General features: G+C 64.5%; 189 protein-coding genes, 1 pseudogene and 1 riboswitch (2 of these 191 cut by a window edge). Of the genes and pseudogenes, 88 read left to right on the top strand and 102 right to left on the bottom strand.

Features of this window, described 5'->3' with window-relative positions; all coding sequences use genetic code 11:
* From ABRP17_RS11210 to purL, 16 genes are all read right to left on the bottom strand, one after another.
* On the bottom strand, positions 1-765 hold the 5' portion of the coding sequence (locus tag ABRP17_RS11210) for a glycosyltransferase family 2 protein (protein WP_192081168.1). 72 nt of this gene lie to the left of the window's left edge; only the first 765 of its 837 coding nucleotides appear in the window; its start codon is at positions 763-765; its stop codon lies off the left edge, out of view.
* Entirely contained in the window at positions 762-1,619 is an 858-nt protein-coding gene (locus tag ABRP17_RS11205; protein WP_349985035.1) for a glycosyltransferase, read from the bottom strand. The genes ABRP17_RS11210 and ABRP17_RS11205 overlap by 4 nt, the downstream gene beginning before the upstream one ends.
* Before the next feature lie 102 nt (positions 1,620-1,721).
* Positions 1,722-3,920 carry a type II secretion system secretin GspD gene (gspD, locus tag ABRP17_RS11200; protein ID WP_188326044.1) on the bottom strand — a complete coding sequence of 733 codons (2,199 nt, stop codon included), beginning with the start codon at positions 3,918-3,920 and terminating at the stop codon, positions 1,722-1,724.
* A 9-nt stretch (positions 3,921-3,929) separates the two neighbouring features.
* Entirely contained in the window at positions 3,930-4,718 is a 789-nt protein-coding gene (locus ABRP17_RS11195) for a hypothetical protein (protein WP_349985034.1), read from the bottom strand.
* On the bottom strand, positions 4,708-5,478 hold the full coding sequence (gene gspM / locus ABRP17_RS11190) for a type II secretion system protein GspM (RefSeq protein WP_349985033.1): 771 nt from the start codon (positions 5,476-5,478) through the stop codon (positions 4,708-4,710). The genes ABRP17_RS11195 and gspM overlap by 11 nt, the downstream gene beginning before the upstream one ends.
* Entirely contained in the window at positions 5,453-6,604 is a 1,152-nt protein-coding gene (locus ABRP17_RS11185) for a PilN domain-containing protein (RefSeq protein ID WP_349985032.1), read from the bottom strand. Before ABRP17_RS11185 ends, gspM begins: the two co-directional genes overlap by 26 nt.
* Positions 6,601-7,464 carry a general secretion pathway protein GspK gene (locus ABRP17_RS11180; protein ID WP_188326040.1) on the bottom strand — a complete coding sequence of 288 codons (864 nt, stop codon included), beginning with the start codon at positions 7,462-7,464 and terminating at the stop codon, positions 6,601-6,603. The genes ABRP17_RS11185 and ABRP17_RS11180 overlap by 4 nt, the downstream gene beginning before the upstream one ends.
* Positions 7,461-8,093 (bottom strand): prepilin-type N-terminal cleavage/methylation domain-containing protein, encoded by a 633-nt coding sequence (locus ABRP17_RS11175; protein WP_349985031.1) that lies wholly within the window; start codon positions 8,091-8,093, stop codon positions 7,461-7,463. The genes ABRP17_RS11180 and ABRP17_RS11175 overlap by 4 nt, the downstream gene beginning before the upstream one ends.
* Positions 8,090-8,533 carry a prepilin-type N-terminal cleavage/methylation domain-containing protein gene (locus ABRP17_RS11170; protein WP_349985030.1) on the bottom strand — a complete coding sequence of 148 codons (444 nt, stop codon included), beginning with the start codon at positions 8,531-8,533 and terminating at the stop codon, positions 8,090-8,092. The genes ABRP17_RS11175 and ABRP17_RS11170 overlap by 4 nt, the downstream gene beginning before the upstream one ends.
* The gene (locus ABRP17_RS11165) at positions 8,530-9,009 is read right to left on the bottom strand and encodes a GspH/FimT family pseudopilin (RefSeq protein ID WP_349985029.1); all 480 of its coding nucleotides are present in this window, start codon (positions 9,007-9,009) and stop codon (positions 8,530-8,532) included. The genes ABRP17_RS11170 and ABRP17_RS11165 overlap by 4 nt, the downstream gene beginning before the upstream one ends.
* A 35-nt stretch (positions 9,010-9,044) precedes the next feature.
* Positions 9,045-9,479: a type II secretion system major pseudopilin GspG gene (gene gspG / locus ABRP17_RS11160; protein WP_349985028.1), complete on the bottom strand. Its 435-nt coding sequence runs from the start codon at positions 9,477-9,479 to the stop codon at positions 9,045-9,047.
* Positions 9,480-9,527: 48 nt separating this feature from the next.
* On the bottom strand, positions 9,528-10,748 hold the full coding sequence (locus ABRP17_RS11155; RefSeq protein WP_349985027.1) for a type II secretion system F family protein: 1,221 nt from the start codon (positions 10,746-10,748) through the stop codon (positions 9,528-9,530).
* 2 nt (positions 10,749-10,750) lie between these two features.
* Positions 10,751-12,475 (bottom strand): type II secretion system ATPase GspE, encoded by a 1,725-nt coding sequence (gene gspE / locus ABRP17_RS11150; RefSeq protein ID WP_188327177.1) that lies wholly within the window; start codon positions 12,473-12,475, stop codon positions 10,751-10,753.
* A 138-nt stretch (positions 12,476-12,613) separates the two neighbouring features.
* The gene (locus ABRP17_RS11145) at positions 12,614-14,512 is read right to left on the bottom strand and encodes a S8 family peptidase (RefSeq protein ID WP_349985026.1); all 1,899 of its coding nucleotides are present in this window, start codon (positions 14,510-14,512) and stop codon (positions 12,614-12,616) included.
* Positions 14,513-14,671: 159 nt separating this feature from the next.
* A complete protein-coding gene (locus tag ABRP17_RS11140; protein WP_349985025.1) occupies positions 14,672-22,315 on the bottom strand; it encodes an ESPR-type extended signal peptide-containing protein in 7,644 nt (2,547 codons plus the stop codon).
* 450 nt (positions 22,316-22,765) lie between these two features.
* The gene (gene purL / locus ABRP17_RS11135; protein WP_349985024.1) at positions 22,766-26,650 is read right to left on the bottom strand and encodes a phosphoribosylformylglycinamidine synthase; all 3,885 of its coding nucleotides are present in this window, start codon (positions 26,648-26,650) and stop codon (positions 22,766-22,768) included.
* 147 nt (positions 26,651-26,797) lie between these two features.
* Here purL and ABRP17_RS11130 point away from each other — a divergent pair, with 147 nt between their 5' ends.
* Positions 26,798-27,544 carry a hypothetical protein gene (locus tag ABRP17_RS11130; RefSeq protein ID WP_349985023.1) on the top strand — a complete coding sequence of 249 codons (747 nt, stop codon included), beginning with the start codon at positions 26,798-26,800 and terminating at the stop codon, positions 27,542-27,544.
* Between the two features lie 204 nt (positions 27,545-27,748).
* Here ABRP17_RS11130 and ABRP17_RS11125 read toward each other — a convergent pair whose 3' ends face one another.
* On the bottom strand, positions 27,749-28,171 hold the full coding sequence (locus tag ABRP17_RS11125; RefSeq protein WP_349985022.1) for a hypothetical protein: 423 nt from the start codon (positions 28,169-28,171) through the stop codon (positions 27,749-27,751).
* Between the two features lie 241 nt (positions 28,172-28,412).
* Here ABRP17_RS11125 and ABRP17_RS11120 point away from each other — a divergent pair, with 241 nt between their 5' ends.
* Complete coding sequence (locus ABRP17_RS11120; RefSeq protein WP_349985021.1) at positions 28,413-29,963, top strand: OTU domain-containing protein; 1,551 nt, start codon at positions 28,413-28,415, stop codon at positions 29,961-29,963.
* A gap of 237 nt (positions 29,964-30,200) precedes the next feature.
* Positions 30,201-32,294, top strand: a complete 2,094-nt coding sequence (locus tag ABRP17_RS11115; RefSeq protein WP_349985020.1) for a glycosyl hydrolase family 18 protein — start codon at positions 30,201-30,203, stop codon at positions 32,292-32,294.
* Positions 32,295-32,553: 259 nt separating this feature from the next.
* Here the strand turns inward: ABRP17_RS11115 and ABRP17_RS11110 are convergent, their stop codons facing one another.
* Positions 32,554-33,327, bottom strand: coding sequence for a DsbC family protein (locus tag ABRP17_RS11110; RefSeq protein ID WP_349985019.1), 774 nt, complete (start codon positions 33,325-33,327; stop codon positions 32,554-32,556).
* 176 nt (positions 33,328-33,503) lie between these two features.
* Here ABRP17_RS11110 and ABRP17_RS11105 point away from each other — a divergent pair, with 176 nt between their 5' ends.
* Positions 33,504-34,721, top strand: a complete 1,218-nt coding sequence (locus ABRP17_RS11105; protein WP_349985018.1) for a hypothetical protein — start codon at positions 33,504-33,506, stop codon at positions 34,719-34,721.
* Here the strand turns inward: ABRP17_RS11105 and xerD are convergent.
* On the bottom strand, positions 34,718-35,695 hold the full coding sequence (gene xerD, locus ABRP17_RS11100) for a site-specific tyrosine recombinase XerD (RefSeq protein WP_349985017.1): 978 nt from the start codon (positions 35,693-35,695) through the stop codon (positions 34,718-34,720). The genes ABRP17_RS11105 and xerD overlap by 4 nt on opposite strands.
* 57 nt (positions 35,696-35,752) lie before the next feature.
* Between xerD and ABRP17_RS11095 the strand changes: the two genes are divergently transcribed.
* Both ABRP17_RS11095 and ABRP17_RS11090 read left to right on the top strand, forming a co-directional pair.
* Entirely contained in the window at positions 35,753-36,241 is a 489-nt protein-coding gene (locus tag ABRP17_RS11095; RefSeq protein WP_188326025.1) for an RDD family protein, read from the top strand.
* 124 nt (positions 36,242-36,365) lie between these two features.
* Positions 36,366-37,490 carry an alpha/beta fold hydrolase gene (locus ABRP17_RS11090; RefSeq protein WP_349985016.1) on the top strand — a complete coding sequence of 375 codons (1,125 nt, stop codon included), beginning with the start codon at positions 36,366-36,368 and terminating at the stop codon, positions 37,488-37,490.
* A 611-nt stretch (positions 37,491-38,101) separates the two neighbouring features.
* On the opposite strand, the gene lptG is transcribed toward ABRP17_RS11090, so the two are convergent.
* Positions 38,102-39,208: an LPS export ABC transporter permease LptG gene (lptG, locus tag ABRP17_RS11085; protein WP_349985015.1), complete on the bottom strand. Its 1,107-nt coding sequence runs from the start codon at positions 39,206-39,208 to the stop codon at positions 38,102-38,104.
* Entirely contained in the window at positions 39,205-40,287 is a 1,083-nt protein-coding gene (lptF, locus tag ABRP17_RS11080) for an LPS export ABC transporter permease LptF (RefSeq protein ID WP_188326022.1), read from the bottom strand. The genes lptG and lptF overlap by 4 nt, the downstream gene beginning before the upstream one ends.
* Positions 40,288-40,390: 103 nt before the next feature.
* Between lptF and ABRP17_RS11075 the strand changes: the two genes are divergently transcribed.
* The 4 genes from ABRP17_RS11075 (at position 40,391) to ABRP17_RS11060 (ending at position 46,226) form a co-directional block, all read left to right on the top strand.
* Positions 40,391-41,869, top strand: a complete 1,479-nt coding sequence (locus ABRP17_RS11075) for a leucyl aminopeptidase (protein WP_188326021.1) — start codon at positions 40,391-40,393, stop codon at positions 41,867-41,869.
* Between the two features lie 87 nt (positions 41,870-41,956).
* Positions 41,957-42,382 (top strand): DNA polymerase III subunit chi, encoded by a 426-nt coding sequence (locus ABRP17_RS11070; protein WP_188326020.1) that lies wholly within the window; start codon positions 41,957-41,959, stop codon positions 42,380-42,382.
* A gap of 81 nt (positions 42,383-42,463) precedes the next feature.
* Entirely contained in the window at positions 42,464-45,289 is a 2,826-nt protein-coding gene (locus tag ABRP17_RS11065; protein ID WP_349985014.1) for a valine--tRNA ligase, read from the top strand.
* 112 nt (positions 45,290-45,401) lie between these two features.
* On the top strand, positions 45,402-46,226 hold the full coding sequence (locus tag ABRP17_RS11060; protein WP_349985013.1) for a DMT family transporter: 825 nt from the start codon (positions 45,402-45,404) through the stop codon (positions 46,224-46,226).
* 347 nt (positions 46,227-46,573) lie between these two features.
* On the opposite strand, the gene rimI is transcribed toward ABRP17_RS11060, so the two are convergent.
* From rimI to pssA, 3 genes are read right to left on the bottom strand one after another with little or no spacing between them, the layout of a single operon-like run.
* Positions 46,574-47,071, bottom strand: coding sequence for a ribosomal protein S18-alanine N-acetyltransferase (gene rimI, locus ABRP17_RS11055; RefSeq protein WP_349985012.1), 498 nt, complete (start codon positions 47,069-47,071; stop codon positions 46,574-46,576).
* Positions 47,068-47,601 carry a hypothetical protein gene (locus ABRP17_RS11050; protein ID WP_349985011.1) on the bottom strand — a complete coding sequence of 178 codons (534 nt, stop codon included), beginning with the start codon at positions 47,599-47,601 and terminating at the stop codon, positions 47,068-47,070. Before ABRP17_RS11050 ends, rimI begins: the two co-directional genes overlap by 4 nt.
* Entirely contained in the window at positions 47,598-48,374 is a 777-nt protein-coding gene (pssA, locus tag ABRP17_RS11045; protein WP_349985010.1) for a CDP-diacylglycerol--serine O-phosphatidyltransferase, read from the bottom strand. Before pssA ends, ABRP17_RS11050 begins: the two co-directional genes overlap by 4 nt.
* Before the next feature lie 80 nt (positions 48,375-48,454).
* On the opposite strand from pssA, the gene ABRP17_RS11040 reads away from it, so the two are divergent.
* The 3 genes and pseudogenes from ABRP17_RS11040 to ABRP17_RS11030 form a co-directional block, all read left to right on the top strand.
* Entirely contained in the window at positions 48,455-48,832 is a 378-nt protein-coding gene (locus ABRP17_RS11040; RefSeq protein WP_349985009.1) for a DUF4124 domain-containing protein, read from the top strand.
* A 71-nt stretch (positions 48,833-48,903) separates the two neighbouring features.
* Positions 48,904-50,595, top strand: a complete 1,692-nt coding sequence (locus tag ABRP17_RS11035; protein WP_349985008.1) for a proline--tRNA ligase — start codon at positions 48,904-48,906, stop codon at positions 50,593-50,595.
* A 148-nt stretch (positions 50,596-50,743) separates the two neighbouring features.
* Positions 50,744-51,112: pseudogene (locus ABRP17_RS11030) on the top strand (H-NS family nucleoid-associated regulatory protein); the annotation flags it as partial.
* Between the two features lie 267 nt (positions 51,113-51,379).
* Here ABRP17_RS11030 and ABRP17_RS11025 read toward each other — a convergent pair.
* A complete protein-coding gene (locus tag ABRP17_RS11025) occupies positions 51,380-52,639 on the bottom strand; it encodes a threonine/serine exporter ThrE family protein (RefSeq protein ID WP_188326012.1) in 1,260 nt (419 codons plus the stop codon).
* A gap of 103 nt (positions 52,640-52,742) precedes the next feature.
* On the opposite strand from ABRP17_RS11025, the gene ABRP17_RS11020 reads away from it, so the two are divergent.
* The 5 genes from ABRP17_RS11020 to ABRP17_RS11000 all read left to right on the top strand — a co-directional run bounded on the left by ABRP17_RS11020 (position 52,743) and on the right by ABRP17_RS11000 (position 57,306).
* A complete protein-coding gene (locus tag ABRP17_RS11020; RefSeq protein WP_372486753.1) occupies positions 52,743-53,855 on the top strand; it encodes an ABC transporter permease in 1,113 nt (370 codons plus the stop codon).
* Between the two features lie 11 nt (positions 53,856-53,866).
* Positions 53,867-54,691 carry an ABC transporter ATP-binding protein gene (locus tag ABRP17_RS11015; protein ID WP_349985075.1) on the top strand — a complete coding sequence of 275 codons (825 nt, stop codon included), beginning with the start codon at positions 53,867-53,869 and terminating at the stop codon, positions 54,689-54,691.
* A gap of 3 nt (positions 54,692-54,694) precedes the next feature.
* Entirely contained in the window at positions 54,695-55,621 is a 927-nt protein-coding gene (locus ABRP17_RS11010; RefSeq protein ID WP_188326010.1) for an MlaD family protein, read from the top strand.
* A 5-nt stretch (positions 55,622-55,626) separates the two neighbouring features.
* Positions 55,627-56,271, top strand: a complete 645-nt coding sequence (locus ABRP17_RS11005; RefSeq protein WP_349985006.1) for an ABC-type transport auxiliary lipoprotein family protein — start codon at positions 55,627-55,629, stop codon at positions 56,269-56,271.
* An 81-nt stretch (positions 56,272-56,352) separates the two neighbouring features.
* Positions 56,353-57,306: a glycosyltransferase family 2 protein gene (locus tag ABRP17_RS11000; RefSeq protein WP_349985005.1), complete on the top strand. Its 954-nt coding sequence runs from the start codon at positions 56,353-56,355 to the stop codon at positions 57,304-57,306.
* 30 nt (positions 57,307-57,336) lie between these two features.
* Here the strand turns inward: ABRP17_RS11000 and ABRP17_RS10995 are convergent, their stop codons facing one another.
* Genes ABRP17_RS10995 through ABRP17_RS10985 form a run of 3 tightly spaced genes read right to left on the bottom strand, consistent with a single transcriptional unit; the run spans position 57,337 to position 59,298 of the window.
* A complete protein-coding gene (locus ABRP17_RS10995; protein WP_349985004.1) occupies positions 57,337-57,927 on the bottom strand; it encodes an alpha-ketoglutarate-dependent dioxygenase AlkB in 591 nt (196 codons plus the stop codon).
* Positions 57,928-57,932: 5 nt separating this feature from the next.
* The gene (locus ABRP17_RS10990; RefSeq protein ID WP_192096263.1) at positions 57,933-58,565 is read right to left on the bottom strand and encodes a CoA transferase subunit B; all 633 of its coding nucleotides are present in this window, start codon (positions 58,563-58,565) and stop codon (positions 57,933-57,935) included.
* Between the two features lies 1 nt (position 58,566).
* A complete protein-coding gene (locus tag ABRP17_RS10985) occupies positions 58,567-59,298 on the bottom strand; it encodes a CoA transferase subunit A (protein ID WP_349985003.1) in 732 nt (243 codons plus the stop codon).
* 170 nt (positions 59,299-59,468) lie between these two features.
* On the opposite strand from ABRP17_RS10985, the gene ABRP17_RS10980 reads away from it, so the two are divergent.
* The 3 genes from ABRP17_RS10980 (at position 59,469) to ABRP17_RS10970 (ending at position 65,660) form a co-directional block, all read left to right on the top strand.
* Positions 59,469-62,792, top strand: coding sequence for a DEAD/DEAH box helicase (locus ABRP17_RS10980; RefSeq protein WP_349985002.1), 3,324 nt, complete (start codon positions 59,469-59,471; stop codon positions 62,790-62,792).
* 95 nt (positions 62,793-62,887) lie between these two features.
* Complete coding sequence (locus ABRP17_RS10975) at positions 62,888-64,234, top strand: phosphomannomutase (protein WP_349985001.1); 1,347 nt, start codon at positions 62,888-62,890, stop codon at positions 64,232-64,234.
* 22 nt (positions 64,235-64,256) lie between these two features.
* Positions 64,257-65,660 carry a mannose-1-phosphate guanylyltransferase/mannose-6-phosphate isomerase gene (locus ABRP17_RS10970; protein WP_349985000.1) on the top strand — a complete coding sequence of 468 codons (1,404 nt, stop codon included), beginning with the start codon at positions 64,257-64,259 and terminating at the stop codon, positions 65,658-65,660.
* 106 nt (positions 65,661-65,766) lie between these two features.
* On the opposite strand, the gene rfbD is transcribed toward ABRP17_RS10970, so the two are convergent.
* The 4 genes from rfbD to rfbB are packed head-to-tail and all read right to left on the bottom strand — an operon-like array spanning position 65,767 to position 69,173.
* Positions 65,767-66,660, bottom strand: a complete 894-nt coding sequence (gene rfbD / locus ABRP17_RS10965; protein ID WP_349984999.1) for a dTDP-4-dehydrorhamnose reductase — start codon at positions 66,658-66,660, stop codon at positions 65,767-65,769.
* Positions 66,657-67,214 (bottom strand): dTDP-4-dehydrorhamnose 3,5-epimerase, encoded by a 558-nt coding sequence (gene rfbC, locus ABRP17_RS10960; protein WP_349984998.1) that lies wholly within the window; start codon positions 67,212-67,214, stop codon positions 66,657-66,659. The genes rfbD and rfbC overlap by 4 nt, the downstream gene beginning before the upstream one ends.
* Positions 67,211-68,098: a glucose-1-phosphate thymidylyltransferase RfbA gene (gene rfbA / locus ABRP17_RS10955; protein ID WP_349984997.1), complete on the bottom strand. Its 888-nt coding sequence runs from the start codon at positions 68,096-68,098 to the stop codon at positions 67,211-67,213. The genes rfbC and rfbA overlap by 4 nt, the downstream gene beginning before the upstream one ends.
* A 19-nt stretch (positions 68,099-68,117) precedes the next feature.
* Positions 68,118-69,173 (bottom strand): dTDP-glucose 4,6-dehydratase, encoded by a 1,056-nt coding sequence (rfbB, locus tag ABRP17_RS10950; RefSeq protein ID WP_349984996.1) that lies wholly within the window; start codon positions 69,171-69,173, stop codon positions 68,118-68,120.
* A gap of 245 nt (positions 69,174-69,418) precedes the next feature.
* Between rfbB and ABRP17_RS10945 the strand changes: the two genes are divergently transcribed.
* The 9 genes from ABRP17_RS10945 to ABRP17_RS10905 all read left to right on the top strand — a co-directional run bounded on the left by ABRP17_RS10945 (position 69,419) and on the right by ABRP17_RS10905 (position 78,405).
* Positions 69,419-70,984 carry a hypothetical protein gene (locus ABRP17_RS10945; protein WP_349984995.1) on the top strand — a complete coding sequence of 522 codons (1,566 nt, stop codon included), beginning with the start codon at positions 69,419-69,421 and terminating at the stop codon, positions 70,982-70,984.
* 178 nt (positions 70,985-71,162) lie between these two features.
* On the top strand, positions 71,163-71,909 hold the full coding sequence (locus tag ABRP17_RS10940; RefSeq protein WP_349984994.1) for an electron transfer flavoprotein subunit beta/FixA family protein: 747 nt from the start codon (positions 71,163-71,165) through the stop codon (positions 71,907-71,909).
* On the top strand, positions 71,909-72,847 hold the full coding sequence (locus tag ABRP17_RS10935; protein WP_349984993.1) for an electron transfer flavoprotein subunit alpha/FixB family protein: 939 nt from the start codon (positions 71,909-71,911) through the stop codon (positions 72,845-72,847). The genes ABRP17_RS10940 and ABRP17_RS10935 overlap by 1 nt, the downstream gene beginning before the upstream one ends.
* A 38-nt stretch (positions 72,848-72,885) precedes the next feature.
* On the top strand, positions 72,886-73,863 hold the full coding sequence (locus ABRP17_RS10930) for a glycosyltransferase family 2 protein (protein ID WP_349984992.1): 978 nt from the start codon (positions 72,886-72,888) through the stop codon (positions 73,861-73,863).
* Positions 73,860-74,618, top strand: a complete 759-nt coding sequence (locus ABRP17_RS10925) for a GNAT family N-acetyltransferase (protein ID WP_349984991.1) — start codon at positions 73,860-73,862, stop codon at positions 74,616-74,618. Before ABRP17_RS10930 ends, ABRP17_RS10925 begins: the two co-directional genes overlap by 4 nt.
* Positions 74,615-74,995: a hypothetical protein gene (locus ABRP17_RS10920; protein ID WP_349984990.1), complete on the top strand. Its 381-nt coding sequence runs from the start codon at positions 74,615-74,617 to the stop codon at positions 74,993-74,995. Before ABRP17_RS10925 ends, ABRP17_RS10920 begins: the two co-directional genes overlap by 4 nt.
* A gap of 35 nt (positions 74,996-75,030) precedes the next feature.
* Positions 75,031-76,167: a dTDP-4-amino-4,6-dideoxygalactose transaminase gene (gene rffA, locus ABRP17_RS10915; protein WP_349985074.1), complete on the top strand. Its 1,137-nt coding sequence runs from the start codon at positions 75,031-75,033 to the stop codon at positions 76,165-76,167.
* Complete coding sequence (locus ABRP17_RS10910) at positions 76,164-77,660, top strand: hypothetical protein (RefSeq protein ID WP_349984989.1); 1,497 nt, start codon at positions 76,164-76,166, stop codon at positions 77,658-77,660. Before rffA ends, ABRP17_RS10910 begins: the two co-directional genes overlap by 4 nt.
* Positions 77,661-77,742: 82 nt before the next feature.
* On the top strand, positions 77,743-78,405 hold the full coding sequence (locus tag ABRP17_RS10905; RefSeq protein ID WP_349984988.1) for a hypothetical protein: 663 nt from the start codon (positions 77,743-77,745) through the stop codon (positions 78,403-78,405).
* On the opposite strand, the gene ABRP17_RS10900 is transcribed toward ABRP17_RS10905, so the two are convergent.
* From ABRP17_RS10900 to ABRP17_RS10850, 11 genes are all read right to left on the bottom strand, one after another.
* Entirely contained in the window at positions 78,396-79,823 is a 1,428-nt protein-coding gene (locus ABRP17_RS10900; RefSeq protein WP_349984987.1) for a glycosyltransferase, read from the bottom strand. The genes ABRP17_RS10905 and ABRP17_RS10900 overlap by 10 nt on opposite strands.
* On the bottom strand, positions 79,820-80,551 hold the full coding sequence (locus tag ABRP17_RS10895; protein ID WP_349984986.1) for a glycosyltransferase: 732 nt from the start codon (positions 80,549-80,551) through the stop codon (positions 79,820-79,822). The genes ABRP17_RS10900 and ABRP17_RS10895 overlap by 4 nt, the downstream gene beginning before the upstream one ends.
* On the bottom strand, positions 80,541-82,904 hold the full coding sequence (locus ABRP17_RS10890) for a hypothetical protein (protein WP_349984985.1): 2,364 nt from the start codon (positions 82,902-82,904) through the stop codon (positions 80,541-80,543). The genes ABRP17_RS10895 and ABRP17_RS10890 overlap by 11 nt, the downstream gene beginning before the upstream one ends.
* A gap of 37 nt (positions 82,905-82,941) precedes the next feature.
* Positions 82,942-84,717 carry a class I SAM-dependent methyltransferase gene (locus ABRP17_RS10885; protein ID WP_349984984.1) on the bottom strand — a complete coding sequence of 592 codons (1,776 nt, stop codon included), beginning with the start codon at positions 84,715-84,717 and terminating at the stop codon, positions 82,942-82,944.
* Positions 84,718-84,727: 10 nt separating this feature from the next.
* Entirely contained in the window at positions 84,728-86,167 is a 1,440-nt protein-coding gene (locus ABRP17_RS10880) for an ABC transporter ATP-binding protein (RefSeq protein WP_349984983.1), read from the bottom strand.
* Positions 86,157-86,939, bottom strand: a complete 783-nt coding sequence (locus ABRP17_RS10875; RefSeq protein WP_349984982.1) for an ABC transporter permease — start codon at positions 86,937-86,939, stop codon at positions 86,157-86,159. Before ABRP17_RS10875 ends, ABRP17_RS10880 begins: the two co-directional genes overlap by 11 nt.
* The gene (locus ABRP17_RS10870; protein ID WP_349984981.1) at positions 86,936-88,126 is read right to left on the bottom strand and encodes a cystathionine gamma-synthase; all 1,191 of its coding nucleotides are present in this window, start codon (positions 88,124-88,126) and stop codon (positions 86,936-86,938) included. Before ABRP17_RS10870 ends, ABRP17_RS10875 begins: the two co-directional genes overlap by 4 nt.
* Positions 88,127-88,252: 126 nt before the next feature.
* Positions 88,253-89,623 (bottom strand): pyridoxal-phosphate dependent enzyme, encoded by a 1,371-nt coding sequence (locus ABRP17_RS10865; protein WP_349984980.1) that lies wholly within the window; start codon positions 89,621-89,623, stop codon positions 88,253-88,255.
* Between the two features lie 199 nt (positions 89,624-89,822).
* Complete coding sequence (locus tag ABRP17_RS10860) at positions 89,823-90,062, bottom strand: YdcH family protein (RefSeq protein WP_188325978.1); 240 nt, start codon at positions 90,060-90,062, stop codon at positions 89,823-89,825.
* Positions 90,063-90,385: 323 nt separating this feature from the next.
* Positions 90,386-91,270 carry an OmpA family protein gene (locus tag ABRP17_RS10855; protein WP_349984979.1) on the bottom strand — a complete coding sequence of 295 codons (885 nt, stop codon included), beginning with the start codon at positions 91,268-91,270 and terminating at the stop codon, positions 90,386-90,388.
* On the bottom strand, positions 91,270-91,638 hold the full coding sequence (locus tag ABRP17_RS10850; RefSeq protein ID WP_192081121.1) for a DUF4398 domain-containing protein: 369 nt from the start codon (positions 91,636-91,638) through the stop codon (positions 91,270-91,272). Before ABRP17_RS10850 ends, ABRP17_RS10855 begins: the two co-directional genes overlap by 1 nt.
* A gap of 126 nt (positions 91,639-91,764) precedes the next feature.
* On the opposite strand from ABRP17_RS10850, the gene ABRP17_RS10845 reads away from it, so the two are divergent.
* Positions 91,765-92,892, top strand: a complete 1,128-nt coding sequence (locus tag ABRP17_RS10845) for a PilT/PilU family type 4a pilus ATPase (RefSeq protein WP_188325975.1) — start codon at positions 91,765-91,767, stop codon at positions 92,890-92,892.
* A gap of 91 nt (positions 92,893-92,983) precedes the next feature.
* On the opposite strand, the gene glmS is transcribed toward ABRP17_RS10845, so the two are convergent.
* The 3 genes from glmS to ABRP17_RS10830 all read right to left on the bottom strand — a co-directional run bounded on the left by glmS (position 92,984) and on the right by ABRP17_RS10830 (position 96,573).
* Complete coding sequence (gene glmS, locus ABRP17_RS10840; protein WP_349986815.1) at positions 92,984-94,822, bottom strand: glutamine--fructose-6-phosphate transaminase (isomerizing); 1,839 nt, start codon at positions 94,820-94,822, stop codon at positions 92,984-92,986.
* A gap of 78 nt (positions 94,823-94,900) precedes the next feature.
* Positions 94,901-95,587, bottom strand: coding sequence for a maleylacetoacetate isomerase (gene maiA, locus ABRP17_RS10835; RefSeq protein WP_349986813.1), 687 nt, complete (start codon positions 95,585-95,587; stop codon positions 94,901-94,903).
* On the bottom strand, positions 95,584-96,573 hold the full coding sequence (locus ABRP17_RS10830) for a fumarylacetoacetate hydrolase family protein (protein ID WP_349986811.1): 990 nt from the start codon (positions 96,571-96,573) through the stop codon (positions 95,584-95,586). Before ABRP17_RS10830 ends, maiA begins: the two co-directional genes overlap by 4 nt.
* A gap of 630 nt (positions 96,574-97,203) precedes the next feature.
* Between ABRP17_RS10830 and ABRP17_RS10825 the strand changes: the two genes are divergently transcribed.
* Positions 97,204-98,631, top strand: coding sequence for a DEAD/DEAH box helicase (locus ABRP17_RS10825; protein ID WP_192096243.1), 1,428 nt, complete (start codon positions 97,204-97,206; stop codon positions 98,629-98,631).
* A gap of 151 nt (positions 98,632-98,782) precedes the next feature.
* Here ABRP17_RS10825 and ABRP17_RS10820 read toward each other — a convergent pair whose 3' ends face one another.
* From ABRP17_RS10820 to ABRP17_RS10800, 5 genes are all read right to left on the bottom strand, one after another.
* Positions 98,783-101,092 (bottom strand): TonB-dependent hemoglobin/transferrin/lactoferrin family receptor, encoded by a 2,310-nt coding sequence (locus ABRP17_RS10820; RefSeq protein WP_349986809.1) that lies wholly within the window; start codon positions 101,090-101,092, stop codon positions 98,783-98,785.
* Between the two features lie 132 nt (positions 101,093-101,224).
* Positions 101,225-102,052, bottom strand: coding sequence for an EF-hand domain-containing protein (locus tag ABRP17_RS10815; RefSeq protein ID WP_349986808.1), 828 nt, complete (start codon positions 102,050-102,052; stop codon positions 101,225-101,227).
* Between the two features lie 26 nt (positions 102,053-102,078).
* A complete protein-coding gene (locus ABRP17_RS10810) occupies positions 102,079-102,873 on the bottom strand; it encodes a DUF4198 domain-containing protein (protein WP_349986807.1) in 795 nt (264 codons plus the stop codon).
* A 672-nt stretch (positions 102,874-103,545) separates the two neighbouring features.
* Positions 103,546-106,137 (bottom strand): M14 family zinc carboxypeptidase, encoded by a 2,592-nt coding sequence (locus ABRP17_RS10805; protein WP_349984656.1) that lies wholly within the window; start codon positions 106,135-106,137, stop codon positions 103,546-103,548.
* Between the two features lie 99 nt (positions 106,138-106,236).
* Positions 106,237-108,882: a TonB-dependent receptor gene (locus ABRP17_RS10800; protein WP_349984657.1), complete on the bottom strand. Its 2,646-nt coding sequence runs from the start codon at positions 108,880-108,882 to the stop codon at positions 106,237-106,239.
* 175 nt (positions 108,883-109,057) lie between these two features.
* On the opposite strand from ABRP17_RS10800, the gene queD reads away from it, so the two are divergent.
* A complete protein-coding gene (gene queD / locus ABRP17_RS10795; RefSeq protein ID WP_188325967.1) occupies positions 109,058-109,423 on the top strand; it encodes a 6-carboxytetrahydropterin synthase QueD in 366 nt (121 codons plus the stop codon).
* A gap of 413 nt (positions 109,424-109,836) precedes the next feature.
* Here queD and ABRP17_RS10790 read toward each other — a convergent pair whose 3' ends face one another.
* On the bottom strand, positions 109,837-111,309 hold the full coding sequence (locus ABRP17_RS10790; protein ID WP_349984658.1) for an ATP-binding protein: 1,473 nt from the start codon (positions 111,307-111,309) through the stop codon (positions 109,837-109,839).
* On the bottom strand, positions 111,306-112,028 hold the full coding sequence (locus tag ABRP17_RS10785; protein WP_349984659.1) for a response regulator transcription factor: 723 nt from the start codon (positions 112,026-112,028) through the stop codon (positions 111,306-111,308). The genes ABRP17_RS10790 and ABRP17_RS10785 overlap by 4 nt, the downstream gene beginning before the upstream one ends.
* 145 nt (positions 112,029-112,173) lie before the next feature.
* On the opposite strand from ABRP17_RS10785, the gene msrB (ABRP17_RS10780) reads away from it, so the two are divergent.
* The 6 genes from msrB (ABRP17_RS10780) (at position 112,174) to ABRP17_RS10755 (ending at position 117,698) form a co-directional block, all read left to right on the top strand.
* Positions 112,174-112,731 (top strand): peptide-methionine (R)-S-oxide reductase MsrB, encoded by a 558-nt coding sequence (gene msrB / locus ABRP17_RS10780; RefSeq protein ID WP_349984660.1) that lies wholly within the window; start codon positions 112,174-112,176, stop codon positions 112,729-112,731.
* Between the two features lie 37 nt (positions 112,732-112,768).
* Positions 112,769-114,538, top strand: a complete 1,770-nt coding sequence (locus ABRP17_RS10775) for a cytochrome c biogenesis protein DipZ (protein ID WP_349984661.1) — start codon at positions 112,769-112,771, stop codon at positions 114,536-114,538.
* A gap of 9 nt (positions 114,539-114,547) precedes the next feature.
* Positions 114,548-115,285 carry a peptide-methionine (S)-S-oxide reductase MsrA gene (msrA, locus tag ABRP17_RS10770; RefSeq protein WP_349984662.1) on the top strand — a complete coding sequence of 246 codons (738 nt, stop codon included), beginning with the start codon at positions 114,548-114,550 and terminating at the stop codon, positions 115,283-115,285.
* Between the two features lie 146 nt (positions 115,286-115,431).
* The gene (locus ABRP17_RS10765; protein ID WP_349984663.1) at positions 115,432-116,877 is read left to right on the top strand and encodes a PLP-dependent aminotransferase family protein; all 1,446 of its coding nucleotides are present in this window, start codon (positions 115,432-115,434) and stop codon (positions 116,875-116,877) included.
* 9 nt (positions 116,878-116,886) lie between these two features.
* Positions 116,887-117,369 carry a GAF domain-containing protein gene (locus ABRP17_RS10760; RefSeq protein WP_192081109.1) on the top strand — a complete coding sequence of 161 codons (483 nt, stop codon included), beginning with the start codon at positions 116,887-116,889 and terminating at the stop codon, positions 117,367-117,369.
* Complete coding sequence (locus ABRP17_RS10755) at positions 117,366-117,698, top strand: TfoX/Sxy family protein (RefSeq protein WP_188325960.1); 333 nt, start codon at positions 117,366-117,368, stop codon at positions 117,696-117,698. Before ABRP17_RS10760 ends, ABRP17_RS10755 begins: the two co-directional genes overlap by 4 nt.
* A 283-nt stretch (positions 117,699-117,981) precedes the next feature.
* Here ABRP17_RS10755 and ABRP17_RS10750 read toward each other — a convergent pair whose 3' ends face one another.
* A complete protein-coding gene (locus ABRP17_RS10750; protein WP_192081107.1) occupies positions 117,982-118,569 on the bottom strand; it encodes a histidine phosphatase family protein in 588 nt (195 codons plus the stop codon).
* A gap of 165 nt (positions 118,570-118,734) precedes the next feature.
* Positions 118,735-118,951, top strand: a riboswitch (cobalamin riboswitch).
* 116 nt (positions 118,952-119,067) lie between these two features.
* Between ABRP17_RS10750 and btuB the strand changes: the two genes are divergently transcribed.
* Positions 119,068-120,906: a TonB-dependent vitamin B12 receptor gene (gene btuB / locus ABRP17_RS10745; protein WP_349984664.1), complete on the top strand. Its 1,839-nt coding sequence runs from the start codon at positions 119,068-119,070 to the stop codon at positions 120,904-120,906.
* Positions 120,907-121,160: 254 nt separating this feature from the next.
* On the opposite strand, the gene gph is transcribed toward btuB, so the two are convergent.
* Both gph and ABRP17_RS10735 read right to left on the bottom strand, forming a co-directional pair.
* Entirely contained in the window at positions 121,161-121,835 is a 675-nt protein-coding gene (gph, locus tag ABRP17_RS10740) for a phosphoglycolate phosphatase (RefSeq protein WP_349984665.1), read from the bottom strand.
* A gap of 98 nt (positions 121,836-121,933) precedes the next feature.
* A complete protein-coding gene (locus ABRP17_RS10735) occupies positions 121,934-122,836 on the bottom strand; it encodes a LysR family transcriptional regulator (RefSeq protein ID WP_349984666.1) in 903 nt (300 codons plus the stop codon).
* Positions 122,837-122,934: 98 nt separating this feature from the next.
* On the opposite strand from ABRP17_RS10735, the gene ABRP17_RS10730 reads away from it, so the two are divergent.
* Complete coding sequence (locus ABRP17_RS10730; protein WP_349984667.1) at positions 122,935-123,573, top strand: NAD(P)H-binding protein; 639 nt, start codon at positions 122,935-122,937, stop codon at positions 123,571-123,573.
* A 31-nt stretch (positions 123,574-123,604) separates the two neighbouring features.
* On the opposite strand, the gene dinB is transcribed toward ABRP17_RS10730, so the two are convergent.
* Positions 123,605-124,690, bottom strand: a complete 1,086-nt coding sequence (gene dinB / locus ABRP17_RS10725; RefSeq protein ID WP_349984668.1) for a DNA polymerase IV — start codon at positions 124,688-124,690, stop codon at positions 123,605-123,607.
* A 193-nt stretch (positions 124,691-124,883) separates the two neighbouring features.
* On the opposite strand from dinB, the gene fabA reads away from it, so the two are divergent.
* Positions 124,884-125,399 carry a 3-hydroxyacyl-[acyl-carrier-protein] dehydratase FabA gene (gene fabA, locus ABRP17_RS10720; protein ID WP_188325954.1) on the top strand — a complete coding sequence of 172 codons (516 nt, stop codon included), beginning with the start codon at positions 124,884-124,886 and terminating at the stop codon, positions 125,397-125,399.
* A complete protein-coding gene (gene fabB / locus ABRP17_RS10715; RefSeq protein ID WP_349984669.1) occupies positions 125,399-126,607 on the top strand; it encodes a beta-ketoacyl-ACP synthase I in 1,209 nt (402 codons plus the stop codon). The genes fabA and fabB overlap by 1 nt, the downstream gene beginning before the upstream one ends.
* A gap of 96 nt (positions 126,608-126,703) precedes the next feature.
* Here the strand turns inward: fabB and ABRP17_RS10710 are convergent, their stop codons facing one another.
* The 3 genes from ABRP17_RS10710 to ABRP17_RS10700 are packed head-to-tail and all read right to left on the bottom strand — an operon-like array spanning position 126,704 to position 129,143.
* The gene (locus ABRP17_RS10710) at positions 126,704-127,390 is read right to left on the bottom strand and encodes an HAD family phosphatase (protein ID WP_349984670.1); all 687 of its coding nucleotides are present in this window, start codon (positions 127,388-127,390) and stop codon (positions 126,704-126,706) included.
* Entirely contained in the window at positions 127,387-128,088 is a 702-nt protein-coding gene (locus tag ABRP17_RS10705; RefSeq protein WP_188325951.1) for a pseudouridine synthase, read from the bottom strand. Before ABRP17_RS10705 ends, ABRP17_RS10710 begins: the two co-directional genes overlap by 4 nt.
* Positions 128,085-129,143 carry a class I SAM-dependent methyltransferase gene (locus ABRP17_RS10700; RefSeq protein WP_192081099.1) on the bottom strand — a complete coding sequence of 353 codons (1,059 nt, stop codon included), beginning with the start codon at positions 129,141-129,143 and terminating at the stop codon, positions 128,085-128,087. The genes ABRP17_RS10705 and ABRP17_RS10700 overlap by 4 nt, the downstream gene beginning before the upstream one ends.
* Positions 129,144-129,306: 163 nt before the next feature.
* Between ABRP17_RS10700 and ABRP17_RS10695 the strand changes: the two genes are divergently transcribed.
* On the top strand, positions 129,307-129,570 hold the full coding sequence (locus ABRP17_RS10695; RefSeq protein ID WP_188325949.1) for a hypothetical protein: 264 nt from the start codon (positions 129,307-129,309) through the stop codon (positions 129,568-129,570).
* A gap of 48 nt (positions 129,571-129,618) precedes the next feature.
* On the opposite strand, the gene ABRP17_RS10690 is transcribed toward ABRP17_RS10695, so the two are convergent.
* Both ABRP17_RS10690 and ABRP17_RS10685 read right to left on the bottom strand, forming a co-directional pair.
* Positions 129,619-129,915, bottom strand: coding sequence for a DUF3247 family protein (locus tag ABRP17_RS10690; RefSeq protein ID WP_188325948.1), 297 nt, complete (start codon positions 129,913-129,915; stop codon positions 129,619-129,621).
* A 46-nt stretch (positions 129,916-129,961) separates the two neighbouring features.
* Complete coding sequence (locus ABRP17_RS10685) at positions 129,962-131,992, bottom strand: ATP-binding protein (protein ID WP_372486752.1); 2,031 nt, start codon at positions 131,990-131,992, stop codon at positions 129,962-129,964.
* 197 nt (positions 131,993-132,189) lie between these two features.
* On the opposite strand from ABRP17_RS10685, the gene ABRP17_RS10680 reads away from it, so the two are divergent.
* On the top strand, positions 132,190-132,762 hold the full coding sequence (locus ABRP17_RS10680) for a DUF3016 domain-containing protein (RefSeq protein WP_349984671.1): 573 nt from the start codon (positions 132,190-132,192) through the stop codon (positions 132,760-132,762).
* Between the two features lie 60 nt (positions 132,763-132,822).
* Here ABRP17_RS10680 and alr read toward each other — a convergent pair whose 3' ends face one another.
* Positions 132,823-133,893, bottom strand: coding sequence for an alanine racemase (gene alr / locus ABRP17_RS10675; protein ID WP_349984672.1), 1,071 nt, complete (start codon positions 133,891-133,893; stop codon positions 132,823-132,825).
* Entirely contained in the window at positions 133,872-135,179 is a 1,308-nt protein-coding gene (locus ABRP17_RS10670; protein ID WP_349984673.1) for a D-amino acid dehydrogenase, read from the bottom strand. Before ABRP17_RS10670 ends, alr begins: the two co-directional genes overlap by 22 nt.
* Before the next feature lie 148 nt (positions 135,180-135,327).
* Here ABRP17_RS10670 and ABRP17_RS10665 point away from each other — a divergent pair, with 148 nt between their 5' ends.
* On the top strand, positions 135,328-135,807 hold the full coding sequence (locus ABRP17_RS10665; protein WP_188325943.1) for an Lrp/AsnC ligand binding domain-containing protein: 480 nt from the start codon (positions 135,328-135,330) through the stop codon (positions 135,805-135,807).
* Between the two features lie 59 nt (positions 135,808-135,866).
* Here ABRP17_RS10665 and ABRP17_RS10660 read toward each other — a convergent pair whose 3' ends face one another.
* Together ABRP17_RS10660 and ABRP17_RS10655 are read right to left on the bottom strand one after the other, a co-directional pair.
* Positions 135,867-136,010: a lana protein gene (locus tag ABRP17_RS10660; RefSeq protein ID WP_188325942.1), complete on the bottom strand. Its 144-nt coding sequence runs from the start codon at positions 136,008-136,010 to the stop codon at positions 135,867-135,869.
* 688 nt (positions 136,011-136,698) lie between these two features.
* The gene (locus tag ABRP17_RS10655; protein WP_349984675.1) at positions 136,699-137,112 is read right to left on the bottom strand and encodes a classical arabinogalactan protein 4; all 414 of its coding nucleotides are present in this window, start codon (positions 137,110-137,112) and stop codon (positions 136,699-136,701) included.
* 143 nt (positions 137,113-137,255) lie between these two features.
* Here ABRP17_RS10655 and msrB (ABRP17_RS10650) point away from each other — a divergent pair, with 143 nt between their 5' ends.
* From msrB (ABRP17_RS10650) to ABRP17_RS10630, 5 genes are all read left to right on the top strand, one after another.
* Positions 137,256-137,723 (top strand): peptide-methionine (R)-S-oxide reductase MsrB, encoded by a 468-nt coding sequence (msrB, locus tag ABRP17_RS10650; RefSeq protein WP_349984676.1) that lies wholly within the window; start codon positions 137,256-137,258, stop codon positions 137,721-137,723.
* Positions 137,724-137,825: 102 nt separating this feature from the next.
* Positions 137,826-138,680, top strand: a complete 855-nt coding sequence (motA, locus tag ABRP17_RS10645; protein ID WP_188325939.1) for a flagellar motor stator protein MotA — start codon at positions 137,826-137,828, stop codon at positions 138,678-138,680.
* A 3-nt stretch (positions 138,681-138,683) separates the two neighbouring features.
* The gene (gene motB / locus ABRP17_RS10640) at positions 138,684-139,640 is read left to right on the top strand and encodes a flagellar motor protein MotB (RefSeq protein WP_192096078.1); all 957 of its coding nucleotides are present in this window, start codon (positions 138,684-138,686) and stop codon (positions 139,638-139,640) included.
* Between the two features lie 77 nt (positions 139,641-139,717).
* On the top strand, positions 139,718-140,242 hold the full coding sequence (locus tag ABRP17_RS10635) for a hypothetical protein (RefSeq protein ID WP_349984677.1): 525 nt from the start codon (positions 139,718-139,720) through the stop codon (positions 140,240-140,242).
* A 17-nt stretch (positions 140,243-140,259) separates the two neighbouring features.
* Entirely contained in the window at positions 140,260-140,538 is a 279-nt protein-coding gene (locus ABRP17_RS10630) for a DUF4031 domain-containing protein (protein WP_349984678.1), read from the top strand.
* A 6-nt stretch (positions 140,539-140,544) separates the two neighbouring features.
* Here ABRP17_RS10630 and ABRP17_RS10625 read toward each other — a convergent pair whose 3' ends face one another.
* Positions 140,545-141,087 (bottom strand): hypothetical protein, encoded by a 543-nt coding sequence (locus ABRP17_RS10625; RefSeq protein WP_188325935.1) that lies wholly within the window; start codon positions 141,085-141,087, stop codon positions 140,545-140,547.
* Positions 141,088-141,235: 148 nt separating this feature from the next.
* Here ABRP17_RS10625 and ABRP17_RS10620 point away from each other — a divergent pair, with 148 nt between their 5' ends.
* Positions 141,236-141,487 (top strand): DUF3297 family protein, encoded by a 252-nt coding sequence (locus tag ABRP17_RS10620; protein ID WP_188325934.1) that lies wholly within the window; start codon positions 141,236-141,238, stop codon positions 141,485-141,487.
* A gap of 175 nt (positions 141,488-141,662) precedes the next feature.
* On the opposite strand, the gene ABRP17_RS10615 is transcribed toward ABRP17_RS10620, so the two are convergent.
* The 3 genes from ABRP17_RS10615 to ABRP17_RS10605 form a co-directional block, all read right to left on the bottom strand.
* Positions 141,663-143,309, bottom strand: a complete 1,647-nt coding sequence (locus tag ABRP17_RS10615) for a Na+/H+ antiporter (protein WP_349984679.1) — start codon at positions 143,307-143,309, stop codon at positions 141,663-141,665.
* A 152-nt stretch (positions 143,310-143,461) separates the two neighbouring features.
* On the bottom strand, positions 143,462-144,256 hold the full coding sequence (locus ABRP17_RS10610; RefSeq protein WP_349984680.1) for a class III extradiol ring-cleavage dioxygenase: 795 nt from the start codon (positions 144,254-144,256) through the stop codon (positions 143,462-143,464).
* 187 nt (positions 144,257-144,443) lie between these two features.
* On the bottom strand, positions 144,444-147,395 hold the full coding sequence (locus ABRP17_RS10605) for an EAL domain-containing protein (RefSeq protein WP_349984681.1): 2,952 nt from the start codon (positions 147,393-147,395) through the stop codon (positions 144,444-144,446).
* Positions 147,396-147,699: 304 nt separating this feature from the next.
* Between ABRP17_RS10605 and ABRP17_RS10600 the strand changes: the two genes are divergently transcribed.
* Positions 147,700-149,817: a M13 family metallopeptidase gene (locus ABRP17_RS10600; protein WP_349984682.1), complete on the top strand. Its 2,118-nt coding sequence runs from the start codon at positions 147,700-147,702 to the stop codon at positions 149,815-149,817.
* Positions 149,818-149,863: 46 nt separating this feature from the next.
* Here ABRP17_RS10600 and ABRP17_RS10595 read toward each other — a convergent pair whose 3' ends face one another.
* Entirely contained in the window at positions 149,864-150,775 is a 912-nt protein-coding gene (locus ABRP17_RS10595) for an oxygenase MpaB family protein (RefSeq protein ID WP_349984684.1), read from the bottom strand.
* A gap of 317 nt (positions 150,776-151,092) precedes the next feature.
* Here ABRP17_RS10595 and ABRP17_RS10590 point away from each other — a divergent pair, with 317 nt between their 5' ends.
* Entirely contained in the window at positions 151,093-151,707 is a 615-nt protein-coding gene (locus ABRP17_RS10590) for a hypothetical protein (protein ID WP_188325928.1), read from the top strand.
* Positions 151,708-151,794: 87 nt separating this feature from the next.
* Here ABRP17_RS10590 and ABRP17_RS10585 read toward each other — a convergent pair whose 3' ends face one another.
* The 7 genes from ABRP17_RS10585 to ABRP17_RS10555 all read right to left on the bottom strand — a co-directional run bounded on the left by ABRP17_RS10585 (position 151,795) and on the right by ABRP17_RS10555 (position 158,307).
* A complete protein-coding gene (locus tag ABRP17_RS10585; RefSeq protein WP_349984685.1) occupies positions 151,795-152,136 on the bottom strand; it encodes a hypothetical protein in 342 nt (113 codons plus the stop codon).
* Between the two features lie 32 nt (positions 152,137-152,168).
* The gene (locus ABRP17_RS10580; protein WP_188325926.1) at positions 152,169-152,939 is read right to left on the bottom strand and encodes a LytTR family DNA-binding domain-containing protein; all 771 of its coding nucleotides are present in this window, start codon (positions 152,937-152,939) and stop codon (positions 152,169-152,171) included.
* Positions 152,929-154,188, bottom strand: a complete 1,260-nt coding sequence (locus tag ABRP17_RS10575) for a histidine kinase (RefSeq protein WP_349984687.1) — start codon at positions 154,186-154,188, stop codon at positions 152,929-152,931. Before ABRP17_RS10575 ends, ABRP17_RS10580 begins: the two co-directional genes overlap by 11 nt.
* Before the next feature lie 185 nt (positions 154,189-154,373).
* Entirely contained in the window at positions 154,374-156,023 is a 1,650-nt protein-coding gene (locus tag ABRP17_RS10570) for a M28 family metallopeptidase (protein ID WP_349984689.1), read from the bottom strand.
* A gap of 129 nt (positions 156,024-156,152) precedes the next feature.
* Entirely contained in the window at positions 156,153-157,448 is a 1,296-nt protein-coding gene (locus tag ABRP17_RS10565; protein ID WP_349984771.1) for a sigma-70 family RNA polymerase sigma factor, read from the bottom strand.
* The gene (locus ABRP17_RS10560) at positions 157,445-157,873 is read right to left on the bottom strand and encodes a VOC family protein (protein ID WP_349984690.1); all 429 of its coding nucleotides are present in this window, start codon (positions 157,871-157,873) and stop codon (positions 157,445-157,447) included. The genes ABRP17_RS10565 and ABRP17_RS10560 overlap by 4 nt, the downstream gene beginning before the upstream one ends.
* Positions 157,874-157,890: 17 nt before the next feature.
* Positions 157,891-158,307: a YciI family protein gene (locus ABRP17_RS10555; RefSeq protein WP_349984691.1), complete on the bottom strand. Its 417-nt coding sequence runs from the start codon at positions 158,305-158,307 to the stop codon at positions 157,891-157,893.
* Between the two features lie 184 nt (positions 158,308-158,491).
* On the opposite strand from ABRP17_RS10555, the gene ABRP17_RS10550 reads away from it, so the two are divergent.
* A complete protein-coding gene (locus ABRP17_RS10550; RefSeq protein WP_188325921.1) occupies positions 158,492-158,872 on the top strand; it encodes a YciI family protein in 381 nt (126 codons plus the stop codon).
* A 146-nt stretch (positions 158,873-159,018) separates the two neighbouring features.
* Here ABRP17_RS10550 and ABRP17_RS10545 read toward each other — a convergent pair whose 3' ends face one another.
* Positions 159,019-161,091: a gluconolaconase gene (locus ABRP17_RS10545; protein WP_349984692.1), complete on the bottom strand. Its 2,073-nt coding sequence runs from the start codon at positions 161,089-161,091 to the stop codon at positions 159,019-159,021.
* A 72-nt stretch (positions 161,092-161,163) separates the two neighbouring features.
* A complete protein-coding gene (locus ABRP17_RS10540) occupies positions 161,164-161,934 on the bottom strand; it encodes a lytic transglycosylase domain-containing protein (RefSeq protein ID WP_349984693.1) in 771 nt (256 codons plus the stop codon).
* A 239-nt stretch (positions 161,935-162,173) separates the two neighbouring features.
* On the opposite strand from ABRP17_RS10540, the gene ABRP17_RS10535 reads away from it, so the two are divergent.
* From ABRP17_RS10535 to ABRP17_RS10510, 6 genes are all read left to right on the top strand, one after another.
* On the top strand, positions 162,174-163,763 hold the full coding sequence (locus ABRP17_RS10535; RefSeq protein WP_349984694.1) for an EAL domain-containing protein: 1,590 nt from the start codon (positions 162,174-162,176) through the stop codon (positions 163,761-163,763).
* Between the two features lie 191 nt (positions 163,764-163,954).
* Positions 163,955-165,598, top strand: a complete 1,644-nt coding sequence (locus ABRP17_RS10530) for an ATP-binding cassette domain-containing protein (RefSeq protein ID WP_349984695.1) — start codon at positions 163,955-163,957, stop codon at positions 165,596-165,598.
* Between the two features lie 26 nt (positions 165,599-165,624).
* Entirely contained in the window at positions 165,625-165,999 is a 375-nt protein-coding gene (locus ABRP17_RS10525; protein ID WP_188325917.1) for a MerC domain-containing protein, read from the top strand.
* 93 nt (positions 166,000-166,092) lie between these two features.
* Positions 166,093-166,380, top strand: a complete 288-nt coding sequence (locus tag ABRP17_RS10520; RefSeq protein WP_188327396.1) for a hypothetical protein — start codon at positions 166,093-166,095, stop codon at positions 166,378-166,380.
* Positions 166,381-166,457: 77 nt separating this feature from the next.
* Positions 166,458-167,303, top strand: coding sequence for an MnmC family methyltransferase (locus tag ABRP17_RS10515; RefSeq protein ID WP_349984696.1), 846 nt, complete (start codon positions 166,458-166,460; stop codon positions 167,301-167,303).
* Between the two features lie 163 nt (positions 167,304-167,466).
* Positions 167,467-168,408 carry a GAF domain-containing protein gene (locus tag ABRP17_RS10510; RefSeq protein ID WP_192096034.1) on the top strand — a complete coding sequence of 314 codons (942 nt, stop codon included), beginning with the start codon at positions 167,467-167,469 and terminating at the stop codon, positions 168,406-168,408.
* 135 nt (positions 168,409-168,543) lie between these two features.
* Here ABRP17_RS10510 and ABRP17_RS10505 read toward each other — a convergent pair whose 3' ends face one another.
* The 3 genes from ABRP17_RS10505 to ABRP17_RS10495 all read right to left on the bottom strand — a co-directional run bounded on the left by ABRP17_RS10505 (position 168,544) and on the right by ABRP17_RS10495 (position 170,613).
* A complete protein-coding gene (locus ABRP17_RS10505; protein ID WP_349984697.1) occupies positions 168,544-169,512 on the bottom strand; it encodes a polysaccharide deacetylase family protein in 969 nt (322 codons plus the stop codon).
* Positions 169,513-169,555: 43 nt separating this feature from the next.
* Complete coding sequence (locus ABRP17_RS10500; protein ID WP_188325913.1) at positions 169,556-169,720, bottom strand: hypothetical protein; 165 nt, start codon at positions 169,718-169,720, stop codon at positions 169,556-169,558.
* 80 nt (positions 169,721-169,800) lie between these two features.
* Positions 169,801-170,613 carry an alpha/beta hydrolase gene (locus tag ABRP17_RS10495; RefSeq protein ID WP_349984698.1) on the bottom strand — a complete coding sequence of 271 codons (813 nt, stop codon included), beginning with the start codon at positions 170,611-170,613 and terminating at the stop codon, positions 169,801-169,803.
* A gap of 565 nt (positions 170,614-171,178) precedes the next feature.
* On the opposite strand from ABRP17_RS10495, the gene ABRP17_RS10490 reads away from it, so the two are divergent.
* The 7 genes from ABRP17_RS10490 (at position 171,179) to ABRP17_RS10460 (ending at position 177,937) form a co-directional block, all read left to right on the top strand.
* Positions 171,179-173,887, top strand: coding sequence for a UvrD-helicase domain-containing protein (locus ABRP17_RS10490; protein ID WP_349984699.1), 2,709 nt, complete (start codon positions 171,179-171,181; stop codon positions 173,885-173,887).
* Between the two features lie 408 nt (positions 173,888-174,295).
* Complete coding sequence (locus ABRP17_RS10485; protein WP_349984700.1) at positions 174,296-174,493, top strand: hypothetical protein; 198 nt, start codon at positions 174,296-174,298, stop codon at positions 174,491-174,493.
* 136 nt (positions 174,494-174,629) lie between these two features.
* Positions 174,630-175,022: a hypothetical protein gene (locus ABRP17_RS10480; RefSeq protein WP_349984701.1), complete on the top strand. Its 393-nt coding sequence runs from the start codon at positions 174,630-174,632 to the stop codon at positions 175,020-175,022.
* A 142-nt stretch (positions 175,023-175,164) separates the two neighbouring features.
* On the top strand, positions 175,165-175,821 hold the full coding sequence (locus tag ABRP17_RS10475) for a hypothetical protein (protein ID WP_372486751.1): 657 nt from the start codon (positions 175,165-175,167) through the stop codon (positions 175,819-175,821).
* Between the two features lie 12 nt (positions 175,822-175,833).
* On the top strand, positions 175,834-176,385 hold the full coding sequence (locus tag ABRP17_RS10470) for a hypothetical protein (protein WP_349984703.1): 552 nt from the start codon (positions 175,834-175,836) through the stop codon (positions 176,383-176,385).
* A 462-nt stretch (positions 176,386-176,847) separates the two neighbouring features.
* Positions 176,848-177,315, top strand: a complete 468-nt coding sequence (locus ABRP17_RS10465; protein WP_349984705.1) for a hypothetical protein — start codon at positions 176,848-176,850, stop codon at positions 177,313-177,315.
* Positions 177,316-177,466: 151 nt separating this feature from the next.
* The gene (locus ABRP17_RS10460) at positions 177,467-177,937 is read left to right on the top strand and encodes a hypothetical protein (RefSeq protein WP_349984706.1); all 471 of its coding nucleotides are present in this window, start codon (positions 177,467-177,469) and stop codon (positions 177,935-177,937) included.
* Between the two features lie 471 nt (positions 177,938-178,408).
* On the opposite strand, the gene ABRP17_RS10455 is transcribed toward ABRP17_RS10460, so the two are convergent.
* Complete coding sequence (locus tag ABRP17_RS10455; protein WP_349984772.1) at positions 178,409-179,518, bottom strand: YncE family protein; 1,110 nt, start codon at positions 179,516-179,518, stop codon at positions 178,409-178,411.
* A 236-nt stretch (positions 179,519-179,754) separates the two neighbouring features.
* Here ABRP17_RS10455 and ABRP17_RS10450 point away from each other — a divergent pair, with 236 nt between their 5' ends.
* A complete protein-coding gene (locus ABRP17_RS10450; RefSeq protein ID WP_349984707.1) occupies positions 179,755-180,273 on the top strand; it encodes a hypothetical protein in 519 nt (172 codons plus the stop codon).
* Positions 180,274-180,408: 135 nt separating this feature from the next.
* Here ABRP17_RS10450 and ABRP17_RS10445 read toward each other — a convergent pair whose 3' ends face one another.
* Both ABRP17_RS10445 and ABRP17_RS10440 read right to left on the bottom strand, forming a co-directional pair.
* Positions 180,409-181,362, bottom strand: coding sequence for an XVIPCD domain-containing protein (locus ABRP17_RS10445; RefSeq protein WP_349984708.1), 954 nt, complete (start codon positions 181,360-181,362; stop codon positions 180,409-180,411).
* Between the two features lie 2 nt (positions 181,363-181,364).
* Complete coding sequence (locus ABRP17_RS10440; protein ID WP_349984710.1) at positions 181,365-181,994, bottom strand: hypothetical protein; 630 nt, start codon at positions 181,992-181,994, stop codon at positions 181,365-181,367.
* Between the two features lie 611 nt (positions 181,995-182,605).
* On the opposite strand from ABRP17_RS10440, the gene ABRP17_RS10435 reads away from it, so the two are divergent.
* The 4 genes from ABRP17_RS10435 to ABRP17_RS10420 all read left to right on the top strand — a co-directional run bounded on the left by ABRP17_RS10435 (position 182,606) and on the right by ABRP17_RS10420 (position 184,093).
* Positions 182,606-183,010 (top strand): hypothetical protein, encoded by a 405-nt coding sequence (locus tag ABRP17_RS10435; protein ID WP_349984711.1) that lies wholly within the window; start codon positions 182,606-182,608, stop codon positions 183,008-183,010.
* 133 nt (positions 183,011-183,143) lie between these two features.
* Entirely contained in the window at positions 183,144-183,368 is a 225-nt protein-coding gene (locus ABRP17_RS10430) for a hypothetical protein (RefSeq protein WP_349984712.1), read from the top strand.
* Positions 183,369-183,510: 142 nt separating this feature from the next.
* Positions 183,511-183,741: a hypothetical protein gene (locus tag ABRP17_RS10425; protein WP_349984713.1), complete on the top strand. Its 231-nt coding sequence runs from the start codon at positions 183,511-183,513 to the stop codon at positions 183,739-183,741.
* Positions 183,742-183,817: 76 nt separating this feature from the next.
* A complete protein-coding gene (locus tag ABRP17_RS10420; RefSeq protein ID WP_349984714.1) occupies positions 183,818-184,093 on the top strand; it encodes a hypothetical protein in 276 nt (91 codons plus the stop codon).
* A gap of 147 nt (positions 184,094-184,240) precedes the next feature.
* On the opposite strand, the gene ABRP17_RS10415 is transcribed toward ABRP17_RS10420, so the two are convergent.
* The 4 genes from ABRP17_RS10415 to ABRP17_RS10400 form a co-directional block, all read right to left on the bottom strand.
* On the bottom strand, positions 184,241-185,188 hold the full coding sequence (locus tag ABRP17_RS10415; protein WP_188325902.1) for an XVIPCD domain-containing protein: 948 nt from the start codon (positions 185,186-185,188) through the stop codon (positions 184,241-184,243).
* Positions 185,189-186,263: 1,075 nt separating this feature from the next.
* A complete protein-coding gene (locus ABRP17_RS10410) occupies positions 186,264-186,650 on the bottom strand; it encodes a hypothetical protein (protein ID WP_188325901.1) in 387 nt (128 codons plus the stop codon).
* Positions 186,651-187,251: 601 nt separating this feature from the next.
* Complete coding sequence (locus tag ABRP17_RS10405; protein WP_349984715.1) at positions 187,252-188,583, bottom strand: XVIPCD domain-containing protein; 1,332 nt, start codon at positions 188,581-188,583, stop codon at positions 187,252-187,254.
* A gap of 24 nt (positions 188,584-188,607) precedes the next feature.
* Positions 188,608-189,471 carry a hypothetical protein gene (locus ABRP17_RS10400; RefSeq protein WP_349984716.1) on the bottom strand — a complete coding sequence of 288 codons (864 nt, stop codon included), beginning with the start codon at positions 189,469-189,471 and terminating at the stop codon, positions 188,608-188,610.
* A gap of 247 nt (positions 189,472-189,718) precedes the next feature.
* On the opposite strand from ABRP17_RS10400, the gene ABRP17_RS10395 reads away from it, so the two are divergent.
* Positions 189,719-190,003 (top strand): hypothetical protein, encoded by a 285-nt coding sequence (locus ABRP17_RS10395; RefSeq protein ID WP_188325898.1) that lies wholly within the window; start codon positions 189,719-189,721, stop codon positions 190,001-190,003.
* A 186-nt stretch (positions 190,004-190,189) separates the two neighbouring features.
* Positions 190,190-190,978 carry a hypothetical protein gene (locus ABRP17_RS10390; RefSeq protein WP_349984717.1) on the top strand — a complete coding sequence of 263 codons (789 nt, stop codon included), beginning with the start codon at positions 190,190-190,192 and terminating at the stop codon, positions 190,976-190,978.
* A 103-nt stretch (positions 190,979-191,081) separates the two neighbouring features.
* Here ABRP17_RS10390 and ABRP17_RS10385 read toward each other — a convergent pair whose 3' ends face one another.
* Positions 191,082-194,411, bottom strand: coding sequence for an XVIPCD domain-containing protein (locus tag ABRP17_RS10385; RefSeq protein ID WP_349984718.1), 3,330 nt, complete (start codon positions 194,409-194,411; stop codon positions 191,082-191,084).
* Between the two features lie 35 nt (positions 194,412-194,446).
* Positions 194,447-195,082, bottom strand: coding sequence for a DUF1629 domain-containing protein (locus tag ABRP17_RS10380; protein ID WP_349984719.1), 636 nt, complete (start codon positions 195,080-195,082; stop codon positions 194,447-194,449).
* 773 nt (positions 195,083-195,855) lie between these two features.
* On the opposite strand from ABRP17_RS10380, the gene ABRP17_RS10375 reads away from it, so the two are divergent.
* Complete coding sequence (locus ABRP17_RS10375) at positions 195,856-196,257, top strand: very short patch repair endonuclease (protein WP_372487005.1); 402 nt, start codon at positions 195,856-195,858, stop codon at positions 196,255-196,257.
* A 12-nt stretch (positions 196,258-196,269) separates the two neighbouring features.
* Here ABRP17_RS10375 and ABRP17_RS10370 read toward each other — a convergent pair whose 3' ends face one another.
* The 4 genes from ABRP17_RS10370 to ABRP17_RS10355 all read right to left on the bottom strand — a co-directional run bounded on the left by ABRP17_RS10370 (position 196,270) and on the right by ABRP17_RS10355 (position 206,443).
* A complete protein-coding gene (locus ABRP17_RS10370) occupies positions 196,270-201,642 on the bottom strand; it encodes a DNA translocase FtsK (RefSeq protein WP_372486750.1) in 5,373 nt (1,790 codons plus the stop codon).
* Positions 201,643-201,700: 58 nt separating this feature from the next.
* Positions 201,701-203,134, bottom strand: coding sequence for a hypothetical protein (locus tag ABRP17_RS10365; RefSeq protein ID WP_349984724.1), 1,434 nt, complete (start codon positions 203,132-203,134; stop codon positions 201,701-201,703).
* Entirely contained in the window at positions 203,131-204,882 is a 1,752-nt protein-coding gene (locus ABRP17_RS10360) for a hypothetical protein (RefSeq protein WP_349984725.1), read from the bottom strand. Before ABRP17_RS10360 ends, ABRP17_RS10365 begins: the two co-directional genes overlap by 4 nt.
* Positions 204,883-205,147: 265 nt before the next feature.
* Positions 205,148-206,443, bottom strand: coding sequence for a DNA cytosine methyltransferase (locus ABRP17_RS10355; RefSeq protein WP_349984726.1), 1,296 nt, complete (start codon positions 206,441-206,443; stop codon positions 205,148-205,150).
* 626 nt (positions 206,444-207,069) lie between these two features.
* Here ABRP17_RS10355 and ABRP17_RS10350 point away from each other — a divergent pair.
* Positions 207,070-208,884 (top strand): hypothetical protein, encoded by a 1,815-nt coding sequence (locus ABRP17_RS10350; RefSeq protein WP_349984727.1) that lies wholly within the window; start codon positions 207,070-207,072, stop codon positions 208,882-208,884.
* Between the two features lie 477 nt (positions 208,885-209,361).
* Here ABRP17_RS10350 and ABRP17_RS10345 read toward each other — a convergent pair whose 3' ends face one another.
* Positions 209,362-211,830, bottom strand: coding sequence for a hypothetical protein (locus ABRP17_RS10345; protein WP_349984728.1), 2,469 nt, complete (start codon positions 211,828-211,830; stop codon positions 209,362-209,364).
* 92 nt (positions 211,831-211,922) lie between these two features.
* The gene (gene aceE, locus ABRP17_RS10340) at positions 211,923-214,610 is read right to left on the bottom strand and encodes a pyruvate dehydrogenase (acetyl-transferring), homodimeric type (protein WP_349984729.1); all 2,688 of its coding nucleotides are present in this window, start codon (positions 214,608-214,610) and stop codon (positions 211,923-211,925) included.
* A 249-nt stretch (positions 214,611-214,859) separates the two neighbouring features.
* Between aceE and ABRP17_RS10335 the strand changes: the two genes are divergently transcribed.
* The 5 genes from ABRP17_RS10335 (at position 214,860) to ABRP17_RS10315 (ending at position 219,812) form a co-directional block, all read left to right on the top strand.
* Positions 214,860-217,229 (top strand): SpoIIE family protein phosphatase, encoded by a 2,370-nt coding sequence (locus ABRP17_RS10335; RefSeq protein ID WP_349984730.1) that lies wholly within the window; start codon positions 214,860-214,862, stop codon positions 217,227-217,229.
* Between the two features lie 3 nt (positions 217,230-217,232).
* The gene (locus tag ABRP17_RS10330) at positions 217,233-217,613 is read left to right on the top strand and encodes an STAS domain-containing protein (RefSeq protein ID WP_349984731.1); all 381 of its coding nucleotides are present in this window, start codon (positions 217,233-217,235) and stop codon (positions 217,611-217,613) included.
* Positions 217,614-217,823: 210 nt separating this feature from the next.
* Positions 217,824-218,342 carry a PadR family transcriptional regulator gene (locus ABRP17_RS10325; protein ID WP_349984732.1) on the top strand — a complete coding sequence of 173 codons (519 nt, stop codon included), beginning with the start codon at positions 217,824-217,826 and terminating at the stop codon, positions 218,340-218,342.
* A 52-nt stretch (positions 218,343-218,394) separates the two neighbouring features.
* Complete coding sequence (locus ABRP17_RS10320; protein WP_349984733.1) at positions 218,395-219,195, top strand: siderophore-interacting protein; 801 nt, start codon at positions 218,395-218,397, stop codon at positions 219,193-219,195.
* Between the two features lie 209 nt (positions 219,196-219,404).
* A complete protein-coding gene (locus ABRP17_RS10315; RefSeq protein WP_349984734.1) occupies positions 219,405-219,812 on the top strand; it encodes a hypothetical protein in 408 nt (135 codons plus the stop codon).
* Between the two features lie 303 nt (positions 219,813-220,115).
* Here the strand turns inward: ABRP17_RS10315 and ABRP17_RS10310 are convergent, their stop codons facing one another.
* Both ABRP17_RS10310 and ABRP17_RS10305 read right to left on the bottom strand, forming a co-directional pair.
* Complete coding sequence (locus tag ABRP17_RS10310) at positions 220,116-220,832, bottom strand: YceI family protein (protein ID WP_188325884.1); 717 nt, start codon at positions 220,830-220,832, stop codon at positions 220,116-220,118.
* 90 nt (positions 220,833-220,922) lie between these two features.
* Positions 220,923-221,513, bottom strand: coding sequence for a malonic semialdehyde reductase (locus tag ABRP17_RS10305; protein ID WP_192095951.1), 591 nt, complete (start codon positions 221,511-221,513; stop codon positions 220,923-220,925).
* A gap of 142 nt (positions 221,514-221,655) precedes the next feature.
* Between ABRP17_RS10305 and ABRP17_RS10300 the strand changes: the two genes are divergently transcribed.
* The 4 genes from ABRP17_RS10300 (at position 221,656) to ABRP17_RS10285 (ending at position 224,791) form a co-directional block, all read left to right on the top strand.
* Positions 221,656-222,636 carry a mitochondrial fission ELM1 family protein gene (locus ABRP17_RS10300; protein ID WP_349984735.1) on the top strand — a complete coding sequence of 327 codons (981 nt, stop codon included), beginning with the start codon at positions 221,656-221,658 and terminating at the stop codon, positions 222,634-222,636.
* A 20-nt stretch (positions 222,637-222,656) separates the two neighbouring features.
* Complete coding sequence (locus ABRP17_RS10295) at positions 222,657-223,496, top strand: DUF2145 domain-containing protein (RefSeq protein WP_349984736.1); 840 nt, start codon at positions 222,657-222,659, stop codon at positions 223,494-223,496.
* Between the two features lie 24 nt (positions 223,497-223,520).
* A complete protein-coding gene (locus tag ABRP17_RS10290; RefSeq protein WP_188325880.1) occupies positions 223,521-224,030 on the top strand; it encodes a hypothetical protein in 510 nt (169 codons plus the stop codon).
* Between the two features lie 209 nt (positions 224,031-224,239).
* The gene (locus ABRP17_RS10285; protein WP_349984737.1) at positions 224,240-224,791 is read left to right on the top strand and encodes a queuosine precursor transporter; all 552 of its coding nucleotides are present in this window, start codon (positions 224,240-224,242) and stop codon (positions 224,789-224,791) included.
* A gap of 159 nt (positions 224,792-224,950) precedes the next feature.
* Here ABRP17_RS10285 and glnE read toward each other — a convergent pair whose 3' ends face one another.
* Entirely contained in the window at positions 224,951-227,761 is a 2,811-nt protein-coding gene (gene glnE, locus ABRP17_RS10280; protein ID WP_349984738.1) for a bifunctional [glutamate--ammonia ligase]-adenylyl-L-tyrosine phosphorylase/[glutamate--ammonia-ligase] adenylyltransferase, read from the bottom strand.
* A 379-nt stretch (positions 227,762-228,140) separates the two neighbouring features.
* Between glnE and ABRP17_RS10275 the strand changes: the two genes are divergently transcribed.
* Positions 228,141-229,655, top strand: a complete 1,515-nt coding sequence (locus ABRP17_RS10275) for an acetyl-CoA hydrolase/transferase family protein (protein WP_192082729.1) — start codon at positions 228,141-228,143, stop codon at positions 229,653-229,655.
* Between the two features lie 210 nt (positions 229,656-229,865).
* Positions 229,866-230,501, top strand: coding sequence for a hypothetical protein (locus tag ABRP17_RS10270; protein ID WP_349984739.1), 636 nt, complete (start codon positions 229,866-229,868; stop codon positions 230,499-230,501).
* 114 nt (positions 230,502-230,615) lie between these two features.
* Here the strand turns inward: ABRP17_RS10270 and ABRP17_RS10265 are convergent, their stop codons facing one another.
* A protein-coding gene (locus tag ABRP17_RS10265; RefSeq protein WP_349984740.1) for a VOC family protein crosses the window boundary here: on the bottom strand, positions 230,616-230,686 show its 3' portion. The gene runs 1,294 nt beyond the window's last position; only the last 71 of its 1,365 coding nucleotides appear in the window; its start codon lies beyond the right edge, outside the window; its stop codon occupies positions 230,616-230,618.

The raw sequence follows: 230,686 nt of genomic DNA, 5'->3' as shown, positions 1-230,686 counted from the left end.
CACCGGCACGCTGCGCTGGTGCGCTTCAAAGCGCTTGAAGTAGCGCCACAACCCGCGATGTTTGTGCCACTCCACGAAGAACGGACGCGAGCGGCTGGAGACGCCCCGCACATGCACGACCTGCAGGTCGTTGGCGATGGCCACGACCCCGCCCGCATCGCGCACGCGACGGCACAGGTCCAGGTCTTCGGCATGCAGGCGGTAGCCGGCATCCCAGCCACCGATCCGGTCGAACAAGGCGCGTGGCATCAGCATCACAGCACCGGACAGGGCCGGCACCGGTTGCATCGCCAGCGACGCGTCGCGTGCGATGGCCAGCTTCGAGCCACGCCCGGGCGACCGCAGCATCATCAGGAAATCAGGGTCGCGACGACGCACGGCTTCATCCGGTTGGCCCTGCTCGTCCACCTGCTCCACGCCAAGCAGGCAGTCACCCAGCGCGCTGCCGCGCTCACACAGCCGGGCCAGCGTATCCGGCTCGACCAGCACGTCCGGGTTGATGAAGGCCAGCCACGGGCTGCACGAATCGGCCACCCCTTGGTTGTTGGCTGCGGCAAAGCCGGGGTTGTCCGGGTTGGCGATGAAGCGCACACGGGCGTCGACGCTGGCGTGGCGCTGCAGGATCTCGACGGTATCGTCCTGCGACGCGTTGTCGATCACACGGATCTCGGCGATGCCGTGCGCGTCGCGCAGGCGCTGCACGCAGGCATCGATGGTGCTGCTGCTCTGGTAAGTGACGACGACGGCAACAATGGCCTGGTTCAAGCGGCTGACTCCGGCGGGGACGATGCGGCACCGAACAGATCGCCCTGCGCCTCGGGCATTATCGCGCGCTGGTAGCGGGCCTGCAGGTCATCACGTGCGTCGCGCAGCGGATCGTGCATCAGGAAGTCCGCCAGCCGTGGCGTCCACGCCGGCCACCGGCTCGATAACGCATCCAGATCACCGGGGTGGTTGCCACCCTCGCTCCCGCGTGCGACGAACGCGGTCTCGCACAGCACATTGCGCCAGCCCAGGCCGGCCATGCGCAGGCCCAGATCGATCAGCGCCGCACTCCAGCCACCGTAGCTGTCGGTATCCAGTCCGCCCGCACGCTGGCGTGCGCTGCCGCGCACCAGCACCGCGTGGGTCACCGCCGAGGGCAGCTCCGGATGCTGCGGCGGCATCGCCGCGCAGGCCACCGACAACGCCGCCGGGAAGGCCGGCAGCGGATTGATCTCGCCCAGCCGTGGCCAGGCCACCGTGCCGCCCGCGTTGCACCAAGGCGTGGCAGTCGCGATCGCAGCATCACGGGCGAAGCAGGCCTGCAACTGGTCCAACCACCCTGGCATCGGGACACTGTCCGGTGCCAATACCGCAACATCCATGCCCACGCACGCGCGCAGCATTTCATCCAGGTGGGCGACTTCGCCCAGCGGCCGTGCGCGCCGGGTGTACTCGGCCTGCAATGGGGTATGCGCCAACCAATGCGCGATGACCGCCTGCGCACGCGGTCCGGCCTGCGCGTCGTCGGCCAGCCAGATCGCAGTGCCCGCAGCGGTGCCCGCGTCCAGCGCGGCCAGGCAATGGTCCAGCGCCGCGTCGTCCACGCCCAACGGCAACAACACGATCGCCCCCATCCCGCCTCCGCTGGTGGATGCACGGCGGGCGGTTGCCCTGGCCGTGTGCTGCCAGCGTAGCAAGCAACACGGTCGCATGGCGACTGTCGATGACGCAGAGTGCTACTTGCCGCGCGGCGCGCTGATCGGCTCCATCGCACGGAAGCGACGGCTGTACTCATCAGTGAGAATGCGCGCTTCCTGACCATTGCGGACGATCGTCGGGGTGAGCAGCACGATCACTTCCGAGCGACGGCTGCTGCGGGTTTTCTGCCCGAACAGGGCGCCCACGACCGGGATCCGGCTGAGGCCGGGAATGCCGTTGTGGCCGTCGTTCCCGCTATCTGTGATCAGACCGGCCAGCATGATGGTGTCACCGCTCTGGATGGCCGCCTCGGTGGCCATCTTGCGGGTAGAAATGCGCGGATTGCAGTTGCTTTCCTGCGGGTTGCAGGTGCTGGGAATCAGTTCGGCGCTGCTGACTTCCTGCACGATGTCCATGAACACGGTGCCGTCGCGGGTGATCCGCGGGCGCACCTTCAAGATCACGCCGGTGTCGATGTACTGCACCTGGCCGACGGTACTGGCCCCGATCCCGGTATTGACCGTGGTGGTCACGATCGGGATACGGTCACCGACATTGAGCGTGGCCTCGGCGTTGTTACGCACGAAGATGGAGGGCGTCTGCAGCAGGCGCAGGTCGGTCACCTTGTCCAGCGCGCTGACCACTGCGGCGGCATTGCGGCCAAGGAAGGTCCAGCCCAGTCCGCTGCTGCCGGTGATCGCACCGGCATAGCTTCCCCATATGTCGCGCCCTGCGGCATTGGGCAGCGTCGCCCCGCCCACGGCACCGGTGAAGCTGGCGCCCTGCACGGCATTTTCGAAGTACCAGTTGACCCCGTAGCTGAGATCGCCGGTCAGGCTGACCTCGGCCACCTGCGCTTCGATGTGGACCTGCATGGGCATCACGTCCAGCTTTTCGATCACTTCGCGGATGGAGCGCCATGCCTGCGGCGTGGCGCGCACCAGCAAGGTGTTGGTTTCTTCCACCGCCGACACGCCGACACGGTCGGCGCCGATTTCCAGCGTCACGCTGGCGTTGCCGGCCTGTCGCTGCGGCAGGCTCATGCCGCTGTTGCCGGTGCCTCCGCTGGCGCCCGTACCGCTGCTGTCGCTTCCGAGCGAGGGGGTGTCCGTCCCGCCATCCTGGCCACGGCCACCGCCGCCGTCGATGCGCGAACTGCTGGCGCCCGGTGCCAGCGATGCACCGCTGTCGCCGCCACGGCTGCCGCTGCTGCCGAAGGTTTCCGCCAGGCGCTCGGCCAGGTCACGTGCCTTGATGTAGCGCAACTCATGCGAAAACAGCCGGGGCGCGCCGCCCGCGGTATCGATGCGGTCCAGCCACTCCTGGATCTGGTCGAGGTAGCGCACCTGCGGGGTGATCACCAACACCGCGTTGGCATTCTCCAGCGGCAGGAAACGCAGCATGCCGGCGCTGGGCGTCTTGCTGTCCTCGCCGAATATCTTTTCCAGATCCGCAGCAACCTGCTCGGCCTTGCCGGACGTGATCGGGAACACGCCCACCGACATGCCAGCCAACCAGTCGACGTCGAATATCTGCACCGTGTGCAGGTAGTTCTCCAGCTCGGCGCGCGTTCCGCCCAGCGTGATGACGTTGCGTCCACTGTCGACATTCACGATGGCATTCGGCCGCGCGTAAGGCTCAAGCACCTTCTTCATTTCCGCAGCCGAGATGAACTGCAGGGGCACCACCCGCACCTCGAACCCACGGGCGCTGGCGGCGGGCGCGGTGCTCGGCGCCACGGTTCCGGCGAGCGCCTGGTCGGCGGCAACGATGTTGTAGCGTCCGCCGCTGTACACCATGCGCGCGTTGTTCCACCCCAGCACCATCTCCAGCAGGTTCAGTGCCTGCGCGCCGGACACCGGCCTGGGCGTTGCCAGGGTGACCGTGCCCTGCACGCCGGGCGCGATGACGTAGTTCTGCCCCAGCAGGTCGCCGAGGATCGCCTTGACCACGGCGTGAAGCGATTCGCCCTCAAAGTTGAAGGTGGCATCGCCGCTGCTGGCCTGTCCCAACGCCGGCGACGCTGACGACGCGGCACTGCGGTTGATCATCGTGCCGGTGCCCCGCCGGATGACGGCCTTCGGCGCACCCTGCACGTCATCGCCATCGGCGTCAGTGGCAGGTACGGCCACGCCGGTGTCGAACCGGGCATTGCGCTGCACGTCCGGGATCGGCGCTGTCGTGCAGCCGACCAGCAAGGCCAGGGCGAAAGAGCAGGAAAGGAAACGCAGGTTCATGCTTGCACTCTATCGGTTGGCAGCGCCGCCGGTAGGCGACGTTGACTGGCGTTGTTGTTGCTGTTGCTGCAGTTGCTCACGTCGGGCGCGGATGCGCTCGCGGATCGCCCGCATCTGTTCTTCACTTGGCCCTTGATTGGCAGCGTCTGCGGGTGCCGGAGCCGTCGCGGGCGATGCAGCGGGCGATGCCGCAGGTGCGGCGGGGGAACTGCGTGACGGCTGTGGCGGCGGTGGTGGGGGTACGGCCTGTCGCGCCGTGCCCGTCGTGCCTGCCGCGCTGGTGTCGCGCAGCACCGTGGGGGGCTCGCCTCCCTGACCGTCGAACACCGCAAGTTCCAGTACCTGCGCGCCGTCGGGACCGAGGACGGTGGCCCGCCGCGGCTCCAGTGCGAGCAGTTGCCAGCCTTCCACCGCGTCGCTGTTCAGGCGCAGGCGCAGCGAGCGGCCCTGCTCTCCCGACAGCGTCGCCATGCCGAAATTTCCGCTGAGCAGCACGCCGGTCAAACGCAGCGCACCGCCGCTGGCAGCCGCTTCCGGGCCGCCGAGGCGGAACGGGTGCGGGCGGCGATCTTCAGCGAAGACCGGCCGCTCGACGACGGCGGTGAAGCTGGCAGATGTAACCAGAGGCTCGGCCCGTTGCGCAGGCAGGTTCGGCAACACCGGTACCGGTACGCTGGTGGCGTCTGCAGCGTCGATGCCGCCGCCGACGCCCAGGCGTGTGGCCAGCCACGCGGTGCCGGCCAGCACTGCGATGCCGAGCAGGATCGACGTGCGCAGGTTGAAACGATCAATCCGCATCCGGCGCCTCCACGACATCCACGACGTCGTCAACGGGCAGGCTGGCGGCATCGGGGCTGTGTGCATCTGCAGGCACAGCCTCGACATCGGACGCGGGCGCCGCGTTGGCTGACAGGCCACTGTCGGCAGGCATCGCAACACCCGTTGGCGGCATGGCCTGCAGGGTGTCCAGGCCCCCCGGCTGCAGGTAGCCGACCAGTTCGAACGACACATCCAGTCCGGTTCCCGACTCCACGGGCGACTGCTGGAAACGCTGGGCCAGCATGTTGAGGTTTTCCACTAAGAGGCGCGGCGTGCCGGTTTCCAACGACTGCAGCACGGTGGCCATTTCGTCCACGCCGCAGCGCAGCCGGACCTGCATGGCCACGCGCGTGTACGTGGCGTCGCCGCGGCTGTCCGGCATCGGGGTGCGGTTGCTGACCACGCAGGCGCGGTTTCCCGGGCTGGCGGATGCGACGACCTCCTGCACGCGCGCCGAAAGCGCGGCCGCGGCCCCTTCAGCCGTCGCCTCGGTCAGGAAGCCGGGGCGCTGGCGCAGGGCCTCCTGCACCTGCTGCAGCCGTTCGGCCACCTGGGGACGCTGGTCCAGCTGGACCTGCACGCGCTGTTGGCGTTCCTGCAATGCCACGATCTCCTGGTCCATCGCACGCCAAGGCACCGTAAACAGGGGATGCACGAGCAACAGGTAGACCAGCGCCAGCACCGCCAGCAGCAGTCCAAGCGCCAGCCAGCGGTCACGGCGTGTCGGTGCGGACGGCATGGGCCGGCTCCTTTTTTGCTGCCGGCAGCGGCGTCGCCAGCGGCCGCAGTTCCGCGGTGAGGGTGAAACGATCACGCCCGCCTGCCGTGCCATCGGCCTGCAGCACGCCGGTCAGGTTCACCCGCTGCCACAACGGCGATGCCTGCAGCAGGGGCACCAGCTGGTTGGCTTCGCGGCTCAGCCCGATCAGCTGCACCTGCTGGTTTTCCACGCCGATCTTTTCCAGGTAGGTGCCATCGGGCAGCAAGCTGCTCAATTCATTCCACAGCGCCAGCATGGTCGGTCGCTTGACGTGCTCACTGTCCAGGAACGCGGCGCCGTCGACCAGGGTCTGCAGGCGGGCTCGCTCGTTGGCCACGCCACGCGCGTTGCGCGCGCTGCGCTCCACGTCGGTGCGCAGCTCGTCCACGGCCCGTTCGCGGTTGTGCAGCAGCTGGCTGCCCGCCAGCGTCAGCATCACCGCAGCGGCCGCGGCCAGCAGCAACTCAAGCCGCAGCTGCGGGTTGCGGATGCGCTGGCGCTGCCCGGGCGGCAGCAGGTTCACGTGCAACGGAGCGCCCGCGGCGTCGACCACGTCGATGCCACTGACCGCGTCGGCCCAGCTTCCGACTGCCTGCTGCCACTGCTCCAAGCGCTGCCGTGGCAGCACCACCAGCTCGGCCTGCAGGTGGTCCCCGCTCGACGGGCCCAATACCCTCACGTCGTATGTGACCTGATCGACAGCGAATGGCGTCTGCCGGTCGATCTCGTACCCCATCACATCGCGCAGCCGACCGGTCGCCGCGGCGGGAACCCGCAGGGTCCGCCGCAGCACCTCGCCCGCATCGAGCACCCAGTAACGGGGCAAGCGTTGCAGCCGCGGCTCCAGCGCCGCAGCCAGGGCGGTGGGTTGGCACGGCCAGGGCAGCGTGCCGACCAGCGTGGTTTCGCCTCCGATGTCGCGCTCCATGCGCAGGGTGTCGCCGCACTGGCGCAGCAGCAGGCGGGCCGGCGCCCAGCCCAGCGCCCATTGCCAGCGTGCCGGCAGCCAGGCCAGCAGCGCATCCCGCCACCAGCGCAGGAACGCGCTGGCACGCGGCATCAGCTGCGCCCCCACCTGCCTGAATCCATGCTGCCATGCGGTCATTGCGAGGCCATTCCCTGTTCCCATCCAAGCACTGTATAAGCCCGGCCCATCGCCGTGCTCGGGGTGTTGCGCACTACCGCGCGGCTGACGGCGGCACGGCCGCGCTCATCCACCACGCTGCACTCGATACTATAGGTGCCACTGCCGCTGGCAACAGCGGGCGCCGACATCGTGTCGTTGCTGCCTGCCCACTCCTGCTCGCGCTGTGCCTGCACCAGCGCGGCATCCATGCCCAGCGCCGTCAGCACCGGGCCCTGCGCGAAGCGCGCATCCGGCCGTGCCAGACGGCTGTGCAGGGTCAGCATCGGGCGCATGCGTGCGTACAGCGACGGGGTCATGCCCAGCACCCGCTGCAGCTCACCCAAGGTCTCGAAACGTGCGTTGCGCGGACCGTACGGCAAGCCTGCGGCGACATAGTCGGGACCCTCTGCGCCGCCCCCGACAGGACTCAGGTCGTCGGCGTCGCGCCAATCCACGATCGCGCCGGCCAGGCGCGTGGCAGCGGCAGGTTCGACCTGCAGGGCCTGCAGGAAGCCCTGCAACAAGGGGATGTCGGCCAAGTTGAGGTTGATCTTGCCGCTCTCGTCTTCAATGCGGATATCGACCTGCGCGCCGTCGAAGCGCCAGCGATAGAGGCGACCGTCCGGCTGCCACGCAGGCCGCTGCGGGTCCGCACGCAGCCGCGACATGGCGTAGGCCACACCCGCACGGCCGATTTCCTGTGCGCGCCCGCTGTCATCCTGCACGCGCTGCTGCAGGTGCTCAATCCTGGCCGACATGGCAAACGCGCCGACCAGCGCAGTCAGCAGCGCGATCAGCCACAGCACCAGCACCAGCGCAGCACCGCGTGGGGCCCTCATCGCGCACCCGCCTGCGCCGCATTCTCCAGCACCACCTGCAGATCCGGCCACGCCGGTCCCCGCAGAGGCTGCACCTGGATCGACACCAGCAGCGGCGGACGACGGGTATCCGGCCAATCCGTCATCCAGTCACCCATCTGTCCACTGGCCGCATCGATGCCGCGGTAGCGCAGGGTGACCCGCTTCAGCTCATCCACCAGCACCTCCGGCGCACGCGGCGGACGCTCGGGGATCTGCACGCCGCCCTGCACCATCACCAGGCCGAGCTGCAGGCGCACGCCCTGGCCGCTGCGTACTGCCTGCAGATCGTGTACGTAGGATCCTCCCCGTCCCAGATACGCAGGCACGTCGGCGACAAAGCGCAACCGCTGGGCCTGGCCGACGAAGAACTGCGGCTCACGTGCTGGGTCCAGCGGCTCGATCGGGCTGCGCAGCGCTTGAGTAAGCTGGCGCCGCAGCAGCCCCTGCACCGCGCGCATGCGCTCGTTGTCGGCCGCGATGGCCTCGCCCCGCTGGCTGATGGTCATCGCCGAACGCACGGTGACAAAGGCGAGCGCCAGCCCGGCAGCGAGCAGCGCGGTGGCGAGCAGCACTTCGATCAGTGTGAATCCGCGCGCGCGGATGCTCACGGCGTCGCCTCCAGCGCTGGCGGCACCAGGCGCAGGCTGCGCCAGGCCAACTGTCCTGCTCGCGGCTGGTCCCAGCGCACCTGCAGGTCCAGTTCGAGCAGCCGTGGCGCCGCAGGTCCGGCCGCGACGACGCTGCCGGATGCGCGCGGTTCCACGAACGGGCGCACCTGCAGGGTCCACCGGTAACGGCCCTGCTCCCATTGGCCCTGCTGCTGGCCTTCCTGCAACGGCGCTTCAACGCCCGCGCCAGCCAGCAGCGACTGTGCGTGCAGCACCGCGCGCGAGCGCACGTCGGCCTGACCGACCTGGCGTGCGGCACCGGACAACGTGCCCAGCAGCAGGGTCAGCGCCATGGCCAGCAACGCGAACGCCACCAGCACTTCCAGCAAGGTGAAGCCGCGTACCGCACGTTTACCGGCAAGGGCGCTGCGTGACCTCATCGGGCCCGCTCCGGGCCGGAGGTGACTTCACCGGTCAGCCAGCCCACGTTGATCCGCCAGCGTGCGTCGCCCCGACGCAATACGATACGGCCGCCGCTGGCGCCCCCATCTGGATGGAACTCGATGACCCCCTGCCCTGCGGCAGGTTGCAGCTGCGCTGCGCCCTCGAAGTCGACCTGCACCTGCTCGGGCCATGTGCCACTGCGACCGGCCGCCGCTTCCCAGCGCCGTTGACGTGGCTCGATCAGGAAGCGCTGCACGCTGCCACGGGCAATCGCTTCGGCACGCGTGGCGCGCAGTTGATTGGCGATTTCTTTGCCGGCACTGCGCAGCTGCATGCCGGCCATGCCACGCGAGAACATGCCCGCAGTAACCAGCCCGACCATCGCGATCAGGGCGATCACCAGCAGCATCTCCAGCAGCGACATGCCCTGTGCCTGCGCACCGGTGCTACTGCGGCAAGAACGGCGCGGCATGGCCACGCCGGAGCGGACGGCCCCTGTTTTCAATGTCACTGCTCGTAGCGGATGTCCGCATCGAAGCTGCTGCCGCCGGGCTTGCCATCCTTGCCCAGGCTGATCAGGTCGTAATCCTGGCGTTCACCGGGTGCGCGGTAATCCAGCGGGCGGCCCCACGGATCGTCCAGATCCGATGCCTTCGCATAGGGTCCCATCCAGCCATTCACACCGGCCGGCTGGGTGACCAGCTCGTCCAGTTTGGCCGGCAGGCGGTTGGTATCCAGACGGTAGTTGTCGATCTTGCTGGCGACGGTCTGCACCTGCGCCTTGGCGATGTTGGCCTTGCCACGATCGGCACCACCGAGCACACGGCTGGCGACCAGGGTAAGCACCGCGCCGATCAGCACGATGACGATGATGATTTCCAGCAGGCTCATGCCCGACTGGTTGCGCGGCGAGGAAAAGCGGGGAGTGGCACGTCGTTTCATCAGCAGGTTCCTTGTTGCGGGAGTGCACGTCATTGCAGTGGGACGGATTCAGCCAATCGCGTTGGTGAGGTCATACATCGGCACCAGCACGGCCATGATGACAAGCCCCACCACCGAGGCCAGTACGAGGGTGATCGCCGGCACCATCGCCGACAACAGGCGGTCGATGCTGCGTGCGGTTTCCTGTTCGAAGGTGTCGGCCGTCTTCAGCAGCATGGCATCCAGCGCGCCGGATTCCTCACCGACCTGGATCATCTGCAGGGCCAAACGGGGAAAGCGCTTGCCGCGTGCCAGTGCCGCAGACAGGCCGTTGCCACTTTTCACTTCGTCGCTGGCGATGTCGATGTCGGCAGCCAGCGCGCGGTTGCCCAGCACGTTGCGCGCGATGCCCAGTGCGGCCAGCAGCGGCACCCCGTTGCGCAGCAAGGTGCCCAGCGTGCGCGCCAGCCGCGCGGTTTCCAGCTTGCCCAGCAGTGCGCCGATACCCTTGCGTCGCAGCAGCCAGCCATCCAGTGCCAGGCGGAACGCCGGCTGCCGTGCCTTGCGCTCCAGCAGCCAGGCGATCGCGGCGGGAATGACGATGATACAGATCCAGCCATCACGCACCAACAGACCCACCTGCAGCACCAGTTGGGTGAACCATGGCAGCTCCACGTCCAGGCTTTCATACATCTGCGCGAACTGCGGCACCACGTAGCCCAGCAGAAACAGCAGCGCACCGCCCACCACCACGAGCAGGATGGCGGGATAGATCAGCGCGTTGACGACCCTGCCCTGCAGCGCGCGGCTGCGTTCCAGGTAGTCGGCCAGGCGCTGCAGCGTGTCGTGCAGGCTGCCACCGGCCTCACCGGCGCGCACCATGTTGATGTACAGCCGCGAGAACAGCCCGTGCTGGCGTTCCAGCGCGCTGGACAGCGACGCACCGCCCCGCACGGTGTCGCGGATTTCGCTGATGACCCGACGCGAGCGCTCGTCTTCGGGCAGGCTGAGCAGGATGGTCAGCGCGCGGTCGAGCGGTTGGCCCGCGCCCAGCAGCGTCGACAATTGCTGGGTGAACTGCAGCAGCGCAGCGCCCTGCATTGGCCGGCTCTTGAACAGGGAACGCAACTGGCCACCGTCCATGCCGCCTTCACTGGCCAACCGGGTTTCCATCGGCAGGTGGCCCTGCTCCTGCAGGCGCACGACCAGCTCGGCCTGGCTGACCGCCTCCATCTGGCCGTCCACCATGTCGCCCTGTGCATCCAGCGCCTTGTAGCGGTACAGCGGCATGCTCAGCTTTCCTCGGTGGTACGCAGGACTTCTTCCAGCGTCGTCTGCCCGGCCAGCGCCTTCAGCAGGCCGTCTTCGTACATCGTGCGCATGCCGCCATTGCGTGCAATGCGCTCGATCTCACCCATGCCTTCGCGACGCATCACCGCGCGGCGCAGCTCGTCGTTCATCACCAGGAACTCGACGATGGTGGTGCGCCCGAGGTAACCGGTGGGCGCGATCGCCGAGGGTCGCGGGCGGAACAGGTGGATCGTGCCGTGCGGCTGCAGACGGCGCAGGTCGAAGCGCTCGATCTCTTCAGGCGATGCTTCATAGCGCTCGGCATGGGTCGGCTCCAGGCGGCGCACCAGGCGCTGGGCCAGGATCCCGTTGATGGTGGAGGTCAGAAGATAATCCTCCACGCCCATGTCGAGCAGGCGGGTGATGCCGCCTGCGGCATTGTTGGTATGCAGCGTGGACAGCACCAGGTGGCCGGTCAGCGCGGACTGGATCGCGATGCGCGCGGTTTCCAGGTCGCGCATCTCGCCGATCATGATGATGTCCGGATCCTGGCGCACGATGCTGCGCAGCGCATTGGCGAAGTCCAGGCCGATCTGCGGCTTGGCCTGGATCTGGTTGATGCCTTCGATCTGATACTCCACCGGGTCTTCGACAGTGATGATCTTCACGTCGGCGGTGTTGAGCTGGCTCAGCGCGGTGTACAGCGTGGTGGTCTTGCCCGAGCCGGTGGGGCCGGTCACCAGCAGGATGCCGTGCGGTTGCTCCAGCACCTTGCGGAACGCTGGCAGGAACTCCTCGGTGAAGCCCAACCGTTGGAAATCGAACACGACGGTTTCACGATCCAGCAGACGCATGACCACGCTTTCGCCATGCGCGGTCGGCACGGTGCTGACGCGCAGGTCCAGTTCTTTGCCCTGAACACGCAGCATGATGCGGCCATCCTGCGGCAGGCGACGTTCGGCGATGTTGAGCCGCGCCATGATCTTGATGCGGCTGATCACCGCAGCGGTCAGGTTGGACGGAGGGCTCTCGCCTTCGATCAGTACGCCATCCACGCGATAGCGCACCTTCAGCCGCGTCTCGAACGGCTCGACGTGGATGTCCGAGGCACGCAGTTCAACCGCACGCTGGATCACCAGGTTCACCAGACGGATCACCGGTGCTTCAGAGGCAAGGTCACGCAGGTGCTCGATGTCGTCGACCGCGGCACCCTCGCCATCGGCGGTTTCCACGATCGCCCCCATGGCGCTGCGACCCTGCCCATACCAGCGCTCGATCTGGTCGTCGATCTCGGCACGCTGGCCGATACGCGGATGCACCGGCACGCCCATCGCCAGCGAGATCGCCTGGCACGGATAGGGATCGTGGGCGTCGGCCTGCCACAGCAGCAGGCCGCTTTCGTCCAGCGAAATCGGGCAGACGTGGAACTGCTTCAGGAAGCGCAGCGTCACCGGCAAGGCATCGGCCAGGGAGGGCGGCGGTGCATCCGGCATCTGCCGTGCATCCAGCAGTTCGATCCCGAGCACGTCGGCGGTGGTCTGCGCCTGGTCCCGTTCGGACACCAGGCCCAGGCGGACCAGCAGCGACAGCAGGCTGCCGCCCGATTCGGCATGCAGGGTGCGCGCGCGGGCGAGATCGGCTTCCTTCAACCGACCGCGCGCGATCAGCGCATCGATCAACGGCGCTTCAGCAGTATTCACGTTGGCAGGGTCAACAACCGCGTTCACAGAAAGCCTCACGTGCAATCGTCCAGACTGTAGCAGCATGCCGTCGGCTGCTACCGTTCAGATCGGAAAAAAGCACGACTGCATCAATAAAAAGGCCCGCCAGGTTCACTGGCGGGCCGGGTACGTCAGAGACGCAACTTACTGCGTGGCAAGCAGGGTCACGCCGGAGAACGCTGCGTCACCCACCACCTTCACGTAGTACGTGCCGGCGACCGGCGCCGTGATGCGTACGGTTTCCGCATTGCCGGTGCGCGAAGACTTGGCGGTCCACGCCACGGTGGAGGTACCGTTGTCCGCGCCCACGTGCAGCGAGATGTTGCCAGTGCCGCCGTAGGTGACGAAGCTGACCGGCTTGCCGGCTGTCGCCACGAAGCTGTACAGCTTCTCGCTGCCGCTGGCACCGCTGATGCCGGCCACGGCGACCTTGTTGGTCAGCGGGGTGGCAGGCGGTGCGCAGTTCTCGGTGCACGGCTCCTTCAGCGCTTCATCCAGCGCGGCCTTGGCATCGACGATGCCGGTGCCGATCGGCGTGCCGGCCGGGATGGTCACCGGGAACGCACGTGCGGTCTGCTTGAGCAGGGTTTCCATCTCTGCCGGGGTCAACGGGTCACGGTCGGCGTCGGCCAGTGCGCCCTGCACCAGCGCTGCCACACCGGCGACATGCGGCGAGGCCATCGAGGTGCCGGCCATGCCCATGTAGGTGAGCGTGCCGGAGGTGGGCGTGGTGGCACCGTTGTAACCGGCCTGCCACACATAGCCACCCGGATTGCCATCGACACCGCCGCCGCCGCCCGGTCCGGAAAGATCTACGAGCGTGCCGAAGTTGGAGTACGACGCAATGCCACCGGTGATCCGGTTGGCGCCGACCGCGATCACGTTGTTGCAGCTGGCCGGGCGGAAGTTGGCCGCGTTGGACGCCGAGTTGCCCGCCGCGACCACCACGATGGTGCCGCGCGACACCGCGCCATTGATCGCGTCCTGGTACACCGCGTCGCAGGCCGCACTGCCGCCAAGGCTCATGTTGATGATGTCGGCCGGGGTGGTATTGGCCGGCACGCCGGTGACCGTGCCACCGGACGCCCAGGTGATCGCATCGGCGATGTCGGACAGGTAGCCACCACACTTGCCGAGCACCCGCACGGGCAGCACGCTGGCCTTGTGGGCCACGCCGGCCATGCCGACGCCGTTGTTGGTGGCTTCGGCGATGGTGCCCGCTACGTGCGTACCGTGCCACGAGCTGTCTTCGGCCAGCGAGCCGGCATAGCACTCGTTGTCGTTCTCGACCCAGTCACCCATGTCCAGTGCACCCGGCACGCGCTCATCGGTCGGACGGCGCGAAGTCTCCGCATCGCTGATGAAGTCGTAGCCCGGCAGCAGCGCACCGCTGACGAAGTCGGGGTGCTGCGGCAGGATGCCGGTGTCGAGCACTGCTACCACTACGCCTTCGCCTGCGGCTATATCCCACGCCGCCGGCGCGTTGACACCGCCGGTGGCGCTGCTCAGGTGCCACTGGTACTGCGCGTAGAGCGGATCGTTCGGCACCAGGGACGGCGTTGCATCTGCCTGCACCACGGCGCGGGCGCGTGCCGGCGTACCGGCGTCGATGGCGTACATGCGTGCATCGGGCACGGCGTACTGCACGGCCGGGTCGGCGCGCAGTTCAGCCAGCACCTTGTCCAGGTCGGCAGTGCCCAGACGGGTCTTCAGGCGGATCAGGTCCGCGCCGACGCCGAGCCTGCGCACGACCTGCGGGCTGAACGCAGCAGCGCGCGCGGTGGCGGTCGCCTTGTTGCCGGACAGCGTGGCACGCGACAGCGCACCGTTGACGACGCCGACCTTGGCTGCGCTGCTGCCCGCAGCGACGCTACCGGCCTTGTACTTCACGATGATGCCGTTCACGGCCTGCTGCTGCGCGGCGGGGGAATGCAGGGGCGCGCTGACCTTGAGGTCGGCGGCCTGTGCCATGCCCGCACCCGCCGTCAGGGACAGCACAGCAGCGGCGAGAACGTTGGTGCGGAGGTTGTGCTTCTTGATCACGTCGAAATCCTCTTCTGGGTCGTTGGTGGTACCAAACCTGCGGCCTTACTTCCTTGCGACTACCCCGGGCGGGCCACGCCCGGGTTGCCGTGACCCGCCCCCTCAGGCTTCACTGGCGGGCAGCGACCGGCGGCCGCCGCCGTTTCTGTTGCCGCGTCCTTACCAGCCGAAGCCGGCACCGACGCCTACGGAACTGTCATCACTGCTGAACGCGCCGCCGAACGTCACCGTGGCGCGATCACTGACCGCACGCTGGTAGCCCAGCGACAGGGCCGATTCGCCGCCCTGGAAGCCGACGCCGACGCCGACCCGGTTCTGGGTGCGCACGCCGGCGGCACTGGTTGCCATGTTCAACATCGCCGCGCTCATCGCGCCCTGCTGGTCGATGCGGCGGTCCATGTTCCGCAGCTTGCCGTCCACTTCGCCCTTGAACACATCGACGCTGTCGGCGACCGTTTTGAAGCGGGTGTCGGTGTAGCTGTTGGCCGAGGCTACGCCGCTGTCCAGCTGGCCTTTGTTGACCGCGTCGGTCGCCTGCGTGCCGGCGGCCACGTTGGTGACCTGACGCTCACCGCCGACGCTGCCGACGGACACCGAGTTCGCACGATCCGCGACCGAGCCCTGGCCCAGCGCGACCGAGTTGTCGGCCGATGCAGTCGCACCCAGGCCGATCGCGGTCGCCCCGGCGCCGCTGGCGACGGCTCCCTGGCCGACAACTGCCTGCGCACTGACGTCAGCCGTCGGTGCGGCCACCGGACGCGAACCACCCGCCGCCGTTGCCGGTCCGGTTCCACCGGCTGCCGGTGCAGGCGACGCACTGATCGGGGCCCCCGATGCCAGGCTCTGGCCCATCGAAGAAACCCGCGAGTCCAGCGCAGTCAGCGCGTCACCCACGTTGTTGTAGGTGTTGCCCTGGATGACGTAGTTCGGCGCGACGAACACACCCTGAAGGCCCACGCTGGCGCCGCCGCCGAGCATGCTGGCCGCGTTGCTGAGCGATTGGAACAGCTGGCCCCCGTTGACGGCCTGGCGGCTGTCACCGCTGATGCTGCCTGCGGCGACGTTGTCCACCACCGTGCCCTGCTCACCGTTGAAGGTGATCTTGCCGTGCTGCGAATCGTCGTAGGCCAGCGTATTGGCCTGGGTGGTCTGGATACCGCCGATGCGGCTGTCGATATCGTTGACCTTGGTTTCCACCGCGCCGACGCGCTGGTTGGTGCGGTGGAGCTGCGAACCGGTGACGGCATCGCTGCTGTCGGCGGTCAGGCGACCTTCGGCGACGTTGACGATGCGGCGGGTGGCTGGAGAACTGGTCCCGTCACCGCCACCGACCGACACCACGTTGGCGTCCACCGCCTTGGACCCCGCACCCAGGGCGACACTGCGCGCGCCGCTGGCGAGTGCATCGCCACCAAGTGCCAGTGAGCCCGAGCCGGAGGCGACTGCCGAGTTGCCGATCGCGGTGGCGTTGAACGCCGTGGCCTGCGAGAGACCACCAATGGCCGTGCTGAAGTCACCGCTGGCATCGGCACGGAAGCCCAGTGCGGCCGCAACGCTGCCACCGGCCGTGCTTTCCGAACCCACGGCGGTCGCCGCATCGCCTGCCGCTGTACTGACGGAACCCACGGCCACCGATTGCACACCGGACGCGGCCGAGGACGCGCCGGTCGCCGTGCTGCCGTCGGCACTGGCAACGCTGCCCGCACCGAAGGCGGCACTGACTTCTCCTGACGCCACGCTCCCCGCGCCGTTGGCGGTCGCGTACACCGCCGACGCCAGCGCGTTGCCGCCGCTGGCGCTGGCATTGGCGCCCACTGCCTGTGCATTGAAGCCGCTGGCCGTTGCGTTTTCGCCGTTTGCCAGTGCGTTGAAGCCGATCGCCGTGGCATGGTTGCCGGCCGCCGTGGCGCCGCTGCCCAGGGCAACGGTACCGTCACCCAATGCATTGGCGGCTTCACCTGCCGCCAGCGCGTTGTCACCTGTCACCAAGGCACCGGCGTCGCTGTCTTCACTGCCGCTGACGGCGAAGTACTTGCTGCCGGTCCCGCTGGCATCGGCGACGGCCTGCAGCTGCGCCAGATTCACCGCGTCGGTGGCTTCACTGCCTGCCGCGACGTTGGTGATCTGCCGCGTCGCGCCGCTGGAGCCGACCGACACGCTGTCGTCGCGGTCGGCGATGGAGTCCGCACCCAGCGCCACGCTGTTCAGGCCTCGCGATTCCGCTGCATTGCCCAGCGCCGTGCTGTTGACGCCCGGCGACCAGGCACCCCCGCCGACGGCGGTGGAGTAGTTGCCGGATGCCTCGGTAGCGAACAGTCCACCCAATGCGCCACCGACGGCCACGCTGTTGGTACCGCTGGCGATGCTGGCCTGGCCGGCGGCCGTGCTGTACGCACCGCTGGCCACCGAATCGCCACCCAGGGCGACCGAATTGGAACCGGAAGCGTTGGCGAAGCTGCCCAGTGCCGTGGCGTTGAACGCCGTGGCCTGCGCGTAGCCGCCCACCGCCGTGGTGTAACCCGCCGTGGCTTCTGCTGCGAAGCCGAAGCTGGCGGCCGTGGTGCCGATGGCCACCGCTTCGGAGCCCACCGCCGTCGCACCGCTGCCATCAGCGGTGGTGAAGTAACCCACCGCAACCGCTTCTTCGCCGCTGGCTTCAGAGAGCACGCCAGCGGCTGTGCTGCCGTCGCCGCTGGCGACACTGGCGGCACCGTAGGCGGCGCTCTGTTCACCCGAGGCCAGGCTTTCTGCGCCGCTTGCAGTGGCGTACTCGGCCGATGCGACCGCGTTGGCACCGCTGGCGCTGGCGTTGGCCGCGAGGGCCTGTGCATTGAAGCCGCTGGCGAGCGCGTTCTCACCTTCTGCCACGGCATTGAAGCCGACGGCTGCCGCGTTGGACCCGTTGGAGGTCGCACCGCTGCCCAACGCGATGGCGCCATCGCCAATCGCGTTGCTGGCCTCACCGGCGGCAAGTGCGTTGTCGCCGCTGACAAGTGCGCCGGCATCGCTGTCGTCGCTGCCGCTGGCCTGGAAGTACTTGCTGGTGGTTTCACCCACCGAGGCCACGGCGTTGAGCTGGTCCAGGTTCACCGCATCGGTGCCCTGTGTAGCGGCGGCCACGTTGGTCACCTGTCGCTCGTTGCCGGCACTGCCCACCGATACGGTGTTGTCACGGCTGGCCACCGAGTCGGCACCCAACGCGACCGAGTTGATCGCCGAGGCGCTGGAGAAATAGCCGATCGCCGTGCTCTGGTCACCGGTGGCGAAGGCCAGGGTGCCTGCCGCAGTGGAATTGTCACCACTGGCCTGCGCACCTGCGCCTACCGCCGTGGCGGCTTCGCCGCTGGCTTCGGTGGAGATGAGCAAGCCCAGGCCGGGCAGCAGATCGACCGGGCCACCGATCGCGGTGCTGCTGGTGCCGGTGGCGACCGTCTGCGTGCCGATGGCGGTGGAGTAATCGCCGATGGCGTTGGATACCGCACCGAAGGCCGCGGACTGTGCGCCGGAGGCATAAGCCCCCAGGCCGTAGGACGCCGCACCGAAGCCGCTGGCGACGGCGCTGGCACCGACGGCGGTTCCACCGAGCCCGGCGCTGGTGGCGCCGGTATCCACCGGCACACCGCCGTTGGTGATCAACGGATTGCCGTCTTCATCGACCGCCACGCCGCCGACCGCGACGCTGCCCGGACCGGTGGCCTGTGCGTTGTTGCCGAAGGCGGCACTGTTCTGCCCGGCTGCCAGCGCGTTGAAGCCGACCGCTGTCGCGTTCTGGCCTGCAGCGGTTGCGCCGCTGCCGAGTGCCGACGCACCGTCTGCCAGTGCGTTGGACGCCTCGCCGATGGCCGTTGCGTTGGCACCGGACGCCAGGGCGCCGGCGTCGCTGTCTGCGCTGCCGGTGGCCTGGAAGTACTTGCTGGTGGCCTCGCCTGCGGCCGCGACCGCATCCAGCTGGTCCAGGTTCACCGCGTCGGTGCCTTCGGTACCTGCCGCTACGTTGGTGAGCTGGCGTTCGTTGCCGGCGCTGCCGATGGCGACGCTGCGATCACGCGCTGCCACCGAACCGGCACCCAGCGCGACACTGTTGTCACCGGCCGCACTGCTGCCCGCCCCCAGGGCGATGGCGCTTTCGCCCAAGGCCTCGGAATTGGTGCCGATGGAAATGCTGTTGACGGTGTTGCCCAAGGCCTGGAAACCCATCGCGATGCTGTAATCGCCATAACCGAAGGCCCCGCGACCCACTGCGGTGGAGCTGAGGCCATCGGCCCAGCTGTTGTAGCCGATGGATGTGGAGCCACTGCCACTGGCCCATGACGCCAGGCCGAAGGCCGATGCATTGGTGGCCGTCGCCCATGCGCTGGAACCGAACGCGGTGGCGCCGTTTGCGGTGGCGAAGCTGTAGCCGCCTACGGCCGTGGTTTCGTCGCTGCTGGCCCAGGCACTGTCACCCAGCGCCACGCTGTAGCTGCCGACCGCACGCGCCTTGTTGCCGCCCGCAAAGCTGTTGTCACCGGTCGCCTGCGCGCCCGAGCCGAACGCATTGCTGACCAGCCCGGTGGCCTGTGCTGCGTTGCCGACCGCCGTCGATCCCGCGCTGGCACTGGTGCCGGTCAGCACGGCGGTGCCGTCCGGGTTGGTGAGCGGCGAGTTGTACTGGTCATACGCCTGGCCGAGGCCACCGATGGCCACGGCCCCTTCACCGCCGGCACTGGTATTGCGCCCCAGCGCAACGCTGTCGTTGCCGACTGCGGATGCACCTGCGCCCTGCGCTACCGCGCCGTCACCGATCGCATTGCTGGCGGATCCGACCGCAACAGCGCCTTCGCCTTCGGCCCACGCACCGGTGTCGGTGCCGGTCTCCGGCTGCGCCTGGAAATACTTGCTGGTGTTTTCCGCACCCGCCGCGACGGTGTTCAGCTGGTCCAGGTTCACCGCATCGGTGCCTTCGGTGCCGGCCGCCACGTTGGTGATCTGGCGCTGCGCATCGGTACTGCCAACCGACACGCTGTCGTTGCGGTCGGCGATCGAATCCGCACCCAGCGCCACGCTGTTGGCGCCCTGCGAGGTTGCTGCATTGCCCAGCGCGGTGCTGTTCACCCCGGGCGACCACGCACCACCGCCGACGGCGGTGGAATAGTTGCCTGATGCTTCAGTGGCCAGGATGCCGAACAGCGCGCCACCTACCGCGACGCTGTTGGTGCCGCTGGCGATGCTGGCCTGACCGGTCGCCGTGCTGTAGCCACCGCTGGCCACCGAGTCCGCGCCCAGTGCCACCGAGTTGTCACCGGTGGAGGCACTGTTGGTACCCACCGCCGTCGAATAGTCACCGGTGGCGTTGGCCACCGCGCCGAAGGCGGACGCCTGCGCGCCGCTGGCATACGCGCCCAGCCCGAAAGAGGACGCCGCAAAACCGCTCGCATCGGCGCTGGCACCGACGGCCGTGCCGCCCACGCTGGCGCTGGTGGCGCCGGTGTCTACCGGGACCCCACCGTTGGTGATCAAGGGGTTGCCGTCTTCGTCCACCGCCGCACCGCCCACTGCCACGCTGCCGGGGCCACTGGCCTGGGCGTTGTTGCCGAAAGCGGCACTGTTCTGGCCGCTGGCCAGTGCATTGAAGCCAACGGCAGTGGCGTTGCTGGCGACCGCCGTAGCGCCGCTGCCGAGGGCCGTGCTGCCATCTGCCAGCGCGTTGGACGCCTCACCGATGGCCGTTGCATTGGCGCCGGCGGCAAGTGCCCCGGCGTCGCTGTCCGCGCTGCCGGTGGCCTGGAAGTACTTCGCCGTGGTGTCAGCCACGCTGGCAACCGCGTCCAACTGCTCCAGGTTCACCGCATCGGTGCCCTCGGTACCTGCCGCCACATCGGTGATCTGGCGCTCGTTGCCGACGCTGCCGACGGCGACCGAGTTGGCCCGCACGGCTTCGGAATTGGCGCCCAGGGCCACGCTGTTGGCGCCCCGTGCGGTGCTGTAGAAACCGACGGCGGTGCTGTCTTCACCACTGGCCCAGCTCTGCGCGCCAAGCGCGCTGGCGCGGTCCCCCGGTGCATAGGCGAAGTAACCCACTGCAGTAGCCTGCTCACCGGACGCTTCAGTCAGCGTGCCGGTGGCCAGGCTGAGATCACCGCTGGCGATGGCGCCGGCGCCGACGGCCGTGGCCGATTCGCCGCTGGCCTGGGTCTGCACGAAGATTCCCAGGCCCGGAATCAGGTCGGCCGGTCCGCCGATGGCGGTGCTGCTGGTGCCGGTGGCGACCGACTGGGTGCCGATGGCGGTGGAGTAGTCCCCGATGGCATTGGACACCGCACCGAAGGCGGACGACTGCTCGCCGCCGGCATACGCGCCGAGGCCATACGACGAGGCAGCGAATCCACTGGCTTCGGCACTGGCACCGACGGCCGTGCCGCCCACGCTGGCACTGGTCGCGCCGGTATCCACCGGCACCCCGCCATTGGTGATCAGCGGGTTGCCGTCTTCGTCAACGGCCACGCCACCCACCGCCACGCTGCCCGGGCCACTGGCCTGCGCGTTGTTGCCGAAGGCCGCGCTGTTCTGGCCACCGGCCAGTGCATTGAAGCCCACTGCCGTAGCATTGCTGGCGACCGCTGTAGCGCCACTGCCGAGCGCCGTGCTGCCATCGGCCAACGCGTTGGATGCCTCACCGATGGCGGTTGCATTGGCGCCTGCGGCAAACGCGCCGGCGTCGCTGTCCGCGCTGCCGGTGGCCTGGAAGTACTTGGCCGTGGTATCGGCGACCGCAGCCACTTCGTCCAGCTGGTCCAGGTTCACCGCATCGGTGCCTTCGGTACCGGCCGCCACGTTGGTGACCTGGCGTTCCAGCCCGGCCGAGCCAACGGAGACGCTGTCCACGCGGTCGGCATACGAGCCTGCGCCCAGCGCCACGCTGCCCGCGCTTTCGGCCACGGCACCGGCACCCAGCGCCGTGCTTCCGCTACCCACGGAAAACGAGCCACTGCCCACGGCAGTGGAATAACGGCCTGCTGCTTCGGTCGCGTACTGACCGTCCAAGGTACCGCCGACGGCGACTGTGCCTTCGGCGGTGGCCAAGGCGGCATCACCCAGCGCCACGGCGTTGTTGCCCGAGGCCACGCTGCCGGCGCCTGCGGCCGTAGCCGACGCACCCGATGCGGTGGCAGTGCCGGTGCCGCTGGCCTGGAAATAGTTCGCGGTGTTTTCGGCGATGTCAGCGACCGCGTCGAGCTGGGCGACATTCACCGCATCGGTATCTGTCTCTCCGGCCTTGACGTTGGTGATCTGGCGCTCGCTGCCGACGCTGCCGACCGACACGCTGTCTGCCCGGATCGCGGTCGAATCCGCGCCCAGCGCCACGCTGTTGCTGGCCGATGCGACGCTGCCCGCGCCGAGTGCGGTGCTGCTGGTGGATGTGGCCTGCGCGCCCCCACCGAAGGCGGAGGAAAGTGATTTGCTGGCGACGGTGTCAGCGCCGATGGCCACCGCGTAGAGGCCGTTGGCTGCGCTGTTGTCACCCACGGCCACCGCATTCGGACCGGAAACAACAGCGCTGCCGGTCACCACGCATTGCGCCAGTGTTCCGTCCTCCAGCCGGCATTCTTCGGTACCGCCGACGGCCAACGACTGGGCGTGGGCCTGCGGTGTGAGCGCGCCCCATCCCAACGCCATGGCCAGTGATGCCCCAACCAGGACCGGTCCGGTGCCTCGGCGGCGTTTGTCGATGACGTTGCCGGGCTGATCGGACGAGGCCAGTTCAGAGGCCACGACCAGCTGTCCGAGTGCTTTGTTCCAGACCTTGCGATAAATCCGATTCATCTGAGTACGACTCCTGGTTGGACTGGTTTTCGGGCAAAGCAACGCCAGCGCCGGGTGCAATGACCCAACGTCCCCTGGGGGCGCTTGATTCGCATGATTTACTGCAGTTGCCGGGCCGCTGTCAGTGGAACGTGGTGCGCTGCCTGCGGTCAGACGGGAGAGGTTGACTGAATGTTTCCAGAACGAGATAGAGGTTTAACGTGAACGTTTCCTGACGTCAATAGCTTGACGCACAAAAAGGAAATGACGTGATGCCTGTCTCGAATACGGCCATTCATGAGCCGATTGCGTCAGGCTGTAACGACCATGTAACGCACGTGGTCGACGCGTATTCACCCTCACATGTGCGGGCATCGTCTTCGATTTGACTTGGGCAAGAAAAAACCCGCCGGTTGCCCGGCGGGTTCTCAATACGGGAGCGGATTGGCGCTACGCATCACTGAACTGCGTTCATCCGCACCATGCGCGTGCGTTGCGGAACATCCGCATCCACGGCGAGTCCCCCTGCCACTCGGCCGGGGCCCAGCTCAAGTTGAGTGCACGCGCGGTGCGCTCCGGGTGCGGCATCATGATGGTGACCCGGCCGTCGGTGGTCGTGAGGCCGGTCATGCCGTCCGGCGAGCCGTTGGGATTGAGCGGATACTGGCTGGCCACCTTGCCATCGCCGTCGATGAACCGCAGCGCCACCCGCGCCGCCGCCTGGTCCACGGCATTGTCGAACACCGCGCGTCCTTCGCCATGCGCCACCGCCACCGGCAGGCGTGAACCGGCCATGTCGCGCAGCAGGATGGACGGCGACTCCACGACCTCCAGCAGCGACGTCCGTGCCTCGAACTGCTCGCTGGCATTGCGGCGGAACTGCGGCCAGTGCTCGGCACCGGGGATGATCGCCTTCAGCTGGCTGATCATCTGGCAGCCATTGCACACACCCAGCGAGAAGCTGTCCTCGCGCGCGAAGAAGGCGGCGAACGCATCGCGCAGCGCATCACGCTCCAGGATCGAGGTCGCCCAGCCACGGCCCGCGCCCAGCACGTCGCCATAACTGAAACCACCGCATGCCACCAGGCCACGGAAGTCCTGCAGCGCGACCTGACCCTCGATCAGGTCGCTCATGTGCACATCGTACGCGCGGAAGCCGGCCCGTTCGAAGGCGTTCGCCATTTCAATCTGGCCGTTGACGCCCTGCTCGCGCAGGATCGCCACGGCCGGCCGGGCACCGGTCTGCACGTACGGGGCACCGATATCCTCGTTGAGGTCGAACGACAGTTTCGGCTTCAGGCCGGGGGCGCTGAAGGCCCGCGCCACCTGGTGTTCCTGATCGGCGTTTTCCGGGTTGTCACGCAGCTTCTGCATGGCATGGGTCACCGACCACCAGGCATCGAACAGCGCTTCCCAGCGCCACTCGACCAGGCTTTCACCGTGCAGGGTCACCCGCACCACCGGTGCCGTGGTCGGGCGGGCGATGCGCTGCGCGCATTCGGTCAGCGCATGGCGCTCGACCAGGTCAGCGAAGGCGGCGCGGTCCTCGCGTGCCACCTGCACCACCGCGCCCAGCTCTTCGTTGAACAGGCTGCGGAACGGATCATCGCCCCAGGCATCGAGCAGGATGTCCAGCCCCAGCCGCGAAGCGAACGCCATCTCGCACAATGCGGCAAATGCGCCGCCATCGCTGCGGTCGTGGTACGCCAGCAGCACGCCGGCCTGGCGTGCATCGCGGATCAGTTCGAAGAACGCGCGCAGGCGCTGCGGATCATCCAGATCCGGCGCCGTGCCACCGAAGGCAGGCAGGCCACTGTGGTCGGCATGCACCTGGGCCAGGATCGAACCGCCCATGCGCTGCTTGCCGGCCCCCAGGCCGATCAACCACAGTTCGCTGTCCACGTCGCGCCGCAGCAGCGGAGTGAGCTGCTGGCGCACGTCGGCCACCGGGGCAAACGCGGTGATCACCAGCGACACCGGCGATACGCTCTTGTGTGCCTGGTCGGCATCGTGCCACTGCGCCTGCATCGACAGCGAATCCTTGCCCACCGGGATGCTGATATCCAGCTGCGGGCACAGTTCCATGCCCACGGCCTTGACCGCGTCGTACAGCAGGGCGTCTTCACCGGCGTGGCCGGCAGCCGCCATCCAGTTCGCCGAGAGCTTCACTTCGTCCAGCGCATCCACCGGCGCGGCGCACAGGTTGGTGATCGCCTCGCCGACCGCCATGCGCGCCGAAGCGGCCGCATCAAGCAGGGCCAGCGGCGTGCGCTCGCCCAGCGACATCGCCTCGCCGACCACGCCGTCGAAATCGCCCAGGGTGATGGCCACGTCCGCAACCGGAACCTGCCACGGGCCGATCATCTGCTCGCGCGCGGTGAGGCCACCGACGCTGCGGTCACCGATGGTGATCAGGAAGTTCTTCGAGGCGACGGTCGGATGGGCCAGTACGCGAAGGCCGGCTTCGTGCAGGTCCAACCCGCCGGTCTTCAGCGCGGGCCAGCGCGGTGCAGGCGGGTGGGTCGCGTCACGGTGCATCTTCGGCGGCTTGCCGAACAGCACGTCCATCGGCAGGTCGATCGGGGCATCGGCGGGGATGTGGCCCGGCACGGCGCCGTACGCCACCACCAGGTGTTCTTCCGTCGTCGCAATGCCCACCGCGGCGAACGGGCAGCGCTCACGCGCACACAGCGCGGCGAACGCATCCAGACGCTCCGGTGCGACACCCAGCACGTAACGCTCCTGGGACTCGTTGCACCACAACTGCATCGGCGACAGCGACGGGTCGTCGGTCGGCACCTTGCCGAGATCGATCACCCCGCCCACGCCGGAATCGTGCAGCAGTTCCGGAATCGCGTTGGACAGGCCGCCCGCACCGACGTCGTGGAAGAACTTGATCGGGTTGTCCAACCCCATGCCGACGCAGCGGTCGATCACTTCCTGGCAACGGCGCTCCATCTCCGGGTTCTCGCGCTGCACGCTGGCGAAATCCAGGTCTTCCGCGCTTTCGCCCGATGCCACCGACGAAGCGGCACCACCGCCCAGGCCGATCAGCATCGCCGGGCCGCCGAGCACGATCACCACGTCACCGGCCTGCAGCGGCAGCTTGTCCACCTGTACGCGGTCGATGGCACCGAGACCACCGGCCAGCATGATCGGCTTGTCATACGCGCGGGTCAGCGCGCCGCCTTCGGGAAGCTCGAAGCTGCGGAAGTAGCCCAGCAGGTTCGGACGGCCGAACTCGTTGTTGAAGGCCGCACCGCCCAGTGGGCCGTCCAGCATGATGTCCAGTGCCGGCGACATGCGCGGATTCAGCGCGCGCGGCGCTTCCCAGGGCTGCGGCAGCGTCGGGATGCGCAGGTGCGAGACCGAGAAACCGGTGAGGCCTGCCTTGGGCTTGCCACCGCGTCCGGTTGCCCCCTCGTCGCGGATCTCGCCGCCGGCACCGGTTGCCGCACCGGGGAACGGCGCGATGGCGGTGGGATGGTTGTGGGTTTCCACCTTGATCTGGAACGCACTCGGCAGCACCGCTTCGCTGCGGTACTCGCCCGTGGACGGGTCCGGGCGATAGCGTGCCGCCGGGTGCCCTTCGATCACCGCCGCATTGTCGCTGTAGGCGCTGAGCGTGTGCTGCGGGGTCTGCTGGTGGGTGTTCTTGATCATCTTGAACAACGACCGGTCCTGGTCCTGCCCATCGATGGTCCAACTGGCATTGAAGATCTTGTGCCGGCAATGCTCGGAGTTCGCCTGCGCGAACATCATCAGTTCCACGTCCGAGGGCTTGCGTCCCAGTTGGGCGAAGCGCTCCCGCAGGTAGTCGATTTCATCCTGCGCCATCGCCAGGCCGAGGCGCTGGTTGGCACCGTCCAGATCATCCAGCGCGATCCGCTCCAGCTCGCCACGCGGCAGCGCGTTGAACAACGCCTGCCCCTGCTCGACGGTCTCAAGCACCGACTGGGTCATGGGATCGTGCAGCGCCTTCACCAGCGCCTGCTGGACCTGCGGGTCGGCAGGCCAGCCCAGCAGGTCCAGGCGCAGGCCACGTTCGACCCGGCTGACCGGCTGGCCCGCACCGCGCACCAGTTCGGTCGCCTTGCTCGACCACGGCGACAGCGTGCCCAGGCGCGGCACCACGAAGCGCTGCGTCGCACCGGCGGCCAAAGGCTCAGCGTGTTCGCCAGCCTCCAGGATCCGCCGCAGGATGGCGGCATCGGCGTGCTGCTGGCCTTCGGGCTGCACGAAATACACATGCCAGGCACCGCTGATGCGCAGATCGGCGGCAATGGACTGCAGGCGGGATTCGAGACGTTCGCGGCGGAACGCCGACAGGGCGGGCGCGCCCTCGAGGACCATCATGTCCGGGGAACCGTGGTTGGAAACGGGCCCGATAGTGTACCGGAAGCAGGCCGCCGGCCCGGACTCGCAAGGTATGCGCGAAAACTGGCGGTCGCCCGTCGCAGACCCGGCGACCCTGCGGCCTGTCTTTTGTCCCAGGCCGTCTCCATGCCACCCAACCACGTCAGTGCGCCTGCCCTCTCACTGGCCAACCTCGTCTCCGTCGTCGTTGCCGCCCATCAGAAACGCCTCGTCCCCCAGTTCACGTCACCGCTGCTGCCCGCCCGTGCCGTCAACGGTGCTCGTCCCTTCCGCGCCGAAGCGCTGGCCCGTCCCCACGGCACCCTGACGGGGACGCTGAAAGTGCTCTCCCCGCTACGGATAGACCTGGCACAGATGGCCGCTGCGCAGGCGCCGGCTCCCTCGAAGGCGGCCCCGCACAACGCGGCTGCCTGCCAGCAGGTATGGGAACGCATCCAGGCGGTACGTGCCGACTGGATGCTGCGCGACACAGGCCAGCATCCCGCGCAGCAGGGGCTGGACGCGAAGGACAACGGTGCAGCGCGTCAAGGCAGCACCGAGGCGCTGGAGACGCTGCAGGCGGCGGACAGAGTGCGCGCCGTACGCAAGCTCTGGCACGGGCGCGAGGCGGAGCAACTGACGGCGGCCTCGCCGTCCAGCCAGCAACGGCCAACGGTGTCGATGCCGCAACCGTCCGCGGTATTGCTGCAGACGATGGCGCTCCACCGCAGCAGGTCGCCCGATCCGGCACGCCTGGAGGATCTTCTGCGAGGCCGCATCCCCAAGCCGTCCGAGATGACTCCCCATCCGCCGCATAAGTATCCGACGTTGCCGCAGCGCAGTGAGTTCCATCCGTTCGGTATCAAGCGCGCACTGGATCGCCTGCGCGGATAGGGCGGCTGCGCCATTCATGGCGGCCGCCGTCAGACGCAGCAGGCACGCTGCACCCCCCTCATCCTTCCCGTGAGACACCTTGATGCTGATCCATCCCTCCCCGTCCTTCACCGCACGCGCCGTCTCACTCGCTGCGCAAGCCGTGCAGCGGTCGACCCACCTGACGCCCGCCCAGGTACGAAATGCCGCCACCGGCAGATCGGGCTACCAACCGCTTACGCAGGCCGTGATGAACCGCCTGTCCGGCGCGGCAGACCGCTTGCCGAAGCCCGCTTTTGCCGTGGCATCCCATGCCGCGACCCGTGCGCTGGCAGGTGCATCCATGCGCCCGCCCGCCAGCGTGAGCGCAGCGCGCTGCGCCTTCACCGGACTGGCACTGCGCAACGGACAGTTCAGCGCTGCTGCCGCACGGACATCGTTGTGCAACTTCTCGCGCACCGCGCGCACGACCGCCGCACCGCCGCCGGCCGCCAACTTCAGTCGCAGCGTGGTTGCGGTTGCGGTTGCGGCTGCCGCGGCCGTTGCCGCACCCGTCCCGCCCAAGCAGGATACCGCCCCGCCCACGGCACCGCTGCCATCACCTTCACGGCCCACAGCGGGCGCAGGCGAGGCTGCCTTGAAACGCATTGCCCATATCCGCCAGCAGTGGCAGAGCGGTTTCCATGACGTTCCCTACGCTTCCAGAGCGGTCAGCCGCACGCTCTGATCGGGCGATCGACGCCTGCCCGGCCCGCTTCCATCCCACCCGGCCGCAGAGGGCAGAACTGCATCTGTACGCGATCAAGCGCGCCCTTGACGGTCTGCGCGGCCGCAGCTGAGCGCCCACGCCCGCATCCCACCCCCGCCCTCCTTCCCTGCTGGAACTCTCATGCCTGCCACTGCCGCCTCTCTTTCCCTAATCGGGCACGCCGCACGAGCCGCCAGCAAGCGGGTTAACTGGGTGGATCCGTCGGGCCGACCGCAGAGCCTGCCGCTCAAGGACGTCGGCAACGCACAGCCGCCGACCTCCCGCCTGCATCGGGTTGCCATGACAGGCATGACCGGTGGCGATCCTGAAATCCTGCGCCACGCTGCGCCGCACCGTCACGCGCAGGGTCTCCTCCCGACGCTACCGCAGATGCTGCCGTCGACGGTGCCGGTGTCGGGACAAGCGCGCTTCCAGCATCTGCTGGACCAGTTGAAGCTCACACTGACCGACACGTCCAGCGACGCATTGAGGGCATTGCGGGCTGAAGTATGGGCCGGCACGTTGCAGGGGCAGGTGCTCAGCGAAAGCGACCAGTCCTGCCTGGCAGCGGGCCTGACGCTGCACCTGTTTCAACAATCGGGCGTGTGGAACGAGGGCATCGGGGATCTGCTGCCGTTGATCGTCAATGTGCCGGGCTGGCCCGCTGGGCGCGCGCTGCGCATCGTGGATTCAGGCCACGATGCCATCCACCTGTACCGCGCGGGCCAGCCTGAGCTGTGCCACCGCAACGGCGGCGCCGAGTTGCCCGCGCCGGCCGAAGACGAAATCATCCTGCTGCGGCACGAACGTCACTTCAGCCTGATCCGGCGTGACCAGGAACAGGCCATCGAGCAGGTGCCGGATGATGGCGACTGCTTTTTCAGCTGCATATCTCGAGCGCTGGGCGAAACGGACGAAGCCGGAGCGAACAGCCGGATGCGCGCGGCCCTGGCCGACCACATCTGGAACACGCCCGAGCTGCTGCAGATTGCAGGTGCACAGGAAGGCAGGTTGCCGGACACAGGGCCATCGCGTAATCCCCAGGTCTCAGACATCCCGCCACCGCCCCGTGAAGCATCCTCTGCGTCGACCGAGTCCGCCCTGTCTGCGAACGTGCTGCCGGTGGATCCCTCCCCGGAATTCACCGCCGTGTGCGCTTCCCTCGCGCTGGACGCCTATCGCGAAGCCATGGACCGGCTGGTCAGCGAGGGCGTCTACCGGCCTGCCGTCCTTGAGGAGCTGCATCACCATCACAGCGCCCAGGTCCTATCCCCCCTGCGCAGCACGCTAGGCGATTCAAGGCCTGCGCAGGCTGAGAAAGTGCAGCAGGACATCGACACCGCGTTCGCTGGCTATCAGGCGACGAACACGAAGGCCCTGAAGGCGCGGCAACAGAAACTCAGCGAACTACACAACAAGGCCATTACGGCCTACATGGAACAGATTGAAGCGGCACTGGCCGCGATGAAGGACGAAGAAAACCTGGCTGCCGCACAGGCGCGGATACGCACTGTGGTCGAGAAAGAATTCCGCTCGACGATCCTGCAGACCGTCCGCGGCGACGAACCGATTGGGGCGCACTTGGCGGCAATCCGCGCCGAGATCGAAGACTACTGGACCGACAGCGTCATTCCCCGGGCGGTGAAATCCGAGCGCGCACCCGAGGCAGGGAGCGCCATTCCCCGCGCCTGAGACATGACCAGGCGCTGCTATGTGACCGGTTCAGCACCAGTCACATAGCTGACGCAAATAGCGCACTGGCTCACAGTTTAACGCCGCGATCGATGACAACGTTGTCTCCACCGCACGCCAACTGACTGCGTCGCGGTGTGTCCGCCCCTCCGCTGCCTGTCCGGTGGCGCCCGGACCTGCGTCACGCGCGGCGCCATCGGGGCCCGCGCGACACCCTGATTCGATCGGAGACCCATCATGCATGACCCGATTGCACGCAGTGCCGCTCGTCCCGCCCGCCCGTTCCACCACCGTCCTGCCTGGCTGCTGGCCTTGGCCATCGGCGGCAGCCTGCCCGCCTTGGCACAGGCCGCCAACTGCACCGGCGTCGGCCAATGGGACCAGGCGAAGATCTACCGCACCGGTGACACCCTGCAGAAGAACGGCGTGCTGTATCAGGCCAGACAGGACATCTGGAACGCACCGCCCGATCATCCGGCCGGCGCGCCGTATTACACCAACCTGGGCGCCTGTACCGGCAGTGGCAGCAACCAGCCCCCCGTGGTCAGCCTGACCTCGCCGTCCAACGGCGCCCTCTTCAGCGCTGGCAGCACGGTGTCGGTCACGGCCAACGCCAGCGATGCCGACGGCAGCATCAGCAAGGTCGAGTTCTTCCGCGGCGGTACCTCGCTGGGCATCGACACCAGCGCGCCCTACAGCGCCAGTTGGACCAACGCCAGCGCCGGCAGCCACACCCTGCGCGCGGTGGCCACCGACAACGGCAACGCCACGGCCAGCACCGCCACGATCACCATCACCGTCAACGCCGCCAGTGGTGACACCACCGCACCCAGCGTGCCCGGCGGGCTGTCGGTAGGCACCCGCACCGCCAACAGCGTGGCCCTGAGCTGGACCGCCGCCAGCGACAACAGCGGCGGCAGTGGTGTGGCGGGCTACGACGTGTATCGCAATGGCGCCCTGGTGGGCTCGCCCTCCAGCCCGTCCTATGTCGACGGCGGACTGCTGCCTTCCACCGCCTACAGCTACCGCGTGCGGGCGCGTGACAACGCCGGCAATGCGTCGGCCCAGGGCAGTACCGTCAGTGCCACCACCCTTGCCGGCAGCGGCGGCGGTGCAGGCAAGCGGGTCATCGGCTACTTCACCCAGTGGGGTATCTATGGCCGCAATTACCGGGTCAAGAACATCGACGCCAGTGGATCGGCCGCGGGCCTGACCCACATCAACTATGCGTTCGGCAATGTGCGCAACAACCGCTGCGAAGTGGGTGTCACCCAGCCGTCCGATGCCAACACGGGCGCTGGTGGTGACGCCTTCGCGGACTACAGCAAGGCCTTCGCGGCCGGTGAGAGTGTCAGTGGCAGCGCCGACACGTGGGACCAGCCGCTGCGCGGCAACTGGAACCAGCTGAAGCAGCTCAAAGCCAAGCATCCGGGCCTGAAAGCGCTGATCTCGCTCGGCGGCTGGACCTGGTCACGCGGCTTCTCCAGCGCCGCGCGCCCGGAAAACCGCCAAGCCTTCGTGGCCTCGTGCATCGATGCCTACATCCGCGGCAACCTGCCCGTTACCGACGGGGCGGGCGGTGCCGGCGCCGCGCTGGGGGTGTTCGATGGCATCGACATCGACTGGGAATACCCGGTGGCCTGTGGCATCGCCTGCGGCACGCCGGAGGACAACGCCAACTTCACCGCACTGCTGGCCGAATTCCGCCGCCAGCTGGATGCGGTGCGACCTGGCCTGCTGTTGACGGTGGCGGTCGGCGCCGGTATCGACAAGATCCGCGTCACCAATCCGGCGGCGTACCACCCGTACCTGGACTACATCAACGTGATGACCTACGACTTCCACGGCGCGTGGGACCCACGGACCAACCATCACTCCGCGCTGTTCAATGCCGCTGCCGATCCGTCCACCGGCGACCAGCTGCAGTACAACAGCAATGACGCCATCGAAGCGTTCCTGGCCCGCGGTGTGCCCGCCTCCAAGCTCAATCTGGGCATCGGCTTCTACGGTCGTGGCTGGAACGGCGTAGGTGGCGGCAACAACGGCATGTACCAGACCGCATCCGGGGCAGCGGCGGGCACCTACGAGGCCGGCATCGAAGACTGGAAGGTGCTCAAGAACCTCGGCTGGCCGACCTACACCGACACCGCAACAGGCGCCACCTGGGCATACAACGGCAGCACGTTGTGGAGCTATGACACCCCGGCCAACGTGACCCGCAAGATGACCTATGTCAAAGCCCAGGGACTGGGCGGCGCATTCTTCTGGGAGTTCAGCGGCGACGATGCACAGGGCACCTTGTCGCGCAGCATCAGTGATGGCCTGAAATAACGAGCATCAGCGCTCCCCGGCCAATGCCGGGGAGCGTTCCCGTCGGTCGCTTCGGGTTGCTTCGGGTTGCTTCGGGTTGCTTCGAGGGTAGAGCCGACTTCAGTCGGCTGCCTTATGTACCGTGCGCCGCAGACATTCCGCCGAGCACGGCTCGGCGCTACCACTGCACCCACATCCCCGGTAGAGCCGACGGTAGAGCCGACTTCAGTCGGCTGGACTGATGATCGATTCCCGGCGGCGCGCCCGCGTACGCGCGAAGTCAGCGCGCGCGGCGTTCCAGCGCAGCCTTCAGCTGTGCCGGGGGCAGGTAGCCACCCAGCTGCGAACCGTCTGCGGAAAAGATCGCCGGCGTGCCGTTGACGCCCAGTTGCTGACCCAGCGCGTACTGCATCGCCACCGGATTGGTGCAGTTCTTCGCCGTTACCGGCTTGCCCTGTTTGGCGTCGGTCAACGCCTTGCGGCGATCGCTCGCGCACCAGACCGAGATCATGTCGGTGTAATCCTTGCTGCCCAGCCCCATCCGCGGGAAGGCAAGGTATTCCACGGTGATGCCGTTACGGTTGAGCTCGGCGATATCCTGGTGCAGCTTGCGGCAGTAACCGCACTCGATATCCGTAAATACGGTGATGGTGTGCTTGGCATTGGGCGCAGCAAACACGATCCGGTCACCGTGGTTGGCCTTCTCCAGCAGGCCACGGCGATAGGCCAGCAGGCCTTCACTGTTGACCAACGCCTTGGCCTGGATGTCGTACGGCTGCGACTGCATCAGATACTTGCCGTCATCGGACACATACATCACCTGGCCCGAAACCACGACTTCGCGGAAGCCGGGGAACGGCGCAGCGCCGACATAATCGGGCTTGAAGTTGGGGTCCAACTGGGCCAACGCAGCGCGCACGTTCTGCTCCGCGCCTCCCCGCGCCGGCGCGGCGGCTGATGTCGCAACAGGCTTGCTGGCGGCAGGTGCGGCAGGCTGCGCACAGGCAGACAGGCTGAGCGTGCCGAGCAGGACGGCAGTAAGGACTCGGAACATCGAAAGGCCCGCAGGATAAGTAGGATCCCGATTCTCGCACAGGCGCCCTGAGCAGGCGCATCACGGTAACGCCACGGCAGGAAACGACAGTCTGCTGGCCTTGAGCGATTGATGGAAGCAATCATGCATCCGTAACCGCAACGTCCAGTTGAACGCGCAACGTGGGGGAGCCCGACATGCACATCGTTTCCCAGCTCGGCCTGATGTTCCGGGCAAGTGTCCTCAACCAGCTCAGTGCGAAAGTACGACTTGTCCGCAAGGAATATTCAGATGCCCGCCTCACTGCAGCATTGCGCAGTATCAATAATCGCGAGACGCGCTTGGCCGACCGCGTCAGATCGGGTCGCATGACGCTGGACCAGTTCGAGAACAAAGCCCGGCAGCTGGCTCCCTACAAAGTGATGCTCGATGAGGCAACCCATCCCGTTGACCATCGCAGCACGTCGATCGCATCCCAACCGGTGGAGACCGTCACGGCCTTCCGCGGCGTACTGATCCGCACCCAGTGCACGCTGCAGGCCGATACATTCGTCGACCCCGCAGTCAAACAACAGCTGACCGCCATGCTGGATCCAACCAATCTGCGCAGAGAGGCGCGCCAACAGTTGGCGAAAGCCTTCTGGGCAGGCCATCTCGATGAGACGGCGCTACGCAGGCAAGTGAACGCACAGGCGCGGAACGAGGCCAGCGAGGTGAATGCCGAACAAGACATACGCGAGCAGAAAGCGCGAGAGGCGACGAAGGACATCCTCGCGTACATTGCCGGACGCCAGCCCGCGTCGGCCGATGCACAGACCGCTGCGTTGTCCATCATCCTGAGCCGCTTCGGACCCCCGCCCGCGGATGATGCGAGAGCCCCGACACCGACACCGAGCATCAATGGGTCGATGGGGGAGCGGGAAGCCGGTAACCACGTCGTCCCAGCCTCATGGACGTGGATCGCCACCGCGTTCTGGCAGCGAGCATGGCCGAACTTCGGCGAGTTCCGGGCCGCATTCCTCAGCGCGCGGGACGAGGCGATCGATCCGGGCACGGCGGACCCCTCCCCTGCGCAGACCCGCTGCCTGCGCACCTTCGAGCTGGTTGAGTTCATCCGCGCCCACCCCCACAAATCACCCCATTCCGGTTGGCAGGCAACGCCCTCTGTGCTGGACACCTTCGCGGACAGCCTGGAAAGCGAAGCGATAGACAGCGTGCTCGTCGAGCGCGGCGTCGCCCCTGCGGCTCTGGCGGCTGCCGGGTCGCAGGCCCAGCTGCTACGCTCCGAAGATTCCGGATATGGATCGCCGGCCCCCTATCATCTCCGTCGGGGCACAGAGCCGTTGAACCCGGCTACCGACGATTCAGACCAGTGGTCCGATGGCGATGACGATGATCGCCCCGCCTCCCTCTAACCGCGTGGATGGTGTTTCGCGTGCAGCTTCTGCAGGTGCTCGCGTGCCACCAGCGTGTAGATCTGCGTGGTCGACAGCGAACTGTGGCCAAGCAGCATCTGCAAAGCGCGCAGATCAGCGCCATGGTTGAGCAGATGGGTGGCGAAGCTGTGGCGCAGGCCATGCGGGCTGATGCGCGCCGTATCGATACCGGCCACCGCCGCGTACCGCTTCACCAGATGCCAGAAGGCCTGGCGGCTCAGCGGCCGCAGGCTGGGCTCGATGAACAGCGGGACCTGGCCGCTGTCATCGGCCGGCACCGCACGCGTGTTGGCCAACTGGGGTCGCGCCTCTTTGAGATAACGTTCCAGCCAATGCTGTGACTCTTCGCCCAGTGGCACCAGACGCTCTTTGCTGCCCTTGCCGGTGACACGCAGCACGCCCTGGCGCAGGTTCACCGCCACCGCCGGCAGGCCCACCAGTTCGCTCACGCGCAGGCCGGCGGCATACATCAGTTCCAGCATGGCGCGGTCACGCAGACCGCGCGTGTCATCCACGTCCGGCGCAGCCAGCAGCGCCTCGATCTGGCTTTCCGCCAGCGCCTTGGGCAACAGGCGCGGCAGCTTCGGCGGATCCAGCAGCGCGGTGGGATCGTCACTGCGCAGCCCCCGGCGCACCGCATCGGCGAAGAAGGCACGCAGTGCGGAAAGCAGGCGGGCGTTGCTGCGCGGTGACCAGCCATGACGCGTACGCCAGGCCAGATAGTCGAACAGCCCAGCGCGATCCGCGGTCGCCAGGCTGCCTGCACGACCGACCCGCCATCGCGCCAGCCCCTCAAGGTCACGCCGGTAGCTGTCGACGCTGGCGCGCGCCAAGCCGTGTTCGGCCCATGCGGCATCCAGGAAGCGGGTGATCGCCGCGGCATCGGCGGCATCGAGTTCGGGCAGTGCCTGTACCAGTTGGCGGCGTTCTGCGGGCGTGGTGGCAACGGACATGCGGCGAGCATACGCGGCACGCAGCATGCGCCACCAGCATTGCGTATGCTTCGGCGCATGCCTGGACTGCATGATGCACCCGCCGCCGTATCGCCCCGACCCGCCTCGCTGCTGGGTTGGCGCCTGCTGTCGTTGCTGTACGACCTGTTTCCCGCATTGGCGCTGTGGATGCTGGCGGGTTCGGTGTTCGTGATCGCCTACACCGTGATGGGCCACACCGCGCGCGATAACATCGCACCGTTCAGCAGTTGGCAGTGGGCGTTGTGGGCGTGCTGCTGGGTCCTGACCGGTCTGTATGCCAGCGGCAGCTGGCGCAGGGGCGGGCAGACGCTGGGGATGCGTCCATGGCGGCTCACGGTGGTGATGGCCGACGGCAGTCGCCCCACCCGGCGTGCCGCTTGGCTGCGCTACAGCGTGGGCACGCTGTCTCTGCTGGCCGCCGGCCTGGGCTTCTGGTGGGCGCTGGTCGACCGTGACCGTCTGGCGTGGCACGACCGCGCCAGCGGCACCCGTCTTGCCCGCTTGCCCCGCCCCGATCGCCGCTGACGCCTCTCCGACGGCGCGTGCCTGAACCGATGCCGCACTGTCATCAACACGTCATCGAACCACGGTAGATCGAGCGCGCCCTGCGCCGGTAGCCTGCGCGGCCAACTTCCTGACGAACCCGACCATGATGCGGCTGCTGCTGGCCTGCGCGTGCCTGTGGCTGGCCGCCTGCTCCCCCTCCTCTTCCACCTCGCTCAGCGAGCGCCTGGTATCGCCGGGCGGCGCCTCGCCGCTGCTTGACCAGGCCCACATCGCCGCCACCATCGCCACCCTGCCCAACCGCAGCGGCAAGGTCACCAGCCGCGCCGGCGTGCCGATCTTCTGGCGCGCCTTCGATGCGGGCGATTACGGCCTGCACTACCGGTATGCACGCCCCCGCCACGAGGGCGGCCAGCCGATGGACATGGACCTGCGCCTTGCGCCCACGGGCCGCTTCCGTGCACAGCCGCCGCGCGGCACCGTCGTGCTGCTGCATGGCTGGATGATGAGCGGCGATGCCATGCTGCCGTGGTCGTTGCAGCTGGCGCAGTCCGGCTATCGGGTGGTGACCATCGACCTGCGCAACCACGGTCACTCGGGCAATGGACCGGCGGGCTACGGAACCGTGGAATCAGACGAAGTGGTCGATGTGATCCACGCCCTGCGCGCCAGCGGCGAGGTGCAGGGCCCGCTGTACCTGTTCGGCGTATCCTACGGCGCGGCGACCGCGCTGTTTACCGCAGAAAAGCTCGGCTCCGAGGTGCAGGGCGTGGTGGCCATGGAATCCTTCGCCAACGCCGGGGATGCCATCCGCAGCATGATCCCGCACCTGCTGGCGAGCCAGCCGACGGGGTGGCAGGCACAGGCGGTGGCCGCCTACGCACGCTGGCGTTATGCCGACCAGAACATGGACGAGGTGATCGCTGCCGCCAACCGCCGATTGGGCGTGGACCTGGATCGCGTGGATGTCAGCCGCGCGGTAGCACGCAGCCAAGCGTGTGTATTGCTGCTGCACGGTGACGACGACCAGCACATCCCGGTCAGCCAGGGCCGTCGCTTGGCGCAGGCCAGTCCACGGGCGCATTACATCGAGATGCGCGGCGAAGACCACATCACGCTGCCGATGCGCATCGACCTGCTGGGTGGCGTCGTGAACGACTGGATGGCCCGCGATGCGGGCGGCCCGGCGGGACTGTGCCCCGCCCCGCGTCTGCCGATGGAGGCGAATTTCATGGCGCTGGCGCAGGGCGGTAGTGGGTCGAACGGGTGAGACCCCCTCGCGGTGGGCTGCTTCAAGGCTACGTGCTTGGGGCCGGGCGGTGGGGCTGGGCGGGGGACGGCAAAAGCTGCATCCATGCGTGCCTCGTTTCGCGCCATCCATGGCACGGGTCCACGCCATCGCATTCGCGCTGTCGCTCCCACACTTTGCTTCGCAAACCGTGGGCCCCGTCTCACCAGCACCCACACCCCGCCGCTTCGCGGCTGACCCTGACTCAGGGGCTCCCTACACCCGACGGATCATCGCCATCTGTAGCGCCGACCCATGGTCGGCGGAATGTTCCCGCCAACGGCCCGCTGCGCTCGCCGACCATGGGTAGGCGCTACCGATGTCCGCATGCGCGACGGCTCCATGACCACCATGGACCTGTCGAAGGTGGGGCGGGGTGGGTTGGCGGGGGCGTTGAGCGCCATGGATGGCGCGAAACGAGGCCCGCATGGATGCGGCCCTTGCCGTCCCCCGCCAACCTACCTCGCCCCGCCAACAAGCAGCCGTGCAGCTGTTGCTGTTGCAGCTGTTGCTGTTGCTGTTGCTGTTGCTGTTGCTGTTGCAGTTGCAGTTGCATCGGCAGGTGCCGGGCGCAGCCCGGCAAGCAAACAACCTCAACCCGACTTGCGCCGGAACAGCATCGCGGAAATACCCAGCATCAGGATCGGCGTCAACGCGTAGGCCACCCGGTAATCAAACTTCAGCGCGCCGGCCATGCGGCCGAAGAACAGCTGCAGCAGCCAGAAACCCAAAGCGAACAGGATCCCCAGGAACAACCGCTTGCCCATGCCACCGCTGCGCAGCGAGCCGAACGCAAACGGTACAGCCGCCAGGCACAGCGCCAGCACGTTCACCGGATAGAACCAGCGGCTCCAGTACACATCCTCGTAATCCCGCGCATCCAGCCCGTTGCGTTCCCGGTACTCGATGCTGGTACGCAGGTCGGCCGCGCGCAGGTTGCGCGGACGCGAAATGCCGGTCGCCAGTGCGGCGGCATCCAACTGCGAATCCCACTTCTCCCGCGGTACTTCTTCGCGCTGCAATGATCGATCACCGAAGACGTCGCGGCGTACCTGGGTCAGCACCCAGCCGGAGGCATCATGCTCGGCCGTGGCCGCATGGGTCAGCGACACGATCTCGCCTTGCGGACCGATGCGGTACATACGGACGTCGTGCAGGACCAACCGCGTGCCACCGCCCTCGACCAGTTGCTCCTCTCCGCCCTGCGCGTTGAGGAACGTGTCGCCCTCCCGTGCCCAGACGCCGGCGTAGCGTGCGACCGACATGTCACCGCCACGCTTGGCACTCATGCGGATGTTGTCCGCACGCTCCTGCGCCCACGGCGCCAGCGTCTCGCCACTGAGCACCATCGCACCGGTGAGCAGCGACAAGGCCACCGCGACCGACAGGCTGAGACGACGACGCGACAGGCCGAGCGCCCGCAGGGCAGTCAACTCGGACGTGGCGGCCAGCTGGCCCAGCCCCATCAGCGAGCCGATCACCGCAGCGGTCGGGAAGAACGTATAGGCGCGCCGCGGCACGGTATACAGCACCCACGCGGCGGCATGGCCCAGGGTGTAGCCGTTCTTGCCGACGTCCTTGAACTCGCCGGAGAACGCCATCACCACGTCCAGCCCTATCAGCACCGCCCAGGTAAGCAGCACGGTGCCGAACACCGCACGCCCCAGGTAATAATCGAAACGCATCGGGCGCGGGATCATGCGGACACTCTCTTCGGGCGTGACAGGCGTCCGTCACGCAGGTACATCCAGATCGCCAGCGCCAGCAGCGGCAGGGTCAGCCACCACAGGCCAAGCCCATTGGGAATCTTGCCATCGGCTATCCAGCCGGTGCCGATGAACATCAGGTTCATGCCCACCATGTAGGCCAGGAACGCCAGCATCATCCGGCCGTAGCGCTGCTGCCGCGGTGAGCTGCGGGCCAGCGGTACGGTCATCAGCGCGAACGCCAGCGCGATCAGCGGCGGGGCAATGCGCGAGTGCAGCTGGGCCTTGGCGGCCGGCCGCTCATCGCCGATCAGCTGGCTGGTCGGCAACAGTTCGGGATCATTCGACTGGCGGGTCTGCGCCCCATCGGGCATGGCCACGTCGTTGCGGGCGAAGGTAGCCAGCCGGTAGCCCTTGCCTCCGTCGGCGGGCCCCTCGATCTGATGACCGTCGTTCAGCTGCAGGTAGCGCCGCTCCTTGCCTTCGAAGTACAGCCGACCACTCGCGGCCGACACCACTTCAACCCGACCCTCACGGGCGCGGTTGATGAACACCCGCCCCAGCGTGGTGCCGTCGGGCGAGATCGAGGACAGGTACACCACCCCGCCGTTGGACAGGTTGGTGAAGCGGCCCGCCTCCAGCCCGGCCATCAGCACGCTGCGGTTGGCGTCATCGATCATCTGCTCGCCGGTACGGTCGGCCCAGGGGCCCAGCCACAACGAACAGGCGCCGATGATGCCCACCACCGGCAGCACCAGCATCAGCAGGGGCTTCAGCAGGCGCGGCGGGCCGACGCCGATGGCGGTGATGACAGCCATCTCCGAATCGCGGTACAGCCGGGCCACCGCCAGCAGCAGGCCCAGCATCAGCGCAAGCGGCAGGATCAGCGGCATGTAGACGATGAACTGCAGGCCCAGCTGGGAAAACAGCAGGCGGGCCGGCAGGCGGCCATCGGCGATGTTGCCGAGGATATCCACCAGTACACCGCCCACGCTGACAACCAGCAGGACGATCAGGGTGGCCAGGAAACTCTGGACGAAATCGCCCAATAGGTATCGGTCGAGCTTCAACATGGGCCGTGGTTTAAACTCTCAGGTTCGTTCGCGGGTCCGCCCAGTCTAACGGCTGGACGTAAACGGTCCGCGATTGTACGGATTTGCCTACGGAATCTGATCAATGGCCCTCGAATTCACCCTGAACCACTCCTCGCCCACCTCCGCTGCGGTGGACTGCGTGGTCATCGGCGCCTATGCCGACCATACCCTGTCGCCCGCCGCACAGGCGCTGGACGCTGCCAGTGGCGGTCGCCTGGCAGCCCTTGCCCAGCGCGGTGACCTGTCCGGCAAGACCGGCGCCACCACCCTGCTGCACGACCTGCCGGGCGTCACTGCGCCGCGCGTGCTGGTGGTCGGCCTCGGCGAGGCGGCCCGCTTCGGCGTGCCGCAGTACCTGAAGGCCATCGGCGACGCGGTGCGCGCGCTGAAGACCGGCGCCAGCCGCAGTGCGCTGTTCACCCTGGTCGATCTGCCGGTGAAAGACCGCGACGCCGCGTGGGCGATCCGCCAGGCCATCATCGCGGCTGATCACGCCAGCTACCGCTATACCGCCACCTTCGGCAAGAAGAAGGCCGAAGAGGCCGGCCTGCAGCAGTTGGCCATCGCCGGCAGCGACGAAACCGCCCTGCTGCAGGGCCGTGCCATCGCCAGCGGCGTGGAGTTCGCCCGTGAGCTGGGCAACCTGCCGCCGAACTTCTGCAACCCGGCCCATCTGGCTGACGTGGCCGTGAAGTTCGCGGGTGAGCACGACGGTGCCGAGGCCGAGATCCTGGACGAGACGCAGATGGAAGCGCTCGGCATGGGCTCGCTGCTGGCCGTGGCACGCGGCTCGGCCAACCGGCCCAGGCTGGTAGTGCTGAAGTGGAACAACGGCGGCGATGCCAAGCCCTACGTGCTGGTCGGCAAGGGCATCACCTTCGATACCGGTGGCGTCAACCTGAAGACTCAGGGCGGCATCGAAGAAATGAAGTTCGACATGTGCGGTGGCGCCAACGTCATCGGCACCTTCGTGGCCACGGTGAAGGCGCAGCTGCCGCTGAACCTGGTGGTGGTGGTGCCGGCGGTCGAAAACGCCATCGACGGCAACGCCTACCGCCCGTCCGACGTCATCACCTCGATGTCGGGCAAGACCATCGAAGTCGGCAACACCGACGCCGAAGGTCGCCTGATCCTGTGCGACGCGCTGACCTACGCGCAGCGCTTCGAGCCGCAGGCCCTGGTCGATGTGGCCACCCTGACCGGTGCCTGCCTGGTCGCCCTGGGCCATCAGACCGCTGGCCTGATGACCAAGCACGACGACCTGGCCAACGAGCTGCTGGCCGCCGGTGAGCATGTATTCGACCGCGCCTGGCGCCTGCCGTTGTGGGATGAATACCAGCCGATGCTGGATTCCAGCTTTGCCGACGTCTACAACATTGGCGGTCGCTGGGCCGGTGCGATCACCGCTGGTTGCTTCCTGGCACGCTTTACCGAAGGCCAGCGCTGGGCCCACCTGGACATCGCCGGCGTCGCCAGCGATGAAGGCAAGCGCGGCATGGCTACCGGCCGCCCGGTCGGCCTGCTGAGCCAGTGGCTGCTGGACCAGGCGGCCCGCGCCTGATCCACTGTTGTCTCTGTGGCCGGCCCTATGCCGGCCATGACATCGCCCGGCCCGTGCCGGGCCTTCGCCTGCCACCCGGATGCCGCCATGCCCCGCGCTGATTTCTACCTGATCGCCAAGCCCCGCTTCCTGACCGAGCCCCTGCGCCTGGTCTGCGAGCTGGCGCGCAAGGCCAACGACGCCGGGCTGTTCACCCTGGTGCTGGCCCGTGACCAGGCCCAGGCCGAAGAACTGGACGAGCTGCTGTGGTCCTTCGATGCGGAGGCCTACATCCCGCACCAGATCGCCGGCGAAGACATGGACGAAGAAGAAGCGCTGGTGCTGATCGCCGTGCCGGGTGGCGAAGAGCCGGTGCGCCCGCTGGTGATCAACCTGCGCGATACGCCGTGGATGGGCGAATGCGACCGGGTGCTGGAAGTGGTTCCGGCCGATCCGGACGCGCGCGAGCCCCTGCGCGAGCGCTGGCGGCAGTACAAGGACGCCGGTTACGAGCTGTCCAAGCACGATATGTAAACCGGGCACCGGCCCGGCGCTGCCCTTGATGCGCCGGCCGTTCGCCCTGATCCTCCCCCGAACATCTTCTGGTTGCCCCGCATGACCCGACTCGACTCCAGCTACGACCCGACGTCCTTTGAAAAGGACACCTACGATGCCTGGGAAAAGGCTGGCCACTTCAAGCCGTCGGGCAAGGGCGAGCCGTACACCATCCTGTTGCCGCCGCCGAACGTAACCGGCACGCTGCATATGGGCCACGCCTTCCAGCAGACCCTGATGGATGCCTTGGTGCGCTACCACCGCATGCGCGGCTACGACACGCTGTGGCAGGTGGGCACCGACCATGCGGGCATCGCCACCGAAATGGTGGTCAGCCGCAACCTGGCGCAGGAAGGCAAGGGGGAAACACGTGACTCGCTGGGTCGCGAAGGCTTCATCGGCAAGGTGTGGGAGTGGAAGCAGCAGTCCGGTGACACCATCGAACGGCAGATGCGCCGCCTGGGCACATCCGCCGACTGGTCGCGCAGCACCTTCACCATGGATCCGCAGCCCTCGCAGGCCGTGATCGAAGCCTTCGTGCGCTGGCACGAACAGGGACTGATCTACCGCGGACAGCGTCTGGTCAACTGGGATCCGGTGCTGAAGACCGCCATCTCCGATCTTGAAGTAGAGAGCGCCGAGGAAGACGGTTTCCTCTGGTCGATCGCCTACAAGCTCGACGACGGGCTGACCTACGAGCACGTCGAACGCGACGCCGATGGCGTCGAAACCCTGCGCGAAACCCGTGATTACCTGGTGGTCGCCACCACGCGCCCGGAAACGCTGCTGGGCGACACCGCGGTGATGGTGCACCCCGAAGATACGCGTTACCTGCACCTGATCGGTCGCAGCGTCACCCTGCCGCTGACCGGCCGCAGCGTGCCGGTGATCGGCGATGACTACGTGGACCGCGCGTTCGGTACCGGCGTGGTCAAGGTCACGCCGGCGCACGATTTCAACGATTACCAGGTCGGCCTGCGCCATAACCTGCCGATGATCAATCTGTTCACCCCGGTGGCCGCGATCAACGAGAACGCACCGGAACGCTTCCGCGGACTGGATCGCTACGACGCACGCAAGGCCGTGCTGGGCGAATTGGAGGATCTGGCGATCCTGGTCGAGACCAAGCCGCACAAACTGCAGGTACCGCGTGGCGACCGCACCAACCAGGTGATCGAGCCGTACCTGACCGACCAGTGGTTCGTGAAGATGGACGAACTGGCGCGGCGTGGCCTGGAACTTGTAGAGAGCGGTGCGATCGGCTTCGTGCCGCCGAACTGGATCAACACCTACCGCCACTGGATGACCAACATCCAGGACTGGTGCATCAGCCGCCAGCTCTGGTGGGGCCATCGCATCCCGGGGTGGTTCGACGACGCCGGCGCCTGCTACGTGGGCCGCGATGAAGCCGAAGTGCGTGCGGCAAATGGGCTGGGCGCCGACGTGGCGCTGCACCAGGAAAGCGATGTACTGGAGACCTGGTTCTCCTCGCAGCTGTGGCCATTCTCCACGCTGGGCTGGCCGAACGAGCAGGCGATGGCCGAGCGCGGCTTTGACCGCTACCTGCCTTCGTCGGTGCTGGTCACCGGCTTCGACATCATCTTCTTCTGGGTGGCCCGCATGATCATGGCCACCGACAACCTGACCGGCAAGGTGCCGTTCAAGGACGTCTACTTCACCGGCCTGATCCGCGATGGGCAGGGGCAGAAGATGTCCAAGTCCAAGGGCAACGTGCTGGACCCGCTGGACATCATCGACGGCATTTCCATCGACGACCTGGTGGCCAAGCGCACCGGTGGCCTGATGCAGCCGAAGATGATCGAGAAGATCGGCAAGGCCACGCGCAAGGAATTCCCGGAGGGCATTGCCGCCCACGGTGCCGATGCACTGCGCTTCACCATCGCCGCGTTGGCGACCCACGGCCGCGACATCAAGTTCGACATGAACCGTGCCGAGGGCTACAAGAACTTCTGCAACAAGCTGTGGAACGCCAGCCGCTTCGCCCTGATGAACACCGAAGGCGCCTCGTTCTCCGGTGCGCCCAAGCCGCGCACCGACGCCGAGCGCTGGATTCTCGCGCGGTTGGCTGCCACCACCGCAGAAGCGCATGGGCACTTCGCGGCCTATCGTTTCGATCTCCTGGCGCAGTGCCTGTACGAGTTCGCGTGGAATGAATTCTGCGATTGGTTCCTGGAGCTGAGCAAGCCGGCATTGAACGGTGCAGACATCGCGGATGCAGACAGCACCCGCCACACCGTGCTGTACGTGCTGGAAGCGCTGTTGCGCCTGCTGCACCCGTTGACGCCGTTCATCACCGAGCAGCTGTGGCAGCAGGTCGCGCCGCGTCTGGGCATCGCCGGGGATTCGTTGTCCCTGCGCCCCTACCCAACGGCGGATGAGTTCGCGGGTGATTTCGCCCAGGCCGAGGCCGACGTGGAATGGCTGAAGGCCGTGATCAGCGCCGTGCGCCGCGTGCGCAGCGAGCTCAATGTCGCACCGTCGAAGCTGGTACCGCTGCGGCTGCAGGCCGGGCTGGAACAGGACCGCGTGCGCATCGAACGTTTCGCCGCGTCGCTGTCCTTCCTGCTGAAACTGGAGACCATCCAGTGGCTGGCTGCCGATGAATCGGCCCCGCCTGCAGCGGCGGCCATCGTCGGCGAGCTGAAGCTGCTGGTGCCGTTGGAAGGCCTGGTGGACCTGGATGCGGAGCGCGCGCGTTTGGACAAGGAACTTTTGCGCGTGCAGGCCGAAAAGGAAAAGAGCGAAGTGAAGCTGTCGAAGTTCACCGACAAGGTGCCTGCTGCGGTGGTCGAGCAGGAGCGCGTACGTCTGGTCGAATGGACCACCCAATTGGCCGGGTTGCAGGAGCAACGCGCCAAGCTGTAAGGCGCTGGCGGTAGTGACGGCCGCTGGCCGTCACGCGCTTCGGGCGGACCGCTGCACTCGCCGAGCATGACTCGGCGCTACCGATATGACATGGCATGGCATCATCCCGACGATGCCACTCTCCACTTTCCTGCTGGTACTGGTCGCCGCCGCCCTCCACGCCAGCTGGAACGCCATCGTCAAACGCGGGCCCGACAAACAGCTCGGCACCGTAGTGATCACCGCCAGCGCCGCGCTGCTGTCGGCGGTCGTGTTGCCCTTCCTGCCACTACCAGATGCACGCAGCTGGCCGTGGCTCGCAGCTTCGGTTGCCCTGCAGGTCGCTTACTACGCCTTGGTTGCCCGCTGCTACCAGCAGGTCGACATGAGTGTGGCCTATCCGCTCATGCGCGGCTGTGCGCCGATCCTCGTGGCCATGGCGGCTCTTGTTCACGGCGAGCAACTGCCGCTATCGGCGTGGAGTGGCATCGTGCTGGTCAGCATCGGCATCCTCGGCATGGCGCTGGGAACCCACAGGGCGCATTGGGGACTGCCGCTGCTGACTGCCTGCATGATCGCGACCTACACGCTGGTCGACGCCCACGGTGCACGTCTGTCCGGCAATGCGCTCAGCTATACCCTGTGGCTGTTTCTTTTGTCAGGCCTGCCACTGACCATGCGCGCTCTCATGCAGCGGCGTGACGCGTTGCGTGCACATGTATGCGCGCATTGGCGGCTGGGCTTGATCGGTGGCATCGGCACGACGACGTCCTATGCCATCGCACTATGGGCTATGACCCAGGCGCCGGTCGCGATGGTCTCGGCGTTGCGCGAAACTTCGATCCTGTTCGCGCTGCTGATCTCTGCGTTTCTTCTGGGCGAACGCGTACCGCGCGGACGATGGATAGCAGGTGGGGTGATCGTCGCCGGCGTGATCCTGCTGCGGGTTGCATCCTGAAGGAATCCGGGATCAGCGGGTGACGAACATCATCCGGCGGGTGACCGCCGCTGGCCGTCATGGGCTTCGGGTGGACCGCTGCGCTCGCCGAGCATGGCTCGGCGCTACTGGCGACCGCGCGCGTGCCGTGGGTGGGGGGCAACGGCTGGGTGCGGCGCGGATGCCGGGGTCGGATGAACGACGGCGGGTTGCGGCGCGGGTACCGTGTCGGATGGACGACGGCGGGTTCGGCGCGGCGATTGACCGTGGTAGAGCCGACTTCAGTCGGCTGGTAGTCAACGTCAGCCGACTGAAGTCGGCTCTACCGGTCGGCTCTACCAATCGGCGCTATCCACCGACCCTGCCTGTTACAGCGGTGGCATCGTGTCGATGTCATCGGCCACTATCTCGATGGCCATCACCAGCGCGTCTTCGCGCCCCTCTGCGGCGGGGTAATAACGCGGGCGACGACCGATCTCGTTGAAGCCTTCGCTGTGGTACAGCGCCAGCGCCGGTGCGTTGGACGGCCGTACTTCCAGAAACACGCGGCGCACGCCGCGGTCGCGCGCCAGGCCGACGATGGCCCGCAGCAGCAGTCGCCCACGGCCACCGGTCTGGCTCAACGGATCCACACAGATGTTCAGCAGATGGGCCTCGTCGGCGGCGATGCTCAGCAGCGCATAGCCCATCAGCAACCCATCCTCCTCCAACGCCAGCCCCGGATAGCCGGCGCGCAGGCAGTCCAGGAAGATGCCGCGCGTCCACGGATAGGGATAACCCCGCACCTCGATCGCCATGACGGCGTTGAGATCACTTTCGCGCAGCGCACGCAGGCTGGCCCGTCCCGGGCTGATCAACGCACTCATGCGCCCGGCTTCCGGCGCAGCGCGCGCAACTGCGGCCACAGCGCGCGCTTGGCCGCCGCATTGCCACGCAGGGTGTCCAGCGGCCAGCTTTCCATCAGGGCCTGCGTCGCCGGGTCGTTGGGATTACAGCCGGAGGCGCGCAGCAGCGCCATCTGCAGGCGGTCAGGCAGGCGGACGGCCGGCTGCCGGGGCGTGCCGGTCACGCCCCCGGGCGCGTTGGGTTCTTGCGCTACCTGGGCAATCGGAGCGGCCGGGCGGGGCCGCGGCGGCGGGCGGGGCTTGCCATCGGCAGATTCGTCGGCCGGCGCGGGCGGTGCACGCCGAGGCGGCGCCGCCATGGGCGCCACGCTGATGCGGACGGCGTCGTCGGACCGCTGCGGCGGTCGTGGACCGTCGCTGGCATCGGCATGGGTAGCGGCAACAGCCTCCAATGCCACGGCCAATGCACTGTCGTGCAGCACGGTGTAGCCCATCGCCTGCAGCCAGGCTTGCTGGGCAGGCGTCCACACAGCCGACGCGCCCCCGCTCACGCGGCGTCCGAACGCTTGCGCAGGCGCTGCAGGGCCCACATCAGGGGACCTGACAACGCGTAAATGATGCCGACCGCGAACAATACGCGGGGCAGGTCTATCACCGCGATTGCGATGCCGATCGGCAACAGCGCAAGCACCAGGAACGGCACGCGGTCGGCGCGGGGGCCTTTCGCGCCACCGCCCTTGAAGCTCCAGAAGCGGATGCGGCTGACCATCAGCAGGGCCGCGACCAGCGTCACGCCCAAGGCAACGTAACGCAGCTGATCGCCACTCCAGCCGAGCTGCCCATCGGCAAATGCCCAGACAAACGACATCATCAGGCCCGCCGCAGCCGGGCTGGCGAGGCCGACGAACCAGCGCTTGTCGACCACCGCCACCTGGGTATTGAAGCGTGCCAGCCGCAGCGCGGCGCATGCGGCGTACAGGAAGGCGACCGCCCAGCCGACCCGCCCCAGCAGTTCCCCGTCGAACTTCAATGACGACAGCGACCAGTGGTACATCACCAGCGCCGGTGCCATGCCGAAACTGACAAGGTCGGCCAGCGAATCGTATTGGACGCCGAACTCGCTGCTGGTGCCGGTGAGCCGGGCGACCCGGCCATCCAGCCCATCCATGATCGCCGCGACGAACACCGCGATGCTGGCGTAGACGAAATCACCGTTGGCGGCGGCGATGATGGCGTAGAAGCCAGCAAACAGGCCCGCCGTGGTGAACAGATTGGGCAGCAGGTAGATGCTGCGTGAGCGGGGCGGGGGGGTAATGGGATCCATGCCCCGAGTTTAATCGACTTGCCAGCCGACGGCGGCAGTGCTGCAATCACGCTTTCCCGCCAGCCCGGCCCGGAGTCGTCATGCGTACCCTGATCTGCTTGAGTTTCCTCCTGCTGGCCACGTCTCCCGCCATGGCTGGCCAGGTCTATAAATGGAAGGATGCCAACGGGGTTACCCAGTATTCGGAGAATCCGCCGTCGGGCAAGAAGTTTGAAACCCGTCAGATCACCGGCGATGCCGGAAACCGTGTGCCCGCCAGCGCTGCACCGGCGGAAACCCCAGTTGCCCCGCAGTGCGCCACGGCGCGCGCGAACCTGGCCCTGCTCGATGGCAGCGGCGCGGTCATGCAGGACACCGACGGCGATGGCAAGGCGGACAGCCCACTGGACGATACCCAGCGCCAGAACCAACGCGCCCTCGCCGAAGCCGCCGCAAAGGCCTACTGTCCGCAGGCCTGAGCACGGGCCGATCCCCACGGCAGGCGCCGGGCTGGCAGAATAACGGCTTCCGCCGTTAGATGATGCCGACGATGCGCCTGTCCCAGTTCCACCTGCACACCACCAAGGAAACCCCCAGCGACGCCGAGCTGACCAGCCACCGGCTGATGCTGCGCGCGGGGATGATCCGCAAGCTCGCCTCCGGCCTGTACACCTGGTCGCCGCTGGGCCTGCGCGTGCTGCGCAAGGTCGAGCGCATCGTGCGCGAGGAAATGGATCGTGCCGGTGCGGTCGAACTGCAGATCCCCACCATCCAGCCGCGCGAGCTGTGGGAGGCCACCGGCCGTTGGGAAAAGTTCGGCCCGCAGTTGCTGAAGATCAAAGACCGCAAGGAGCAGGAGTTCTGCTACAGCCCCACCGCCGAGGAAGCGATCACCGATTTCGCGCGGCAGGAGCTGGCCAGCTACAAGCAGCTGCCGGTCAATTTTTACCAGGTGCAGACCAAGTTCCGCGATGAGATCCGCCCGCGTTTCGGGGTGATGCGCGCGCGCGAGTTCCTGATGAAGGATGCGTATTCCTTCCATCTGCATGACGCCGACCTGGTGCGCGAATACGAAAACATGAAGGCGGCCTACACCCGCATCTTCACCCGCCTCGGCCTGGATTTCCGCATGGTGCAGGCCGACTCCGGCGCCATCGGGGGCGACGCGTCGCAGGAGTTCCACGTCATCGCCGATTCCGGTGAGGACGCGCTGGTGTTCTCTACCGGCTCGGACTACGCCGCCAACATGGAAGCCGCCATCGCGGCCGAACCTGCTGCACGCGCAGCGGCCAGCGAGTCCCTGCGCAAAGTGGAAACGCCCACGCAGAAAACCTGCGAAGACGTGGCTGCGCTGCTGGGCCTCCCCTTGCAGCGCACGGTGAAGTCGGTGGCGTTGATGACCGCCGAAGGCTTCGTGCTGGCCTTGGTCCGTGGCGACCACGAGGTCAATGAAATCAAACTGTCCAAGGTCGCCGGGCTGGCCGACCAGCGGTTCGCCAGCGAAGCGGAGATCGCCGATTACCTCGGCAGCATTCCCGGTTTCCTGGGGCCGGTGGCGCCGAGCAAAGGCATCCGCGTCATCGCCGATCCGGAAGTCGCTGCACTGGCCGATTTCGTCGTCGGGGCCAACGAGGCCGGCTTCCATCTGGCCGGCGTCAACTGGGGACGTGACCTGCCGGAGCCGGAGATCGCCGATATCCGCAATGTGCGCGCCGGTGACCGCGCACGCGACGGCGGCGAGCTGAAAATCGCCCGCGGCATCGAAGTGGGCCATGTATTCCAGCTGGGTCGCCAGTACGCCCAGGCATTGAATGCCACGGTGCTGGATGAGAATGGCAAGGCCGCGGCGATGACGATGGGCTGCTACGGCATTGGTATCTCGCGGATCGTCGCTGCGGCGATCGAGCAGAATCACGACGACGCCGGCATCATCTGGTCCGACGCGATGGCGCCGTGGCAGGTAGTGGTCTGCGTGATCAATCCGAAGGGCGACGAGACCGTCGCGGCGGCGGCAGGCGAACTGCTGGAAAGCCTGCGCGGGGCCGGCTTGGACGCGGCGCTGGATGACCGCGGCCTGCGTCCCGGCGCGATGTTCGCGGACATGGAACTGATCGGCGTGCCGCATCGCATCGTCGTATCCGAACGCGGTCTGGCTGCCGGCACTTACGAATACCGCGCGCGCCGGGCGACCGAGGCGGAGAGCCTGGATCGCGACAGCCTGATGCGCAAACTGCTGGGTTAATGATGAAAGGCCGGGATTATCCCGGCCTTTTCATTTTCCCCATCGCCCTCACCGATTCACGATTTTGTTTGTGCTTGCCGGAAATGCGCATTACTCTTGGGCCCGAGCCACGGACTGGCAGACCCTTCCCTATTATCTGGAGCACTGCATGAGTATTGATCTGACCGGTCTGTCGGCACGCGAACTTGGCGCACTGATCCGCACCGCCAAGAAGCAGCAGACCATCGTCGCCAAGCGCCGCCCGATCACCAAGGTGCGCGCACAGCTGGAAAAGCTGGCGAAGGTTGAGGGCTACAGCATCGAAGAACTGTTCGGTGGCGCTCCCGCCCCGCGCGCCCGCAAGGCCACGACCAAGGCCCCGTCGAAAACCGCCGGCCGCAAGCTGGGCAAGGTGGCACCGAAGTACCGCAACCCGGCCAACACCAAGGAAACCTGGACCGGCCGTGGCAAGCAGCCGCGCTGGTTGGCCGAGCTGACGAGCAAGGGCAAGAAGGTCGAGGAATACCTGATCAAGAAAGCCTGAAAAGGCCCATCGATCTGAAAAACGCCGGCTGCGAAGCCGGCGTTTTTTTATGCCCTATCTCTTTCATACGCGGCCTGGCAGTCACCGGATCGTGTCCGAGGGCCGGGCGGGGAGGCTATGCGGGGCCTTGAGCGGCAGGAGCCGCGAAGAGCTACATGGACGTACTTGCGCGTGCCCCGCATAGCCTCCCCGCCCGGCCCTGCCCCGGACAGCTACCGAACAAGCTGCCAGCCGCGAGGGGGCCCAGCCCGTTCGCCACCGTTACAACGTCTTGCGCGCCGGTATCAGCAGATTGCCGAACAACAACCCCGCCACCAGCGCCATCACCACGTTGAGCACCGTCAGGAACACCCCCTGCCCCGCCCCCACGTCCTGCTGCTGCACCAAGGTCAGCACCCCGCGCAGACTGGTACTGCCGGGCACCATCATGATGATGCCCGGCAGGCGGATGATCGCCCCTGGCCGCTGCACCACGCGACCAAACAGATTGCCCGCCGCAGTGAGCAGCATCGCCGACAGGAAGATGCCCGCAGGCGCCCCCCATGCATGGCCGGCGAACTTGGAGATCGCATAACCCGCCACACAGGCGGCCAGCACCCACGGGAAGTCCCGACGGCTGGCCTTGAACAGCATGGCGAAAGCGATCGCAGCGATAAGCAGCGCACTCCATTCCACCCACGCCCCCTGCGGACGCGACGCGCGCACCACCGGATCCAGGCCGATCACGTCAGCCAGCGTCACCGCGATCATCGCGCCGACGGTGAGCTTCATGATCGTGGTCAGCGCACCGGCCACCCGCGCCGTGCCGGACACCCAATGTTGGCTGGCCAGTTCATTGACTGCGTTGGTCAGCGACATACCCGGCAACAGGATCACCAACGACGCGATCACCACCGTGTTGAGGTTCAACGCACCCACGTAAGTCGCCACAAGCGTCGCTACCAGGCCCGCCAGCAGCGCCGCCAACGCTTCACTGGCTTCCTTGGTTGCCGCGCGCTGGCTGGTCCAGCGCCCCAACAGGCCGATCAGCAGGCCGATCACGCCAGCGGTCGCGATATCCAGCCAAGGCAGCTTCCACAGGCCCGCCACGCCGGCCGCGCCCAGGCTGTAGGACAGCACTTCCTTGATCTTGCCGCGCATGCCGGGGTCGGCATCGAGTTGGCGCAGCGCGGTATGCCCTTGCGCCAGACTCATGCGCCCGTTGGCCACGTCCTCGGCGATCCGATCGGCCACACTGAGCTTGTGCAGGTCGTTCTCGCCCGGTGCCAGGCGGATCACCCGGGTGATGTCGCTGGAGCCGATGGCCTTGGCCGGGTCGCTGAAACTGAGGATGATGCCGGTCGGGTTCGACCACGGCTCACAATCCAGCCCCAGCTGCTGCGCCAACGCCACCACGGCCGCCTCCAGGCGCTGCGCCGTCGTTCCATAGCTGTGCAGGCGTCCGGCGATTTCGCAGACGAAGGCCACCCGCTGCGCATAGGTGGCCGGGGGCGAGGTGATGGGAGAGGCGTCGACAGGCATGCGCGGTAGTATCACCCAGCCCCGCCCCGTGCAGAAGGACATTCGGACAGGACCTACGCTGCATGCGACATGCACACGCTATGCTGCATCCTTGATGCCCACCATGACCACCGACACCGCACCCCAGATCGAAATCGACGCCGACCAGCCCGGCAGCATCCGCTTGTCCGGACACTGGACGCTGCATACGGCGCTGCAGTCGGCCGAGGTCCTGCGCGACCTGCCCCAACCGCTGACCCGCATCGATGCCACCGGCATCGACCAGTTGGACTCGGCCGGCGTGCTGCAACTGCTGCGCGTCGCGCACCGCGCTGACCTGCAGCCCGATGCCGTGCAGTTCCGCGAGGACCATCAGGCCCTGGTCAGCACCATCGAAGAGGTGGCCGATGACCGGCCCAAGAAGAAACGCGATCTCGGTGTACTGGCCGCACTGGAACGTCTGGGCCGCAGCATGCACGCTACCGGACAGAACATCGTCGCGCTGGCCAGCTTCCTTGGTGAAAGCCTGGTCAAGGGCGCCCGGCTGGTCAAGGAACCGCGTCGTTTCCGGCTGACCGCCACCGTGCATCAGATGGAACAGGTCGGCCTGGACGCCGTCCCGCTGGTGGCCCTGCTCTCCTATCTGGTCGGCGCGGTGATCGCCTTCCTCGGCTCGACGATCCTGCGTGACTTCGGCGCGGAGATCTACGTGGTGGAGCTCGTCAGCATCGCCTTCCTGCGTGAGTTCGCGGTACTGCTGACCGCCATCGTCCTCGCCGGCCGCACCGCCAGCGCGTTCACCGCGCAGATCGGTGCGATGAAGGCACGCGAGGAGATCGATGCGATGCGCACGCTCGGCCTGGACCCGATGGACCTGCTGGTGCTGCCGCGCATCGTGGCCCTGCTCATTACGCTGCCGCTGCTGACCTTCATCGCGATGATCGCCGGCCTGGCCGGCGGCATCACCGTCGGCGCCTTCGACCTGGATATCCCGCCGCAGATGTACATCGCGCGCATGTACGACACGATGGAAGTACGCAACATGCTGGTCGGCCTGTCCAAGGCCCCCGTGTTCGCCTTGGTGATCGGCCTGATCGGCTGCCTGGAAGGCCTGAAAGTCGAAGGCACCGCGCAGTCCGTCGGTGAGCGCACGACGTCCAGCGTGGTCCAGGCCATTTCGCTGGTGATCATCCTCGACGCCTTCGCGGCGCTGTGGTTCATGCAGGTGGGCTGGTGACCGTGGACGAATTGAACGCTACTCCCCCTCCCGCCGACGACGAACGCAGCGGCGATGAGGGCAACCTCGCGATCCGCGTGCGCGGGCTGGTGAATCGCTTCGGCACGCAGACTGTGCACGAAGACCTGGACCTCGACGTGCGTCGCGGCGAGATCCTGGGCGTGGTCGGTGGCTCGGGCACCGGTAAATCGGTGCTGATGCGCTCGATCCTGGGCCTGCGTACACCGGACGAAGGGCAGATCGAAGTATTGGGGCGGGATGCACGCGGCGGTGACGCCGAAAGCCGCCTGCACATCCAGCGCAACACCGGTGTGCTGTTCCAGGATGGCGCGTTGTTCTCGTCGCTGACCGTGGGCGAGAACGTGCAGGTGCCACTGAAAGAACATCATCGCGAATTGCCGGAGCGCTGGCATTACGAGCTGGCCCTGCTCAAAGTGAAACTGGCCGGCCTGCCGGCGGATGCGATCAACAAGCTGCCATCGCAGTTGTCCGGTGGCATGCGCAAACGTGCCGGCCTGGCACGTGCGCTGGCACTGGACCCGCCGCTGCTGTTCCTGGACGAACCCACCGCCGGACTCGACCCGATCGGCGCGGCCGCGTTTGACCGCCTGATCAAGACCCTGCAGGAAGCGCTGGGCCTGACCGTATTCCTGATCACACACGATCTGGACACGTTGTATGCCATCTGTGACCGGGTGGCGGTGCTGGCGGACCGCAAGGTCGTGGCCAACGCACCGCTGGCCGAGATCGAGAAACTGGACCATCCGTGGATCCAGGAATATTTCCACGGACCTCGTGCGCGTGCCGCGCGCGGCGAACAGACCGAGAGTGCCTGAGTCATGGAAACAAAAGCCAACTACGTGCTGATCGGCGCGTTCACCCTGATCACCGGCCTGGCCCTGCTGGCCTTTGGCCTGTGGGCAGCCAAATACTCGTCCGACCGGACCTGGCAGGAGTACCGCGTGGTCTTCCGTGAAGCGGTGACCGGTCTGACCGTCGGCAGCCCGGTGCAATACAACGGTATCGCGGTGGGCTCGATCACCGAGCTCAGCCTGGTGCCGGATGACCCGCGCCAGGTGGTCGCCAAGATCCGCCTGAACTCCACCACCCCGGTAAAGACCGACACACGCGCCAAGCTGGCCATCACCAGCCTGACCGGCCCGTCGATCATCCAGCTCAGTGGCGGCACCCCGCAGTCGCCAGCGTTGACCTCGGTGAACAAGGATCCGTACCCGATCATCCCGACCACGCCGTCGGCGCTGCAGAACATCACCGACGTGGCCAACCGCATCGTCGAGCGCATGGACCAGGTGCTGAGCGACCGCAACGTGGCCGCGATCAACGCCACGCTGGCCAACATCGAAACCATCAGCGGCGGCCTCGCCGACCGCGACCAGGGTACCCAGGCCCTGCTGCTCAGCGCGCGCAATGCCGCACGCAGCCTGGATGAAACCCTGAAGACCACCAACGGCACCATGAAGCGTCTGGATCAGAATCTGGTGCAGCAGCTGCCGGGCATCATCGACAAGCTGGACGCCACGATGACCAAGATGGATTCGGCGGCCGGCAATGCCGATTCGATCCTTGGCGAGAACCGCGCGGCGATCAACAGCTTTGCCAGCGATGGCCTGGGCCAGCTGGGCCCGACCCTGACCGAACTGCGCGGGCTGATCCGCGATCTGCGCCGGGTCAGCGACCGTCTTGAGAACAATCCCGCGCGCTACCTGCTCGGCCGCGACGCACCGAAGGAGTTCGAACCCGAATGAACCGCATGCCATCCCTGTCCCTGACGCGCCTGCTGCTGCCGGCCGCCCTGCTGGCCAGCCTGGCCGGTTGTTCGATCCTGGCGGGCGGCGATCGCAACGCCGTGACCATCTATGCGCCTGCCCTGCAGGTCAAGGTCGACCCGTCCTGGCCGACCGTGGCCTGGCAGCTGGTGCTGTCCAAGCCAAGCGCGACGCGCATGGTCGACAGCCCGCGCATCAACGTGCGGCCTACGCCGGCCGAGCTGGAAATCTACAGCGGTGCCACGTGGGCACAGCCGGCCACCGACATGATGGAAGACGCGCTCCTGCGCGGCTTTGAGGATTCCGGCCGCATCGCCGGCGTGGCCCGATCCGCCGCTGGCATTCGTGCCGATTACCGCCTCGCCACCGATATCCGCCGGTTTGAATCGGACTACCGGGGCCAGCCGACACCGACGGTGCTGATCGAGATCAACACCAAGCTGATTCACGTCGTAGACCAGCGCGTGGTGGCCGACCGTACGTTCCGCCAGGAACAGCCGGTGGGCAGCACCGACGTGCCGGCCGTCGCGGCCGCATTCGAGCGCGGTATGAACGCGCTGACGGCGGAGGTGGTGGGCTGGGCGTTGACGACGGGGAAGCAGGATACGGACGCCAGTCTGCTGCATTGAGGATCCGGTCGTGCCGGCCGCTGGCCGGCAGCCACGGACCGGCGATGGCATAATCCGGGCCTGCCCTGTCTGGTCCTTTTGATGCCTCTTTCGACGTCCATTGCGGTCTGTACCTACAACGGCGAGCGCTTCCTCAAGGAGCAGCTGGACAGCCTGCTGGCACAGACGCAGTTGCCGGACCAGATCGTCATCCGCGATGACGTGTCGGGTGATCGAACGGTTGAGATCCTGCGCGCTTTCGTACCCGTGGCGGAAGCGCTGGGGATCGCGGTGGACCTGCAGGTCAACCCTCGTAATGTCGGCTACCGATGCAACTTCGATGGCGCGCTGCGCGCGTGCACGGGCGAGGTCATCTTCCTGTGCGATCAGGATGATGTCTGGCATGCGGACAAGCTGGCGCGCATGTGTGCGGAGTTCGAGATGCGGCCTGGACTGCTCGCACTGCACACGAATGCGCGGCTGATTGATGGGGGCGGCAAGGTGCTGCCACGGAGCTTGTTCCGATCGCTGAAAGTGGGTACACGCGAGGTGCGCCAGATGCATCAGGGTGCCGGGCTGACCCTGCTTTTCAAGCGTGACATGGTCACCGGTGCCACCATGGCATTTCGTCACATCGTGCTGGCCGACGCGCTGCCGCTTCCTGAGTCAGGATGGGTGCATGATGCATGGATCGTGACATTGGCCGCCATGCGTGGCGACGTAGACACCCTGGACTTTCCCTTGGTCGATTATCGTCTCCATGACAGTAATCAGCTTGGCTTGGGTGGCAATGATCCTATGCGCCCTGCCGAGAGACGCCAGCAGCATCTGCAACAGGATCTTTCAGCCGACCTGCTGACTCGCGCGCAACAGCTTCACTTGCCTGCATCCATCCGGGCACTGATCAAGCAGAAGCAGCAACACATAACGAACCGGGCCAACCTTCCCCTGTCCCGTTTCCGCCGTATCCCTGTGGTGCTTGAAGAATTGTTTGCAGGCAACTATCAGCGCTTCGGTCGAGGTGTTCTGTCAGCTGCAGTCGACCTGATCCGCTGAAGCGTAGAAACGATCCGCATCCGCACGCATCTAGCTCGTCGGCAAAATGCAGCGGAACGTCAGGTTGATACGCTCAGCCTGCTCACCCGCGGCTTTTGGCAACGCGTGCTGATAGTGCCGCTGCGTAGCGCCCGACATCATGAACAGGTCACCGTTGCCCAACAGGTACTCGGCCTTTCGCGCATGCTCTTCGCGTCGCCGCAGCAGGAAGCGTCGCGATGCCCCCAGGCTCAGCGAAGCGATCACCGGTGCATGCCCCAACTCCGGCTCATCATCGCTGTGCCAGCCCATGCTGTCTGCGCCGTTGCGGTACCGGTTCAGCAGCACGCTGTTGAAACGCGCACCCAGCGCATCCTGCAGCCGATCGCGCACCGGCAGCAGCAGTGCACTCCACGGATGGGGCTGAAAGTCAGCGCCCGAATAGCGATAGCGGGCATCCGGATCGCCCATCCAGCAGCTCAACCGGGGCGAATCGGCCCAGCGACCAAACATGCGGATGCGATGGACTTCCCACGGTATGTCGTGCAGCAGTGCGACCAGCAGTTCATGCGCCTGTGCCGACGGCAGCCACCCCGGAAGGTGGCGGACATCGGCATCGGGCAGGTCCTGTGGGAACAGCAAGGCCGTCAGGCGCGCTTGAACGGCGCGCCGGTCTTTTCAAGCAACTCGGCCTCTTCGACACCCGGCGCGGTTTCCACCAACACCAGTCCGGCGTCGGTGACATCGAAGACTGCCAGGTCGGTGATGATGCGGTCGACCACGCCCACCCCGGTCAACGGCAGCGAGCACGCCTTCAGGATCTTGTGTTCGCCGTTCTTTGCGGTGTGCTCCATCAGCACCACCACGCGCTGCACGCCAGCTACCAGGTCCATGGCGCCGCCCATGCCCTTGACCATCTTGCCGGGCACCATCCAGTTGGCCAGGTCGCCACTATCGGTCACCTGCATGGCGCCCAGGATGGCCAGGTTCACATGCCCGCCGCGGATCATCGCGAAGCTGTCGTCACTGCCGAAATAGCTGGCACCGGCGCGCGCGGTCACTGTCTGCTTTCCGGCATTGATCAGGTCCGGATCGATCTCGGCTTCTGTGGGGAACGGGCCGATCCCCAGCAGGCCATTCTCGGACTGCAGCCAGACATCGACACCCTCCGGAATATGATTGGCGACCAGGGTCGGCAGGCCGATTCCCAGGTTCACGTACGCACCGTCGGTCAGTTCGCGGGCCGCGCGGGCCGCCATTTCGTCACGGGTCCAGGCCATGTCAGGTGTTCTCCGTACGGACGGTGCGCTGTTCGATGCGCTTTTCAGGATGCGCGTTGTGCACGATGCGATGCACGTAGATGCCGGGCAGGTGCACCTGGTCCGGGTCGATGCTGCCCACCGGTACCACCTCTTCCACCTCGGCGATGCAGACCTTGCCGGCCATCGCGCACGCCGGATTGAAATTGCGCGCCGTGCGGCGGAACACCAGGTTGCCGGCTTCGTCCGCCTTCCACGCTTTGATCAACGCCACATCCGCACGCAGTGCGGTTTCCATCACGTAGTGGCGGCCATCAAACTCGCGGGTCTCCTTGCCCTCGGCAACTACCGTGCCGTAGCCGGTGGCGGTGAAGAACGCCGGGATGCCCGCGCCACCGGCGCGCAGACGCTCGGCCAGCGTGCCCTGCGGGTTGAACTCCAGCTCCAGCTCACCGGCCAGGAACTGCCGCTCGAACTCCTTGTTCTCGCCCACGTAGGACGAAATCATCTTGCGGATCTGCCGGGTGGCCAGCAGTTGCCCAAGGCCGAATCCGTCCACGCCGGCGTTGTTGGAGATCACGGTCAGGCCGGTGACACCACTGTCCCGCAACGCGGCGATCAGGGCCTCGGGGATGCCGCACAGGCCGAAGCCGCCCACCGCAAGGGTCTGGCCGTCGGCGACCACGCCCTGCAGCGCAAGCGCCGCGCTGGCATGTCGTTTGTCACGCTTGCTGCCGGTACCGGGAATATCCATGGCATTACTGTTCCGCACGGTAAGGATGAGGGCATTCTACCGGCACCCCGGTGCGCGGCTGGGGTGCGACGCAGCATTTGCCGCGATGGGCACAGTTCGTAAACTGATGATCCCGGGCACGGCCTGCACTCTGATGTGCTGCCAGGTGCCGACCTGCTGGACCATTGCTGATGCCTGCCCTGTTCAATGAAGTTGATCTGTATCGCTGGCTCGACGACCGCACCATCACCAAGGCGGTGGCCTACCTGGATCGGGTGCACGACCTGCGCACGGAAGGGGACATGCTGCGTGCTGAAGTAGAGGGAACGGACACCCGGCCCTATCGCGTTGCCATCGACCTGCGGACCAGCCTGCGTAACCCACTCAGTCGCCTGCACGGCCGCTGCAGCTGTCCGGTGGGCGACAACTGCAAGCATGTGGCCGCGGTCATGATGCGGGCCCTGCACGGGCCCGAGGAAGAAAGCGAGGTGGGGTTGCCACAGGATGCGCAACTGGTGCGCGCCGAGCTGCTCACCCGCCTGTCGGAATGGCATGACCAACACGCCGAACGCACGGGATCGCAGACCAGGAAACCGAACCCCAAAGGCATCGCCTTCGTACTTTCCGTGTTCCAGTTTCGCCTCGGCATCCACGCCTACCGGGTGAGAAAGACGGCGGACGACACCGTGCAACGGGAGAAGCTGCTTGAGATCACGCCGGACCTGTTCTTGGACCCCCCAGGCTATCTTTCGCAACAGGACGTCGCGGTGCTGGGTCAGCTCTGGTTGCGCCAGCAGCGCAAGAGCAACCAGCGCGTCGCAATGCAGCCCCTGCTGGATATGATCCTGGCCTCCGGCCATGGCGGGGTAAGCTACTCCGACAGCAGGCAGGTCCTGCCCCTGCGCGTAGGGCCCGCGCGCAAAGGCCATCTGGCGTGGGAGCCGACCGAGAATGAGATGGTTGGGTGGTTACGGCCCGTGTTGCGGGTGGACGGCGACGTCGATGGTGCGGTGGGGGATCATTTCGCCTGCTACCTCGACGAACGTACCGGCGAGATAGGCCCACTGGATCTTTCGGTGGCCAGCGAGGATGCCGACGCGTTTCTTGGTCTGCCGCCTCTGCTGCCCGACGAACATGCGCTGACTGCGCAGATGCTCCAGCAGCTGGACGCTGCCCTGCCCCTCCCGCCGTCCACGGCTGATGCGCTACCCATCGCCCAGGTCGACGGCATGATTCCGCACCTGATGCTGCATACCGAAGAACAGCAACATGCGTGGGGTGCGCGCAGAGGGCAGGCGCAACGCGTCGAGTTCGCCACCGTCTCCTTCGCCTATGGCGACCACTTCAAGCACCTGGATGACTCCTCGCGCTTCGTGCGTGTTGGGGACGGAACCGTTGAGCTGCTGCCACGCGACACGGCCGAGGAAGCCCGGCGCGAGAGCGAGCTTCGCCGCAGCGGGCTGCATCGCCATCCCCATTCACCGGCCCTGCTCAGCGGGGCCGGGCCCCATTTTCACCTGCGCTCCTACGACTGGGGCAGCTTCATGCTGCATGAGCTGCCCAAGCTGCAGGCGCTGGGGTGGGTGATCACCGTACCGGAGGATTTCCGCCATCGGATCACCGTGGTGGACAGCGTGCTCTGGGATGTAGAGCTCGACGGCACGGCAGCGGGTTGGATGACGGTCGCACTGGACATCGAGGTAGATGGCCACACGGTTGCACTCGCCCCGATGCTGGCGCAGCTGCTGCAGAGCGATCCGCGCTGGACGCGTGGGCCACTGGATGCGATCGACGATGACGAACGCATCCTGATTGCGTCCACCGACGCCGGTGCGCTGTCCTTCCAGGCGAAGCGGCTGAAACCCGTCGTTGCGCTGCTCGGCGACCTGCTCGACAAGGGGGCGGGACCGCTGCGAATTTCCGCGCGCGACAGGGGGCGTCTGCAGGCCCTGCAACAGTCCGGAAGCCTGCAGCTGCGCGGTGCCGTCGATACCCGCGCGATGGTGCAGCGGCTGCTGCAGGAACCCACGCCGAAAGCCGTTGCGGCACCGGTCGGGCTGGCAGCCGTGTTGCGCCCCTATCAGCTGGACGGCCTGGCCTGGCTGCAATACCTGCGCCAGCAGGAACTGGGCGGCATCCTGGCCGATGACATGGGCCTGGGCAAGACGCTGCAGACCCTCGCGCACGTGCTGCTGGAGAAAGAGAGCGGGCGGCTGGACCGGCCTGCTCTGGTGGTCATGCCGACGTCGCTGCTGTTCAACTGGCAGGAAGAGGCCGCACGCTTTGCACCCGATCTGCGCGTGCTGATCCTGCATGGCCCTGCCCGTGAAGCGCTGTTCGAACAGATTCCCGCCCACGACCTGGTGCTGACCACCTACCCCCTTGTCTGGCGGGATGAGGCCGCACTACAGGCGCATCCTTACCATCTGCTGATACTGGACGAAGCCCAGCAGGTGAAGAATGCCAAGGCACGCGCGGCGATCACCCTGCGCACGCTGCAGAGCCGACATCGGCTGTGTCTGACCGGTACGCCCCTGGAAAACCACCTGGGCGAACTGTGGACCCACATCGACTTCGTCCTGCCTGGCCTGCTCGGTAGCGAGAAACTGTTCAACCAGCACTGGCGCCATCCAATCGAGCGCAGCGCTGACGCCCAGCGCGCCCAGTTGCTGGCGCAGCGGGTGCGCCCGTTCATCCTGCGCCGACGCAAGGACCAGGTCGCGACCGAACTGCCACCCAAAACGGTGATCACACGACACGTGGCACTGGAAGGCAGCCAGCGTGACCTGTACGAGACCGTGCGCTCCGCCATGCAGGAAAAAGTGCGGGAGGCCGTCACCGGCAAGGGATTGGCGAAGAGCCACATCGTCGTGCTCGACGCACTGCTGAAGCTGCGTCAGGTCTGCTGCGATCCACGCCTGTTGCCCGGTGACGCCGCGCCACGGACGCAGGGGTCAGCCAAACTCGACCTGCTGATGACGCTGCTGCCGGGGATGGTGGAGGAAGGCCGAAGCATTCTGGTGTTCTCGCAGTTCACGCGCATGCTGGAGCTGATCGCGCAGGCGCTGGATAAAAGTGGCTTGGCGTTTGTGACCTTGACCGGCGACACCCGTGACCGCGCCACCCCGGTGCGCCGGTTCATGCAGGGAGAGGTGCCGATCTTCCTGATCAGCCTCAAGGCAGGTGGTGTCGGCCTGAACCTGACAGCGGCCGATACGGTCATCCACTTCGACCCCTGGTGGAACCCGGCCGCCGAGAATCAGGCCAGCGACCGCGCCCATCGGATCGGCCAGGACAAGCCGGTCTTCGTCTACCGGCTGATCGCCGCTGGCAGCATCGAAGAACGGATCACCGAACTGCAGCAGCGTAAAGCGTCGCTGGCGGATTCGATCCTCGAAAACGGCAGCGCGTCGGGGCCCGGCTTCAGCGAGAGTGACCTGAATGCGTTGCTGGAGCCCTTACCGGGGGCACCGGCAAAAAAGGGCAAGGGCGTGCGGAAGGCGGCTCATGAATGACCCACCTCCGAGCCGGTGCCGGGTCTCGATGACAACGGTTCGCCTACACATCGGCGTATAGACTACAGAGCTGGCCCCCCAAAGGAACTGACTCCATGCCCCTTCCCGCTTTCAAAGCCTATGACATCCGCGGCCGCGTGCCGGACGAACTCAACGAAGACCTTGCCCGCCGCATCGGCGTGGCGCTTGCGGACCAGCTGGAAGCCGGGGCCGTGGTTGTCGGCCACGATGTGCGCCTGACGAGTGGGGCCTTGCAGGATGCGCTGGTCGTGGGCCTGCGCGGTGCCGGTCGCGAGGTCATCGACATCGGGCTGTGCGGCACCGAAGAGGTGTACTTCCAGACCGACCACCTGCAGGCCGCCGGTGGCGTCATGGTCACCGCCAGCCATAACCCGATGGACTACAACGGCATGAAGCTGGTGCGCGAACACGCCCGTCCGATCAGCTCGGACACCGGCCTGTTTGCCATCTCCGACGCCGTGGCGGCCGACACCGCAGGCGCACTGCCGCCGGTCGGTGGACAGAGCGAGCAGCACGACAAGAGCGCCTACATCCAGCACCTGCTGTCGTATGTGGATGTCGCCGCGATGAAACCACTGAAGCTGGTGGTCAACGCCGGCAACGGCGGCGCAGGCGCCATCGTCGACCTGCTGGCCCCGCACCTGCCGCTGGAGTTCATCCGCATCAACCATGAGCCGGATGGCAACTTCCCCAACGGCATTCCCAATCCGCTGCTGACGGAAAACCGCGCCGCCACCGCAGAAGCGGTGCGTGAACATGGGGCGGACTTCGGCATCGCGTGGGATGGCGATTTCGACCGCTGCTTCTTCTTCGACCATACCGGCCGTTTCATCGAAGGCTATTACCTGGTCGGCCTGCTGGCACAGGCGGCATTGAAGCGCCATCCGGGCGGCAAGGTCGTTCACGATCCGCGCCTGACCTGGAATACCGTAGAGATGGTCGAACAGGCCGGCGGCATTCCGGTGCTGTGCAAGAGCGGCCATGCTTTCATCAAGGAAAAGATGCGCGCCGAAGATGCGGTGTACGGCGGCGAGATGAGTGCGCACCATTATTTCCGCGAGTTCGCCTATGCCGACTCCGGCATGATCCCCTGGCTGCTGATTGCCGCACTCGTGTCGGAAAGCGGCAAGTCGCTGGCCGAGTGGGTGGAAGACCGCATGGCCGCCTATCCCTGCAGCGGCGAGATCAACTTCAAGGTGGCTGATGCCAAGGTGGCGGTGGGTCGCGTGATGGAACACTTCGCTTCGCACGCGCCCGCGCTGGACCACACCGACGGCATCAGCGCCGATTTCGGCGAATGGCGCTTCAACCTGCGCAGCTCCAATACCGAGCCGCTGCTGCGTCTGAACGTGGAGACGCGGGGTGATGCGGCGCTGCTCAAGGCGCGCACCGATGAGATCGCCACGCTGCTGCAGCAGTAAGCCAAGGACGCACCGAAACGCGATGAACAAGATCCAGCCCGTCATCCTCTCCGGCGGCTCCGGCACGCGCCTGTGGCCGCTGTCCCGCGAAGCGTATCCCAAGCAGTTCCTGCCGCTGGCAGGCGAACTGACCATGCTGCAGGCAACGTGGGAGCGCGTGGCGCCGATTGCCGCACGCGGTCCGCTGGTGATTGCCAACGAAGAGCATCGCTTCGTTGCCGCAGAACAACTGCAGCAGGTGGGTGCCGAGCCTGCCGCGATCATCCTGGAACCGGTGGGACGCAACACGGCTCCCGCCATTGCCGTGGCCGCTTTGGAAGCTACCCGTGACGGCGCCGATGCGCTGCTGCTGGTGCTGCCCTCCGATCACGTGATCACCGATGCCGCTGCGTTCCGCGTCGCGGTGGAACAGGCCGCCAGCGAGGCCGACGCAGGCAAGCTGGTGACCTTCGGCATCGTGCCGACCGGCCCGGAAACCGGGTACGGCTACATCAAGGCCGCACCCGGCGATGGCGCACGGGCGGTGGAGCGATTCGTCGAGAAGCCAGATCTGGCCACGGCCACCGATTACGTTGCCACCGGCGAGTATTACTGGAACAGCGGCATGTTCCTGTTCAAGGCATCGCGTTACCTGCAGGAGCTTGAACGTTTCCAGCCGGCGATGCTGGCCAGCAGTCGTGACGCGTGGGAGAAGTCGCGGCGCGATGCAGACTTCACCCGGCTGGACAGGGAGGCCTTCGCAGCGGTTCCGTCGGATTCCATCGATTATGCGGTGATGGAAAAGACCGCCGACGGCGTGGTCGTGCCGCTGGACGCGGGCTGGAACGACGTGGGTTCATGGACCGCACTGCGCGATGTATCGCAGCAGGACGGCGACGGCAACGCGCACCAGGGCGATGTCATCGCGATCGACTGCCGCAACACCTACGCCTACGGCCAGCGCCTGGTGGCGATGGTCGGGCTGGACGATGTGATCGTCGTGGAAACGGACGACGCCGTCCTGGTCGGCAAGGGCGACCGCATGCAGGAGATCAAGGCGGTCGTGGCGCGTCTGAAAGCGGAAGGACGCAGCGAAGCCACCTGGCATCGCAAGGTGTACCGCCCGTGGGGCGCATACGATTCCATCGACAGCGGCGCGCGCTTCCAGGTCAAGCGCATCACGGTGAAGCCGGGTGGCACGCTGAGCCTGCAGATGCACCATCACCGTGCCGAACACTGGATCGTGGTGAGTGGCACAGCCGAGGTCACGCGTGGTGAAGAAGTGCTGTTGTTGAGCGAGAACCAGAGCACCTACATCCCGCTGGGCGTGACCCACCGCCTGCGCAACCCGGGACGCCTGCCGCTGGAGCTGATCGAAGTACAGTCCGGCAGCTACCTTGGCGAAGACGATATCGTGCGCTTCGAGGATACGTACGGTCGGCAGTAGCCGACCTTGCCTCCGCGCATTCCACCTTACCGCCCTCTGTTGGCGCCCCCTTGAACAACAAGGGGGCTCAACTCCAGACGTGGGTCGACTCCCGGGCGGTGCCGTATCAGGCGATTTCGCCAATCACCCGCTTCAGCCCGTCCTGCCACGCCGGCAGCACGATCTCGAAATCCTGCTGCAGCTTGCGGTTGTCCAGCACCGACCATGACGGCCGTTTGGCTGGCGTGGGGTATTCCGAACTATCAATTGCTTCAACGCTCGGCACCTTTGCCAAGACGCCACGCGCGAGCGCCTCGGCAAAGATCGCCTCGGCAAAACCATGCCAGCTGGTCTGGCCGGAAGCCGTCAGGTGCCACGTGCCGGACAGTTCGCCGGAATGCTGTAGTGCCTGCGCCGTGACATCGGCGATCAACGCGGCGGGCGTCGGCGTACCGACTTGGTCCGCTACGACACGCATCACGTCGCGTTCTGCCCCCACGCGCAGCATGGTGCGCAGGAAATTGGCACCGTGCGAGGCGTACACCCACGCGGTGCGGAAGATCAGATGGCGCCCGCCGGCAGCACGCACCGCGTCTTCGCCATCGCGCTTGCTGGTGCCGTATACGCCCAGCGGGGCGGTCGGCTGATCTTCGCGATAAGACGCGGTGCCTTCACCATCGAATACATAGTCGGTGGAGTAATGCACGAACGGCACGTCCGCTTGGGCACACCAGCGTGCGATGACACCGGGGGCTTGCGCGTTCGCGCGGAGCGCCGCGTCAACGTCCTGTTCGGCCTTGTCCACCGCCGTGTAGGCGGCGGCATTGACCACGGTCGATGGCTGCAGGCGATCAAGCAACGCGACCAGGGAATCAGGTTGGTCGAAATCCGCTACCTCGCAGACACGGCCATCCGGCAGCAGGCCACTGCGCGTTGTCGCCACCACGTTGCCCAACGGTGCCAGCGAACGCAGCAGTTCCTGACCTACCTGGCCGTTGCCACCGAACACCAGGATCGTCATGTCTGGAACACCGGCAGGCGCTCTTCGGCGATGTCCTTCAGGAACGGGGCGGCTTCATCCTTGGCCGACAACGTCGGGGTGGAAATCGGCCAGTCCACCGCCACGTCGGCATCGTTCCAACGAATCGCAGCATCGTGCTCGGCAACGTATACATCAGTGCAGAGATAGTGAAACAACGCACGCTCGGACAATACCGCGAAGCCATGCGCAAAGCCCTCGGGTATCCAGAACTGCCGCCGGTTCTTGGCGCTCAGTACAACCGCATCCCACTGACCAAAGGTAGGCGACCCGCGCCGGATATCCACGGCCACGTCGTAGACCTCACCCTCCAGCACACTGACCAGCTTTCCCTGCGGGCGAGGCCATTGGTAATGCAGACCACGCAGGACACCACGCGATGACGAAGAGACATTGCTTTGGACGAAGTTCATCTCCAGGCCTACGGCCTCGAAACTTTGCTTGTTCCAACCTTCGAAGAAGAAACCACGCGAGTCTCCAAAAACGCGGGGCTCCAGCACGACACAGCCAGGCAAGCGTGTTTCAATGACTTTCACGGCACACTGCCTCGTACCGCCAAGGCATGCAGATACTGACCGTAGCCGTTCTTGATCAGCGGGGCAGCCAGTGATTCGAGCTTCTCCGCATCGATCCAGCCATTGCCGAACGCAATTTCTTCCGGACAGCACACCTGCAGGCCCTGACGGGTCTGAATGGTCTCGATGAAGTTTGACGCCTCAAGCAGCGATTGGTGGGTCCCGGTGTCCAGCCACGCATACCCGCGCCCCAGCGCCTCCAGGTGCAGACGACCTTCTTCAAGGTAACGCTTGTTGAGATCAGTGATCTCCAGTTCACCACGCGGCGAGGGCTTCAGCGTGGCAGCATAATCACTGGCCTTTCCGTCATAGAAGTAAAGGCCTGTGACCGCGTAGTTTGAACGCGGCTTGGCAGGCTTCTCGACCAGATCGATAACCTTGCCATCCTTGTCGAACTCGGCCACGCCATAACGTTCCGGGTCATTGACCCAGTAACCGAAGACAGTAGCGCCATCTGCGCGCGCATCGGCACGCTTCAGCACGTCGGTCAAACCGTGACCATGAAACACGTTGTCACCGAGGACCAGACAGCTGGGCTTGCCGTCAAGGAAGTCACGGCCGATAAGGTAGGCTTGGGCCAGGCCATCAGGGCTCGGCTGGGCGGCGTACTGGATGTGCATGCCCCACTGCGAGCCGTCGCCCAGCAACTGCTGGAACAGGGCCTGTTCGTGCGGGGTATTGATGATCAATACTTCGCGGATTCCGGCCAGCATCAACACGCTGAGCGGGTAATAGATCATCGGCTTGTCATACACCGGCAGCAGCTGCTTGCTGACGCCCTTGGTGATCGGATAAAGCCGGGTGCCGGAGCCGCCGGCCAGGATGATGCCTTTACGTTGGGTCATGGTCGATTCCTGGAAGGTGTCAGACAGTGGTGCCGATGCGCTGCAGGCGGTAGCTTCCATCCAGCACGCCGTTTACCCATTGCTGGTTGTCCAGATACCAGTCGACGGTGAAGCCGATGCCCTGCTCGAAGGTGTACGCCGGCTCCCAGCCGAGCTCGTCCTTCAACTTGGAGGCATCGATCGCGTAGCGACGGTCGTGGCCCGGGCGGTCTGAGACGTAGGTTATCTGGCTGCTGCGCGGCTGGCCGTCATCGCGCGGACGACGCGCGTCCAACAGCGCACAGATGGCCTGCACCACTTCGATATTCTGCTTTTCGGAGTTGCCGCCTACGTTGTAGGTCTCGCCGACGCGGCCCTTGGCCAACACGGTACGGATCGCTTCGCAGTGATCGGACACGAACAACCAGTCACGCACCTGCTTGCCATCGCCATACACCGGCAGCGGCTCACCGGCTAGTGCCTTGGCGATCACCAGCGGGATCAGCTTCTCGGGGAAGTGATACGGCCCGTAGTTGTTGGAGCAGTTGGTGGTCAGCACCGGCAGCCCGTAGGTGTGGTGGAACGCACGCACCAGATGATCCGAGGCCGCCTTGGACGCCGAGTACGGCGAGTTCGGCGCGTACGGCGTCGTTTCACTGAACTTGCCGGTGTCGCCGAGCGTGCCATACACCTCATCGGTAGAAACATGCAAGAAGCGGAACGCTTCGCCCTTGCCCGCTGGCAGCGCCTTCCAGTAATCGCGCACCGCTTCCAGCAGGCCGAGCGTACCGACCACGTTGGTCTGGATGAACGCACCCGGGCCGTCGATCGAGCGATCCACGTGGCTTTCGGCCGCAAAGTTCAGCACGGCCTCGGGCTGATGCTCCGCCAGCAGCCGGGCGACCAGCGCGCTGTCACCGATATCGCCTTCCACGAACACGTGGTTGGGATTGCCGTCGAGGGTGGACAGGGTCTTCAGGTTGCCTGCATACGTCAGGGCATCGAGATTGACGATCTTGACGCCGCGTGCGGCTGCTTCGAGAACGAAATTACCGCCAATGAATCCGGCACCGCCGGTGACAAGCCATGTGGGCACTATTAACATCTCCTTAACGGTTTCGGCTCCGCCCAGTGGGCGGGTCCCTCAATCCGTACAGGATACAACGCTCACTGCTTATCAGCCTGCCCAAAGCCCGCTTGGGGTGCCCGAGCAGGAAAAACGTACGCCTCGGTGGGCTGCGATTCAAGTTCATTGCGACATATGCCTCTGGCCCGGATACTGCAGCGGCGCACGCGCCCTGGGCAACGGTGCGACATCACTTACTCTGAGCCGATCACCTGATGAAGCACACCAGTCCGCCCAAGCCCACAACATCCTTTGCAGTGAAAGGCATGCTGGGGATCGTCGTAGTCTTCCTATTGGTAGCGGTCCCGCGTGTAACCACTTTGGCGGGCTTCCCATCGACCGACGAGGGCTATTACGGCTTTTATGCGATGCGCATGGCAGCCTCTCTCAGGGATAGCCACTCATTGCCTGCAGATGGCTTTTTGATGCTCTATCCGCTGCTGACTTCGTGGGTCTTTGAAATTCCACTCAATCCCACTTTGTTGCTTCGCGCTGTTGACCTCTTCGTATCGTGTGCAGCGGCCCTGCTGCTTTACGTCGTGCTTGTTCGCGAATCAGGGAGTGCGGTGGCAGCTGCGCTGATTTCTGCAATTTTTCTCTATGCGATGAACAACTTTGGATTTGTCCAGCACGGTTACAAGAACAGTATTTTTGCTGCCTATGTGCCTCTCTTCTTGGCGCTGATCCTGTCGCAGTCCTCCAAGCCCGTTACTGCCTCCCACTTTGCGCTCATTGGCAGCTTGGTGGCGGTGGGCGTGCTGGTCCGCGAGCCGTTCGCACCGTTTGGCCTGGTGGCAGTCATCGCTACACTTATAAAATACGGCAGGCGGCAGACGGCGGCGCTGGTGCTCGGCGCTCTTATCACCTCCCTATTGATTGTCTCTGCCTTGGCTTGGCTGCGTGGAGGACTGTGGGGCATCGTCGACTCTTACCGGGAAGCGGGAACCATGTTCCAGTCAGTCGAAGGGCAGCGGTGGGAAATGTTTTTTAAATCGCTCATCGGCGCTTCAAAGGTATCTGTCTGGGCTCTATGCCTTGTCGGCGCAGCCAGCCTCCTCATTCTGATGAAGGGGGGCAAGCGTCCGTCGCCGGTGTATGGTCGCGCACTGTTCTGGCTGGCAATCGCGCTACTGCCACTGCTTGAGCCGGCCTCAAAGATCGGCTTCCCTTATCACTTCGCTGCTGCACTGCCAGGGTTGGCCGGCTTTTGCGCCCATGCATGGCGCGTGGGCCTGCCTCATCGGCAGAGAGCGTACGCAGCGGTCTGCCTTGCCGCCCTGTTATGCGCCAGTAGCGGGCCCGATACCCTGAGATGGATGAAAGCGTCGCCTTCGGCATTGGGGAGCGCCCTGTCGGTGCTTCAAAGCGGTTGGACGCTCGAGCAGCACCACGCTTCCAACTATCTGCTCGCAGCAGATCTGATCGGTCAGCAGCAGGATAGGCCCGGCACGCTTGCGACCAGCGGCTTTATGTTCGCGCTCTATCCACTTACCGGAAAGTTACCGGTCAATGGATCATTGCGAGATCTAACGCTTGCTTTCATTGAGCTGAATCTCGATGGCGATGCGTTGCGCAGGGAGCTAATCAAGTCTCCACCCGATACCATCATGACCACTACGCGAAAAGAATGGCCCGGTGCTGCAGAAGTTCAGCGCGCGGTTGAGCAAACAGGACTCTATCGTCCAATCGGTACTGTTACGGTAGACGAGACCAGATCCTACGGAACTTTTGGAGGAACGGTTTATCAGCGCGTGGAGGCAGGCGGCGCGCCGCTCGACTGATCTCGCGACAATGCGGGCATGCTGCGGCGCGGCATCCGCGACTCCTTTGCCAATCGCCCCCCCCTCAAATCCATACGCATTCGCATGGTAGGCCGTCGCCAGTTAGAATCAGCACCCCACTCTGTGCCGGTCGCGAACTGAACCGGGACACCCCTGTAACTGAAGGATCACGCACCAGATGAAAATCCTCGTCGCATACAAGCGCGTGGTGGACTACAACGTCCGCATTCAGGTCAAGCCGGATGGTTCCGGCGTGGTGACCGACGGCGTCAAGCTGTCCCCGAATCCCTTTGATGAAATCGCATTGGAAGAAGCCCTGCGCCTGCGTGACAAGGGCATCGCCAGCGAAGTCATCGTGGTCACCATTGCCCCGGCCGATGCCCAGCCGCATCTGCGCAATGGTCTGGCGATGGGTGCCAATCGCGCCATCCACATCGTCACAGACCAGGCGATCCAGCCGCTGACGGCGGCGCGAGCCCTGCTCAAGCTCATCGAGAAGGAGCAACCCGAGCTGGTCATCCTCGGCAAGCAGGCCATTGATGACGATGCCAGCCAGACCGGCCAGATGCTGGCCACGATCTGGGGCCGCCCGCAGGCAACCTTCGCCAGCAAGCTCGAGATCGCCGATGGCAAGGCCACGGTGACCCGCGAAGTCGATGCTGGCCTTGAGACCTTGGAGGTGGACCTGCCAGCCGTCGTCACCACCGATCTGCGCCTGAATGAGCCGCGCTTCATCAAGCTGCCCGACATCATGAAGGCGAAGGCCAAGCCGCTGGAAACACTTCAGCTGTCTGAGCTTGGTGTAGAAGCCGTGGACACGTTGAAGACGACCACCTATGCCGCACCGGGTAAACGCAGCAAGGGTGTGATGGTCAAGGATGCCGCCGAACTGGTGGCTGCACTCAAGCAGAAGGGGTTGCTGTAATGAGCAGGATTCTCGTCATCGCCGAGCATCACGACGGCAGGCTCAACGCCGCCACCGCCAAGACGGTCAGCGCTGCTTCGGCCGTGAATGCCGCCGAGGTTCATGTGCTGGTGCTTGCTGCCGATCCAGCGGCCGTTGCCGCAGACGCGGCCAGGATCAACGGCGTGGCCAAGGTGCTGACCGTGGCCAACCCTGCCAATGCCAACCCGATCGCGCAGGTGCTGGCACCGCAGATCGCCAAGGCGGCAGACGGTTACAGCCATGTTTTCGGCCCGTCCACCACCTTCGGCAAGGACCTTATGCCCTGCGTAGCTGCCCTGCTGGGCGTGGCCCAGGTATCTGACCTGATGTCGGTAGAAAGCAGCCATACCTTCAAACGTCCTATCTACGCGGGTAACGCGATCATCACCGTGGAAGCCCCGTCTGAACAGATCGTGGTCGCCACCGTGCGCAGTGCATCGTGGCCGGAAGCTGTGCAGGGTGGCAACGCCACCGTGGAAGTGCTGGATGTGGATGCAGCCCTACCTACTCACACCCGTTTCGTCGGCTTGGCCGCGGCCAGCAGCGACCGTCCTGACCTGCAGAGCGCCAAGCGTGTGGTGTCTGGTGGCCGTGGCGTCGGTTCGGAAGAGAACTTCAAGATAATCTACCAGCTGGCTGACAAGCTGGGTGCAGCAGTGGGTGCCTCGCGTGCCGCCGTGGATGCGGGCTATGTGCCCAATGAGCTTCAGGTTGGGCAGACCGGCAAGATCATCGCGCCGGAGCTGTATGTGGCAATTGGCATCAGTGGTGCGATCCAGCATCTGACCGGGATCAAGGACGCTGGGACGATCGTGGCGATCAACAAGGATCCCGATTCGCCGATCTTCGACATCGCCGATATCGGGCTGGTTGGAGACCTATTCACCCTTTTGCCTGAACTGGAAAGAGCGCTTTAATAGGCGCTGCCGTAACTGGCCCTTGGGGGGGAGCAAAAATGCAGCAACGTGAAAGCCAGCTGGAAGAAGGTTCAGGAAAGGGCCTGCCAGACGTGTCGGTCGTTGTACCGGTCTACGGCTGTGTGGTTTGTCTAGAGGAGCTGGCAGAGCGGGTCGATGGGGCGCTCAGCGGCATTGGGCTCTCTCACGAGCTCATCTTTGTCGACGACAACAGCCCTGATCACGCGTGGCCCCGGATACTTGAAATCACGCTGGTGCGAACCAGCGTTCGCGGACTGCGCCTCTCCCGCAACTTTGGCCAACATGCCGCCATCAGTGCGGGACTGGCGCATGCGCGAGGCGGGCGGATCGTTGTCATGGATTGCGACCTGCAGGACATGCCTGAGGAGATTCCAAACCTTCTTTACGGCCTCGACGATGAGCATGAAATTGCGCTCGGCCAACGGATTGAACGCAAGGATTCATGGTTTAAACGAACCGGGTCGAGACTTTTTTACCGTGCGCTTGGCTGGCTGACAGAAACAGAGTACGACTCCACGACCGCAAATTTTGGTGCATACAGTCGAAAAGTCGTTGACTCGATGAATGGGATGCCGGAGGTGGATCGCTTCCTTCCTCTGCTTGCGCGCTGGACCGGCTTCCAAACGCGGAGAATACCCGTCTCACATGGGCGAAGGACGGCCGGTCAGAGCAGTTATACGCTGAAAAAGCTGTTGCAGATGGCGACGCGAATCGCCCTGTCTTTCTCCGATAAGCCGTTGCGGCTGGTCATGAGCCTTGCGCTGGTGCTTGCCGCGGTCGGAATCGGCGTTGCATTTTTCGCCATGTATCGTTATTGGGTCGGCGACGTACGCGTTGCCGGATTCACCAGCATCCTCGCGTCGATCTGGCTCGTCGGCAGCTTCATCATGGGCAGCCTCGGCGTTATCGGCCTATATCTCGGTCGAATCCACAACGAGACAAAGCACCGGCCCCAGTACATCGTCTGGCAGGATAGCTGGAAACTCACAAAATGAATGAGATGGCTGAATTGCACCCCTCTGCTTTGGAATCCAGTCGATTCGGCATCGTGGTGGAGAGGGGCCGGTTCGATTCCGAGACCAGCACAAGCTCCATCGTGCGCGTAATCGAGGAGTCCGCGGCAGATCTCATCGTCCTGCGGCTGCCCGCTGGACGAAGTGACGTCGCGACCCACCTTCAGGCAAAGGGCGAGATGGTCATCCATGCCGACACGCTCGTGTACCACGGCGTAGACCTTGATCCCTCCTCAGGCCGCGCGGCTGCCCATGTGCGGCCGGCATCTGCCGCGGACCGCGACCAGATTGCAAGAATTGCTGGCAGCAGCTTTCGCAACTACCGTGCCCACTATGCTGCCAATCCGCTACTTCCACAGCAGGCGGTGCTGGATGGATACATAGAGTGGGCACAGAGCCGTCTGAGCAGCCATGATCCGCGCAGCGCTACATGGGTAGTCATCGACGATGAAACGGTGGCCGGATTCGCCACCTGCGACATCTGCGATGGCGTGATCGAGATCGTGCTCAATGCTGTCGATCCTGCATTCGAGCGTAGGGGACATTATGGCGCGCTTCTCTCGCACCTGATGCACTTCTACGGATCTACCGGAATGACACGACTGGTCATCTCGACTCAAGTCTGGAATTACACGGTACAGCGCCAGTGGGCTCGGGCTGGCCTACTACTGGATACCGCGTTTGATACTTACCATGTCGAGCGCCGACTGCGTTTTGATCCAGAAGGTGAAGAATGAACCTGAACGCAATTTTTCCATGGCTGATGGTTGCCGCCACCGTCGTGCTGACCAGTTACGGGCAGCTTGTGATCAAGTGGCAGGCATCGGCCTATACTCCCACTGCCAACGGACTGATGGGAAAGCTGCCTCCGGTGATTCAGCTTCTTGTCCAACCTTGGGTAATTTCTGCATTTACCGCAGCATTCGCCGCCTCGCTCTGCTGGATGCTTGCAGTTTCACGTCTGGAACTCAGCAAGGCGTACCCGTTCATGGCGCTCAATTTTCTCATCGTCTGCATTGCAGCGATTCCACTGTTTGGTGAAACACTGACCACGGCTAAAATCGCGGGATTGGCGATCGTGATCGTCGGTCTCATCGTCCTCAGCAACGGCTGATCAACCCACACGCATCCTGGCATCGAACAATGAGCATCATTCGCTTCAATCGTCCCTACATGACCGGCCAGGAGCTGGATCTCATCCGTGAGGCACATCAGAACGGGCACCTGTCTGGCGACGGCCCTTTCACCAGGCGTTGCCATACGTGGTTGCGCGAGCATACCGGAGCCGCGTCGGCGCTCTTGACCCATTCATGCACTGCAGCGCTGGAAATGGCGGCATTGCTGCTCAGGCTCGAGCCAGGTGATGAGGTCATCATGCCGTCGTTTACATTTGTCTCAACCGCGAGTGCTTTCGCCCTGCGTGGCGCAGTTCCTGTTTTCGTCGACGTGCGAGCGGACACATTCAACATCGATGAGAACCTGATCGAGGCCGCAATCACCTCTCGGACCAAAGCCATATGCGTAGTTCACTACGCAGGTGTCTCTTGCGAGATGGATGCCATCCTGGAGATTGCCGGCCGCCACGGTCTGCGCGTAATTGAAGATGCTGCGCAGGCCATCATGTCGACTTACAAGGGCCGCGCGCTTGGCACTATTGGCGACCTCGGAGCATTCAGTTTCCACGAGACAAAGAACGTCATCTCGGGCGAGGGCGGCGCGCTCCTTTGCCGGGACGAGACCTTCGTCGAGGAAGCTGAAGTCATCCGTGAGAAAGGGACAAATCGCAGTCGTTTCTTCCGCGGACAAGTGGACAAGTACACGTGGGTCGACGTTGGGTCGTCGTATCTCCCCGGTGAGATCACTGCCGCATTCCTGGCGGCACAGTTGGAAGCCGCGTCGGATATCACGGCCCGCAGGCTTTCCATATGGCACACGTATCATGCGTGGGCGGAAGGACACGAGAAGGCCGGATTGATTCGCCGCCCCGTCGTGCCGGATTATTGTGAACACAATGCGCACATGTATTACATACTGCTGCCGTCGCTTGATGCACGAACCCGCTTCATCGCCGCGCTTCGGCAGCGCGATGTCCAAGCGGTTTTCCACTATATCCCGCTACACTCCTCGCCCGCGGGCGAGAAGACCGGCCGAAGCCATGGCTCGATGAAGATTACCGATGACGTGTCGGACCGTCTGGTACGGATGCCTCTTTGGCTGGGGTTGGAAGAAAATATGCAAATGATCCTGCAGGCTGCTGATGAAGCGCTGGTGGAGGCCCTTGCTTGAGCGCTCTGGATGATAGCCTCGGTCAGCGGCGATTGTTGTCACCTGGCGTTTTGTTTGGCGGGGTCTACGCCATTGCGTTTCTTACGTCCAAATACCTTGGACTGGGCGCCGGTTATGCAATTGACGATTACCATCTGGTCAGCCAAGGCAATAGCGGAAAGTTCACGTCCTTCTTCTTGTCCCAAGGGCGATATACGAACGCACTGCTCGATTGGATGTTGAGTGCAAGCAATCTCAACATGTCCAATTTTTCGGTAGTCTGCCTCATAGCCACAGTCATCTTCTCAGCGCTGTTCTATACGCGAAGTCTTCGACCTGTTGAAATCCAAGGACGCTTTGTACTTATCGGTGCGGCAGCGCTTTTGGGTGCGCACTCTTACTACACCGAGTACGTCACCTTCAGGCAATCCGCGCTGCCGATGTCGGTCATGTTTGCGTCTATGTGGATGAGCATCGATTTTTACCGCAAGGCACTGAAGTCACCAAACATTGGCAGAAATCTCGCTGTCGCACTGGCGTTCGGGCTGGTCGCAATGGGTGCCAATCAGCTTGCCGTCTGCTTTCTATCGATTGCAGTGCTTTACGTCCACGCGTCGAATTCGACGCTTACCATCAATGGAAGTGACACCGGGTCGGGCATCCGCGAGCTGATCCTCGCCACTTTGACTGCGGCCTTGGCGGGATTGCTTCTGCTGGGTGGAAATCTCTTGCTGTCATCGCTCGCTCGCTTGGCGCTCGGCGTAAGCGCAGATAGTCGTGCGGGTGTGCTGCCTCTGTCCGAGCTCCAACTCCGGATGGATCAGCTCGGCGCGCTGGCGAGAATACTCATTTTCAAAGACGAGCCGGTCGCCTCCGGGTTCGCCAAGATTACAGCGCTCATCGGGCTATTCCTTCTCCTCGTGCCGCGTCACATCAGCCAGATCCGACCGTTGCTTGGCGCACTCTATCTCTTGGCGATCTCTTTTTGCATCGTGCTGGTACCCGTTGCGGCCTCCACGGTGTGGTGGCCGACGCCGCGGACCTTGATTGCCTTTCCATTTGCCTTGGTCGCCATTGCACTCATCGCAGCCCGGGTAAATCAAGGCCGCAACAACTGGACAGCCGGTGGCCTGCTGCTGCTGAGTGCATTCTTGTTCAGCGCGCACAGCAACTCAATGCTACTGAACCAGCAACGTCTCAACCGCTGGGATATGGCCCAAGCGCAGGAAATCGCATTCCGTATCGCCGAGCGGTATCCCGATCACGGGACAAAGATTGCAGTTGTCGGCGCAAGTTGGCATCACCCTCTTGCGCCAGGCATCGCACAAGGGGATATGAATACTTCAGCCCTTTCAATCGGATGGGCAGTGGACGCACTTTTCGACGAAACAACGGGTAGCCCCTTGGACGTGAGGAGCGCCCCGGAGTTGGCGGCCCGCTGTGAGGGTAGGCTTTCCTTCCCGGCCCCGGACTCAACACAGATGATCGACGGGGAGGTATTGGTGTGCCTCTGAATCAGGAAAATGCGAGATGGCGACACTTAGTTCGCCACCGTAGTCGTGAACAGGCCCGTCCGTCGTGATCGTCGGGGCAGGCATGCTTGCGCGCGCTTTCGCCGCACGGTTCAGCACGAATGACGATGTGGTGGTTTTTGCGTCCGGCGTTTCCAACTCAGCGGAACGCGCGCAAGCGGCATTCGACCGAGAGAGTGCGTTGCTACGTCAGTCCCTCGAATCGGGGCGCAGGCTGATCTATTTCAGCAGTTGCGCGGTGGGGAACCCTCACCAGGTGCCGACACCGTACTTCGAACATAAACGAATGATGGAAGAACAGGTTTTGGCCGAAGGTCAAGTGGTGTATCGCTTGCCCCAGGTTGTCGGAAGATCGGCGAACCCGAACACGCTTACCAACTTCCTGCATGACGCAATCGTCAATGCTCGCAGCTTCACCCTGCAGCGCGGGGTGGAACGCAACTTGATCGATGTCGATCACGTCGCTCAAATCGCTGAAGAGCTGCTTCAGCATTCACCTGACGCCTTGACCGAACCCGTGGCGATTGCTACACCCCGCTCACTGCCTATGCATGAGATCGTAGCCGAGTTCGAAAGCGTGCTGAATCGCAAAGCCGTATATACAGCGTTAGAGCGTACTGTCCCTTTTCCCATTGAATCACGTGCAGCCCAGGAGAGCGCGTCCCGCCTGGGCATTTCATTCGATGAAAACTACCTCGCAACCATGCTGCGCAAGTACTACGGCTGACCGGGACTTGGAGGCGGTACCAGCCCAGGAACGGCCGATGCACGCTCGGCGAAAGCCGTCCAACTCCGCCCCTCACGGAGACTGTCGTACTGCTCAGCCCGCACCTGACGCCAGAGTTGGTCCGAACTGTGCAACATGCGCAACCGGTCAACGTAGCCTTGGACATCTGTGCTTACGGGCACGAGTCGCTCTGGCGACACGAAGTCACGAATGCCACCCACATCCGGTGCAACGATAGGCAGCCCGACAGCGGCCACATCGAAGAGAATCGTCGGCACGCCCTCCCAGGCTGCCGTGTGCAGGTAGGCGAAATGGGAGTCGCTTACGATGTCCTCCAAACGGGCGAACCGTCCATTGACATGCACGTTGGACATCTTGGCGAGCTCCGTCATCGCCGGGTCTCCGCCACTGATGATTGCTGCACCGTGGACATCGAACTCGATCTCGGGCATCGCAGCGGCTACGGCCGCCAGGATGTCCGGACGTTTCTGACGATCAAAGCGTCCAGCCCACAGTACCCGACGACGCATCCCGTTGGACTGAGAAGCACTGCGCTCCTCAAAAGCACGATCGTAGGGGAACGGAACGACCACGAACATCTCGATCGGCACACCGAGTTCCCGAGACCACTTACGCGGATACACCGAGTTGTCGCAAAGCACGCCAGCCAGGTTCCGATAGCACTCGCGCAGGTAAGAGCGTGCGTAACCCACCGGAACCATGTTCATGTCGTAGTCGTCGCAGAACAGCGACGCAAAAATGGTCGTTCGTTGGCGGATCGCCAAGCCGGACACCTTCGTCGCCTCCCACATTACTCGTGAATTGATGTTATGAAGCACATCGGGCTGCAGCTGTACCAGAAGCCTGGTCATAAGCGCAACCTGAGCCTCGAATGACATTTCACCAACAATTCGACCGAACTGAACAAGCTTGACACCCGCCGGCAGCCGATCAGCCCAAGGTGAATCGGAGTTCTCTGTGGTAAGCACAAGGATACTGCTGGCCGGCACAAGGTTTGCCCACAGCTCGAGATGGTAAAGCGCGCCTCGGTCCGCTCCGCCCGGCACGAGCCAGGGCAAGGTCATCACGTGCGTGTAATCGAACGAGCCCAGTTCCTCAAGGAGCTTTCTGTACAGCTCGCCAGGACGAGGGATGACAGGCACGCCGTAATGGCTGTACTGGCGCACGTCCCCATGTGCGCTGAGCAATTCGGGCTCTATATGCGCCAATGCGACCATCTCTTGTGCCAACCATTCCGGCATCGGCGGCGCACCATGCGCCGCGACATCGGCAGCGCGCCCGATGCGGCGTGCGAACCAGCCCATGATCCGACCGAGCTCCATGCGTGGGTTACGCACAAGCTGCTCAAGACTGACTTGGCGCATCAGCCCGATTATTTTTCGAATACGATGGATCATACGGACGCCTTGAAATCGAACAGACGGGAACGTGGCATCACGACCTGCATGGCTTTGCTCGCCTCATTTACCGAGCCGGATAGCTTGCGCCGATAGAAATATGCGGTTCGGGGAACCACAAGATGCTCGTACCCGACCGCAGTGGTTTCGCAATTCCAGTACCAATCCTCATACCCGAATCCTGTTGATCCCGGGAAGCATGCTACGTAAGGCACTTCAGTGAATACCTCACGGGATGCAAACACAGCGCTGATCCAGAAGTTCACCAGCAATAGCGAGTCACGCGAGTAGTATCGGCCGCGCTGATCAATCTGCCAGTTGAACGCGTTGTACATCCCGAAGCTCACGACGAACTCCGGATGCAGGATGATCCGGCCCGGATTGGAATCCGCGAACTGGACATGTGCATGGAAGTAGTCACGATTGATCAGGTCATCTCCATCCAAGGTGCAGATGTAGCGCCCGCCTGCCTTGGAGACACCCGCATTCCGCGCAAGTGCCGAATCGCCGGCGTGCGACTCCACGATCAATTCGGTTCCATCAAGATCTGGGTGATCGCTGACGAGCCGCCTCGTCTCTGCATCGACATTATCAAGCACCAGAACGAACTGGACCGAACAGCCCTCACTCGCCGCGTGCCGCCTCGCAAGCGCGTAGCTCCGCAGCGTCGCATGTGCGAGCAGTCCTTCCTTATGGAAGGTGATTACAACACTGAGGTCAAAGGCCACTCTTCTTGCTCCTGATTCGCCTCTCGGCCAAGGCTCTTACAAAACGCAGGATACGTGGGGGAACCATTTCCATTAACTCCGCCAGATCCTTGATCGCGCGCACATTATCACCGATGCCACCACCGGATTGTTGCCCGAATACATGCAGAAGCCGCTGTATCTGAACGTCCAACAAGCCAAGCTCTCCTCGCTGAGCTTCGTTGGCAGCCAACGAATGCGTCAGGCGCTCAACACGCCGCTCGGACAAGCGCAGTTCCTCTGCGCTGGAGGATTGAGCGTGCAGGTAGGCCTTGTGCGCCAATTGGTAGGCTGCCTCAGCGCCAGCCAAGGATTCTCGTGCGGACGCCAACTGCCGCGCCGTTGAGCTTGCTTTCTCGCGATGACTGCGATCTGCCAAGCGATACGCCGCAATGGCACCATCGCGCTCAGCCTTCCGCTCAATGCTTACATGCACCACCTTCTTGATCTCGCATTCCAGCTCACTCACTTTGGCGGTAAGCGAGTGGTATTGACCCTCCAACCAGTCTTTTCCCTCCTGGACCTTGCTGGCCCAAGCCCTGTCCGCAGCACCCTGCCATGCGGACTGTCGAGCAAGCGAGGACCACGAAGCGTTTGCTGCCTGCCACGCCAGGCCAGCCGAACGTGAGGGCCGCTCGCTCATGACCCTGAGGGCAGAAGCTGCCCTGCCGGCTTCATCCAGCACGCTCGCAAGCTCCGGCATGCCAAACGTCTCGGGCGAATCCAGACTGCCTCTCACCTCAGACCAGTCACCGGTTCGCACCAACCGCTCCGCTTCCACGAGCGCATGTCTCCAATACGCGCATGCGCGAACATCGTCATCGTCTGCATGCGCCATCCAGCCGAGCGCAAGAGCTGCAGCGACGCTTTTTGTGCCCAGGAGCGGGCTGAAGTGAAGTACATCGCAGTCCAACACGTACTCAAATCGGGCTATAGCACCAGAGCGCTCGCCCAACTGCTGGTACATGAGACCGGCAACGTAAGCAAGGGAAACCTGCCAACGCAACGCTGTCGGATTCGTCGCGTCGCCGATGAGATAGGCGCTGACACGGGGAAGCAGACTGTCGGCGGCTGTCCTCGACGGTGATGAAAACCAGTCGTAGCACAGGACGCACAATGCGGCGCCTTCGTCTGCGCTCCGCAACGTGGCGGTGCGCAGAACGTCATGCGCCAAGTCACGACGAAGGCGTGACGACTCCATGCGCAGGCCAAGAGACACCAGCGACCTGACGATAGTAGGGTCAGCGTAGTCACGATCAAATGCAGTGATGTTCGGCGCGCGAGCATCTCCTTGGGTCCGCCATTCCCCGCCCCTCGTTCTAGAAGCGACGAGCGTGAAGCCCGTGGCGTCCGATTCCTCCCAAGCCGCTCCTGAGTTCAGGTCGAACTCAAGCATGGGCCGCGGGACACCTGACTCATCGCTCCATTGCCACCAAGCGCGCTCGATCACAAGTCCGTGCAGGGACATCAATTCACGCAATGCAGGCAGGACACTATCAGGCGCGCATCCTGCACCGAAGTCCATGCTAAGGGAGAGTCGGCCGCTTCGCCGAAGACGGCGCGTTAGTGATGTGATTGCTGCGTCGGCACTGGCGAGTTCATTTACATCATCAATGACGATGAAATCGACATCAGAGAGCTCGGCGGCGCTGCTTACCGTCAGTACGCCTTGGCTATGAATCTCTACTGAAATCGACGACGGCCGTGCCCCTGCTGCGAGGATGGGCGAGTACTGCGCATCTCCGTGAGTCGCGAGAAGCACTTCGTCGTTGGGCCTGATCAAGGAGGTGAGGCGTTCAGCTCGCGCGACCTGCCTGCGTTGATCGTCGCGATCAACGCGGAGCCCCCCTTTCATGAATGCCAAAAGGCGTATCCCATGGGCGTCGAGCGCGTCGCCGTGCCAAGTTACTAGACCCTGTCGTACGTGTTGGCCCCAGCCATTACGTGAAGCATCACTGCGCCATGACGATAGCCGCTCATTCGACATCATGGTGGGCACCACGACAATCTTCACCGGAGCGAGTTCATGATCCCAGCGCGGCATAACCTCGTCGGGCGATGTTATGACCTCAACCGTCGCCTCAACAACTACCCCTTCTTCCGAGAGCTCCGCGACGGTGAGCTGCCTGACGCCTGGGTGGCGCTCACCCAACCAGGTACTGCGCTGCTCAGCGTCCACCACCAAGGGGGCCATGCCCAACCCAAGAAGCCCGGGAAGCAAAGCCACACTGTCGCTACCCAAAAGCGCCAGACGGACAGGCCCCGTCAACGCGGCGATCCGGTCGGCAATCAAGCGGCCTTCAGCTTCGAAATCCAGCCTGGACGACCAACGCATGGCCTGTATGGTCAATGGGTATGCTCCGGTTTCCTGGTCAGGCATTACCTGCCAGGCGCAACTGCCTGACTTGGTCGGTCAGTGAGTGATACTGCCCGTCAAGCCAATGACGAGCATGCTCCAACTCTGTCACATAGAGCTCCATCTCCGTGATTTTCATCACGTGCTCCTTGTACTTGGCATCCAGCCAACTCTTGGCTTCCATCGTCTGCCGGATTTGTTCATGGCTCAGATTCACGCCACCCGATTCGGCAGATAGACCATAGACCACTGCTCGATCACTCAACTCATCGCTGACTGAACCAGGCACGTCAAGGGCAAGCATGCGCGCAGCAGCGTGATGATTCGCTAGAAGGTCGGCCAGCGGGCGCGACTCATCTTGCATTGCGTCGTAGGAAAGGGCGATCAACGCGGATGCAGCTGAGCGCAGCCCTCGTTCCTCCAGCATCGGGCGCCCGCGCTCTGCACACTGCAGCCACGCGTCCGCCGCCCTGGTCGCCTCTCCTGCACGCGCGTGAATGACCGCGAGCGTTGCATGGGCGATGCATGGGAGCAACGGGTGCGCGTGGGAGCGATCCTGCGTGAGCGAGTCCAGCAGAAGAATCGCCTCGCTCCGACTGCCAGATGCCAGCTGTTCCTTGGCGATACGCAGCGGATCTTCGACATTCGTCGAATCCTGTTCCGATCGGCGCGCCAGCACGAGTAGCCACTCACCATCAGTCATGGGTCCGGACTGTGGGTCGAACTCAAGCATGGATCGTGTGGACAGATGACGCTTCTGCCCTCCACCTGCATCCTGAAGCCATGCTTTCTCGATCACGAAGCCGCTGCACCGGAACTGATCAACCAGCCTCTGCCAGTCATAAACGTGGAAATGAAACGGATTGGGATCCTCCCCCGTTTCATCAGACCAATCATTGGGAACGCTAGCGTAAAGAAGGCCCCCCGACACGAGAACGCGACCTAGTTCTGCCAACAGCAGTTCGGGCTGCGGCAAGTGCTCCAATGTTTCAACGGAAACCGCGAAGTCGGCAGAACCATCGGCCATGTCGCCCAAGTTCTGGGCGTCACCCACCCTGAAGTTAAGGGCAATTGATGCGACATCGGAAAAGTTGGTGTTTGCATAGTCAACCGCATATTCACTCGCGTCGAGACCGATCAGCGAAGAGGCACGGCTATTTCGAGCCAACTGGGCTGTACCATAGCCAAGACCGCATGCCACGTCGATCACCCTGTCGCCGTCACGAATGAACTGGCTCGCCTGGGCATAGCGGGCCATATGCGCGTCGGAGCGCCGCCCCGCTTCCCGGGTCATATCGGTGTGCAGATCGCGCTCGGACTCAAGTACTTCCAAGGGGTACCGCTCAAGCGCTGCAGCGCGCACCGGCTCAAAGGCGAGCACGAGAACGCCCGCAACCCGATCCAGCTCACCGTATGGCGCAACTGCCTCAGTGCGCGGATGTTTTCTCCACTCTGCACGCTGCATCGCTCTTTCCCAGAAGACGCGGCGTGATTGGTCGAGCTTGTGGCCTGTTATAACCAGACAGAGATGATCCCCAGCAGCTTGTACAATCTGCGAAAGCACCGCAGCCTCCGCATCCTCACGGCCGTCCTCTACCACGAGTACACACGCCAAGGATTCTCCCGACTCCACGACCTCGACGCCCGCTGCTCTCAGTCCACGTTTGAGACCCGGCGCATTCGCCGAGACACGTACGCGACCAGGCGGCAGCCATGAGAGCAGTCGATTTTCGACCACCCGCAGTACCGCCGGGGGCATGCTAACTGCATACGACGACTGTAGATCGGTCACGCGACTCTCCTCAATCCTGCCGTTCGATGATCTCAGCATGCATCCGCAGATCACAGACACCGCCGAACACGTATTCCTTTTGCCGCATGCCTACCTGGAAGAACGCCGCTTCATCGCGCCAGTGGAGCATGCGCTGAGAGCCGCCGTGACGATCAAGCTCCTCCGAAACAGACGCCTGCACTTCGTAGAAATTCATGCCAAGCGCGCAGTCGAAGTCAAAACGGGCTAAAAAGGGCGTGTCGGCCGGAAAAACCCGATCCCATATTCCTTTGCTGGCTGATCCATTGCTCGCCCAATGTTGCATGTCCTGGTTCAACGTTCCCCAGGAATACAGCTTGACGCCTTCCTTGTTGCGGAGGCGCAGGTTCACATGGAGCTTCTCAAGATCACGCCGTGGTCGTGCAGTGACTTCGATGACGACACGGTCACCTGGCAGGAAGTACGCACATTCCGCTCCGGTTGCGTCCTTCACGGCTACCGACTCAATGAGGCAGTCAAGATCGCCGAAAGAAAGTGTGTCGGAAATTTGTCGATCGGCGGCAGCAGGCTCTTCAGCGAGATCGTCCGGCAATTCGGCCGACGGGACGGGTGCCAACGCTTGCGATTCGATGATCTTCTGCGCGTGCTGAAGATGCTGCGCAGCTACCGAGGCGTAATAAGCCCGTTCGTCATCATGCAAATGCTTTCTATACTCCAGCACAACCTCCGAGGAAGGCCCGGCGCAACGCACGGCCCCGTCTCGCAGCAACACTGCATGGTCGGTAAGCGTTCGAATTGATTCCTGGTCGTGGGAGACCAACAGCAGAGTACAGCCATTGGCACGAAGCGCTTCCATTTGCTGGAAACAGCGCTTCTGGAAAAGCGCATCGCCTACTGCCAGAGCTTCGTCGACGATGAGAATGTCGGGCTCAACCTGCGTCTGCACAGCAAACGCCAGCCTGAGCATCATGCCGCTGGAGTAGGTCCGCACCGGCTGGTCCAGAAAACTGCCGATATCCGCGAATGCAGCGATCGCATCGAAGCGATCCATGACCTCACGCTCCGTCAGGCCCAGAATCATGCCGTTCAGCACGACGTTTTCACGGCCGGTGAAGTCCGGGTTGAATCCACTCCCAAGTTCCAGCAATGCAGCAATGCGCCCATTGACACGAGCAGTGCCTGAAGTCGGCGCCAATGTTCCTGCAATGATCTGCAGCAGGGTTGACTTGCCGGAACCATTGCGGCCAATGATGCCTACGGCATCACCTCGCTTGACGCTGAGGTTGACGTCGCGCAATGCCCAGAACTCGCGCGCACGTTGGCTGTTGGCCAGATTCGCGGCAAAGCCTCCTGGCAGAAGCCGACCGAGGCGCGGCAACAATGTCTGCGCAAGGCGCTGCGACGGCTTTTCATAAATATGGAAGACCTTGCTGATTCCAGCCAGATCGATGACAAGATCATCAGACGACATCTGCGAAAGCCCTCCGGGTGCGCTGGAACCACCAGTATCCGAGCCACAGGATCGCTCCGGACCAGCAGACAGCCCAAAGGTAGGAGCCCCAGTCCGGCATCGTCCCCGCCACGATCAACGCGCGGATCTGCTCGACGTAGATCGCTAGAGGGCTCAATCGCATCCATTGCCCCACCGTGTCGGGGAAAATGATCGACGGGTAGAGCACCGGCGTCAGGTACTGAAGAATACGAGCGAGCAGTCCAGCCAGCTGGTCAATGTCCCGGAAGAACACCCCCAGCGAGGCGAACAGATAAGTCACGCCGAGTGTCAGTGCGATCATCGGAATGACAAGAACGGGCAGCACTATGATCTGCCAGTGGAGACCAAAACTGCTGAATACCAGAAACGCCACTAAAGCCACACAAGCGACGCCAGCGTTGTAGAGCGATGACATGACAACGACGGCCGGTAGCACCTCCAGCGGAAATACCACTTTCTTGACGAGGTTGGGACTACCCAGTACTGCCGAGGGTGCACGCGCCAGAGATTCGGCGAAAATGTTGTACACGATGAGACCGATAAACAACAGCACGGCGTAGTCAGCCTTGCTATGTACTTCGATGCCTTTCCACTTCGCGTTGAAGATCGCGCTGAAGATGACGGTGTAGATGGCCAGCATGATCAGTGGCACGAGAACGCCCCACAGCGCGCCCAGCACCGAGTCCTTGTATTTCTTCTGGATGTCCCGGCTGGTCAGGCTGAACATCAGTTCCAAGCGACGCGATTTCATGCAGCAGGTTCCTGCAGCGCCTGCTCCAGATCCACCATCAGATCCCCCAGATCCTCAACCCCAACACTCAACCGAACCAGCCCCGCGCTGATCCCCAGCTTCTCCCGCCGTTCAACCGGAATCGAGGCATGCGTCATCACCGCAGGATGGTTCACCAGGCTCTCCACACCCCCCAACGACTCGGCCAGCGTAAACAGCTCGGTGCGCTCGCAGAACCGCTTCGCGGCGTCGAACCCGCCCTTCAGCACGATCGACACGATGCCGCCGTAACCGTTCATCTGTGCAGTAGCCAGTTCGTGCTGCGGATGACTCATCAGCCCCGGATAGATCACTTTCTCCACTGCCGGCTGGGTTTCCAGCCACTGCGCCAGGGCCATCGCGTTGGCGCAATGCGCCTTCATACGCAGCGGCAGGGTCTTCAGGCCACGAAGGGCCAGGAAGCTGTCGAACGGCCCCTGTACGGCACCAATGGAGTTCTGCAGGAAGGCCATCTGCTCGGCCAGCTCGGTGTTGTCACCGACCACCACCATGCCGCCCACCATGTCCGAATGGCCATTGAGGTACTTGGTGGCCGAGTGCAGCACCAGGTCCGCGCCGAGTTCCAGCGGGCGCTGCAGCATCGGCGAGGCGAAGGTGTTGTCGACCACCACGAGCAGCCCGTGCTTTTTCGCCACGGCGGCAACCGCCTCGATGTCGACGATCTTCAGCATCGGGTTGGTGGGGGTTTCAATCCACACCATCTTCGTGGCCGGCGTGATCGCTGCCTCGAAGGCCGCCACGTCAGTCAGGTCGACGAAGCTGAAATCCAGCCCGGCGGTGCGACGACGCACGCGTTCGAACAGGCGGAACGTGCCGCCATAGATGTCATCCATCGCCACGACATGGCTGCTGGCATCCAGCAGTTCCATCACCGTGGACGTGGCCGCCATGCCCGACGCAAACGCGAAACCACGCGAGCCGCCTTCCAGCGAGGCCACGCACCGCTCGTACGCAAAGCGCGTCGGGTTGTGGGTGCGCGAGTACTCGAAACCCTGGTGCTCGCCGGGGCTGCTCTGCGCATAGGTGGACGTCGCATAGATCGGCGGCATCACCGCGCCCGTGCTGGGGTCCGGCGACTGGCCGCCATGGATGGCCAGCGTGGCCAGTGACAACGCACGCGCGTGGGCGGGCTTGGACGAATCGGACATTAAGTTGATTCCTGCAGGGCGCCCAACACGGTCGCCATCAAGGGGTCGGGAGTCTATCAGCGTGGGCTTAACGCCCATTGACACGGATAAACGCGGATTCAGAGGCCAATTCCAGCAAACGTCGCGTTACTGAACGCGACGGCGTAGGTAATTCAGCAGATCGATGCGGGTGATCAGGCCAAGGAAGCTGTCACCGTCCATGATGATCGCGACCTGGCCGCGGTCGAATACCGGCAGCAAAGCCTCGATCGGCGACTTCACATCCAGCCGGTCAAGCTTGCTGACCATCGCGGTGGAGACGGCATCGCGGAAGCGCGCTTCGTCGCCGTACACATGCAGCAGCACATCACTTTCATCGACGATGCCCACCAGCGTGTCACCGTCTACGACCGGCAGCTGCGACACGTCATACAGCTTCATGCGCTGGTAGGCGGTGGTCAGCAGATCGTTCGGACCGATCACTACGGTATCGCGCTGGCCATACGGGCGCAGGATCAGGTCGCGCAGATCACCGTGCTGCGGGCGCTCGAGGAAGCCGTTGTCCAGCATCCAATAGTCGTTGTACATCTTCGACAGATATTTGTTGCCGGTGTCGCAGACCAGCACGAGAACCCGCTTCGGCGTAGTCTGCTCCTGGCAGTACTTCAGCGCTGCCGCCAGCAGAGTGCCGGTGGACGAGCCGCCCAGGATGCCCTCCTTTCCCAGCAGCTCGCGCGCGGTGTGGAAGCTTTCCGCATCGGTGATGGCATAGGCCTTGGTGACGCGGCTGAAATCAGCGATCGACGGCAGGAAGTCCTCGCCGATGCCTTCGACCAGCCAGCTGCCGGACTTGTCGTTGAGCACGCCATCATTGATGTATTCCGCCAGGATCGAGCCGACCGGGTCGGCGAGCACCAGCTCGGTCTTCGGCGACAGCGTGGAAAACGCGCGCGACAGACCGGTCATGGTGCCCGAGCTGCCACAGCCGAACACGATCGCGTCCAGGTCGCCGTCCATCTGCTCGAGGATTTCCGGGCCGGTACCGAACTCATGGGCCGCCGGGTTGTCGGGGTTGCCGAACTGGTTGATGAAGTACGCGCCGGGAATCTGGTCAGCGATGGTCTTGGCGAGGTCCTGGTAGTACTCCGGATGGCCCTTGGCCACGTCCGAACGGGTCAGGCGCACTTCAGCGCCCATGGCCTTCAGATTGAAGATCTTTTCCCGGCTCATCTTGTCCGGCACCACCAGTACCAGCTTGTAGCCCTTCTGCTGCGCCACCAGCGCCAGGCCCAGGCCGGTATTGCCCGCCGTGCCCTCCACCAGCGTCGCGCCCGGCTTCAGGTCACCGCGCTGTTCAGCCGCCTCGATCATCGACAGGCCGATGCGGTCCTTGATCGAGCCGCCCGGGTTGGCGCTCTCGAGCTTCAGGAACAGCTCGCAGACACCGGTATCCAGGCGCTGGGCCTTGACGATGGGGGTATGGCCGATGAGATCAAGGACGGAAGCATGGATGGGCATTCGGGGGACTTCAGTTCGCGCCGCGCAGGGCCGGATACTGGATTATCCGCTGGTTGACCGCGAATGTCAGGGGGAATGCACCAAGCCCCAAGTGACGCGGACGACATGGGCCGACGAGGAGGCCCAGGCCGCCCGCGACAGGGAACGGCGATGTTCTTACAGGGCGGACCCGTGGCCTGCCTGCTTGCTGTGGGTCAACTCAATGCGCGGGGGAGGTCTGTGATTGCACGGGGGTCTCCAGCATGCGCTGCAGACGTTGCTTGGCCAGCAGCTTTTCCCGCTTCATCCGGCCCAGGGTGATATCACTGACTGCCATAACGCCGAGCTCGGCATCCATGCATTGGCGATTCAACTTCCGGTGTTCGTCATGCAGGGTCCGGAACTCCGGATCGCGCGCGCGGCGGGCTTCGATCTCGCTCTGGGACTGATCTTCAAACATGATGTACCTCCTTCAGCTGGAACACGAACGCCCCGGCCTTTCGGCACAGGGCGTCGATTGAGGGAAGGACGGCGGGCGCGTGCAAGGCCACGTCCTGCAAGGCGTTCCACACTGGCCCGTGGATGTCTGCCTGCGCTGGTTCGTGCCACGATTGCATCGGCCCGGCCCTCCTTTCTGTCCGGTCCGCCGAATGCGTCCCGGACAATTGACCCTACGCTTGCCGAAGGGGGCCTTCAAGCCCCTCGCGACAAATAGCCGGGTCGGGGCGACGAGCGGTTCAGGATGTAGTGAACCCGCTCGCATTTATTAACGAAAACAATACTTTAAGGTGAAACAATCACCTCGACGGAACGCGCTCGCGTGGATGCAGCCTTCTTACCGACGGACTGGATGCGATTGCCGGCGACGCCTGCGGCAACCAGTGCGTCGCGCACCGCGTCGGCACGTCGCTGGCCAACGCCGTTGGCACTGTCGTAGGCCTCGATGCGCACGCGGCCCTTCTTGCCGATGTTCAGGTACTCGGCGAGCGCCTTGGCCTGGTTCTTCGCCCCGTTGGACAGACTGGCCTGACCGCTGGCAAACGCATCGCCGGTCAGCGTGAAGATCTCACCACGGCTGTCGAACCTGCTGCCCGGCAGCTTCTGGCCGGACACCAGCTCCGCTTCCTCGCGTGCCAGCTTGGCCGCGTTCTGCTGCGCCGCGCTGAGGCGCTGCTGCTGCTTGCCGGCCACGCTGGTCAGCGCGTTCTCCGCATCCTGCCGGGCCAGCACCTCACTCTCCGCAGCGAGTCGCAGCCGTTCGGCCTCCTCCGCTTGGATCTGCGCCTGCACACGCAGACGCTCGGCTTCCTGCCGCGCACGTGCCGCTTCCCGGCGGCTCGCTTCGATCAGCATGTCACTGCGGGTGCGTTCCAGCCGATCCACTTCGCGCTGGGCCAAGGCCGCACGCACCGAAGTCTCGGCGATCTCTACCCGCCGCTCGGCCAGATACCGGGCAAGCTCCTGGTCGCGGCGCTTGGCGGTATCGAGGGTGCTGATCGCCTGTTGCGCCTGCATGCGCTCGAACGCGCCCAGGTTGGCCGTATCCGGATTGGCCGAGATCGCCATCAGGCGCTGGTTGAGCTGCAGTACCGCCGGATCGTCGGCAGCAACGGCCAACAGGGGCAGGGTCAACAGCCCCGCAGCCAAGTACATCGAACGTGCGCGCATCAGCGGTCATCCCCGGTTTCCAGCTGGCGTTGCAGCTGGGTAACTTCATTGCGGCGCAACTGCAGTTGCGCGGTGGCGGTGGCTTCCTCGCTGCGGACGCGGGCCAAGTCGGCATCCGCGGCCACACGCAGGGCCATGGCGGGCGCGTTCTTGCGTTCCCGACGGTCGCCTGCCGCACGTTGGGCCTGCTCCAGGCCCTGTCTCGCCAGGTTGATCAGATCGGGGGCGTATTGGTCGGCGTCAGCCTGGGTGGCCTTTTCCACCGCTTGCCGTGCCTGCGCCAGTTCCAGCGCGCCGTCCTGCGCCAGCGCAATGGCCGGGGCAGAGAGTGCGAATGCCAACGCCGTCACATACAGGGCGTGGCGCATTTGTGCGAAGCTACGTCGATTCATTTGGGGAGGCCGTGCCGATGATTGTGCACGGCCATTGTCGTCAAGCCGACGGCATGCTTGCAACTTAGGCCGTCGGCGACTCGTTTTTGGGGAAAAACGCGTATGGATATCGGCTACTTCCTGAAGCTGATGACCGAAAAGAATGCTTCGGACATGTTCTTGACTACCGGTGCGCCGGTCTACATCAAGATCGAGGGCAAGCTGTACCCGCTCGGCAACACCGGCCTGCCGCCCGGCATGGTCAAGAAAATCGCCTACTCGCTGATGGACGAAGGCCAGGTGCCTCAGTTCGAACGCGAGCTGGAACTCAACATGGCGATTGCCCTGGCGGACACCGGGCGCTTCCGCGTGAACGTGTTCAAGCAGCGTGGCGAAGTCGGTATGGTCATCCGCGCCATCCGTAGCCGGATACCCAGCATCGAAGAGCTGAACCTGCCGCAGGTGCTGAAGGACGTCATCATGACCCCGCGCGGCCTGGTCCTGGTGGTGGGGTCCACCGGGTCGGGCAAGTCCACCTCGCTGGCCTCGATGATCGACCACCGCAACAGCACGACCACCGGGCACATCCTCACCATCGAGGACCCGATCGAGTACCTGCACAAGCACAAAATGTCGATCGTCAACCAGCGCGAGGTGGGGCTGGATACGCATGCCTTCAACAGCGCCTTGAAGAACGCCATGCGTGAAGCACCCGACGTGATCCTGATCGGCGAAATCCTGGATTCGGAAACGATGGAGGCGGCCATTGCCTTCGCCGAGACCGGCCACCTGTGCCTGGCCACCCTGCACTCCAACAATGCCGACCAGACGATCGAGCGCATCCTGAACTTCTTCCCGGAAAGCGCCCACCGCAATGTGCTGATGAACCTGTCGCTGAACCTGCGCGGCGTCATCAGCCAACGCCTGGTAAAGGGCAAGGACGGCCGCCGCCTGCCCGCAACCGAGGTCCTGATCAACACGCCGATGATCCGAGACCTGCTGCGCCGCGGCCAGGTGCACGAGATCAAGGCCGCGATGGAAGCGTCGCTGGAAGAAGGCATGGAGAGCTTCGACCAGTGCCTGTTCCGCATGGCGAAGGACGGCACCATCGAGATCGAGGAAGCACTGCGCGCCGCCGACTCCCGCGACGGCCTGGCCTTGAAGTTCCGCCTGTCCGAAGGAAGCGACGGTGAACACGACCCCTACGCCGACTTCTCCGAAGGCCAACCCAGCATCACCCACGGCTTCTGAAAAAGGGGACTGAAAAAGGGGACGGAGGGGATTAAGTCGTTTTCGCCTTGGGGCCGAAAACGACTTAATCCCCTCCGTCCCCTTTTTGCAGTTACTCGACGGTCACGCTCTTGGCCAGGTTGCGCGGCTTATCCACGTCGGTGCCGCGGGCAAGCGCCGCGTGGTAGGCCAGCAGCTGGACCGGGATCGTGTGCACGATCGGGCTCAATACGCCGGCGTGACGTGGCGTGCGGATCACATGCACGCCGTCGGACTCCACGAAATGACTGTCCTGGTCAGCAAAAACGAACAGCTCACCCCCGCGGGCACGCACTTCCTGCATGTTGGACTTGACCTTCTCCAGCAGAGCGTCATTCGGCGCGATCACCACCACGGGCATTTCCTCGTCCACCAAGGCCAGCGGCCCGTGCTTCAGCTCGCCCGCAGGATAGGCCTCGGCGTGGATATAGGTGATTTCCTTCAGCTTGAGCGCACCTTCCAGGGCGATCGGGTAGTGCAGGCCGCGTCCAAGGAACAATGCACTGCTCTTGCGCGCGAAGCGCTCCGCCCATGCCGCAATCTGCGGCTCCATGTTCAGCGCATGCTGGATGGTTCCAGGCAGGAAACGCAGCTGCTCCAGGTAATCGGCTTCCCGTAGGGCATCCACCCGCCCATGCAGCTTGCCCAGCACCACGGTCAGCTGGAAGAGGGCGGCAAGCTGCGTGGTGAAGGCCTTGGTCGACGCCACCCCGATTTCCGCGCCGGCGCGGGTGTAGCACACCAGCTCGCTGGCACGTGGGATGGCACTTTCGGGCACATTGCAGATCGACAGCGTGTGCTGATGGCCGAGTGACTTTGCATATTTCAGCGCCTCCATCGTGTCCAGCGTTTCGCCTGACTGCGAGATGGTGACGATGAGATGCTTGGGGTTCGCATACGCCGCACGGTAGCGGTACTCGCTTGCGATCTCCACACTGCACGGCAAGCCTGCGATGGACTCAATCCAATATCGGGCAGTCAAGCCAGCGTAGTAGCTGGTGCCACACGCGAGAATCTGCACGCCTTCGATCCCGGACAGTACGTGTTCGGCATTCTTGCCGAAAAGTGTGGCCGGGAAACCGCCGGCGTCGATCGCCGCCTCGATGGTGTCGGCGATTGCGCGCGGCTGCTCGTGGATTTCCTTCTGCATGAAGTGCCGGTAGGGCCCCAGCTCCAGCGAAGCCAGCGATACATCGGACAGGTGGACATCGCGCTGAACAGCCGCGTCGTCGTGGCCGAACACCTGCACGCCATCCCGCCGCACGTCAGCAGTATCGCCCTCTTCCAGGAAGATCACGCGCCGGGTAGAAGAAATGATCGCAGAGACATCGGAGGCGACGAAGTTTTCGCCCTCCCCCAGACCAACCAGCAGCGGGCATCCCATGCGCGCGCAGACAAAGTGGTCAGGCTCGGCACGGCTCATCACCGCCAGCGCGTAAGCACCGGTCAACTCCTTGACCGTCCGCTGCAGCGCAGACAGCAGGTTGTCGCCTTCCTTGAGATTGTGATGCAGCAAGTGGGCAATGACTTCGGTATCGGTCTGCGATTCGAAGACATAGCCGAGCGCACGCAGTCTCTCGCGTTGTTCTTCGTGGTTTTCAATGATGCCGTTGTGGACGATCGCCACGCCGTCGCTGATGTGCGGATGCGCATTGGCCTCCGTCACGCCGCCGTGGGTTGCCCAGCGGGTGTGCCCGATGCCAAGTACGCTGCTCAGTCCATCGCTTGCCGCAGCGGCCGCCATTTCGGCCACCCGGCCGGTACGGCGCACGCGGCGGACGCTCGGCTGCGCATCGCCCACCAATACGGCGATGCCGGAGGAATCGTAACCACGGTATTCGAGACGCGTGAGTCCCTCGACCAGGACCGGGACCACATTACGCTCCGCGATCGCACCGACGATTCCGCACATAGTCACTAATCCGCTGCAGGTTGAGTCCGACATTCTAGCCGACCGCTTGAATATCGCCTCAGTCGGTGTGATTCAGCCTCACACGGCGTCAGGCTGGTTCTCTGGCCGCGCGACGTCGAACGCCTCCAGGCCCAGACACGCCGCCTCGATCCGCCGCAAGGTCGGATAAGGGGTCAGCTCCAAGCCGAAGCGATGGGCGTTATAGAGCTGCGGAATCAGGCAGGCGTCGGCCAGGCCGGGGTGGTCGCCATGGCAGAACGTGCCGGTCGCTGCGCTGGCTGCGAGCAGGGATTCCATCGCTGCCAGGCCTTCGGCCATCCAGTGCAGGGTCCACTGCGTGCGCGCATCGACCGCCACCTGCAGCTGACGCTCCAGATACTGCATCACCCGGAGGTTGTTCAGCGGGTGGATATCGCAACACACCAGTTGGGCCAAGCCGCGCACCCGCGCACGCCCTGCCGGGTCTGCCGGAAGCAGCGGCATAGCCGGGAACACCTCATCCAGGTATTCCAGGATGGCCATGGACTGCGTCAGCACCTGCCCGCGGTGCAGCAGCGTCGGTACCAGTTGCTGTGGATTGAGCGCACGGTAACCGTCATGGTGCTGTTCGCCGCCATCGCGCACCAGATGGATCGGCTGCGGCTCCCACGACAGACCTTTCAGGTACAGCCCGATACGCACGCGGTAGGCGGCACTGGAGCGCCAATAGGTGTGCAGGACGATACGTCCCTGCCCGCCCGGCTCCTGCGCCGCCTCGTGATTCACGGCGTGCTGGCCTGTTCAATGCGCTGCTCGATGGCGCCGAAGATGCTGTTGCCGGCCGCATCCAGCATTTCAATACGCACCACGTCACCGAAGGACATGAACGGCGTGCTGGGCTTGCCGTCGCGCAGGGTTTCCACGGTGCGCTGCTCGGCGAAGCAGGACGCGCCCTTGCTGGTGTCTTCGTTGGCGATGGTGCCCGAGCCGACGATGGTCGCCGCACCCAGCGGGCGGGTCTTGGCCGCATGGGCCACCAATTGGGCGAAATTGAACTGCATGTCGACGCCGGCTTCCGGAGCGCCGAACCAGGCGCCATTGATATGCGTCAGCAGCGGCAGGTGCAGCGTGCTGTCCTGCCAGGCAGCGCCCAGTTCGTCCGGCGTGACGAACACCGGCGACAGCGCGGAACGCGGCTTGGACTGCAGGAAACCGAACCCCTTCGCCAGCTCGCCCGGGATCAAGTTGCGCAGCGACACGTCATTGACCAACCCGATCAACTGGATATGGCCCGCTGCCTGCTCCGGGGTGACCGCCATCGGCACATCGTCGGTGATCACCACGATCTCCGCCTCCAGGTCGATGCCGTAGTCCTCGCTGACCACCTTCACCGGATCGCGCGGACCATGGAAACCGGCGCTGGTGGCCTGGTACATGAGCGGATCGGTATAGAAGCTCTCCGGCACCTCGGCACCGCGCGCACGGCGCACCCGCGCCACGTGCGGCAGGTACGCGCTGCCGTCCAGGAATTCGTAAGCGCGCGGCAGCGGGGCTGCCAGCGCCTGCATGTCCATGTCGAAGACACCATCGGCATCACCGGCATTGAGCGATTGATAAAGCGCGTCCAGCCGCGGCGCCACGCGCTCCCAGTCTTCCAACGCCACCTGCAGCGTCGCCGCGATACCGGTGGCACGCACCCCGCGCGCAAGATCACGCGAGACCACGATCAAGGTGCCGTCGCGGCCCCCTTCCTTCAACGAACCAAGCTTCATGGGGATATCCGGCAGAGGTGGACAACAAGTTTCAAGTGTAATCAAAGCCCCGCAACCACGGAAAGCTGCGCCGCCGCATCCCCGAGTGTATGCCGGTCCCGCGGATGATCGAAGGCGTCAGCTGCGTCGCCGCCCTCCGCCGAGCACGGCTCGGCGCTACCGCCTTTCATTATTTACATGCGCGGCTGGCGAGCACGGAAACTGTCGGAGGGCCGGGCGGGGAGGCTGGGCGGGGGCGTTGAGCGCCATGGATGGCGCGAAACGAGGCCCGCAGGATGCGGCTTCTGCCGGCCCCCGCACAGCCTCCCCGCCCGGCCCCACCCGCATCCGGCGTGGCGTGCAGCCCAACCTGAACACGCCCCTTTGCGCCAAGTCTCAAACTTCGGGTAGACTTCGCCGGTCTGCAACGGCCGTCCGTTTCCCTCCGGGACCGCCGGCGAGTCAGGTCATAGACCCCTCGCCCGCCCCAACTCCGACGCCGTACGTCACGCATTCCAGCCTGTGCTTCGCGCCGGTTGCCCCCAATTCTCGCAGCGCGGTTCACGGGAACGCTCCGAGTCAGCCGATCTCATCGATCTGCCCCCGCTTGGCCATTCGGTCAGGCGTTCTCTGTTTTTGGAGCTTTCTCGAATGTCCTTTGAATCTCTGGGCCTTGCGCCCTTCCTGCTGCGTGCGCTTTCCGAGCAGGGCTATGAAACCCCGACCCCGATCCAGGAGCAGGCGATCCCGCTCGCCCTGGCCGGCCGTGACCTGCTGGCCGGCGCACAGACCGGCACCGGCAAGACCGCCGCCTTCGGCCTGCCGCTGCTGCAGCACCTGGCCACCAGTTCGCAGGAAGTGTCCAACGGCGGCCCGCGCAAGCCGCGCGCGCTGATCCTGACCCCGACCCGCGAACTCGCCACCCAGGTGCACGACAGCCTGCGCGGCTACAGCAAGTACCTGCGCATTCCGAGCGCCTGCATCTACGGCGGCGTCGGCATGGGCAACCAGCTCGACATCCTGCGCCGTGGCGTGGACCTGCTGGTGGCCTGCCCGGGCCGCCTGATCGACCATATCGAGCGTCGCAGCATCGACCTGTCCGGCATTGAAGTGCTGGTGCTGGACGAAGCCGACCGCATGCTCGACATGGGCTTCCTGCCGTCGATCAAGCGCATCCTGGCCAAGCTGCCCAAGCAGAACCGCCAGACCCTGCTGTTCTCGGCGACCTTCGAAGAGAGCATCAAGCAGCTGGCCATGGAGTTCATGCGCAACCCGGAGCAGATCCAGGTCACGCCGAAGAACACCGTCGCCGAGCTGATCACCCACCGCGTCCACCCGGTCGACGGCAGTCGCAAGCGCGACCTGCTGCTGCACCTGCTGGCGCAGGACAGCCGCGAGCAGACCCTGGTCTTCGCCCGCACCAAGCACGGCAGCGACAAGCTGGCCGCGTTCCTGGACAAGTCCGGCATCAAGACCGCCGCGATCCACGGCAACAAGAGCCAGGGCCAGCGCCTGCGCGCACTGGCGGACTTCAAGGCCGGCCGTGTCACCGTGCTGGTCGCGACCGACATCGCGGCACGCGGTATCGACATCAACGAGCTGCCGAAGGTGATCAACTTCGATCTGCCGATGGTGGCCGAAGACTACGTGCACCGCATCGGCCGTACCGGCCGTAACGGCGCTACCGGTGAAGCGATTTCGCTGGTCGCCCAGGATGAGGTGAAGCTGCTGCGCCAGATCGTGCGCCTGCTGGGCCGCGACATGGATATCCGCGACGTACCGGGCTTTGAGCTGCAGGTGCCGATCCGCTGGGGCAACAGTGCACCGGGCAAGGCTGACAGCGATATGGGTGACCGTGCCGTGCGCAAGACCTCGCATGCCCGTCGTCCGCACGGCGATGCGCCGCGTCACGCGCATGCCGGTCCGAAGAAGCCGGGTGGCGGTCGTCGCGAAGGCGGCGGCAACGGTGCGGGCCAGGCGCGTGCCGCGCAGGGCCAGGGCCAGCGTCGTGGTGGCGGTGGTGCCGCCGGCGCCGGTGCCGGTCGTGGCCGCAGCGCGAGCACCAGCCGCGCGGTCTAAGGGAGATAGCGCCGGGCCCTGCTCGGCGGCTGTAACCCCGCAATGACAAAAGGGACGGAGCGCGAGCTCCGTCCCTTTTTCGTTGTTGAAGGCACAAGGCGGCCGCGCTGCGCGCTCGCCGATCATGCCTCGGCGCTGGCGGATCTGCCCCTCAGAAGGTGTACGCCACGGTCACCCGTGCATTGCGGCCCGGTTCGCTGTAACGACCGATGCCCTCCTCGTTGACGTAGCCATACAACGTGGTCGAGCCCTCGAACACGCCGCGCACCCGCTGCCACAGGTAGTACTCGCGGTTGGTCAGGTTGTACACACCGGCACTCAACCGCAATTGATCGGTGATGTTCCAGCTGCCCACCAGGTCCAGCACCGTGTAGCCATCGGCCTTGCCGACCCAATCCGGGGTCTCGCGGGTGCCGTTGGCCAACGTGGTGTAAGCATCGTCGGCGTCCTTTCCCCAGGCATGGGTCAAGTTGGCCGTGACATTCCACACGGGCGACGGCGCATAGCGCAGCCCGACTACCACGCTGGCCGGGACGATGCTCTCCAGCGGATCACCGTTGGCCTTCTCGCCTTCGCTGTAGGCAGCCGCGATGCGCGACGACCACGCATCGTTGAACTGCCAGCGACCTTCCAGCTCGGCACCCTTGACGATCACCTTGCCGGCGTTCATCGGCATCGTTGCGTTGTAGCGGTACAACACGGGCGACGTCGCGGTGGTGCGGTAGCCGTTGGCGTAAGCCTGCGCCGTGGTCACCGTCTCGATGAAGTTGCTGTAGCGGCCGCGGAACAGCGAGACGCCCAGCAATCCACGGTCCGTCGTCCAGCGGTAACCCAGCTCTACATTCAAGCTCTTTTCGGCATCCAGGTCTGGATTCGATGATGAGGTATCGAACTGCACCTGCGCGCCGGTCAGCGCATCGAAGGCGACAGTGGATCCAGTCGGCGAGTACAGATCGGCCACGCTGGGTGCACGGAACCCGCGTCCCAACTGCGCCCATAGCGCGTGGTCGGGCAGGAAGCGGAACTCGGCACCCGCCTGCCAGCTCGGCGCGGAAAACTGCAGGTCACGCACGCTGCCCGTCAGGTCGACGAAGGTGGCATCCACCGTGGGCGAATAGTCATAACGGTCATAGCGTGCACCGCCGCTCAGGATCAGTCGGTCGTCCAGCAACGACACGCTGTCGCGCAGATACAGGTTCCAGTTGCGCGCGTCGGTCCTGGGGACCTGGCGCGGATCCTGGTCGACGCTGGCGACGGTGCCCGCCGCCGTCCATCGCGTATCCACGGCGGTGAAGTCCACGTCGCGGGTCTGCCAGGCCAGTCCGTACGCGATGTCATGGCGTGCGCCGGACGTTTCCAGCACCTTGCTGAAATCCAGTGCCGCGCGATCCAGCGTCTGTTCGGTCGCACGGTTCTCGCTGCGCAGGCACGGCACGGTGCGCCCCGGGCAACCGCTACCGGCGAGGATGGTGGTCAGGCCCCGGCTCTCGGTGACCTGACGATCCAGCTGCGCTTCCACGCTGTCGAACAGCGCATTCTGCGGGCGGTACTGCCAGCGCACGCCATAGCGATCCCGATCATTGCGGTCATCACCGCGCCGCTCCAGATAGCCGGGCGCGTACACGCGCGACAGGTTGTCCACTTCGTTGCGCGCACGGCCACGCTCGATCATGAAACCGAGAGTGTTGCGTTCATCCAGCTGCAGGTCCAGCTTGCCCAACAGATTGTCACGCGTGCTGTCCACCGGATCGGGGGTGCGCCGGCCGATGCCGATGCGGTCCACGGTCGTGTCGTACCAGCTCTCTGATTCATGGCCTTCGCGGCGCGTATAGACCAGCATCGATTCGGCGATGCCGGTGCGGTTGGCGAAAGTGAGCGTACCCATGGTCTCGTCGTTGGCGCCGCTGTAGCCGAACTTGACCCCCACGTGCGTGTCGTTGCCGACGGCCTTCAGGTAGTCGGCCGGGTCCTTGGTGGTGAACACCACCGCGCCACCGAGCGCACCACTGCCAGCGGTGATGGAGTCCGCCCCCTTGATCACCTGCAGGCTCTTCAGCGTGTCGATGTCCACGTCGCCGCGGCCGCCGCGGAAGAACTCATACGAGCGCGCCGTTTCCACGGACTCGCCGAGGCTGAGTCCATCGACGGTGATCGCCACGCGGTCGCTTTCCAGGCCGCGGATGTTGAAGCCGTTGTCACCGAAGCGGCCCATGTCCACCACGCTGGCACCAGGGATGTAGCGGATGGCCTCTTCCATGGTGTTGGCCATGTCCGCGTCCAGGTCGGCAGCGGTAAGCACGGTGACGTTCTGGTTGCGCGACGTGCTCTTCTTGGCGCGCTCGGCTTCCACCTGCACGGTATCGAGGGTGCCGGCATCGGCCGGTGCGTCCGCATGCGCGGCGGGCATCGCGGACAGACTGGCGAGCACCGCCAGTGAAAGCAGGGAGAGGGACAGGTTCATCGGGAAAGCTCCGCAGGGAGAAGGGCTGGGCTAACGCCATTCCTGGCTGCCGACGCGCGTGGCGGCGGTGCGGGCTGGGAGGTCGTGGGAGATCGGGTGAAGGGTGCCGACGGCATGCCGGCACCCGATGTGTCACGGCGTAGCGGTCGGTTCCGGATCACGCGCATCGACGATGCGATCACCGTTGGTATCAGCGCGATCAAACAGGCGCTTGCCCGACACCTGGTACTCGGCGAAGGTCATCCGACCGTCCTTGTCGGTGTCCAGTGCCCCGAAGCGCACCGCCGCTTGACGCCCGCCCGCCTCTCGCACCTTGGTGCGCTGCGCATCCAGGCGACCGGCAAATTCGGCGGTGTACTCGGCCAGGTCCAACTGACCATCGGCATTGGTGTCGGTCGCGGCGAACGTGGCGGCGCGTGCAGCATCGAACTCGGCGCGATCGACCACCCCGTCACCATTGCGGTCGTACAGGTCCAGCATGCCGTTGGCGGTATGCGAGGTCGGCATCTTCAAGGGATCACGGTTGGTCGCCGCCGCGCTTTCCCGCGTCGCCTCCTGGCTCTTCTCGTAGCCGTCCCAGGTGCGCTCGCCCGCTGCGTCGAATTCGTCGCGGCTGATGCGCCCGTCCTTGTCCTGGTCCAGCGCCTTCAAGCGTGTGTCGGTCTGCCGCAGGTGTCCTTCGCGTGCCTTGGCCAAGCGCTCATCGAAACGCTGCAGGTACTCGTCGATGTACTCCTGCTTGTCCACGCTGCCATCGCCGTTGCGGTCGGTCGCGGCGTAGCGTACGCGACGGAAGGTCTCGAACTGTGCCCAGCTGACCGCGCCGGTGTCCTGCGGATCGAACTGCTCCAGGAAATCTGCTGCGGCAGAAGACAGGGCAGGTGCAGCGGCCTGTTGCGCGGATGCCGTGGGGGCGGATGCAGCCGCAAGCAGCGCCAGCGCGATCATGATCTTGGTCATACGAGGAAATCCTTCAGGGGAGTGGCTTACGGTTCCAGCACGCGGAAGCTGAGCGTGTAGTTGTTGCCGTACTGCGGTGCGGCAGCCCCTGCCGGGGCAGCGCCGCGATAGCGGATCAGCGCCAGGTAGCTGCCTGCCTGCTGCAACGGCAAGGTGGCTTTGCCCGCGGCGTCGGTGGTGAGCTCCAGGGCGGCCGGCTGGCTGTGGCCATCGCCGAGCGCGCGGTTGATCTCCACCTTCTGCGCCGGCAGCGGCTTGCCGTCGTAGCGCACTTCGAAAGTGAAGGACTCGCCGACGTACAGATCACTCGGATGGGTGACGGGGACCAGCTCAAGGCCCTTGCCGTACGGCTTCAGGGCGTCGGTGGTCGGCTCCCCGGCCGTCAGGTAGACCTCCGACCGCGACAGGCTCTGGTAGTGCGACACGATCTTCGCCCCGGCCGGCAGCGGCGTGGACGGGTCACGGCTGCTTTCGGTCTTGCCGTTGACCTCGAACGTACGGAACACCGCGCCAAGGCGATTGCCAGTGTTGAAGCGGTAGGTGCCCTTCTTGCCCGGCAGCCGCTGCTCGACCACGGCCCGGGTCTTCAACAGATGCACGGTATCGGGTGCATGGGTCACACCATCGGGATCGGTCACCACGAAGGTGCTGTTGTCGAACACCACCTCGGGAACGAAGAAGGTTTCAGCGAAACTGGCATCGAGCGTGACCAGGCCGGTCGGCTGGATCTGGAACGTTGCCGGCGCCAGATACGGCGTATGCGCACGGGCAGGCAACACGACGGCGGCCAGCATCAGGCCAGCCAGCAAGCAGGTTTTCATCGGCATATCTCGTGGAAGGCACCGGCCCCAGTCCGGCGGCGCACACTCTATGCCTATTGCGAATGATTCGCAATACGATTGTTATGCGGCGAACGGCGGAGCCCCTCGCGGCTGACTCTTACAGCAGGCTGCGTGCTTGGGGCTGGGCGGTGGGGCTGCGCGGGGGCCGGCAAAAACTGCGTCCATGCGTGCCTCGTTTCGCGCCATCCATGGCGCTCAACGCCCCCGCGCAGCCCCACCGCCCAGCCGTCTGACAGGTTCCTTGGCCGCCCGCCGCGTAAGAAAAAAGAAAAAGGCGGTAGCGCCGACCCATGGTCGGCGAGCGCAGCGGGCCGTTGGCGGGGACATTCCGCCGAGCACGGCTCGGCGCTACAGATGGCGATAATCCGTCGGGTGGAGGGAGCCCCTGAGTCAGGGGCGGCCGCGAAGCGGCGGGGTGTGGGTGCTGGTGAGACGGGGCCCGCGGTTTGCGAAGCAAAGCGTGGGAGCGGCAGCGCGAATGCGATGACGTGGACCCGTGCCATGGATGGCACGAAACGAGGCCCGCATGGATGCGGCCCTTGCCGTCCCCCGCCAACCCACCCCGCCCCACCTCCAAGCAGCCCCGCAGCTGTTGCCGTTGCCGTTGCCGTTGCTTCTGCAGGTGCCGGGCTGCAAGCCCGGCAAACCCTCCTATCCCCTCGGCTTCGCCGGGTTCAACAGATTTCCGAAGAACACCGCATTGACCAGCAACCGATCCGTCCCGTGCCAATACTTCCGGTGCGCCGGGTCATCGGCGAACAACACCACGTTGCCCTGTCCCTGCGGCGACACCAGCAACCACGCCGAGCCCTTCACCCGCGCCCGGTTGCGCTCGGACAGATAGCCGTTGACGCGCGGCTGCTCGTCCACCCGCACCACCGTGGAGAACGGATTTGCGCTCGGCTGCAGCACCACCGCGTTTTCCTTGTTCACCGCCAGCGCGCGACCCGGTACGCCGAAGCCCAACGGATGGCTCGTGTCGATGTCCGCACTGAGGATGTTGCCGCTCACCCGCTCGATCGCCGCGATATCGCGCTGATCGCCAAACGCCTTGCGTTCGCCCGCAGTGGTCTCTTCGTCCTGGCCTAGCTTCTCACCGTCGGCCAACTTCTTGTCGATTGCCCAGCGCGAGGCGGTGCCATACGTCACCAGCGAACCGCCTGCCTGGATCCAGCGCTTCAGCGCGCCCACGGCGACGTCGTCCACTGCCTCGTACTTGCCACCGGACAACACGATCGTGGTGTAGCGGTCCAACGCCACCTTGCCCAGCTGGGTCGGGTCGATCTTGCTGGCGGGCAGCTGCAGCTGCTGGTCCAGCAGGAACCAGGCCGAGCCGATCTCGGTGGCGTTCACGCCCTCGCCCATCACCAGCGCGACGGTGGGCTTGTGCAATGCCTTCACCCCATCGCTGCCCAGATCGACACCGCCCCGGCTCTGGCCGCTGGCCAGTGCATGCGCCTGCACGCCTGCATCCGTTGCGGCCGCCTGCACGGCATCCCGCAGCGCCGCGCCCTGCAGTGGCTGTCCTGCCACCGGCACCACGATGCTGCCGGGCGCGAACGACACATCGCCGCCCACCGTGCTGGCGGTGAAAGACTGGAACGCCGCGCGCGTAGACAGACCCTTGGACTGCAGTGCGTACAGCGCACGGCCCGCGTTGTAGTCGCGCCAATCGATCACATAGGCGTAGCCGGCCTGGCCACCCTGTACCCCCGCCTGCACCGGCGGCAACGCGTTTACCTGCGTGCCCTCCGCGATGCGCCCCTTGCTGGCGGCGAAAGCAACCCCGTAGGCCGGTGCGATAGCGTAAGACGTGCTGCCGTAGAACACATCGCCCTTGATCGGCGGGGTGTCGGCGAAGATCGAATGCACCAGCCGGAACTGCGGCTGCGCAGCGGGCACCACGTAGGCACTGCCCGGTTCAAAGCGGCGCCCCTCTACGGTGACGGTCGATGCCAGCGCATGCACCTCGATCCGGTGCAGCAGCAACAACTCAAGCAGCTTCCGGGTGAGCGCAGGATCGTGCGCATCGCCGAACACGAAGCTCTTCAAGGGCTGCTGCCCCGCCTGCTTGAGCGCGGACTGGAAGAACGTTTTCTGCAGGGTGAACAGGCCTTCCCGCTCAGCCACCGCACCGCGCACGGTGCCCAGCCCGGTCGCGACCTGGTTGCGGATGGTGAACGGGAAGGTCAACGGGCCATTGACCGACTCCTGCACGCGTCCCCGCGAGCTGGCCTGTTCGACGGTGACACCCACGGCACCGTGGAAATCCGGGTACGTCGAGCCGTATACCGGGGAGAAGTTGTCGTAGTTTTCGCCGGTGTAGTACAGCGAGCCCAGCGCATCCAGCGAGGCGGCGTGGTACTTCGCCAAAGTCTTGTTGAATTCGTACGACGCGGCCGGCAGCAACGGACTGTGCATGCTCTTCGGCGACGGCTCGAAGTAGTACGTGCTGTCCTTGCCCATTTCGTGGAAGTCGATCTGCACGTTCGGGTACCACTGGTGGAAGACCTCGATCTTCGGTCGACTTTCCTGTTGCGTCAGGGCCAGCCAGTCGCGGTTGAGGTCGGTGAAGTAGTGGTTGGTGCGACCCTGCGGGAACGGTTCAACATGCTCTTTGTCGGCCGGGTCGGCCGATGCCGGACTGGATGCGTAGGCGTTGTGCCAGTTCGCTGCACGATCGCGACCATCCGGATTCTGCGCCGGATCGAACAGCACCACGGCGTTCTGCAACCACTGCTGCGTCTCGGCGCTGCGGTTGGCCACCAGGTAGTACGCCGTCAGCATCGCCGCCTCGCCGCTGGAGGTCTCGTTGCCGTGCACGCTGTAGCCCAGCCACACCACCACGGGGCTGTCGCCGGCAGCGGTGCGCGGCTGCGCGGGATCGGCCAGGGTGGCGTGCTGCTGGCGCAGCGTGTCCAGCCGCGCGTGGTTCTGTGCCGCGGTCACCGTGGCGATCAGCAGCGGACGACCTTCGTAGCTGCGGCCGATTTCCTGCACCGTGATCTTGTCGGAGTGCTTGGCCAGTTCGTTGAAGTAAGCCACCAGCTGGTCATGCCGCGTGTAGCGGCTGCCGACCTCGTAGCCGAGGAACTGCTGCGGCGTCAGCACCGCGGGATCGAAATCGGTGGATTGGCCCTGCGGGAAGAAGTAAGCACTCTGGGCCTGCGCCGGGAGAACCGGAGCGGCGACCGCAACGGCGGCAACGAACAAGGACAACAACACACTGCGATGGAAGGACACAACGATTCCCCATGAAGGTTGGCGCTGGAGCGCCGAGGGCAGCCACCTGGTCGCACGCGGCGACCAGGCGGACATTGCGGTGCAACGAAGCAGGCTCGATCAGAACCGGTAGTCGAACCCGACCGTGAAGTAGCGTCCGCGCAGGTCGTACTGGCTGAAATCGTAGGGCGCACGGATGCCTGGGAACGACGCGTCGTACGGCGGTGCCTCATCGCCCAGGTTCTGGATCTTCGCGTACAGGGTCAGCTGCTCGAATCCGGTGTACCCGACGTACAGATCGAACTGGCTGTACGAGTCGACCCGGTCCTGCACGGCTTGCGCCGTCGTGCTGGCCTTCTGGTCATAACCACTGGTGTAGTACCAGGTGAGCGCCGTGCGTACGTCACCGTACGCCCAGTCCAACGACGTCGTCGCTTTGTTCTTTGGCAAGGTCGCGCCGAGGTTGCTGCCGGCGTAGTCCACCAGCGGACCGCCGATCACCGTGGGCCGGCGGTAGTCGCGCACATGGGTGTACGCCGAGCTCAGGTTGAAGGTGCCGAAGCGATCGGTGGGCACGCGCTGGCGCAGCTCGACATCTATGCCGGAGGTCTTCAGGTCACTCAGGTTCTGGTAGCGGTTGTACACGGCCTGGATCTTGCCGCGCTCATCGCGCTGCACCGCGCCGGGCACATCGTTGGTGACCAGGGTCTGGGTGTTGTTGGTGCCGACCAGGTTCTCCAGCTCGATCTTGTAGTAGTCGACACTCAGGTTGGTGTTCGCCCACGGCGACAGCACCACGCCGAAGTTATAGCTGCGCGTGCGTTCCGGCTTCAGGTCGGTGTTGCCGACGGTGAAGAACGTGGGGTTCTGCCGCGATCCGGGCAGGTCCGGGTCACGCGGGTCGACCACGCTGCCGTAGGAAATGCTGGTGCTGTCCGAGTTCTCCGAAAGCGACGGTGCACGGAAGCCCTTCGACGCGGCCGCGCGCACCAGCAGGAAGTCCAGCGGCTGCCAGCGCAGGCCCAGCTTGGGCGAGAACGCATCGCCGAAGTCGTCGTAATGATCCGCACGCGCGGCGACCGACAGCTCCAGCCTGGAGGCCAGCGGCACGATCGCCTCGGCATACGCTGCGGTCACGGTCCGCTCGCCATGCACTTCGGCGATGGCCGGGCGTACCTGCAGGCCGGCATCGATCTGCCAGGGATTGTTGGAATCCAGTTTCTCGCGGCGCCACTCCAGCCCCGAGGCGAAGCCGATGTCGCCGGCCCAGGTACGGCCCAGCGTGCCGGACACTTTCGCATCGATGCCCTGCAGCTTGGATTCGGCCGGGCGCAAGGTGGCGATGTTGATGCCATCAAGCACCGACTGCGGCGTGTCCGACGGATCCAACAGGTTGTAGCTGCCGGTGGCCAACGCGTCGGCCAGCGCCCAGCGGTTCGCGAAACCACCGGATACCGTTTCGCGCTCGCTGCTGCGTGCACCGAACGCGCCCACCTCCCAATCCCAGCGCTCGCTGCTGCCGCGCAGGCCGACCAGTCCGCGGTAGGACTGCGAGCGGTTGGTCTTCACCGTGCCGCCGAGGTTGAAGAACGTGTATTCGATCGGCACCGCGCGCCCGTACGGGTTGTAGGGGTTGTTGGCGGGCAGGTTCGAAGACACCGGCTCGGCCAGTCCGGTATCCGCGTTCAGCGCGAAGCGACCACTCTCCAGGGTGAAGAAGGGGCTGCTGCCGAACCACGAAACGCCTTTTACCTCGCTGTACAGGACTTCGCCGAAGGCTTCGACGTTGTCACTGACGCGGAACGTGCCGTTCGCATAGGCCTGCCAGCGTTTGGTCGACGGAATCAACGTGGTGAACGGTGCCTGGTTGAAGCCGCAGGTGTTGCCGGCCAGTCCATCGATCGGCGCGCTGGCGACCAGGGTGGTGCCGTCCGGGCACTGGCCATTGCCATCGAGCATGGGCACCGACGCCCCATTGATCAGGTAGCGCGCGCCTTTCGCCGACCAGCCGTTCCAGCGGCCGCCGGGCTTGTCGCTGTAGATGCCGCTCTGGGTCAGGTCGCGCTCGTCCTGGTCCAGGCGATCGCGGTTGTAGGCTTCCAGGCTGAAGAGGATGTTGTAGCCATCACTCTCCAGGTCACCCAGCCCGCCGACGAACTTCAGCTTGGTTTCGTCCAGTCCGCCCTGGTCCGCCGTGCCGACGCTGCCGCCGATCTCCGCGCCCTGGTAGTTCTGTCGGGTAATGATGTTGACCACGCCGGCCACGGCATCCGAGCCATACACCGCCGACGCGCCGTCCTTGAGCACTTCGATCCGTTCCACGGCGACCAGCGGCAACGCATTGAGGTTGACGAAGGTGTCGGATAGACCATTCGCCGGGAAACCATAGTTGGCCAAGCGCCGGCCGTTGAGCAGCACCAGCGTGTTTTTCTGGGACAGGCCACGCAGGCCGATACCTGCCGAGCCAGAGGCCCAGCCACTGTTGGAGGTCTCGTTCGCTGCATTGCCGGTGTTGGCGGAAATCGAGCGCAGTACATCGGCGACCGACGCCTTGCCGGTGGCCTCCAGCTGTTCGCGGCCGATCACCTGGACCGGGTTGGCGGTCTCCGTGTCAGTGCGTTTGATGTTGGACCCGGTGACCCGCACGGCGGCCAGGGTGCTGGCATCGCCACTGGCAGAGGTGTCGGCGGAGGTGTCGGCGGCAGCAGGCAAAGGCGCGGCCAGGGCAGCGGCCAAGGCCGCCACGAGCAAGGTGTGCTGGGGCATGTGGACTTCGTGGGGTGGTGGTGGCAGTTCCGCAGTAGCACATGAATGGCTGCCGTGCAGCCAATAACATCTCTTCATACGGATATAAGAGAAGCTAACATCTCTTCATCGCGATGAAAAGACTTCCGTTGCCGTTGTAACGGGCCTGGCACTGCGGACCGGTACAATCCGCATCATGGAAATCTTCAAAATCTTCATGATCGAAGCAGCGCATCGGCTGCCCAACGTGCCGCCGGGCCACAAGTGTTCGCGCCTGCACGGCCACTCGTTCCGGGTGGAACTGAAAGTCGAGGGCGAACCCGGTGCACAGACCGGCTGGATCATGGATTTCGGCGACGTCAAAGCCGCATTCCAGCCGATCTATGACCGCCTGGACCACCACTACCTCAATGACATCCCGGGGCTGGAAAACCCGACCAGCGAGAATCTGGCGGTCTGGATCTGGCAGGAGCTCAAGCCGGTGCTGCCTGCCCTCAGCGAGATCACCGTGCATGAGACCTGCACGTCCGGATGCCGCTATCGTGGGCCCGCGACCCGCTGAGCAAGTGGTTGATACTGAACGACATTCAGCGTCATTCAGGACACGGCGGACGATCCTGTTGCAATGCAGCACGAAAGGCGTATGCTGCATTGCAACAGGTCGCGAATCTTCCCGGTTCCGCAGATCACCAGAACACTGCATGGGTCCCTCCCCCCGTGCAGTCGCAGGACCCGACAGATCCCTCCCTCTGTCGGGTCCTTTTTTTTGGCTCGGCGTTGCGCCCCGTACTTACTCCCCGACGCGTGCATGCGGCATGCGGCATGCGGCCTGCTACCCGCACTGCGCCTGTAGCCCGGCGCGCCTGCTGTCTCCCGCTCTGCGCCTCGCCTGGTAGTGCCGACTTCAGTCGGCAGCGCACTGACCCGGCCGACCGACATCAAACCGGACGATCCTGCACGCAGATCATCCGACGCTCAGCCTGCAGGCTTCGCCCGCGGCAACGCAAACTCGAAGGTCGCGCCCTGCTCGGTGTCCAGCAGCCGGATGTCGTGGCCATGCAGTTGCACCACGCGCTGCACGATCAGCAGCCCGAGCCCGCCATTCTCGCCGCGACGCGGACCGAGCGCGGCCGGCGCATGGAACAGCGTCGCGCGCAGGGCCGGATCCACGCCCGGGCCGTTGTCGCCTACCTGCACGCGCACGTGGTCCGGCGCTGCGAAGAGCCGAACCTGCACATGACCGCCCTCCGGCATATGCCGCAGCGCATTGTCGATCAGGTTGGTCAGTACCCGTTCCACCAGCCCCACGTCGGCACGCACCAGCGGCAGCCCCTGCGGGAACGATGCATCCAGCCGCTGTTGCTTGGCTTCGGCGGACAATTCGAACTTCTGCAGCACATCCTGCAGCAGTTCCGGCAGCGCGAACACTTCCCACTGCAGTTGCACCTGGCCGTGCTCCAGCCGTGCCAGCTCGAACAGCGCGCGCGCCAGTCCGCCGACCTTGGCACTCTGCGAAAGCGCGATCGCCAGATAACGACGGCGTTCTTCAACGCTCAACGTTGCTTCTTTCATCGCCAGCGTTTCCAGATAGCCATGCAGCGACGCCAGCGGCGTGCGCAGGTCGTGGGAAATATTGGCAACCATCTCGCGTCGCTGCAGGTCCTGCTGACGCAGCTGCTGCCACTGCTCGCCCAGTCGGTGGGCCATCTGTGCGTGTGCGTGCTCCAGAATCAGCAGTTCGTCGCGCTCGTCACCGCGCAGCGCGGGCAGCGCAGGCAGCTCCGTGGGGGCATCGATGTCGAACGATTGAATGCGCCGGGTCAACTCACGCAGCGGCCGCGTCACCCAATAGAACGCCACCAGTCCGGCCAGCATGCCCAGCACCGCAACCAGCACCACCGACCACAGCGTGGTGCGCCACTGGCTGCTGCTGGCCAGGTCATCCGCCAGCATCTGCCGTTGTTCACCCACCAGCACCACGTAGACATAGCCTGCTGGTTTGCCCTGCACCACCAGCGGCGCCACGCTGAAGACCTTGCGTCCGCTGGCACTGCGCGGGTCGTCGCCGAGGATCGGCAGTGCCCCACCGGCCAGCAGCGCTTTCAGCGGCGCCAGGTCCACCTTGTCGCGATGCAGATGGCCACTCGGTGCGTCATGGCCCAGCACGCGGCCCTGCTCGTCCAGCAGATACACCTCGACGCTGGGATTGACCGCCATCAGCTGGCCAAACAGCGCGCGCACTTCCGGTTCGCGCATGCCCGCCTGGTCCATCAGCTCGCTGCGCTGGGCGATGTGCGCAGCCAGACCCAGCGACAGGCGCTGCACCACTTCCTGCTCATGCCGCAGCGCCATGCGCATCTGCATGCCCAGCAGCGCCAGGCTGCACAGCACCAGCAGCGCGGCGAACACCGCCGCCAGTTTCTGCCACAGCCGCAGCCGAAGCGTCACGCGTCACCTCCGGTGGTGCCCACCAGCTTGTAGCCGCGGCCCCATACCGTGAGGATCTGCTTCGGATTGGCCGAGTCCACCTCAATCTTGTTGCGCAGGCGGTTGATGTGCGTGTTGACGGTGTGCTCGTAGCCATCGTGGCCGTAACCCCAGACCTGGTCCAGCAGTTCGGCGCGGGTGAATACCTGCCCAGGATGGCGGGCAAAGAACAGCAGCAGGTCGAACTCGCGTGGCGTCAGCTCCAGCTCGTTGCCGGAATGGGCAGCCACCCGCGCTAGCGGGTCAAGGCGCAGCGGGCCCAGTTCGATCGCCCCCGCATCCAGCCGCGCGTTCTGTGCCATCGCGTCGGCACGGCGCAGCAGCGCGCGTACTCGCGCCACCAGTTCCGGCATCGAAAACGGCTTGGCAAGGTAGTCATCCGCGCCGAGTTCCAGCCCGACGATCCGTTGGGTCTCGCTGCCACGGGCGCTGATGATGATGATCGGCACATAGCGCGCCATCGCCCTCGCGCGGCGGCAGATCTGCAGCCCATCCACGCCGGGCAACATCACATCCAGCACCAGGGCATCCCAGGGCCCCTCCTGCTCCAGCAGCCGCATGCCGACGTCACCGTCGGCCGCATGCACCACCGTGTAGCCTTCATCGGCCATATGCAGGCGCAGCAGGTCGGCGATGTGGACATCGTCTTCGACGATCAGGACGCGCTGGGCAGCAGTCATGGAGGCAGGGTGGCGGCAGGAAGACGTGCCGTCATTGTCTGCCGACCGGCCCGCGGATGTATCACGGAAAATTGAACTCTCCGTGAGGATTCGTTGATGCGCGTGGGCGCAGCATGGCCACATCGACCCTCGCTGGAGATCGCCCATGTCGCTTACCCGTCGTCACCTGCTTGGCCTGGGCGGCATGGCAGCCGCCGCCAGCGTGCTGGGTGTGGGGGCCTGCAGCCGCGCTGCCCCTGCAGCCGCCGAGGCCGCGCCGACCCGCCGCTTCGACATCATGCGCAGCGATGCCGAATGGAAGCAGCGCCTGACCCCTGCGCAGTACGCCGTGCTGCGCCAGCAGGCCACCGAGCGCGCGGGCAGCAGTCCGCTGGACCGGGAAAAGCGCCGGGGCACGTTCCATTGCGCGGGCTGCGCGCTGCCGCTGTTTTCGTCGGCCACCAAGTTCGAGAGTGGCACCGGCTGGCCGAGCTTCTGGCAGCCGCTGAAGGACGCGGTGGGCGAGCAGCGCGATACGCTGTTCGGCATGGTACGGGTGGAAATCCACTGCCGCCGCTGTGGTGGCCATCTGGGCCATGTGTTCAACGACGGCCCCCGCCCGACGGGTCTGCGCTACTGCATGAACGGTGCAGCGATGACGTTTGAGCCGTCTGCCGCCGCCGATGCCAACGACAGCGGCGAACGCTGGCGCGTGCCGGTGTGATGTCCTTCTTCCTGCTGATCCCCTTGATGGAGCGTCGATGATGCTGTTGCTGCTGGCCTACCTGGGGGGTGTGTTGACCCTGCTCAGTCCCTGCATCCTGCCGGTGCTGCCGTTCGTGTTTGCACGCGCAGGCCGCTCCTTCCTGCGCAGCACCCTGCCGCTGCTGCTGGGCATGGCGATCACCTTCACCGTGGTGGCCAGCCTGGCGGCCGTGGGCAGCGCCTGGGTGGCGCAGGCCAACCAGATCGGTCGCTGGATCGCGTTGGTCGTGATGGCCGTTTTCGCTCTGGCGTTGTTGTGGCCACGCTTTTCCGACCGCTTGCTGGCACCGTTCCAGCGGGCCGGCGCACGACTCAGTGCGCGGGCCGATGCGGCCGATGAAGCCGGACGGGGCGGAGCGGGCACCTCCCTGCTCGTGGGTATCGCCACCGGCCTCCTGTGGGCGCCATGTGCTGGCCCGATCCTCGGTCTGGTGCTGACCGGCGCGGCATTGAATGGCGCCAGTGCCAGCACCAGCAGCCTGCTGCTGGCTTACGCTCTGGGCGCAGTGACGGCCCTCGCGCTGGCGGTGTGGATCGGCGGTCGCGTCTTCAATGCCTTGAAGGCACGGCTGGGCCTGGGCAATACGCTGCGCCGCCTGCTGGGCGTTGCCGCGCTGCTGGCGGTGGTTGCCATCGCCATGGGCTGGGACACCGGTGTGTTGACGCGCCTCTCCGCGGTGAGCACGGCGCGACTGGAGCAGGGGCTGCTCAATGCGGTTCCTGGCGTGCAGCCAGCCGCCTCCACGCTGTCCAGCACGGGCGCAGCCGGGGCGGCCGATACGCCGTTGCCGGTCGAACGCGAACTGCCGGCCCTGGACGGCAGCACCGGCTGGCTCAACAGCCCACCGCTGACCCGCGAGCAGCTGCGCGGCAAGGTCGTGTTGATCGATTTCTGGACCTATTCCTGCATCAACTGCCTGCGCGCGATGCCCTTCGTGCACGAATGGCAGGAGCGCTATCGCGACCATGGCCTGGTAGTGATCGGCGTACATACGCCCGAGTTCGCCTTCGAGCGAAATCCGCGCAATGTGATGCGCGCCATTGAACAACTGAAGGTCGACTACCCGGTCGCGCTGGACAACAACTATGCCATCTGGCGCGCATTCGAAAACCGCTATTGGCCGGCCCACTACTTCGTCGATGCGAAGGGGCGCATCCGCGCGCACCAGTTCGGCGAGGGCAACTATGCGCACTCCGAGCAGGTGATCCGTCGGCTGCTGCAGGAGGCGGGCCAGACCGACCTGCCCCCACCTGCCGACCCCGCGGCCGCCACCAGCCTGCAGGGCGTTGCCGAGCAGGCCGACATGGGCAACCTGCGCTCGCCGGAGACCTATCTGGGCCATGCCCGCGCGGAGAACTTCGCGTCTCCCGGTGGCATCCGCAACGGGCAACGGGCCGACTACACGCTGCCGGATCGCTTCACGCTGAACCAGTGGGCATTGCGGGGACCCTGGACCGTGAGCGAAGAGGCTGCGGAACTGCAGCAGGCCGGTGGCCGCATCGCCTTCCGTTTCCACGCCCGCGACCTGCACCTGGTGTTGGCACCGGCAGAAAACGGCACGCCGGTTCGTTTCCGCGTGTTGATGGATGGCAAGCCGCTTCCGTCCGCCGATGCAGGCGGCGACGTCCATCCCGATGGCACCGGCGTGGTCGATGAGCACCGTCTTTACCAGTTGGTACGCCAGCGCGACAACATCGGCGAGCACCTGTTCGAGATCGAATTCCTGGACCCCGGTGTCCAGGCCTACGCATTTACGTTTGGTTGAGGAGGTCGTATGAAACTCTCACTGGAACAGGGTATCGCCGCCGCCGTCGCGACGCTGGTCGTGGGCTCGCTGGTCGCCTTTGCGGTGGATGCGGGACCGGCCCTCGGCGCCGCTGCCGGTGCGGCTCGCATCAGCGAAGAAAGCCGTGCGCTGCCCGCGCCCACCGGAACCGCTGCCTTCAAGGATGACCGCACGCAGGCCAGCGTGGTGTTCGCCGGCGGCTGCTTCTGGGGCGTGCAGGGCGTGTTCCAGCACGTCAAGGGCGTCAGCAACGCGGTGTCCGGCTACATCGGGGGCGAGGCAACGACCGCGCGCTATGAAACCATCAGCGGCGGTCGCACCGGCCACGCCGAGGCGGTGCGGGTGGACTACGATCCGCGCCAGGTCAGCTATGGCCAGCTGCTGCAGGTGTTCTTCTCGGTTGCGCATGATCCGACCCAGCTCAATCGACAGGGCCCGGATCGCGGCACGCAGTATCGCTCCGCCATCTTCAGCGACGACGCGCGCCAACAGGCAGCCAACCGCGCCTACGTAGGACAGATCGGCGCCTCGTTCACCTCGCCGGTGGTGACCGAACTGGGCACGGGCAAGCGCTTCTATCCCGCCGAGGCGTATCACCAGAATTACCTGGAGCGGAATCCGCAGGCCGCCTACATCCGCTACTACGATGCGCCCAAGCTGGTCGCGTTGCAGCAGCGCTTCCCGCAGTTGTACCGCAAGGATCCGATGCTGGTGCCGATGCGTTGACGCTGCGCGGCTGAGTGGGTGCGCTGGGCCGCGGTCACAGGCAGAAAAGCGCGCTGACCCGCTACGAAGCGGCGCGCGGCAGGCCCATGCTAGGCTGGCCATCCCACGGTTACAGGCACGGCGGATGGTCAGCGGGATGGGTACAGATGGATGAGCTCACCGCATCCCCCCGCTACCAGCGCCTGGCGGATGAACTGGCGGCGGCGATCCACGCCGGACGCCTGCCCAGCGGGGCGCGCCTGCCTTCGCTGCGGCAGATGGCTGACCAGCGCAAGGTCAGCCTGAACACCGTGATCGGGGCCTACCGGCAACTCGAAGATGCCGGTCTGGTGATTCCGCTGCCGCGTTCGGGGTTCGAAGTCGCGCAGCGCCTGCAGGTGCCGCAGCGCTCGTTGCGCGATGTCCCGTCGGCCCCCACCGCCCCCGGCCAGCAGGCGATGATGGCACGCGTCCTTTCCGCGCAGCAGCGCCCGCAGGTGCTGGACCTTGCCTTCGCCGGGCCCCGGGGCGCGGCCTTCTACCCCGGCCCCCACCTGCAGCGCGCGACGGCGCAGGTGCTGCGCCGGGGCATGGCCACGGTGGAAACCTACGCGCGACAGAATGGTTCTCAGGCGCTGATCCGGCAGATCGTGCAGCGCGGCCCGCGTATGGGGCTGCACACCGTGCCGGAACGCATCGTGCTGACCCATGGGGCGATGGAGGCCTTGCAGCTGGCGCTGCGCGCGGTCACCCAGCCCGGCGACGCCGTGGGGCTGGAGGCCCCGTCCTACTTCAACCTGTATCCGCTGCTTGCCAGCCTCGGGTTGCAGGCGATCGAACTGCCCACCCACCCGCAACACGGGCTGGACGTGGACGCGTTGGCCACCCTGCTCGATACCACGACGTTGGCCGCGCTGGTGGTGATGCCCACCGTGCACAATCCATTGGGCTGCACCATGCCAGTCGCCGCCAAGCAACGCCTGGCCGCGCTGGCCAGCGCCCGGCGGCTGCCGGTGATCGAAGACATCGTGTACGCCGAGCTGCAGCACACCGAACCGCTGGAACCCTTGCTCAAGGCATTCGACCGCGAGGGCTGGGTCATGGTCTGCGCCGGCTTCTCCAAGACGCTGGCGCCGGACTACCGCATCGGCTGGCTCGAGGGCGGCCGCTTCAGCGAGCGCATCGCATTGCTCAAGTTCCACTCCAGCGGTGCCGAGTCGCGGTTGCTCGGTGATTCTGTCGCGGCGTTCCTCGAGGCGGGCAACTACGAGCACCATCTCCGGCGCATGCGCCGGCTGTACCGCGAACAGACCGGACGCGTCCGACAGCTGGTCGCACAGCACTTTCCGCCCGGCACGCTGGCGACCGAGCCGACCGGCGGTTTCCTGCTGTGGCTGGAAATACCGGGCGTGGACACCGGCCAGCTGTTCGAGCAGGCGCTGGCAGAGGACATCGTGTTCATGCCCGGCCAGCTGTATTCGCGGGGCGCACGCTACCGGCACTGCCTGCGGCTTTCCTGCTGCCAGGCGCTGGATGAGCACTACGTGGCCGGCATAGCGCGGATCGGCGCGCTGGCGCGCGGCCTTGCCGCCCGCGATGCCGTGCCTTGCTAGACTGACGTCATGTTCGCCACCTCTTCGCTGACCGGCAGCAAGCCGGAACAATACGCCCAGCTGCTGGAACAGGCCCGTGCCCTGGTCCATGGCGAGAGCGACCGCATCGCCAATGCGGCCAACCTCTCCGCGCTGATCTACCACGCCGTGCCGCAGCTCAACTGGGCCGGCTTCTACCTGTTCGACGGTACCGAGCTGGTTGTCGGCCCGTTCCAAGGCCTGCCTGCGTGCGTACGCATCCCCCTGCACAAGGGCGTCTGTGGTGCTGCCGCCACCCAGCGCGTGACCCAGCGCATCGATGATGTGGACGCCTTCCCGGGCCATATCGCCTGCGATTCCGCCTCCCGCTCGGAGCTGGTAGTGCCGCTGGTGAAGGGCGATACGCTGATCGGCGTGCTCGACCTGGACAGCCCGGAGCCGGCGCGCTTCGATGCCGATGACCAGGCCGGCCTGGAAGCCATCGCTGCGGTATTCGTCGACGCCCTGCAATGAGCACCCTGCAGCTGCGCAACATCGGTCCGAAGAGCGCTGCCTGGCTGCGCCAGGTGGGGCTGCGCAGCCGCGAAGAACTGCTCGCGATCGGCTCAGTCGGCGCCTTCGTCAAGATCAGGCGCGCAGGCTTCAAGCCCAGCCTCAACCTGCTTTATTCATTGGAAGGCGCATTGCTGGACTGCCACTGGCAGGACCTGTCCGAAGCACAACGCGGTGCGTTGGTGCAGGACTACGAAGCACGCATCGCCCTGCAGCCGTTGAAAGCGCCGGGACCGGCCTCCGGCCCCGTGCACGAACGACGTTTCGACGACGCCGACACGCAGGACTGACGGTAGCGCCGACCCATGGTCGGCGAGCGCAGCGGGCCGTCTGCGGAGACATTCCGCCGAGCACGGCTCGGCGCTACAACGACCGCAGCGTCCGACATCGGTAGCGCCGACCCATGGTCGGCGAGCACAGCGGGCCGTCTGCGGAGACATTCCGCCGAGCACGGCTCGGCGCTACAACAATCGCAGCGACCGACATCGGTAGCGCCGCCCCATGGTCGGCGAGCGCAGCGGGCCGCGCGCGGGGACATTCCGCCGAGCGTGGCTCGGCGCTACAACGGCAGCATCACGGCTGTTGCAGCTCCAGCAGCTCGCCCCACAGACCACCGTCGCCCCGCTCTACCCGCAACCGCAGCCGCGTGCCGTGATCGATGCGCAACGCCCAGCACAGGGCCACCGGCAGCCCACATACCTGTGACAGCACCATCCGCAGCGGACCGCCGTGGCTGACGATCAGCGTTGGCGCCGCATCGTCGGCTTCCTCTGCATCGAACAACCGATCCAGCGCGCGCGCGATCCGTCGCTCGAAGTGTCCCCAGCTTTCTCCGTTCGGCGGTGGAAAGGCGTGCGGATCACGATGAAAGCCCAGCAGTGCCTGCTCGGGCAGCGTGTCGATGGCCACACCATCCCAGTCGCCGAAGTCCAGCTCTTCCCACTCCGCGTCCGGCTGCACGTCCAACCCCCGCGGCACGGCCAGCGCCACGGCGGTGTGTAGTGCACGCAGGCGGGGCGAGCAGATCACACGCTCCCATTCGTGCAGGTCATAGGCGGCACACAGACCGTCATGCGCACCAGCCAACAACGGTGGATCGGTGCGTCCGTCCAGGTGGGTATCGCGTCCGGTACTGGCGTGGCGCACCAGGTCCAGGATCATCGTCCGCCCCCGGTGTGCCTGTCGTGCATCAGCGGGCGCACGCCCGGGCGTTCGAACAGGGGAACAACACAACACGGCATGGACGTCATCGGCAGATCTGGAACGAAACAGAGTCCATTCTAGTGCACCGGCCGCATCGCCCTGCATTGCCGCGTGTGATCGCTTAGACTGCGCGCACTTCAAGGTGACCTGCGGCGCAAGCTGGCAGGTTGAAACGGGAAGCCGGTGACACATCGTGAGATGCCACTCCGGCGCTGCCCCCGCAACGGTAAGCGCGTCACAAGCGGACATCACGCCACTGTGCCCAGCATGGGAAGGCGTCCGCCCGGTGGGTTCCCACCGACGGCAAGCCCGGAGACCGGCCAGGAAGCACCAGGTTGCGATGCGGTGGGCATCGGCGACGGCCATCGCGAGCATTCGCGGTGCGCATCGCCCTGCCCCACGTGCTGCAGCTCCCTTAATGTCCGCGCGGGCGTGCGCGGCAGCCGGAGTTCCCTCATGTCAGTGCAGTCCCGAATCCTTTCCCTGGCCGTGCTTGCCGCACTGCCGGGCGTTGCCCACGCGCAGAACGCAGCGACCGCGCTCGACGAAGTGCTGGTCACCGCCACGCGCACACCGATCGCGCTGACCGACAGCCTCAGCCCGGCGCAGGTGATCGACCGCGCCGCAATCGAATCCAGCCAGGCGACCTCGCTGCAGGACCTGCTGCGTGGCCGCGCCGGCATCAACCTGACCAACACCGGCGGACTCGGCAAGCAGACCTCGCTGTTCCTGCGCGGCACCAACTCGTCGCACACCGTAGTGCTGGTGGACGGCGTGCGTATCAATACCGCCGACTTCGGCCTGGCCATGCTGCAGGACCTGCCGCTGGCGCAGATAGAGCGCGTGGAGATCGTGCGCGGGCCACAGTCCAGCCTGTATGGCGCGGATGCCATTGGTGGCGTCGTGCAGATATTCACCCGCCGCAACACAGGCGGATTCGCACCGCACCTGGAGCTGGGGGGCGGCAGCAACGGACTTCGCCAAGCCAGCGGCGGTATCGGCGGGGGCACGGAACGGGGCTGGTTCGGCATCGATATCGCCTACCAGCACAGCGATGGCATCGATGCCTGCCGGGGCTCGGCGGCCACCTTCCAAGGCTGCGGCGCGGATGAGCCAGACCGCGACGGCTACCGCAACCTGTCCAAGAGCGCGCGCGGCGGCTACCACGTCAACGACCAGTGGACCGTAGAGGGCAGTGCGTTGCGCGCCGAAGCGGAGAACCACTACGACGGCTATTACAACTATTCCGAGACCTTGCAGCAGGTACTGGCTGGCAAGGTCCGCTATGCCCCCTCTGAGCGGTTGACCGTGACCGCCAATATCGGCCGCAGCGACAACGAGTCCGACAACAGCGGCCCGTTCGGTGCGTTCGGCCGTGCGCAGACACAGCGTGACAGTGCCTCGGTGCAGGCTGACATCGGCTTTGCCGACGGCCAGCTGCTGAGCGGCGGCGTGGACTGGAGCGATGACAGCCTGGACGGCAGCAGCGCTGGCTATCTGGTCGACAGCCGTGACAACACCGGCGTGTTCCTGCAGTACCAGGGACGCTTCGGTCAGCACCAACTGCAGGCCAGCGTGCGCAACGATGACAACGAGCAGTTCGGTAACCACACCACCGGTTCGCTGGCGTGGGGCATGGAACTGGGCAGCGGCTGGAAGCTGACCGCCAGCCATGGCACCGCGTTCAAGGCACCTACTTTCAGCGATCTGTACGATCCGTGGAGCGGTGTTGCCGCCCTTGATCCGGAGAAGGCGCGCAGCACCAATGTCGGCGTCGCTCAGCAGGGCCAAGGCTGGCGCTGGGGCTTGGATGTTTACGAGACGCGCGTGGACGACCTGATCACATATGACGCGGCAACCTTCCGCATGACACAGGTGGAAAAGGCCCGCATCCGCGGAGCCGAGCTGACCGGCACCACCCACGTGGCCGGTATCGACGTCAACGCGCAGCTGAGCTACACCGATCCGCGCAACCACACCGTCGGTACCCAGTACGACAACTGGCTGGCGCGTCGCGCGCAGCAGACCGCGCGCATCGACCTGGACCGCCGCTTTGGTGACGTGCGTGTGGGCGTCACCGGCTTCGGTGCCGGCAAGCGGTATGACGATGCCGCCAACACGGTGAAGCTGGGCGGCTACGGCACGCTGGACGTGCGCCTTGAGTACGCGCTGGGTCCAGACTGGTCGTTGCTGGCGCGTGCGGCGAACGTGTTCGATCGCCGCTACGAAACCGTCGCCTGGTACAACCAGCCCGGCCGCGAGTACCAGCTCAGCGTGCGCTACCAGCCGCAGTAACGCAGCGGGAGCGGTAGCGCCGAAGGCAGCGGCAGGAGCCGCTGCCAACGTCGCGTGCGACGGCCCGCAGGGTGCCGGTCAGGACGACCGGCATACCCATGGTCGGCGAGCGCAGCGGGCTGTGTGCGGAAGCATTCCGCCGAGCACGGCTCGGCGCTACAACAGCGCCCGAGAGCGGTAGCGCCGACCCATGGTCGGCGAGCGCAGCGGGCCGTGCACGGAAACATTCCGCCGAGCACGGCTCGGCGCTACCGTTACGCCCCGGCGCGCAACCCAGGCAGATCGCGCAGGTCATCGATCACGGCGACCGCTTCGTTGTGCTGCAGATCCAGGCCCCGCGGATAGCCATAGCGCACCAGGGCAACCGGCATGCCCGCATCCAGTGCGGCACGGTAATCCGTCAAGGAATCGCCCACCATCAGGCACGCGGCCGGGTCTTCGCCGAACTGCGCCGCGATGTGCCGCAAGGGCTCACCACTCGGCTTGCGCTGCGGCAGCGAATCGCCTCCCAGTACCAACGCGAACACAGTGCCGATCCCCAGGTGATCCAGCAGCGGCTGCACCAGCGCCGACGGCTTGTTGGTGCAGATGGCCATGGGCACATCGCGCGCCTGCAGCACCTGCAGCGCCTCAGCCACGCCATCGAACAGCTGCGGACTGCGCAGCAGGCACTCGCGGTAATGCACCATGAAGCCCGGCATCACCGTGTCCAGATCGATCGTGCTGCCGGCCGCGGTGAAGGCCTGCTCCACGAGTCGGCGCACGCCATCGCCGATCCACGTCAACACGGTGGCCTCCGGCACGCGCGGCAGCTGCCAGTCCACCAAGGTGCGGTTGAGCGCCTCTGCGATATCAGCGGCACTGTCGACGAGCGTGCCATCAAGGTCGAATACGACCAACGGATAGGGATACGTTGTTGCTTCGCTCACGGGGCGGCTGCGCAATGCGGGGGGAGGCACAGTGTAGGGACCTGCGCCGTAACACCGCGTGGTGTCTGCAGCCTGGTTTTCGCTGCGTCCGCACGGGCTCAGCAATAGGGCGCGAACGCAGGGCCTGAAAAGCGCTCCACCAGGAAGTCGACGAAACTGCGCAGCAATGTCGATTGCTGTCGACGCGAGGCATACACGGCATGCAGCCCCATCACGTCCAGCGTGTAGTCCGGTAACAGCGCCACCAGTTCGCCGCTGGCCAACAGCGGGTTCACCTGGTAAGCGGGCAGCATGGCGATCCCCGTCCCGCTGCGCACCGCCTCCAGCAGCAACGACGAATCGTTGGCACTGATGTTGCCCGATACACTCACCGCCACCTCACGCCCGTCCCGCCGCAGCCGCCATACCCCCTTGCCGACGTAGTGATGGGTCAGGCAGTTGTGCGATGCCAGCTCTTCCGCGCTCTGCGGCGTGCCGTGCTGCCGCAGGTAGGCCGGGGCCACGCACAGCACCGACCGGCAGTCCGCCAACCGCCGCGCGATCAGCGCCGGATCGATCTGCCGTGAAATGCGCACCGCCAGATCGATGCGCTCTTCCACCAGATTGACGATGCGGTCCACCATCAGCAGTTCGATCCGTGCCTGCGCGTGGCGCTTCACGTAGTCCGCAACGGCGGGAGCCAAATGCAGCTGCCCGAACGACACGCTGGCCGTTACGCGCAACACACCGTGCGGCTCGGGATCCTGGCTGGCCAGCTCATCTTCCAGCGTCTGGCGCACGCTACGCATCTGCTGGAAATGCGACAGCGCAACGTCGCCCGGCCCCGTCAGCCCCACCCGGCGGGTCGTCCGGTGCAGCAGGCGCGCGCCGAGCCACTGCTCCAGCTCCGCCAGATAACGGGTCACCATGGGCCGTGACATGTCCAGGGCCTCCGCCGCAGCCGTCAGACTGCCGCGCTCGGCGACCTCGATGAACACGTCGATGGCAGTAAGTCGGTCCACTTGTTCGATCCATGCAACAAACACGGTCGTTATACGCTGTTTTTCGAACCAGTGGCGACGCCTACAGTGATCGCTCCCAACCGCTACGGAGCTCCCCCATGAAGATCGCCCTCGTCGGTGCCACCGGCAACATCGGTCGCCAGATCGCCCGCCACGCCTTGGCCAAGGGCCATCAGGTAACGGCCATCGTGCGCAGTGAAAAAGCGCTCCCCGCCGAGCTGGCAGGCGCCTCCCTGGCCATCGCCCCGTTGGACGATGCCGCCGCACTCGCCGCCGTCATCCGTGGACACGATGTGCTGGCCAGCGCCTACGGCCCGCGCCCCGGCGATGACATCGGCCAGATCGCCGTCGTGGCCGCGCAACTGGTGGCAGCCGCACGCGAAGCCAACGTGCCGCGGCTGGTGGTGGTGGGGGGTGCGGGCAGCCTGGAGGTCGCCCCGGGCCTGCAACTGGTCGACACACCGGATTTCCCGGCCGCTTACAAACCCTTCGCACTCGCCGCACGCGATGCACTGACCCAGCTGCGCCCGGTGCAGGACATCGACTGGACGTTCTTCTCGCCCGCCGCAGAAATCGGCCCCGGTGAAGAACGCGGAACCTATCGCGTACAGGCCAGGACGTTCCTTACCGACGCCGACGGCCACAGCCGCATCAGCTACGCCGACTATGGCGCCGCCTTTGTCGAAGAACTCGAAACCAACGCCCACCCGCGTGAAATCATCACCGCCGCCTACTGACGAAAACGGGGACGGAGGGAATTAATTTCGATTAATCCCCTCCGTCCCCGTTCTGGAAGAGGTCACCCTGCAGGACGGGTTCGCGCTCGCGGAAGCCGCCCAGGCCGACGCCGACCAGCCGGTAACGGGTGTCTTCTGGCAGGTCCACGCGGGCCCGCAGGGCCAGTGCGATGTCACGCAGCGCTTCCATTGATTCCGGCGCGCGCTCCGGCGTGTAGCTGCGGGTCAGGATGCGGAACTGCGCGGTCTTCAGCTTCAATACCACGGTATGCCCGATGCGGTCGGTCTTGCGCGTAGCCGTCCAGGTCTTCTCGGCCAACTGCACGATGGCCGGCTCCAGTGCATCCAGCGGTAGGTCTTCGGCGAAGGTGTCCTCCGACGATATCGACTGCACCTGCTGGTCGGGCTCCACCGGACGTTCGTCGATGCCGCGCGCGCGGTTGTACAGGCTGCGGCCGAAACTGCCGAAGGCTTCCTCCAGCGCCGCCGCCGACCAGGCGCGCAGGTCACCGCAGGTGATGATGCCCAACGCCGCCAGCTTGCCCTCCATCACCGCGCCGACGCCCGGGACCTTTTTCACCGGTAGCGGCAGCAGAAACGCATCCACCCGCTGCGGCGTCACCACGAACTGCCCATCCGGCTTGCGCCAGTCCGACGCGATCTTCGCCAGGAACTTGTTCGGCGCAATGCCGGCAGAGGCGGTCAGCGCGGTCTCGTCGCGGATCTGCGTGCGTATCTCGCGGGCGATGTCGGTTGCCAGCGCGATGCCGGATTTCGGCACGGTCACATCCAGGTACGCCTCGTCCAGCGACAGCGGCTCCACCAGGTCGGTGTGGCGCAGGAAGATCTCGCGTACCTGCCGCGAAACCGCCTTGTAGCGGGCGAAGTCCGGCGGCACGAACACGGCATCCGGGCACAGCCGTTCAGCCCGCAGTGCCGGCATGGCCGAGCGGATGCCGAACACCCGGGCCTCGTAGGAGGCCGCGCATACCACCGAACGCGCCCCACGCCACGCCACCACCACCGGCCTTCCGCGCAGTGACGGGTCATCGCGCTGCTCCACCGACGCGTAGAACGCGTCCATGTCAACGTGGATGATCTTGCGCATAGTGCTCATGATGAAGGGAAAGGGGGCATTCGACCTTGGTGGGCCACACGCCGAAGTATGGTCGTTGCACATCAACAGGATGCGCGTTTTCAGCTGTACACACTACGCGTGCGTACGGTGGAAATGTTTGATTGAAACCATTCCCGTCATGCATCCTCGGGCGCTTGATTACCCGTTCTTCGCTTCCAGGATCGTGCTTTCCATGACTCGTCTCCACGCGTTCGACCGCGACCAGCTGCTGGCCAGCGCCCGCGGTGAACTGTTCGGCGCCAGCGCCGGGCGCCTGCCCAACGACCCGATGCTGATGTTCGACCGCATCACCGACATCCGCGATGACCGCGGCCCGCACGGCAAGGGCATGGTACGCGCAGAACTGGATATCCGTCCGGACCTCTGGTTCTTCAAGTGCCACTTCGCCGGCGACCCGGTCATGCCCGGCTGCCTGGGGTTGGATGCCATGTGGCAGCTCACCGGCTTCTTCCTCACCTGGATCGGCGCCCCCGGCCGCGGCCGTGCGCTTGGCTGTGGTGACGTGAAGTTCACCGGCCAGGTCCTGCCCGACGCCAAGCTGGTCAGCTATGAAGTCGACATCACCCGGGTCATCAACCGCAAGCTGGTGATGGCCCAGGCCGACGCCCGCATGCTGGTGGATGGCCGCGAAATCTACGTCGCCAAGGATCTGCGCGTGGGCCTCTTCACTTCCACCGAGAACTTCTGATGCGTCGCGTCGTCATTACTGGAATGGGCATCACCTCGTGCCTGGGCAACGACCTGGACACCGTATCGGCCAACCTGCGCGCCAGCCGCCCCGGCATCACCGCCCTGCCTGACCATGCCGAAGCCGGCCTGCGCAGCCAGGTCGGTGGTCGCGTGGACCTGGACCTGGATGCGTTGATCGACCGCAAGCTCAAGCGCTTCATGAGCGATGCCTCGGCGTTCGCCTACATCGCCGCACGCGATGCCATCGTTGATGCCGGCCTGACCACCGAGCAGGTGAGCAACCCGCGTACCGGCCTGATCGCCGGTTCCGGCGGTGGCTCCAGCGAGTGGCAGGTGGAAGCGGCCGATATCCTGCGCAGCCGCGGCGTGCGCAAGGTCGGCCCGTACATGGTGCCGCGCACGATGTGCAGCACGGTGTCGGCCTGCCTGGCCACCGCGTTCCAGATCAAGGGCCTCAGTTATTCGTTGTCGGCCGCCTGCGCCACCTCGGCACACTGCATCGGCGCGGCCGCCGACCTGATCCGCCACGGCGCGCAGGACATCATGCTCGCCGGTGGCGGTGAAGACCTGCACTGGTCGATGAGCGTGATGTTCGATGCGATGGGCGCGCTGTCCACCGGCTTCAACGAGACCCCGGCCACGGCCTCGCGCCCGTATGACAAGGACCGCGACGGCTTCGTCATCGCCGGCGGCGGTGGCATGCTGGTGCTGGAAGACTACGACCACGCCATTGCGCGCGGTGCCACCATCCATGCCGAGCTGATCGGCTATGGCGTGACCTCCGATGGCGCCGACATGGTCGCTCCGTCCGGCGAAGGTGCCGTGCGCTGCATGAAGATGGCCATGGAACACGTGGACCGTCCGCTGGATTACCTCAATACCCACGGCACGTCCACGCCGCTGGGCGACGTCACCGAGCTGGGTGCGATCCGCGAAGTATTCGGCGAGGCCATTCCGCCGCTGTCGTCGACGAAGGCGCTGTCCGGCCATTCGCTGGGTGCGGCAAGCGTGCACGAGGCGATCTACTGCCTGCTGATGATGCGCGATGGGTTCATTGCCGGTTCGGCGAACATCACCGAGCTTGATCCGAAGGTGGAAGGATTCCCGATCGTGCGCGAGAGCCGCGAGCAGCAGCTGGATACGGTGATGTCCAACAGCTTCGGCTTCGGCGGCACCAACGCCGCGTTGGTGTTCGGCCGGGTCTGAGCCGATCCGCTGGGCGCAACCGGATAGCGGTCGTGACGGGAGCGCCAGGTAGCGCCGAGCCATGCTCGGCGTCACCCCGCACCGCGCGGCGGTGCCTCAGGGTGCAGCCGCCAACCAGGGCACCAGCAGGGCCCGCACGTCATGCAGTGAGTCCACGATGCGGTGGCCCAGCGCACGCAGGCCGTCATCCGGATGCACCAGATCGGGCACTTGGATGGCGGTCATGCCCGCGGCCACGGCGGCCCGCGTGCCGGCGGGCGAATCCTCCAGCGCCAGGCAGCGCGCCGGGTCCTTGCCCAGCCGCTGCGCAGCCAACAGGTAGATGTCCGGCGCCGGCTTGGGGTGCTGCACATCGCTGCTGGTCACCACCGCGTCGAAGTACGGCAGGAGACCACTGGCCCCCAGCTTGCGGTTGGCGCGGGGTTGCCGGGTAGAGGTCGCCACCGCACGCGGCACGCCGTGCGTCTTCAGCAGATCGAGCAGTTCCAGGATGCCCGGGCGCAGCGGCAGGCCCGCCTGGGTGCGCGCCTCGTACAGGTCATGGCAGTTCGAAAACAGGGAGGCGATCCGCGCCTCGTCGATATGCTGCAGCAGCAGCCGCTCGCAGTCACGATCGCCCAGCCCCACCATCTGCAGGAAGAATCCATCGGGCAGCGCGATGCCCATTGCCGCCGATGCCTCGCTCCAGCAGGCAATCGACACCCGCTCGCTGTCGATCATCAGACCGTCCATGTCGAAGATGACGGCGTCAGGGCGGAACGGCAAAGCGGCAATCTCACTCACGGCGCGAACAGGGTGTCCAGATCGGTCGCATCCAACGGACGCCACTGCCCCTCTTCCAGTCCTTGCAGTCCCAGCCCACCCACACGGCTGCGGTGCAGCGCGTCGACGTGGTTGCCGACCGCAGCGAACATCCGCCGTACCTGGTGATAGCGGCCCTCATGCAGCACCAGCGTCGCGCTGCGCGGGCCATGCACGGTCAGCTCCGCCGGCAGCAGCGGGGTCTTCTCCGCTTCCAGCATCAGCGCGCCGCTGGCGAACTGTCCTGCCTCGTCACCGCGCAGGTCCTCGGCCAGCTCCACCTCATACACCTTCGGCAGCTTGGCCTTCGGCGAGATGATCCGGTGCAGCAGCCCACCGTCGTCGGTCAGCAGCAGCAGGCCACTGGTATCGCGGTCCAGTCGACCCACCGTGGACAACACCGGGTCACGATCGCGGTAGCGCGGCGGCAGCAGGTCATACACCAGCCGCCCCTTGTCCTTGGTCGAACAGGTGACACCGCGCGGCTTGTGCAGGGCGATGGTCAACCCGACCGGGGCGTCCAGCGGCTCGCCGTCCACGCGGATGGCCTCGTGCGCCACTTGATCGTCGGCGTACAGGACCTCGCCCTCCGCATCGGTGACGCGGCCTTCGCGAAACAGCCACTGCACCTGCTTGCGGCTGCCATAGCCCAGGTTTGCGATCAGCTTGACCAGCTTCACCGGCTGCCTCCGCGCACCGCCTCGATCAGCTTGAACCCATCACGCTCGGCCACGACCCGCACGGTGCCGAAGCTGTCGTTGAGCACGTTTTCGTAGGGCAGGTGACGGTTGGCGACCACGAACAACCGGCCGCCCCGCTTCAACGCCTGCGCGGCCACGGCGATGAACCGCTGGCCGATGTCCGGCCGGTTCTCGCGCGAGGGCGTGTGGAAGGGCGGATTGCTGATGATCACGTCGTAGCCCGGCTCGATGCCGGCGGTGACGTCGCGCCACAGGAACTGCACCGGCAGCGCACGCGGCGGCTCGGCCAGGTTGAACCGCGCCAGGTCCAGCGCGCGACCTTCCGCTTCATAGAGGTCCAGCGCACTGATGGCGGGGCAGCGCTCCAGCAGTTCGCGCGACAGATAGCCGTAGCCGGCGCCCAGGTCGGCCGCACGCCCGGCCAGATCGGCGGGCAGATGCTCGGCCAGCAGCACCGACGCAGGGTCCGTACGGTCCCACGCGAACACTCCGGGGCGGCTGATGAAGCGCCCGCCCAGGATCGGGCGCGGGGTATCCAGTGCCGCCCAGCGCTTGGCCAGCGCCTCGTCGTGCTGACCCGCTGCAGGGGCGCTCCAGTACACGCGGCAATGGTGCTTGGTCAGGCTGCCGCCCAGCCCGGTCAACTGCTTGAAGTCGCCCTCGCCCGAGCGTGCGCCTTCATCGTTGTGCTGGCAGGCGACGATCACCCCGCCCGGTGCCAGCAGGGTCAGCGCACGGGCGAACAGCGCGCGCGCTTCGTCGCGCTGGCGCGGCGGCAGGACCAGCACCAACGCATAGCGGCCCGCCTGCTCGGCACCCAGTTCGGCGGCAACCTCGAAGCCACCGGCCTCCAGGGCCTGTGCGAAGGGGGCGAAGCTCTGTTCGCAGATGACCTCCCGACCCTGCGCCTGCTCACGCAATGGCCAGCCATCGCGCGCGCGCAGGAAGGCCGCCGGCCCCTGCGGCCAGCGCAGCAGGCCTTGGGACAAGGGCAGGAACAAGGTCTGCAGCGGGGCGTCGTCGCGGGCGGCCATCGGGCACGTAAGCCTTGGAATCTTCAGGGGGCGACCATTGTAGCGGCTCCGCGCCACCGGCTTGCTGACCGTCCGCTTTGCGAAAACCCAACATCCCCTTGATGCAACGCGAACACCCCAGCGGTCAGGGTAGGGGCACCCCCGCAATCCTTGGAGATACCGCATGCGTGCCTTGTTCGTCGGTGGCGTGGTCGACAACAGTGAAATGGACCTGGAGGGCAGTCAGCCGCCCGTGCACTATCCCGAAGATACCGGCGGTGGACATGCCCGCTACCGCCTGCATCAGGTCGGCAAGACCGGCGATGGCAGCGTTGCCTATGCGGTTTATGGGGCACCGGATCTGGCTGATGAGGAGATCAGCCGCGTCGCAGACGAGCGCGCCTACGAGCGCCGCTTCGAAGCAACCGCAACACCGTTCGAACACTGATCCCCAGCGGGAGCGGGCCGTCCAACGGCCCGTCCCTGTGTGGTTGCGCTAGCGCCCCGTCACCGGGGGCAGGTCGCGGATCTCGACGATCTCGTCCAACCACACGTTGTGCTGCTGGGCGGGCGTATCGAGATCATCCAGCCGCAGCTGGCCATTGCTGCCTTCATCGCCGGCTTCATCGCGATACTGCTGGATCGTCGGGCGTACCGCGACGGTACCCAGCACACGGCGGCCGTCATCGAGGATCAGCTGCACACGTGAGTCGCCATCGAGGCGGGGAATCAAGGCTTCCAGCGCGGCAATGCGCGCCGGGTCGGTATGGATACGTGGGGCGGTTCTGGACATGAGTAGGTACCTCCTGCCTGCAGCGTCGCTGATGGGTCGTGAAAACTCAGTGCAACGCGGCCTGCGTGGCGGGAACCTGCACGTGCCGCACAGCGGCCACCAGCTGCGCCACCGAATACGGCTTTGCTACATGCTCCTGGAACCCGGACGCCAACGCACGGCGTCGATCATCCGCGCGTGCCAGTGCGGTCACCGCCACGGCAGGCAACGCCGCCGCATCCACGGCCATGTCCTCGCGCAGCGTACGAATCAAGCCGTAGCCGTCCATCCCTGGCATGCCGATATCGGTCAGTAGTACATCAAAGCGTTCGTGGCGGTTCTCGTCCAGCAATGCCAGCGCCTCGCCGGCGGACGCCGCAGCGGTTACCGCTGCACCCTGCTCTTCCAGCATGCGGCGCAGGTATTCCAGCACTTCCACCTGGTCTTCCACGGCCAGCACGTGCAGGCCGCGCAGTGGATACGGCTCCACCACGCGCTCGATGATGGGGCCGCCACTGATCACCTCGCGCAGCGGGCGCGAGCCCTGGTCCTGCACATAGCGCGGCAGCCGCACGGTAAAGGTCGCGCCATGGCCGTGGCCTTCGCTGGCAGCGGACACCGTGCCACCATGCAGCTCCACCAGCTGCTGCACGATGGCCAGGCCGAGGCCAAGTCCACCATGGCGTCGCGTGGTGGTTCCGTCGGCTTGGCGGAAGCGTCCGAACAGGTGGCCGATGAATTCCGGTGCGATGCCATCGCCGCTGTCCTGCACGGTTACCTGCCAGCCGTCGGGCAGGTCTTCCAGCCGCAGCTTCAGAAAGCCCTCGGCCGGGGTGAACTTGATCGCGTTCGACAGCAGGTTCCACAACACCTGCTGCATGCGTGTCGCATCGCCCAGCACCAGGCAGGGACGATCCGGCAGCTCGATGCTGACGTCGAGCGCCTTGCCCTCTGCCACCAGCTCCTGCGCACCTAGCGCCTCGTTCAGCTGGTCGCGCAGATCGAGCACTTCCACTTCCAGCTGTACCTTGCCCAGCAGCATGCTGCTCAGATCCAGCATGTCCGAGATCAGGCGCTTCTGCGCATTGGCACTGCTGGCGATCACGCCCAGGCCCTTGCGCAGCGGACTGTCCGCCTCGACCCGCTGCAGCAGCAGCTCGCTCCAGCCCAGGATGGTGGTCAACGGCGTACGCAGCTCGTGTGACAACGTGGCCAGGAACTCGTCCTTCAGCCGCGCCGTGTTCTCTGCCGCGCTGCGTGCTGCGCGCTCGGACTGCAGCAGCTCTTCGCGCGCCAGTTCGATCTCCCGGCGTTCGGTGACATCCGGGCTGCTGCCCGCGAGGCCGACGAAGTGACCCTGACGGGAAAACCGCGGACGTGCGTTCATCTCCAGCCAGCGCCATTCGCCATCGGCGCGACGCGCCCGTACCAGCGTCTGCATCGAGCGCTGCGCCGACAGCGCCTCGCGCAGTTCGTACTCAAACACCGACGCATCGTCGGGATGCACCAGTCCCCGCCACACGTCTTCCGGCAGGCGGCTTTCTTCGCCGCCGAAGAACTCGGTGAACGCACTGTTGACGAACCGCGAATGGCCGAGCTCGTCCAGCACCCACACCGGCATCGGCAATCCATCCGCCAGTGCACTGAAACGCGCTTCGCTCTCGCCCAGCTCGCCCTCGATCTGCTTGCGTGCGCTGACGTCGAAGAACAACACCGCGACCGTATCATCGCCCGCTGCCCCGACCTGCACCGCATCGACGGAGTACGAGCGGCCCAGCGCCCGCGCCTCCATCTCGAACTGGGCGGGCTGGCCCGTGCGGGCGACACGGCCGTAGATGCGGGACCAGTCCGCTTCGTGGCCAGGCTCCAGCTCGGACATGCGCTTGCCCACCGGATCGATCAGACCGGTATGGCGGGCGAAGGAATCGTTCACTTCAAGGAACAGGTAATCCACAGGCCGCTCGTTCTCGAACAGCACCTTGATCACGCAGAACCCCGCATACATGCGTTCCAGCACATGCCGGTGGTGGTCCGCAGCACTGGGCACAGCCGGGCGGGACGGGGTTTCCACGGTCGTATCGAGAGAGGACAAGGGCATGGTCAGCCTGGGAACAGTCAGCACAGCATGGTCCAGACTGCGTATTCGCAGCGTCAAGCGCCAACGGTCACGTATCAGGCGATGAATTGCCCATGAGCGCGGACCGTCTGCGACCGCCGGGCCCTTGTCCGGCCCCGACGACAGGCCCACACTGGATCGCACACCCACTGCGCCGCCTGCGGCGCTGGAGCCAGGTCATGACCCGCCTCTCGACACCCCGGCTGCTGCTGGCCACCTTGCTTGCTACCGCGGCGATCACCGCCACGGCGGCGCCGCGTACCGTTACTGATCCCCAGGCGCCGCGCGCACTGGAAGCCGACGGCCCGGTCAGCGTGAAGTGGAACGACCCCAGCGGGTTCGCCGAACTGCGCAACAGCACCAACCGGTTCGAGGCCGAGCGTGGCAACTGGGTACAGCAACTGGCCGAGTACACGCGCAAGACCGCCAGCAAGAGCCTGCAGCCCGGCCAGCTGCTGGATGTCACCTTCGTGGACATCAAGCGTGCCGGTGATTTCGAGCCATGGCAGGGTCCGCGGGCCAGCGACATCCGCATCATGCGTGACATCTATCCACCCCGGATCACCCTGGCCTACACCCTGAAAGGGGCGGACGGCACCGTGATCGACCAGGGCGAAGCCGCGCTGCGTGACAGCGGCTACCTGCACGGCAGCGTGGGCCTGCACAGCAGCAGCGACCCGTTGCGCTACGAAAAGAAGCTCATCGACGACTGGGTGCGCCGCGACCTGGCCAAACGGATCGCCGCCAACTGAGCGGATCCTGGGGCATGGGCCTTCCACGCCAAGCGTGGAAGGCGCCGAGCCCATCGCGGCTCAGCAGTACTCGCGCCTTACCCGCTTGACCGCGCACGGCAGCTGGTACGCGCTCACCCCGCACCGCGGCGCCAGCTCGGACAGTGACAGCGCCTGCCCACCCCACAGCTGCACCTCGCTACCCACGCCCGCCGCTGCGTGCCGGGTCAGGTCCACGGTCAGCATGTCCATCGATACCCGGCCGATGACTTCACCGGGCTGCCCGTCGATCACCACCGGCGTGCCATTCGGAGCGAACTGGGGATAGCCGTCGGCGTATCCCATCGCCACCACCCCTACCCGGGTGCGCTGGGGGGCAACGAAGCGCGCCCCGTAGCCCACCGGCTCGCCGGCCTCGATCCATCGTTCGGCGATGACCTTGGAGCACATGGTCATCACCGGCCGCAGCCGTGCGATGACGTCCGAACCGACGGCAAGGGGATTGGCGCCGTACAGCATGAGGCCCGGCCTTACCCAGTCACTGCGCACATCCGGCCAGCCCAGCAGGGCCGGCGAATTGCACACGCTGGTCTGGCCCGCCAGGCCGTCAATCGCCGCGGCGAACAGCGCCGCCTGCTCATGCGTGCGTTCACTGTCGAGCTCGTCGGCGCGCGCCAAGTGCGTCATCAGCACGATCTCGCCCACCTGCGGCAACGCGGACAGACGCAAGTGCGCGGCGCGGAACGTCGGTACGTCCAGACCGAGCCGGTGCATGCCGCTGTCCAGCTTCAACCACACCGTCAAGGGTACCGGCGATGCGAACGCAGCAAGCGCCTCGACCTGCCAGGGCGCGCCCACGGCCGTCCACAGGCCATGCTCGGCGATCAACGGCAGCTCGCTGGCCTCGAAGAACCCTTCCAGCAGCAGGATGGGCGCGCGGATACCTGCCCCGCGCAGCTCCAGCGCTTCTTCGATGGTGGCGACCGCAAAGCCATCGGCCTCGCTTTCCAGCGCCTGCGCGCAGCGCACCGCACCGTGTCCGTAGGCATCGGCCTTCACCACGGCCAACGCCTTGCCACCGCCCAGCTCCCGCGCCAGCCGATAGTTGCTGCGCAGCGCTTCCAGGTCGATCAACGCACGTGCGGGGCGCATTGCAGGCTCTCCCTGTGCGATGCCGGAACGGCCTTGCCGCCGTAGCGGAAAATATCCAACCCTTCCGTGCTGATCTGCGGCTGGCGCGCGCTCATCAGGTCGGCCAGGTAGCGTCCCGAGCCGCAAGCCATCGTCCAGCCCAACGTGCCATGGCCGGTGTTGAGGAACAGATTGCGGAACGGCGTGGCGCCCACCACCGGCGTGCCATCCGGCGTGGCCGGGCGCAGCCCGGTCCAGAACTCGGCGCGCGACAGGTCACCGCCCTTCGGATACAGATCGCGCACCACCAATTCCAGCGTCTCGCGGCGGCGCGGCGACAGGGACAGGTCGAAACCCGCGACCTCGGCCATGCCGCCTACGCGGATGCGGTTGTCGAAGCGGGTGACCGCCACCTTGTAGCTCTCATCCAGGATCGTCGACGTCGGCGCCATGGCCGGGTCGGTGATCGGCAGGGTCAGCGAGTAGCCCTTCAGCGGGTACACCGGCAGGTCCAGCCCGAGGGGGGCGACCAAGGCCGGCGAGTAGCTGCCCAGCGCCACCACGTAGTGATCGGCGGTTTCCAGTTTGCCGTCCACGCGCACGCCGGTGATGCGGTCGCCGTCGTGCTGCACGCCGGCGATATCCACGTCGTAGCGGAACTCCACGCCCGCCGCTGCGGCCATCGCCGCCAGCCGACGGGTGAACAGCTGGCAGTCACCGGTCTGGTCGCGTGGCAGCCGCAGTGCCCCCACCAGACCGTCCACGTGCGCCAGTGCGGGCTCGGCCGCGATGATGCCGGCACGGTCCAGCACCTCATACGGCACGCCGTACTGCGCCAGCACCTCGATGTCCTGTGCGGACGCGTCCAGCTGCTGCTGGGTGCGGAACAGCTGCGTGGTGCCCAGCTCGCGCCCTTCGTAGTCGATGCCGGTTTCCGCGCGCAGCTGGTTCAAGCAGTCGCGGCTGTACTCGGACATGCGCACCATGCGCGCTTTGTTGATCGCGTAGCGCTCGTGCGTGCAGTTGCGCAGCATCTGCCACAGCCAGCGGTACTGGGCCAGGTCCATGCCCGGGCGGATCGCCAACGGCGCGTGTTTTTCAAACAGCCAACCGATCGCCTTGCGCGGCACACCCGGCGCCGCCCACGGTGAGGTGTAGCCGAACGAGAGCTGGCCGGCATTGGCGAAGCTGGTCTCCAGCGCCGGTCCCGGCTGACGGTCGAGCACGGTGACGTCGAAACCGGCCTGGCGCAGGTACCAGGCACTGGTGGTGCCGATGACGCCGCTGCCAAGGATGAGAACGCGCATGAGACTTCTCCAACCCGATCATTCCCTGCGTACAGGCACGCTGGGACCCTATTCGGAGAAGTATAGTCAGCACAAACCAGTGAATTTGCGCGTTTTTTGAAAGCAGATCAGGATATTTACCTGAAATCCATACTCCGCAGGTGACCCGATGGCCACGCGTATCCGCGACCTCGACAAAATTGACCGAAAAATACTGCGCATCCTGCAGGCGGAGGGCCGTATTTCCTTCACTGAACTGGGCGAACGCGTCGGGCTGTCGACGACGCCGTGTACGGACCGGGTGCGCAGGCTGGAGCGCGAGGCGGTCATCACCGGGTACCACGCGCATCTGGACCCCGCGGCGGTGAAGGCAAGCCTGCTGGTCTTCGTGGAAATCAGCCTGGCGTACAAGTCCGGCGACATCTTCGAGGAGTTCCGCCGCGCGGCGCTGAAGCTGCCCAACGTGTTGGAATGCCATCTGGTGTCGGGGGATTTCGACTATCTGCTGAAGGCACGGATCAGCGAGATGGCGTCGTACCGCAAGCTGCTGGGCAGCACCTTGCTGACCCTGCCGCATGTGCGCGAATCAAAGAGCTACATCGTGATGGAAGAGGTCAAGGAGACGTGGAGCCTGCCGATTCCTGATTGACCGGATGCGGCAGTGCCGGCCCTTGGCCGGCACCCTTTCCTCGCTCCCACGGTATGGCGTCAGCGCTGCTGCTTGGATCCCTGCTGCGGCTTGTCCTGCGGCTGCTTGGTTTTCTGCGCATCCGCCTGCTGTTGCTGCTGCTGCGGCTGACGACCCTGCTGCGATTTGTCCTGCGACTTATCGTCTTTGTTCTGCGTACCCATGATGGCGCTCACTTGAGGGATGGCGCCTTGGTCGGCGCAGGCCCACCTTCTGCCTGCCTGGGTTACTGGCGGGCGAATGTCGCGTGAGCTGGCGTCTTGATTGTGCTGACTGGGCGGCTGGAAAGGTCGAACGGGTGAGACCCCCTCGCGGCTGGGTGTCGGAGCTGCCGCTGGGTTGGGGCCGGGCGGTGGGGCGGGTCGGGGGACGGCAAAAACCGCTCCTGCGTGCCTCGTTTCGCGCCATCCATGGCGCTCAACGCCCCCGCCCCGCCCCACCGCCCGGCCCCTGACAGGTTCCGTGGCCGCCAGCCGCGTATGAAAAAAGAGAAAAGCGGTAGCGCCGAAGGCAGCGGCAGGAGCCGCGGCCAACGTCGCTTGCGACGGCCCGTAGGGTGCCGGTCAGGACGACCGGCATACCCATGGTCGGCGAGCGCAGCGGGCCGTTGGCGGGAACATTCCGCCGAGCACGGCTCGGCGCTACCGATGGCCGCCAGCCAGCCGCGTAATGAAGAAGAAAAAAAAGCGGTAGCGCCGAAGGCAGCGGCAGGAGCCGCGGCCAACGTCGCTTGCGACGGCCCGTAGGGTGCCGGTCAGGACGACCGGCATACCCATGGTCGGCGAGCGCAGCGGGCCGTTGGCGGAAACATTCCGCCGAGCACGGCTCGGCGCTACCGATGGCCGCGGTGCGTTACGGCTTGATCTTGGAGTCCGCGCCCTGCGGCACGCTGTCGTGGTATCGACCGGTGCGTGAGTCAAACACGCGGTTCTGGCCGGCCGGCCGCACGCCTGGGATGATCCGCCCATCGCGGTCATACACCTTCGCCGGGGCGGTGCTGGTGGGGGGCGGCGCTATCTGCGCCGGCCCCGTGCTGCGGATGGGCCCTGCCGCCGGCGGTGGATTCGTGAGGGGGCGCGGCGTTTGCACCGGGGACGGGGGCGATGGCTGCACCGGTCGCGGCGGCTGGGCAGGCACGGGCTGCGCCGCAGGCGGCGTCACCGTGGTCGCCCCGCGGGTGGAGGTCGGGCTGGACGGCGAGGCGATCTGCGCCAAGGCCAAGGTGGGCAGCAGCAGCACGCCCAGCAACAACAATGATCGGTTCATGGCACGGCTCCCACACGGTGTGACCCCAGCCTGCACCCGGCCTTGTGTGCTGCCCATGAATGGTGCTGCCCATGAAAGGAGCCCGCGCTTGCATGCCGTCGGCGCCGGCCCCATCTGCAGACAGTCCCCCATGGAGATCCCGCATGAGCGCCTTCGACCTCACGCCCCCCAGCGACGCCCAACGCCAAGCGCTGGAAGCCAGCCTCAGCCCCGACGAGGCGCGCGTGCTGCTCCAGCACGGCACCGAAGCGCCCTTCTGCGGCGTGTTCCTGGACAACAAGCGGGACGGCGTCTACTGCTGCCGCCTGTGCGCCCTGCCGCTGTTCCGCTCCAACACCAAGTTCGACTCCGGTACGGGCTGGCCCAGCTTCTTTGCGCCTTTCGTCGCCGAGCACGTGCATGAAATCCGCGACATCAGCCACGGCATGATCCGCACGGAGATCACCTGTGCCCGCTGCGGCAGCCACTTGGGCCATGTGTTCCCGGATGGACCGCCGCCCACGTTCGAGCGGCACTGCCTGAACTCCGTCTCACTTTCATTCACCGAGAATGGCGCGCCCTACGCCGATCCGCTCAAGCGCGGCGGTGCTGAGGCCCAGCCGGCCGGCTGATCACCTGACGGCACCAGAGCGGATGGATTTCACACATCCGCTCTTCAGAAAACCCGTGAACGCGCCGTAAAGGGAGATACCCCTGCTTCCTGCGTCGCGTCCATGCTCATCCTCATCGGCTTCCTCGTTGTCATCGCCAGCGTGCTTGGCGGCTATCTCGGCGCCCACGGTCGGCTGGGTGCCCTGTGGCAACCGTATGAGCTGGTCATCATCGGCGGTGCCGCCGTGGGCGCGTTCCTGGTGGGTACGCCGGCAAAGACGGTCAAGCAGACCCTGCAGGCCAGCGTGGCCGTGTTCAAGGGGCCGCGTTACAAGCGGCAGGACTATCTGGATGTGCTCAGCCTGGTCTACGAACTGCTCAACAAGGCGCGTCGCGAAGGCTTCATGTCGTTGGAAGACCATGTAGAGAAGCCCGGCGAAAGCCCGATCTTCGCGAACTACCCGAAGGTGCAGGCCGACCACCATCTGGTGGACTTCATCACCGACTGCCTGCGCCTGATGATCGGCAGCAACATCGAACCCCATGAACTGGAACCGCTGCTGGAGCTGGAGCTGGAGAAGCACCACGCCGAAGCCTTGGCGCCTTCGCAGGTCGTGACCAAGGTGGCCGACGGCCTGCCCGGCTTCGGCATCGTGGCCGCCGTGCTGGGCATCGTCATCACCATGGGCTCCATTGGTGGCCCGATCGAAGAAGTCGGCGCACACGTGGCCGGCGCGCTGGTCGGCACCTTCCTCGGCATCCTGCTGGGCTATGGTTTCGTCGGCCCGATGGCAGCGGCCATGGAAGCGCGCGCCGAGCAGGACAGCCGCATCTATGAATCAGTGAAGACCGCCCTGCTGGCCTGCCTGCGCGGCTACAACCCGAAGATCGCCCTGGAGTTCGCCCGCAAGACCCTGCCCTCCGACGTGCGCCCGGCCTTCTCGGAGTTCGAGCAGCACCTGAAGACGGTCAAATAAGCCATGTCGGACACCAAGCCCACCGTCATCGTTCGCCGGGTCAAGAAGCATGGCCACGCCGCGCATCATGGCGGCTCGTGGAAAGTGGCATACGCCGACTTCGTGACCGCGATGATGGCGTTTTTCCTCGTGCTGTGGCTGGTGGCGTCCACCAGCAAGCCCGAGCGCGGTGCCATTTCCGAGTACTTCCGCAACCCCAGTCCGTTGTCGGGCAAGAGCACCACGCCGGCTCCGGGCATGGCCGGGCCCGGCGGTGCCAGCACGTCGATGATCAAGCTGGGCGGCGCGGCCGACGTCAGCCGCGGCAACAGCAGCGACCCGTTCCAGAACCAGCGTGAAGCCATCCCGCAGGCCATCGATCGCCGCGAGCGCGAGAAACAGCAGCTGGAATCGCTGATGAAGGAACTGCAGGAAGCGATCAGCAAGAGCCAGGCTCTGGAACCCTTCAAGGACCAGTTGCTGCTCGACCTCACTCCGGAAGGGCTGCGCGTGCAGATCGTGGACAAGCAGAACCGGCCGATGTTCGACCTGGGTGGCTCGTCCCTGAAGGCGTACACCAGCACGATCCTGCATGAGCTGGCGACCTACCTGAACCACGTACCGAACCGGATCAGCCTGACCGGCCACACCGACACCACGGCGTACAGCAGCGTCCATGGCTATGGCAACTGGGAACTCAGCGCGGACCGCGCGAATGCCGCCCGGCGTGCGCTGGTGGACGGTGGCCTGGATGACAGCAAGGTCACCCGCGTGGTCGGCCTGGCCTCCTCGGTGTTGTTCGACAAGACCAACCCGCAGAATCCGATCAACCGCCGCATCAGCATCGTGGTGATGACCAAGGATGCGGAAGCCGCCGCACTGTCCGGCGCTGGCACGCCGGTTGCGATGTCCGCCGCCGTGGCAGACCCCGATGTGCAGGCCGCGCAGGCGCCCATCGAGGTCGGCGACGCCGCCCCCTGACCGGGCAGGGCATGTCCCTGCGCTCGCTGCCTTGGGCCCTTACAATGGGGGCCTCCTTTTTTGCAGGTAGCCGCATCATGTCCAAGCTGTCCAAGTCCAAGCGCGACAAGCGCAAGAAGCAGCAGCCCAAGCGCCCGTTCGCCCGCCTGAGCGATCAGCAGCAGGTGCAGAACCACGCCGTGCTGACCAATGAAGAAGGCCAGGCCGTGGCCGCGATTGGCCTGCAGGGCCGCCAGTGGCTGCTGTCGATCGGTGGCCAGACGATGGGCAACGCGGACGACCCGATGCCGATGCTGGCCATGCTCAAGCATCTGGCCAATGTGCAGGGCAAGGAAGGCCGCAAGGTCGACCTGCAGTACTCCGATGGCCTGGGCGAGCTGATCAAGGTGATGGCGGCCGAGAAGGACCTGGACGCTGACGCTTACCTGGATGAGCTGGCTGCCGAGTTCGATACCATCGACGCGGAAGACGCAGCGACCGAAGCCACCGCTGACACCGATGCGGACGCAGTTGCAGCCGACGCATCGACCGATGCCGTCGACGTCGAGGCTGACGCCGCTGTCGACGCTGACGCCGACGCCGACGACAAGCCGAAGGCCTGAGGCCTGGCGGAATCACGGTGACGGTCTACGTCGACGACGCAGTACACGCCTGGCGCGGACAGCGCTGGGCGCACCTGATGGCCGACACCTTGCCCGAGCTGCACGCCATGGCGGCGCAGCTCGGCATGCCCCGCCGCGCGTTCCAGAACAAAGCCAGTGGCGCGCATTACGATGTCAGCGCGCCGATGCGCGTGCAGGCCATCGCCCTCGGGGCGATGCCGATCTCCCGGCACACCGATCGTGCGCGGATGAAAGCGGTCATCGCCAACGCCCGCGCGCAGTACCAGCCCGACTGAGCCGCGTCAGAACGGGTCGCTGCCCAACCGCACTTCCACGTTCATCAGCGAGCACAGCGCCAGCATCGCGTCGTCATCGCGGGTCAGCGCCATCCAGCCGGTGAAGCCTTCGCTGCCGGCATCCACGCTCCACAGCGTGTAGTTGCGTTCGCGTAGCCGATCGAACGCGGTGGACATCAGCTGCGCGCCGTCCAGGTCCGCCGTGAAATCCTCATCGTCCAGGTCGCCGCCCCACTCCACCTGCAGGTTGAACCGTGCAGACAGCTCGTTGACGGCCGACATCAGCGATTCCAGATCGTCGCGCTCCACCTCGAAGCCACTCTGCCAGCCGATCGCCCCGAACAGCGGCGGCAGCCAGTCGCTGTCGGCCTCCATCGGCTCGCCCTGCTCGGCCAGCAGCTCGCGGAAGCGGTTGAACTGCTGCAGCGCCAGCTCTTCGTCGCCCGGGTTGATCAGCACCAGCAGGTTCCACGCACGTGCCTCGAAGTCGGCCTCGTCGAAGTCGTGCTCTTCTTCCTGGAAGTCGAAATAATCGCTGTTGTCGGGCATGGGCGTGTTCCTGGGATGCGTGGTGCGTGGCCTGCATTCTGAGGCTTGGCGGCTCGAGCCGGAAGCACCGGGATTGGGCCACGCCGCCGGGCCGGGTATCCTTTACCGCATGAAGCCGGCCGTGTTGGCCGCCACAGTGAATCCTGCAATGAGCGATACGCCTCCCGACCACCTGGCCATCAACCCGGCCAGCCCCCATCACGACGCCCAGGCGCTGGAGCGCGGCGTCGGCGTGCGTTTCAACGATGTCGAGCGCACCGACGTCGAAGAGTATTCGGTCAGCGAAGGCTGGATCCGCGTGCAGGCCGGCAAGGCCCGTGACCGCCGCGGCAACCCGATGACCCTGAAGATCAAAGGCAACGTCGACGTGCGCTTCCTGGACCTGAAGCCGCAGGGCTGAGCTTCGCGGTCACGGGGTAGCCGGCTGGGTAGAGCCGACTTCAGTCTGCTGCTCTACCGCAGGCAATCGGCAACGGCAGCCGGCTGAAGCCGGCTCTACCAGGGGCAACGGCGACCAAGCGCGACACCAGCCGGCTGAAGCCGGCTCTACCCGAGGCAACAGCGGCCGGGGCCGATCATTCCCGCTGCCGGGATTCCAGCAGGTCCAGGTTGCGGATCAGCTTGCGTGAGATCTCGTCGGAGATCACCCCGCGCCGGGTCAGCCGGAACAGTTCTTCGCGCTCGGCCACCAAGCCGGCACTGCGCAGTTGGCGGTAGCCGCGCTCCATGCGCCGCACCTTCTCCGGATCGACATCCGGGCCGTTCTCTTTTTCCAGATTGCGCTGGTACAGCAGGCTCACCCGCGATGCCGCGTCGTTGTACAGCTGCACGTTCTCGGTAGTCTGCTTCAGCACCAGCTGCTGCCGCATCCGCTCCACCCCGGCCAGCGCCGCCTTCGAAGCCAGCTTGCGGGCCACGTCCTCTTCCTTGCGCTCACCCGAATCAGCCGGCAACTGCAGCCCTTTCAACAGCTGCGGCAGCGCCACGCTGGCTCCGATCAGCGAGAACAGGATCACCGCGGCGGCCAGGAAGATCACCAGGTCACGTGCCGGGAACGGATCACCGCTGGGCAGGAACAAGGGCAGGGTCAGCACGCCGGCCAGGGTGATCGCACCGCGTACGCCGGCCACCGAGGTCGCCACCACGATGCGCCAGCCGGGCGCTTCGCCCTGCTTCTGCCCGCGACGGCGCGCACGCAGCAGGTTCCAGCGCAGCGACAGCCATACCCACAACAGACGCAGCAGGATCAGCGCAAGGTTGATCACCAGCACATACACCGCCAGCCACCACGGATTCTGGTGGCCGCTCTCGCCCATCGTCTCGACGGCACGCTCCACGATGCCCGGCAGCTGTTCGCCCAGCAGCACGAACATGATGCCGTTGAAGGTGAACTGCAGCATGTTCCACACCGCTGAGCGCTGCACCCGCATGCTGCCCGATACGCGGCCCGTCAGCTCTACGTAGCTCATGGTGATGCCGGCGGCCACCGCAGCGAGGATGCCCGAGGCGTTGATCTCTTCGGCCAGCAGGTAGGCTGCGAACGGGATCAGCAGGTTGACCAGCATCGCCGCGCCCGGCTCTTCGCCGAAGCGCCGCCACAACCAGCGCTGGAAGGTGGATACCCCGAAGGTCACCGCGACACCCACGGCCAGGCCGGCCACGGCCACCCACAGGAAGGTCAGCGACGCGGTCGCCAGCGAGAAGCTGCCGGTCATCACCGCGGCCACGGCAAAGCGGAAGCAGACCAGGCCCGAGGCATCGTTGAGCAGCGATTCGCCCTCCAGGATGTGCATCAGACGCTTGGGAATGGGGGCCTTCGAGGCGATCGCACCGACCGCCACCGGGTCGGTCGGCGAAATGATCGCCGCCAATGCGAAACACACGGCCAGCGGCATCACCGGGATCATCCAGTGGATCAGCAGGCCGGCCCCGAGCACGGTGAACACCACCAGGCCGAAGGCCAACTCCAGGATCGCGCCCTTGTCGCGGAACAAGCCCTGCTTGGGAATGCGCCAGCCGTCGAGGAACAGCAACGGCGGCAGGAACAGCAGGAAGAACATGTCCGGGTCGAGGTCATGGCCGCGGTTGAACACCCCGGCAATCACCGCGCCCAGCGCGATCTGCACCAGCGGCAACGGCAGCGAAAACGGCAGGACCCGGACGAGGTAGCCGCTGGCGACTACCGCGACCAGCATCGCCAGTACGACTTCAATGGTATGCATGCATCATCCAGATGACGGCGCGGGGGGAAGGATGGCCTACAGGCCAAGCGCCACTAACGCGAAAAAACTAGCACACCCATTTGATATCGCCCATAAGCGGAGCGTGTGGCGGTCGGCAGATACGGAGCGAGCGCGAGGGAGTGCGCGGGTCGTCAGCTGCGCTCGCCGTCGAAGCGGTAGATGTCCATCGCCAGCATGCCCGCGTCGATCCCGGCATCGATGCGCTGCGCGCCCAACCCGCCCGTCCCTGCCGCCCCCATGGCGAAATGCAGCGGCTGCAGGTGCTCGTCCGTCGGATGTGCGCGCGCCGCATAGGGGGCCTGGCGCCGGTAGTCGAGCAAGGCATCGACATCGCTCGCAGCCAGGCGCTGCTCTACCCAGTTGATGAAAGGACGCACGTAGGGCGCCTCCTTGCCATCCTGATACGTACCGAAATCGTGCAGGTTGTGGGTGATGCTGCCCGAGCCGATGAGCAGCACCCCTTCGTCGCGCAGCGGCGCCAAGGCACGGCCCAGTGCAAGCTGGTGCAGCGGACCGCGCTGCGGTTGCAGCGAGATCGGCACGACCGGGATCGACGCGTCCGGGAACAGCAGGCGCAGCGGCACCCACGCCCCGTGGTCCAGCCCGCGACTCACGTCCAGCTGTGCGTCCAGGTGTGCGTCCTGCAGCCTCTGCAGGACCTGCGCAGCCAGCACGGGGTCGCCGGGGGCCGGGTAGCGGATCCGGTACAGCGCCTCGGGGAAGCCACCGAAATCATGGATCGTCGGGGGTTGCGGATGCGCGCCGACGCGCGGCAGGTCACTCAACCAGTGCGCACTGGCGACGACGATGGCGCGGGGCCGTGGCAGGTCGGCCGCCAGCTCCGCCAAGCGAAGGCCGACCTGTCCCGGCTGCAGCGCCGTCATCGGCGAACCGTGGGAGATGTAGAGACTGGGCAGACGGCGCATGGTGCTGGCCTCGGGAAACCTGCGACCAGCGTAGGCCTCGCCGACGACGCGATAAACAGGACCGACGAGCCGGTCCGTCCCAGCAATGACCGCAATACCGCCCCGTCGCGCCGAGCGGCCAGCATCCGTAGCGCCGACCCATGGTCGGCGAGCGCAGCGGGCCCTTCGCGCCCCCTCCCCCGCGCTCTCAGGCCTCCACCGCATCCAGCTGCGCGATCACCGTCGCCAGCGGCACCGGGCGCCCCAGCAGGTAGCCCTGCACCTGATCACAGCCGTGCGCGCCCAGCCACTGCAGCTGGCCCGGGGTTTCCACGCCCTCCGCAATGATCGTCAGGCCCATGCTGTGCCCCAGCGACAACAGCGCCCGACAGATCGACGCATTGCGCGGATTGGTTTCCACATCCGCCACGAAGCTGCGGTCGATCTTCAAGATATCCAGCGGCAGGTGCTGCAGGTAGGACATGCTCGAATACCCCGTACCGAAGTCATCCAGCGATACGCAGATGCCCTGCTCGTGCAGCCGCTGCATCGTCTGCATCGCCTGTGCAGGCTTGCGCATCAGGCTGCTCTCGGTGAGCTCCACCTGCAGCGCACCGCGACGCAGGCCGAACTCCTGCATGGCGCGCGCGAACTCACCCACCAGATCACTGTTGAAGAACTGCACCGCCGACACATTGACCGCAATCGGCAGGTCACCCCAGCCGGCATCCACCAGCTGCCGCTGCGCCTGCGCCGCCGCGCGGATCACCCAGCGCCCCAGCGCCAGGATCAGGCCGGTGTCTTCGCACAGCTGGATGAAGTCGCCCGGCGGGATGAAGCTGCCATCGGCCTGCGGCCAGCGAAGCAACGCCTCCAGCGCGGCCGGCGTGCCATCGGCGGCATGACAGATCGGCTGGAAGTAGAGCTCGAATTCGGCGTCGATCGCGTTGTGGATCCGCCCGGCCAGACGCAGCCGCTCGGCCAATCGCGCGGTCACGCTGGGGTCGAACCATGCCAGCGCATCGCCCTCGGCGCGCGCACTGTGTGCCGCTTGTGCGGCCATGCCGATCACCTGGGTAGCCTGCAGCCCATCGCCCGCGATATGCACCGCCACCCCCACGCTCGGCTCGAACTGATGCAGCGACTCCTTGCCACGTACGGGCTCCGATACGATCTGCACCAGTGCATCCAGCGCGCTCTGTGTTTCCTGCCCATCGCGGAAGGCGAACACGAAGTCCTCGCCCGGCTGGAAGGCCAGCCAGCCGTAACGCGCGCCCAGCCCACCCAGCCGCGTGGCCATCGCCTGCAACACCGCATCCCCGATATCACCGCCCAGCGCATCGGACACCAGCTGCAGTCCGCGCAACTGGATGAAGGCAACGGTGTACCCGCTGCCGCAGTCGTCCAGTGCAGCAGCCAGTGCGCGCGGATTGAGCAGACCGGTCTGCGGATGGTGGCTGGCGTGGTAGGCAAGCTCACGCTCGTAGGCCAGCCGCTCGCTCACGTCCTCAGCCAACACCAGGCACGCCGAACGGCCATCGAAATCCAGCCGCGACAGATGGGCGCGCACTTCGAAGACGCTGCCATCCTTGCGCTGGTGCAGCCGGATCTTGGCATCCTGTACTTCGCCGACGCGGGCATCGGCGATCGCGCCGCGGATCTCTTCCCAGCCCTCGCGCGGGCGGATGTCGAGGATGCTCATCCCGAGGAACTCTTCGCGGGTATAGCCATACTGGCTGATCGCCGCGCGGTTGACCTCCATGAAGCGCAGCGTGTCCGGGTCGAACACCCAGAACGGCGCGGGATTGCGATCAAACAGCAAGCGGAATTGACGCTCCGCCTGTACCAGTCGCTCACGGGCCTGGTACCGCTCGCTGATGTCGGTCACCGCGCCGATCACGCGCCGCTGCCGGTCGGACATCGCCACGCGGCGTCCGCGCGCGCTCACCCAGCGTATCTCGCCGCCGGGCAGTACCAGGCGGAACACTTCATCCAATACCGTATCACCGGCAAACGCGCTGTCGAAGGCGGCCTGCAGACGACCCGCATCCTCGCGATGCACGCGGGCGAAGAAATCTGAAACCGGCAGGGTGTCCACCGGCACGCCGAACAGCTCACGCGCCAGCGGCGACCAGTGCAGCTGGCAGGCATCCTCATCGACATACCAGGTGCACACGCGACCCACCTGATGCGCCAGCAGCAGCTCGGCATGGCCGGTGCGCAGCTCTTCGGCCAGCACGAGCTGGCGTCGGCTGGTACGACGGACCACCCACACCAAGGCACCCAGCAGCACCCAGTACAGCAGGAACATCGCTGATGCCGCGTACAGATACGGCCACCACGCAGACAGCACGTCGCGCCGTCCCAATCCCGCATACACCGCCAGCGGATACTGGTGCAGCGTGCTCATCGCCGAGATGCGGGTCGTCCCGTCGATGGCGCTGGTTTCCACGCCAAGCGAGTGCACCGCATCGGTGCCCAACGCGGACCGGTGCGGCAGGTCGAAGCGCTGCCCCACGATGTCGCCGCTCGCCGGCGCGCGGGCCAGCACATGTCCTTCCACGTCAGTGATCGATACGACGCCCTGGCTACCGATATCCAGGCCGCTGATGATCCGTTGCAGTTCGCTGGTATGCAGCCGCACCAGCAACCAGCGATCCTGCTCAAGCTGCAGCGCCAGCGGCAACACCCAGTTCAGTCCATCGTGACGCTGCGGCGGACCCAGGTACAGATCGCTGCCGGAGCCACGGCGCTGGCCGTCCACCCACAACGGCAGCTGCAGGTCACCGACTCCGCTGGTGATCGCGCGCCCGTGCTGGTCCACGACCACGATACTGTCGAGCTCGGCATGGCGGTGCAGCACGCCGGCGATGTTCTGGTCCAGCAACTGAGGGGCCTGCGCCGGCACGCTGCGGAACAGCTGCGCCGCATCGGCTCCGATGCCATGCATCGCCCGTTCCAGATTGCGCATCTCCAGCCATAACAGGCGCTGGCTGCCCACCGCCAAGGTGCGGCTCTGGCGCTGCGCCACGTCTGCGCGACGCTGGAAGTCGCTGGCCAGCATCGTGGCCAGGCCAGCGCCGAACAGGACGCCCAGCAGCGCGCCACCCCACAGGAAGGCGCGCTGCGGGCGCAGCAAGGCGCGACTCAGTGCGGACATCGGTGCGAACGTTGCCAATGGTGGGCAGTTGCTCTCATGCGCAAAACGCTTCCTGTGATCCTGACCAGAGCGGCCGCGGATGCACTTTCTTGACCGCCCTGGTTGTTTCCCGGTGATGGCGCACGCAACGCGCCCAGCCCGGCCCCGGTTTGCAGCATGCATCAGGCAGATGACCACAGGAAGAGGAGCATCCCCCGTTCAGCCACATCCGGCACAGGCGCCGCCCTGCTGCGGCACGGTTGCCACTGCAACCAGCCCCGGTAGCAGGCAGTAGACTGGTATTTTTCCGCCGTTCGAGAATTCCATGCCCAGGTTGCGCCGCTCTCCCCTGCTGCTGGCCATCGCCGCCAGCCTGTCCCTGACCCTGTCGGCCTGCGGTGGCGATACCCCGGCCGATGCGCCACAGCCCCAGCAGCAAGCCGCCGCCGAGGCTCCCGCCAAGGCACAGCTGGGCAGCTTCGGTTTCGATGCATCGGGAATGGACCGCAGCGTGGCCGCGGGCGACAACTTCTTCGACTTCGCCAACGGCAGCTGGGTCAAGAACACCGAGATCCCGGCCGACCGCTCGCGGTTCGGCAGCTTCAATGTGATCGCTGAAAAAACCCAGGCCGATACGCGCGCCATCCTGGAAGGCGCGGCGAACAATGCGCAGGCCACCGGCGAAGACAAGCTGATCGGTGATTACTACGCGGCCTACATGGATGAGGCCGGCATCGAACAGCGCGGACTGTCCCCGGTGCAGCCGCAGTTGCAGGCGATCGAGGCGCTCGCCGACAAGGCCGCGTTGGCCCGCGCACTCGGTGCCGACGTGCGCGCCGACGTGGACCTGCTCAACGCCACGAACTTCTACACCGACCGCTTGTTCGGGTTGTGGGTGTCGGTCGACCTGCTGCAGCCGGAGCGCACCGCGCCTTACCTCGTGCAGGGTGGGCTGGGCATGCCGGACCGTGATTTCTACCTAAGCGATGGCCGCATGGCGGCGTTGCGCAAGCAGTACCAGGACTACGTAGGCCAGGTGCTGAAGCTGGCCGGCGTCGCCGACCCCGCCGCGAAGGCGCAGCGCATCGTGGCGCTGGAAACCAGGATCGCCCAGGCCCACGTGAGCCAGGAAGAAACCAACGACGTCGCCAAGGGGGCCAACCCCTGGACCCGCGAAGACTTCAGCGCGAAGGCACCGGGCATGGACTGGGCCGCGTTCCTGGAGGCCTCCGGGCTGGGCCAGCAGCAGGATTTCATCGTCTGGCAGCCCAAGGCCGTCGCCGGCCTGTCGCGGCTGGTCGCCACCGAACCCCTCGAAGACTGGAAGGACTACCTGACCTTCCACGCCCTGGACCGGGCCGCGCCCTACCTGCCGAAGACGTTCGCCGATGCGCGCTTCGCCTTCCATGGCACCGCACTAAGTGGAACCCCGCAGCAGAGCGATCGCTGGAAGCGGGCGGTGGACGATGCCAACCACGCCGTGGGCGAAGCCATCGGCAAGCGCTACGTGGAAAAGCACTTCGACGCCAAGACCAAAGAACGCGCCGACGCGATGGCGAAGAACATCATCGCCGCCTTCGCCAAGCGCATCGATGGCCTGGAGTGGATGTCACCGCAGACCAAGGCCAGTGCCAAGGCCAAGGTTGCCGGACTCACCGTGGGCATGGGCTATCCGGAGACGTGGCGCGACTACAGCGGCCTGGAGGTGAAGCGGGATGATCCGTTGGGCAATGCGCAGCGCGCCGAACAGTTCGAGTACCAGCGCAATCTTTCCAAGCTGGGCAAGGCACCGGACCACGGCGAGTGGGCGATGCTGCCGCAGACCATCAACGCGATGAACGTGCCGCTTGAAAACCGCCTGGTGTTCCCGGCGGCGATCCTGCAGCCGCCCTTCTTCGACGGCGCCGCCGACGATGCCGTGAACTACGGCGCCATCGGTGCGGTGATCGGCCACGAGATCAGCCACGGGTTCGACAACGCGGGCGCGCTGTTCGATGACACCGGCCGCCTGCACAACTGGTGGACGCCGCAGGACCTGCAGAAATTCAACGCAGCGGGCGACGCGCTGGCCGCGCAGTTCAGCAGCTACGAGCCCTTCCCCGGCGTGCACGTCAATGGCCGCCTGTCGCTGGGCGAGAACATCGCCGACGTGGCCGGTCTGGGCACCGCCTACGATGCCTACCAGCTCTCGCTGCAGGGCAAGCCAGGGCAGACGCTGGAAGGCTTCACGCCCGATCAGCGCTTCTTCCTCGGCTTCGCTCAGGCGTGGCGCAGCAAGAGCCGCGAGCAGGCCCTGCGCAATTCGTTGTTGACCGACGTGCATGCACCGGGCCAGTTCCGCGCACTGACCGTACGCAACATCGACGCCTGGTATCCCGCATTCGACGTAAAGGAAGGCCAGAAGCTCTACCTGGCGCCCGACAAGCGCGTAAAGGTCTGGTAAGCCCTGGTAGCGCCGAGCCACGCTCGGCGAGCGCACCGGTGGGCCGTTACAGGCCCGCCGGCCACCGCCGCAACTGCGCCACTTCAACACCCACCCGCGCGCACGCCCGGCTCGCCAATCCATCCGGAAGCGCACGCCGGAACAGCGGCGCAGCCCCCTGCAACAGCCGCATCGATGCCTGTGCCTGGACCCGCTGCCGCGTGCCGTGCTCCAGCAGCTCGCTTGCCCACTCCGGCAACAACGCCGCCCCCGCGCCCATGAACACATCCCGCGACAGTCCCGCCACCGGCACGGGCAACTTCACCGCAGACAGCACCTGCAACACCTCGCGCGCCCGGGCATCCAGGCACAGCTGCGGCCGCTGCATCGCAAAGAACGCATCCACTTCCGCTGCACTACGCGGCACATCCCTCGCCCCCAATGCTTCGGCGACACGCCGGAACTCATCGTAGTAGCGATCAACCATCGCGTCGGGCATCGCCCGTCCATAGCGACGAAAGCCCTGCAGGAAGCCATAGGCCTCGGTCACATGCACCCAGGTGAGCAACTGCGGGTCATCGGCGGCGTAGGGCACGCCCTCCACGCTGCCGCGCACGCGCGAATGGATCCGGCGCACCCGGGCCACGAGCGTGTCGACTTCCGCCGTGGGGGCATAGGTCGTGCCCGCGACGAACGCCGTGGTCCGGCGCAGGCGCCCGACCAGGTCTTCGCGGAAGTTGGAGTGGTCGTACACCCCCGCCAGCGCACGCGGATGCAGCGCCTGCAGCATCAGGGCACAGAGCCCGCCGGCGAGCATCGACGGCAGTTCGGCATGGACCCGCCAGGTAACGCTGTCCGGCCCGAACCAGCCCGGGTCCCCGATCGGATGGTCGTAGTCGATCTCGCTCTGTCCGCGGGGAAAGGCATCCATCACCCAGCGGCGGATGGGCGCGGTCAGTGGCGAAAACAAAGAGGGCATGGCGCGATCGGGGGACCTGGCAGTGGCGCGGCTTGCGCGATTTGGCCCCATTGTCGGCCACTCGACACCCGATCCTTTGTGAAAGCGGGGCCCGACCCCGCCCGTGTGCACGCGCAGCACGATTTTCAGTGCGACATCTTGTCGCAGGCCGTCAGATCGATGTTGCGTCGCACCAAGGTGCGCGTGCGCCTCCGTATTCATCCGCGTATGGGTCCACGCCTTCGCATCCCCTTTATTGCGCCCCTCGCTGGAAGTGCTAGAACTGAACCCGCCTCACCGGTCAATGCATCGCCGCACGTTCCAACAGGGAGCCCGCCATGATTGCTTTGTTCAAAGGTTTAGGATTGTTGTTGCGCGACAACGAGCTGTACCACAGCCCGTTTGAAAAACAGGTTGCCCACTGGCGTGGTCTCAGCGAGCAGCAGATCCGCCAGGAGGTGGCCGTGCTGGCCCAGGCGAAAAGCCAATGGCTGATCGCCTCCATCGTCGGCTGGCAGGCCGCATCGTTGCTGATCCTCGGGCTGATCGCCAATTACCTCTGGCGGGATGATTTCCATATCACCTTCACCCGCGTCGTCATCATCATCGGCTCCTGGGTATCGATCCTCTTCGTGATCTGGTTCATGGCGAACATGTTCGACCAGCAAGCCGGGTTCGAACGCTGGATGAAGGCCTTCAACAGCCGCGCCCGCATCACCTCCAGCGCCGACAGCGTGGAATGCGTGGCCGACGCACTCGGAATGGCCGAACACTACCCGGAAGTGCTGGATTACAAGCAGTCCGTGACCGAGAAACGCGAACTGCGCCACGAGGACATCCGCATCATGTCCGAGATCGGCCGCATGAAGCAGCACACCGAACTGGTTGGCCGCCTGAACCACGTCGGCCAGACCACCAGCCACCGCGACCTCACCCTGCAACCCGCCTTCTGAACCCAAAAAAGGGGACGGAGGGGATTAAGTCGTTTCCGGCCCCTACGGGTTGAAAACGACTTAATTCCCTCCGTCCCCTTTTTGTTGTCATTGGCAGCGGGCGGCGGGGGTGGTGGCTACGCAGCTCTTGAATCCCGGCGGCAGGCTGGCGTGCTTCTGCCGTTGGCCTGCGCGTACGTCGAACTGCTGCAGGGCGCTGCGTTCGCAATGCTGTTGCCCGTCGCAGGCCTCCTGGAATACCTGGTAATAGCAGCGGCCGCTGTCACTGCTCACGCACTCGAACCACGCGCCGTCCGTACGCACGGACGTGCGACTGAACAGTTGATCCATGCCGTGTGCGCTGATGCGGGTGATCGAGGTCGTGGTCACCTTGTCATGGCAGCCGAACAAGGACAGCAGGCAACTCATTATCGTAGTGAGAAAACGCATGGCATGGCCCTTCCCTAGTGGCCTGCCGCGGCTTACATGCCGCGGAACAGGCTCATGAACGGTTGACTGACGGTGAGTGTTTCGGGGCGTTCGCGCAGGCGCAGTACGCCCCGCCCGGTGTCGTCGCGGCTCACTGCGGCAACGGCTTTCATGTTGACGATGGTGGACCGGTGCACCTGGCGGAACTGCTGTGGATCCAACGCCGCCACCAGCTCCCGCAATGGGGTGCGCAGCAGGCTCTCGCCGTCGGCGGTCACCACCGTGGTGTATTTGTTGTCTGCGCGGAAATACACCACGTCCTCCAGCATGATCAGCACCGTGTCACGTCCATTGCTTGCGGTAATCCATGCCAGTGGCGGTACGTCTGCACGCTCCGCTGGGGCCCCCAATCGCTGCAGCAGCCGCTCCAGCACGGCATCGTCGTGGCGTGCCGACGGCAGCCGCGCCAGGATGCGCTCGCGCGTCGCCAGCAGGCGCTCATCGCTTACCGGCTTGAGCAGATAATCCATCGCGCCCTGTTCGAACGCATCGATGGCGTACTGGTCGTAGGCCGTAACGAACACCACCTGCGTGCGCGGGCTCAGTTCGGCCAGCGCGCGTGCCACCTGGATGCCGCTGATACCCGGCATGCGGATGTCCAGGAACGCGATGTCCGGTTGGCGTTCGGCCAGTTGCTCCAGTGCCGTGGCGCCGTCCTCGCACTCGGCGACGATGCGCAGCTCCGGCCACAACCGCTGCAGTTGCTCCACCAAGGCGGCGCGCAGCAGCTCTTCGTCTTCGGCAATCAGCGCGTCAAGCGGCATGAGCGGCGTCCTTCGGGGCCTGCGGCAATGTCATGGTAGCGGCGACGCCGCTGGGGAAATTGGTGACGATCGCTACACCGGCCTGCTCGCCGCAGGTCAGGCGCAGGCGCTCACGCAGGTTCTTCAGCCCGATGCCGGTGCCGCTGGTGCCATGGCCGAAGCCAAGCCCATCGTCGGCCACGGTCACCGTGACATGGTCATCGAAGGCGCGCGCGATGATCCAGATCGTGCCACCGCCCGGCTTGGGTTCCAGGCCATGCTTGATCGCGTTCTCCACCAGCGTCTGCAGCGCCATCGCCGGCAGCCGGACGCCCTGCAACGCATCGGGCACCTGCACTTCAACGCCCAGGCGTGCGCCCATCCGGATGCGCAGGATCTCCAGGTACGCACGGGTGCGCTCCAGCTCCACGCCCAAGGTGGACACCGACTCTTCCATGCTCGGCAGCGAGCTGCGCAGGTACTGGATCAGGTGGCCGATCATCTGGTCGGCACGCGCTGGATCGGTGCGGGTGAGCACCTGCGCATTGGCCAGCGAGTTGTACAGAAAGTGCGGTTCCACCTGCGCATGCAGCAGGTTCAAGCGCGCGACCGACAGTTCCTTCTCCACGTGGGTCTGCTCGGCCGCTGCTTGTTCGTCGCGTCGCTGTTCGGCCACGCGGCCGCTGACGGCGCGGGTCAGCGCTTCGGCGTTCTCGAAGTTGCTGCCCTCGTCCAGCGCCAGCAGATCGGCCCACCAGCCCGCGTCGGGTTCGAACAACAGGGTGACCGTGCTCGTTCCCTGCCCCGGCGTCACCGTGGCCAGCACGCTGTTGCGCTTGATCGCCAGACGCGCGGGCAGGTTCCAGCGAGAGGGCTGGCGACCATTCCACGGATCGACGCGCCGTACATAGGCACGCACCTGCAGGCTACCGGCAGAACTTTCGATGTCCTCGACACGTGGCAACTCGGCGATGGCGCGCTCCAGCAGCAGGAAGGCCGGTCCGGCGTCCAAGGGCAGTTCTATCTGCCGCCGCTGGCGATTGGACAGCGTGCTCCCATCCAGCTTGCCAGTGATCAGCCAGACCCGGCGCACGTGGGTGATCGCGCTGCCCAGTGCGGACAGCATCAGGAACATCGCAAGCAGGCCGAACACCCAGCCCGGGCCGTCTTCCATGCCGCTGAAGATGCCACTCCACACCATGCCCGCCACGACCAGCGCAGCGGCCCAGGCCAGCAGATGTCGGAAGATCAGGGAAACGCTGGCGAACACGGGAGTGCCTTTGGCGATGGGATGGGCCGAGCATAGTGCGCCGGCCCGCCACGGCAAGCACCCGGCGACGAACGCCGGGAATCAGGCGACGAATCCCGCCTTGGCAGCGACGGCCGCTGGCCGTCAGCCGGCGGCGCCGTTGGTCAACCACGCCGAGCATGGCCCGGCGCTACCCAGCCGCTGCCTCAGCGGCGCTGCGCGGCACTCTGGTCACGGACCGTGCGGAACGCTTCGGCGGCGTCCCAGTTCGGCCAGTCGCGTGAGTTGGCCAGTTCGTTCCCCAGCGTGTACAGCACCTCCAGGTCACGTGCGGCGCCGGCGAACTTCCAGTCCGGCTGCCATTCGTCACCCTGCTGGTGGTAGCGCTTGGCGGTGTAATCGTCGGACGCCTTCTTGCCCGCCGCGACGCCACCGTCCACCCAGTCCTGCCCCGCCGACCACGAAAGCGCCGGCACGCCGCGCTTGGCGAAGGGGAAGTGATCCGAGCGGAAGAACAGGCCGGCTTCCGGCTTCGGGTCCGGGGTGTAGCGGATGTCCCAACGCTGGGCCACGTCCTTCAACTGGTCCAGCAGCTCGAAGCGCGCCGAACCGTAAATGCCGAAGTCACGCGACGGACTGAAGGGCGCCATGCCATCCATGTTGATCACCGCCACGGTCTTTTCCAGCGGATACAGCGGATGGGTGGCGTAGTACTCCGAGCCCAGCAACCCCTTCTCTTCGGCTGTCACCGCCAGGAACAAGACCGAACGTTCCGGCTTGGGGGCCTTGGCGTAGCCACGCGCCAGCTCGATCAAGGCGGCAGTGCCGCTGGCATTGTCCAATGCGCCGTTGAAGATCCGGTCACCGCGGGCATCGGGCTCACCCACGCCGATATGGTCCCAGTGCGCGCTGTACACCACGGTTTCATCCGGGTGCGTGCTGCCTTCCAGACGCGCGGCCACGTTGTGCGAGGTGATCACTTCGGTCTTCACCGCGTAATTCGCATCCAGGCTGGCACCGGTCAGCGGCACGGCGGTGAAGTCGCGCTGCTGCGCCTGCTTCTTCAACGCCTCGAAATCCAGTCCCGCCGAACGGAACAGGTCCACCGCAAGATCACGCTGGATCCAGCCTTCCAGCAGCGGATGGCTGCCGGCCGGATCGTCACGCACCACGTCGAACATCGTGTTGGTGTTGGAGCCAGCCACGGTGGCCCAGCCGTACGACGCCGGCGCGGTCTCGTGCACGATCAGCACGCCGAGCGCACCCTGTCGGGCAGCCTCTTCGTACTTGTAGGTCCAGCGACCGTAGTACGTCATGCCCTTGCCATCGAAGTCACCTTGGCCGGTCTCGAAGTCCGGGTCGTTGATCAGCACGACGGCGATCTTGCCCTTCAGGTCCACGCCCTTGAAATCGTCCCAGTTCTTCTCCGGCGCCTTCACGCCGTAGCCCAGGAACACCAGTGGCGCCTTGCTGATGGCGACCTTGTCGGCACCATTCATGGCCGCGCGCACTGCGATCTGCTTGCCCTGTTCCAGCGGAAGCGTCTTCTGGCCCTGATGCAACGCCAACTGCGGCGTGCCCACGATGTCTCCCTTCAGCAACGGCACCGCCTGGGTCCACAAGCGCTTGCCGTCCTGCAGGTCACCGCCCGGCTGCAAGCCCGCCGCAGCGAACTGTTTGCTGAGGAACTCAATCGTCTTGGTTTCCCCGGCCGTGGCCGGCGAACGACCCTCGTAGGCATCCGATGCCAGCTCGCGGACATCAGCAGAGATCCGCGCGCCATCGAACTTCGGCGTCGCCGCCATCAACGCACCTGATACCGACAGGGCCAGCACAGTCATCACTACACGCTTCATTGCTCTCTCCAGCAGGGATTGCGACAAGCCCCCGAGTGTAGCCGCTTAAAAAACGGACGGAGGGGGAGCGAGGTGGGTAGAGCCGACTTCAGTCGGCTGCATTGCCGACGCAGCCGACTGAAGTCGGCTCTACCTCACTCTGCCAGCAGCGCAGCCGACTGAAGTCGGCTCTACCCCCCCTGCCCCCGCTTTTCCAAGCAGCAGTATCCGTTCGCGCTCGTTGCCGGTCAGCGAAGCAGCGTGGGTGAAGGCTGCGCGTGCGTCGTCGTTCCTGCCCAGTCGAGACAATACTTCCCCGCGCACCACCCACAACGGCGCGTACTGCTGCAGGCGAGGTTCGTCCAGAAGGGGGTGCAGCAGGCCCCACGCAGCCAAGGGACCGTCGGCGCGCAATATCGCGACCACCCGGTTCAGGGCGATCACCGGCGACGGTTGGACCTGCAGCAGCCGGGTGTACAGCGTGGCGATCCCGGCCCAATCGGTGTCCTCAGGCGCCAGCGCGCGGGCATGGCATGCCGCGATTCCCGCCTGCAGCACGTACGGGTCTTCCTGGCCCATCAGCGAATGCGCCTGCTGCAGCGATGCCAGTCCCCGCGCAATCTGCAGGCGATCCCAGCGCGACCGGTCCTGCTGCTCGAGCAGGACCGGCGCGCCAGCGCCATCGGAACGTGCCGCGCTGCGCGATGCCTGCAGTTCCATCAACGCCAGCAATCCGTGGATCGACGCATGGCCAGGCATCCGCTGCGCCAGGATCCGCGCCAGCCGCAGGGCTTCCTCACACAGGGCCGGGCGCATCCAATCCTCGCCGTAACTGGCAGCGTAGCCTTCATTGAACACCAGGTAGATCACCTCCAGCACCGCCCCCAACCGCGCTGGCAGATCCGCCGCGCGCGGCACGTCGAAGGGCACCTGGTGCTGCGCGAGCGTGCGCTTCGCCCGCACGATCCGCTGCGCAATCGTCGGTTCGGGCAGCAGGAACGCACGCGCGATTTCCTGCGTGGTCAGTCCACCCAGCAGGCGCAGCGTCAAGGCGATCCGCGCGTCCGCGGGCAACTGCGGGTGGCAGGCGACGAACATCAGCCGCAGCAGGTCATCGCCGATGTCATCGACCAGGGCCTCACTGTCATCCGGCGCCACCGGGCTCGCCGGATGCAGCACCTCCCCCCAGCGCGCGTGCTGCTCGGCCACGCGTTGATGCTGACGCAGCACATCGATGGCACGGTTGCGCGTCGCGGTCATCAGCCAGGCTCCAGGGTTGTCCGGCATGCCCTCCACTGGCCAGCGCTCGAACGCCACCAGCCAGACATCCTGCACCAACTCCTCGGCACGGCCGATGTCACCGCCGAGCAGCCGCGCGCAGCGGGCGATCAGCAGGGGCGATTCCATGCGCCACAGGGTCTCCAGCCGTTGCTGCATCCCCGTCATGCCGCGTGCGGTGTCTTCATGCAATTGACCATCCACGGTTTGCCGTAGCGGTCGTGCAGCATGCCCCAGCGGTGCGCCCAGAATGTCTCCGCCAAGGGCATGTGGACGGTGCCGCCTGCAGCGAGTGCAGCGAAGACCCGCTCGGCTTCCTCGATGGAGGTCACCTCCACGTTGATGGTGGTGCCCCCCGCATTTCCCGCGCCGGGCCCGTCCGCCGCCATCAGGGTCGCGCCGCCGACGTCGAGTTGCGCGTGGGCGACGCGGTCCAGGGTGTCAACCGGCATCTCGTTGCAGCCCGGGCCGTCGGAGGGCGGCATATCGCGGTAGGTCGTCTCGGACGTCACCACGCCACCCAGCGCGTGCGCATAGAACGCCATCGCGTCGTGTGCCTGGCCGTCGAAATCAAGGAACGGGATCAGTTTCATGTGGATTCTCCGGCGTTTCAACGGTTGGCAGACACGTCGCGCAGATGCTGCTCCTGCGCGCGCAGATCGGGGGTGAAGGCTTCACCGAAGTCCTCTTCGCTCATCACCGGGCGCAGCTCCAGTTCATCCCCTTCGACAAACGGCGCACGCCGCGCCCATTCCAGCGCTTCGTCCATCGACCGCACCTGCCACAGCCAGAAGCCCGCGACCAGGCCATGCGGGTCGGCAAACGGCCCCGCCTGCACCTGCGGCGCCGCCCCGTCGAAGCGCAGCCGGTGTCCCCGCGCACTGGCATGCAGCCCCTCGCCCGCCAGAAGTACGCCGGCCTTGACCAGCGCATCGTTGAACGTCCCCATTGCTTCCAGCGCATCGTGGCTGGGCATCTCGCCCGCCTCGATCCGGGGGTTGGATTTCACCAGGACCATCACCTTCATGACCGTGCTCCGCGCGTGGCACCGGTTCTGCCGGGCCTTCATCATGACGACGAACCAGAGCGCGTGGAATCGACACGCCGGGCGCAGATTCCTCCACCCAGCGCACCGGCACCCTGCGGCGTCGCAACATAAGAGGGCCCGGTTCGGGTCCATCATGGGCGCCTGGCCGCCTTGGACCTTGCCCATGCCGCAGTACGCGCTTCTGATCTACATCGAGCCTGCCCTGCTGCAGGCACTGCCCAGCGCCGAGTTCGACGCATTGATGCGCGACTGCCTGCAGCACGCGGACGCGCTGCAGGCACAGGGGACCTTGTTGGCCTCGCAGAAACTGCAACCGGTGGAAGAAGCGAGAACACTGCGCATCCGCGGCACGCAGCAGCGCATCGTCGATGGCCCGTTCGCCGAGACTCACGAATTGCTGGCGGGCTTCAACCTGATCCAGGCCCCCGACGCGGATGCCGCGATGCGCATCGCGCAGGGGTTCCCGTGGGCACGGTTCGGCAGCATCGAAGTACGCCCGCTGCAGGATCTGGACGTCGAGCGCGAGCGCGTCGGCGCAGGGTAGAGCCGACTTCAGTCGGCTGCATTTCGGGTGCAGTGGGGTAGAGCCGACTTCAGTCGGCTGGATTATCGAGCGCAGCCAGGTAGAGCAGAGTTCAGTCGACTGCATTTGAGGTGCAGCCGACTGAAGTCGGCTCTACCACTCGCTCCTTACAACACCACCACGCGCAGGTCGCTTGGGCCCACTGCCGCGTTGCCGCTGTGGTCGCGGGCATGCGCGCGGATCACGTACTCGCCCGGCGGCAGGCCATCGGGCCGCCAGCGCCCCTGCTGCATCAGCCCGTCGCGCACGGTGTTGCTGGCCAGGTAGCGGAAGCGGGTGACGGCGCTGCCGTGCACGGTGACGCCGCTGTCCGGTGCATACGCCACGCGTACCGCCGCCTGCTGCGGCGGCATGCGATTGAACACGATGTTCCAGCGCGGTTGCTCATACCCGGCCAGCGCTACGCCCGCGGCATCCAACACCTGGTACCCCACCGCATACAACCCCAGACGACGGCGCGGCAGGTTGCCATCCACCTGATCCCAGGCCTCCACCACGATCTGCACACCACGCCCACCGCGCGGTACCGGCACGCGTCCCTGCGCGTCGCGCTGCAGCGGCTGGTCCGCATCATCCAGCAGCGCCACATCGGTGATGCGCGGCGGCACGCGATCCACGAAGCCGGTGAAACCCAACAGGGCGGCGTTGCGCTCGAAGCCACTGCTGCCGACGCTCAGGTGCACGTGGGCCTGGCTGTTGATGCTGCCCAGCCGGTCACCGGCGTGGATGCGCGTGCCACGCCGCAGCCGTATCCGCTCCAGCGTGCCCTCGCTGTCGAACAGCTGCTGCCAGCGTTCGTCGAACGGCTGGCCGCGCGGATCGCGCCCCACCCGCATGTGCAGGTAACGCAGCGTGCCCACGGCCAGTCCCTCCGCCTGCCCGCCCACCGACCAGCTCGCCAGCGGCATATCGATCTTGCCATCGGCGATCGCCAGCACGGTCTGGCCGACGTCACCGCGCACGTCGAATCCATCATGCAGGTGGTGCCGGCTCTCGCCGCGGAAGTTGCCGCGTACCTCGCCCAGCGTGCCCACCACTTCATGCCAGCCGTCCTGCGGCGCCAGCGGCCAGCGCCCTTCGCTGCGCGGCAGCGGCGCATCCACCGCTGGGCCGACCAACGCCGGCGCAAGCGCTTCACCGGGGGCCAGCGGCACGATGCGGTGCAGCCGCCCGGCAGCCGCATCGGCCACGCGCAGGCTGCCGTCGGCGGCGACCGCCACGCCACTGGGCCGGGCCAGCCGCGTTACCGCCCCGGTCCCCACCAACGCGATCTGGTGGCCCGCAGGCGATACCTGGACGATACGGCCGGCACGATCGCCGACGTACAGCACATCGTCATGCGTGCGTGCCAAACCGAGCGGCCCGTTGATCACGCTGCCGGCGCCCACAACGGTGTCGACCTGCCCGTCCATGCGGACCCGACGGATCGCATTGTTATAGAAATCAGCCACCAGCAAGGCACCGTGCCCGTCCCATTCAAGCGCCACCGGCGTGTCGAAGCGGGCCGCCCCCGCAAAACCGTCCACGTGCGCGGGGCCGGCATCGCCGGCCAGCGTGCGCACGTTACCGTCGACACCGATGACCCGGATGCGGTCGTTCCAGGTATCGGCGACATAGACATTGCCGGCGGCGTCCACGGCCACGCCCATCGGCGCATCGAAGCGCGCCTGTGCGGCCGGGCCATCGGCAAAGCCCCGGACACCGCCAGCCAACGTGCTGACCTGGCCGTCCAGACCGATCCTGCGGATCGCATGGTTGCCGGTGTCGGCTACATAGACCACGCCGGCCGCATCGCGTGCCAGCGCCGACGGGGTATGGAAGCGTGCCTGGTGTGCGGGCCCGTCGACGAAGCCCTCGCTGCTGCCGGCCACGGTTTCGACGATGCCATCCGCACGCAGCCGTCGGATGCGATTGCTGTCACCGGCATCGGCCACCAGCACGCTGCCGTCATCCAACGCCAGCAGTGCGTACGGGTCGGAGAACCGCGCCTGCGCCGCCGCGCCATCGCGGTCACCCGGCACCCCCTCACCGGCCAGTGCTTCTATCTGCGCGGTCCAACCCAGCGGGGTGGCGGCCGGCCCGACCGGCACGGGCACCGCAGACTCGCGCGGCAGGAAGGTCGCGGCCACGGCGACGGCCGTCAACGCGGCCATGCCCAACATCCATCGCATCCGTGCCATCGGCGTCCTTCGTCATGTGCAACGGGCGACGATACCGGCTGCCCACGCACACGCCAAGACGACCGCGCAGTATCAGCGCGCGGGCACCTCGGTCCGGATGCCCATCGCCTCGCGATAGCGCGCGTACAACGCCATCACCTTGTCCACATAGGCCAACGTCTCGGCGTACGGCGGCACACCCTTGTAGCGCGTCACCGCCCCGATGCCCGCGTTGTAGGCCGCCGCGGCCAGCACCCGGTCACCGTTGTAACGGCGCAGCAGCGCGCGCATGTGGCGGGCACCGCCATCGATGGACTGCGCCGCCGACAGTGGATCCACCACGCCGTAGTCGCGCGCCGTCTCGGGCATCAGCTGCATCACCCCTTGGGCGCCCTTCGGCGACACCGCCGCTTCATCGAAATTGCTCTCCGCGTGGGCGATGGCGCGCAACCACGCATCGTCCACGCCGGTCGCCTTCGCCGCGGCCTTGAACTGGCGCGCATGTGGGGCCAACTGCGCGGCACCCACGCGCCCCAGTCCCTCGTGCGCCGGCTCCCCCGGCGGCGTGGCCACGGTGAATTTCAGATACACCGTCGATCCGGGCAGGTTGCGGGTGGAATACACCAGACGCCCGTCCTGCTCGCGCTCGTACAACGTGCCACTGAACACCCCCATGTTGCCCCACAGGTTCGGTGCCTGGACGGCGCTGTCATCGATCTCTTTGGGCGTGCAGCGCGATCCCGGTTCGGGCGCGGTGGCCATGCTGACCGTGTTGCCCTGCACGCAGCGGTACACGGTGCGCGCCTGCACCGACCCACTGGCCAGGCAGAGCAGCACGATGCACAGCAGGAAGGGCAAGGGCATCGCGGGTCACGAGGTGGGGGGCGGGCCGCGATGGTCAGCCTGCCACCGCGAAACGGCAGTGAAAGTGGCGCATGTCGCCTTCAACCCCTTGCTGCTGCGGGGGCGGACTCGCCGCCTGCAGGGAAACGGACCTCGGTCTGCGCAGATCACCGGTGGCCCGTTCATTCCGTTACGCTTGCCGACAAGGCGGCCTGCGCGCGGGCCCGGCCGAGTTCTTCGACCTCCGTCACCGGCCTCCCATGACCCGCACCCGCACCCTGCTCATCATGACCGCGGTGGCCGCCCTGGCCGCCGTCGTGCCCATGGCCCTGATGACCTGGTTGAGCTGGCAGCAGGCGGTGACGCTGGCGCAGGATGACCTGCAGGAAACCGCACAGCGCACGCTGCTGCGCGCCGAGCGCTCCTATGCGCAGGCGTTGTCGGCATTGCAGTCGATGCAGGCCGATGACCTGGTCCCGTGCAGCCCTGCACACATCCATCGCATGCAATCCAAGGTGGTGACCACTTCATCGGTGGACCAGATCGGCTACTTCGTCGACGGGCGCATGCGCTGCACGTCATGGGGGCCGTCTGACGGCAGCATCGCCTGGGGCACGCCGGACCACACCACCGCCGATGGCGCCGCGCTGCAGCTGGACGTGCAGCCGCGTGCCGCGTACGGACGCCGCATGCTGTCACTGCGGCTGGGCCAGTACGACGCCCTGATGGATCCGGGTCACTTCGTCGACCTCGTTGCCGCGCACGACCTGCGCCTGGCCATCGCCACCCCGGATGGGCGCTTGATCGCGCAGCAGTCACTGGCCCGCCACGACCTGCTGGAGTCGCTGCTGCGCGATCCCCGCAACGGCATGGACGACCGTGATCTGTTCGCCACCGCGCGCAGCGAAGAATGGCTGGCGATTGTCGTGGCGCCACGCAGCCGCCTGCGCGACATTTTCGTCGGCCAGTTCTGGCGTTTCTTCCCGCTGGGGATCCTGCTCGCGGCGGGGTGTGCCGGGGGCGCCTTGTGGCTGTCTCGCCGCCGTCTTTCGCTGCATGGCGGGCTGGTGCAGGGGCTGCGCCGCAACGAACTCTACGTGGTGTATCAACCGATCATCGAACTGGAGACCGGCATCTGCGTGGGCGCCGAAGCCCTGATCCGCTGGCGCCGTGCCGACGGCACCGAGGTGCGCCCGGATCTGTTCATTCCGCTGGCCGAAGAAAGCGGACTGGTCGAAGCGATCACCGACATGGTGATCGAACGCGTGATCGCGGACATGCAGCACTTGTTGGTGGGTGATCGCAGCGCGCACATCGCCATCAACCTCGCACCGGAGGACATGATCAGCGGGCGCGCGTTGAAGGTGATCGCCAGCAAGCTGGCCGGCACCGGCATCGCCAACCAGCAGATCTGGCTGGAAGCCACCGAGCGCGGCTTCATGGACATCGAGCGCGCACGTGCAGTGATCACCGCCGCCCGCCATGCGGGCCATGCGGTAGCCATCGATGATTTCGGGGTGGGCTATTCCAACCTGCAGTACCTGCAGCAGTTGCCGCTGGATGCGTTGAAGATCGACAAGTCGTTCATCGATGCGATCGGCACCGAGAGTGCGACCAGTCCGGTCACCGGCCACATCATCGACATGGCCAAGACGCTCGGCCTGTTCGTGGTGGCCGAGGGTGTGGAAACCGAAGCGCAACTGGCCTACCTGCACAGCCGCAAGGTGGAGTTCGGGCAGGGTTGGCTGTTCTCCAAGGCGCTCAAGCGCGATGATTTCATCGCCTTCCACGAGCACCGCCGCGCGTTGTACGGCGCAGCCCGCGAAAACATGCAGAACGCGCAGCGGTAATACCGCGATCGGGGTCAGCCATCCCGTCCGCGCCACGCCGTTGCCGGTTCCATTCAGCCCCAGCCTTTATAATTCCAGCCTCACTCTGGAGACCCACGCCGATGCGCCACTGATGCCCCCGTCTTTCTGACGGCCTGAATCTTCCCGCCCCTGCGCGCAGGGGGAGTCGATGGCATCTGCTGGAGGTCTGCATGACCACGTATCCGCTCACGCTTGATCGCGTGACCTGTCGCCTGTCGGATGGGCGCACATTGTTTTCCGAACTGTCCTTTACGTTCGACCCTGTCCGGACCGGCCTGGTGGGCGCCAATGGCGTGGGCAAATCCGTGCTCGCACGAATCCTCGCCGGGCAGCTTCAACCCAGCAGCGGGCGCTGCCACAGCGAGGGCAGGGTGACCCTGCTGCCGGCGCTGAGTGGCACGGTGCAGGGCAGCGTGGGCGAACTGGCGGGCGTAGCAGAGGTGCTAGCCGCCCTGGCACGCATCAGCGCCGGCAGCGTCGACCCGGCGGATTTCAGCACCGTTGATGATCGCTGGGACCTGCGCGAGCGGCTGCAGCAGCAGTGGCGCCAACAGGGCCTGCCGGATGACCTGGATCCGGAGCAACCGGCGGCCCGCCTCAGCGGCGGCCAAGCAATGCAGGTCGCGCTGTCCGGCGCCTGGGCCAGCGGTGCCGACTGGTTGATCCTGGACGAGCCCAGCAATCATCTCGATGCGCGCCGGCGCAGCGAACTGGAGACCCAGCTGTCGCGCTGGCGGGGTGGCCTGATCGTCATCAGCCACGACCGCGCACTGCTGGACCACATGGAATGCATCGTCGAACTGGATGGCGCGGGCCTGCGTCGGTTTGGTGGCGGCTATGCGGACTTCGTGCAGGCCAAGGCCACCCAAGCGGCGGCGGCGCAGGCCCAGCTGGACCATGCCCGCAACGCGCATCGCCAACAGCAACGACAGGCACGCGAGCAACACGAACGCGCGCAGCAGCGGCATTCGCGGGGCGAGCGCAGCGCGCGCGAGGCCAACCAGGCTCCCCTCCTGCTGGGTCTGCAGAAACAACGGGCGCAGGCCAGCGCCGGGCGCAACGCGCAGCTGCAGCAGCAGCGTCTGGCCGGCAGTGCAGAGCGCGTGCGCACGGCAGCGGCCAGCGTGGGACGCGCGGCCGAGCTGATGGCCTTCGCGCCGGATGCGGACCACGGCACCCAACGCGTCGCCCGGTTGGACACGCTGGTGCTGCCAAACGGCTGCGCCGAACCGTTGGATCTTGTCCTGCAGCGCGGCCAGCGCGTGGCCCTGGTCGGTGACAACGGCAGTGGCAAGTCGACCCTGCTGCGCGTGCTGGCCGGCCAGCTGTCGCCACGCAGCGGCGCCGTGGAGGTCGCGGTACCGTCCGCCCTGCTGGACCAGCACCTGCGTGCACTGCCCCCATCGGGCAGCGCGCTGGATGCCCTGCAGCAGGCCAACCCGGGCGCGGCCCTGCACGACCTGCGCACACGCCTTGCCTTGCTGGGCCTGGATGCCCAGCGGATCGAACGCACGACAGACACCCTCAGCGCAGGCGAGCGCCTGAAGGCCGCGATGGCGTGCGCGCTGTATGCCGATCCGGCGCCCGGCCTGTTGCTGCTGGACGAGCCCGGCAATGCGCTGGACCTGCAGGCGCTGCAGGTGTTGGAAGACCTGCTGCAGCAGTACACCGGCACCTTGGTGATGGCCAGCCACGATGCCCGCCTGCTGGCTGCCATGCGGCCCACCCATGTGCTGCAGGTGACCGCGCGTGGATGGACCCTGAACCCGTGGCCGGATGGCGCTGCGGACCATGAGGCCAATGTTACTATGTAACACCACGTCACCTCCAAGCCCTCCCCATGAAAACCAACGCTGCCCTGCTCGACGCCGGTGCCGTCGCCCTGTCCAGCCTGTGCCTGTTGCACTGCCTCGCCCTGCCCCTGCTGGCCGCGGCCCTGCCCTTGTTCGGCGCCTGGGCCGAAGCCGAGTGGGTGCATTGGGTGTTCATCAGCATGGCGTTGCCGCTCACGGCGTTTGCGTTGTGGCGCGCGCACCGCCAGCACGCCCTGCCGGCCATGGCGTGGCTGGGGGCCGGGCTGGGGCTGGCCCTGCTGCTGGCCGGTGCCCTCGAATTCCCCAGCCATGACAGTGAAACCGCCGTCACCGTCACCGGCAGCCTGATGCTGGCCGCCACCCACGTGTGGAATGCCCGGCGCCGCCACCGCCAGTGCTGACCGCGCCGGATCATCGGCACGCGCGTCAAATACCCGACACCGGTTACTGTAGGGACCGGCCAGCCCGGTCAGACAAGCAAAGGAGAGCGTGCGATGGCAGCAAGGGGAAGCGCCCTACGGCGTAGCGTGGCGCCGTGGATGGGCCTGTGCAGCTGCCTGGGGCTGCTGGTCGGCGTGCTGGTGGAGCATGCGGCACGCCTGGTCGGCGCAACCGGCAACAGCCCGATGGCGGTGGGCGTGCTGGCGGCTGCCATGTGCGGCTTCGGCCTGATGTTGGCCTCGCGCGTGCGCGAAGAGCGCTGGCCGTGGCTCGGCTTGGCCGGTGCCGCGCTGTCATCGGCGCCGCTGGTACTGTTCCTCGCCTCCATGCTGATGTTCTGAACCACGCACGATATCGCAGGGCGCAGCGCTGACTCCCGGCCTACACTAGGCGGCCTGCCTGTCGCCTGACCGATCCCGTGCCCCATTACACCGGCCCCCTGCTTACCCGTGATTCCGCTGCCCTGCTGCAACGCGCTGCCGATGGCGGTGCCGCCACGTGGCACGGCTCGTTGGATCTCGGGCGCAGCGAAGAAGACGTTGCGCTGGCGGCGGATGGCTTCACCTTCCGCGGGCACGTCTATGCGTGGCCCGGCAAGCTCAAAGACCGAACGCTGTACTACTGGGACGACGATGCGTTCATGCCCATCTCGCGTTTCAGCACGGGCCTGATCAAGCTGGTACCCACCGACTGGGGCGCACCCACCTTCGAGATCGACGGTATCAAGATGCTGCCCACGGCCAAGGTATCGCCCTTCGACGATGCACGCCGCAAGGTGGAACTGGTGGCACCGGCCGGCAAGGTCGTGCTCGATACCTGCGGCGGCCTGGGCTACTTCGCGGCCTGCTGCCTGGAAGCAGGGGTCAGCCAGATCCGTTCATTCGAAAAGAACCCGGACGTGCTGTGGCTGCGCACGCTCAACTCCTGGTCGCCGGACCCGGATTCCGCCAGTGCCGGCGGCCGGCTGCACCTTGCGCAGGGCGACGTGTCGAAAGAAATCGAGTCCATTCCCAGCGGCACCGTGGATGCGATCCTGCACGACCCGCCGCGGTTCGGCATCGCCGGCGAACTGTATTCGCAGGTGTTCTACGATCATCTGGCGCGCGTGATCCGCAGCGGCGGGCGCCTGTTCCATTACACCGGTGCGCCGAACAAGCTCACCAGTGGCCGCGACGTGCCACGCGAAGTATCCAAGCGGTTGGAGAAAGCCGGCTTCAAGGTCGAACTGGCTCTGGATGGCGTGCTGGCGGTGAAGAGGCACTGAGCCACGAGGCAGGCGCCGACCCACGGCCCGCGCCTGCCGACAGGCGATCCGGGTGTGCGCCGTTTCCACAGCGACGCGCGACAGGCACTGCTCACGCAGCAGTCAACCTGGCCGACGCAAGCTGCCGTAATCTGGACAGGCAATCACCGAATCAGAGGACGACATGGCCGATCCCCATTCTCATCTTCCTGGCGATGAAGCCGAGCGGCAACGTGCGCTGGATGCACTGCACATCGTCGGCAGCCTGCCGGAGCCGGCGTACGAAGACATCGTGCGGGTCGCCGCTGCGGTGTGCGGTACGCCGATGGCGCTGGTGACGCTGATCGATCGCGACCGGCAGTGGTTCAAGGCCCGTACCGGCGTGGAGGGCAGCCAGACCGATCGCAACGTCGCCGTCTGCGACCACGCCATCCGCCAGCCTGAAGACCTGATGGAGATCGGCGACCTGCAGCTGGACAGCCGCTTCGCGGAGAACCCGGTGTTGAAAGAAATGGGCGCGCGCTTCTACGCCGGCATGCCGCTGGTGACCGGTGACGGCGCCGCCGTCGGCAGCGTCTGCGTGGTGGACCTCAATCCACGCGAACTCAACGACACCCAGCGCGACGCCCTGAAGGCCCTCGCCCGCCTGACCATGGCGCTGATGGAAGCACGCAGCCGCGAACGCGAGCAGGCGGTGGCGGAAATCCTCAACCAGGGTCTGGAGCTGGAAGCCTCCAACGCACCCGGAAGTGCGGGCGAGTACAGCGTGGTGATCCTGGAACTGCAGGACCTCGACGCGTTGTCCGCGCGACTGGGCGAACGCGGGCTGGCCAAGCAGCTGCAGGCGCTGGACCTGCGGCTGGAGCAGTGCCTGCAGCCCGCCCGGGGCGACAGCATCAACCGGGTCACCGGCAGCGGCGAGTTCATCGCGGTGCTCGGCACCGAACAGGCCGCCGACACGCTCACCGCCCTGCACGAAGTAGCCGAAGAGATCCGCCACACCCTCGGCACCCCGCTGCTGATGGGCAGCGCCGGCACCCGCACCGGCGAACCCACCTCCGCCGTGTTCCTGCGCGCCGACCAGGCCCTCAGCGCCGCAAAAGACGCCCACCCCACCGAGCGGTAGAGCCGATGGGTAGAGCCGACTTCAGTCGGCTGGGGCATTTTTCCGTACCCCTCCGGTAGAGCCGACTTCAGTCGGCTGAGGCATTTCCCAGCAGCCGACTGAAGTCGGCTCTACCCCCCCCATCCCCTCAACCCGTCACTCGTAATCCACCTTCGCCAACACCTTCACCCACGCCGGCACGTCCGGCTCCCCGGCATAAAACTCCTTCGGCTTCTTCTCCGCCATCGCCCAGCGATGCAGCCAGCTCGGTCCGTACCGTCCGTCATACCCCTCCGCCCCATGCGCATACGCCGGGTCGCGCAGTGCCTCTTCCAGGCTGATGAAGCGATACCCACGCCGCTTCGTCGCCGCAACCAGCTCGGCAAACGTCGCCGCGTTGAGCTCGTTCGCATGCATCAGCCACACCTGCGGCAGCGCATAGCCCAGCAGCGACTGCGACTGCGCCTCGTAGTAATCCAGCTTGTTGAGCATGTACGGCACATAGCCGCGGCGCAGCTGACGCAGGGTCGCCTCGCGTGCAGGCGAATCAGGCTGCTCGTTGATCACATTCGCATACGCGAACGCCCACACCCACTCACCGTTATCCACGGTCACCGGCGCGACGCGGTAGCCGTGCTCACTGAAGAACACGTCCATCTGCCGGCGGCCCTCCGCCGTGCGGCCCACACGCAGATACGGGTGGCGCATCCACGTCGGCGTCAGGCCCCGCTCGGCCAGCAGCGGCCGCAGCACCTGTTCCCCACGCAGAAAGTCACGTTGGAATGCCTGCACGCCTTCGGCATTCAGATCCATGTGCGAATACGTGTGGTTGCCCAGCGCATAGCCGGCATCCAACCAGTCCCGCAGCATCTGCACGCGCGCCGGCTGCACCGTGCCGTCCACTTCCAGCTTGTTTTCGTTGACGAAGCCCACGACCGGCACGTCGGCCTGACGCAGCTGCGCCATCAGCGCTTGGTGCCGCGCCTGCAGGTCCGGCGGACGGATCTCATCCAGTCGCGCCCAAGGCAAGTCATCGATGGTGACAGCGATGCGGCGGTCGACCTCGGCGGCCTGCGCGATGCCACAGACAGCCAGCAATAACCAAACACACGAGCGATAGTTCATCCCACGGTCCTGCCCGGCACGGGCATGAAGAGCAGGCCTGAATTTACCGCTGTTTGGTGGCCCACATGTTGTCCACCAGGTTCGGATACGGCCGACCGTTCTCTTCAGCGCGCTGTTTCGCCGCTTCTTTCTGCGCGGCGGTAAGCGGCGTGGACTTCTGGCCCTTGGGATTGGGCTTCTTCCAGGGCGGCGTCGTGGATTTGCGCATGGCCAGGCGGCTCCAGCGAAGGAAAGAAACAGAATCGCCCGGCCATCCGACCGGGCGACTCGCAGCACATTACTGGCAACTTACTTCTTCAGGAAGTTCAGCAGGGCCAGGTTGAAATCATCGGCGTGACTGACGTTGCAGCCATGGGGTGCATCCTTCAGCACGACCAGCTCGCTGCCTGCGATGGCCTCGTGGGTGCGCTTACCGGAGCCCTCGAAGGGTACCGTGCCATCACTGTCGCCATGAATGACCAGCGTCGGCACAGTGATCTTCTTGATGTCGTCGCGGAAATCCGTGGTGGCGAAGGCCTTCATGCAGCCCAGCGCCGCAGTCTGGTCGGACTGGTGGGCCAATGCGATGGCTTCCTGACGCTGCGCCTCGGTGACCTTCAGCTTGCCGTTGGCGCTGAAGAAGTCCTTGGTGAAGTTGTCGAAGAAGGCTTCGCGGTCCTTGCCCAGCTCCGCCGCCATGCCGTCGGCCGCCTCCTGGGTAAGCGGGCCATCGGGATTGTCGCTGGTCTTCAGCAGGTACGGTGGCACCGCCGCGGCGAACACCACGCTGTGCAGCCGGCCTTCGCCGTGGTTGGCGATATAGCGTGCTACTTCACCGCCGCCCATCGAGAAACCGACCAGAGAGACATCTTTCAGGTCCAGATCGTCGATCACGCCCGCCAGGTCAGCCGACAGCGTGTCGTACTCATAGCCGTCAGACGGCTTCTCCGACCGGCCGAAGCCACGGCGGTCATAGGCAATGACGCGGTAACCGGCATCGCGCAGGATCGGCACCTGCGCCTTCCAGGAGTCCGCCGACAGCGGCCAGCCATGGATCAGCACCACCGGACGACCGGTGCCACCGGAATCTTCAACGTGAAGGCGAACGCGGGAAGCAGTCATGGACACTCCATGGAAGGGATTGGAGCGCCCACGCTAAGCGGGATGGGCTATGTGGGCCGTGAAAGATTCCGCGCAGGCCGTGACACCGCCTGCACGGAGGTGAGGGACACAGGAATATCGGTAGCGCCGAGCCACGCTCGGCGGAATGCATGAAGCACCGCGCGGGGCGCTCGCACCTGGCATCACCAACACGCCTGCACGGGGCAGAGGGGCGCAGAGATCTCGGTAGCTCGGAGCCGCGCTCGGCGGGATGCATGAAGCACCGCGCGGGGCGCTCGCCGAGCATGGCTCGGCGCTACCACGGCCTCGCCCGGTCCCGACGCGATACCACCTGTACGGAGCTGAGGAGCATAGATATCTCGGTAGCGCCGAGCCACGCTCGGCGGAATGCATGAAGCACCGCGCGGGGCGCTCGCCGAGCATGGCTCGGCGCTACCACTCCACCACTCCGCCGAACTGACGCGGTCGATATCCACGCCCGGCGCGTCCCCCGCTATCATGGCACCATCCGCGATCGCGCTTGCCGCCCGCGGCATGACACAGATTCCGCAGGACAGCAGCACGCATGACGCAGCACTGGAAACCCTCACGCCTGGCGATGTCCCTGCCCCGCACGCAACCGTGGTCGCTGCAGCTGCAAGGCGACGTACTGGTCATCACGATCGGCGACACCACGCAACGGCTCCAACTCGGTATGGAAGCACGCGTCCAGGTGAAGCCCGGCATGCTGTGGGCCAGCGTCAATGTGCAACGTCGCGAGGGCCCTCCGCTGCTGCTGGAAGGCCTGTCCAACGCGGACGCCAAGGCGCTGTCGAACGCACTGACCCCCCATGACGACACACAGGATCGCGCTGCGCGTGGCCCTGCCTTGCAACGCAGCCTGGACACCATGCGGCAGTGGAACGGCGATGCCGAAGACCTGCTGGCACAGCACCGTGCGCAGCGTCGCTGGATCAGCCACGACGACCAACAGGCCTTGCAGGACAGCCGCCCGTCGCTGGACGTGGACACCGCAACGCTGCACGCACTCTTCAACGACCCGGCCGCACATGCCGATGAAGACGAACACGAAGCGGCGCTGATCGAACTGGACCTGTGGGAACAGGACTGGACCGGCGCCTGCGAAGCAGTGAATGCACAGATCCTGGCGATCGAGCGCAATGACGCGCGGCCCCTGCTCGACCACGTCGAAAGCCGCCCGCTCACCGACGAGCAGGCGCATGCGGTCATCTGCTTCGACAACCGCGTGCAGGTCGTCGCCGCAGCCGGGTCCGGCAAAACCTCCACCATGGTGGCCAAGGCCGCGTATGCCATCCACCGCGGCTACGCCGAACCGCGACAGATCGTCATGCTCGCCTTTAACAAAGAAGCCGCAAAGGAGTTGCAGCAGCGTGCCGACCGGTCGTTCGCGCGCATCGGCCTGGAAGACCACGGCGTCGAGGCCCGCACCTTCCACGCACTCGGCCTGCATATCATCGCCAGCGCCACCGGACGCCGGCCGGACGTGCCCAATTGGGCCGTCGATGCCACGCTGGGCTTCAACAAGCTGGCCGAGCTGGTAGACCAGCTGAAGGACCGATCGCATGCGTTCCGTACCCAGTGGGACATGTTCCGGCTGGTGTTCGGGCGTGACCTGCCCTTGCAGGGTGGCGCGATGGCGGCCGATGGCTGGGAAAAGGACGGCAGCGGCTACGTGCGTACTCTGCGAGGCGAGCGCGCGCGCAGCGTGGAAGAGTGCGTGCTGGCCGATTGGTCGTTCTACAACGGCGTGGACTACGTGCTTGGCCGCGCGCGATCCTTCGACGCCGAAACCGAGGTCTTCAAGGCGCAGCAGCCGGACTTCCATTACCCCGATGCCGACCTGGACCACGAGCATCTGTCCGACGACGAAGCCCCTACTCCCCGACGCGGCACGTCGCAGCCCGACGGTGCCCGGATGATCGAAACGACCTCGCACGACCTGCGCATGGGCTGGGCCTTCGATGACCTGGCTGAAGCACTGAGCGCAGGCGGCGTGGTGCCGGACCCCAACCCGGACCGCGATATCCCGGACGAGGGCCAGAAGCCCATGCCGGATACCGAACTGGTCGGTCTGATGCGCAGCTTCATCAGCCACGCGAAGAGCAACGCACTCAGTCTGGATGACATGGCCGCGCGCCTTCGCGACATGCCCGATGACCAGTACAAGGAACGCCACCGACGCTTCCTGCAGATTGCCGGGCCCGTGCTGCAGGCGTGGGACGACGCACTGGACGACGCGCGCGCCATCGACTTCGAAGACATGCTGAACCAAGCGGCCGAGCACCTGGAGCAAGGCCGATTCGCATCACCGTATACGCTGGTGATGGCTGATGAATTCCAGGACGCCTCGCGCGCCCGCGCCCGGCTGTGCCGCGCCCTGGTGCAGGAACCGGGTACGTATTTCTTCGCCGTCGGCGACGACTGGCAGTCGATCAACCGGTTTGCCGGTGCGGACGTATCGGTGATGACCCAGTTCCGTGCGTGGTTCGGCCATGGCCAGGTGCTACGGCTGGAACAGACGTTCCGCTGCCCGCAGGCGCTGTGCGATGCGTCCAGCCACTTCGTCAGCGCCAACCCGGCGCAGATCCGCAAGCGCGTGCGCTCCAGCACCCCGTCGTATGGGCCCGTTCTGCAGGCGTTCCAGGTCGCCACGCGCGAACAGTTGAACGATGCCATCGCCCAGTACCTGCAGTACCTGCACACGCAGTGCCTCACGGGCGCACTACCTGCCGGCCGCGACGGCAAACTGCGTGTGTTCGTGCTGGGCCGCTACAACGCCGACCGGGCCTTCGTGCCGAGCAACTGGCAGGCACGCTTCGGCACCACGATGGAGGTCAGCTTTCTGACCGCCCACCGCAGCAAGGGCATGGAAGCAGACTACGTGATCCTGCCTGCCCTGCTGGATCGCGCCTTCCCCAACCTGCGTGCGGACGACCCGGTGCTGTCCCTGGCCATGCCGAGCGGAGATACATTCCCACTAGGGGAAGAACGGCGCCTGTTCTACGTAGCGCTCACCCGCGCACATCGATCAGTGGCGATGTTCACCGTCAGTGGCCGACGCTCCCCCTTCCTGGATGAGCTGGAACGCGATGGGGCCGTCAGCGTGACCACGGTGGATGGACTGCCGATCAAGGAAAAGCGATGCCCCGCGTGTGGCACCGGCGTGATCGTGAAGAAGACCGGCAAGTACGGGGACTTCCACTCGTGCTCGGGATACCCACGGTGCGAGCACAAGCCGCGGCTGACCGCATAGAAGCGAAGGCCGGGTAGAGCCGACGTCAGTCGGCTGGGGGTTTGCACGAAGACTCCTTCGTTTGGGACCGTGCGGACGTTGTCCGCCAGCCGCTATCTCACCGCGCACTCGAGACGCACCACCGGCCGATGGTGCCCGACAACCCCCGTCGCTACGGACCCTCTCGTATCGCGGCGGTCCGAGAGCTTCTTGAAGCGGTCCCCGTACTGCCGTGCTCCTGCAATCAGAAACGCTACGGATCAGAAGTAGCGACATTCGGCACCGCGCACCAAGATACGCAGCCTCGCACGCGTCAGGTCCACGCCAAGGTACTCAGCTGACACCCACCGCGCACCCGTCGACAGAAAGGTGCTAATTTCTCAATGTGAGAGCAGTGACATCAGCGTCGAGCAAGGCAGGAGGCCAAAAATGAAGACGTTTGCACGAAGAAGATTGATCATTCATCTCTTTTTCTACGCACTGTTCTTAACAGGATCGTTTACCAGCTGGGCAGCTTTACCCAACGGCAGCAGCATCCTCTTCGTGTTGGCCTGGTTCCCTGCTTGCCAGTGGATAACGCAGCAGTTGATCAACCTATTGGGCTGGGAGAACGAAGATCAGCTTTGACTGCTCATCGATGATCTCGCCTGCCAAGCAATCGTGAGCCTGCTGGTGCGGCGATCAGCTGACCGTTGGCGCACCGATGCCGCCGACGATCCCGTGGCAAGAGGCGCCCGGGGGACCTCGAAGGAACGAAGGCAGCGTGAAAAAATCAGAGGTTGTTGAACTGGAAATGTCAGGGGCTCCGATGAAAATCAAAGTGCAAGTTACTCTGCTCATCGCAACCGTAGTGGCCGTCACGTCCTGCACCCCTTCGCGTCCCCCGACCGCCGATCTGGATTACGAGGCGTTAAGCAGGCCGCGCGTGGATTGCCCTCCTCCTACGCAGGCCATTATGAATCCCTGGGGCTGGAATGGTAAGTCTGACGGATGCTATCTGCGGGAGGGGCCGTTCGTTGCGGCGGAGGGAGGATATGTTCGCATCCGAGGGCAGTTCACTCGTGGGAAGGCAACTGGAATATGGAAGTACTACAACGAAGATGGCGTGGTAGTGAAGGAAATCAACAACGATATTTCGGAAGGCATCTCTAAATAGCATGTGATTACTTTAGTTAATCCAATTCTAAAACGTCTCCGTCTCAACGTTGGTCTTTCGGCGCACTGCCCACGACCGAGCCGCGTGTAGGCTGAAACCGTGTAGGCTGAGAACATCGACACAGGACGTGCATATGCACCACTTGGACGAAGACGCAAGTTCAACGCCGCTGCATCGGTTTGATCAAAGCGTTCGCGCTGCCGCAGAACTTGAACCAAACTCCCGCCTGCAAAACCAGCAGCGCAGGACCGAGGCCACACAGGTAGCCGAGGCTCTCAGGGCCGGCAAGACACTACTGGGCTCTGACCAACTGTCGGCAGAAAGCCACCGGGCACTCGTCGTGCTGCTGGACGCCGTTCAAGCGCTGCCCGCACATGCAGCAAACTCCGGTGATCTTTCATCTCCTCAGTGGAACGGGATCCGTCACACGGCACGTCATTACCTGGCAACACGGAAGCCCAACCCTCTGGACGTCGAGGTCCAGCAACATGAGGACAGTACGCCCGGCCCTGTCCAAAAGCCGCACAGGCGCCGCTGGCTGATTCGACTGATGACCGGCTTGGGGATTGGTGCGGCCATAAGTGGACAGATCAGTGCAAGACAGGACTACCTGACCGCGAGAGACTGCGTATCCAGTTCCACCAAGGGCGCGGCCGACAGTTGGTGCTCTGGCCTGCCCGCAACAATTGATGGACACCTGTACATGATGTACGGGGGCTTTCTTCTGGTGCTGTGCGCTGCAGATTACTCATGGTTCAAACGAAGGTTCCGAGTGCTGCAAAGTTACGTGAAAAGTTAGTATTGCCAAGGCATGCAGCCGTGGGCTATCTGCTCGGCGGCGGATCAGAATCAGCGTAAGGACAAAGAAAGACGTGGCAAACCAGCTTCTGATAACTCTCTTGGGGCAGGCGGCTACAGCATCCGCTTGGCTATTTGTTCTCATCCTACGTGGTGGACGATGAACATCGAGAAATTTTCAGTATCGCTACGTATCTGGCACCCAACGAGCGCAGCGGATACTCTCACAAAAATGCTCAACCTGAATCCTTCAGTAGCTCACAGCGTAGGATTAGCCCGGACAACCCCGCTCGGCAAATCTCTTGCTGGTTTTTATAAAAGTACATATTGCAGCTTTTCAATGGTAGAGAGTACACCAGGCTCATTCACTGACGCCCTAGAAATGCTACTTGGAAACCTCAAGCCCAACGAAGATAACTTTAAGAAAATAGTCACCGAGGGAGGCCGTTCGGAGATTTTTGTTGGAGTATTTACGGAAAGTTCCACTGGATTTATAGTGAGCATGGACCATATGCGCACCCTGGCCAACCTATCGCTCGATCTATCTGTGGAGATTTATTATTGATTCGTCGGGCAGCGGCGGCAAAAACATCCTGCAGCAGCGCCTGTTATTGTTTGGCGACATGGGCATGCTCGGCCGAAAGATCAATGAAACGGCCTTGCCCTCAGAGATCTAGTTCCATGGCAAGATTCAAGTGCTTGATAGGGCTGCGAGAGATTTAGGATCATCCGTAGCACGCATGACGCAGCACTGGAAACCCTCATGCACTTGGATCAGCATATCCAAGCTCATGAGGGGTGAGCAGCTCTTCCTCCGCCACTACATGCTCATCTACTTTGGATTCTTCTGCCTGCTCATCTGCGTGATCTCGTTGCGAAGGATCCGCAACGATGGACGCGGGTGAAGCAAGGCCCACGCACGCACGTCCGGCTCTATGCTTGCAGCAGGACACGCTGTATGACGCTTCTATCCATACTCCTAGCGGGGACTTCAGCAGACATGAAATCGCTCACGATAAAAGTTCCCATGATCCTCATGCTCGGATTTCTCATTCTGGCCACGTTTGCATGCAAGGTGGGCGTGAGATCCAAGATGGTGCAGCTCTGCATAAATGGCGAGGAGGATATGGAAACTATTGGACAGATGATTAAAGAAACGGCACTGTTATCTGGAATGGAATTTCATGAAAACGGCCAATACAACAACAAGGCTGCAAGAGCGCAAGGCCGTCATCCAGGATACAAATTACTCGGCTATTCGGCCAGCAGATCGGATGGACTTGGAATCTCGGTGACAAATTCTGGGCTAAGCGCTCACGAGGCAATGGTCGGCTTCAGTCGAGGATCCGATCCAGAAGAATTTCAGGACATGTTTGACGGCTTCGTTCGATCACTTAATCTAAGCTGGCAAGTCCGCGATGTGCCGGAAGAACACGGCGCGCTGAAGTCCCCACAGTGCAGCACTCCTCGATCTGCAAACTTGGAGTCGGCGTAGCCTTGGCCTCACTAGCCTTAGGCTTCCTTGAACCAGATCGGTCGAGCATGGCACAGATAATAGAAGGCGAAGGATATGCCCCGTCTTTTCGGCCCCTTCAAATCGCCACAGGGGAATTCCTAGTGCACGCCCCGCTCTGAGGGATATCTGATTGAACATTTTCCAGAAACTGAAGACTCCATCACTCCTTCTCGCAATATTTTTTTCAGGCATCTGTGGCTGCGCCGGCGGAATAAGCGCCGAAATGTTTCGGTTCTGTATAAATGGCGAGGAGGATATGGACATACTTGGACGGATGGTCAATGAGACCGCCGCGCTCTCAGGAATGGAATTTTATGACAAGAGTCAAGTGCATGATCGAGCTGCGAGAGATTTAGGTGATCATCCTGGTTATAAAATGAAAATCTACGCCGCTGGTAGGGCGGACGGACTTGGAGTCATTGCCACGAACAGCCTCGGCGCGCGAGAGGCTACTATTGGATTTACGCGCGGCAGCAACTCGGAGGAATCTCAAGCGATGATTGATAAATTTCTTCACAGCTTAGATGCACGATGGAAGGTGCGCGGCGTACCGGCAGATCATGGAGCGCTTCCATCCGCTCAGTGCGACGTACCAAAGTGATCGCTGACGCAGCTCCAGTGCGGCGCTTGAAGCCGGTGCCGGGCATCTACGGGCTTCCCTGCAGCCGAGCTCATCGAACCCGATGAGAATAGGAGCAATTAAGGGCGGGAAGCAATATATCGACGACAGCTGCACCTGCTAGCGAGAATCATGAACCATAACTTCATCAGATTATTCAATGCGGGCGGCACCTTCTTACTATTCCTGGGGTGCTCCGAAGTAATACTTTCAAAGATCGTGAGCGGAGAGGAATTATTCCTTCGCCACTACATGCTTGTTTATTTCGCTTTTTTTTGCCTTGCCGTCTCCGTTGTTTAAATAGTAAGGTTGCGCAATGACAAAATAGATCAAAGCAGTAGCAGCAAGTAGTCAAATTAACCTGCTTCAGTAGGCACTTAAGGTGAGGAAAAACACCATGGGAAAGACGTGACGGCAAGCGCCTGTCACGCCTTTCCTTGCAAATCCCCGGCCTTACAGCGCGATGCGCGCTACGCTTTCCTTCGCGCCCTTCGCTTCGTCGTCGCCGTTCTTGATGGTCACGTACAGCACGTTTTTCTTCGCATCCAGCGCCAGACTGTTCGGGTGCGTCGGCATCGACCATGTGCCGATCTGCTGGTAGGTGTCGCTGTCGTAGCCCGTCACCGATCCCGCCTCGCGGTTGGTCACGTACAGGCGCTTGTGCGGTGCGTCCAGCAGGATGCCAAGCGTGCCGGCACCGGCCGGGATGCTCGCCAGTTCCTTGCCCGTATTACGGTCCAACACCAGCACGCGCTTGCCCGAGTGCTTCGATGCGAAGCCTTCAATGCTGCTGCCCTGATACTTGCGGATCATCTCCGATCCCTGGTCGGTGATGAACAGCCGCGGGCTGGCCGTGTCCAGCGCGATGTTCATCGGCTGCTCGGCGGTGACCTTGTAGCGCTGCTCCACCTTGCCGGTATCGGTACCGACCACCACCACTTCGCCCAGCAGGTTGCTGGTGTACACGCGCTTGTTGGCGGCATCCAATGCCAGGCCGGGCGCCTTCGCGTTGCCCAGGCCGGGAATGGTGTTGATCAGCTTCAAGGACTGCGTATCCACGACGAACAGCACGCTGCCCTCGCCTGAGTGACCGGTTACGTACAGGCGGCTGTTGGCACCGTCCACCACCAGCTCGCGCAGGTCGTGGGTGTAGCTGGCCTTGCCGTCCTTGCCGACCTTCTTCTCCATCAACTGCACGATGCCGATCGCCTTGCCCTGCGCGGTGTCGACCACGGTCACCGAGGTGTCCACCGTGTTGCCGACGTACAGTCGGTCATTGGCATCGTCCAGCACCACGCCGAAGCCCTTGCGCTCGAGCGGGATGGTGGCCTGCACGGCCAGCGTGGTCGGGTCCAGCTTCAGCACCTGGGCCGGGCCGGCGTCATCGCCGAACCCACCGGACGACGCGACATACACGGCGTTCTGCTTGGTGCTGTAAGCCAGCTCGTACAGCCCCTGGGCGACGGCGCTGCGCTGCACGGCGGACTGCGCTGCAGTGGACGCGGGCGCGGCCTGGCCGGCGGCGTACGCAGACGGCGCGGCGATGCCCACGGCAATGGCCATGGCCAAGGCGGCGCTCTTGCAGAGCGAGGTCGTACGCGGTGGCGGGGAGATAATGGAATTCACGGAAGCGTCCTTGTGGGAGTCAGGAGAAGAAATCCTTGGCTCGCACGGCCGCGTATGCAGTGCAATGGCACTGGAGCGACCGCCCACACATCAGTAGCGTGGTCAGGCTGGCTGGGTAGGCCCATGGTAACAGGGCTCCATCACTCGTAGTATTCGGCCAACGGAGGGGCTGCATGATCGCGAATACGGGGATGACCTCGATGGAAAACGATGCACTGCAGAAGATCACCGGACGCCTCGCCGAGGCAGCTCGGGACATAGACGCGGCAGACTGCAAGGAGGATGCGAAGGCCGTGCTGGTCGGGCTGGCATTTCACCTGCAGACAGTCATCGCGAGGATGGAGAACGAATCGGCAGCAGAGGGTCCATGGAGCATCGAACATGCCCTGCATGAGCGCTCCATTACAAACTACGACCGGATGCAGAAATACCTGTCGGCCGTTGGGACAGCGCTCGCGAATGAGGGTCGATTTGTCTGGATGCTCCGCAACAAAGACAACGAGCTGGAGGCGCTGAAAGCACGCATGCGTCTGGTCACATCAATGGACCTCGCCCTGCAGCACTTGATTGACCTGATGCAGTTCGACGCGACCGAGAGGGTGCCGATCGACATCAGACAGGGATTCCAGTTTTCCAGTGGCTCCATGAGCTACGGCCGCATGTACTTCCAGCCGAGCAGCCCAGATGACTGATGGCATTCGACTCAGGCCAGATGCCCTACTGGTAGAGCCGACTTCAGTCGGCTGCCTTTGCTGGTAGAGCTGACTTCAGTCAGCTGCCCCTGCCACCGCAGCCGACTGAAGTCGGCTCTACCCTCCTCCGGCAGGTCAGCCCATGCGCACGGCGGCGGCCTGCTGTTCCTGCACCTGTGCGTGATCGTGCTGCTGGGCGACCTGCTGCTGTGTCTGCGTCAGACGCTCGGCCTGCGCCATGGATTCGTGCACGGGTGTCTGTGCGGCCGTGGCAGTCGGCATGCTGGCGCGTAGGTGTGCCGGGTCAGATGGTTCACCCTGCACCACGAAGACATTGGTACCGGTATGGCCTTCCGCGTTCGGGCCGCTCAGCAGCACGTGGTCCACGCGGGACAGGCCCTTTTCCTTGGCTAGGCAGAACAGGCTGCCGCACATGCGCTCGCTGGCCTCATCGGGCGTGCGGCCGTGTTTCGCGTCCAGTGTGGCAACGCCGCGATTTACCTGGTCCATCATGGCGCGGTCGTTGTCGGATAGCAGAAACTGCTTCCAGTCACGCTCCGGCATGGCGTTTCGCTCAACCTTGTTCAGATCGCTATCCGGGAACGGCGCCTTGATACTTTCAATAGCAGGAATGTTCTTCGTGGGCTGCATGATGCCCTCGAAGTCCTTGAAGGGGATCGGACCCACATTCGCGTGGATTCCTGCATGGTTCAATGCACCCCACGCGAAATCCGTGCAACTGTTCCTGAAAGTGTTGTAGACAGGATCGAATCCGTGCTCCTGAGGAGAGGTCGAGAACTCTCGGATCTTATCAAACTGCGCCTGTGTCACTTCGATCGTGCGCGCATAGTAGGGGTCGGCGTACGTACGCACATCGGTTGTTACAGGAGCTCCTAGGTAACCACCACCTGGGATGGGTACGTCTGGCTGCCAACCAGCACTTACTCGATCATCACCGTGCACCGTCTCCAAGTACATGTGACCCGTCACCGACGTGCCCCGAACGACATCCGGCTGTTTCGGATCAAGCTGCTTCGTTCCTGGAGCCGCGACGTAGATGGTCACGGTATAGGGCTGATTCTTGTCCATGACTATTTCGACTTCCCGCTGTAGGCAATGATGAGGTCGGCCTGCTGGTTCTTCAGCTGGGGTCGCTCCTCCAGCAGTTCAACACGCAAGTGATATCTCCCTGGCGGAGGATCTACAGTGAATCCGAATGAAAGTACGGTGTAGATGATCCCCTGTTCGATCAGCCCTGCATCGCGCAACATTGCGCCATTGACGCTTTCCTGCCGTACACCGGGCGTCAGTCCATCGGTGCCCAATGAAATTCGCTCCTTGAGGTCATTCCCGATACGAGTGAGCTCTACATTATTGGCCTGCGTACCGTCCAGCCTCTGAAGCTTGATCTTCGCGGGAAGCCCGCCTTGTACGAGCAAACCGGAGCGCGCGAGCATGGCCTTGGCCTTCTGCTCCTCGATCCGTATACCGACGACCAGCGTTGGGTCCGCATTTGGCCCCGGTGGTGGCAGATCGAAATCCAGGTCCACAATCACCCCGGACTTATCCAGCGACACCGTCCGCGTCAGCGGAACGACCGTCCGCGCATTGGCTTCCGCTTCGGTGAGCACGGGCACAGGCGCGACATCCGGCGCCGAAGCGCGGTCTCCGCAACCCAACAGGCCTGCAAACGCGACAGTCAGCGCAATGAATTGCAGCAATCTTCTTGTCCGGTTCATCGCACTGAATCCCTGTCGGAAGGCGGGCTGCCGCCTGTAGGCGACACCGTCGGTTTGGTTACCAATGCGAGCATAGGGGATCGGGCTCAGCGTCGGGTGAGGAAAGGTGGGTGCGGGGTATGGGGGTGGCGGTTGGTTTTAGCCGACTGAAGTCGGCTCTACCCATGGAGTAAACGGGTGTGCGTCGCACCTTGCCCGTCATGCTGTCGCGAGCGTCGCGGGCAAGCGTGCTGTTTGGCGATGCATTGGGCGGCGTTGGCATGTCGCGGGCGAACCAGTGGCGACCGCATGCCTGACACTGCACTTCGCAGTTTTCCTCATGGACGCAGGCACTTACGGCTGCGCACGATGACCTTGCTGGAGCCACTGGGCTGCAGCCGGGATTGCCATCCTGTCAGCTACTAACACCGTTGACTCTGTTCTGCCCTACGGGGCACGGCGGAGAATGCACTGCATCGCCTACCGGTTTCATGGCAGGCGATGCGGGGGATCCCTGATCCGCCGGTTTATGGTGTTAGTGGCCCGGTATGGCAACCCGCATCGCCCGCCACCTGCCGCCTCGGCGCAGGTGGCCTCACTGCGAGGTCCCGCCGTTGACTACCGATCATCCCCTCAGCTCCGCGCGTCTTGCCTCCCTGCTGGGCGAGCATATTCACGACGTGCCGCAGAAGTTCATCGAGACGCTGGAACGCCGTCTGCAGCAGTACGCCACCGAGCATCCCGCCAGTGCGCGACTGACCCACCTGACCCTGGTGCCGTCCCTACCCGCACCGGATGCAGACCCCGCCGCAGAGCTGGAGCGCATAGGCAAAGTCGCCGTGCCGATCCGTGTGATGCAGGCATTGGATGCGGCGCTGGAGATCCTGCACGCCGAGCACATCGCGCGACGCGATGGCGATACCGCAACGCTGCTGGGTGAGCATCTGGTAGATGGACTGCTGGTGGCCGGGCGGGAGCTTATCAAGGCATCCGCAGGACGACAGCTCGATGCCCGCTGAGCGCACGCCTGTGACAAACCCGCTGCCGTTCTCAGGGACTAAAGCGCGCTGACCGGTCGGACGGTATGCAGTCCGCTACAGCCAGCACCTATTTGCCGGAGCTCCCTCCCCCATGATCAGAGGCAACGATCCAATGAGCCGCCTGACTGGCAGTGCGTGGCTGGCCGAGTTTGACCAGACGCTTCAACGGTACTACGCGATCACCTGCGATGAAGCCGGGGCAGACGGCACTGTGCTGCAGCGATACGCTGATCTGCCGGCGGATCAGGCCGCGATGGCATTTGCGGAGGACTACGATCTGGATCTGCTGGATTGGTGGAGTATTGGGCGCGTCATGCGGCGACCGTGCGTGCGGTGATCGGATATCAGCTGCGTATTGGAATGCGGACGTGGCGGTTCCGCCACTGCCTTGGTCATCCCGTCCATTGTTGCGTGCGCGACAAACCCATAATATCGGCTTCTGCAAAGCGCGCGCTCGATATTCCATCAAGGACTGATAGATGACCCCAGCCTCTCCCACCAGCGACAAACTGCTGCTCCTCGTCCTGCTGATCTTTGCGGTGACGAACACAGTTGATTACTTCTTCTACGGCATGCTTCCACATGACCTCGTGACTGCCATCGGGCTGTCTGTTTCGGCCTACGGTATGTGGAGAAAAATCTCACTGGTATCCGCGGTAGGCGCGGTCATGTTGCTGGCCGGCATTGCTTGGAAGTATCTGGAAAGCTAGGCAGGCGCGGTTCTCCCTGCACTCCGCTGAAGCGACCAGTGTCCATGGCTATGCCAAAGTTGAAGGAGCAAGTGAAATGAAAAACGCATCAAAGTCCCGTAGCCAGCTGAGCTATCTGTTGCTGATTGTCGCTGGATTTTTCGTTCTGCTCGGCATCAGCGCTCATGCCGTCTATCTGCCGTTAGCGCTGATGTTGTTCGGCGCGGCCAGCATGCAGGATGCTCGGTGGCAGCTGGGTGTCGTCCTGGCATGCATAGTGATGGGGGCCGTTTGGGGCGGTTATCAGATTGGGAAGGTGCGGGCATTGGCTGATTCAAACGTCACCGTTGAAGGCCCGTCCGTGAGACCGTAAGCACTGCTCGCTTTGGCATCGCTCTTACCTTCACCCAATCCTCCGCACGGCTCAGGGCATGTTCTTCGTTGCCCGTGATGGGCCTCGACGGCCTTGGCTTCACCAACACACAATGCACTCAACAGAAAGTGGGAGAGGTGATCGTGCTCAGCTCATTCGCATTGTCGCTGCATCCCGTGTCACCTGTTCCTGCTGATCTGCTTGCTGGGCCACCTCACGCTGCCGGACATCGTTCGAGATCTGTTCCAGCTTCGCGTAATTATCCTCCGATGACCTTTCTGCGGCTGACGTGGTCAACATGGAAGCTCTTGAGTGAGAAGGGTCGTCAAGTGCACCTTCCACGACGAACATGCGATGACCTGCTGCAGCTTCGGCAGTAGCGGCGCTGAGTACAACGTGGTCCACCCGCTGCATCCCATTCTCTTTGGCCAAGGTCATAAGGCTCGTTGAGATGCGTTCACTGGTTTGATCGAAAGATCGCCCGTGCTGACGATCGATTTCGGAGACCTTGATACGAACTGATTCGAGGATCTGGCGATCATTGGGAGGGAGATCTTCTTCGCTGATGAATCGCTGCAAAAGCGTTCGATCAGGCATCAGATTGTGATCTTCCTTGTTCAACTCACTGCCCGGGAAGGGTGCGCGGATGCTACGAATGAATGACTCATTACTCAATGGCTTGAGCGAACCCTCATAGTCTCTGTCCTGCATGAAGATCACGTTTGTGCGATGAAGCCCAGCGTGGTTCAGAGCACCCCACGTGAAGTCTATGCAGCTGTTGGACGCGCCGTTGTACTGCATGCTGAAACCATGCGAGTCAGGGCTGCTCCCGAACTCATTCAGCTTGTCGTACTGCTCCCTGCTGATCTCCATCGTGCGCTTGTAAAACGGCTTCTGATACTGCTCTGCATCGGTGTCATAGATCTTGCCGGGTCCGGCGATGACGCCATGCTTTATGGGCGCAAAGCCAAAGCTCTTGCGATCTGACTCGTGTGCTATGTCGTAGTAGACATGGCCAGCAGCTGAGGTTCCGCCATCCAAGAGCGGTGTACCGGGAGCCGCCACGTAAACAGAGAGGGTGTACTTGCCGTCCATATGCGCTCCTACTTCGACCTGTGCCTGTAAGCCACCAGCAGCTCTGACCTTACGCCGGAAAGCTCGGCAGATGCCTTGCCAATGCGTACGCTGAGTCTGTATCTGCCTGGCGCGGGGTTCTGTGCCAATGCGAATGAAAGGTATCTCGAGTGGCCGGCGGTGCTGGTATGCCCTTTCTGAGCGATGGATATGTCGTCCACATCATCTCGCCTCACTCCGACCACGCGCCCTTGGGGCCCTACCGGAACAAGTACCGCAGGCGCCTGTCCGCTAGACTCGACGCGTACCAGTGGTACGGCCTGCGTGATCGAGTCCTGAACCCGTAAGAGGCCCACATCGACGTCCAATCCAGCCGCGATGACTCCATCAGACGCCAAGGCCGACTGCGCCGCGCTCGCTGCATTCACGCGGATACCGAGAAACAACGTGCTGGTGGCATCAGGCCCCGGTGGAGGCAGGTTGAACTCGACGACAAGCGGCAGACTCATTTCTACGAGCGGGAGCGGCCGGACAATGGGGACGGTACTTTCATCAGAAGGCGGCGCAACGGCTTGTCCATCGGTATAACCCGGTCTCCCCGCTGCATCCTGAGCCGTCCCATTGCATGCCGCCAGTGCCAGAATTGCGCACAGCGCCGCCATCCCCCGGAGCCACAGCGGTACAGCATTCAACCTGCGCATGGACATAATCTTGCACCGCATCGGAAATATCACCTTCGGTTCCTTCCTAGACCGTCTATCTGCTGGCGTTACAACCTACTTTAGCAAGTAGTTTTGATCCTCGCGTGAGAAGGGAGCGCTGCTCCCCCCGTAGGCCTGATCCAGCCCCTGAACTAAGTGTTCCGACGCCTCCTCAATTCGTAACAGACGTCTATGTCGTTGATGAAAAGAAGGTGGCTACGTACTTCAAGGACCATCTGAAGGAGTTATGCGAACAAGCCATATCGCCCAGCGGCTACAAGCCGATACTGGCCGAGATCTTGATCAGGGGAGCCCCAGCAGGATGATCCGCGGAGGGATCAACAGAGCGCCATTTACGACGCGGCTGGCTATCGTCAAATGGACGCTAATCGGCCTCAGTGGCTGTAGGCCACGACCAGATCTCCATTGATCAACGCCACTTTCACCGTATCCTGCAGCCGCCTTATGGCATGCACGGTCCGAACGGTAGAACCCAAGTCCCCTTCAAGCGCTCCTCGCCCGTCTGGAGAGGCCTCTAGTACGGACAATTGCTGGAGCATGCCCTGCGTATAAGGATCAATCGGTTCTTTCGCATAGCGTGAGCAGCCCAGTTTGTCTGCAAAGGCCTGGTCGATGGGGAGGTAGAGCCAATTTTCTTGAGCGTCGATGTCAAACTCACCCACCGCATGCAGATGGCGAAGCAGCGGACTCCCAGCAAGTATGGTCGGACCGATGATCAGCTGGGAATCGAACAGCGCTTCGGTTTCATCAATGTCATTCATGGATGTCCTTTCCTGTCGCCACTCACAACGAGTCTGCGCTTGTTTTAGCCCAAGTCCTTTCCAATAGGCAATCGGGTCACGCTCCGAATCGGAACAGCGTCGAATCACGCTCGACTCCTCAGAAGCGGCCATGGACCATTTTCCGGCTCCTCATGCGTCTCTATTAGCCAGTGGATACCGAGGAGTCTACTGGGTAACGCGCCGAAGCCCAGCCCGCAGGTCTGTACTCCGCCGTGTGAGTGAAACCGTTGTACAAGCGGGTGCGTGGGTCGCGGGAGCGCAATGGCGAGTAGTTAAGCCCTGCTTGGGGTCGTGTGGGATGGAGAGGTCCGCCAGCGCATCTGTCGTGGCCCCTGCGCTACTTCGCCATTGATCACGTGGCAGCAGGAGCGGACGCGGGAGCTCGGCAGTATGCGGATCTGCCGGGAGACCAAGCGGCGATAGCGTTTGCGCACGACTACGATCTGGAGCGGCTGGACTGGTAGTCGTGGGGATGGGTCTGAAGGGCAGGGGCTCAAGAAAGAGCGCCATGCTGGATTCGCTGGTGAGCGCTGACGCTCTACGCTGAGCGCGGCCCAGCCATACCGTACATACTGATCTGTCACGCCATCCGCATTGCTGGACTTTCACGCATCTGGGCGTCGGCGTCCTGTTGCTGGCTCTGTACCTGCGCCTGGCTCTGCGAACGCTCGGTGCTGGAGAGCGCCAGCTGTTGCAGTGACTGCTCCACCGGGGTCTGCACGGCGACATCGGTGGGCATCGACGCCCGCAGGTGGGCCGGGTCGTTCAGGCTGCCCTGCACGACGAATACAGTGCGACCGGCGCCACTGTCGGCGGTCTGCGCACTCAACACCATATGGTCGACACGTTCCAGGTTGTTCTGCCGTGCCAGCACCATCGCGCTGGCGGTCAGACGATGGCTGTCCTCATCCGTACTGCGCCCCGCCCGCGCGTCGATCGCGGCGACATGGCCGCTGACCTGCTGCAGCAATCCGTAGTCGGCATGTCCGGGGCCGATGTCGGCAAGCCGCGTGGCGCCGCGCTGAGGGTCTGGCAGGCCGTCCACCGCTGCAGTAACCGGGCTGCGAGTGATGGTGCGGTACGGATCCTCTGGATGGAACTGGGTTGCCTTCTGCTGACGCTCCAGGCGCACCTCGCGGGCGTCATTGAGCTCGGCGATGCGGGCGGGATCGTTGATCTCGCGCAGGGAGCTGTGGCCACCACCAGAGGTGACACTGGCCCACTTCCCCTCACCGGGAAAGTACAAAGCATAGGAGCTCAAGCCGCCGATCACATTCGGGTCCACCGAAGCGCGTCCTTCCAGCGCTTGCCCGATCTCGTGCCCGGTGAGCGTCGCGAGGTACTGCCCGCCCTGGACCAAGCCCATCTGGCTGATTGCATCCCGGCTGGTGTCTTTGATGCGCTGTCCGCCCAGGTGATCGTTGTTGAGCATGCTGGTCCAAGTCTGCTCAAGCTGCTGGGGGCCACTTTTCTCAAGCGCCGCCTGAAGCAGGACGCGCGGCGTCCAGCAGTTGGGATCAAGCCGATGATCGACGAAGGCGCGGTCATGCGCCCGCATGACATCAACGCCCGGCAGGTTGAGCGCCAGGTCGGGACGACCTTCGTCAACATGGGTGCGTCGCAGCTCAAGATCCTTCATGAGCAGTGTCTGGCCAAACGCCTCCCATTGCCGTTCGCTGAGTCGCGCATTGGGGAATGGAGTCCCATCGTCATTCTGGGTGCGGGCGTAGTCCTGGGCGTAGCTGTTTGCAACTCGCCCCGGCAGGCTGTCGTTGCGGACGACGCCGAGTGCAAGTGTCCCGTACCCGTCCGCGCCAGGGAGCTGGGAAATATAGTTCCAGTACAGCTCGCGATTACCCTCGCGTGCATAGCTGCCAAGAATCCTGAGATCACGATCAGTCAAGCCACCCATGTCCTGCCCCTCTGGTTGCTTCGATCAAACTGACCGGCTGCGCTTGAGCAGCTCACGGACAGCGTCCTCGATGCGTTTCCAATCCTTAAGAAAGGCGCGTTTGTAATCCATGCTGATCGAGAGCTTGCTTTCCACATCGACGAAGTAGTGGATGCAGCTTGCGGCGGTATCGCCGGGCTCGTTGACCAACTCGTTGCCAACCACGCGAACGCCATCCTCACGGAACGCCTTGCTGTCGCATTTGATGAAACTGGTCAGTTCGCCATCAGTGCCGCGCGACACGTACCAGTCGCCCTCAAAGGCCGGGTTGCGAACCGGCGCCTTACCGTAGGCGGTCTCGTACGTCTTGGCATAGGCGGCCATCTTTGATTCGTCGATGGCGTAGGGGATGAGTCCCATCACCTCAGGTTCCGCCCTGCGCAGATCGAGGCGATCCCGGGGGTCTCCTTCTTCTACGGAGCCGTCTTCGGTGATGGAATCGTTGGAGGAATATCGCTCCAGCATGCGCTCAATGGGCGCCCGATCAACGTAGTTGATGAGCACCGAAATCTCCTTCCGGAAATCATTGGCCCGCGGATTCGCCCGCGCACCTGGAGCCGTCGGCTTCATGTCCGGCCACTCGATCACCAGCGACACGCCTTCGCCCGGCCAAGGGGCGATCTGGCTGTCGAGGTAGTTGGCCGGAATACGGAAGGTATTCGGGCCCAGCTTCACGTCCACGGGAGCATCAGTGTAGGTGTGGCCGTTGATGGTGCGACCGATCTGCGGAGCGTCCGACATGGCGGGATTCCTACTGTTTTCGGTGGACGGCGACTTGGCACAGGCACCCGCGCTCAATGCGATGGCGAGAGAACATGCCAGCAGGCGGCAGGAAGACATCAGGTGCATTCTTGGGCCGATCCATTGCGGGATTGTGGGTGACTATAATCAATTGCCGTGGGGCGCGCGTGACACCGAAGGGTCAGGGGGCGGAGCTGGCAGAAGGGTGCACACCGGGCCGGCACGCGGTAATGTCGGATAAGAGACAGAGGCAGAGGCAGAGGCAGGCCAACGCAATGTCGCATCGTTGCCGCTGCGTCTGCTGCCAACCGATCGCACCGGTTCTACAGCGTCAGTGATTTCAAGGAGGAACATCATGCTGGATACGTCAGACCGTCGTAGCAAACTAAGCCTTGCCCTGCTACTTCTCGGCCTGCTTTTCCTGGTGCTGGCCATCGCCTACCACGTGAGTTTCATTGGCTTCGCACTGATTCTTTTGGGCGCATCCGGCCTGCGTGATACGCGCTGGCAAGTGGGAATCATCCTCGCGTCCCTTGGCATGGCAGCCGCGTGGGGTGGATACCACGTGGGCAAGCATCGGGCGATGGCAGATTCGCATGTCGAGGCTTGCAGGAGCTCAGTGGTCGCTCGCTTGGCATAGAAGCGTGACCGCTTACCGGAATGTTGACGGAGCTGCTTTTATAGTTCGAGCGATAAAGAGCATGGGAATGGCTTCATGAGTGTCAAGGCACCAAGCCGATGCCTCGCCCTAACAATGGCCGCAGCCCTCAGCACTACGGCCTGCGCCAAGGCCCCCACCACTGAGAGGGGTGAAAGGGAAGCTGCCATGTCAGAGAGCACTGCCGAAAGCCGCGCCTTGAATGGTTATACGTATACGACCGAGCCCGTGGAGGCACGCATCGGCCCACACCGGTTCGCTTTTCCTGCGAACTACTACGATGACCAGATCGGCCCTGCCATCGGCGGCGGCGTTGGACTAACCCTCATGTGGCCAGGCCTGCAGGCGGCCCCACCGGGCACGCGCCCTACCCGCTCCATGGCTGATCACTACCGCGCGATCAGCGTCTCGATCGACTACGTGGACAAGGTTCCGATATCTGAGCTGCTGCAGCGCATGGCCAGTACCGAGGCGACTACCGAAGACGGCGCGATCGAACGTACAAACCCCCGCCGGCGGCTGGATCTACGGACTCCCGGCACTCCGCAGTTCGGCCTCATCCCGTATGCCATTGATGAAACGAGAATGGAAGCCTACGCCCAGGCGTACTCGAAACAACGTGGCGAAGCGCTAGCGCGGAATCCGCGGACGGAGAAGGAGTGGTATGTCGCCCGCTCCGGAGATGATGAGCTGACCACGTTCATTCGGTGCGACCAACCGCTGAACGGTCTGAACGGGCTGGTCATTGAGGGGGAACGGCTGGTTCCCGACGATGCACCGGAGGTCGCCAGCTGTACGCACGACGTGGTCGATATTCCTGACAGTCTTTCCATGACGATCCGCTACCCGCGTGTGCTGCTCAAGGACTGGAGGGCTATCGAGGATGCGGTGCGAGCGACGATGGCTCGCTACAGAATTCGGACCGTGGCCACCGTGAACTCTAGTGGCACTATCTGACTCAGCAAGACAGCAGAGACGGCCATGTGGTGGTGCCGACAGGCGTCGGGTGCTACGACAACCAGTCGCTCCGCTTCCCCGTGCGACGTAAGCCTCTGCTGATTCAGCGCATTCCCATTGAACGCGCCTGTGCGTCTTGTTGCTGAACTTGGTCGAGCTGCACCTGCTCCTGCTGCCGCTCCAAAGTAGCCTGCGCATGCTTATGGCTTACTACTTCGAACTGCTCCAGAGACTGCCCAACCGGCGTCTGCGCCGCCTGTTCGGTCGGGATCGAGGCACGCAGATGCGCCGGGTTGTCCGGCTCACCTTGCACAACAAAGAGGTTCTTCCCCGCGCGTGATTCAGGCGTCGCCTGGCTCAGCAGTACGTGGTCCACCCGATCAAGCCCGCTGTCCTTTGCCAGAACAAGCAGGCTGGCACTCATCCGCTCGCTCGTTTCGTCGAACTCGCGCCCGTGCTTGGCATCCAAGGCAGCCACGCCGTCGCGCACCTGCTGGTAGAGCGCGTGGTCTGGATGATCAGGCTGCAGCGGTCCTGAGTGGCGAGGTGGCGTCTGCGCCTCATCGGCAATGGGAGTGGCTGTCGTCGACGTCGCCGCGGAATGCACCGGCTGCTGTTCGGTCTCACTCTCATGCTGCGTCGGCACCCGAGGCACTTGCTGGGCACTCGCGGCAGGCAGTGGATGCGAAGCGGGCTCAGTTACTGAAGCCTCAGCGGGGAGCTGGTGCAACGGCGGCGCGTGCTGCGCGGAGGCCGCGATGATCGACGCATCGGGGCTGGGCTCAGGGGCAAGCGGTGGCCGCTGCTGCACGCTGTCCTTCCGTTCCTGCGGAGCCTGCTGCGGATGCGCGGCAGTGGGTTGGACCTCAGCGGCTTGGTACGCTGTAACGGTGGATGCAGGCGACGCCTCTGCCTGCTGCGACCTATGCGATTCGCGTTGGTTCGCCTCGTCCGTCGCCTTGGCGCTCTCACGGGGATCGGATCCCGTGCGCGACTCCTCGCGCTGCACGCGTGGCGAAGTCTGCTGAAGGCGCTCTGGTTCTGCGGGCGGAACGGTAACGGGCGCTGCAGCCATGGCCACCGCGGCGACAGGCTGAATCGTCTGCGGTTGTATGGAAGGTGCCGGCACCGCATCCCGCTGCCGCGCCACATCAAGGGCGGCCTGCGGCGCTTGGGCTTCGTCCTGCAGCGGTGCGTGCACGCTGACTGCGGCGAAGCTGGCGACCTGCTGCGCCTCCTGCGTAGAGACGCCTTGGCGGTTGGCCTCACGCAGCGCTTGTTGGTAGGCCTCGCGCTCGTCAGGCGACAACGCGGCGATGCGTAGTTCGGGTGAATCCGGAATGGGTGCCTGCACTGCCTGCTGTGCACGGACCTCGCCGAGCGCCTGGCGCAGCTCGTCGCTCCCGGTAGTGGCCACTTGGCGGGCTACGCCGTCCTGCCCGGTCTGATAGTGCGCGATAGGGCTGTCATACCCGAACTGGCCGCCCTCGTTGCGCTGCAACTGCTGGAGCGACGGACCGCTGATGCCGCTTGCCTCACGGGTACGCTGCACAGCCAGCTCGATCGCCTGCTGGGTTTCGGGGTTTACGTAAAGATCTACACCGGCACTGCGGTAACGGTGCACCAGCTCATTCTGTTCAATCTGCGCGGGTGACGGCGCAGGCCGGGACTGGATGGCCGCCAGCTCATCCTGCCACTGCTCCAGCGACGGCTGGCGCATCTGGTTGGTGAGTTCAAGTTCGGCGGCGAGATTGCCGCTGGCCGGCCCTCCCGCACCCTGCCACTGCCCAGCGTCGCTACGCTGATAGCGGTGCCCATCCGATCCAAGGACTGCATCGGGGGTGGCCCTCACCGACTGGACAGCCGCAGGAATGGCGACGCCGTAGTGCTGTGCGCGTTGGGCTGCATGACTTGCCAGGTAGGTCGCCGCGACTGCCTCCTGACCTGTCGCGATGTTGGATTCGATGCGCGCCAGCGACTGCTGGTTGAGCTGCTGGGCACGCTCTGGCGTCGCGACCTGGGTTTCGTAGATACCACGGTCATTGGCGCCGGACAGCCCCGTCTTGACCTGGCGTTCCCACGCTTGGTTATCTGGATTGCGGTGCCAGTCTGCATTGTCCAACCCGCGCTGGTCGCTGGGCTGGGCGGGAATGCGGAAAGGATCCTGGGGCGTTGGGGTCTTGGCCAGCGCCAGCTCCACCGCCTTGGCACTGGCCATGGCGCCCAGCTCCTGGGACTTCTCGTAGCTGGCCGCTATGCCCTGCTCAACCGGGTTACTCCGGCCATCCGGTGTGCGATCGATCGCCGCCTGCCGTTCCCAGTTTCGGCCGTTGAACTGCCAGTCCACACCAGCCTTGTCGGTCTGGTGGTAGATGGCGCGGTTGTCTAGTAGATCCGCGCCTTTATCGAAGGCCTTGCTCAGCAGCAAGGCATCCGCAGCAACCACGGCAGCCGGCACGAAGCCGCTGCCGCCAAGGGCCATGGCCGTGGAGGCACCACCGGCCCAGCCGCCTACATTGCGGGCGATGGCATGATTGAGTTCGGATTGAGCTGCGGTGGCGTTGCCCTGTTCAAGCAGCTCGGCGGATCGACGTGCAGTGAACACGGCATCGGCGCCTGTTGCGAGCAGTCCGCCGGAGCGGACGAGCGTGCGGGCCGAGGCCTCGCCCATCAGGAGATCGAGGGAGGCGGCGCCTTGCTGGCCGCGGGGGACGCGGATGCGGTAAGCAGCCTCCTCACCCAGTACCTTTTCAACAGTGTGGATGCTCTGCGTGGAAAGGACGACGCGGCCGTCGTGGTGTGCGTTGGCGATGGCGAGGGATAGGCCGCTGCGCTGGAGCTCAATGTTGCCGCCGCGCGTAGGTGGGCGGCTGTCCACGTGGATCTGGTTGAGCGTGGTGACGATGCGCGACTCTGAGTTGGCAACTGCGCCCCAGCCATGGTCTACGCCGGTAAAGCCTTTCAGGGCTTCTATTTGTTGGGCGTGCGCCTGGTGGTACGCCGGGATATCGTCAAAGAAGCGCCGGACCCTCTGGCTCGTTACTGCAGCAGTCTCGCCGACCGGCGTGTTCGTGTTGAGATCGCCGTTGATCAGGCCAACTTTGATCGTGTCGCGCAATTGCTCCACACGTTTGGCTACGCGATCCATCGCGGCTGAATCACCTTCCAGCATAGCCTGCCCGTCACGAGAAGCCTCGATACGGGTCAAACGCTGCAGGATCCCATCTTGATACGCACGAAGAGGGCCACCACTGTGCGGCGTGACGCCTAATGCCTGCGCGAACTCGGGGCTAGCGGGTAAGAACAGCTTGCTCTCGGCAGCGTGGATGTCGAACTTCCCAGACTGCTGGAGCTTGGAAAGCAACACGCTGCTTTTCAGCGTCTGCTGCTCGATGGTGTGATGATCCTGGAAATGCGTTCGATAGTTCTGCACGAGTCAGGCTCCTTCCTCTCATTCGCCAGCGTGAACTAGCAATTCACGGCGTCGTAGAACCACAGCCCATTCGAGTTTCTCGATGTAACAATCCCGGCCTGCTCAACAGCATTCTTGAAGAGCCGATCGCAGAAGACTCCACCGTGGAACTTGAGCCTAAACACGTGGGAAGAGCCCAACACCTCGGGCTTGAACGCCAACCGTACGTCGCCCGTAAGCCCGTAAAACTTGCCATCTTCGAACTCGTCGCTGACCTCTACATTGAGCTGCGACGCCTCTTCGTCCAGGGCATCCAGCGTGCGGATCACATCACAGAGAAAAAATGGAGGTCCCTTCGAACCGTCCGCAAGACGATAGTCGGTCTCTACGAAGGCAAAAGCACCTGCATCTACGGTTTCCATTACGTGGCGAAGTCGCTCGGACACCAACCAGTAGCCACTCACTCCACCCTCAAGATCCTCAGGCAACACGCCCTCGCGGGGGTTGTATACCAGCCGCGGCTTCTCGCGGAGCGGAGGGAAGCCTCCTGCCTTAGGACGCAGGACGATCCTTGGTGGTGTTAGCAGCGCCTGTTCATTCGTAAAAACGACGCCATGGCCTTTGCCGCCTCGACCGTCATCAGGCCGCAGCTGGAAGAACTCGCCTTTCCTTGGTTGATTGATGTTTTCCATGCAATGCGTCCTGTCCAGATGGAGGGCGGGCTCTACGTGGTTGACAGGTTAACCCGTGCACCGGTGGCGAGCCAATCGATTGGCGCCTCGATCGATCCGGTTCTGTCAATGTCGCTTGCCTCACTATTCAATTCAGGGCAGAGCTCACTTAGTGGGCACACCGCGCCCTAGCCAAGTCTCAGGATCTGGGACGGCGAGCATCCATTCTAAGCGGACCTTTGGGAGAACCACTGATGGTACTGATTGATCGCGATTGGTTGCAGGACTTTAACGAAGCAATGCTACGGCTCTATGCCATCGACCAGGCGGACGCTGGGATAGATGTGAAGGAGCTTGGGTGGTACTGCGCTCTCCCCGGCTACGGAGGCTGCGCCGGCTTAAGGGGAGGACTTTGATTTGTCTAGGGTGGATACGTTTTGGCCACAGCCGGGGCTACGGAAGACTAGCTAGCAAGCATTTGTATCGTCTATCTTTTTTGTAAGTCCTAGTTTCGCCGCGAAAATCATCCGTTCTCAGCAGGAAGCGCAGGAAGCTGATGATCTGCTCTTCGGATAAGCGTTTCTTCACACCCAATCTCCCCGTCATTGAGGATTGAACTCCAAACCGGCTTGCCTCTCAATCTCGGCGCGGGGGAACGTCGCATGGATCGACGCAACGGCCAGGGCATGCTGTTAGCGATTATGCGCCTCCCTTCACGCCCTCAGTTGGATACTTCAATCATCGCAATATAGGAGGCTAGGAGGCGACTGGTGGCCGATACATTGACGAAAACAATGCGTAGCGAGCGCATGTCTCTAATCAAGGGGAGCAACACCAAGCCAGAAATGGCTGTGAGGCGCGGCCTTCACAAGTTGGGATTCAGATTCCGACTTCACGCGCGAAACTTGTCAGGAAGACCTGACATTGTGCTTCCAAAATACCGGGCAGTCATTTTCGTCCATGGGTGCTTTTGGCACGCACATCGCTGTCAGCAAGGGCGCATCCCTGGAACGAATGCTGCGTTTTGGAAAGAGAAGTTCCTGAGCAACAGAAGGCGGGACGTGCGTGTAGCCCGAGCGCTCCGGAAAGATGGCTGGAGGGTTTTCAAGATCTGGGAGTGTCAACTGAGAACTCCCGCGCTTCGGGAGAAGTCCATCGCCAAGGTGGCGCGCCTACTGCGCGCCACTCCGCGATGACCCATTATTTACCTAGTCATCGAGGCTGTACCTTGCGAATTGGACACGGAGCTTTCCACTTCCCGTCTTAATGAGCGCGTCGCCTTTGCCGACGAGCTGTTCCGCTCCGCCTTCGTCCAAGACAACCCGACTCTCGACTAGCGTATTCACCCTTAGGGCGATCTTACCTGGGAGGTTGCCCTTAACCACGGTATTTACAACGGTCACAACTGGCTTCTGGGTCGAGACGATCAAGTGTATTCCCGCAGCTCTGGCCTTCTGGGAGATCCTCTTCAAGTTCGACTCGACCTTCTTCCGCTCATCGTCGTCATTCGTCAAATCCGCGTACTCGTCCAAGACTATGATCCACCGCGGCAGCATCTTCCCTGACGCAGTGTACTCCGCAATGCTACGCACGTTTCCAGGCGCCGACTTGAACAAGGCATAGCGGCGCTCCATCTCATGAACGGCCTCCTCCAGCATTACAATTGCATCCTCGGGCATAGTGCCGATGGGGCCATCCATATGCGGAAGGTCCTCCAATGAATTGAGCTCCGTACCCTTCGGATCGATCAATTTCAGCCTCAACTCCTCTGACGAATAGAAGTGTGCAGCACCATGAAGGATGGTCAGGAGAGCCTCGGATTTACCACTCCCTGTTACACCAGCCATTAGCAGATGGGGGGAGTTTGAGCTGGAAAAGTCAATTTCAACGATCTCCCCCGAAGAGTCCTCGCCCACCGGAACGGCGAATCCCTTAGATGGTCGCTGCCACCTATTCCACATTTCCTCAGCGTCCACGAAGTAACGTTCAGAGTCAGCCTTTGGCACTGTGATGACGACATTGCCATTGTGAGTGGAGCAACCAAGCTGCATGTCCGCAGCAAGGCGCATCCTCAACTTCAGATTCTGAACCTGCGCCTCAATCTTGCTCACTGAGACTCCGTACGCCGGAACTACCGCATATTCAACGAAAGCAGGGCCCTCCTTATAGGGCGACTCGGCTTTTGGCCGGTTAACTTTTACGTGAAACTCGGACAAGTAGGAAATCAGCTTGTCATATCGCTGCTCGAGGGTCTTCTGATCTATCTTGCTGGGCAGAGATGATCGCGGGGTTGCAGCCTCTACCTTGGGACCAAGCTCTTCTGCCACGTAAACGGGGTCCGAGCTCAGAAGCGGATTTGCTTCAGAGTCAATGTCCTCATTAATCTTAGATTGACCGAGGCGCGCGGCTTTGTCCTCTGAAATCTCTTCCACCTCAGTCTGAAGCTCGCTTGTACTCGTTCCCTGGCAGCACAAGTCTTCAACTGAATGTGCCAGAGCAGCCACCACCACTTCATGGCACTCAGCGTCCCCGCCTTCCTCCCCCCAGAGCACCGCATCGTACGCGACAGGATCAATACGAATTTCAATCCGCCGATCGCCTTCGTCATCGTACTCTCCGCCAAACTCATCCCAAGATGCGCTTTCGCCTTGTTCGGTCCTCGCCCAAGCCTGATACCAAATCAGAATCCCCATCCCAGTGGCGAATTTTGCTTTTCCTTCGGCTACAGAACGCAAGATGCCAACTGCGTGCTCGCTACTCTTACTATTCAGCTGAAGGCCGGCGTCAAGTACGGCCAGAAGACGTTGACCAAGAATTGATGCTTTGCTTCCTGCCGCCGAACTGATGTTTGAGCACAACTCTGAGAGTTGCTTGCTGTAGTCCCTCAGCTGTTCGGCATGCTCCCTGAGGCGCTCCTCGCCTGCTTTTGGAAAAACCGTCTCGACCTCGGATTTCACTAGGCCGTAGTGCTTGATCTCAATTGGGATAAGGTTGACGCATGAGAAGTCAGCGCCGCTACTAGCCGCGCTTATTCCCAGCAGATCAGCGCGTCGCCTACTGTCACCTCGCGCGTAGCCAACGGTATCCCGCAAGAACGGATCCACGGCGTCTACAGGCACGATCAGCCGCAACTCGCCTGGGGGCGCTTCATCTACCCATCGCTGCAGCGATCTGAGGGCAAAGAAGAACCCTATGGCCCCGGTCGCCTGATGATGACCGATTGACAGCAGAGTGTTGAGACCGATTGCTCGTCTCGCAAGGGTTGATACTAGAAGCCGAGCCCTTGAATCGATCTCCACGTTCGTCGCCGCAGGGTTGAGACGCTTGAGCCGCTCTCGTATAGCCCCACTTAGTGCCGCAGGGACGTTTGCGAGAACGAAATAGGGCTGGACCCGCGCCTCTTCGCCGCGGAATGCACCTACCGTAGTTGCTGGCCTCCAGTCCCATAGAACATAGTTACCACCGACATGGCTGGACGCAGCAAGTGCGAGTGCCTGGGGGTCTACTCCAAAGTCTCCAGCGACTAGCCAATTGGGAGTTGCCTTACCCACTGCGAAATTCGCCATGACGTTTACCATATAGGCCTCGTCTATAGCTCCTTCGTACTGTTTCAATAGCGAAGAGAGCTCAAAATCTGCTTCGTCCCTGTGCCCAAGGCTGTAGTCCAGTGTGGTGAATCGACCGGGGCTTTTTCTGATGGGGGTACGTCGCAATGGAAGGCTCGGCAGCCAACCCTGCGAGCGGCCTCCTCTTACCACTATCGCCTTTGCGGCTCCACCTTCAACAAACGTGATATGGCTTTCGCTGGTGTCGCCGTCTGGGGCCGAGCGCCACGTGAGATTGAAGCCCGGCCTCGCCGAAAGGAGACCCTCGTCGAGCCTGCCGAGCGCCGGAATATCACCCAGTCGGTGCTTCGAGTCTCTGATCGTGACCCCCGCTACTCCCGAAAGCTCTGAGCTCGAAGCGGCGAGTTCCTTCAGCTTTACAATGAGCCCTTCGTCCATAGCAGCAGATCTACGCGCTTGTGTCGCGCTTGTTAGGGCAATCTGCAATGTCTGTACTTCTGGAGAGACACGCAAAAAGTCGTCGACCGCAGACGAAATAGATGAAGGAGTCAGCGTCGACAGGCCTTCGGCAGGGAACCGCTCACCCTGCAACCAGTCAGGAATCACTGGAGAGCCGTCGAGGATTGGAACGCTTACGTGCCAACCAATATATAAATCCCTTGGTCGCGCGTCCACGGGCACAGGCAAGAACGGGATCTCTTGATCGAAAACGTTCAGTGCCGCAACGAATGCAGGAAAATTCGTTCCGTCGAGTAGGGACAGGGTCGCCGCGGGCAAGGCGCCGTCAGCATATGCCTCTCTCAGACCCACCTGAACCTTCCAGGCCCATGCAAGCCTAATGGGATGGAGTGGGCTGAGTAGCACCGCCGCTGCGCTCTGAAGGCCGCTCTTCTCGGAGAACACAACGGCACTGAATGGGTTCCGCGCCCAGAACTGATCTGATGCAGAAAGTCTGGCGATGGATTGGAGAAGCAAAGAGTAAGCGGCAAGAACAGCGTTCACACGCCTTTTGTCGAGTGCATCAAGCGGAACCCGGGAGACCGTGAGCTCGCCAGATCGCTCTCGCTGCTCGATTGTGGTGACTAGCTCGAGGACGCCTAGATCTTGGTATGCGCTCCTAAGAGAGGCGTACGCCGGCAGGTTAAGGAGGTCGCCACTAGGGGCACTTGGGTAAAGATCCAGCCTGTCCTGAAGGCTAATTGCAGACTTACACCCTGGAATTGAACCGCCATAAGCTTCCGCCTGCTTGGAGGTGGTCGCGGAGATGGCTCCCAGTGCATGCCTAGGCCCAAGCTCCGCGAGGATATGCTGCATCTCCAGCTCGAGCTGGCCCAAAACGGAGGGTTCAAGTAGCTTGTCCGTAGCGGGTCGCGCACCGCTTGCTGCTGCGGTAAAGGGCGATATCGGTCGACTACTGGTGGACGCAATGTCTAGCGCGAAGGAGATGTTGGAGTTCGCCTTGAGGTCCACGGAGGAGGTGAGGTCCTCAATAGCACTAGCGAACTGGCCATTAGTCCCCCCCCACGCCAGACACTCCATCGGCTGGCCGTCCAGCGACCAGCCAGTTTGACTAAGCTCCAGATCGCTACCCCAGGCGGCATACATCTCGTACCGAGACGGCTTATTAATCAACGCAACCGTCGACTCGTTTGCCCGGGCCTTACAAACCCAAGGTCCAAGCGCGCGGCCACGGCCTCGGCCAGCCGACTCTTCCCTAGCCCAAAAAAGACATTCGTCCGGGCGTATCTGGACCAAGATGAGCGGCTCTACTGCCCGCACGTACTCGGGACCTTTCACCTTGATCGCCAAGCTGTTTGGCTTTGCCTTGCTAGGGGTCAGCGTTAGATCGCCAACCAGAGTAATGGTTCCTGCAGTGACCTCATACTTCTTGACTTCAAATGAGGCTCGGCAAGTACCCACGCCCGACACCTGAATTCGCGGAACCCCCTTCCCGTCCCTAAGTGAATCAGGAATTTCTTTATCCTGTTCCAAGGGAACAACGAGTTCTACCCCAACATAGATGGACTTGCGGGAGACTTCATCGTGGAAATCAGTGGCCGTCGCTACCAGCACCGGGGGCGACTGCGGAAACGGGCGCGGCAATGGAACCCCAGTTCGTTGAATGATCAGTTGAGCACGATCGTCGACCACGGGCGCACTGAACGCGGTCTGGTCGAGTGCGGCCCATCCTTCTGTCTTCAACTTCTGGTCGGCTCGCGAGGCTAGCGCGACTCTAGCTACTGCCGAATCACTATCGTACTGGGCGTGCTCAACCGTCGCTGCCCAATCAATCCGGTCGAGCGGACTCGTCTCTTCGTCTTCCCCAAGCCCGGTTTGCAGCCGTGCAAGTTCTGCACTGATGCCATCAGCATCCACCCATCGCTCTTGCAAGATCTTGACGTAGTTCTTTGGCTTGATGCCCAGCGTCTTCTTGCGGCCTGGATTTGGCAGCCCGGCTGCGCCGTAGAGGAACGCGGCCGTATCCGACCCACGATCACGGGCATGGACGATTACATTATCCACCCAGCTTTCGACGTGGATCCACCAATCCTTAGCAACGCTCGATTGACCACCGCTAGTGATCTCGTAGACATCAGCCAAGAACTTCAGGATCTCCTGCGTTACGGGATCTAGCTCCTCGAGCTCGATCTCCAGTTCGGCACAATGCTCTAGCAACACGGCGGCAATAGCGGCCGACAGATCAACAAGCGTGGCGACGCCTGCGCCCATCTCGCCGGACTGAGTAGACGGGAATCCGGCACTCAGTAGAAGAGGATAGACGCTACTGTAGGTGGCCATACCTCGATTCTTGCTGGCATACGTCACCGCAAGATGCTGCCCTTGCCGATACATCGCCAGCTCGCGGAAGTCTACTCGAGGCTCAACTCCCACGAGATCGTCCACCTTCTCGTGCACGAGCATCGCGAAACTAGGCACCTGATGGAAAGTCGAATTCGCGCCCTGCAGAACATCCTTGATGAAGTCAGGCGGCAGATCATCGGGCAGCTCAAGCATGAGTTGTCCGCCCATTTTTGCAGCGACAATCGCAATGGCCTTGCCGATCAATGGCATGTTACTTCCCCCCGATTCCAAGATTGATCTCGATCCCCTCGTCCCCGTCAGCGGCGCCCGCGCAGAGACCCGCGCGTTCGAGCTCTGACAGCAGGAAATCGATTCGCGGCTTCAAGCCTAGCGCGTCCAGTTGCCGCTGCACATCACCCAACCGAAGCTCACTACCTGGTGAACTCGACGACATTGCCGCCATGACAACGATCCACTCGGGTCCGGGCGATACGTGCGTGAAGTTCCGGTTGACTCGCCTGAGGAATGCATAGTGGTCGGGAACGTCAGATCCCGTACGTGCAATCAGCGAGTACCTCACTGTCTCTACAAGGTTCGTGGTGCCCGAGTCATCACCTGCCTCCAGCCGCTCCTTCAGTTCTTTCGAATGCTTGGTTCGCAGCAGGGTGATGACGTCAGCGAGCTGCTTGCAGTCTGCCTTCTCGTCTTTCAGCACAGCCTCGATTGCCTTGCGACAGGTCGAACCATAAATCAGGCTCTGCCTCATGCTTGGCATGACGTCCATCTGGGCAATGCTGCCCTTTTGGTACGGGATCAAAGGCCGGCTTGGCAGCAAGGAGAGTCGCGCCACATTAGCGGCGTCGCGACTGCCATCTCGCACTCCACGAGCAAGCTCCGCGAAGAAGTTTGCCTCCCAGAGAAAGGCGAAGCCAAGCGCATTGCGCAGCACACACACCGCCCAGGCTGACCACTTCCGTGGCGACAGCGCGGTGTACCACTGCTCGGAACACAATCTGTCCCAGCTATCGCGGAACCAGGAGAAGGGAGTGCCAAGCTGCTGGTTCAAGACGTCAGCCGTCCACCAATCTGGCAAAGTCCTTGATTTGGCCCCTTCAGCCAAGACCGCCTTAGCCTGAGGCCAGACCTGGGGAAGGTACTCCGACAGAGACGTGCTCGCGAGAGCCTCCTCAATACGGCTGAGTACAGGATCCCCGGCATAGTGAGACGCAACGTCGAACCAGCGCTCAGCGGCTGAACCACGCCCTCCCCCCAGCGCATACATCGTATTGAGTAGGCTAGCGAAGTTCGGAGGATTTGCCGCACCGAGGCCGCCAATCGGGTCTTGAAGGAGCGCGCCGCAAAGGCCAATCGCTGAAGAAGTGTATCCGACCCCTTTATCTGGCCTAACCCCCACCAGCGAGTCCGCTATGGCATCGACTACGAGCGAAGGAAGTTCGCCGTCCTTGGTTCGTACGCCCGCTTTCAGCAACGCGGCGGTAAAGCTCGCTAGCTCATCGCCATCTCTGGGCTTTGTCTGTCGGATCTGTACACGTTTCGCCTTGCTTTCCTTGCGAACATAAATGAGGCCGGCGTCCGGAGCGCTGGAGGGTCGCTCAACTACCGACCATGCCAAGGCGGAGAGTAGGATCTCGGGACTAGAAGGGTATTGCGGCCGCTTTAGCTCAGGGAAGTAGATGCTGTTCATATCGCAAGTTCCTCATGCCTTCCATTGGCGACCACTGCCAGTGTTTGCTGCGCATGGTCAATTGCTGCGATGCTTGATGACCTACAGCGCTCAATTCGCGGCTCAATGTACGCCGTAGACTCCGTTTGCCCAGAGCGACCCTCGCTAAACGACTGCGCCTCGCGCAGAAGCGCGAAGTCGAGTGCGAGCTGTCCAATTACGCCCGAATTTTCCGAGGTGTAGCACTCAATGAGTAGGCGCCCACCCATCGTACGAACCCTGAGGGATACAGCACTGATTGGCACCACCTCAACAAGCCGGGGGTGAACCTGATCCTTCAAGGATGAAATGGGCTCGGCACGGACAGAGAATGCTGGCATCAGCATGCTGTTTGCTGGTCCATCTGGGTGCTGCGGGAAGATCAATGAGCGTATCGATCGTTCCAGGTCGCTCGGCAGGGCAACCGGCTTGTTTGCACAGCTACGCTTGCACCTACGCCATTGCTTAATGATCTCCGCATTGCCGTAGGTACTCGTGCCGATGCCCACTAACCTGGCCACGTAAGCCCCGTACCAGGAGACCAGCCTGCGGCGCTCGATATCTCCGCAGCTCGGTGATTCCAAGAACTCCAAGAGCGTCTCCTCGAGGTAGGCGTCGAACGGAGACCATGCCAGCGAACCGGAGAGAAGGGCGAGAGCATCCCCACTAGGGAGATCGCCCATCGCGACACGCTGCATGGCAGCCTCAACCGAGCGCGAGTCTGTAGATCTCCATACGGCGGGATCTACAAGAGCGAGTCCGGCGTGGATTGGAGTCGCGGGCGGGTACTCTGTCCGCAGCGCCCCGACTATGGGCGATGGGGCTCGGAACAGAGCGCTGTGAGCCCTGAGCCGAGAGAGTCGAACGAGCGCTGCTAGACGCGTGCTCAGCTCCGCTTCTCCGGCCGCGACCCCGAGCAACTCGTCTACATGATCAAGCAACTCTCCATGCACTGATCCGTAGTCAACGCGCGGGCCCAGCACGGAAAGGGCCGCCGCCCCCCATACGTCCCGGTAGCTATACAGTCGACCAGACGCGATCTCAGCGGACGACAGCAACTCCTGCCAAGCTTGAGTACCCTCGCCTGTCTGCCATTGTTGAATGTTTGCACGGATCGGGCAGAGCTCTGGACGCTGATCGCGAACTGCACCAAATCGACTAATCAGCTCACTGAAAAGTGCCTGAGCGCGGGATGTCTCGGATCCATCGGGTGCGAAGAGCGAATGTGAGTCAACTGCCAAGGCGATTAAGCGAATCTGCCTTCCGTCCAAGTTGAATTCGATATTGTGGGCAGCGTGGCTACCGTCGGCTCCCGGGGAGCAAAGATCCTCTGCCCCAAGCGCTTCAAAATGCCCCTCCTCAGGATTGGCGAGCCAACGCAGGATTGAGAGGGAGAGCAAATGCGCACTGCCGGCCATCTGCTGCAATGCACGAATTTCGTCAGAGATGATCCCTCGATTAACGCAGCAGAAACTGCGTACCGGGGTGTCTTTGGAGAAACTCCACCACTTAGCCAAATCCTCCGCGAGCGCGGCATCTTGGTTCTCGTAGTCCTTACTGGGGGCTATCGTAGCGTCATTCAATAGATGGAACTCAGCACCCTTGATTGAGCCTGAGTAGATCCGGTGTGCGAGGGAATCGGACGGGTGGCTCTTCAGGCCTAACTGGTCTCCCAGATACCTCGCCGCAAAAGACTTGCCATTGCCCGCGCCGCCGACGAGGAACACCACTTCAAGGGCAGTATCCGCAGCGCTGTTCGCGATAAATCTATCAATCGCCTCTTGGACCCCCGGGACTAGCGGAGCCCGGGGCCACCAAGTGTGATCTTCGGCGCTAGGCCTGACGGCTACGTCCTCTCCGCCGAATGCGCGCCGTTGTAGTCGGTTGACCCCATCTCGAACCGATTCTTCATCCACGCCTCGTTCGGCATCAACACTAAGAGTTCCCATAATTCCCTGTTCCTCAGTCCATGGAAGAGCGACGAATCATCGCAACCTAACGATCGCGGCGTAGAATTCCGGCCAGGTTTTTACCAATTTCGCGTGCAAGCGGCACTGGTACTGCGTTGCCGATCTGGGTGTACTTAGGCAGCTCGCGGAAGTGAATTCCTTCCAGCGGATTCCCTGCCCTTCGGATTCCCCCAGTGGTGCGCTTACCACGGAACTCATACCAATCCGGGAAGCCCTGCAAACGTGCCCACTCCCGAACAGTCAAAGTGCGTGGCTGCTTAAAGTGCACGTAATCGTCGGGCAAGGAGGTTGCGGTGATCACGGGTCCATTGCGGCCCCAGGTTGCTGGCAGGAGCCGCTGGGCGAACTTTTTGGTACCGACGTAGTGCTCCTGGTTGATCATCGCCTGGAATTTTTCCCTAACGTGATCACTGTGCTTGCTGTATTCATGGTCAGTCACAGGGTCACCGGCCTTAGACACCTTGCCCTCGAGGTTCGTGCGCAATGCGATCTGAGCGTCGGTCAGCGCCGCCGTCGGATAGACATCTGTTCGTCCACCATTGAAATGGGATGGATCGACCAAGTCACCCAGAAGATCGATCAGGTCAGGCGCACCGCCGGAAGCCCGGGGGATAAACCCGAGGCCAACTGCCGTGTCATCGATGAAATCCACCTCATTGGCGCGCGTCGCGGATCCCCCGATGTCTTCACGGATACCAACTAGCATGACCCTTGGGCGATTCTGGGCGACCCCGTAGTCCTTCGCATGGACAAGTTGCGACGCAAGCCGGTAGTTGCCAATCCTCGCAAATGCGCGCTTCACGGCACGCCAGATTTCGCCACTTTCGCCGTCTGGTGTCCATCGACTTGTAAGGAGCCCACGCACGTTCTCGAAAACAAATGCCCGTGGTTGCAGGTGGCGAACAATGCTAGCCATGTCCTTGAAAAGGTGGTTCGATGGTACGTCGTATTTGTCCACAGCGTATGAGCGCCGATGACCAATCCCCGAGAATCCCTGGCAAGGGGGTCCACCCACGATCAGGTCAATCTCGCCCTGAGAAATATCGAAGGTGGACTTGAAGCGAGCTTCGAGGTCATCCAGATAGGACTTTCTCGTCATCTTTCGGGCATCGGACGAGCTGAATGGGTTCAACCACCGGGTCTCGTCCAGATCCACTCGAAAATGTTCATAGCGTTGTCGCCTGTTCACCAGATAGGTGCTACGGGCATCATCGTTTAGCTCGTTGACGTAGATCGGCGTGAACCCGGCCTCCTCCAGTCCCAAGCCGAAACCACCGCATCCGGCGAAAAGATCCACAACACTCAGAAAATTCTTTTGCAAGTCCGTCCCCAGTCAGTTCGTCTTTAGCGAACTCGACAACTTCATCAGCTGCCCCCCGGAAAATGCTCTACCAACAAGCGTTTGGGTTGAACGTTACAACCCAGGCCAATTCAGCGCACCCAAGCCATCCTCCGAAGGTACCAAATGTGCAGACCTATCCCCACTGGGCCTGACTGCACGCAATCTGACGCATTTTGACAGGACCAGGGACACTCGGCCAGTCACCTCACCGCCGGGGGCCATGCCCTGCTGCCGTTTGCACCCCATTCAAGCTTCCCGAGCACCTCCCAGTCAGTTGAGAGCTATCCAAATGAGCGGGTTCAATCCGCTCGCACTACCCACCCTGACCTACCTTCTACATTGCATGCTAGAGGATGGGGATTCAGAGCCCATTGGCGACTGCCGCGGCCTATGGAATCAGCCCCCTCTCCGGCCCTTGCGCTCAGGATGACCACGCCTACTTGACATGGCCTCGCCAGATGATGTGGCGCCACTCGCTGCGTTGATCACACCATATGCCCGCGCGCGCCCATCAGGACGGTATTCATTCGAAAGCCGCGACGAAACGCTCTGAACGTGCATCAGCGGACGTTACGATGTCAGAAACTAGCTGTTGGGAGAATGCAATGACTCAGAACCGCCCGGTCGATGCCAATGCGATTCAAGATATTGGGGATGAGGCACTTCGGCGTATTCGCCAAGTAATACCGGAAGAAGCAGCTCACCGTACATTCCTACTTCTCGAGATGCAACGCTGCTTAGACCTGAGTTTCATCGTCACAAGCGTCAGTGGCCCATGTGAGTTTGGCCGACAGCATTCCATGCTCATATGGGGAATGAACCTAGCGACCGCAGAGCTCTTGCCCTCTCTGCGGGAGTGTGGCATTCCAATGTCGGAGTCGAGCGCTGATAGCAAGATCACCGCCACGAACCTGCTAAGGCAGTTTGGAGTGGCCGCCCTGCTGCGCAGATCAGCAGAGATGATTCGGTTAGGAATGATGGAAGTTACCCACGTAGATCAAGATGGAAGTCTCACCCTTCGCTGCACCGATCAGTTCGGCCTTCATATACTGGACGCGATGGAGGAAGGCCAATGGAGGGACCTAGAGGAGAGTTGGACGTCAGAGGCGCACCCGTCGCACGGCTGGACGATCATTCCTTACTCTGAAACCGACGAACATTCCGATTCTATTGGTGCGTATTGGCGATGCTCTCGTGAGCCCCGGACGGAATGGGATCGCGAATCAATTTTTAGGACGATGGCATCGCTCGTGCGCCCATGGGAGACGCCATACGGGACCTTCATTCAGTACGACGCTGACCCCTTAGTTGATAGTTACTTTATTGATCGCGCGGACCTGTATCTAGAAGAATTGTTTTCACAGGGCGGCATTCACCCATCTACCGACTTTGAACTTTTTACGGGCCACGATTTATTGAAGGTTCTGGCATTTTTGGTCAGCGTCTATCAGAAGCACGTCAAATTCTGCCTCATTGCTGTAGAGGCGCGCCCCCAACTTGATCTGGCCGCCTGCCTAACTCTCTGGGAACCTCGACAGAAGCTGCTTGAAGCCATCGCGGGCGCTGCATCCCTCTCCGCTGATGTTGTGAGCAGCGTTATGGATTACCTAACCGTGAGTGCAAAGGATTCAGACCGCCTCCTCAGGGAGATGACGCCCGTTCGACCAATGTTCGTCGACTTAGGTAACGGGATGATCATACGCCCAACCTCAAGCCTGGGCGCCAATCCTCTCTCGCAGTTCAAGATGATCTCAAATTGGCGAAACGCATCCTCTATCAACGCCATATCGAAGCGTCGGGAGAGTTGGCTCAGGGACGACCTCTTCTCGCTCTTTGGAGGTCGTCGCTATGTATGCGTCAGCGGAGGAATAGTGATCAAGCAAGGTGGTCGAATTCTTACCGACATTGATGCCGCTATTTTTGACAGAGCTACGGGTGAACTCGCACTGTTTCAGCTCAAATGGCAAGACTACGATACCGATAATGTTCGACAGCGAGCCAGCCGCGCGAAGAACTTCGCTGATGAGGTCGACACCTGGGGAAATACGGTCGGCGCCTGGCTCTTGTCGGAGGGGCCGCTCGGCATCGCGCAGGCGATGCGGCTCAATGCGAAGAAGGGCGAGCTGCCCACATCCTGCTTCTTGTTTGCACTGTCGAGAAGCGTGGCCCGTACACATGCTTATGGGCGCCCCATCACTAGCGCATGGATCTCCGCGTGTACTTGGCCACAACTCCGAAGGCTTCGGAGCCAGATCGGCCCGGCCAGTCGTGTTTTTTCTCGGCTCCACGAAGTACTGAGGGAGGAAGAGGCGAAATCGTCCGGAGGTTACGAACCCCGTGACTACGTCACTCAACTGTGGGACGGCCGTAGGCTCACTTTCTCTGGATTTTGGCACGAGAAGGTCGATGTTTCTGGATGAACCGCGCATCACGCTGCCGCACTTATGCGCCCACCCCTCACCCGTACTTGCCTAACGCCACAGCAGCGACTTGCTGGAAGGAATCAGGGCCGCTGACGTACTTGGCGCGCGGCTGCTTGCATACTTAGCGCAAAGCAATTACCGCACAGCCGTTGCTCTAGAAAACCACGCCCAGACCCTAATGTCGAAATCCTTCTTGCAATGGAATCCGGCAGCCACTAAAGCAGCCTCGTCGCATTGCACCTCAAGCAACCTGCGAGTTCGGCGCAGAGGCTTCGCTACACGTGCGGCGTCAGGGGGCCCGCACCCTTCTGAAGAATCAGGAGGTGATCCCTGGATCCAGCGACGCGCCCACCCACTGTACCGCCAAGCCGCCCCCTGAAACGCTAGCCAAGCGCTACAGAGGGCGCCCTTGCCTACCCAAACTTTCCCTCAAACTAAGTGAGACAGAATGTAGTGCGCAACAAGAGACTGCGGCTAACCCCTATTTAAACCACGCTTTTTCGCCAATGTCATACGTGGAACGGCCTCCCCCACCTTTCTTTCATTGATGGCTTGCAGCCGGCGCTTCAACAATTCCACCTCACCCGAAACACGTCGATCACTATCCTTGGACCGCAAGTATGTGTCCAGTCGAAGTAGCTCCTTAGTGGCAAGCGGGAGCTGAGGCGGTCGCGACTTCAAGTAACCCCAACACTTCTGAACAGAGCATCTGTACCAACTTACGCCGAGATCCTCGGCCTTCGCCAATGAAGTATCGCAAGCGCGCACATCCCCCTGACGCGCTTCAATAAGCCCCCTCATAAACCAAGCCTCCCCCTGATCAGGAAGGAGTTCAACCGCGATCTTGGCTTGATGCAATGCTGCATCAATGTCCTGCTTTGCTGAAAATAGGAAGTAAGCAAATCGCTCACGAAGATGCCCGTTCAAGCTATCCGAGGCTACTGCCTGCTCAAACAGCCTTTGGCTCTCGACGATGTCTCCCTCGCGACGAGCCATCTCAGCCGCCTTAGCCAGCGGAGTTCGGAAGGCTTCGTCACCAGGGCCCACCTTGTAACGAGACGCAGTCTTTACGAGAGAAGATATTCTTGAGGCTATTTTTGCAACCTCGGCTTCGGTTGGACTCGCACTTCCACCTGGGAGTACAACCTGCTTTCCCTTCGAAAAGTCGATAAAATTCTTGGTGAATCCAATATGTACGTCACCCGAAACAGTAACGACGGACGCGATCCCCCTAGATTCCTCCAACACTTGCTCCATGGAGGAAACAGTGACGCCAGCCACTTCACAGCAGACCCTAAGGGAGTAGGACTGGTGCACGTCTGCGACCCTGGCCATTAGAAGAAGTACGCGTCGCTCCTTAAGCTCTATTCGCGACCATACATCAGCAAACAGGAAGTCCCCGAGATCCTTATTCAGCATCTTTGCAACGCGTTCCGTTGCGCGCTCAATTTTCCTTGTTGATGGGTCGCAGAGCGCACTGACAAAAGCTTCAAGAACAATTGGCCGGCGCTCAATCTTCTCAATCTCTCGCTGAAGTTCTTCGACCTTCGTGTTAACTGCCAATATGCAGTTCAACTTGCGCGATCGCTCACGAACGAATTCCACTGCCTCTGCCATTTCGAGTACTGGCACCTCGATAGGCGTCGCTTCCAAATGCTCCTTTCTTCTTGACGTCAAGAGCACCCGTCCGATCTTTCGCGCTATTTCCTTAAGCTCGCGCCCGACGGCTCTACTCTCGCCATCGTCAGACATCAGCGTTTCCGTGTTATCAATTACCAGCCATACGTCCTTTCTTTTGACCCCCTCTTCCGTCATTCGCCCCTGAAGATTGGAAACGGCCGCAATAAAGTCCAACCTGTAGAAATCAGGCGCAGGGTAAGATCCGAAGATCAGAACGTTTATATTGGCGAGGAGCTCTATCAAATGTGGTTGGCCAGACTTAATTGGTTCTAGGCCATTGAGGCCCCACTGCGTTCTCTTCGCAGTGTAGAAGATAACGATCTTTGGTTTCCAGGCGACTTCCACCTCCTGATCGAGAATTCGATGCACAAATTCAATTGCTAGAGTCGTCTTACCAAAGCCGCCGTCACCGTAGACAAGGCAGGCCCGCGCACCTTCATCTTCATACCACTCAAGAAGCTCGTCGATCTGTGAAATTCGGCCGGTGAATGAGTCAGTCTTCCTGTCGGGCATTGAGACTCTGGCGCCCCATTCATTTTGCCACTCCAAAAGCGAGGGAAGCCCCTTTCCACGTAGCGCCTCAAATGGATTAGGTGCATCGTAGTTGAAGTCGGCCCGAATCCCAGCTCCATCTAATATCTGGCAATAGACACGGACTCTGTCGGACGCAAGGCGTTGAATTCGCCTTATCAGCGCAGGAATGCCATCCCTCGCCTTTAGAAACTTTAATTCGATGACGTCCGCGTCAATTCCAAATCTGGCAGAGCCACCCGACTGATCCGCTCGAGGAAGGACTGACTGGAGAGAATCTACAAGAAATTTGAACGCATCGGCTTCTTGCGCGGGCATGTAGCCGCCGAACAGTCCATGCCCCTCACCGCCATCGTTTCGTAGTTGCACGAGCGCGCGAAGTAGCCCAAGCAGGTTCTTAGGATGGTTGCCACATAGTTCCGCTGCGGGCCTATCCAGAACGCTTTTCAGCAGAAGGCGAGAGACGCCAGACCAGCCAGTCTGTTCAGCAGCGATTAGTAGCGCGTCCAGAGCATCCACCAAACTTCCATCCGCCGGCTTCCAGAGCGAATCCACTACGTACTTTGGAGGGGTTAGCGACGGATCTGGCGCCTTGTTCCCAACCCATTCCAACAAGCCAAACACTGCCTGCTGGAGCAGAAGTCGAACCCCGACAATTACCCGCACCCTGGCTTCAACCTCATTACTACAGGCGGCAACTTCCTTGACGTAATTCTCGAAATACTTTTGCATGTCCCCCCCCCGGCATGTTCGGATTTTTCAGACATCATCGCAAAAAAAGGCAGCCACTTGGCTGCCTCTTTCTGGCTCATAAACAATGGGCATCAAACCCCAACCGGATTACCCTTCTCAGGATCAATCTTGTACTGCTTGATCGCCCGGGCCACATCCTTACCCGTCATCTTCCCTTCCTTAGCCAGCGCCGCAATAGCAGCATGCGCGATGTAGTACCGGTCAACCTCGAAGAAGCGACGCAGGTTCGCCCGCGTATCCGAACGACCAAAACCATCCGTACCCAGCACGGTGTAGTGCCCCGGGATGAACGCACGGATCTGGTCCGCATACGCACGCACGTAGTCGGTCGCGGCAACCACCGGACCCTGGCGGCCTTCCAGCAGCTCGGTCACGTACGCCTTGCGCTGCTCGCCTTCCGGGTGCATGCGGTTGTAACGCTCGGCATCGAAACCATCGCGACGCAGTTCGTTGAAGCTCGGGCAGCTCCAGATATCGGCGGTCACGCCGAAGTCCTTGTCCAGCAGCTCGGCCGCGGCAATCGCTTCGCGCAGGATCGTGCCCGAACCCAGCAGCTGCACGCGCAGCTCGTTCTTCTTCGGCTTGCCGGCGTCGGTCAGCAGGTACATGCCCTTGACGATGCCTTCGGCCGCACCTTCGGGCATTTCCGGGTGGGTGTAGTTTTCGTTCATCAGGGTGATGTAGTAGTACTCATCAATCTGATCTTCCATCATCGCCTTGGTGCCGTGCTGCAGGATCACCGTCACTTCATAACCGAAGGTCGGGTCATAGCTGCGCACGTTCGGGATGCCACCGGCAGCCAGATGGCTGTGGCCATCTTCGTGCTGCAGGCCTTCACCGTTCAGCGTGGTGCGGCCGGCGGTGCCGCCCAGCAGGAAGCCACGCGTCCGCATGTCCGCTGCCTGCCACGCGATGTCGCCCACGCGCTGGAAGCCGAACATCGAGTAATAGATGTAGAACGGCAGCATCGGCACGTTGCTGACCGAATAGCTGGTACCAGCGGCCATCCACGAGGCGATCGCACCCGGCTCGCTGATGCCCTGCTGCAGCACCTGGCCGCTCTGGTCTTCGCGGTAGAACATCAGCTGGTCCGCATCCACCGGCTTGTACTTCTGGCCGAACGGGGCGTAGATGCCGATCTGGCGGAACAGGCCTTCCATACCGAACGTACGGGCTTCGTCGGCCACGATCGGCACGATGTGCGGGCCCAGTTCCTTGTCACGCAGGGTGATGTTCAAGCTCTGCACGAAGGCCATCGTGGTGGAGTACGAACGCTCGCCACTGCTCTTCAGCAGGCGCTCGTAGGTTTCCAGCTTCGGTGCGTTGAAGCTCTTGCTGGCCTTGCGGCGACGCTGCGGCAGGTAGCCGCCCAGCGCGGAACGGCGTTCCTGCAGGTACTTCACTTCCGGCGAATCCGGGCCGGGGTGATAGAACGGCACCTGGCCGTCCTTCAGCTGCTCGTCGGTCACCGGAATGTTGAACCGGTCGCGGAAGTGGCGCACCGCTTCGTCGTCCAGCTTCTTGGTCTGGTGGGTCGGGTTCAGTGCCTCGCCGGCGCTGCCCATGCCGTAGCCCTTGACCGTCTTGGCCAGGATCACGGTCGGCATTCCCTTGGTGTTCACGGCCTGGTGGTAGGCGGCAAACACCTTGTGCGGGTCGTGGCCACCACGGTTCAAGCGCCAGATGTCATCGTCGGACAGGCCGGACACCATCGCAGCGGTTTCCGGGTACTTGCCGAAGAAATGCTCGCGGGTATACGCGCCACCGAAGGCCTTGCAGTTCTGGTATTCGCCGTCGACGGTTTCCATCATCAGCTTCTTCAGGACGCCATCGGTGTCCTTGGCCAGCAGGGCATCCCAGTAACCGCCCCACAGCAGCTTGATGACATTCCAGCCGCCGCCACGGAACACGCCTTCCAGTTCCTGGATGATCTTGCCGTTGCCGCGCACCGGGCCGTCCAGGCGCTGCAGGTTGCAGTTCACCACGAAGATCAGGTTGTCCAGGCCTTCGCGGCCGGCCAGCGCGATCGCGCCCAGGGTTTCCGGCTCGTCGCTCTCGCCGTCGCCGATGAAGCACCACACCTTGCGGTCGGACTTCTCGATCAGGCCACGGTTTTCCAGGTAACGCAGGAACTGCGCCTGGTAGATCGCGGCGAGCGGGCCCAGGCCCATCGACACGGTCGGGGTCTGCCAGTAATCGGGCATCAGCCACGGATGCGGATAGCTCGACAGGCCACCGCCGTCCACTTCCATGCGGAACTTGTCCAGCTGCGCTTCGTCGATGCGGCCTTCCAGATAAGAACGCGCATAGATGCCCGGGGCGCTGTGGCCCTGGATGAACAGCAGGTCGCCCGGATGGTTGTCGCTCGGGGCGCGCCAGAAGTGGTTGAAGCCGACGTCATACAGCGTCGCGCCGGAGGCGAAGCTGGCGATGTGGCCGCCCAGGTCGCCCGGCTTGCGGTTGGCACGCACCACCGTGGCCATCGCATTCCAGCGGATGATCGAGCGGATGCGCCATTCCAGATCGGCGTCGCCCGGGCTCTTGGCCTCCAGGTTCGGCGCGATGGTGTTCACGTATTCGGTGGTGGGAGAGAACGGCAGGTACGCGCCCGAACGACGGGTCAGCTCCACCATGCCTTCCAACAGTTGATGCGCGCGCTCGGGGCCCTCGACATCAATCACGGCCTTCAACGACTCGATCCACTCCTGGCTTTCCACCGGGTTCGGGTCGTTGTTCAGCAGCTCGTTCAACCAGTTCATTAGCGCTCCCATTACCGCACGCACGCGCGCGACTGTTATTGATTTCTAGACCGCAAAGTGTAGCGCACCGGGGGCTTCCGTCACTTGGCTACGCGTGCGTATGGTCGTAAATGGCTTGTTTGTCTGCGGACTGTCCAAAGCTGTCCCGGCCAATGTTTCCAAGACGTTACGTGCGCAGCGGAACCCGTTCCTTGCCCCGCCGGGCCCCGCCATGCCATTGATCCGGGACGGAAAACCAAGGATGAGGTCATGCGCAGCCGTCCCCCGCCTGCACCCCCTGTGCCCCCGCGCGGACGCAGTCTGCGTACCCAGCTGATGCTGTGGTCGTGCCTGGTCCAGGCGGCATTGTTGCTGCTGCTGGTGACACTGTTCTATCTGGGGGGCCGTGCGCTGGTGCATCAGCAGGCCATGGCGCAGCTGAACCACCTGGCCGAGCAGACCGCGCGCAGCCTGGGCAACTCGCTGCGTTCGGCGCAGATCACCGGCGACATGCTGCTGGCCCCGCTGGCCGGCAACGCCTTTGATACCAACCAGATGCACGGGCTGCTGCATGCGGCGGTGGTGGCCGACCCTAACGTGGACGGCGCCACGGTGATCATCGAACCCGACCGCGTGCCGGGCATGCCCGATGGCTACGCCTGCCATGACGTGTTGCTGGATGGGGCCGTGCAGCAGCGCTGCGGCGCCGATCTGGACCTCAACGGCCGGCAGCGTAGGTGGTACCGCAAAGCCCTGCATGCCACGGGCCCGTGGTGGTCCGAACCGTATGCCAATCCCAGCGAAGAGGGCCGGTTGTTCATTACTTACAGCGTGCCGCTGCGGCTGCCCGGCGAACTGCTGCCGGCCGGGCTGGTCAGCGTGGACGTACCGCTGGCGCGCCTGCGCCACGACCTGGGCCAACTGCCGCACACCTCGCGCCTGCGCGCCACGTTGCTGGCGCCGGACCACCGCGTGGTGCTGAGCTCTGCGCCGGAGATAGAACCCGGCATGTCGCTACGGCGCTACCTGCAGCACCGGCCGGACCTGGCGCCGCTGTTCGATCCCAAGCAGCCCCCGCTGCCCGACGACGAAGGCTTCGACCATCAGGGTCGCGATGGCACCCGTTTCCTCAGCCGCATCGCCCCGCTGGAGCAGGCCGGCTGGCAGGTGGTGCTGTCGGCCGACCACGATCTGCTGCTGGGCGATCTGCGCCGGGTGACCTGGTGGGCGGTGGGCCTGGGGGTGCTGGGCGTGCTGGTCTGGTTGCTGCTGGTGCGACGCCATGCGCAGCGGCTGCTGCTGCCGATGGAAACGCTGACCGCCGCCGCGCGCCGTTTCAGTGTGGGCCACTTCAACCAACCGCTGCCCTACCCGCGCCAGCACGACGAAGTGGGCGAGATGAGCCGGGCGTTCGAGCGGGCGCGACAATCCATCCTGCAGCAGATGCACACCATCGAGCACATGGCCAGCGCCCGCGAGCGCAGTGAAAGCGAGCTGCGCATCGCCCGTGGCATCCAGCAGGGCATGCTGGCGCCACCGCCGCAGCTGCAGGCCGATGGCTTCGTGCTGCGCAGTTCCACGGTACTGGTGCCGGCGCGCGAAGTCGGCGGGGATTTCCACCACATCGCGCCCTTGGATAGCACCACGCTGTGCTTCGTGATCGGCGATGTATCCGGCAGCGGCGTACCGGCCGCGTTGTTCATGGCGCGGGTGCTGACGTTGTTGGAGGCAGCCATGCAGTTGCACCGCCAGCCGGGGCACATCCTTGCCGAGGCCGCACGCCACGTGGCCCAGCGCAACGAGGCGTGCATGTTCGCCACCGTGCTGTGCGGGGTGGTGGACGTGGCCACCGGCCAGTTCGAGCTGGCCAGCGCGGGGCACGAATCGCCGTTGCTGCGGCGCGCCGATGGGCAGGCGACGGTGGTGCCAATGCGCAGCGGGCCGGCGCTGGGTATCAATGCGCGATCGGTGTTTCCCTGCGCGCGCGGGCTGCTGGGCCCTGGCGAATACCTGCTGGCGTATACCGATGGCATCAGCGAAGCGCAGTGCCCGAAGCACCGCTGGTTCGGCATGGAGCGCGTGCTGGCGGTGGTGACCGATGTCGCCGACGATCGCCGCGTCTGTGATGCGGTGGTGGCGGCGCTGCAGGCGTTCTGCGTAGGGGCCGGCAACCTGGACGACCTGGCCCTGCTCAGCGTGGGCCGGCAGCTGTCGTGGCCGCCGCTGCATCTGCGCGCGCCCGCTGATCGCGATGGGCTGTACTCGTTGCTTTCGCGGCTGGAGCGCGGGCTGCTGGCGATGGGCCTGCAGGAGGAACCTCGCCAGCGCGCGCGGCTGGTGGTGGATGAGTTGTTCGGCAATGTGCTGGTGCATCAGCGAGAGCTGTCGCAAGTGACTCTCGACGTCACTGCAACCCTGGATGACGATGGATTGGCACTGCAGTTGCGCGATACCGGCCGGCCCTTCGATCCCGCCGCCGTGCCCGCGCCGGACCTGGATGCGCCCTTGCAGGATCGCGTAGTCGGCGGCTGGGGCCTGCATCTGGTCCGCTCGCTGTGCACCCGTTTTATCTACTGCCGCCGCGATGGCAGCAACCGTGTCCATCTGCTGCTGCCGTTGGCAGCGCCGCGTCAGGAGTAAGCCATGCCCCGTCTGAGCCTGCGAATCGAGCCCGGTGATGGCCCCTACCAACGGATTTTCCTGTCCGGCTGGCTGGACGGCAGCACGCATCCGCAGCTGGATGAGGCGATGGCGCCCCTGCTGCACGACGGCACCCACATCCTGGAGTTCAACCTGGCGGGGCTGGAATACATCTCCAGTGCCGGCCTGCGTTCGATCTTCCGCGCCCGCAAGGCCCTGCACGCCCACGCCGGCCGCGTACTGGTGATGCAACCGCAGCCAGGCGTGCGCAAGGTATTCGAACTGGTGAAGGCCGTGCCGGTAGAAGAGATCTTCGCCTCGCAGGCCGAACTGGACGGCTACCTGACCGCGATCCAGGACAAGGTCGCCCGCGGCGAGCTGTAACCCCGGGTAGTGACGGCCGCTGGCCGTCAGCCGTTACCCGGCACCGGAACCCACAGCCTCGGTAGTGCCGACTTCAGTCGGCACCGAACTCCCGCAGTGCCGGGAAACCCCCCTCTTCCGTGAATGACGGCCACCGGCCGTCACTACCGTGTGCTTGCTTCCCACTCCTTATCGATATATCGTTTCGACACCCGGTACCGATATATCGAAATGACTCCCCCGCGTCCCGCTCCCTCCCCCACCCGCCTGCTCAGCCGGGGCGACCTGCGCCTCTTGGCGCTGGCCCTGTTGGGCGAGCAGCCGCGCCACGGTTACGAGCTCATGCAGCACGTCAGCGAGCTCTTCGCCCGGGCCTACACCCCCAGCGCTGGCACCATGTATCCGCTGCTGGCCAGCTTCGAACAGGCCGGCTGGGTACTCGGCGAGGACGATGCCGGCCGCCGGCGTTTCCACATCACCGATACCGGCCGCGCCGAACTGCTGGCGCGCCGCGATGAAGTGAAAGCAGCCCAGCACCGCGCCTGGCACCGCGCCCGCGATATCGCCAAGGCCGACATGCCGCCCGCGCTGCGCGATGCGCTGCGCCAGTTCAAAGTCGCGCTGGTCCGTCACCACGGCCGCTGGGTGGACGGCGAAGCCGAGCAGGTGGCCGATTACCTGTTGCGTGCCACCGCGCTGCTGAACGGCCAACCTGTCACACCCCCCGATTCTTCGACCCCGCCCGCCTGAGCCAGCCCGGTCGACCTGCGCGTCTGCGCCCTACTCTCTGCAGGAATCCCCCATGTCCCACCACGAAAACAAGCGCCTGCGCCTGGATGTCCGCTTCCGCGAACTGACCGTGCTGCGCACCGAAGACATCACCCCCCACATGCGTCGCGTGATCCTGGGCGGTGCCGATCTGGCCGGCTTCGATTCGCCCGGCGCCGACGACCATATCAAGCTGTTCTTCCCCAACAGCAGCGGCGAGATGGTGCTGCCGACCATGACCGCCGAGGGCCCGCGTTACCCGGAAGGCAAGGAGCATTCGCCGGCCCGCGACTACACGCCGCGCGGCTGGGATCATGAAGCGGGCGAGCTGGCCATCGACTTCGTGCTGCACGGCGACCACGGTGTCGCCGGCCCGTGGGCTGCCCGCGCACAGCCGGGCGACACGCTGGCCGTGGGCGGCCCGCGCGGGTCGTTCCAGGTGGCCGATGACTACGACGGCTATGTACTGATCGGCGATGAAACGGCGCTGCCGGCGATTGCACGCTGGCTGGAGGTGCTGCCTGAAACGGCCGAGGTGCAGGTGCTGATCGAAGTGGCCGACGAAGAAGAGCGCCAGGACCTGCCGCAGGGGGACAACGTGCGCATCCAGTGGCTGGAGCGCAATGGCTTCCCGGCGGCCAGCAGTTCGTTGCTGGAAGATGCGCTGGTGGACTTCGAGGCCCCGGAAGGCGACGTGTTCTATTGGATCGCCACCGAATCCCGCCGCGCCCGCATGATGCGCAAGTTCTTCGAAGGCCACCACGCCGTGCCACGCGATTGGATCCGCTCCACCGGCTATTGGAAAGCCCACCCGGATGACAGCGACGGCGATTGAACCCTCCCGAGGGTAGAGCCGAAGGTAGAGCCGACTTCAGTCGGCTGCCCCATCGCGGACGATGACGGTGCCAGCCGACTGAAGTCGGCTCTACCGGAGCAAGAGCGAGAGCGAGAGCCAGAGCAGCAACAGCACCACCACCAACAACACCGGCGACCGGCCACGCTGTTCCCCCGCCACGCCACCCCGATTGGCGCGATAATCGCGCCATGACCGACCTCTCTGTTCCTACCCTCGCCGCGGCGCTCGAGCGCCTGCAGGCCGACGATGCTGCCTTCGATTCCCTGCTGGCCCCCCACGGCGAGTCCACCAGCCTGCGCACGCTGTTGATGTCCCTGCTGCAGACCAAGCACGCGGCGCTGAAAGCCGATACGGATATGAACCTGGTGGCGGACATCCTGCGCCGCGACCAGAAGTTCTCGCCGCCCGGACGCCCTTCGGTGCATCTGGTGAAGTTGCGCACGCAGCAGGCCAGCACCAAGCAGGCCGCACTGGTGGCCCGCCAGGCGTACGGCCGCGCCGCGCAGGATTTCGTGCGCGCGCTCGACCTGAAGATCACCCCACGCCTGACGCCAATCGCGGTGACCGACCGCTGGCTGCAGACGCGCCTGACCTGACCCCACAGACGAGGCACCATCGCGACGGATGACGCGCCATCGCGGTAGCGCCGAGCCATGCTCGGCGAGCGCAGCGGCGCAGTTCGCGGTTCACGCGCGGCCAAGGTTTCCGCCGAGCGTGGCTCGGCGCTACCAAGCAGCGCGCCAATTTTTCCCAAGTACGTGTCGACGCCGAGCAGTACGCAAGGGTTTCCAGGTGAGCATCGACGCCAAGCAGCGCGCAACGTCTTCAAGTACGTATCGACTACGCCGCAAAAAAAAACCCGCCGTCACCGGCGGGTTTTTCATGCAGCCTGCCGTGGATCAGGCAGCCGGCTTTTCGCCGGTGGCTTCGGTCGTGATGCGGATCTTGACCTCGTCGCTGACGTTCGGGGCATATGCGCCGACGCCGAAATCGCTGCGCTTGATGGTGGTGGTGGCATCGAAACCAGCCGCCGGCACCTTGGCCATCGGGTGCTCACCGCCGCCATTGATGGTGACGTCCAGGGTGACCGGCTTGGTCTGGTCCTTGATGGTCAGGTCACCGGTGACGGTCAGCTTGTTGGTGCCCGCGGCTTCCACCTTGGTGCTCTTGAAGGTGGCGGCCGGGAACTTGCCGGCGTCGAAGAAATCGGCGCTCTTCAGGTGCTCGTCGAACTTAGCGGTGAAGCTGTTCAGGCCGGTCAGCGGCAGCTTCACTTCCACGGTGGACTTGGTCACGTCGGCCGCGTCATACACCAGCGTGCCTTCGGCATTGCCGAAGTGGGCGGTCGGGTGGGAGAAACCGAAGTGGCTCCACTGCGCCAGCACGTCGGTGTGGGTCGGGTCGAGCTTGTAGGTGCCCGATGCGATCTGCACGGCTTCGGCCGGGGCAGCGGCAGCGGCGTCGGTGGCCGGGGTGGTGGTCGGCGCAGCAGCGGCCGGTGCGGTGGCATCGGCGGCCGGAGCAGCCGGCGCAGCCGCTTCTTCAGCCGGCTTGGAGCAGGCCGCGATCGCCAGGGTCAGGGCGAGCGGCAGCAGCAGCTTATGGGTCTTGGTCATGTTCGGACTCTCTCTCGATTTCGGTAAGGGAATGGACTGCAAACATCGACCCGACCGCGCGGGACGGGCCGATTCAAACACAAAGGCGGTTCAGACGATGCGAGCGGCTTCGTCGAAGGACAGGCGCGGCGAACGCGGGAACAGGGCGGCGTCATCGCCATGGCCCAGGTTGACCAGGAAGTTGCTGCGCAGCGACGTGCCCGCGAAGAATGCCTCGTCGACCTTGGCCGGATCGAAGCCGGTCATCGGGCCGGCATCCAGACCCAGCGCGCGTGCGGCCAGGATCAGGTAGGCGCCCTGCAGGCTGCCATTGAGCAGTGCGGGCTTCTGGCGATTTTCCTGCGGGCCGTCGAACCAGCTCTTCGCATCGGCATGCGGGAACAGATAAGGCAGCTTCTCGTGGAAGTCGAGGTCATGCGCGATGATCACCGTGACCGGCGCGGCCATCGTCTTGGCGAGGTTGCCCTCGGACAGCGCGGGCGCCAGCTTGGCCTTGCCTTCCTTGGAGGTGACGAACACGAACCGCGCCGGGCTGGAGTTGGCCGAGGTCGGCCCGAACTTCACCAGGTCGTACAGCGCACGCAGCGTGGCTTCGTCCACCGGGGTGTCGTGGAAGCTGTTGGCGGTGCGGGCAGTGCGGAACAACTGATCGAGTGCGACAGCGTCGAGTTCGTGCGACATGCATCCTCCTGGGAGTGGTGGGAGATCCGCCGCAGCGGATCGCGGGCCGGGCTGCGGTGGCAATGCCGCAACGGCCGGGTCCATGCGAGGCAGTGTAGAGTGTCGCGTCTGTTGCAACACCCAGCAGGGTTGAAACGAATTAATGCCAATCGTGCAACGATCGAGTGCGCCCTCGACGATTACCGATGGCCGCGCCGGCAATGTCCGCCAGGCCGTGGCACTGGCCGGTGCCCTGCGTCTGGGCACCCATCAGCCGCTGACACTCGCGCCACGCGCACCGTGGCGCTGGCTGTCGCCACGCCGCCTGCCCGGTGACGCGCAGGGCTATGGAACGGCCTTCGCAGCGCTGGCTGCGACACCTCCTGCGTTGGCGATCGGCTGTGGACGCCAAGCCGCCGGTGCCCTGCGGGTGCTGCGCGCACGCGGCAGCCAGGTCGTGCAGATCCTGGACCCGCGCATCAATGCGCGCCATTGGGATCTGGTGATCGTGCCCGAGCATGACGCCCTGCGCGGCAGCAATGTGCTGACCCTGCTCGGCAGCCTCAACCCGGTCGACGACGACTGGCTGTCGTTGGGGCGGGCCGCGTTCGCTGACTTCGGCAGCCTGCCCGGGCCACGTACGGCCTTGCTGGTGGGGGGGCCGACGGCGCATGCGGCATGGACCGAGGACGCCATGCGCACGGTGTTCGAGCAGGTAGCGTCGCAGCTGCGCAGCGAGGGCGGCAGCCTGCTGGCCACGACGTCGCGCCGCACGCCGCCGGCACTGTCCGATGCGCTGCGCGCGACCTTCGCCGATGTGCCCCACGTGATCTGGGGCGATGGCGGCGATGGCGTGAACCCGTACGCCGGCCTGCTGGGCTGGGCCGACCGGGTGGTGGCATCGCCGGATTCGGTGAACCTGTTGTCTGAAGCCTGCGCCACGCGGCTGCCGGTGATGGTGGCGCTGGGTGATGTAGTGCAGGGCCGCTTGGCCCGCTTCCACCGTGCCTTGCAGGAACGTGGCCGGCTGCAGCCGCGCTGGCTGGACTGGTCACACGGCCCTATCGCGCCGCTGCGCGAGACCACGCGCGTGGCCGCCGAGGTGAAACGGCGACTGGGCGTGGGCGCCCCGCTGCCCCGGTGACCGTCTATCATCGGCGGCACATGGAACGTCTCGCTTTTTACCTCGCCCTGCTGCTGCTCCTTGCCCCGGCGTCTGCCTGGGCCGACAGCGGCACCTGCCGCGAGCGCTACCCCAGCCCGGCCGCCGAAGCGGCGATGTTCGACATGGCATGGACCACGGCCGAGCAACTGGAAGCGCTGCCGGACGTCGACATCGTGGTCGCCGCACGCGGTGGCCAGGACCTGAGCCGCTACGGCCTGCGCCACAGCCATCTGGCCTTCCTGCTGCGCGAAGCCGATGGACGCTGGCGCGCGGTGCACCTGCTCAACCGTTGCAAGACCGACCGTTCGCAGCTGTACCGCGAAGGGCTGGCCAACTTCATCGGCGAAACCGGTGGCCACACCGACCTGCGAATCGGCATCCCCGATGCGCCTCTGCGCGCGCGGTTGAAAGCGCTGCTGCAGCCGCCCGCCCGCACCGCGCATGCGCTGCACGAGCCGCGCTACAACGCGGTGGCCTATCCGTTCCGTACCGAGTTCCAGAATTCCAACGGCTGGGTGCTGGAAGTGCTGGCGGTGGCGATGGCAAGCGCCGACGGTACCGCCCCGCTGCAGGATCGCACGCAGGCGCAGGACTGGCTGAAGACCCACGACTACCGGCCCAGCGTGCTGCACATCGGCTTGGGCAAGCGATTGGGCGCGCGCCTGTTCGTGGCCAATGCCACCACGACCGACCATCCCGCCGGTGAGCGGGTATCGGGCAATTACTCGGTGGTGACGGTGGAATCCGTGTTCGACTTCCTGCGCGTGCGACGCCAGTTGCAACAGGACTTTTCGATACCGCAGGTCGCCGTGGCAGGCGCTGCCCCGGTCGCGCCCTGACCCTTTTCGTACCTGGAGACACGCATGTCCCGTACCTTCGCCACACCCGCCCTGGCCTTGCTGCTTGCGGCCACCACCGTATTCACCCCACGCGCCCACGCCGGCGGCGGGGACCTCAACAGCAGCGAGGCCGGCGTGCTGGTGTCGATGGTGCTGACGCTGTCGATCCCGCTGGCCGCGTCGGTGGGGTTGGTGGAATTGTCGAAGGCGCCGTTCAAGGCCAGCGAGCAACGCAGCGCCCGCAAACGCGTGCCGGCCAAGCCGCTGCCGCCGATGGAAGTCAAAGAAGTCACCACTGACGCGCAGGGCTGCAAAGTGCAGCTGCAGGTGCCGGGCAATGCAGAGCAGACCGCCACGCTGCAGTGGCCGGCGCGGCAGGACAACCCCGGTGCAGCCTTCGCCGTCGGCGAGACCGTGGCCTTCGTGCCGACACCCGCCGGAGCGGGCTGGAACGTGACCGATGGGGCCGGGAAGACGCTGGCTTACGTCCCCACCGAGTACGCCGCCGCGGACAACCTCACCGGCACGTGGTGACGCAGGGGCGGTAGAGCCGGCATCCCGGGGCAACGGTAGAGCCGGCTTCAGCCGGCTTCCCACCGCAGCCGACTGAAGTCGGCTCTACCCCAAGCCGCCGACCGCGACGCGTTACCGGAGCCCTGACTACGCTGTTCATGCGCTGCTGGCAGCGCGCTGCCCGGGGGCGGATAATGCGCGCCTTCCTTTCTTCTGCCTCTTGGCTCGCCATGTCCGTGCGTTCCGCCCCCGCTTTTGCTCCGATGACCGTCCGCGCGCTGCTGCTGGCGGTGTTGGCCATGGGCGCGGTGGTGCTGGGCTCAAACGTGCTGGTGCAGTACCCGATCAACGACTGGCTGACCTGGGGTGCGTTCAGCTATCCGGTCGCGTTCCTGGTGAGCAACCTGATCAACCGCCGCTTCGGCCCGGGCCCTGCCCGCCGGGTGGCGTGGGCCGGTTTCGCGCTGGCGGTGGTGCTGTCGTTCTGGGTGGCGACGCCGCGCATCGCCGTGGCCTCGTGCTCCGCCTTCATCGTGGCGCAGTTGCTGGACATCACCGTCTTCGACCGATTGCGCCGCGGCAGCTGGTGGCGGGCCCCGATGGTGGCCACCACCTGCAGTGCGACGGTGGATACCACGATTTTCTGGAGCATCGCCTTCGCCGGTTCCACGCTGCCGTGGGTGAGCTGGGCGCTGGGCGATCTGGCGGTAAAGCTGGCGATCGGCGTCTGCCTGCTGGCCCCGTTCCGCGCGCTGCTGTGGAAGATGGCCCCGGCGCGGTGACGTGCGTGCCGCGGCCCTGCTGTGGCGGCTGCTGTGTCTGGTAGAGCCGACTTTAGTCGGCTGGTGTGAGCGAAGCCGACTGAAGTCGGCTCTACCAGAGCGAAGGCAGAAGCGAAGCCGACTGAAGTCGGCTCTACCCTAACCGGTTTTCCTGACGGGTTACCGCGCTGTGGGCGCGTCGAATGGCAGGCCTGCTGCGTCGCAGGCGTGGCGGATGAGGGTGCGGGCTTCGTCCAGTGCGTCGCTGGGCGGTGCGGTGCGGGGGCGGCGATCAAGGGTGCAGGCCAGGCCCAGCTCCAGCAGCGTGGCATGCGCGGTCTGCAGGCCGGCGGCGCGGTCTGCCGGCAACCATCCGGCGGCGGCCAGTGCATCGATCAGTCCGCGGGTATCGCGTGGCTGCAGCAGCGTGGGATGGTCGGCTGCCTGACCCAGCACGCCCGCCTGCAGCAGGAACTCCAGATCGACCACGCCGCCGGCACCCTGCTTCAGGTCCATGCGCGCGGCGTCGCTACGATCCAGTTCGGCGCGCATGCGCTGGCGCATCTTCACGATGTCGGCGTGCAAGGCCGCACGATCACGCGGGCGACCCACGGTCTGAGCGCGCACCGCTTCAAACGCAGCCAGCAGCTCGGCATCGCCGGCCACGCCGCGTGCACGCACCAAGGCCTGATGTTCCCAGGTCCACGCGCGCTCGCGCTGGTACTCACGGTAACTCGCCAGCGATGACACCAGCGCGCCCTTGCCACCGTCCGGACGCAGCCGCACGTCGATGTCGTACAGGCGTCCTGCGGCCGTGACCGCGCCCAGCAGCGCCATCACTTTCTGCGCCAGCCGTGCATACCAGCGACCGGGTTCCAGCGGGCGGGCGCCGTCGCTGGTTTCCACATCGGCCGGATGGTCATGCAGGAACACCAGGTCCAGATCCGAACCAAAGCCGAGTTCCAGACCGCCCAGGCTGCCGTAGCCGATGATCGCGAAGCGACCACCGGCAATATCGCCGTGTGCCGCCCGCATGTCCGCCTGCGCGAGCTGCAGCACGGTATCGACGACGACCTGCGCCAGTTCGGCCAGTTGCCGCGTGGTATCCACCGCACCCTGGCGACCATCCAGGCTGGCCATCGCCATGCGGAAACTCAACGCCAGGCGAAGCTCGTTGAGCCAACGCAGCGCCGATTCGGGATCTTCCACCTTGCGCACCTGCGCGCACTCGGCCTGTATTTCTTCAAAGGTGGGCAACGGTCCGGACACGCGTACATCCAGCAGCTCATCCAGCAGCAGGGGGTACGCTTCCAGCCGCTCGGCCAACAATGCGCTGCGTGACAGCACATCCACGAGCCGCGCCATCGAACTGGGCTGCTCATCCAGCAGCGCCAGGTAACTGGTACGCCGCAGGATCGCCTGCAGCAGCCCAAGCACGCGCTTTAACGCCGCGTCGGGTTGCGGTGAACGTGTCGCGGAATGCAGCAAGGCGGGCAGCACGCGATCCAAACGCGTACGGGCACCGTCGGACAGCGATTTCACACCGGATGATTGCGCGAAGTCGCGCAGCATCTGGTCTGCCCCGTTGGCATCGATGAAGCCCGCATCGACCAGCAGTTGCGCGTCGCCGTGCTCAGGCAATCCCCGCCAGTAGCTGGCGACAGCGTCCGGGGCCGCCTTGCCTTTGCGCGGTGCCAGCAACGCCGCGAATTCGGTGCTGACGCGTGCTTGCTGCACGGCCAGCGCATCGCGCAGGCTGTCGAAGTCCGGGTAGCCCAGTCCAACGGCGATGCGCAGCCGCTCCAGCGGATCGGCCGGCAGCACATGCGTCTGCGCGTCGCGCAGCATCTGCAGGCGGTTCTCCAGGCGACGCAGGAACAGATAGGCCTCGCGCAAGGCCGCGCCATCATTGGCGGCGATCTGCCCGGCATCGATCAGGGCAGCGAGTGCATGCAGCAGCCGACGCTCGCGCAGCACCGGCTCGCGGCCGGCGCGGATCAACTGCAGCGCTTGGCACAGGAACTCGATCTCGCGGATACCGCCTGCGCCGCGCTTGATGTCGTCGTGCATGTCACGGCGCGCCACTTCGGCGGTGATCGCCGCCTTCATGTCACGCAGGCCGTCCAGTGCGGTGAAATCCAGGTAACGGCGGTAGACGAAGGGCCGCAGCGACGTCAGCCAGTCTTCGCCGGCGGCGATGTCACCGGCCACCGCGCGCGCCTTCAGCCAGGCGTACCGCTCCCAGTCGCGGCCCTCGCGCTGGAAGTACTGGTCCATCGCGGGGAAGGACAGCGCCACCCGCCCGGCCCGGCCGAACGGGCGCAGGCGCAGGTCCACGCGGTGGCTGAAGCCATCGGCGGTGGTGTCGTCCAACAGCTTGGCCAGGCGTTGGCCGAGCCGCGCGAAATACTCTTCTGCTGCCAGGGGGCGCGCGCCGTCGGATTCGCCCCGCTGCGTGAAGGCGTAGACCAGATCCACGTCGGAGCTGAAGTTGAGCTCGCCGCCACCGAGTTTGCCCAAGCCGAAGACCACCAGGCGTTGGGCCTGGCCGTCTTCATCGCGCACTACGCCGTGGCGGGTGGCGAACTCCTGTTCCAGCGCCTCCAGCGCCCGTTGCAGGCAGTGCTCGGCCAGCAGGGTGGCGCCGGCGAGCGTCTGCTCGACCGTATCCAGCCCGGCGAGGTCCCGCCACACCAGACGCGTGGACATCGCTGCACGGTAGCGCCGCAGCAGGCCGGGCCACTCGCCCGGCTGCGCCGGATCCAGGACAGGCAGCGGCAGCGGCGGGCAATCGGGCTGCGCCAGGTGGGCGAGCAGCGTGGGCTGACGGCACAGCGTGTCGATGGCGAAATCGCTGGTGACAGCGAGCTGGCGCAGGAACGGGGTCAGGTCTGCGGAAATCGGGGCGCCCTGTGCGGTTACCAGCCGCGCCATGGCGCGATCAACCAGGGGCAGAAGGGCATCGGGGAGCGGCGCGACGATCTGGGTCATCGCATGATTGTAGAGCCGACTTCAGTCGGCTGGTCGCGTACGGAGCGTCAATCGGCTTGTCGCGTACGGCGACGGGTAGAGCCGGCTTCAGCCGGCTTGTCGAATACGGCAGCCGAAGCGCCGACGCCTATTCAGGTGTAACCTGCAGACGTAAAAAAGCCCGCTTGCAGCGAACTGCCAGCGGGCTCTGCTCCCTCCCCCACGTCGGGATGCAGGTCCATCGTGCCGGTTGCAAAAGCAACTTGCACGCTGCACTGCAAAACAATACTGGCAGGTACAGAAGCGTTCAGGTGCCGCAGCGCCATCCCACCAAGGTCGCAGGCCCCATACGGGTGGGTTTGGCCGATAATCGGACTTTCCCCCACGAAACATCGTCGTCATGTCTGTAGATCGCATCGCCAACGCGCGTCTCCGTGACCGCGTGGTCTCTGCCGAGGCCGCAGCCGCGCTCATCCAACCCGGTGAAACCGTGGCCATGAGCGGCTTCACCGGTTCCGGCTATCCCAAGGCCGTCCCCGTCGAGCTGGCCCGCCGCATCGAAGCGGTACATGCCCAGGGCCTGCCGTTCCAGATCAGCCTGATGACCGGCGCCTCCACCGCCCCGGAGCTGGACGGCGCACTGGCCAAGGCCGATGGCATCGCCATGCGCATGCCATTCCAGAGTGACCCGTACGCGCGCAACCAGATCAATGAAGGCAAGCTGGATTACATCGACATCCATCTCAGCCATGTAGCCCAGCACGTGTGGTTCGGTTTCTACGGTGACATCGACACGGCCGTGATCGAAGTGTCGGCCATCCGCGAGGACGGATCGCTGGTGCCCTCCACGTCGGTCGGCAACAACAAGACCTGGCTGGACCTGGCGAAGAAGGTGATCGTCGAGGTCAACGAATGGCAGCCGGCGGGCGTGGATGGCATGCATGACATCTACTACGGCACCGCGCTGCCGCCGCATCGCAAACCGATTCCACTGGTGCACGCCAACGACCGCATCGGCGAAACCGCGTTGCGCTGCGACCCGGACAAGATCGTCGCCGTGGTGCGCACCAACGGACCGGACCGCAACAGTCCGTTCAGCCCGATCGATGCGGCCAGCGAACAGATCGCCGAATACCTGATCGACTTCCTGAAGCACGAGATCAGCAAGGGCCGCCTGCCGCCCAACCTGCTGCCGCTGCAGAGCGGCGTGGGCAACATTCCCAATGCGGTGCTGGCGGGCCTGGCCAAGAGTGGTTTCCGTGACCTCACCGCGTTCACCGAAGTCATCCAGGACGGCATGCTCGACCTGCTGCGCGATGGCGTGCTGAGCCATGCATCGTGCACCGGTTTCGCGCTGAGCCCGCAGGCCAACGAAACGTTCAAAGAGCACATCGATTTCTACCGCGAGCGCATCATCATGCGCACGCAGGAAATATCCAACCATCCCGAACTGGTACGACGCCTCGGCTGTATCGGCATGAACGGCATGATCGAGGCCGACCTGTACGGCAACGTCAACTCCACCCATGTGATGGGCTCGCGCATCATGAACGGCATCGGCGGCTCCGGTGACTTCGCGCGCAACGGCTTCCTGTCGGCGTTCCTCAGCCCGTCCACGGCGAAGAACGGCACCATTTCGGCCATCGTGCCGATGGTCAGCCATGTCGACCACACCGAGCACGATGTATCGGTGATCGTGACCGAACAGGGCCTGGCCGACCTGCGTGGCCTGCCGCCGCGCAAGCGCGCGCAGGTGGTGATCGACCGCTGTGCGCATCCGGATTTCCGTGCGCAGCTGCAGGATTACGTCGACCGTGCCAACCGGGACAGCTACGGCAAGCACACCCCGCACCTGTTGCCGGAAGCACTCAGCTGGCACCAGCGCTGGTTGGATACCGGCACGATGAAGGCGTGATGCGCTGCGCGCCGACACGGTGAGCGCAGGCTGAAAGCAGAGCAGCGCAGGATGGGATGTGCTGCAGTCATGGACATTCCCTTTCCCTGCATTCCCTCCGCGCACTCGGCGTTCGCTACCGTGTCAGCTCCTGCGACCGCTAATGCACTTCCCTTGGCCACCGTGCCGGCGACAGTGACCAACGCAGAAGCAACCTCGCACGTTGCCTCGGTGCCACGCTTGCTGAGGCTGGCACCGAGCGAGACCGGCAATGACCTGGTCGCCAGCCTGCGTCGGCGCTGCGCGGAGTTCGGTGCACCGCAGTTGATCGACGCCGGCCTGACCTTTATCCGTAGCCTGGATCAGAAGGAAACCGCGGTCTTCCTGCGCGCCACCAGCCTTGCACTCGCCGACGACACGCGGCTGGGCGCTGCGCTGGCAGCGGAGCGCGGACAGGCCAGCGCGCGCCGTCCGGATGCGCCTGCCCACCCGCTGACACCGCTGCTGCAGGAATACGTGGACTCACTCAACGGGCTGCGGCGCGCGATGGCCGACAACGGGATGGTGATGGACGGGACCTACGGCTTCACTACATTTTCCAAGTACTGCCTGGAGCGCATCCACACGGCGGAAAAGCACTATGTCGCCGCCACCGTGGTGGATGAGTGCCTGCACTGGCAGCGGGGGGCACGTCAGGCGATCAGCGGTCCCGACGCGCGGATGTGGGCGGTCTGCGGCAAAGACCCGTTGGGGCCGGTAGGCGTTGCGTTTGCCCTGCACGAACGGACCCGTGATGCGGAGCCTGTGCTGCGAGAACTGCGTCAGTTTCATACATGGCCCCTGCCGTTTGTGCCCCGCAGCGCCTGACGTGCGCGTTATCTGGAAGCGCGTGCCGTGCACTGTGCGGGCAATGCGCAATTCCCTTTCAGCTGACGAACGCCATGCCTGCCCTGTGATCCGGCACCCATCGCGTTGAGACGGTCACGCCCGCAATGACGTCAGCGAGTCGTCCTGCAGCTGCTGGTACAACGCGAACTCGTCATGCACGCGCG

This window comes from Stenotrophomonas sp. WHRI 8082, assembly GCF_040223995.2.
Taxonomy (GTDB): Bacteria; Pseudomonadota; Gammaproteobacteria; order Xanthomonadales; family Xanthomonadaceae; genus Stenotrophomonas.
This window is presented reverse-complemented; position numbering and strand designations above follow the sequence as displayed.

Coding starts and splice junctions, on each gene's coding strand:
- gspG (WP_349985028.1), bottom strand. CDS start 9,479: ATGAAACGACGTGCCACTCCCCGCTTTTCCTCGCCGCGCAACCAGTCG.
- ABRP17_RS11110 (WP_349985019.1), bottom strand. CDS start 33,327: ATGTTCCGAGTCCTTACTGCCGTCCTGCTCGGCACGCTCAGCCTGTCT.
- ABRP17_RS10560 (WP_349984690.1), bottom strand. CDS start 157,873: ATGAAACTGATCCCGTTCCTTGATTTCGACGGCCAGGCACACGACGCG.
- ABRP17_RS10830 (WP_349986811.1), bottom strand. CDS start 96,573: ATGAAGCTTGGTTCGTTGAAGGAAGGGGGCCGCGACGGCACCTTGATC.
- ABRP17_RS10520 (WP_188327396.1), top strand. CDS start 166,093: ATGGCAGCAAGGGGAAGCGCCCTACGGCGTAGCGTGGCGCCGTGGATG.
- lptF (WP_188326022.1), bottom strand. CDS start 40,287: ATGTTGAAGCTCGACCGATACCTATTGGGCGATTTCGTCCAGAGTTTC.
- fabA (WP_188325954.1), top strand. CDS start 124,884: ATGACTCGTCTCCACGCGTTCGACCGCGACCAGCTGCTGGCCAGCGCC.
- ABRP17_RS11000 (WP_349985005.1), top strand. CDS start 56,353: ATGCCTCTTTCGACGTCCATTGCGGTCTGTACCTACAACGGCGAGCGC.
- queD (WP_188325967.1), top strand. CDS start 109,058: ATGGAAATCTTCAAAATCTTCATGATCGAAGCAGCGCATCGGCTGCCC.
- ABRP17_RS10380 (WP_349984719.1), bottom strand. CDS start 195,082: ATGGAAAACATCAATCAACCAAGGAAAGGCGAGTTCTTCCAGCTGCGG.
- motA (WP_188325939.1), top strand. CDS start 137,826: ATGCTCATCCTCATCGGCTTCCTCGTTGTCATCGCCAGCGTGCTTGGC.
- fabB (WP_349984669.1), top strand. CDS start 125,399: ATGCGTCGCGTCGTCATTACTGGAATGGGCATCACCTCGTGCCTGGGC.
- msrB (WP_349984676.1), top strand. CDS start 137,256: ATGAGCGCCTTCGACCTCACGCCCCCCAGCGACGCCCAACGCCAAGCG.
- ABRP17_RS10600 (WP_349984682.1), top strand. CDS start 147,700: ATGCCCAGGTTGCGCCGCTCTCCCCTGCTGCTGGCCATCGCCGCCAGC.
- ABRP17_RS10500 (WP_188325913.1), bottom strand. CDS start 169,720: ATGCGCAAATCCACGACGCCGCCCTGGAAGAAGCCCAATCCCAAGGGC.
- ABRP17_RS10430 (WP_349984712.1), top strand. CDS start 183,144: ATGAGCCGCCTGACTGGCAGTGCGTGGCTGGCCGAGTTTGACCAGACG.
- dinB (WP_349984668.1), bottom strand. CDS start 124,690: ATGAGCACTATGCGCAAGATCATCCACGTTGACATGGACGCGTTCTAC.
- ABRP17_RS10300 (WP_349984735.1), top strand. CDS start 221,656: ATGCCAATCGTGCAACGATCGAGTGCGCCCTCGACGATTACCGATGGC.
- ABRP17_RS10980 (WP_349985002.1), top strand. CDS start 59,469: ATGCCTGCCCTGTTCAATGAAGTTGATCTGTATCGCTGGCTCGACGAC.
- ABRP17_RS10495 (WP_349984698.1), bottom strand. CDS start 170,613: ATGACTGCTTCCCGCGTTCGCCTTCACGTTGAAGATTCCGGTGGCACC.
- ABRP17_RS10685 (WP_372486752.1), bottom strand. CDS start 131,992: ATGCCCTTGTCCTCTCTCGATACGACCGTGGAAACCCCGTCCCGCCCG.
- ABRP17_RS11185 (WP_349985032.1), bottom strand. CDS start 6,604: ATGACCGCATGGCAGCATGGATTCAGGCAGGTGGGGGCGCAGCTGATG.
- ABRP17_RS10445 (WP_349984708.1), bottom strand. CDS start 181,362: ATGGACAAGAATCAGCCCTATACCGTGACCATCTACGTCGCGGCTCCA.
- ABRP17_RS10390 (WP_349984717.1), top strand. CDS start 190,190: ATGTCAGAGAGCACTGCCGAAAGCCGCGCCTTGAATGGTTATACGTAT.
- ABRP17_RS10785 (WP_349984659.1), bottom strand. CDS start 112,028: ATGACTGCTGCCCAGCGCGTCCTGATCGTCGAAGACGATGTCCACATC.
- ABRP17_RS10290 (WP_188325880.1), top strand. CDS start 223,521: ATGTCCCGTACCTTCGCCACACCCGCCCTGGCCTTGCTGCTTGCGGCC.
- ABRP17_RS11035 (WP_349985008.1), top strand. CDS start 48,904: ATGCGCCTGTCCCAGTTCCACCTGCACACCACCAAGGAAACCCCCAGC.
- ABRP17_RS10990 (WP_192096263.1), bottom strand. CDS start 58,565: ATGGCCTGGACCCGTGACGAAATGGCGGCCCGCGCGGCCCGCGAACTG.
- ABRP17_RS11115 (WP_349985020.1), top strand. CDS start 30,201: ATGCATGACCCGATTGCACGCAGTGCCGCTCGTCCCGCCCGCCCGTTC.
- ABRP17_RS10935 (WP_349984993.1), top strand. CDS start 71,909: ATGAGCAGGATTCTCGTCATCGCCGAGCATCACGACGGCAGGCTCAAC.
- ABRP17_RS10580 (WP_188325926.1), bottom strand. CDS start 152,939: ATGCCGCTTGACGCGCTGATTGCCGAAGACGAAGAGCTGCTGCGCGCC.
- ABRP17_RS10310 (WP_188325884.1), bottom strand. CDS start 220,832: ATGACCAAGACCCATAAGCTGCTGCTGCCGCTCGCCCTGACCCTGGCG.
- ABRP17_RS10320 (WP_349984733.1), top strand. CDS start 218,395: ATGTCCCACCACGAAAACAAGCGCCTGCGCCTGGATGTCCGCTTCCGC.
- ABRP17_RS10940 (WP_349984994.1), top strand. CDS start 71,163: ATGAAAATCCTCGTCGCATACAAGCGCGTGGTGGACTACAACGTCCGC.
- ABRP17_RS10330 (WP_349984731.1), top strand. CDS start 217,233: ATGCCCCGTCTGAGCCTGCGAATCGAGCCCGGTGATGGCCCCTACCAA.
- ABRP17_RS10625 (WP_188325935.1), bottom strand. CDS start 141,087: ATGCCCGACAACAGCGATTATTTCGACTTCCAGGAAGAAGAGCACGAC.
- glmS (WP_349986815.1), bottom strand. CDS start 94,822: ATGTGCGGAATCGTCGGTGCGATCGCGGAGCGTAATGTGGTCCCGGTC.
- ABRP17_RS10610 (WP_349984680.1), bottom strand. CDS start 144,256: ATGCGCCGTCTGCCCAGTCTCTACATCTCCCACGGTTCGCCGATGACG.
- ABRP17_RS11090 (WP_349985016.1), top strand. CDS start 36,366: ATGATGCGGCTGCTGCTGGCCTGCGCGTGCCTGTGGCTGGCCGCCTGC.
- ABRP17_RS10870 (WP_349984981.1), bottom strand. CDS start 88,126: ATGTCCGATTCGTCCAAGCCCGCCCACGCGCGTGCGTTGTCACTGGCC.
- ABRP17_RS11165 (WP_349985029.1), bottom strand. CDS start 9,009: ATGCCGCGCCGTTCTTGCCGCAGTAGCACCGGTGCGCAGGCACAGGGC.
- ABRP17_RS11105 (WP_349985018.1), top strand. CDS start 33,504: ATGCACATCGTTTCCCAGCTCGGCCTGATGTTCCGGGCAAGTGTCCTC.
- ABRP17_RS11020 (WP_372486753.1), top strand. CDS start 52,743: ATGACCACCGACACCGCACCCCAGATCGAAATCGACGCCGACCAGCCC.
- ABRP17_RS10945 (WP_349984995.1), top strand. CDS start 69,419: ATGAAGCACACCAGTCCGCCCAAGCCCACAACATCCTTTGCAGTGAAA.
- ABRP17_RS10810 (WP_349986807.1), bottom strand. CDS start 102,873: ATGAAAACCTGCTTGCTGGCTGGCCTGATGCTGGCCGCCGTCGTGTTG.
- ABRP17_RS10425 (WP_349984713.1), top strand. CDS start 183,511: ATGACCCCAGCCTCTCCCACCAGCGACAAACTGCTGCTCCTCGTCCTG.
- ABRP17_RS11130 (WP_349985023.1), top strand. CDS start 26,798: ATGCCACCCAACCACGTCAGTGCGCCTGCCCTCTCACTGGCCAACCTC.
- ABRP17_RS10410 (WP_188325901.1), bottom strand. CDS start 186,650: ATGAATGACATTGATGAAACCGAAGCGCTGTTCGATTCCCAGCTGATC.
- ABRP17_RS11180 (WP_188326040.1), bottom strand. CDS start 7,464: ATGAGGGCCCCACGCGGTGCTGCGCTGGTGCTGGTGCTGTGGCTGATC.
- ABRP17_RS11070 (WP_188326020.1), top strand. CDS start 41,957: ATGCCCCGCGCTGATTTCTACCTGATCGCCAAGCCCCGCTTCCTGACC.
- ABRP17_RS11195 (WP_349985034.1), bottom strand. CDS start 4,718: ATGCGGATTGATCGTTTCAACCTGCGCACGTCGATCCTGCTCGGCATC.
- ABRP17_RS10535 (WP_349984694.1), top strand. CDS start 162,174: ATGACCCGCACCCGCACCCTGCTCATCATGACCGCGGTGGCCGCCCTG.
- ABRP17_RS10815 (WP_349986808.1), bottom strand. CDS start 102,052: ATGACCAAGATCATGATCGCGCTGGCGCTGCTTGCGGCTGCATCCGCC.
- ABRP17_RS10615 (WP_349984679.1), bottom strand. CDS start 143,309: ATGCATACCATTGAAGTCGTACTGGCGATGCTGGTCGCGGTAGTCGCC.
- ABRP17_RS11005 (WP_349985006.1), top strand. CDS start 55,627: ATGCCATCCCTGTCCCTGACGCGCCTGCTGCTGCCGGCCGCCCTGCTG.
- ABRP17_RS10485 (WP_349984700.1), top strand. CDS start 174,296: ATGAAGACGTTTGCACGAAGAAGATTGATCATTCATCTCTTTTTCTAC.
- ABRP17_RS10695 (WP_188325949.1), top strand. CDS start 129,307: ATGCGTGCCTTGTTCGTCGGTGGCGTGGTCGACAACAGTGAAATGGAC.
- ABRP17_RS10565 (WP_349984771.1), bottom strand. CDS start 157,448: ATGACGGGGATGCAGCAACGGCTGGAGACCCTGTGGCGCATGGAATCG.
- ABRP17_RS11060 (WP_349985013.1), top strand. CDS start 45,402: ATGCCACTCTCCACTTTCCTGCTGGTACTGGTCGCCGCCGCCCTCCAC.
- ABRP17_RS10925 (WP_349984991.1), top strand. CDS start 73,860: ATGAATGAGATGGCTGAATTGCACCCCTCTGCTTTGGAATCCAGTCGA.
- ABRP17_RS10620 (WP_188325934.1), top strand. CDS start 141,236: ATGAGCGATACGCCTCCCGACCACCTGGCCATCAACCCGGCCAGCCCC.
- ABRP17_RS10635 (WP_349984677.1), top strand. CDS start 139,718: ATGTCCAAGCTGTCCAAGTCCAAGCGCGACAAGCGCAAGAAGCAGCAG.
- ABRP17_RS11125 (WP_349985022.1), bottom strand. CDS start 28,171: ATGCGTTTCAAGGCAGCCTCGCCTGCGCCCGCTGTGGGCCGTGAAGGT.
- ABRP17_RS10315 (WP_349984734.1), top strand. CDS start 219,405: ATGACCGACCTCTCTGTTCCTACCCTCGCCGCGGCGCTCGAGCGCCTG.
- ABRP17_RS10365 (WP_349984724.1), bottom strand. CDS start 203,134: ATGAACAGCATCTACTTCCCTGAGCTAAAGCGGCCGCAATACCCTTCT.
- ABRP17_RS11065 (WP_349985014.1), top strand. CDS start 42,464: ATGACCCGACTCGACTCCAGCTACGACCCGACGTCCTTTGAAAAGGAC.
- ABRP17_RS11170 (WP_349985030.1), bottom strand. CDS start 8,533: ATGAGGTCACGCAGCGCCCTTGCCGGTAAACGTGCGGTACGCGGCTTC.
- ABRP17_RS10585 (WP_349984685.1), bottom strand. CDS start 152,136: ATGCGTTTTCTCACTACGATAATGAGTTGCCTGCTGTCCTTGTTCGGC.
- ABRP17_RS10920 (WP_349984990.1), top strand. CDS start 74,615: ATGAACCTGAACGCAATTTTTCCATGGCTGATGGTTGCCGCCACCGTC.
- ABRP17_RS10450 (WP_349984707.1), top strand. CDS start 179,755: ATGATCGCGAATACGGGGATGACCTCGATGGAAAACGATGCACTGCAG.
- ABRP17_RS10700 (WP_192081099.1), bottom strand. CDS start 129,143: ATGGCCGCCCGCGACGACGCCCCGCTGCAGACCTTGTTCCTGCCCTTG.
- ABRP17_RS10730 (WP_349984667.1), top strand. CDS start 122,935: ATGAAGATCGCCCTCGTCGGTGCCACCGGCAACATCGGTCGCCAGATC.
- ABRP17_RS10335 (WP_349984730.1), top strand. CDS start 214,860: ATGCGCAGCCGTCCCCCGCCTGCACCCCCTGTGCCCCCGCGCGGACGC.
- ABRP17_RS10470 (WP_349984703.1), top strand. CDS start 175,834: ATGCAGCCGTGGGCTATCTGCTCGGCGGCGGATCAGAATCAGCGTAAG.
- ABRP17_RS10590 (WP_188325928.1), top strand. CDS start 151,093: ATGATTGCTTTGTTCAAAGGTTTAGGATTGTTGTTGCGCGACAACGAG.
- ABRP17_RS10970 (WP_349985000.1), top strand. CDS start 64,257: ATGAACAAGATCCAGCCCGTCATCCTCTCCGGCGGCTCCGGCACGCGC.
- gspD (WP_188326044.1), bottom strand. CDS start 3,920: ATGAACCTGCGTTTCCTTTCCTGCTCTTTCGCCCTGGCCTTGCTGGTC.
- ABRP17_RS10665 (WP_188325943.1), top strand. CDS start 135,328: ATGGCCACGCGTATCCGCGACCTCGACAAAATTGACCGAAAAATACTG.
- ABRP17_RS10325 (WP_349984732.1), top strand. CDS start 217,824: ATGACTCCCCCGCGTCCCGCTCCCTCCCCCACCCGCCTGCTCAGCCGG.
- ABRP17_RS10605 (WP_349984681.1), bottom strand. CDS start 147,395: ATGTCCGCACTGAGTCGCGCCTTGCTGCGCCCGCAGCGCGCCTTCCTG.
- ABRP17_RS10295 (WP_349984736.1), top strand. CDS start 222,657: ATGGAACGTCTCGCTTTTTACCTCGCCCTGCTGCTGCTCCTTGCCCCG.
- ABRP17_RS10975 (WP_349985001.1), top strand. CDS start 62,888: ATGCCCCTTCCCGCTTTCAAAGCCTATGACATCCGCGGCCGCGTGCCG.
- ABRP17_RS10880 (WP_349984983.1), bottom strand. CDS start 86,167: ATGTCGTCTGATGATCTTGTCATCGATCTGGCTGGAATCAGCAAGGTC.
- pssA (WP_349985010.1), bottom strand. CDS start 48,374: ATGGATCCCATTACCCCCCCGCCCCGCTCACGCAGCATCTACCTGCTG.
- ABRP17_RS10825 (WP_192096243.1), top strand. CDS start 97,204: ATGTCCTTTGAATCTCTGGGCCTTGCGCCCTTCCTGCTGCGTGCGCTT.
- ABRP17_RS10550 (WP_188325921.1), top strand. CDS start 158,492: ATGCCGCAGTACGCGCTTCTGATCTACATCGAGCCTGCCCTGCTGCAG.
- ABRP17_RS10930 (WP_349984992.1), top strand. CDS start 72,886: ATGCAGCAACGTGAAAGCCAGCTGGAAGAAGGTTCAGGAAAGGGCCTG.
- ABRP17_RS10800 (WP_349984657.1), bottom strand. CDS start 108,882: ATGCCCCAGCACACCTTGCTCGTGGCGGCCTTGGCCGCTGCCCTGGCC.
- ABRP17_RS10465 (WP_349984705.1), top strand. CDS start 176,848: ATGATCCTCATGCTCGGATTTCTCATTCTGGCCACGTTTGCATGCAAG.
- ABRP17_RS10370 (WP_372486750.1), bottom strand. CDS start 201,642: ATGCTTGAGCTGCCCGATGATCTGCCGCCTGACTTCATCAAGGATGTT.
- glnE (WP_349984738.1), bottom strand. CDS start 227,761: ATGACCCAGATCGTCGCGCCGCTCCCCGATGCCCTTCTGCCCCTGGTT.
- ABRP17_RS10775 (WP_349984661.1), top strand. CDS start 112,769: ATGATGCTGTTGCTGCTGGCCTACCTGGGGGGTGTGTTGACCCTGCTC.
- ABRP17_RS10490 (WP_349984699.1), top strand. CDS start 171,179: ATGACGCAGCACTGGAAACCCTCACGCCTGGCGATGTCCCTGCCCCGC.
- ABRP17_RS10765 (WP_349984663.1), top strand. CDS start 115,432: ATGGATGAGCTCACCGCATCCCCCCGCTACCAGCGCCTGGCGGATGAA.
- ABRP17_RS10400 (WP_349984716.1), bottom strand. CDS start 189,471: ATGCACCTGATGTCTTCCTGCCGCCTGCTGGCATGTTCTCTCGCCATC.
- ABRP17_RS11140 (WP_349985025.1), bottom strand. CDS start 22,315: ATGAATCGGATTTATCGCAAGGTCTGGAACAAAGCACTCGGACAGCTG.
- ABRP17_RS10820 (WP_349986809.1), bottom strand. CDS start 101,092: ATGAACCTGTCCCTCTCCCTGCTTTCACTGGCGGTGCTCGCCAGTCTG.
- ABRP17_RS10455 (WP_349984772.1), bottom strand. CDS start 179,518: ATGGCCATTGCCGTGGGCATCGCCGCGCCGTCTGCGTACGCCGCCGGC.
- ABRP17_RS10305 (WP_192095951.1), bottom strand. CDS start 221,513: ATGTCGCACGAACTCGACGCTGTCGCACTCGATCAGTTGTTCCGCACT.
- msrA (WP_349984662.1), top strand. CDS start 114,548: ATGAAACTCTCACTGGAACAGGGTATCGCCGCCGCCGTCGCGACGCTG.
- ABRP17_RS10670 (WP_349984673.1), bottom strand. CDS start 135,179: ATGCGCGTTCTCATCCTTGGCAGCGGCGTCATCGGCACCACCAGTGCC.
- ABRP17_RS10420 (WP_349984714.1), top strand. CDS start 183,818: ATGAAAAACGCATCAAAGTCCCGTAGCCAGCTGAGCTATCTGTTGCTG.
- ABRP17_RS10545 (WP_349984692.1), bottom strand. CDS start 161,091: ATGGCACGGATGCGATGGATGTTGGGCATGGCCGCGTTGACGGCCGTC.
- ABRP17_RS10510 (WP_192096034.1), top strand. CDS start 167,467: ATGGCCGATCCCCATTCTCATCTTCCTGGCGATGAAGCCGAGCGGCAA.
- ABRP17_RS10395 (WP_188325898.1), top strand. CDS start 189,719: ATGCTGGATACGTCAGACCGTCGTAGCAAACTAAGCCTTGCCCTGCTA.
- ABRP17_RS10375 (WP_372487005.1), top strand. CDS start 195,856: ATGCGTAGCGAGCGCATGTCTCTAATCAAGGGGAGCAACACCAAGCCA.
- ABRP17_RS10530 (WP_349984695.1), top strand. CDS start 163,955: ATGACCACGTATCCGCTCACGCTTGATCGCGTGACCTGTCGCCTGTCG.
- ABRP17_RS10570 (WP_349984689.1), bottom strand. CDS start 156,023: ATGAAGCGTGTAGTGATGACTGTGCTGGCCCTGTCGGTATCAGGTGCG.
- ABRP17_RS10875 (WP_349984982.1), bottom strand. CDS start 86,939: ATGAAATCGCGTCGCTTGGAACTGATGTTCAGCCTGACCAGCCGGGAC.
- ABRP17_RS10845 (WP_188325975.1), top strand. CDS start 91,765: ATGGATATCGGCTACTTCCTGAAGCTGATGACCGAAAAGAATGCTTCG.
- ABRP17_RS10855 (WP_349984979.1), bottom strand. CDS start 91,270: ATGCGCGCACGTTCGATGTACTTGGCTGCGGGGCTGTTGACCCTGCCC.
- motB (WP_192096078.1), top strand. CDS start 138,684: ATGTCGGACACCAAGCCCACCGTCATCGTTCGCCGGGTCAAGAAGCAT.
- ABRP17_RS10655 (WP_349984675.1), bottom strand. CDS start 137,112: ATGAACCGATCATTGTTGTTGCTGGGCGTGCTGCTGCTGCCCACCTTG.
- purL (WP_349985024.1), bottom strand. CDS start 26,650: ATGATGGTCCTCGAGGGCGCGCCCGCCCTGTCGGCGTTCCGCCGCGAA.
- ABRP17_RS10285 (WP_349984737.1), top strand. CDS start 224,240: ATGTCCGTGCGTTCCGCCCCCGCTTTTGCTCCGATGACCGTCCGCGCG.
- ABRP17_RS10660 (WP_188325942.1), bottom strand. CDS start 136,010: ATGGGTACGCAGAACAAAGACGATAAGTCGCAGGACAAATCGCAGCAG.
- ABRP17_RS10345 (WP_349984728.1), bottom strand. CDS start 211,830: ATGCAAAAGTATTTCGAGAATTACGTCAAGGAAGTTGCCGCCTGTAGT.
- ABRP17_RS10540 (WP_349984693.1), bottom strand. CDS start 161,934: ATGCCCTTGCCCTTCCTGCTGTGCATCGTGCTGCTCTGCCTGGCCAGT.
- ABRP17_RS10275 (WP_192082729.1), top strand. CDS start 228,141: ATGTCTGTAGATCGCATCGCCAACGCGCGTCTCCGTGACCGCGTGGTC.
- ABRP17_RS10595 (WP_349984684.1), bottom strand. CDS start 150,775: ATGCCCTCTTTGTTTTCGCCACTGACCGCGCCCATCCGCCGCTGGGTG.
- gspM (WP_349985033.1), bottom strand. CDS start 5,478: ATGCCGTCCGCACCGACACGCCGTGACCGCTGGCTGGCGCTTGGACTG.
- rfbA (WP_349984997.1), bottom strand. CDS start 68,098: ATGACCCAACGTAAAGGCATCATCCTGGCCGGCGGCTCCGGCACCCGG.
- ABRP17_RS10525 (WP_188325917.1), top strand. CDS start 165,625: ATGAAAACCAACGCTGCCCTGCTCGACGCCGGTGCCGTCGCCCTGTCC.
- ABRP17_RS10505 (WP_349984697.1), bottom strand. CDS start 169,512: ATGAACTATCGCTCGTGTGTTTGGTTATTGCTGGCTGTCTGTGGCATC.
- btuB (WP_349984664.1), top strand. CDS start 119,068: ATGTCAGTGCAGTCCCGAATCCTTTCCCTGGCCGTGCTTGCCGCACTG.
- rfbD (WP_349984999.1), bottom strand. CDS start 66,660: ATGACGATCCTGGTGTTCGGTGGCAACGGCCAGGTAGGTCAGGAACTG.
- ABRP17_RS10680 (WP_349984671.1), top strand. CDS start 132,190: ATGACCCGCCTCTCGACACCCCGGCTGCTGCTGGCCACCTTGCTTGCT.
- ABRP17_RS10690 (WP_188325948.1), bottom strand. CDS start 129,915: ATGTCCAGAACCGCCCCACGTATCCATACCGACCCGGCGCGCATTGCC.
- ABRP17_RS10850 (WP_192081121.1), bottom strand. CDS start 91,638: ATGCGCCACGCCCTGTATGTGACGGCGTTGGCATTCGCACTCTCTGCC.
- ABRP17_RS10555 (WP_349984691.1), bottom strand. CDS start 158,307: ATGAAGGTGATGGTCCTGGTGAAATCCAACCCCCGGATCGAGGCGGGC.
- ABRP17_RS11075 (WP_188326021.1), top strand. CDS start 40,391: ATGGCCCTCGAATTCACCCTGAACCACTCCTCGCCCACCTCCGCTGCG.
- ABRP17_RS11120 (WP_349985021.1), top strand. CDS start 28,413: ATGCCTGCCACTGCCGCCTCTCTTTCCCTAATCGGGCACGCCGCACGA.
- msrB (WP_349984660.1), top strand. CDS start 112,174: ATGTCGCTTACCCGTCGTCACCTGCTTGGCCTGGGCGGCATGGCAGCC.
- ABRP17_RS10750 (WP_192081107.1), bottom strand. CDS start 118,569: ATGATCCTGGACCTGGTGCGCCACGCCAGTACCGGACGCGATACCCAC.
- rimI (WP_349985012.1), bottom strand. CDS start 47,071: ATGAGTGCGTTGATCAGCCCGGGACGGGCCAGCCTGCGTGCGCTGCGC.
- aceE (WP_349984729.1), bottom strand. CDS start 214,610: ATGAACTGGTTGAACGAGCTGCTGAACAACGACCCGAACCCGGTGGAA.
- ABRP17_RS11010 (WP_188326010.1), top strand. CDS start 54,695: ATGGAAACAAAAGCCAACTACGTGCTGATCGGCGCGTTCACCCTGATC.
- ABRP17_RS10890 (WP_349984985.1), bottom strand. CDS start 82,904: ATGCGTTGGTCGTCCAGGCTGGATTTCGAAGCTGAAGGCCGCTTGATT.
- ABRP17_RS11155 (WP_349985027.1), bottom strand. CDS start 10,748: ATGCCGCTGTACCGCTACAAGGCGCTGGATGCACAGGGCGACATGGTG.
- ABRP17_RS11025 (WP_188326012.1), bottom strand. CDS start 52,639: ATGCCTGTCGACGCCTCTCCCATCACCTCGCCCCCGGCCACCTATGCG.
- ABRP17_RS10860 (WP_188325978.1), bottom strand. CDS start 90,062: ATGTTTGAAGATCAGTCCCAGAGCGAGATCGAAGCCCGCCGCGCGCGC.
- ABRP17_RS10865 (WP_349984980.1), bottom strand. CDS start 89,623: ATGCCCATCCATGCTTCCGTCCTTGATCTCATCGGCCATACCCCCATC.
- xerD (WP_349985017.1), bottom strand. CDS start 35,695: ATGTCCGTTGCCACCACGCCCGCAGAACGCCGCCAACTGGTACAGGCA.
- ABRP17_RS11040 (WP_349985009.1), top strand. CDS start 48,455: ATGCGTACCCTGATCTGCTTGAGTTTCCTCCTGCTGGCCACGTCTCCC.
- ABRP17_RS10755 (WP_188325960.1), top strand. CDS start 117,366: ATGAGCACCCTGCAGCTGCGCAACATCGGTCCGAAGAGCGCTGCCTGG.
- ABRP17_RS11205 (WP_349985035.1), bottom strand. CDS start 1,619: ATGGGGGCGATCGTGTTGTTGCCGTTGGGCGTGGACGACGCGGCGCTG.
- alr (WP_349984672.1), bottom strand. CDS start 133,893: ATGCGCCCCGCACGTGCGTTGATCGACCTGGAAGCGCTGCGCAGCAAC.
- ABRP17_RS10905 (WP_349984988.1), top strand. CDS start 77,743: ATGCTTGCGCGCGCTTTCGCCGCACGGTTCAGCACGAATGACGATGTG.
- ABRP17_RS10900 (WP_349984987.1), bottom strand. CDS start 79,823: ATGATCCATCGTATTCGAAAAATAATCGGGCTGATGCGCCAAGTCAGT.
- ABRP17_RS10415 (WP_188325902.1), bottom strand. CDS start 185,188: ATGGACGGCAAGTACACCCTCTCTGTTTACGTGGCGGCTCCCGGTACA.
- lptG (WP_349985015.1), bottom strand. CDS start 39,208: ATGATCCCGCGCCCGATGCGTTTCGATTATTACCTGGGGCGTGCGGTG.
- ABRP17_RS10760 (WP_192081109.1), top strand. CDS start 116,887: ATGTTCGCCACCTCTTCGCTGACCGGCAGCAAGCCGGAACAATACGCC.
- ABRP17_RS11095 (WP_188326025.1), top strand. CDS start 35,753: ATGCCTGGACTGCATGATGCACCCGCCGCCGTATCGCCCCGACCCGCC.
- ABRP17_RS10985 (WP_349985003.1), bottom strand. CDS start 59,298: ATGGATATTCCCGGTACCGGCAGCAAGCGTGACAAACGACATGCCAGC.
- ABRP17_RS10350 (WP_349984727.1), top strand. CDS start 207,070: ATGACTCAGAACCGCCCGGTCGATGCCAATGCGATTCAAGATATTGGG.
- ABRP17_RS10405 (WP_349984715.1), bottom strand. CDS start 188,583: ATGGGTGGCTTGACTGATCGTGATCTCAGGATTCTTGGCAGCTATGCA.